A 223372-nucleotide genomic window follows, 5' to 3' on the forward strand; every position below is an offset into this window, starting at 1 on the left:
AAGGACTCCAGCCCACGGGGGCGGACCACGTTATCGGCTCTCGATTTTTGGTCGCTTGATATGGTCAAGTTGATTGGTGACAGCACAAAGTGACGCGTCTTCCGCGGCGCTCCAGCGAGGCCTCAAAGGGATCGGGTTGATTTGAACAAACTCCGACCCACACCTCCTCACTCCCCCTTCAACCCCTGAAACGCCGAGAGCGCCGCGTCCCTTGCCTTGCTATGATCGACAATCGGCATTGGGTAGGTCTTGCCGAGGCTGACGCCGGCATCCTTCAGCACCGCATGCGGGGCTTCGAAGGGTTTGTGGATGAACTTGGCCGGCATGTCCTTGAGTTCGAGCACGAAGCGGCGGACGTAAGCGCCTTCCGGATCGAATTTCTCGCCCTGGGTGATCGGGTTGAAGATGCGAAAGAAGGGGGCGGCATCGGCGCCGGAGCCGGCGACCCATTGCCAGCTGGCGGCATTCGATGCCGGGTCGGCATCGACGAGCGTATCGCGGAACCAGCGCTCGCCTTCGCGCCAGTCGATGAGCAGGTCCTTGATCAGGAAGGAAGCGACGATCATGCGCACGCGGTTGTGCATGAAGCCTGTCTGCCAGAGCTGGCGCATGCCGGCATCGACGATCGGATAGCCGGTCTGGCCGCGCTGCCATTTTTCCAGCAGATCCGGGGCGTCATGCCAGGGAAAACCGTCGAACTTGCCGTTCCAGTTGGCGACGGAAAGATCCGGAAAGTGGAAGAGGAGATGATAGGAGAAGTCGCGCCAGACCAGTTCCTTGCGGAAGTGAATGACGTCTTCGGAGGAGTAGCTGTCGTCCAGGCCGCGGGTGGCGTTCCAGACAAAGGCGGGAGAGATTTCGCCATGGGCAAGATGGGGCGAAAGCATCGAGACATGCGGTTCGGCCGGAAAATCGCGCCGGTTCCGATAGCCCTTGAGGCCGGTCTCGACGAAGTCGGAGAGGCGCTTTTTTGCACCCGCTTCCCCCGGCGTCCACACGGGCTCAAATCCCTTCGCCCAGTTCGGCCGGGTCGGTAGAAGGTGCCAGTCCCCAAGCGCCTCGCTTTGCGGCCAATTCTGAGGTGTCGCAACCGATGTCGGTGCCGGGATCGGCTCGGGCGGTTCGCCGGAGCCATCAAGCGCCTTCCAGAAGGGCGTATAGACGCGGAAATGTCCGCCGGCGCCTGTCTTCAGCTTGGTTGGCTCGTGCAGGATCTGGCCGGCGAATGTCCGGACCTCTATCCCATCGGCGATCAGTTTCGCCTTCAGCGCCTTGTCGATCGCAATGCCCGGCGGATCATAGCGCCGGTTCCAGAATACGGCCGAAGCGCCAGTCTCGGCGATTAGCTCGCTCAGCACGCGCTCGGCCGGACCACTGCGCAAGGTGAGGCGCGATCCGAGCGCTTCCAGCGACTTGCCGAAAGCAGACAGCGAATGATTGAGCCACCAGGCCTGGGCCGCGCCCAGTGGACCCGTGCCGGCCTCTTCCGGTTCGCGGATATAAAGAGGCAGGATGCGAAAGCCTTCGTCGGCCGCGGTGGCAAGGGCCGCGTGATCGGAAAGCCTGAGATCCTTGCGGAACCAGAGGATGAGCGTCTTGGCGGAGGTCTGGGGCATGCACTGTCTTCTACGTTGGCTTTATGGGCCATACGAAGGACAACCGCGAAGGGATCACGTCGTGTTCACGATTTCGCGGTGAAGGGCAACTTGCTCGGGGTCCGCCTTAGGCGGCGGAGCGACCGGGGGCGGCGCGGCGGGTCTGCTCGGCCCGGATCATGCCCATGATCTGCTGCGCATTTTCGCGCACATAGAGCCGGTGCAGCTTCTCGGCGACGGGAGCGGTCGTCAGCAGGCAGGTATAGCCTTCGCGCTCATACCAGCGGAAGTCCACCACATTGTCCATGTTGACGTAGAAGGGAAATCCGTCCCCATCGTGAAGCTCGAGCCACATCGGCCGTCCTCCTTGCATGCCTGTTCGTTGCAAGAGGAGATAGCAGGCAAAGGTGAAGAGGGGGTTTCGACGTCGCTACCCGATCTATCAGTGACGGATGTGCGTGGCTGAAAAAGCAAAAGGCCCGCGGCTGTGTTCAGCGCGGGCCTTGGAATGAGATGGCTCCCCGGGCCGGATTCGAACCGGCGACCTGTCGATTAACAGTCGAATGCTCTACCGCTGAGCTACCAGGGAACAGCCGCTTGCCGCGGTGTGAGCGGGGTAATACTGATGCTCGCTCCGTTTGCCAAGCGGTTTTTCAAAAAAAATGTCATCACCTTGTTTTTAAGTGTGGGCTCACCATCTGGAGAAGCGCTGACAGGGGTGGGAAATCCCCTGAATTTCGTGGAGTTTCAAGATGCCCGACCGCCGTTATCGCCTCGATCATGCGCGCGGGCGGCTCGTGCTGGGCGGGCTCGAAATCCCGGTGCCACGCTCGAGAACCGGTCGAATCGTGACCGGTTCAGCCCTTGTGGGCGGCGGTATCCTCGGCTTCCTGCCGATCCTCGGCTTCTGGATGATCCCGCTTGGGCTCATCGTCCTCTCGCATGATCTGCCCGCCGTTCGCCGGCGCCGCCGGCGCATGACCGTCTGGTGGAGCCGCCGCCAGGCCGCAAAGCGCAACGAGCGCCAGGATTAAGAGCCAGCGGCCGCCAAATGGTCGGCACATGTCATAGTGAAATGACCCGCCGCCCACCTTCCCATAGTCTGGACAGACTGAGTCGCGATCAACAACGAACCAGGGGGCGTTACGTTCCCGGAAAGGCGACACAAAATGATCCAACCGGTCCAGGCGGAGAGTTCCTGGATTCTGACGCCGAAAGACTTCCTCATCATCGACCTTGCCATGCAGGCAGCAGAGCCGAACAGGATCGGCCGGCCCGACGATGGCCATAGAGAAGCCGTGGGCAAGGCCGTCATCCGGCTTTATACCGCCGGCATGACCGATCCCACCCGCCTTGCCGATGCCGCCAGCACCATGGCTGCAACGCGCCTCCTCGACCGCCGACGTGGACAGCACGCAGGCTGACGAGGGGCTGCGGCGAGGGGTGTTTCGGCATCTACAGCGGCGCCGTGAAATTCGATGAATTTCCCCTTGCGCTCACTCTCGATCCGTTCTAAATGCCGCCCACCACACGCACTTTTATACCCGGATGGCCTCGTGGCGGAGTGGTGACGCAGAGGACTGCAAATCCTTGTACCCCGGTTCAATTCCGGGCGAGGCCTCCATCCGAACCTCCCCATATCCTGACATTATCCATTTGCCGGCGTTCAGGCCTTGGCGCTCACCGGTGTCCATCGGCCATCTTTGCGCCGATCCCGCGGCTTTGGTCGTTCCGCCCGATCTTGGCCGATGCCGGTGATTGCGCGGAAAGTTGCGCGCTCGCATGAGCAGGTCTCCCACAACAGGAGCACGCCCATGCGCAACGCAGTCTCTCTTCTAATGGCTGGCCTGATCGGTCTCGCCGCATCCTCCGCTTATGCCGACAATCTCTCGTTTACGCTCGAGAACCAGACGCCCAACATGATCGTGCAGTTTTATGCGACGCCGGCCGACGGTGGCACACGGTCCGAGCTTCTGAACAAGAAGGGGCTTTACGGCGGGAAGTCGCGCCAGCTGACGATTGCCGATGGCAGCGATGCCTGCGTCTACAAGATCCGCGCCGTCTTCGAGAATGACAGTTTCTATGACGTTCGGGACGAGGTCGATTTCTGCGAGAACGACACCTATACGCTGGCAGACTGACGCGACCTGCAGCGCGGCTGCGTCACTTCGCAGCCGCGAGATTCTCGTGTGCGAGGCTTCGAGCGGCTTGAAAGCGCATCTGGCTGCAATTAAAGACGGGTGTGAATAGCCGCTATGGCCGGTCGATACGGGGCGCGAACGAAATGATGGATTACGCAGCAGCACGCACCAAGATGGTGGACAATCAGATCAGGACGACGGACGTCACGTCCCATTCCGTTCTGAATGCCTTTCTGTCGGTGCCGCGCGAGGCTTTCGTTTCGGCGGAGATGAAGCCGCTCGCCTATATCGACGAGGACATGCTGATCGCGCCGGCCGCAAACGGCAATCCGCCCCGCTACATCATGGAGCCGTCGCCGCTGGCCAAGCTGCTGCAGCTTGCGGCGATCACCAAGGACGACCTGGTGCTGGAAATCGGCTGCGGCGCCGGATATTCGGCAGCCCTGCTTTCGCTGCTCGCCGGTTCGGTCGTTGCGACCGAGAGCGACGAGGCGCTGGTGACGAAGTCCACCGAGACCCTTTCGGAACTGGGTTACGATAATGTCGCGGTAGTCTCCGCAAAGCTTGAAGACGGTTATGCCGCCGAAGCACCCTACGACGTGATCTTCGTCAACGGTGCCGTCGAGGCGCTGCCGGAGACAATCCTGTCGCAGCTGCGCGAAGGTGGCCGCCTCGTTGCCGTTGTCGGTTACGGCAACTCGGCGCGCGCCCGTCTTTATGTCAAGAACGGCGGCATCACCTCCTATACCGAGTATTTCAACGCGGCAGTGAAGCCGCTGCCGGGCTTCCGCAAGGCGGCCGAATTCGTCTTCTGAGCGCAAGCGCCATCGGAATGGTGAGGGCCCGCTTCGTGCGGGCCTTTTCGTATCTGCACAACAAAGCTGTGCATCACGGCAATTCCTTAGGAAGGCGTGATTTTTTTCGGCAACCGCGTATCCTAGGGTGAGCGCGAATCGGCCCGGCAAGATTGCCGCCGGTCGACAGTTCTGAGGACAACGGGGATTAGTATGGCTCAGCCAAGCGTAGCGCGTGAACCGTCCATGGAAGAGATCCTGGCATCCATTCGCCGGATCATCGAAAGCAACGATCCGGTAAATGGCGCAAGCCAGCCGCAGGATCTGTCTCAGCTTTCCGACGACGACGGTGAAGCAGACCGAGGCTATGACGGCGGTGATTTCGTGGCCGCCAACGATGCCGCACCGTCTTTCCCCGTCTTCCAGCGTGAGATGCCGCAGGTGGAAGCCACGCCGCGCCGCGAGATGCCGCAGGCTGAGGCCGAGGACATGCCGAAGAGCGTCTCGCTTGCGGACCTCGCCGCCCGTGTCCGGTCGGCCTCCGAGCGCATGGAGCGTCCGGTCCAGACCCCGATGCCGCAGGACGCCGCGCCGATCGAGCGTCGCGAACCCGTGTCCGAGACCCGGGCCCCGGAAGCCCCCTCGATGAGCGCCCGCCTCGCGGAATTCCGCCAGCCGGAATTGCGCGCCGCGCAGCCCGCCGAAGCCCAGATGCCACCATCGCTGCGCCCTTCTGTCGATGCACCGCGCCCACTCTTCGCCGAGCCCGAAGCGCCTCTAGCGCGCATCGCCTCCGTCGAGGTTCGCGTCGAGCCGAAAGCCCCGACCGTCGAGATGAGTGCCGATGAGCCGATGGAGACGGAAGATTTCCAGATGAATGATGAAGACAATACCGGTGGTCGCGACCTGACGGCCCTGGTTTCCGCCGCAACGGTGGAGCAGGTCTCGCGCTCCTTCTCCGAACTCGCCGCCGCCTTCGACGGCACCGAGCGCCGTTCGCTCGACGAGATGGCCGAAGAGATGCTGCGTCCGATGCTCAAGGACTGGCTCGACGACAATCTGCCGACGCTGGTGGAGCGCCTCGTGCGGGAGGAAATCGAACGCGTCGCCCGCGGCCCGCGACGCTGACAGAACGCCCTTTGGGGATCACGGGCCGCTCGCAAGAGCGGCCTTTTTTATTGACTCGTCTTGGGCTGTCCTATTTACAACCCAACATCCAGAACTCGAAAATCCGGTCGGAAAATGCTCGAAAAGACCTATGATTCAGCCGCCGTCGAACCGAAGATCGCGAAAGCCTGGGAGGAGGCGGATGCCTTCCGCGCCGGCGCCAATGCGAAGCCGGGCGAGGACACCTTCACCATCGTGATCCCGCCGCCGAACGTGACCGGTTCGCTGCATATGGGCCATGCGCTGAACAACACGCTGCAGGACATCATGGTCCGCTTCGAGCGCATGCGCGGCAAGGACGTGCTGTGGCAGCCGGGCATGGACCATGCCGGCATTGCCACCCAGATGGTCGTCGAGCGCAAGCTGGCCGAAAACGGCCAGAACCTCTCGCGCCGCGACATGGGCCGCGAAGCCTTCATCGACAAGGTCTGGGAGTGGAAGGAGGAATCGGGCGGCCTGATCTTCAACCAGCTGAAGCGCCTCGGCGCCTCCTGCGACTGGTCGCGCGAACGCTTCACCATGGATGAGGGCCTGTCCAAGGCCGTGCTTGAAGTCTTCGTCACGCTCTACAAGGAAGGCCTGATCTATCGCGGCAAGCGTCTGGTCAACTGGGATCCGAAGTTCGAAACGGCGATTTCCGATCTTGAGGTCGAGAACAAGGAAGTTGAAGGCCACATGTGGCACTTCAAATATCCGCTCGCGGGTGGGGAGACCTACACCTATGTCGAGAAGGATGAGGACGGCAACGTCACCTTCCAGGAAGAGCGGAACTACATCTCGATTGCGACGACACGTCCGGAAACCATGCTCGGCGACGGTGCGGTGGCGGTCCATCCCTCGGACGAGCGTTATGCACCGATCGTCGGCAGGCTCTGTGAGATCCCGGTCGGGCCGAAGGAGCATCGCCGCCTGATTCCGATCATCACCGACGAATATCCGGATCCGAAGTTCGGCTCTGGCGCGGTCAAGATCACCGGCGCGCATGATTTCAACGACTACCAGGTCGCCCGCCGCAACAAGATCCCGCTTTATCGCCTCATGGATACCCAGGCGAAGATGCGTGACGACGGCGAGGATTATGCCGTTTACGCCGCGCGCGCTCTGGAGATTGCCAAGACCGGCCATCTGCCGAACGAAGCCGAGGTCGACGACATCAACCTCGTTCCCGACGAGTATCGTGGTCTCGACCGCTATGAGGCCCGCAAGCGCATCATCGACGCGATCAATGCCGAAGGCCTTGCCGTCACGGTAAAGGACGCGGAAGGCAATGATGTGCCCTTCGTCGAGAACAAGAAGATCATGCAGCCCTTTGGCGATCGCTCCGGCGTTGTCATCGAGCCGATGCTGACCGACCAGTGGTTTGCGGACGCAAAGACGTTGGCCGAACCGGCAATCGCGTCGGTTCGCGAAGGCCGCACCAACTTCGTCCCGAAGAACTGGGAAAAGACCTATTTCGAATGGATGGAAAACATCGAGCCCTGGTGCATCTCGCGCCAGCTCTGGTGGGGTCACCAGATCCCGGCCTGGTATGGTCCGGATGGTCAGGTCTTCGTCGAAAAGACCGAGGAAGAGGCGCTCGACGCTGCCGTCCAGCACTATCTTGCCCATGAGGGACCGTGGAAGGCCTGGGTTCAGGAGAAGCTCGAGAACTTCGCACCCGGCGAGATCCTGACCCGCGACGAGGACGTGCTCGACACGTGGTTCTCCTCGGCGCTCTGGCCCTTTTCGACGCTCGGCTGGCCGGACAACACGCCGGAACTGGCGAAGTATTACCAGACCGACGTTCTCGTCACCGGCTTCGACATCATCTTCTTCTGGGTTGCCCGCATGATGATGATGGGCCTGCACTTCATGAAGGACGAAGACGGTAATCCCGTCGAGCCCTTCCACACGGTCTATGTCCACGCCCTGGTTCGCGACAAGAACGGCCAGAAAATGTCGAAGTCGAAGGGCAACGTCATCGATCCGCTGGAGCTGATCGACGAGTATGGCGCCGACGCGCTGCGTTTCACGCTGGCGATCATGGCCGCCCAGGGCCGCGATGTGAAGCTCGACCCGGCCCGCATCGCCGGCTACCGCAACTTCGGCACCAAGCTGTGGAACGCCACGCGTTTTGCCGAGATGAATGGCGTGAAGGCCGATCCCGGTTTCCTGCCGGAGACAACGTCGCTTGCGATCAACCGCTGGATCCTGACCGAACTCGCCCGCACGGAAGCCGAGGTGACGGAAGCGATCGAAGGCTATCGCTTCAATGACGCTGCGGGCAGCCTCTATCGCTTCGTCTGGAACCAGTTCTGCGACTGGTATCTCGAGCTGTTGAAGCCCGTCTTCATGGGCGAGGACGAGGCGGCCAAAAAGGAAGCGCAGGCCTGTGCGGCCTTTGTGCTGGAGCAGATCTACAAGCTGCTCCATCCCTTCATGCCGTTCATGACGGAAGAGCTCTGGGCGCATACGGCAGGCGAGGGCGCTTCACGCGATACCCTGCTCTGCCATGCGGACTGGCCGGCTCCGGAATTCTCCGACGAGAATTCTGCCGCCGACATCAACTGGCTGATCGACCTCGTGACCGGCATCCGGTCGGCCCGTTCAGAAATGAACGTGCCGCCCGGCGCAACGGCCCCGCTGGTCGTGGTTGGGGCCAATGGCGTGACCCAGGAGCGGCTGATCCGCCACGATGCCGCGATCAAGCGCCTGGCGCGCGTCGAAGCGATCTCGGTTGCCGACGTCGCGCCGAAGGGTGCCGCCCAGATCGTCGTCGGCGAGGCAACTGCCTGCCTGCCCTTGGGCGCGCTGATCGATCTCTCGGCTGAAAAGGCGCGTATCGAAAAGGCGATCGCCAAGGTAGACCAGGAAATGGCGCGCATCGCAGGCAAGCTGAACAACGAGAAGTTCGTTGCCAACGCGAACCCGGAGGTGGTCGCTGCCGAGCGAGAGCGTTACCAGGAGCTCGAGGTGCAGAAGGCGAGCCTTGAAAAGGCGTTGAAGCGGGTTCTGGAGGCCGGCTGAGCGCTGATTGCCTGAGAAATGATTTTCTAAGGGCCGGATCCGAGATCTGGCCCTTTGTTATTGCGCCGCAGCATGGTCGATGCCGCTGCTCAGGGGAGCGTTGTAACGATTCCGGGCGATATCTAACCAATGCGTAGGCAGGCGGCGTCGACAACACCCTGAAGTGGTGAAAAATCAACCATGTCGCCGGATGGTCATGGCTGTGGCATGCGCGCAACGCATGGCTGAAGTGCGATAAGAATATTCTAACAACGTTGCTATATGTCGCCAAATGTTAGGATATTCATCCAACCGCTGCGGATATCTGAAGCTGCGCTAAAATCGTTACGTAAAAATTTCAGCGATGGAACAAGGCTGTGACGGAGATCACCCGATTGCCATCCTGTCGCACATGTCTAGTATGCCAAATCACAGTTTTGCCTGAATTGGGGAGAGACATGGCGAACCACTTGATGAAGACAACCGCCCTCGGGCTGATCGCAGCATGCGCATTCGTGGGAGGCGCGCAGGCAGGCGGTCTTGAACGTGGCGGTTATAACATCGATCTTCTGTTCGATCCGGGCCAGTACACGTTTGAGTCGGGCGTCACTTACGTCGCGCCGCAGCGGAAGCTGGAAAACGTGCAGGACACGGATGCCTCGGACGGCCCGCTCAATGCGTTGGGTTACGAGGGGTCAACTGACGAGACGGAGAGCTATTTTGTCCCGCGCGTCGGGTTCAAGGCTCAACTGGTCGATGGTCTTGACTGCATGGTGGATTATTCGCAGCCTTGGGGTGCCCATACAAAGCCGGGTTCCACGTGGGCAGGCGCAAATCACAACATTGAAACGAAAGTCAACAGCGACAACTATGGCCTAACCTGCTCCTATAAGTTCGACGCTGGGCCGGGCCAAGTCCGCATTATTGGCGGCGGTTTCTACCAGCAAGTCGATGGCTTTAAGGACCGTCTGGTTGTGGCGCCGGAAGTTCTTCCTGCATTTGGACTAACTGGCACGGGCTTGGGCAGACTCGACCTCGAGGGAGATGGATGGGGTTGGCGTATAGGGGCTGCTTACGAAATCCCAGAATATGCTTTTCGCGCTAGTCTCGTCTACAATAGCGAAGTGAAGCTTGACGACATCACCGGTACGCTTGATCTCACAGGCGTGCCCTCAGGTCTGCCGGGTGGAGGCGGGCTGTTCGGTAATGTCACGGACGTCTACGGTGCCACAGCGATGCCAGATTCGATTGAGCTGAAGGTGCAGTCCGGCATAGCGCCAGATTGGCTCGCATTCGGTTCTGTCAAGTGGACAGACTGGAGCCAGTTGCAGAGCATACCTTTCTGCCCGGTGTCGACGCGAGGTGTGGTCGCATGCGCCACGGGTTCGCCTGCTGGAGTTGATGTCACGTCTCTCGACCTGATATATCGAGACGGCTGGACAATTTCTGGCGGTATCGGGCACAAAGTTAATGAGCAGTGGAGTGTGGCGGGCTCGGTAACTTGGGATAGGGGCACGTCACAGGGCTTCGGTAGTCAGACGGATACTTGGACTTTCGGTACTGGGGTTTCCTATGCACCGAACCAGAACGTCGAGCTGAGGCTTGCAGGTGCGATCAGCTTGCTGACCTCGGGCGAATCCGGAGTTGTGACCGCCAATGGCGAAACCTATGGCGATGACGTTTCCTACGACTTCGGCACCGATATCGCGGCTGCCGTATCAACGTCTCTTAAGGTTCGTTTCTGATCTTTCCCAATATTATTGAGTGGAAGCCCGGCTTGTCCGGGCTTCTTCCGTTTCAGGCATACCCCGCATTTTTCAGCATTCCGGAATGTGACGATTCTGCAACATCGGACCTATCCTTCTTCACCAGCCCCGCCGGCGTCCAATTTGTCCATTTCCCGCCACAAACGGGGAGCACCGGTGGGATGCGAGACGGCAGGCGCCGTTTCCGGCGGGTGGTGTAACGAGTTTCACATGAGCCTCTGGGGCGTAAATAGGGTGCAAATTGCAATGACTTCGGTCGCTTTTGGGGAGCGGTCGGCGGGTCTGGTGGACAAAATCGGATGGGGGCAAAAAATCGCCCCGGTCTTGCCGGAAATCCAGACTAGTCTCTCGATCATGCAGACGAAACATAAAGGGAGCCATGACGGCTGCTCCGACCGCAGGTCCGGTCATGAACCGTCTATTCATTGGTTGAGTGTATTCTTGAAAAAGGGCGCAGATGAACTCGCCGCAATTGCGGCGCGGAGGATCTGATGTCCATGATGACTTGGAAATTGTGCGGACCCATGCGTCTAGGTGACTGGAAGTCTTCGGCGGTGCTTCTGACGGCAGCTCTTCTGCTGTCTTCGAGCCCATCGGCGCGTGCATTCGACATGAATGCCGGCGTCAGCAAGGAATCCGGTCCCTTCGATCTCTTCAAGTTCGGCTTCAACGCCTACAAGAAGGGCCAGAAGGAAGAGGCGGTCGAAGCCTATCGCTACGCTGCCGAGAAGGGGCATACCGGTTCGCGCTGGGCACTCGCCAACATGTATGCTGCCGGCGATGGCGTCGTCGAAAACGACTTCGAAGCCTTCAAGATCTATGCCGAGATCGCCAACCAGGGTGTCGAGCCCGGCTCCGAGGACACCGGTTTCTTCGTCAACGCGCTCCTCTCGCTTGCCCGGTATTATCGCCAGGGCATTCCGGACAGCCCCGTCAAGGCGGACCTTGCCCAGGCGCGCCAGATCTATTTCCAGGTGGCATCCACCTTTGGCGTGCCGGAAGCGCAGTTTCAGCTGGCGCGGATGATCCTGGCCGGCGAGGGCGGCGGTGTGAACGTCCAGCAGGCAAAGAAGTGGCTAAACATGGCGCGCAAGAGCGGCCATGCTGGCGCCATGTCCATCTTCGGCAATGTGCTCTTCGAAGAGGGCCAGACTGTGCGCGGCCTAGCTTTCCTGACGGCGGCGCTCGATCGCTGCAATCCGAAGGATTGTCCTTGGATGCAGGACCTGCAGGAGCGGGCCTTCTCGCTCGCCACAGAAGACGACCGCCGCGTTGCGGTGGCGCTTGCGCCCCAGGTTTACCAGCAGGGCGACTGACGCGGCTTCTGAGCGTTGGATCGAAACGAAAATGGGCGCCTCGGCGCCCATTGGTGTTTATGCGATGTCGTTCCGCTTCAGAAGGCGAAGTGACCGACGACCGGCACGTGGTCGGATGGCTTCTCCCAGGCGCGCACATGTTTCTCGATCTCCGCGGACCGCAGCCGGTCGGACGCTTCCGGCGAGAGCATCAGATGGTCGATGCGGATGCCGTTGTTCTTTTGCCAGGCGCCGGCCTGGTAATCCCAGAAGGAAAAGAGTGGCGCCTCGTCCGTGGACGCCCTGACAGCATCGACGAAGCCGAGATTTTCAAGGCGCCGGAAGGCGGCACGCGTCTGAGGCAGGAAGAGCGCGTCGGTGACCCACTGGCTCGGATCCTTGGCGTCGTGCGGCTCGGGGATGATATTGTAGTCGCCGGCGAGGATCAGCGGCTCCTCCAGCGCCATGCGGTCCCGCGCAAAGGCTTCGAGCCGCGCCATCCAGGCGAGCTTGTAGGGGTATTTGATCGGGTCGTCGGAGGGGTTGCCGTTCGGCAGATAAAGCGAACAGACGCGCACCACGCCACCCTCGACGGAAAACACGCCCTCGATAAAACGGGCCTGCTCATCGGTGTCATCGCCGGGCAGTCCGCGGTTGACTTCGTCAGGCTTCACCTTGGAAAGCAGTGCGACGCCGTTGAAGCCCTTCTGGCCATGGGTCTCGACGTGATAGCCGAGCGCCTCGATCTCGGCCCGCGGAAAGCCTTCATCGACCGATTTGATTTCCTGCAAGCAGGCAATGTCGGGTTGTGAATCCTTCAGCCACTGGCACAGGTTTTCGATGCGTGCCTTCACGCCATTGATGTTCCAGGTGGCTATTTTCATCATCACTCACACGGAGAAGCTGGTGCCGCAGCCGCAGCTCGCCACCGCATTGGGGTTCTTGATCTGGAAAGACTGGCCGAGCAGGTTGTCGACGAAGTCGATCTCGGAACCGGCCATGTAGATGAGTGACATCGGGTCGATGAGCACGGTGGCGCCATCGCGCTTAATGACGATGTCGTCGCCGGCCGGCTGGCCGTCGAGGTCGAACTTGTAGGAAAAGCCGGAACAGCCGCCGCCTTCGACGGAGACGCGCAGCGCCTGCTTGTCGGCTTCGGCGGCAACGATGGCTGCGATTCGCTTTGCGGCGGCTTCGGAAAGCGTGACGGTCTCGGTGCTCATTTGGCCTCCTGCCGGGTTCAAGGCCCGGTGAAAACGGTCTCATTCTCAGCAAATCACCGCATTGTAATGCAATTGGGCGATTTTTGCACCGGCGAGGCGGGCCAAAGACGCTTCGAGACCCGCATCGCCTTGCGGCTTTGTTGGCTATAGGTATGAAGGCACAAGAGTTGCGTCAATGGGGAGCAAGCGGCACAGGCATGACGATTGATGAAGCAGCACTGGGTTTCGGAACCGGGGAGCGGGCAGTTTTCGCCACCAATCCCTGGAAGAGCCGTGGTCGCCTTTTCGAAGAAGGGGGCAGCCTGACGCGTTCTGATTTCCAGCGCGACCGTGACCGCATTGTCCACACGACGGCCTTTCGGCGTCTGAAGCACAAGACGCAGGTCTTCATCGGGCCGGATGGCGATCATTACCGGACGCGCCTGACGCATACGATCGAAGTCGCGCAGATCGCCCGTGCGCTCGCCCGCGCCCTGAAGCTCGACGAGGATCTCGCGGAAGGCGTGGCCCTCGTGCATGATTTCGGCCACACCCCCTTTGGTCATACCGGCGAAGATGCACTGCACGAAGTGCTGAAACCCTATGGCGGCTTCGACCACAATGCCCAGTCGCTGCGCATCGTGACCAAGCTCGAGCGTCGCTACGCCGATTTCGACGGGTTGAATCTGACCTGGGAATCGCTCGAGGGGCTGGTGAAGCACAACGGTCCGTTGCTGACGAAAGACGGGCAGGGGACGCGCGGACCCGTTCCGCAGCCGATCCTCGACTATTGCGAGATCCATGATCTCGAGCTTTCGAGCTTTGCCGGGCTGGAGGCGCAGGTCGCGGCTATCGCCGACGACATCGCCTACAATACCCATGACATCGATGACGGGCTGCGCTCGGGTTACCTCACCTTCGAGATGCTCGAGGATGTGCCCTTCCTCGCCGGGCTGATGAAGGATGTGCGGGACCGTTATCCGCATCTCGATCCCGATCGCTTCACCCACGAGATCATGCGCCGGCAGATCACCAGGATGGTCGAGGATGTGATCGGTGTTGCCCAGGATCGGCTGAAGACAATCGAGCCGCAGAGCGTGGAGGATGTCCGCGCCGCCCCGATGACCATCGCGACCTTCTCCGGCGAGATGGCCGAGACCGACAAGGCGATCAAGAAACTCCTGTTCAGCCGGATCTACCGCCACCCGGACATCATGCGGATCCGTGCCGCGGCCGCCGAGATCGTCACCGATCTCTTCAATGCCTATATGGCCGACCCCAAGCTGATGAAGAGCCACTTCTGGGTCAACCATATCTCCGGTCTCAATGACGGTCAGAAAGCCCGGCATGTGGGTGACTATCTCGCCGGCATGACCGACACCTATGCGGTGCGCACGCACCGGGAGCTGTTTGACCGGACTCCGGAATTGCGATAGGCAGCCGACAAATTCTGAACGGACGCGGGGATTTTACCCGCGCGCAGGGACACGCCATGAACCTTTTCGCCGATTTCGAAACCCGGATCAAAGCAGCGCTCGATGAGATCGAGGCGGTGCGCGAGAAGCGCGACAGCCTCGACTTCAGCCGTATCGTCGTCGAACCGCCGCGTGATCCGAGCCATGGCGATGCCGCGACCAATGCCGCCATGGTGCTGGCCAAGGGCATGGGTATGAACCCGCGCGCGCTGGCTGACCTCATCGGCGAGAAGCTGAAGCAGGATCCTGATATTGCCGAGGTCGGCGTGGCCGGCCCCGGTTTCATCAACATCCGCCTTTCCGTCGCCTACTGGCAGCAGCTGCTTGCGACCATGATCCGGCAGGGCACGGATTTCGGCCGCTCGACCGTGGGCGCCGGCCACAAGGTCAATGTCGAATATGTCTCGGCCAACCCGACCGGCCCCATGCATGTCGGCCATTGCCGTGGCGCCGTTGTCGGCGACACGCTGGCCAATCTGCTGGGCTTTGCCGGCTACGAGGTGACCAAGGAATACTACATCAACGATGCCGGCGCGCAGATCGACGTGCTCGCGCGCTCCGCCTTCCTGCGCTACCGCGAGGCACTCGGTGAAGATATCGGCGAGATCCCGGCCGGCCTTTATCCGGGCGATTATCTGGTCCCGGTGGGCAAGGCGCTGGCCGACGAGTATGGCACCAAGCTCCTGACGATGCCGGAAGAGGAGATGCTGGCGATCGTCAAGGACAAGGCGATCGATGCCATGATGGCGATGATCCGCGACGATCTGGCGACGCTGAATGTGCATCACGACATCTTCTTCTCTGAGCGCACGCTGCATGCCGGCAATGCCGCCAAGATCCGCACGGCGATCAATGACCTGACCTTCAAGGGCCATGTCTATCGTGGCACGCTGCCGCCGCCGAAGGGCCAGCTGCCGGAAGACTGGGAAGACCGCGAACAGACCCTATTCCGTTCGACCGAAGTCGGTGACGACATCGACCGGCCGCTGATGAAGTCGGACGGCTCCTACACCTATTTCGCCGCCGACGTTGCCTACTTCAAGGACAAGTTCGATCGCGGCTTCTCCGAGATGATCTATGTGCTCGGCGCCGACCACGGCGGTTATGTGAAGCGGCTTGAGGCCGTCAACCGGGCCGTTTCCGAGGGCAAGTCGAAGCTCACCGTTCTGCTCTGCCAGCTCGTCAAGCTCTACCGCGACGGCGAGCCGGTAAAGATGTCAAAACGCTCTGGTGATTTCGTCACGCTGCGCGAAGTGGTCGAGGAAGTCGGCCGCGATTCGGTGCGCTTCATGATGCTCTACCGGAAGAATTCCGAGCCGCTCGACTTCGATTTTGCCAAGGTGACGGAGCAGTCGAAGGACAATCCGGTCTTCTACGTGCAGTATGCCCATGCTCGCTGCATGTCGATCCTGCGCCAGGCGAAGGAAGCCTTCCCGGATCTGGAGATCGAGAAGCTCGATCTGGCGGGTGCCGTAATGGGACAGATCGAAGATCCGACGGAACTGTCGCTGGTGGCGAAGCTTGCGGAATATCCAAGGATTATCGAGGCGGCGGCACTGTCGCAGGAGCCGCATCGACTTGCATTTTACCTGCATGATCTGGCAAGCTCGCTCCATGCTCACTGGAACAAGGGCAAGGATTCGCCCGAATTACGCTTTGTTAACGATAAACATAGAGAATTAACCATCGCCAGGCTTGGGCTGGTGCATGCTGTCGCCTCCGTGTTGAAGTCGGGACTGGCCATTACTGGCACCGAAGCTCCGGTCGAAATGCGATAGTATCGTCACCAATTCCCCACAATGCGCTGGCAGGCGTTGAGTCGCGTGAGTGAGTGGAACAGGGTATGGTACAGAAGCAGGCTGCAAACAGCATTCGATCGCAGGGCGATGGTTTCGCAGATGACGATCCGTTGGCGGAACTGGCTCGCATCGTCGGGTTTGACCAGCCCCTGAAGCGCGAGCCCGTTGTCACGCTTCCGCACGTTGCCGAGGTCGGGTCTCCGAACTTCAATCTTGAAGACGAATTGATGCGCGAGTTCGAGGGCTACGAAGCAGCGCCCGCGCCGTCGCCCTATGCGCCGCCGCTGGCCGCACCTGAGCCTGTGGCGCCGCGCCCGGTGGCCGTCGAGAGCTATCCGGCGCCGCAGTATCGTGAAGAGCCACGCTTCGAGGCTGAGCCTTCCTACTACGAAGCGCCTGAGCCGGCCTATCAGCCTGAGCCCGCTTATGAGGCCGAGCCTGCTTATGAGCCTGAGCCGGTCGCTTATGCCGCGCCTGAGGTGTCCCATGAGGAGCCCTATGCGGCTGCATTCGAGCAGTCTGAGCCTGAGTTGGGCGACTTCTCAGCGCGCGAGGAGGCTCAGGTCGCATATCCGGTGGAGCCGGAGATCTCTCTCGATCTGGCCGATGAGCTTGAATTCGCCGTCGCTGATGCGGATCTCCGTCCCGAGCCTGTTGCCGAGCCGATCAAGCCCGTCCAGCCCGAGCCGCCGCGCCTGCGTCTGCCGCTCGCCAATTTTTCCGCGCAGCCCGTTCGCCGTGCAGAGCCGCAGCTTGCGCCCGAGCCTCCGAAGGCGGAGACGTCGCTTGGCCTGGGCGCCTTCGACGTTCCGGTGGCTGCACCAGCCCCGATCCCGGCTCCTGCCGCACCGCAGCCGGTTTCGACCCCACTCGACTTCGGCAAGGCAACCTTCGACTGGGCCTCCGGTCCCGTCGAGCCGATCCCGACCGTGTCGGCTGCGCCGAAATTCGATGTGTCACCTGTTGGTCCTGCCGCCGCTTCCGTTCCGGATTTTGGCAGCTTTGCCGTCGCCTCCGAGCCGCGTGAGATCACCGCAGCGCCGGTGCAGACGGTGAGCCGCGCCGAGCGGGAAGAGCCCGACTTCAGCTTCGATTTCCTCGACGAACTCGCCGTCGAAGACGAGCCGAAGGCCGTGTCGGCCGCGCCGCAAGTCGTTCAGGAACGCGCAGCGCCGACTGCGGCGGATGATGAATTCGACCCGTTCTCCGATGACGAATTCGATCTGCAGCTCGACGATATCGAACTGGATCTCTCGGACCTCGACAGCGCTCCGCAGAAGCCGCAGGCGGCACCGACGCCTGCCGTTGCTGCCACCCCTGCAACGCCTGCGCCCGTCTTCGCGGCTGCATCCGCTCCGGCACCGGCACCGGCACCGAGCCGCGTCGAGCCTGCGCTTGCCACAGCATTCGTCGGCACTGTGTCTGCCAATGCAGCCTATGCCCAACCGGCACCCGTTGCAGCGCCTGCCTATGCTGCTCCGGTGAGCCGTCCGGCGGCCGAGACCTACGCGCCGGCTCCTGCCCAGCCTGCGGCACCCGTCCGTCCTGCAGTGCCGGCCGAAGAGAGCTTCGGCTTCGATCCTTCGGAGATTTCCGAGCAGGACGACACGCTGGAAACCTTGAGCGGGATGGATGTGCCGGACGTGCCGGTGACGGAAACCCGGCCGGTCCAGCCCGCGCAGCCGGATTATGACTTCGACATCGATGCCGAACTGGCCACTCTGTTTGAGGAGCCGGTTGCGCCGCCGCAGACGAAGCCGGTCGCAGCGAGCCGCTATGCCCAGGCGCCCGTAGCCGAAGCGCCCGTGGCCCGTGTCGCTGCCGCCAAGCCGCCGCTCGATGATTTCGACGCTTTCGAAAAGGCGCTGGAAGAAGACCTGCGCAGCAGCATGTCCTCTGCCTCGGCCCTGGAGCCGGAAAGCCGCGGTCACATCACCATCGCCGGCGAAGGTCAGGGCTTCCGCTTCCGCCACATCAAGCCTTACCTGATGGCCGGTACGGCCGTCGTGATGCTGCTCGCCGGCGCGGGCGGGCTTTACGCCTGGCTCGGCAGTGGCACCGTGGGCACGCTGACAAGCGGCGAGCCGCAGGTGATCGCCGCCGACAAGTCGCCGGTCAAGATCGTGCCGGAGGATCCGGGTGGCAAGTCCGTGCCCAACCAGGACAAGGCGGTTTATGACCGCGTGGCCGGCAATGGCGTTGAAGATCCGAAACAGCCGAGCCTGATCTCCTCTGAAGAAGAACCCGTCGACGTCGTTCAGCGCACGCTGATCCCGGAAACGCTTCCGCTCGAGGGCGAAAACGAGGCCATGGGCACGCCGGTCGGCGAGACCGAAGATCCGCGTCTTCTGCCCGACAGCCAGCCGCAGCAGGCTGAAGCCGAAGACCCGGCGACCATCACGCCGCGCAAGGTGCGCACCATGATCGTCCGTCCGGATGGCACGCTGGTTGCGCAGGAAGTGCCGGCAGAGCCGACGCCGGCACCGGTTGAGACCGCGGCCGCAACGCCGTCGCAGGCTGCCGCCGATACGCCGGTCCTGGCGCCGCCGAGCGTGCCGAACACCAACACCAACGACACGGTCCGGACCGTTGATACGCGCGTCGTGACACCGGGTGGCGAGACCGAAGCTGCTGCGACACCGGTGTCTGTGCCCGCCGCATCGGCATCTGCCGCGACCGAAGTTGCGACTGCAACGCCAGTTGCTCCCGACACGCAGCCCCTGGCGGACGCAACCGCACCGGCGGCCGACCCGACCTCGGCCCGCGCCCCGATCCCGACGACGCGTCCGGCCGATCAGCCGGTGAACGTCGTAGGCACCGTGACCGATCAGGGCAATGTCCGCCCGGCGCAGCCGGCGGCGACGGCCCCGGCGGAAGTGGCCGCTGCCTCTCCGGCAGCAGAGACCGCGGCACCGGCAACGGCAGCCCCAGCTGGCAGCTTCGGCATCCAGATCGCCTCGCTGCCGTCGGAAGCCGATGCGCAGAAGAGCTATCGCAACCTCTCGTCCAAGTTTGCGGGCGTCCTCGGTGGCAAGCCCTGGGAAATCCGTCAGGCGGATATCCCCGGCAAGGGCACCTTCTACCGTGTTCGCATCGTGGCCGGCTCCAAGGACGACGCCGTGGCACTCTGCGAGCAGTATCGCGCCGCAGGCGGCAGCTGCCTCGTCTCGCGCTGATCACTGCGAAACCCAACGAAAAGAAGAGGCGGGACCCCGGGTTCCGCCTCTTTTCTTGTGCATGACGGCAAGGGCGCCTGCCCGGCCGCTTCGGCTTTTCACCTCCCATCGATATGGTTTCCTCATGATCGCACATACCCGTCCCGCCAAAGCCATGATCCTCGGTTGCCTCGGCCAGCGTCTGACCGCTGACGAGAAGGCCTTCTATCGCGACGAGCAGCCCTGGGGCTTCATCCTCTTCGGCCGCAATATCGGCGAGGCCGAACAGGTGAAGGATCTCGTCGCCGAAATGCGCGAGACGGTCGGTGGGGCAGCCCATGTGCCGGTTCTGATCGACCAGGAAGGCGGTCGCGTGCAGCGCATCCGCGAGCCGATCGCACCGCGTTATCCTTCGGGCGCTGACCTGGGCGCGCTTTACGATCGTGATGCCGAAAAGGGTCTACGCGCCGCCTGGTTGATGTCGCGCCTGCATGCCTTCGATCTCTATCGCCTCGGCATCAATGTCGACTGCCTTCCGGTGCTCGATGTGCCGATCGAAGGGGCTTCGAACGTGATCGGCAATCGGGCTTATTCGAACGACCCATACGTCGTCGCGAAGATGGGGCAGGCGGCCGCGGACGGTTTGAAGGCCGGCGGCGTCTTGCCGGTCATGAAGCATATGCCGGGCCACGGGCGCGGCATGGCGGACAGCCACCACGAACTGCCGGTCGTCACCGTGCCCCGCGTCGAACTGGAGGCCCATGATTTCGTCCCGTTCAAGGCGCTGGCCCATGAGCTGATGGGCATGAGCTGCCATGTCGTGTATACCGACATCGACCCTGATCACCCGGCCTCGACCTCAACGATTGTCACCGAGGAGATCGTGCGCAAGGCGATCGGCTTCGAGGGGCTGCTAATGTCCGACGATATTTCGATGAACGCGTTGAAGGGCACGATCGGCGAGCGCGCCGTGCGCATTGCTGCAGCCCTCGACGTCGTGCTGCATTGTCATGGCCATATGGACGAGATGAAAGCGGTGGCAGCAGCCGTATCCGAACTTTCCGGCAAAGCCCGTGAACGCGCCGATGCGGTCGAGGCAGCCTTTACCGCACCCGATGACGCGGACGAGCAGGCGCTCCGCGACGAATTCGCCAACCTGATGGCGGTCGCCTGATGGTGCGCGGCCCTGTCCAGCCGACGGTGGTGAACCGGCCCTCTCAGGGAGAGACGCCGGCGCCGACCCCGATGGACAGCCTGTGGCAGGACAATGCCGCAGAGCGTGCCGCCAGCGATCCGGCTTTGCTGATCGACGTCGCAGGTTTCGAAGGGCCGCTCGATCTTCTGCTGTTTCTCGCTCGCAACCAGAAGGTCGATCTCGCGCGGATCTCCGTTCTGGCGCTCGCCGAGCAGTATCTGCAGTTCATCGAGAGTGCCCGGCGCATCCGCATCGAGCTGGCCGCCGACTATCTCGTGATGGCGGCCTGGCTCGCCTATCTCAAGTCGCGCCTCCTGATCCCGCAGCAGCCGAAGGACGATGGCCCCTCGGGCGAGGAAATGGCAGCGACGCTTGCCTTCCGCCTGAAGCGTCTCGAAGCCATGCGCGAGGCGGCAACCCGCCTGATCAACCGCAACCGGCTCGGTCGTGACGTGCATGCGCGCGGTGCGCCCGAGCATGTCCCGTCGCGCGCCACAAGTGCCTTCGAGGCCTCGCTCTACGATCTTCTGACGGCCTACGCCGCCCTGCGCCAGCGCCAGGCGATCACCCAGGTCACCATCGAAAAGCGCCGCGTCTGGTCGCTTTCCGATGCACGCGGCATCCTGACCCGCATGATCGGCGAGATTGCCGACTGGACGGCGCTCGATCATTTCCTGCTGCGCTATCTGCCGAGCCCCGAAGAACGGGTGACGGCCATCGCAAGTGCCTTTGCCGCTTCGCTCGAACTGGTGCGCGAGGGCCGGTTGGAAATTCGCCAGGAAGGTGCCTTCCAGCCGATCTATATGCGCAGCGGCCCGAAGGCCGAAGCCCTGAAAGCGGTGGAGTGAGCCGTGGCCGATGTTGACGATCTCGAGCCGGAAGACGGCGCGGAGGCGGAGGAGGGCGGCCATAGCGCTTCGCTCCGGGCCGAACTCGATCGCCGCGAGGCGCTGAGGATCGCCGAAGCCCTCGTCTTTGCCTCGGCGCAGCCGGTTTCGACGGCGTTCATCGAGGAACGCCTGCCGCGCGGCATTTCGGCGTCGGAGATCCTGCATCAGCTCAAGGAGGAATATGCCAGCCGTGGCGTGAACCTCGTTCAGGTCGAAGATCACTGGGCGTTCCGCACGGCAGCCGACCTCTCCTTCGCCATCCGCAGCGATGAGACCGAGGTGAGGAAGCTGTCGCGGGCAGCACTCGAAGTGCTCGCCATCATTGCCTATCACCAGCCGGTCACGCGCGCCGAGATCGAGGACATCAGGGGCGTGCAGACCTCGAAAGGGACACTGGACGTGCTGATGGAGGCCGGCTGGGTCCGTTTTCGCGGCCGCCGCCGCTCCCCGGGGCGCCCGGTGACGCTCGGCACGACCCGCGATTTCCTCGATCATTTCGGCCTCGAAGAGCTGCGCGATCTTCCTGGTCTTGAAGAACTGAAGGGGGCAGGGCTCCTTTCGGGACGCATCCCCGCCAACTTCAATATCCCGCTTCCCATGGCCCATGACGACCTGACGGATGAGGAAGATCCGATCACGCAGCTTGATCTCGAGGAACTCGGCCTCTTGACTCCGGGCGGTGAAGCAGAGGAATAGGGTCAGCTTTTTCAATGGTGACCGGTGATGCCGGCTTGTCTGCGATGATGACATCGCGGCGATCCGGCCTAAGCCGCGCGGACGGCAGAATGAACTCAGCGAAGATCCAGCACGCAAACGGCCAGCGCACGGCGGGCGTGACCTTTGCCGCGCGTCTGACGTTTGAGGACATTCACCACCGCTATCACGGCAAGGAGACCATCCGCGGTGTTACGCTGACCGCGGAGCCGGGCGAGGTGCTCTGCCTTCTCGGCCCTTCCGGTTCCGGCAAGACAACGCTGCTCAGAATTGCTGCCGGGATCGAGGCGCAGGCATCGGGCCGTGTCGTGATCAACGATCGCGAGGTGGCCGGTCCGACGACATTCCTGCCGCCGGAAAAACGTGGCATCGGCCTGATGTTCCAGGACTTCGCGCTGTTTCCCCATATGTGCGTGCTGGACAATGTGCGCTTCGGCCTGACCGCGCTGCCGCGAAAAGACGCGGTTTCGGAAGCCATGGCCGCACTGGAGCGGGTAGGGCTTGCCCATTACGCCGAGAAGTTTCCCCATGCCCTGTCGGGCGGCGAGCAGCAACGTGTGGCGCTCGCAAGGGCGCTCGCGCCGCGCCCCAGCGTCCTCTTGATGGACGAGCCGTTCTCCGGCCTCGATTCGCGCCTCAAGGACACGGTGCGGGCTGACACGCTCGCAATTCTTCGTGAGACCCGCGCGACCGCCGTCGTTGTCACCCACGATGCCGAAGAGGCCATGCGCATGGCCGACCGGATTGCGCTCTTGAAAAATGGACGCCTTGTCCAGGTCGGCACATCGGATGATCTCTATTGCCGGCCGAAGGACATCTTCGCCGCCGCATTTTTCTCCGAGATCAACGAATTCTCAGGCCGTGTGAGCGGCGGGCGGGTGGAGACGCCGCTCGGCGCGGCCGATTCCGGCGGGATCGCCGAGGGCGCGGAGGTGGAAGTAGCGGTCCGGCTTTCCGGTCTCTCCGTGCGTGAGAGCGGAGGCAACATTCCCGCCCGCATCATTGCGCGCCGTTTCCTCGGCGTCGTCGAACTGCTCGATCTCGCAGTCCCCGGCACCGAGCGGCCGGTTCGCGCCCGGATCAGGGCGGATATCTTGTCGCCGGGTGTGCGTGACGTCACGATTACGGTTGAGCCCAAGGACATTTTGGTGTTTGAAAAGACACCGCAAAGCCCCTACATCGGGGAAACGCAAATCTAAGGAGTGGCAGGCATGGGTTCGTTTAGCATTTGGCACTGGATCATCGTTTTGGCGATCGTCCTGCTTCTCTTCGGCCGCGGCAAGATCCCTGAACTGATGGGCGACGTGGCCAAGGGCATCAAGAGCTTCAAGAAGGGCATGAGCGACGAGGACGAGAACCAGACCGCCTCGAACGGCCAGCCGACCACGACGAAGACCGTCGACCACAAGGCCGACGAGGTGAAGTGATCGGCTCACGCTGATCGGACGGGCGGCTCCTCGGGCTGCCCGTTCTTCGTTGAAGTGTTGGAAGACCGGCGCCGGATTTGAGGCGCCATGGCGTGGCATCAGGAGCCCGTTTTTATGCTGGATATTGGCTGGACCGAGCTTTTGGTGGTCGCGGTGATCCTGATCGTCGTCGTCGGTCCGAAGGACCTGCCGCCGATGATCCGGGCCTTCGGCAAGATGACGAAGCGGCTGCGCCAGACGGCCGGCGAATTCCGCGCCCAGTTCGACGAGGCCCTGCGCGAGGCCGAACTCGACGACCTCAAGAACTCCGTCAACGACATCCGTTCGCTCAATCCGGCGAATACCATCCGCGAGACGCTCAACCCGCTGCGCCAGATGGGCCAGGAGATCAAATCCGATCTCGAGCGCTCGACCCGACCGGACGCAAAGCCCGCGCCGCTCGATGACGGCTACGAAGACAATTCGATCCTGCCCGACCTGCCGCTCGGTCTCGGCGAGCCGCCGCAAGAATTGAGGCCAGTTGCTCAGCAACCTGCACAGCCAGCCCCTGCGTCTCAGCCGGCAGCCCCGGCGGCCAACCCGTCACAGCCGGTTGCGGCATCGACCGGGCCTGCGACCTCAACGCCGGTGACCCCGGCCCCTGCGGTTCAGAAGAAGACCGCGAGCCGCAAGCCATCCACGAAGACTGCCCCGACGGCAAAAGCCGCTCCGAAGGCGGCCAAGGCTCAGCCCACCACGATGGCGGCTTCGCCGGTGCCTGCGGCTCCCAAGGCCAAGGCAACGATGTCGGCTACTGCCAAGGCGCCGGCAGCCAAGGCCGTTCCGGCTGCAGATACCCCTGCGAAGGCCGCTCCCAGGCCGCGCAAGACCAAGAGTGAGGACCGCGCATGAGCGGCGACATCGACGACAAGCCCCAGCCGCTGATAGAACACCTAATCGAGTTGCGTTCGCGCCTGATCTGGGCGCTCGGCTCCTTCTTCGTCGCCTTCATCGTCTGCTTCTATTTCGCCAAGCCGCTGTTCAACATGCTGGTCGTCCCCTATCGCTGGGCGGTCAGCTGGGCGGGTCTTGATCCGACCAAGGCGGAGCTGATCTACACGGCGCCACAGGAATTCTTCTTCACCCAGGTGAAGGTTGCCGCCTTCGGCGCCATGGTCATCGCCTTTCCGGTGATCGCTTCCCAGATCTATAAGTTCGTCGCGCCCGGCCTCTACAAGAACGAGCGCGCCGCCTTCCTGCCGTTCCTGGTCGCGTCTCCGCTGCTGTTCCTGCTGGGTGCGTCGCTCGTCTACTTCTTCTTCACGCCGATGGTGATGTGGTTCTTCCTCGCCATGCAGCAGAGCCCGGGCGAGGGCGAGGTGGCAATTTCGCTGCTGCCGAAGGTCTCGGAATATCTGAGCCTGATCATGACGCTGGTCTTCTCCTTCGGTCTGGTCTTCCAGCTGCCGGTGATCACCACGCTCCTGGCGCGTGTCGGCATTCTGGAAAGCCAGTGGCTGGCGGACAAGCGCAAGTATTTCATCGTGGTGGCCTTCGTGGTCGCGGCCGTGCTGACCCCGCCGGATCCGCTCTCCCAGATCGGTCTTGCGCTGCCGACCATCCTTCTCTACGAGGTGGCTATCTATGCGGCGCGACTCGTGGAAAAGAGCCGTGCCAAGTCAGCAGACGGGACCGCGCTCGCCGAGGCTTCGTCGGTCGACGAGACCTGAGACGGCGACAGCCCGTCTCGCCGATGCCACAACCCATCAAGACATGGGGCCGGACCTGGCCGCCGGCCAATCCGCTCCCGGTCGAAGAACAAGACCTGGAACGACGATGCTCGATATCAAGTGGATCCGTGAAAACCCCGAGGCCCTCGACGCCGCACTCGCCAAGCGCGGTGCAGAGCCGCTGTCTGCCTCGCTGATCGCGCTCGACCAGAAGCGTCGCGCCGTCGCCCAGTCGATGCAGGACATGCAGTCGCGCCGCAACAGCGCGTCCAAGGAAATCGGCGCCGCCATGGCAAGTAAGAACATGGAACTGGCCGAAAAGCTGAAGGCGGAAGTCGCTTCGCTGAAGGACACGCTGCCGGCCGCCGAAGAAGAAGAGCGCCAGAACACCGCCGAACTCAATGATGCGCTCTCGCGCATCCCGAACGTTCCGCTGGATGACGTTCCCGTCGGCAAGGACGAACACGATAATGTCGTCGCCCGTGTCGTTGGCGAGAAGCCGACATGGAATCACAAGCCGTTTGAGCATTACGAGATCGGTGAAAACCTCGGCTACATGGATTTCGAGCGCGCCGCCAAACTGTCGGGCGCCCGCTTCACGGTTTTGACGAGCCAGCTGGCGCGCCTGGAGCGTGCGCTCGGCCAGTTCATGCTGGATCTGCACACGAGCGAACATGGCTATACGGAAGTGTCCTCGCCGCTGATGGTGCGCGATGATGCCATGTATGGCACCGGCCAGCTGCCGAAGTTCGCCGAAGACCTGTTCAAGACGACGGATGGCCGCTGGCTGATCCCGACGGCGGAGGTCACGCTGACCAACCTGGTGGCCGGTGAAATCCTCGACCAGGAGAAGCTGCCGCTGCGCTTTACAGCGCTTACCCCGTCCTTCCGCTCGGAAGCGGGTTCTGCCGGCCGCGACACGCGCGGCATGCTGCGTCAGCACCAGTTCTGGAAGTGCGAGCTCGTGTCCATCACGGATGCCGAGAGTTCGATCGAAGAGCATGAGCGCATGACCGCCTGCGCCGAAGAAGTGTTGAAGCGTCTCGGCCTGCATTTCCGCACCATGACGCTCTGCACCGGCGACATGGGCTTCGGTGCCCGCAAGACCTATGACCTCGAGGTTTGGCTGCCGGGCCAGAACACCTATCGCGAGATCTCGTCCTGCTCGGTCTGCGGTGATTTCCAGGCACGCCGCATGAATGCCCGCTACCGAAACAAGGACGGCAAGGGCACGACCTTCGTGCACACGCTGAACGGCTCGGGCACGGCCGTCGGTCGCTGCCTCATCGCGGTGATGGAGAACTATCTCAACGAAGACGGCTCCATCACTGTGCCTGATGTCCTGCTGCCCTACATGGGCGGTCTGAAGAAGATCGAGAAGGCGGCCTGATCACGCCGCAACCGGAGTGGCCATGCGCATCCTGCTGACGAACGACGACGGTATCCACGCTCCCGGGATCGCTTCCCTGGAGCGGATCGCCCGCGGCCTGTCCGACGATGTCTGGATCGTGGCGCCGGAAACCGACCAGAGCGGCCTTGCCCATTCGCTGACGCTGTCCGAGCCCCTGCGTCTGCGCGAGATCGAGGACAAGAAGTTCGCGCTGCGCGGCACGCCGACCGATTGCGTGATTATGGCAATCCGCAAGGTTCTCGACCGCAAGCCCGATCTCGTTCTCTCAGGCGTGAACGCCGGTGCAAACCTCGCCGATGACGTCACCTATTCCGGTACTGTCGCTGGCGCGATCGAGGGGACCGTGCACGGCGTGCGCTCCTTCGCCTTGAGCCAGGCTTATAGCTACGAAGCCGGCGCGCCGATCCCGTGGCACGTCGCCGAGACGCTGGCACCCGACCTGCTGCGCAAGCTTTCCAAGGTCGATCTGCCGCCGGGCACCTTCCTGAACCTCAATTTCCCGAATTGCGAGCCATCCGAGGTGCAGGGCATCGAGGTCACGGCGCAGGGCAAGCTGGAATTCGGCCTGTCGGTCGAAGAGCGGCAGGATGGAAGAGGCCTGCCTTACTTCTGGCTGCGCTTCGGTGACCGCAAGGGCAATCTCCGCGCCGGCACCGACATCCACGCGCTGCGCGAGAAGAAGATCTCGGTGACGCCGCTGAAGCTCGACATGACCGATTACGCAGTCCAGGACCTCGTCGCTGAGGCGCTTGGAAATGGAGACGCAGCGTGAGAACGGCGCTTCTCGAGCGGGAAGGCTTCGCAGCGCTCGTTCTGCGTCTGCGCGCGGAAGGCATCACCAATCTCGATCTGCTGACGGCGGTTGAACAGACGCCGCGCTCCGCCTTCGTGCCGCCGGAATATGCCCAAAATGCCTATTCGAGCCGCTCGATCCCGATCGACTGTGGACAGTTCATGGAAGGCGCGGATCTCGCCGTTCGCCTTCTTTCGCATCTGCAGGTGAAGCCGGGCCACCGGGTGCTGGAGGTCGGAACCGGAAGCGGCTTCGTCACCGCGATCCTGGGAAGGCTTGCCGAGCGGGTCATCTCGATTGAGCGGTACAAGACGCTCATCGCCAATGCCCAGCGCCGGCTCGAACAGCTCGCGATTCGCAACGTGATCCTCCGCCAGATGGACGGGATGAACGGTCTGCCGGGTGAGGGGACTTTCGACCGCATCTTTGCAACGGCTGCCTATCCCGTCATGCCGCGCTTCTTTGCCGAGCAGCTGGTCTCCGGCGGCATGCTGCTCGCGCCGCTGATGGTCGAGGAGGAGCGCTGCATCATGGTCCGGCTGACGAAGACCGGCAGCCGGTTCGAGCGGGAAGATCTGTTCGAAGTCCCGTTTCTTCCCTTGCAGCCGAAGATCGCGCAGCATCTCTGACGCTGCCTGCCAGGGCGCTCGTAACTGCCGCTGACACGGGCGATCCGGCCACCGCCAAAGCCTTGAATCCGACAGTCGCACCAGCAACGGTTACATGCGTATCGTCGAATTCGTTCACAATGATTCCGCGGGGTTAACCCACCGGTAATACTAACGCGCTTTAATGATCCCACATCAAGTTGTGTCATATGTGGGTCGAGTCATGCGTAAAAGTGTATCGCCGAAAGCTGGATTGCCGTTTGCTCGTTTGTGCGGCGCGCTCCTTCTGGCCGGTACGGCAGCCGGGTGCAGTTCAGATGCCTCCCGCTTCAGCTCGGTCTTCTCAACCGACAGCCTGACAACGGCGTCCATTCCGCGTCAGTCGGGCATGCGCGGCCAGCCGCCGGTCCCCTCCGAAAACATCGGTGGCGGTGCAGCGGTGTATGGCCAGAGCCAGGCCATGGCGCAGCCGATGCCGGCCGCACCCGCTTATGAGGCGCCGGTTTCGGCACGCGCCGCGAGCACCCCGGCCTCCGTCCAGCGCGCGGAACTGGCTGCCCCCTCGGGTGCCGCCCAGGCGCCCGTCTCCAACAATTCCGAACGTGCGGCTGCTCTCGCGCAGCCCTTCCCCTCGGCGCCGCAGCAGACCGGTCAGGTCGCTTCCGTCAATCCGGGTCAGGTTCTCGCTGAGCCGCGCAGCACCGGCTCGACGCCGAAGCAGGGCGGGTGGTCGACGGCCGGCGCTGCCCGTGTCACGCTGCGTCCTGGCGAAACCATGGCGACGCTCGCGGACCGCTATGGCGTACCGCAGAAGGAACTTCTGAAGGCGAACGGCCTGTCGCAGGCAAGCGATGCCGCACCGGGTCAGCTGGTCATCATCCCGACCTTCGGTGGTCCGAATGCTGCTCGCGCCGCCGCAGACGCTTCGGGTCTTCCGAGCGATGGCCGCAAGCCGGTTCTGCCGGGCGATCAGCAGCAGAATGTCGCCGTCCTGCCGACCGCTCCGAACTCCCGTGAAAAGCAGCAGGTCTCGGCCTCTGCGGCAACTGGCAAGTCGGATGCTGGCGCAGGCGCCGGCATGGGCTCCTACATCGTAAAGCCGGGTGACTCGCTCGTGCGGATTGCCAAGGCCAATGGCGTCAGCGTCGACGACCTGAAGAAGGCGAACAGCCTGACCACGGGCAATATCCGGATCGGCCAGGCGCTCGCCATCCCCGCAAAGTCGGCGCAGCCTGCCGTTGCCGTGAAGGCCACGGCCGCTCCGGCTGCCGACCCGGTCCAGACCGCATCCGTGCCGGCCAATGGCCAGCCGGCCGAATATCAGGCACCGGCCGCCACCAAGTCGGTCACCGAAGTCGCCTCGGTAAAGCCGGAAACGGCAGCACCTGAAATGACCGGCATCGGCAAGTATCGCTGGCCGGCCCGTGGCGCCGTCATCGCCAACTTCGGCTCGAACATCGATGGCAAGCGCAGCGATGGCATCGCGATTTCCGTGCCGCAGGGCACGCCCGTCAAGGCCGCCGAAAACGGCGTCGTCATCTATGCGGGCAATGGCCTGAAGGAACTGGGCAACACGGTTCTGATCCGCCATGACGACGGCAAGGTCACCGTCTACGGCCATGCCGACAGCCTGTCGGTCCAGCGCGGCCAGAAGGTTCAGCGCGGCCAGACGATCGCCACCTCCGGCATGACCGGCAACGTCAAGCGTCCGATGCTGCATTTCGAAGTCCGCAAGGACGCCGCACCGGTCAATCCGATCACTTACCTGGAATAGTGTATTGCGTATCAGGTCAGTGAAAAGGCCCGGGGCTCGCGCTCCGGGCCTTTCTGCATGGTGAGATGTGTAGTCTCAGTCGCGATCGGTCGAGATCCTGAGCCGCCCCGCGAGGTCCTGGATATACTGCCAGGCAACGCGGCCGGAGCGTCCGCCGCGCGTCGTTGCCCATTCGAGCGCTTCGTGGTGCAATTGCTCGCGCGGCAGGGGCAGGGCGAAATGCGCGGCATAACCGTCTATCATCGTCAGATAGTCGTCCTGGCTGCATTTGTGGAAGCCGAGCCAGAGACCGAAACGGTCTGACAGCGAGACTTTCTCCTCGACCGCTTCGGACGGGTTGATCGCCGTCGACTGCTCGTTCTCCATCATGTGGCGCGGCAAGAGGTGTCGGCGGTTGGACGTGGCGTAGAAGAGCACGTTGTCCGGGCGACCCTCGACACCGCCGTCGAGCGCAGCCTTGAGCGATTTATAGGCCGTGTCGTCATGGTCGAAGGAGAGGTCGTCGCAGAAGACGACGATTCGATGCGGTGCATCCTTGATGATCTCGAGCAGCGCGGGCAGGGTCGAGATGTCTTCGCGATGCACTTCAACGAGCTTGAGCGCAATGCCGTTGGTCTTGATGATGTCGGCATGCACCGCCTTGACGAGCGAGGACTTGCCCATGCCGCGGGCGCCCCAGAGCAGCACATTGTTGGCCGCAAAGCCTTCCGCGAACCGCAGCGTGTTCTCGTGCAGGATGTCGCGCACATGGTCGACGCCGCGGATGAGGCCGAGCGCGACCCGGTTCGGACGCTTGACCGGCTGCAGATGCAGTCGGGCAGGCGCCCAGACGAAACAGTCGGCGGCCTCCCAGTCATTGACGGCGGGGGGAGGGCCGGCCAGCCGCTCGACGGCGTCCGCCAGTCGCTTAACCTCGGTCAGAAGCGCCGCCACGGTCTGATCGTTCATCGTCATCCTCCCTGTCGAGTTGTAGCCTTGGGTGCTTGATCTCGGGCGGTATCACGCAGAATTGCGGGCATAAAGGCTGAGGGTTCCGAAAATGGTACGCTTGAACGCTGTTTCTGTTGCATTCACGGGCTCTCTCACTATATTCCGGCGACCTGACGAGGGGGCCGCGCGGCTCTAATAGAACGCATTAATAGGGAGTCTTTCATGTTTATCACTGAGGCCTTTGCCCAGGACGCGGCTGCTGCTCCGAGCGCCATGGGGTCCGGACTGGAGATGCTGCTGCTCTTCGCACCGCTGATGGTGGTCTGGTACTTCTTCCTGATCCGTCCGCAGCGCCAGCAGATGAAGAAGCGTGAGGAGACCCTCTCCGCAATCCGTCGTGGCGACCAGGTCATCATGGGCGGCGGCATCGTTGCCAAGGTGACCAAGGTGGTCGACGACAAGGAACTCGAACTGGAAATCGCCGATGGCGTGAAGGTTCGTGCGATGCGCCAGTATGTGGCGGAAGTCCGCGTCAAGGGCGAGCCGGTCAAGACCGAAACCGCCGCCTGATCCCGCTGGGCCGGCCTCGAGCCGGCCTTAGCCGTTTTTCCGATGCCTTAATCCGAGAGTTCCATGCTTTACATTTCCCGCTGGAAGACATTGTTCATCTGGTTGACTGTCGCGCTCGGCGTCCTTGTCGCCTTGCCCAATGCCTTCACGGACGAGGAACTGGAAGCTTTCCCCTCGTGGTTCCCGACACACAAGATCACGCTGGGCCTCGACCTCCAGGGCGGCTCGCATATCATGCTGAAGCTGGAGCGCCAGGACATCGTCAAGGAGCGTCTGGAGACGATCGTTGGCGACGTCCGCACCCAGCTGCGTGAAGCCGGCATCCGCTACACGGGCCTTTCCGGCGTCGGTCAGCAGATCCAGGTCCGCATCACCGATGTCGCCAAGGTGCCGGAGGCACTCGAAGCCCTGCGCACGCTGACCGATCCGGTTAGCATCGGCGGCCTGACCGGCGGCTCCGTTACGGAAGTCACGCTCGAACAGGCAGAAGAAGGCCTGCTGCGCCTGACGCTGACCGATGAGGGCATCGATTACCGGGTTTCTTCGGCACTCACCCAGTCCATGGAAGTCGTTCGTCGCCGCGTCGACGAACTCGGCACGACCGAGCCGCTGATCCAGCGCCAAGGCGAGGACCGCATCATCGTGCAGGTTCCGGGCCTGACGGATCCGCAGCGCCTCAAGGCCCTGCTGAACCAGACCGCGAAACTGTCCTTCCACATGGTCGACGTGTCCATGCCGGTCACGGAAGCGATCAACACGCGTCCGCCGGCACAGTCGGAAGTCCTCTATTCGACCGACGATCCGGCCGTTCCCTACCTGATCGAGCGCCGCGCGCTGATCTCGGGTGAGAACCTCGTCGACGCACAGGCCTCCTTCGACCAGCGCACCAATGAGCCGGTCGTCAGCTTCCGCTTCGACAGCCGCGGTGCCCAGCGTTTCGCCCAGGCGACGCAGGAAAATGTCGGCAGGCCGTTCGCCATCGTTCTCGACCAGCAGGTCATTTCGGCGCCGGTCATCCGCGAACCGATCCTCGGCGGCTCCGGCCAGATCTCCGGCAATTTCTCGGTCGAAGGCGCAAACGACCTCGCCGTGCTGCTGCGCGCCGGTGCTCTGCCGGCGACGCTGACGGTGGTCGAAGAGCGCACGGTCGGTCCGGGCCTTGGCCAGGATTCGATCAATGCCGGCGTGACCGCCAGCATCATCGGCGGCATCGCGGTCGTTGTCTTCATGCTTGCGCTCTACGGCACCTTCGGTGTGATGGCGAACATCGCGCTTGCAGCCAACATCGCCCTGATCCTTGCCGCACTCTCGCTGATCGGCTCGACGCTGACCTTGCCGGGTATCGCGGGTATCGTGCTGACCATGGGTATGGCGGTCGACTCTAACGTTCTGATCTACGAGCGTATCCGAGAGGAGGCGCGAAACGGCAGGCCGTTGATCCAGGCGATCGATATCGGCTTCAAGAAGGCGTTTGCGACCATCGTCGACGCCAACCTGACGACCCTGATCGCCGCCGTCGTTCTGTTCTTCCTCGGATCCGGCCCGGTTCGCGGCTTTGCCGTGACGCTGTCGATCGGTATCGTCACGACCGTCTTCACCGCCTTCACGCTGACCTTCTGGCTGATGGCCTTCTGGTATCGCTGGAAGCGCCCGAAGCACATGCCGAAGAGCGTGCGCACCGGCTTCTTCGACAATCGCAACATCCGTTTCATGGCCGCCCGCAAGCTGAACTTCGGCGCTGCCATGCTGATCTCGATCGCCTCGCTGGTTGGCTTTGCAACCGTCGGCATGAATCTCGGCATCGACTTCAAGGGCGGCTCGATCATCGAAGTCCAGGCGCGCGACGGCAGTGCGGACCTGTCCGATATCCGCGAGCGTCTGAGCCAGTTGAACCTCGGCGAGGTCCAGGCCCAGGGCTTCGGCGACGACTCGAGCGCCCTGATCCGCCTGCAGGCGCAGGACGGTGGCGAGAATGCCGAGCAATCGGCGCTCACCAAGGTGCGGGGCGAGCTGGAAGCCGAATACGACTTCCGCCGCGTCGAGGTGGTCGGACCGTCGGTTTCGAGCGACCTGACCTATTCCGCAACCATCGGCGTTGCCGCCGCTCTGTTCGGGATCCTGATCTACATCTGGTTCCGCTTCGAATGGCAGTTCGCGCTCGGCGCGATCATCGCCACGCTGCACGACGTGATCTTCACGCTCGGCCTCTTCGTCCTGACCGGCATCGAGTTCAACCTGACCAGTATCGCGGCGATCCTGACGATCATCGGTTACTCGCTGAACGACACGGTCGTCGTCTATGACCGCATGCGCGAAAACTTGCGGCGCTACAAGAAGATGCCGCTCGAGGTGCTGATCGACGAATCGATCAACCAGACCCTCTCGCGTACGGTCTTGACGGCGGGCAGTACGATCCTCGCCCTCGGCGCACTCTATCTGTTCGGTGGCGAAGTCATCGCCTCCTTCACCTTCGCTATGCTGGCGGGCGTTCTCATCGGCACCTTCTCGTCGATCTACATCGCCGGCCCGGTTCTGATCGCCTTCAAGCTGCGTCCGGAAAGCTTCCAGCAGGACGACTCCGAGGGCGAGAAGGTGCCCGCCAAGGCAGGGGCCTGATCGGATGGTCTTCGGCTTCGGCGACAAGGGCATCACCATCCGTGATGCCCATTTCCCGGGGCGGCCCGGCATCGACAGTTACGGCAATGGGGGCTTCCGCTTTGCCGATATGTCGCATCGCGGCTCGCTGCTGCTGCTCCCATCCGGCGTCTATGGCTGGGAGCAGACCGAGGATGAGCCGATCACGCAGGCGTCTCTCGCGCGCGTCTTCGCCGAAACCGGCATAGAGTTCCTGATCCTCGGGACCGGGCGCCAGTTGCGACTGGTCGACCCCGACTTGCGCGCCGCCTTGAAAGCCAAGGGCATCGCGACCGACCCGATGGGAACCGGTGCGGCGATCCGCACGTATAACATCATGCTGGCCGAGCAGCGTCCGGTCGCGGCCGCATTGATTGCAGTCTGACGCCGACCCCCGAAAGGTGCATTGTGAGCGAGACCCCGTCGTCGAATGAGGCACTGTGCCTGCGGACACTGCAGGAGACGGACCGTGATCGTTATCTCGCAAGCCTCCTGACGCCGGCCTACCGCCGCGCTGCGGTCGTTGCGCTCTACGCCTACAATGCAGAGCTCGCCCGGGTTCGTTACCTCGTCCGTGAGCCCCTTCCGGGTGAGGTACGCCTGCAATACTGGCGTGATCTGCTCGAAGGCTCGGCCCATGGCGAAACCGCTGCCAATCCGGTGGCTGCCGAACTGTTGCGGGCAGTGGAGGCCTTTCGTCTTCCGGTCGCGCCTCTGGTCTCGATGGCCGATGCAAGGATCTTCGACCTCTATGACGATCCGATGGAGACGACCGGCATGTTTGAGGGCTATGCCGGCGAGACGGCGGCTGCACTGATCCAGCTCGTTTCCCTGGTTCTCGATGCGGCTGCTGCCGAGATGGCGACGGAGATTGCCGGGCACGCCGGTGTGGCGCTGGCGGTTGCCGGCGCGCTTCTCCTGATGCCGATCCATCGGGCAAGGGGGCAGGTCTATCTGCCGACACAGATCCTGGCCTCCGTGGGCCTTGATCGGGACGGCTTTCTCGCGAGCGGCAATGACGACCGCAAAGCCGCCGCCATCCAGGCCTTTGCAGGTTTCGGTCTCGATCATCTGGCCAAGGCAAGGGCTGCGGGCCGCCTGCCGAAGAGCCTCATCCCCGCCTATCTGCCGGTAACACTCGCCGAGCCTGTCCTGCGTCGGGCCGCCAAGGCCGGCGCATCGGTCCTTTCGGAAGATATCCGTCCGCCGCAATGGCGCAGACAGATCGCGATGATGCGGCTTTTGATAACGGGTCGCCTCTGACGTCTGGCGCCCGGCTCGGTCACGTTCGCGCAAGGCTCGCCTGCTAGCAGCCATTGCGATAGTATGCGTGGCGAAGGAGGCGAGAGCGGATCATGGTGACTTGGGGTATCGTCTTTGCGCTCATTCTGGCGCTTGCCTATTTTTCCTCGCGCATGGTGCGCCAGGAAGAAGAAGGCTTTCAGGACGCGGGCCTCGCCATCATGGAATTCGGCCGCGCCTTTCCCCAGGAAGCAATCCGCAACCTGCATGCGACCGCCGACGGCAAGGCGGTGTTCGTCCGGCTTCACGACAACAAGGCCGGCTTCATGCGCAGCCTGCGCAACCATTTCGCCTGCCATCTGATCGAGCCGGGGACGGTGCGCGTGCGTGCCCTGCCGAGCGGCAAGGGCATCGCGGTCGAGTTTCTCGACGCCCCCTCTCACAACGGCGAGTTCACCTTCTCAAACCCGGCGGTTGCCGCTGAAGTGTCGCTCTGGCTGCTTGGAAACTATGTCGGCCATGCAGACCGCGAGCCGGATGCCGCGTCGGGCACGACCGGCTGAGGCTGCCGTCAGGCCGCACCCAGCCAGGTCCTGCAGTGGTCGAGCGCGCGCGCTGCGATCAGCTGCCGCTTCATGATCGTCTTGTCCTTGCCGCGAAAGCGCTTGACGCCCTCCGGCTTGACGATCGAACCCGGCTCTAGCTCCGGGAAAAGCCCGAAATTGATGTTCATCGGCTGGAAGGACCGCTTGCCCGGCTCCTCATCGGAGACGATGTGACCGCCGGTGATATGGTTCAGCAGGGAGCCGAGAGCCGTCGTCGCCGGCGGAATGCTGGGTGTTTCGCCCTTGCGCTGCGCGGCAGCGAACCGTCCCGCAAGCAGGCCGATCGAGGCGCTTTCGACATAGCCCTCACAGCCGGTGATCTGGCCGGCAAAGCGCAGACCCGGACGGGCCTTCAGCTGCAGACTGTGATCGAGCAGGGTTGGGGAATGAATGTAGGTGTTCCGGTGCAGGCCGCCGAGACGGGCAAATTCGGCATTCTCCAAGCCCGGGATCATCCGGAAGATCTCGGCCTGTGCGCCGTAGCGCAGCTTGGTCTGAAAACCGACCATGTTGTAGAGCGTGCCGAGCGCATTGTCCTGGCGCAGCTGCACGACGGCATAGGGCTTGACGGTCGGGTTATGCGCATTGGTGAGCCCCATGGGCTTCATTGGCCCGTGGCGCAGGGTCTCACGGCCACGCTCGGCCATGACCTCGATCGGCAGGCAGCCGTCGAAATAGGGCGTGCCCTCCCATTCCTTGAAGCCGACGGCGTCGCCGGCGATCAGGGCGTCGACGAAAGCGTTGTACTGCGCCTCATCGAGGGGGCAGTTGATATAGTCCTTGCCGGTCCCGCCAGGCCCCACCTTGTCGTAGCGCGACTGATACCAGCAAATATCCATGTTGATGCTGTCGGTATGCACGATCGGCGCGATGGCATCAAAGAAGGCGAGCGCATCCTTGCCGGTCTTCTCGCGGATCGCCTCGGCCAGCGCCGCAGACGTGAGAGGGCCGGTCGCGATGATGGCGAGATCCCAGTCCTCCGGCGGCAGGCCGGTGATTTCTTCGCGCACCACCGAGATCAGCGGGTGCTGCTGGATGGCAGCGGTGACCGCGTCCGAAAAACCATCGCGATCGACGGCGAGCGCACCGCCGGCCGGCACCTGATGCTTGTCGGCACAGGCCATGATCAGGGAATTCGCGAGCCGCATCTCGGCGTGGATCACGCCGACGGCATTGGAGGTCGCGTCGTCCGAGCGGAAGGAATTGGAGCAGACCAGTTCGGCCAGGCCGTCAGTCTTGTGCGCATCGGTGCCGCGTACGCCACGCATCTCGTGCAGGATGACCGGGACGCCGGCCTGAGCGACCTGCCAGGCGGCTTCGGAGCCTGCGAGGCCGCCGCCGATGATGTGAATGGGGGAGAAGGAACTGTTCGTCATGGGCGGCTCCATATCACGGCTCGCCGCACAAGGTCCATCCGGTGCGACGTCATGCCAGCGACCGGATCATCACATTCCAGAAGCACGAATCAAAAACGGCACCAGGCGGTGCCGTTTGACAGGCTGCTTCGCAGAAGATCCGATTAACGGAAAGAGCGCGAAGCGATATTGCGGATTTCGTAGCGGGTGATGCCGATGTCGTTCAGTGTCTGTGCAGACAGGTTGCCCAGTTCGTTCATCGTGCGGCGGTAGCTGATCCAGTTCTTTGCAATGCGGATCGGGTTCATGGTCGTTTCCTCGTCGAATGTTCGCCGATCCTGCGGTCTTTCCCGCATCGGCGATTGACGTTCTTATACGCCCGTAAAACAAGATTGTGCAGTGCAAATAATGTGCGACTGCTATGCGTTTGTGCATGAGGTTGCTGTGATATTCGGCAGCTTGGCCGTGCTGACCAAAAAGGCGTCATGGGTTAACGGCTCTTCACAAACGCAGAAAAGCCCGCAGATGCGGGCTTTTTGATGCTTATGATCATGCCGGATTGGCGATCAGACGGGCTTGATCAGAATGTGCTTCTTCTTGCCCAGCGAAAGCTTGATCACGCCGTCGCCGGTGAGCTGTGCACTGTCGACAGACATGCGCTCATCCGAGACGCCTGCATCGTTGATCTTGACTGCACCGCCCTGAACATGGCGACGGGCTTCGCCGTTGGAGGCGGCAAGGCCGGCCTTCACGATCAGCGCCAGCAGGCCGACGCCGGCTTCGAGCTCGGCCGAGGCGATTTCGACGGTCGGCAGATTGGCCGAAAGCGCACCCTCTTCAAAGGTCTTGCGCGCCGTCTCCGCAGCTTCTTCGGCTGCCGCACGGCCGTGCAGGATCGCGGTGATCTCGGTGGCGAGGATCTTCTTCGCTTCGTTGACTTCAGAGCCGCCGAGCGCCGCAAGACGCTTGATCTCATCCATCGGCATGGTCGTGTAGAGCTTCAGGAAGCGCTCGACATCGGCGTCTTCCGTGTTGCGCCAGTACTGCCAGAAGTCATAGGCCGACAGCATGTCGGCGTTCAGCCACACGGCACCATTGACCGATTTGCCCATCTTGGCACCCGACGACGTCGTGAGCAGCGGCGAGGTCAGCGCGTAGAGCTGCGGCGTGCCCATGCGGTGGCCGAGATCGATGCCGTTGATGATGTTGCCCCACTGGTCGGAGCCGCCCATCTGCAGGCGGCAATCGTAGCGCTGGTTAAGCTCCACAAAGTCGTAGGCCTGGAGGATCATGTAGTTGAATTCCAGGAAGGACAGCGACTGCTCGCGGTCAAGACGCGTCTTCACGCTGTCGAAGGACAGCATGCGGTTCACCGAGAAGTGCCGGCCGACATCGCGAAGGAACTCGAGGTAGTTCAGGCCACGCAGCCATTCGGCATTGTTGATCATCAGCGCGCCGCCCTTGGGGCCGGCTTCGTAGTTCAGGTAGTTCGAGAAGCAGCGCTTGATCGAGGCAATGTTCTCCTCGATCGTATCCACGGTCATCAGCTTGCGGGCTTCTTCCTTGAAGGAGGGGTCACCCACCATGCCCGTGCCGCCGCCCATCAGCGAGATCGGCTGGTGGCCGGTCGCCTGGAACCAGTGCAGCATCATGATCTGAATGAGACCGCCGGCATGCAGCGAAGGCGCCGTCGGATCGAAGCCGATATAGGCCGTCACGCTTTCCTTGGCGAGCAGGTCGTCGAGGCCGGTTTCATCGGAAATCTGATGAATGAAGCCGCGCTCGTGCATGGTGCGGAGGAAATCGGACTTGAACTTCGTCATGACGCTATTGCTTTCGGGTTCTCTGGTCTTTCGGTGGTATTCTTGGAAATCCGCGCGGGCTTTAGCATTGTTTTTTGAATTGTGCACCCGTCTCGGTCATGAATGTCCTGCATGACAGGCGTTCGAATCGGGTGGCACATGGCGGATATCAAGACGGCGATCGGGCTGATGAGCGGCACTTCGATGGACGGTATCGATGTCGCGCTGGTCCGCACCGATGGCGAGGCCATCGTCGAGCGTGGAGCCTTCCTGTCGGTACCCTATGAGCCAGCCTTCCGCGATCGACTGAAGCAGGCGCTGGAGGATGCCAGGGCCATCCGGCACCGCGACGAGCGGCCGGGTGCTCTCTCACGCATGGAGAGGGACCTGACTCTACGTCATGCAGACGCTGTGCGCCTGTTTCTGGAGCGGCAGAACCAGAAACCTGGCGATATCGACCTCATCGGTTTTCATGGTCAGACCGTCTTGCATAGACCGGATGAAGCGCTGACCGTCCAACTCGGTGACGGAACTTTGCTGGCAGCCGAAACCGGCATCGACGTCGTCTATGACATGCGCGCCAACGACATGGTCCATGGCGGGCAGGGCGCCCCACTGGTCCCAGTCTATCACCAAGCATTGGCGCATCAGATCTCCGCGGAGGACTGGCCGGTCTGTTTCGTCAACATCGGCGGCATCTCCAACCTGACCTTCCTCGACCGCGACGGCACAATCATCGGCTTCGACAGCGGACCGGGCAACACGCTGATCGATCAATGGGTCGAGGCCCATGCCGGCATTCCCTATGACGACGGCGGTCGCATCGCGTCTGAAGGTTCGGTCGTCATGGCACTCGCCGAGCGCTATCTCGCCAATTCCTTCTTCACCGCAGAGACCCGCCGCTCGCTCGATCGCAACGATTTTCGTCCGCCCGAGGGACATGAAGCCGAGCTCTCCGACGGCGCCCGCACGCTCGCCTTCGTCTCCGCGGCGGCGATCCTCAAATCTGCGGGCCATTTGCCGAGCTTGCCAAAGACCTATGTGATTTGCGGCGGTGGCCGGTTGAACCGGACGATCATGGCCGATCTGGTGCGCCTCGCGGGTGAAAAGGGCGCAACAGTATTGACCGCCGAGCAGGCCGGCTTTGATGGCGACGCCATGGAGGCGGAAGCCTGGGCCTATCTCGCGGTACGCTCTGCGAGGGGGCTCGCTTTGACATTTCCAGGAACGACCGAAGTCTTGGAGCCGGTCAGCGGCGGAGTGCTGGCGCCATCCGTGATTCTGCGGACGCCGCGCCTTGTCCTAACAAGGTGGTCGGATGGTGACGAAGAGCGTCTTGTCGAATTGCACGGCACGCCGGAGACCAGCGCCTATGTCGGACACGGCAAGCCTTGGGATCGGCACTACGCACGAGAGCGACTGGCCGGGTGGCGGACAGGCTTTCACCGCCATGGCTGCTCCACCTTGAAGCTGATAACGGCCAGTGGTTCGCAATTCGTCGGGCGCGCCGGCATCAGCTGGTATGAGGACGCGCAGGTCCATCAACTTGCCTATTCGATTGTCCAGTCCAACTGGGGCAAGGGTTACGCGAGCGAGATCGCCAGTGCCCTGGTGGGGTGGTTTTTCGAGGCCGAGATCGGACAACGGCTGGAGGCTATGGCGCACGTCGACAACGCAGCCTCGTTGCATATCCTCAAAAAGATAGGCTTCCGGGAAATCGACACCCGCTCCGTGCGAGGGGAACCCTGCCGCTTCTTTGAGATGACCCGTGCCGGTTATGCGGACTTCGCAAAAGAGAGGCCGTCCCGCAACCCCACTTCATAGGCATGCCGGATACCGGCCGCGTCGCCGACGGCAAACTTGCTGACAGGGATGTCTTCGCTTGGGCCGACAATGACGCGGTTCGGTGCATCGGGCGGCTTGCGGCCAAAACGCGTGGAGAGAAGCAGCGTGCGCCACCCCTTGTTTTCGACTTCTGTAAGCTTCATCAGCGGTGGATTGTCAACGAGCCCGCCATCAAGATAGGCGCGGCCACGGACGCGCCCGACCGGCATGAAAGGCGGCACGGAGGAGGTCGCCATCAGCGCATCGACCAGTTCGCCCGGGTAGTCGACATTGTGCGTCGAGATCCAGGTGGGCCGCAACTTCATCCGCAGGCCTGCCTTGGAATGGGCGCCATCGGTCAGGAGTTTCTCGATCTGGTAAGCGCCGATGGAGCCGAGAGCCCCGATCGCGCCGGGCATCCAGTCTGGCACGCCGGAGAGTTGGATGAGCATGGGCGGGGCCGCCTTCAGGGCCGCAAGCTCGCTGTCTTTGAACTCGCTGGCAAGCAGTTGCCGAAACAGGTTTCCGACCACGAGAGGCGATTCCCGCCGACGCAGTGCTCGCCAATCGAGGCCGCGCTCGCCCTTCTCGGCGAAGGCGAAGGCCGAGGCTCGCACGCGATCGCCGACACCGGCCAGGAACATCGCTCCGTGATAGGCGCCGGCTGAGACGGCAACGTAGAAGCGCGGATTGAGCGGCTGATGCTCGCTGAAGGCTTTCAAGAAACCGCTTTGCCAGTAGCAGCGGTTGCCACCGCCTGCGAGACCGACGGCATCAAAGGTCATGGGTGAGGTCATGAAAAAAATCGCAGTCTGAAATCGAAAACGGAAACTAATCGCGGCGGAGCAACGCGAGGGCTTCCGCTGCGCGTCCCCTGCCGCGCCCCGCGCGCTCGTAGAACTGTTTGCGCGCTTCTTCCTGCATGATGATGTCCTTGCTGACTTCCACCAGGAAATCACTGAGCGTCAGCCCGTTTTCGCGCGCCAGCTGCTCCATCTGTGCATTCAGCGGCTCGGGTAGGTTGATCGTGACTGCTCTCATCGGGTGAGCTCCTCAATCAGGCGGGCAGGATCCACGACTTCGATATGGTCAAACCGAAGCTCGCCTCCTCGAAAATCCCTGACATTGCCGGTGACAAGATAGCGGGCATTGGCAGCAACCGCCAGATCAATCAGGTGGTTGTCCGCCTCGTCGCGCAAGTTTGGTCGCCAGCGATAGCTGACGTCAACGAGCGCGGCATTCGCAAGTATCGCATCGAGAACTTGATTGCGTTCGACCATGTTCAGTCTTGCCCTTCGAAAGAGGGCCTCTCGATTCACGACATCTTCGTATTCGAGATAAAGCGCCAGCTGAGCATTGGCTTCAATTGCCCGGACAAACACGCCTCGATCACTTTCGAGGCTGGGCCGCGGCCGATACAAGCGCTGACGAGAACGTTGTATCGGCCACGATCCGGATCATCTTACCGGATCCGCTTGGCGGCGGGTTCCGGGACCAGTTCGCCGTCGAGGCGGCGGTCGAGATAGTCTTCGCATTCGGCCATCAGCGTTTCCACCTGGCCGTTGAAGAAGTGGTTGGCGCCCGGCACCGTCTTGTGGGTGATCAGGATGCCCTTCTGGGTCTTCAGCTTGTCGACCAGGCCGATCACATCTTTCTCGGGGGCCACCTTGTCGCTGTCGCCATTGATGATCAGGCCGGACGACGGGCAGGGGGCGAGGAAGGAGAAGTCGTAGATGTTTGGCTGCGGCGCGATCGACATGAAGCCTTCGATTTCCGGGCGGCGCATCAGGAGCTGCATGCCGATCCAGGAGCCGAAGGAATAGCCGGCAACCCAGCAGCTCTTCGAATCCGGATGCAGGCTCTGCACCCAGTCAAGCGCGGAAGCGGCATCCGACAATTCGCCTGCACCATGGTCGAACTCGCCCTGGCTGCGGCCGATGCCGCGGAAGTTGAAGCGGAGCGTGGTGAAGCCGCGCTTCTGGAACATGTAGAACAGCTGGTAGACGATCTGGTTGTTCATCGTTCCGCCGAACTGCGGATGCGGATGAAGGATGATCGCGATGGGGGCGCTTTTTTCCTTGGAGGGCTGATAACGGCCTTCGAGACGACCCGCGGGGCCGTTGAAAATCACTTCGGGCATTAGGTTCCGGTCCCTGACATTTTTGCGGTTCGTCAACACCAAATTAGAAAGCTGACTTGACGACGTCAGTCAGCTTTTCTAAAACGAAGTTTAGAACCGTTCGAAACTGGATGGCGTCGCATCCGGGGTGAAGGTGTCATAAGGCAAGCCCGGCGGAAATTTCAAGGAAAATGCGCCGCCGCATGTTAGGGAGCCAAAAGCCAGGATGGCCGTTGAGCGCATCTATCTCGACTGGAACGCCACCGCGCCCCTGATGGGCGCGGCGCGCGATGCCATGCTCGAGGCGCTCGCCATGCCCGGTAATCCCTCTTCCGTGCATGCGGAAGGAAGAGCCGCACGCGCCGTCGTCGAAAAGGCGAGGCGCGAGGTTGCAGGTCTCGTCGGTGCCGAACCGGCGCATGTGACCTTTACGGCCAGCGCGACCGAGGCTGCCAATCATGTTTTGTCGCCGGCCTATCGCATGGGCAAGTCGCGTGTCTCGCTCGGTCGTCTCTATGTCTCTGCCATCGAGCACCCGGCCGTCAGGGCTGGCGGGCGCTTTGCCGCAGACAAGGTGACGGAACTGCCGGTGACGCCATCGGGCATCCTCGATCTCGAAGCGCTTTCCGCGCATCTCGCTGCACACGCCGCCGCGGACGGCCTGCCTCTGGTCGCCGTCATGCTGGTCAACAACGAAACCGGCATCATTCAGCCAATCCAGGCGCTCTCTGCCATCGTAAAGAAGTTTGGTGGACTCTTGGTCGTGGATGCAGTCCAGGCCGCAGGTCGCATACCCTTGTCGATCGCAGGCCTCGGTGCTGATTTCCTGATCCTCTCGGCTCATAAGCTGGGTGGCCCCAAAGGTGTCGGTGCGCTGGTGTCGCGCGGCGAGACCTTGATGCCGGAACCTTTGGTCCGCGGCGGCGGTCAGGAAAAGGGCCACAGGGCGGGCACGGAAAACCTTGCCGCGATCGCGGGCTTCGGTGCGGCTGCGCGCGAGATGGCATCGGAGCTCGCCGCGCGGAATGCGCGGCTGACTGCGCTTCGCGATCGAGCGGAAGAGGCGATGTTGTCGGCGGCACCCGACACCGTGATCTATGGACGCAGCGAGGCGCGCGTCGGCAATACGAGCTTCTTCCATCTGCCGGGGCTCAAGGCGGAGACCGGGCAGATCGCCTTCGATCTTGAAGGCGTCGCACTGTCGGCTGGTGCGGCCTGCTCGTCGGGCAAGGTGGGCGCGAGCCACGTGCTGACCGCCATGGGCGAGGATGCAGCGACGGGAGCGCTGCGTCTCTCGATCGGCCCTGCCACGACAGAGAGCGATATCGATCGCTTCGTCGCGGCCTTTGCAAAGATTGCTGCTCGGCGAAAGCCGACGGGGCAGGCCGCATAAAGCGGCAAAAAATCGGTCCGGGTCGCGTTTTTCCCTTGCCAAGAGGGGTGAAATGATGGTCCGGGGACCTTAGATATGGCGGGTCACCGCCCAACGTTAACAAGCTGCCGGAATTTGGCCCGGCAAGATTGGAGAACGACCATGGCTGCTGTGCAGGAAACGATCGATCAGGTCCGCCAGATCGACGTCGACCAGTACAAATACGGCTTCGAGACCATGATTGAAGTCGACAAGGCCCCGAAGGGTCTGTCGGAAGACATCGTGCGGTTTATCTCGGCCAAGAAGAACGAACCCGAGTGGATGCTGGAATGGCGCCTCGACGCCTATCGTCGCTGGCTGACGATGGTCGAGCCCACCTGGGCGCGCGTCGACTATCCGAAGATCGACTTCAACGACATCCACTACTATGCAGCGCCGAAGACGGCTGCCGGGCCGAAGTCGCTCGACGAAGTCGATCCGGAGCTCCTGAAGGTCTATGAAAAGCTCGGCATCCCGCTGAAAGAGCAGGAAATGCTGGCCGGCGTTCAGTCCTCGAAGATCGCCGTCGACGCGGTTTTCGACTCGGTTTCGGTCGTCACGACCTTCAAGGAAGAGCTGAAAAAGGCCGGCGTGATCTTCATGTCGATCTCGGAAGCCGTTCGCGAGCATCCGGAACTGGTGAAGAAGTATCTCGGCTCGGTCGTTCCGGTCACCGACAACTATTATGCGACGCTGAATTCGGCCGTCTTCACCGACGGTTCCTTCGTCTTCATCCCGAAGGGCGTTCGCTGCCCGATGGAGCTGTCGACCTATTTCCGCATCAACGAGAAGAACACCGGCCAGTTCGAGCGCACGCTGATCGTTGCCGAAGAGGGCGCCTACGTCTCCTATCTCGAAGGCTGCACGGCACCCCAGCGCGACGAAAACCAGCTGCACGCGGCCGTCGTCGAGCTCGTGGCGCTCGATGATGCCGAGATCAAGTATTCGACCGTCCAGAACTGGTATCCCGGCGACAAGGATGGCAAGGGCGGCATCTACAACTTCGTGACCAAGCGCGGCGATTGCCGTGGTGCGCGCTCGAAGATCTCCTGGACCCAGGTCGAAACCGGCTCGGCGATCACCTGGAAATATCCGTCCTGCATTCTGCGCGGCGACGACAGCCAGGGCGAGTTTTACTCGATCGCTGTCTCCAACGGCCACCAGCAGGTCGATAGCGGCACCAAGATGATCCATCTCGGCAAGAACACCAAGAGTCGGATCATCTCCAAGGGCATCTCTGCCGGCGTGTCGCAGAACACCTATCGCGGCCAGGTCTCGATGCACCGCAAGGCGGAAAACGCCCGCAACTTCACCAATTGCGATTCGCTCCTGATCGGTGACACCTGCGGCGCGCATACCGTGCCTTACATCGAGGTAAAGAACTCGACGGCCAAGGTGGAGCACGAGGCGACGACCTCGAAGATCTCCGAGGACCAGAAGTTCTACGCCATGCAGCGCGGCATCCCGGAAGAAGAGGCGATCGCGCTCATCGTCAACGGCTTCGTCCGCGACGTCATCCAGCAGCTGCCGATGGAATTCGCGGTCGAAGCGCAGAAGCTGATCAACATCTCGCTTGAGGGATCAGTCGGCTGATGAAGCGGCGCTATCAGCCACGTGCGGTCGTCATCCTCGGGCTTGTCCCGAGGATCTACTGCCGGCGAGGCTGATGCGCGATGTCCGGCTTCGTTTACATGATGTCGGACAAGCCACGTGGCGTGATTTACACCGGTGTGACCAGCGACCTTCAGGGGCGCATTTGGGAGCATCGGAATGAAGAGAGGAAAGGTTTTACGTCCAGATACAATGCAAAGCTTTTGGTGTGGTTCGAGCAGCATCCGAACATCGTCCTCGCGATCCGACGAGAGAAGTCTCTGAAGCGCTATCTGCGGGACTGGAAGATCAAACTAATCGAAGGGTTAAACCCGACATGGCTCGATCTTTACGACCGGATCTACGAGATCGAAAACGTCTACTCACCGCATCCGAGCTCACCGCAATGGTCGGACTATAACTGAAACGGCAGTAGATCCTCGGGACAAGCCCGAGGATGACGGAATTGAACAGGCGCCCCGGGCGCGACAGGAAACGACAGGCGGCCCTTGAACCGCCCGATGGACAGGAAGACAGACATGCTTGAAATCAGAAACCTCCATGCCCGCATCGCCGAAGACGGCACCGAAATCATCAAGGGCCTGAACCTCACCGTGAAGGCCGGCGAAGTGGCTGCCATCATGGGCCCGAACGGCTCCGGCAAGTCGACGCTGTCCTACATCCTGTCGGGCCGCGAAGACTATGAAGTGACCGAAGGCGATATCCTCTACAATGGCGAGAGCATCCTTGAACTTGACCCGGCCGAGCGTGCCGCCAAGGGCATCTTCCTCGCCTTCCAGTACCCGGTCGAAATCCCGGGCGTCGCCACGATGCAGTTCCTGAAGGTTGCGATGAACTCGCAGCGCAAGGCACGTGGCGAGGACGAGCTGACGACGCCGGACTTCATGCGCCGCGTCAAGGAAGCCGCTGCCGAGCTGAAGATCAATCCTGATATGCTGAAGCGCCCGCTCAATGTCGGCTTCTCCGGCGGTGAAAAGAAGCGCGCTGAAATCCTGCAGATGGCGCTGCTCGAGCCGAAGCTCTGCATCCTCGACGAGACCGATTCCGGCCTCGACATCGACGCGCTGAAGATCGTCGCCGACGGCGTGAACGCGCTCAAGCGCCCGGACCGTGCCACCGTCGTCATCACCCACTACCAGCGCCTGCTCGACTACATCGTGCCGGACAGCGTGCACGTCCTTTACAAGGGCCAGATAATCAAGTCGGGCGACAAGTCGCTGGCGCTCGATCTGGAAGCGAACGGCTATGCCGACATCACGGGGCAGGCTGCCTGAGTTCGGGCCGAGAATGAAGGAGTTGCAACGATGACATTGCAAGCGGCCAACCGGCTCACCGCAGCCGAGACCCAGATCATCGACGCCTATACCAACCAGATCGGCAGCCTTCCCGGCGATGGCGCCGTGCTTCTGAAGCGCGACGGCCTTTTCGACGCGCTCAAGCGCCAGGGTCTGCCGACGCGCCGCGTCGAGACCTTCCACTACACCGACCTCAAGGCGCTGCTGCGTGCCCTTCCGGCCGAAGAGCCCCAGGCTGTCGCCAAGGCGGTCAATCCGCTGGTGTCGGGCGCGACCGTGCTCAACGTGCTACAGGGCGTGGCCCAGGCGCCGGCGTCGCTGCCGGAAGGTCTTGCCGTCTCGCTCTATCGTGACGCGCTCTCGAACGGTGACGCCGCTGAAGGCCTGACTGCTTTCAACACTGACGACACGATCGGCCGCCTCAACGGCGCTTTCGTGCGCGACGGTTTCACGCTCGCCGTGGCCGAAGACGCCGAGATCGAAGCCCCGATCGAACTGCAGTCGGTGCATGCCGCCGGTCAGCTGCATCTGCGCTTCCCGGCGACCTTCGGCAAGGGGTCCAAGGCCACCATCATCGAGCGCCATGTCGGCCAGAGCGGTTCGGCCGCACTCGCCTCCGTTGTCGCCGACCTGAAGCTCGGCGAGGGCGCGGAGATCACCTGGGTGATCCTGCAGGGCGAAGGCGATGCCGACACCCATCTCGGCCAGATCCGCGCCGAACTCGGCACAGACGCCAAGTTCCGCCTCTTCATCGTCAATGCCGGCGGCAAGCTGGTGCGCCAGGAAGTGCATGTAAAGACGGCAGGCGAAGGCTCCGACTTCATGCTGCGCGGCGTCAACCTGCTCGGCGGTGACACCCATACCGACGTCACCATGACGCTCGGCCATGACGTGCCGAACACGACCTCGACGGAAATCATCCGCAACGTCGTCTTCGATCGCGCCCGTGGCGTCTTCCAGGGCATGATCCGGGTTGCGCCTGATGCCCAGAAGACCGATGCGCGCATGGCCTGCAACACGCTGCTGATGTCCGATGATTGCGAGTTCTCGGTGAAGCCGGAGCTTGAGATCTTTGCCGATGACGTGCAGTGCGCCCATGGCGCGACGGTTGCCGACATCGTCAAGAGCCATCTCTACTACCTGATGTCGCGTGGCATTCCGGAGAAGAAGGCGCGTGCGCTGCTGATCAACGGCTTCGTCGCCGAAACCGTCGAGGAGCTCGAAAACGAGCCGCTCGTCGAGGCCCTGGAAGAGATCATCACCGATTGGCTGGAGCATCATGGCTGACACGATCGCGGCACGGACAGGGTACGACGTCGAGGCCGTGCGCCGGGATTTCCCGATCCTGTCGCGTGAGGTCTATGGCAAGAAGCTGGTCTATCTCGACAATGCGGCCTCGGCGCAAAAGCCGAGCCAGGTGATCGACGCGATCGCCCATGCCTATTCTAACGAATATGCCAATGTGCATCGTGGCCTGCATTTCCTGTCCAACGCCGCGACGGACGCCTATGAAGCGGCGCGCGAGAAGGTGCGCCGGTTCCTGAATGCCCCTTCGATCGACGAGGTGATCTTCACCAAGTCCTCGACCGAAGCGATCAACACGGTCGCCTATGGCTGGGGGATGAAGCATATCGGCGAGGGCGACGAGATCGTGCTCTCGATCATGGAGCACCACTCCAACATCGTGCCCTGGCATTTCCTCAGGGAACGCAAGGGCGCCAAACTGGTCTGGGCTCCGGTCACCGACGAAGGCGCCTTCGACATGGAAGCCTTCGAAAAGTGCCTGACCGAGCGCACCAAGCTGATCGCCATCACCCATATGTCCAACGCGCTGGGCACCGTCGTGCCGATCAAGGAGGTCTGCCGCATTGCCCGTGAGCGCGGCATCGCCGTCATGGTCGATGGCAGCCAAGGCGCCGTTCACATGCCCGTCGACGTCCAGGATCTGGGTTGCGACTGGTATGCCGTGACGGGTCACAAGCTCTACGGTCCCTCGGGCATCGGCGTGCTCTGGGGCAAGATGGATCGCCTGTGGGACATGGACCCCTTCATGGGCGGCGGTGAGATGATCATCGAGGTCTCAGAAGACCGCGTCACCTATAACGAGCCGCCGCATCGCTTCGAGGCGGGCACGCCGCCCATCGTCCAGGCGATCGGTCTGGGCTATGCGCTCGACTATATGGAGAAGCTCGGCCGCGAGAACATCGCAGCCCATGAGGAAAGCCTGCGCGCCTATGCCCATGAGCGCCTCTCGGCGATCAATTCGCTGCGCACCATCGGCAACGCACCGGGCAAGGGAGCGATCTTCTCCTTCGAACTCGCCGGCATCCACGCCCATGACGTCTCGACGATGATCGACCGTCGCGGCGTGGCCGTGCGCGCAGGCACGCACTGCGCCCAGCCGCTTCTGGCACGTTTCGGCGTGACCTCCACTTGCCGGGCCTCGTTCGGCCTTTATAACACACGGGAAGAAGTCGATGCGCTGGCGGACGCTCTGGATTACGCCCGCAGCTTCTTCGCCTGAGGAATGAACACCATGAGTGACACGGAAACCAAGCCCGACGTCCGCGAAGGCATCATCAACACGGCGATCCCGCCGGAAGAGGTGGCCCGCCTCTCCGACGATATCATCTCCGCGCTGAAGACCGTTTACGACCCGGAAATCCCGGCCGACATCTTCGAACTCGGGCTGATCTACAAGATCGACATCGAGGACGATCGCACGGTGAAGATCGTCATGACGCTGACAGCGCCGGGTTGCCCGGTCGCCGGCGAAATGCCGGGCTGGGTCGAAAATGCCGTCGGTTCGGTCGAGGGTGTGTCGGGCGTCGAAGTCGAAATGAGCTTCGATCCGCCGTGGACGCCGGACCGCATGTCCGAAGAGGCGCAGGTCGCCGTCGGCTGGTACTGAGGAAATTAGGCAATCAACGAAACGGCCCGCCTCGTGCGGGCCGTTTTGCGTTTGTGTACAGTGATTTAGACGGTGCGATAGCCCCGGTCGAAATAGACAAGCGCCTCGCCGTCCTCGCGGGTGGTGACGTCGAGAACCTCGCAGAACAGAACATCATGGGTGCTCCCGTCATGCACTTCCGTGATCCGGCATTCAAAGGAAACGAGCGCATCGACGAGGCGCGGCGTGCCCGACGGCGTCGTCTCCCAGGTGGCGGCTGCAAAGCGCTCCTCGACCGGCGTTTTGCCACCGAAGAGCCGGCTGACGGGCTCGTGTTCTGCCGAGAGCGCGTTAACCGTGACAAACCCGTTGGCGCTGACGGCAGGATAGGCGGACGAACCCTTGTTGAGGCAGACGAGCAGCGTCGGCGGATTGTCCGAAACGCTGGTGACGGCAGTTGCCGCAAAGCCGGCGCGACCGCCGGGGCCGTCGGTGGTGACGATGGTCACGGCTGCGGCAAGCCGAGCCATGCCGTTGCGATAGGTCGCACTCTTTTCCGGCGAGGTTGCTTCCGGAGTGGCTGCGACGGGTGCGATGGTCTTCGTGGCCAGCATGGCAGGTCCTTTCACGCGCGCTCTACGCCCGACAGGAAGTCGAGGACCGCGCTGTTGAATGTTTGCGGATAGGTGACGTTGACGGCATGTCCACCGGCGACGGTGAGCACAAGATTTGCGTTGGGCAGCCCTTCTGCGAGGCGCAGCGACCGCGAATAGGGGACGAGAAGGTCGTCGCGCGTGGCAATGACAAGCGTCGGCGTCTGGATCTCGCCGAGGCGGTCGTCGATATCAAAGGCGCGCAGTGCCGCGATGCGTCGCAGGATGTTGTCGCGCCCCTGGAAATGGGCGAGCGCATGCGCCTCTTCTGCCGCCATCTTCTCGGAGTTTTCCGCCATGTAGATGGCCGGATAGAGGAAGAGCGGCTGTGCCTTGACGAAGGCCTCGACACCGGCGTTTTCGAGGAGCGCGATGCGCACGTCGAAGCAGCGCCCGGAATGCGGATCGGCCTTGCTCCAGGCATTGATCAGCACGAGGCTCTCGATCAGTTCCGGCCGGCGCAGCGCCAGATCGAGCCCGATCAGGCCGCCCAGTGCATGGCCCATGAAATGGAATTTTTCGAGCTTCAGCGTCTCCACGATCTCGAGCACATCGTCGGCCATGGCGGAAATGCCGCCGACTTCAGGCACCGAGCCACCCGTCTTGCCGCAGCCGCGATGGTCATAGGTGATGACGCGGAAACGCTCCGAGAGGGCAGGGAGCTGCGGTGCCCAATAGCCGCCGGAGCCGCCGAGCCCTGACGAAAGGAGGATGGTCGGCGCATCGGGGGAGGTCAGGCCGTGGATGTCGTAATGCATGCGTGTTTGCTCTGGCTTTGCCCCTCACCCTGACCCTCTCCCCGCAGGCGGGGAGAGGGGATGGCCGCCCCTTGTGCAGGGGAAACCCAGGTGCAGGCGATTGCGTAAAGGTCTCTTCTCCCCGCTTGCGGGGAGAAGGTGCCGCCCTTCGACAGGCTCAGGAGGCGGATGAGGGGCAATCCTCGCGCCTCACTTTTTCCCGATATGCGCGACCGTCGCGATTTCGACCAGCGCATCCGGCTTCACCAACCCGCATTGCACGCAGTAGCGCGCCGGCTTGTCGCCCGGGAAGTATTCGGCATAGACCTTGTTGACGGCCTGGTAGTTGGCCCAGTCGGTGACGAAGATGTGGTTCATGGTCACGTCGTCCATGGTGCCGCCGGCGGTCTCGATGACGGACTTGATGGTTTCCAGCACATGGCGCGTCTGGGCGGCTGCGTCGCCGACATGCACGACGTCGTTGTTCTTGTCGAAGGGAAGGGTTCCCGAGACATAGAGGATGCCGTCGGCAAGGGCGCCGGGCGAATAGGGGGCGATCGGCTTCTGGGTGCCTTCCGGAACGACGATGGTCTTGGGCATTCTCACACTCTCCTGGTTCGATGTGGTGATGTTGGAATGGGTGATCATCCGGCAGCGTCGGCAGGCGCCGCCTGACCGATCGCACCGCAGAAGTCGTTGACGGTCGCCACCCAGCCGAAGAATTTTTCGACATTGTAGACGGTCGCCTGCTGGATGAAGTCGGGGCCGAGGTGATGGGTCGCGTCCTCGAGCATCACGCCGAAATATTCGAGGTGGAAGGCATCGCGCAGCGAGCTTTCGACGCAGACATTGGTGGCAATGCCGACGAAGACGAGGTTGCGGATGCCGCGCGCCCGCAGCACGCTGTCCATATTGGTGTTGAAGAAGCCGGAATAGCGGCTCTTCGGCACCAGGATGTCACCGGGCTTCGGCTGCAGCTCGTCAACGATTGCATAGTCCCAGGTGCCCTTGGCAAGCAGCTGACCCTGCAGTTCGGGCCGCTTGCGCATGGTTTTCAGCGCATTGGACTTGTGCCAGTTGGGCGAGCCGGGACCGCCCGCCTCGACATAGTCAGGATCCCAGCCGTTCTGGAAATAGACTACCAGAACGCCCGCTTCGCGTGCTGCATCGAGCGTCTTCTTGATATTGGCAATCGTGCCCTTGGCGCCCGAAATGTCGAAGCCTGCGAGATCGACGTAACCGCCCTCCGTCGAATAGGCATTCTGCATGTCGACGACGACGACCGCCGTTTCCGATGGCTTGAGCGTGATCGGCTCGGGACGGGCCGGCAGCGTGACGCTCTTCGTCAGTTCCGGGCGCGGCTGATAGCCTGCAACAACGACCTCGCTCATTCGGCGGCCTCCAGCATCTGGGTGACATGGGCGCGGCTCTGCATCAGCGGCTGCACGTATTTGCCGAACTTTTCGATGCCTTCGAGGAAGTCGTCGAAAGTCAGCATCACGCCACCGGTGCCGGGGACTTCACTCATCTCGTCGAGCATGGCGGCAACCTCGGCATAGGAGCCGATCAGCGTGCCCATGTTGATGTTGACGGCAGACACCGGGTTCGCCATGTGGCGGACATTGGTGTCGGAACCGGACTTGGTGTCGGCAGCACTCTGCAGGCCAAGCCACTTGATGGCTTCCTCGTCGGCGCCCGCCTTGTAGTGCTCCCACTTGGCGAAGGCTTCTTCGGTGGTTTCTTCGGCCAGAACCATGGTGAGCACGAAGGAACGCACCTCGCGGCCGGTCTTTGCGGTTGCGGCGAGCAGCCGTTCATTGGTCGGCGCGAAAGCCTTCGGCGTATTGACGCCGACGCCGAAGCAGAAGCTGTAGTCGGCGAACTTCGCGGAAAACTCCATGCCGGCATTGGAGGAGCCGGCGCAGATCAGCTTCACGTCACCTTCCGGGATCGGCTTCATCCGGCAGTCGTCCATCTGGAAATGCTTGCCCTTGAGGTCGGACTGTCCTGTCGTCAGCAGGTCTTTTAGGACGGTCGTGTATTCGCTGAGATATTCGTAGCGGTCGGAGAAATAGTCGTCGCCTGGCCAGAGGCCCATCTGGCTGTATTCCGGCCGCTGCCAGCCGGTCACCAGGTTGACGCCGAAGCGCCCACCGGAAATCGAATCGATCGTGGTGGCCATGCGTGCGACGATCGCCGGCGGCATGATGAGCGTCGCAGCCGTGCCGAAGAGCTTGATCTTCGACGTGACGGCGGCAAGGCCAGCCATCAGCGTGAAGCTCTCGAGGTTATAGTCCCAGAACTCCGTCTTGCCGCCGAAACCGCGCAGCTTGATCATCGAAAGCGCAAAGTCGAAGCCGTATTCCTCGGCTTTCAGTGTGATTGCCTTGTTGAGCTCGAAACTCGGCTTGTATTGCGGGGCATTCTCCGAAAGGAGCCAGCCATTGTTGCCGATCGGGATAAAGACGCCGATTTCCATTTTTCGTTCTCCGCTTCTGGAGGCGCGCTCAGCGCCATTTTTTGTTCGCAGAGAGTCAAGCAATCGGCGTGCCAATTAATAAAAGTGAGCAAATACAGAAGCTTGTAGTGGTGCGAATCGAATATTTTACCGGATGGTCAAAATTTTCGGGTTTTGCGCCGAGCTTTGCTCGTCTTTGCGCCCGTTTCGGAAAATCGCTGCGCGATTTTTGATCGCCATGCGTTCCCGAGAGACTTGAAGCCAGCGGTGAAGTTTCTGAAAAGGATCGGGTTTTTGGTCGCCCGGTTGCGCTGCTTACAGATTGATCATCATCAAGCCCAGGCCGGGCTGACATGCACGTCCCGCGTCCCAGAGATGCGCCTAACCTATTGAACCATAGGGGCGCGTCCCTTACATTGCGCATGAGAAACGCCGGACCTTGAACCCGGTTGTTGATGGAGACTGTGCCGATGGGTTTTCAGGTAATGACCATGAGCGATGCGGCGGCCGCACGCGTCAGGGCGATCGTCGAGAATTCCGGTCCCGATGCCAAGGGTATCAGGGTGGGGATCAAGAGGGGCGGCTGCGCCGGGATGGAATACACCATCGATTTGGTGACGGAGCCCAACGCCAAGGACGATCGGATCGAGAAGGACGGCGCCACGGTCTGGATCGACCCGGCGGCTGTTCTTTATTTGCTCGGCACGGAAATGGGCTTTGAGACCACGACGCTGCGCTCCGGTTTCACCTTCCACAACCCCAATCAGACCTCAGCCTGCGGCTGCGGTGAATCGGTCGAGCTCCAGGCCGCCGATCTCGCGGAACTTGCCCGTCAGCGCCAGACGGCAACCGCCTGAACGATAGCACTGGCACATCACCCGTGGGTGCCTGAAATGATGTCTCGAAGAATCGAGGCATCATTTTTTGTCGGATTGCGAAAAAATATCTTGCGGAAACTGTTCATCGATAAATAAACTGCGGTCATGGATACAAGTGACCGCAAGATTATCGATCTTCTGGCTGAAGACGCACGTCGATCGCTCGCCAGCATCGGGGATGTCGTAGGACTTTCGCCGTCGGCCGTCAATGAGCGCATCCGCCGCCTGGTGGCATCGGGCGCCATCAAGCGCTTCACGCTGGAGGTGGATCCGGTTGCGCTCGGTCTGCCGATCACGGCCTTCATGCTGGTCACGCTGCCACAGGATACTGAGCAGGCTGCCTTTCGCGATTACGCCGAAGCGCACCCTTCCGTGCTCGAATGTCACCATGTCACCGGTGGCTGGTCCTATATGCTGAAGATCCGAACCGCTGACCTCACGGGCATCGAAACCTTCCTGGCCGATTTGAAGGGCGAGCGCCTGATCGCCCGCAGTGAGACCATGATTGCGCTGTCGACCGCGAGCGAGCGTGGTTTCGTGATCGGCGCCGACTGACGGCCTCCGATCGGCCGCGCTTACCAAGGCCGATGCCAATGCACCCGCTATACCAAAGAATTCCCTTTGGAAATCCAATCTTCACCCGCCCGGTTTCCATCCGGTCATGCTAAATCTGCCTGTGTGGGGCAGCATTCGGGGTGAGGGGCTCAATGTCAGATAGGCAGGCTACTGCCAACGCGATGTTCGATTTCATCACCGAATCATCGCAGGCGCGTGACGACAATGCGGTCCTGGCAAGCCTCGACAAGGCGGCGAAATCCTTTGGTATGGATTGTTACGCCATCTCCGGCATCCCGCTGCCCAATGAGCGGATCGATCCCTATTTCATGCTGAACGCCTGGCCGGACGGCTGGTTCGAGCGCTATGTGCAGGAAAACTATGTCCATGTAGACCCGGTGATTTACCGGACGAAGATGTCGAATGAGGCCTTCGTCTGGTCGGAGGCCCTTGCCGACAAGCCTCTCAGCCGATCTGCCAAGCGGGTTATGAACGAGGCGACCGAGTTCGGCATGATGGACGGCTATAGCGTTCCGCTGCACTCGGTCGGCGGCTTCCAGGCAATCGTCACCTTCGGCGCCCACAAGGTGGATCTCTCCAGCGAACAGCGCGGCGCGCTGCACATCATTTCAATCTATGCGCACAACCGGTTTCGCGCCTTCATGACTGACAACTCCGAGCGCATGGCCGCGGCGGCGGCGAAAGTGACGCCGCGCGAGCGCGAGGTGATCCTCTGGTGCGCCGCTGGCAAGACCAATTGGGAAATTGGGCAAATCCTTGGAATCTCCGAAAAAACCGTCCAGCACGAGATTGCGTCGGCCTGCCGCAAGTTGAATTCCGTCAACCGGGCGCAACTGATCGCCGAATCGATCCGGCTGGGTTTAATCAGATAAATAGGCAGAACGGCCTATATTGAATTTGGCCCCCTTGGCTCAGTGTCGACCCCGGGTTTTTGGGGGTCTACATGCTGGCGACGATCCTGGGCGCAGCGACGCATGATTACGCTGACATCATGGAAAAGGTCTGGCGCTTCCGCCATCGGCAGTTCGTCGAACGGCTGGGCTGGGAGGCCTGCCGTCGCCCCGATGGGCGGGAGATCGACCAGTTCGACGGAGACGAGGCTGTCCATCTCCCACTGATCGTCGGCGGCGAAGTGGTCGGCTACAGCCGTCTTCTGCCGACACTGCGGCCGCATCTCCTGTCGGATGTCTATCCGCATCTGATGGACGGCGGCGAGTGGCCGCGGGGCGAACGCATCTTCGAATGGACGCGCTGCATCGCCGAGATCTCTAACGAGAGGATCGCCGGCGTCCCGATCTCACACGTGCTGATGACCGGCGTGATGGAATATTGCCTCGTTGCAGGCATCAGGTCGCTGATTGTCGAGACCCATCCGAAGCTGGTCAATCTGCTTCTGTCCACAGGTTGGGATGTCATGCCGCTGGCCGCACCCAGCATGCTGGACGGCGCCCTGATCCTCCCAATCGTGGCGAAGCCCTCGACGGCGGGCCTTCTCAAGCATCACGAACTCTACGGCATCACGGGGAGTGTGCTCGATTTCGCATTCGCACCGGGCAACCCCTTCGGCACGGCACCTTTGGTGCCGCTTATGTTCGCCCAGGAACCTCACGGAACCCATCAATATCCCAGAATGGCAGGAGAATGACATGACGGATGGCCCTATTCCATCCTCCGATACCTACGTGCGCTCGATCGTTGAAGAGCAGGTGCGTAGCCTCAGAGAAATCATCAAGGGCGTCTCGCAGAAGGCGCCCTTGAGCGACGATGCGCTGTTTCTCGACCATCTCCTGCAGATGGTGTCTCTGGCCGCGGCAGATGGACTGGAGCGCCGCCGTGGCGGAAGCGGCCGAAAGCGGTCGTCGTCAGAAGCCGACAGCGACCTTGCGAGCATCCACCTCGACGTCGCAAAGATGGAGTTCGTCTCGCAGGGCCTCGATCGCACCCAGTAGATAGGTGCGGACACTGGAGCTCTCGGCCGCGTTCGTGCAGAACAGGCTAAGCGCCTCTTCGATCTGGAAGAGACAGTCCTCGACATAGTCGGTGGAAACGACGCAAGCCAGCGCGCGCTCCAGATGTTGGTCGAACAAGGATTTGAGGTGCACGCGATCCTCGCTGGGTGCAGCGAGGATATCAGCCTTCAGATCATTGAGCGCATCGTTATACATGAATTCCTCTTTGCAACCTATTGCAACTCAAGACTGTGGCGAGAAGTTGCGCATTTTGCAATCAAAGAATTGCATTTTTGCTATGCGTGAGCACGTTGATTGTGACGCAGCCCAAAAATGCTCGCACCAGGCTGTCGCGCGATTGCGGTGATGAGCGACCCCGACATACGCTCTTTGACGGATCAGGCACTGAAGGGGAGTTTGATGGATGGATCGCGAATCAATCGCGTTTGATGCTCATCAGCACGTCCCAGATCTCTGCCCCCGTCTCCCAGACCGAGGCATTCGCCTTGAAGCCGATCTCGCTCTCGGCGGCCGACAGCATTTCCGAGGCGAGGTCGACATTGGACGTATCGGCGTAGGTCTCGTCTCCCGATGGCGCGACGGATGCTGTGACACCGCTAGGCTCGGTGCTGGCAAAACTGGTTTCCAGTCTGTCGTAAGCGGGCGTCATGGCGTTGGCGACATTGTTTGCCGAGGCGGCAAGCCGCGTCTGCAGCGCCTGCATCCCGGACAAGGAAACACTCATCATTGCAGAAAGGCTCATGACTTGACCTGCCGTTCGCGGATATCGACAGCACCACCATAGCGGCTACGGGTTAGGAGATTCGGAATCCGCACGGTTTGCAGACCGTTGCCGGCGGATGAGGCTTTGAGCCATTCTGACACGCGCCGCACGAGTAAGGGACGCTGCGATGCTAGACCTCTTGGAATGCAAAGAACCCGGCGCCGGGCACCGGGTTCTGAAACTTTCATTCGAGATAGATCATTCGATGATCTGGATGATCTGGCGCGTTTGCGGATCGACGATCACGCGGCGCTCGTTGACGACGGTGTAGGAATAGTTGTCGTAGCCGTCGACCGGGTAGAGTTCGACCGGATCCTCGATGACGCGGCCGACCAGCACATCGCCTTCATACGGGACGGAGCGCACTTCGCGCTGCATGACATAGGTTTCGACCGGGGCCGGCACGACAATCGTCGACTGGGTGGCGACCGGCGCCTGCTGGATGATGACAGTCTCCTGCGCATGGGCCGACGCCGCGAGCGTCATGAGGGCCGCTGCACCGGCGAGGATAAGAGTATTGCGCATATCTGTTCTCCTGTGTTGAGCAGCAGAAGAACGGGGAATGCTGCATTCCGTTCCATCACAGGCTTTTTCGGCATGTCACCACAAATGAAGAACGCCGCCTCAAGGGCGGCGTTCCTGTGTCGAGACTTAGGCCGTTACTCGGCGGCTTCCGCGTAGGCTTCCATCGGCGGGCAGGTGCAGACGAGGTTTCGGTCGCCATAGACATTGTCCACGCGGTTGACCGACGACCAGTACTTGTCCACGCGGAAGGCGCCCGGCGGGTAGCAGGCCTGTTCGCGGCTATAGGGGCGATCCCACTGGCCGACCAGGTCTTCCACCGTATGCGGTGCGTTCTTCAGTGGATTATTGGCCTTGTCCATCCGGCCTTCCTCGATGTCGCGAGCTTCCTCGCGGATCGCCAGCATCGCATCGCAGAAGCGGTCGATCTCGGCCTTGGTCTCCGATTCCGTCGGCTCGATCATCAGCGTACCCGCCACCGGCCAGCTCATGGTCGGCGCGTGGAAGCCGCAGTCGATCAGACGCTTGGCCACATCGTCGACGGTCACGCCGGCTGACGCCTGCAGCGGACGGGTGTCGATGATGCATTCATGCGCCACGCGACCCGAGGCAGACGTGTAAAGCACGTCATAGGCGCCCTTCAGCCGTGCCGCGATGTAGTTGGCGTTGAGGATCGCGACCTTCGTCGCCTGGGTCAGGCCTTCGCCACCCATCATCAGGCAGTAGGACCAGCTGATCGGCAGGATCGACGGCGAGCCATAGGGGCCGGCCGAGACGGCACCCGGACGGCCGTCGGTGGAGACGTGACCGGGCAGGAACGGTGCCAGATGCGCCTTGACGCCGATGGGTCCCATGCCCGGACCGCCGCCACCATGCGGGATGCAGAAGGTCTTGTGCAGGTTCAAGTGGGAGACGTCGGAGCCGATATCACCCGGACGGGCAACGCCGACCATGGCGTTCATGTTGGCCCCGTCGAGATAGACCTGGCCACCATGCTGATGGGTGATCTCGCAGATCTCGCGCACCGTCTCCTCGAACACGCCATGCGTCGAGGGATAGGTGATCATGCAGCAGGAGAGATTGTCTGCATGCTGTTCCGCCTTGGCGCGGAAGTCGTCGAGGTCGACATCGCCGTTCTCCTTCGACTTGACCGGCACAACGGTCATTCCAACCATCTGGGCAGACGCCGGATTGGTGCCATGGGCCGAGGTCGGGATCAGGCAGACGGTGCGATGTGTATCGCCACGCGACAGGTGATAGGCGCGGATCGTGAGCAACCCCGCATACTCGCCCTGTGCGCCCGAATTCGGCTGCATCGAGATCGCATCGTAACCGGTGACGGCGCAGAGCTTTTCCGAGAGATCGTCGATCATCTCCTTGTAGCCCAGTGCCTGATCTTGAGGCGCAAAGGGATGGATGTCGGAGAATTCCGGCCAGGTGATCGGCAGCATTTCCGCCGTGGCGTTCAGCTTCATCGTGCACGAGCCGAGCGGGATCATCGCCCTGTCGAGCGCGAGGTCGCGGTCCGAGAGCCGGCGGATATAGCGGGTCATCTCGCTTTCCGCGCGGTTCATGTGGAAGATCGGATGTGTCAGATACTCGCTGGTGCGCAGGAGATCCTTGGGCAGGCGGTAATCGGCTTCGAATTCCGAAACCTGGAACTTGCCGCCAAAGGCACGCCAGACGGCTTCGAGTGTCGCAGGGCGGGTCCGCTCGTCGAGGGCGATGCCGACCTTGGTCTCGCCGACCTTGCGCAGGTTCACACCTTCCGCGACAGCCGCCCGCATGACGAGGCCCTGCATATGGCCGACCTCGACGGTGATCGTGTCGAAGAAGGTCTCCGGCTCGATCGTGTAGCCAAGCTTTTCCAGGCCCTTGGCGAGCAGCACCGTCTTGCGGTGCACCTGCTGGGCAATTGCCTTCAGGCCCTGGGGGCCGTGGAAGACCGCATACATCGAGGCCATGACGGCGAGCAGAACCTGCGCGGTGCAGATGTTCGACGTCGCCTTTTCGCGGCGGATATGCTGTTCGCGGGTCTGCAGCGACAGGCGATAGGCGCGGTTGCCGCGGGCGTCGACGGAGACGCCGACGAGACGGCCGGGCATGGAGCGCTTGATCGCGTCCTTGACCGCCATGTAAGCCGCATGCGGGCCGCCATAACCGACCGGCACGCCGAAACGCTGGGTCGAGCCGATGGCGATGTCAGCGCCCATTTCGCCGGGTGATTTCAACAGCAGCAGGGCGAGAATGTCGGCGGCAACGGCGGCGAGCGCGCCGGTCTGGTGCAGGCGGGCGATCAGGCCGGAGAAGTCACGGACATGGCCGTCCGTGCCCGGATACTGGAAAATCGCGCCGAAGACTTCGGTCGGGTCGAGATCGGTGAAGGGATCGCCGACGGTGACGGTCCAGCCCAGCGGCTCGGCGCGGGTCTGGATGACGGCGATGGTCTGCGGATGGCAGTCCTTGTCGACGAAGAAGCCGGTCGCCTTGGTCTTGGCGCTGCGCTGGCAGAGCGCCATGGCTTCTGCGGCGGCAGTGGCCTCATCGAGGAGCGAGGCATTGGCAACGTCGAGACCGGTGAGATCCGTCACCATGGTCTGGAAGTTGAGAAGCGCCTCCAGACGGCCTTGAGAGATTTCCGGCTGGTAGGGCGTATAGGCCGTGTACCAGGCCGGGTTTTCCAGGATGTTGCGCTGGATGACCGGCGGCGTGATGGTGCCGTAATAGCCCTGGCCGATCAGCGAGGTCAGGACCTTGTTCTTGTTCGCCGTCTCGCGCAGCTTGTCGAGCGCCTCGCGCTCGGTCATCGCGGCACCCCAGGTGAGCGGCACCTTCTGGCGGATCGAGCCGGGGACGGTGGCATCGATCAGCTCGTCGAGCGAGTGATAGCCGATCACCTTCAGCATATCCGTCATTTCGGCGGGCGAGGGGCCGATATGGCGTCGATTGGCGAAGTCGTAAGGGTCGTAGTCCGTGAACTGGAATTCTGTCGTCATCAGGCGATCAGCTCCTTGTAGGCGGCTTCATCGAGCAGAGCGTCGGCGTCTGCGGGATTGGCAAGTTTCAGCTTGAAGAACCAGGCGGCACCTTCCGGATCGGAATTGACCAGAGACGGATCGTCGACGATCGCCTGGTTGATCTCGACCACTTCGCCATCGAGCGGGCAGTAGACGTCCGAGGCGGCCTTGACGCTTTCAACCGTCGCGGCAACGGCGTCCTTCTTGAAGCTAGTGCCTTCATCCGGCAGTTCGACGAAGACGAGATCGCCGAGCTGGCCGGCGGCATGGGTGGTGATGCCGACGGTGGCGATATCGCCTTCGATCTTCAGCCATTCGTGTTCGGGGGTGAATTTCAGCATGGTTCTCTCCGGAGATTTTTTAGCGTTTGTAAGTGGGGGTAATGAAGGGAAGGGCGGTGACGGTCAGGGCCAAGAACTTGCCACGCACCTCCGCAAAGACCTGGGTGCCGGGTTCAGCCATGGCGGTCGGCACGTAACCCATGGCAACAGGGCTCTCGACGCTCGGACCGAAGCCGCCTGAGGACACGTGACCGATCTCGGTCTTGCCCTCGGCATCGGCAAACAGCTTGGCGGGCGCACGCACCGGAGCCTTGCCTTCGGGCTTCAAACCGACGCGGCGGCGGGAAACGCCGTTCTCGAGTTCGCCGAGGATGCGGCTCGCACCCGGAAAGCCGCCCTCGCGGGCGCCGCCTGAGCGGCGGACCTTCTGGATGCCCCACTCGATCGAGGCTTCGACCGGCGATGTCTTGGTGTTGATGTCGTTGCCATAGAGGCAGAGCCCGGCTTCGAGGCGCAGCGAATCGCGGGCGCCAAGCCCAATCGGCAGGCAGTCGGGCTGGTCGAGCAGGGCCTTGGCGAGATCGGTGGCACGCTCAGCCGGCACCGAGATTTCATAGCCGTCCTCGCCTGAATAGCCCGTGCGAGACACGAGGGCTGGGATGTCGCCGAGGGCAAGCTCACGCACATCCATGAACTTCATGCCTGTGACATCGGAGTTGAGTGTCGCAAGAACCGCTTCCGCCTTCGGCCCCTGCAGGGCGAGCAGCGCGCGATCGTCATGCACGAGAACCTCGACGCCGGCGGGAAGCTTTGCCCGCATGTGGGCGATATCGGTGTCCTTGCAGCCGGCATTGACGACGACCAGCAACCGTTCGCCAAGCCGCGAGATCATCAGATCGTCGAGGATGCCGCCATTGTCGTCGGTGAAGAAGCCATAGCGCTGGCGACCGTCTTTCAGGCCGAGAATATCCACGGGGACGAGTGATTCCAGGGCCTTGGCGGCGTCATCATAAGAGCCGGAAGTGGCGACAAGTTCGACCTGGCCCATGTGGGAGACGTCGAAGAGGCCGGCGGCAGAACGGGTGTGCAGGTGTTCCTTCAACACGCCGGCCGGATACTGCACCGGCATGTCGTAACCGGCAAAGGGCACCATCTTGGCGCCAAGCGACACGTGGAAATTGTAAAGGGGGGTGCGTTTCAGTTGGGTCTGTTCGTCCAAGACGTCGCCTCCGGGTTTCGCGCTCGCGCGCTTGCTCAAGTCTGGGCACGGTTGTGCCGGTTCATGAGCCCCCTCTGTCCTTGTGCCTGAGATTGTTATCCCTTCGGCTTGGTCCGCTTTGGAAACGGGCCTCTCTCCAGAGTGCAGTCGACGCCTTGTGGTCCTTTTGCCTGAGAGTTTCCGGGGCGGTTGCTCCTTCGGCACCGGATTGAACCGGCTTCTCCCAACAAGGTCATGAAACGCATTATCTGGCACGGCGGCGCCTTGGCAAGAGGCAGCGTCGCTCCCGAACAAATAATTGTCGCTGGAGCGTCGTGTTTGCGGCATCGCAAGGATCTCGGTAATTGGCCGCCCGCCGCGGCATCTCGCCACTTGGCTTGATCGGGCCATCGCGATAAAGGAGCGGGTGAACGGGGGAAATGATGAAGCCGAAACCCAAGACAGCGACGATGATCCTGCGCATCCTGTGCGCCATGGTCTTCCTGTCCGTCGGTTTTGCGCACCGGACCCCGGCAGCGATTGCCAATGACGTCCAGTCGTCCGCCTATGTTCTGCCTGACGGCACATTCGCCGAACTCTGCGTCGCCGATCAGGGGCAAAAGCGCATCAAGCCCATGGCCGATTGCGAGGCCTGCCGTCTTGCGGGCGCGATCCTCCTGCCGGAACCCTCGGCGCAGTCCTGGCTTCTCAGCCAGTTTGCGAGCCTTGGCGAAGTCGCACCCGTCGAAACGGCCATCCGTTCCGACCATCTCCTCGATCGTCCGCGTCTGCGCGGTCCGCCGCTCTCCGTCTGATTCCATTCAACATCCGATCAGACCGCTAGATGCCGACGGCCAAAAGGGACCGCGGCCAGGAGAGACACCCATGACGAGCAGACTTATTCTCGCGACCGCCGTCGCCACGCTCGCTTCGACCACGGCCGTGTTGGCCCATGCGACCTTTGCCAACCAGCCGGCGACCGTCGGCTCCTATGTCGCCGCCACCCTGCAGATCCCCCATGGCTGTGACGGCAAGGCGACCAATGAGGTCCAGATCAAGCTGCCGGAAGGCTTCATCTCCGCCAAGCCGATGCCGAAGGCCGGCTGGGAAATCGAAATCATCGAAGGCGACTATCAGAACAGCTACGACAACCACGGCAAGGCCGTGAAATCGGGTCCCGTCGAGATCCGCTTCAAGAACGGCGAACTGCCGGACAATTTCTACGACACCTTCACCGTCTACGGGAAAATCGCAGCCGGGGATCCGGCGGTCGGTCTTGCCTTCCCGACCGTGCAGCTCTGCGGCGCGGACGGCAAGGTCGCCTGGGATCAGATCGCGGCCCCTGGCCAGGATCCCCATGATCTCGATGGTCCCGCACCGGTCCTCAAGCTCGTTGCCGCCGCGGGCGATGCCCATGCTGGCCATGGTGCCCACGGCGCCCATGCCGGTCACGGTGCTCCCGCCGATCAGGCCGCTGCCGACAGTCACGGCGCGCATGGTGCTCATGGTGATCATGCCGGCCACGGCGATCACATGGCGGCCAACAATCCGGGCGGCTTCGAGACTGTCTCGGCGGGCGAACTGGAGCTGACGGCCGGCTTTACTAAGGCGATGCTGCCCGGCCAGCCTGTCGGTGGCGGTTTCATCACCATCACCAACAAGGGCGGTGAAGACGACAAGCTCGTGTCCGCAACGTCCGACAAGGCCGGTGAAGTGCAGCTGCACGAGATGGCAATGGAAGGCGACGTGATGAAGATGCGTCAGCTGACTGATGGCATCGCGATCCCGGCCGGCGAGACGGTCGAGCTGAAGCCCGGCGGTCTGCACCTGATGTTCTTCAAGGTGTCGGAGCCCTTCAAGGAAGGCGAGACCGTCAATGTCACGCTGACCTTCGAGAAGGCCGGTGCCGTCGATGTTGCGCTTCCGGTCGGTTCGGCCCGCGGCAACTGAGGCCGAGCGCCATTCCCGGAAAAACACGAAACCGCGGCCGTCACCGGTCGCGGTTTTTCAATGCCTGCTTTGATGCCGAGTGTTCAGGCGACCGAGTTCTTGTAGGCCTCGATCGTTTCCTTCAGCGTGGCCTGCTCGAACTGTTGCTGCGTCGAGGTCAGGAAGTAGAGCGCCAGGGCCGGCGGCTGCACGACATTGACCAGCGCTCGCAAACGCAGGTCTTCGCTCTGCGCCGCCTGTTGTGCCAGCACACGCGTGTGCTCTTCCACATAGGTGGCTCGAGAGACGCGCTGCGGCGGCTTGACCGGTTCCATCGCATAGGCGGCGGTATGGGCAGAGACTGTGACAACCTGTGTCATGAGCGTTTTCCAGATATTACATAACGACATTAGCATAAACTACGGTTATCTATGCATCTTTAAGTCGAATGAGCGGATTTGAATAAAAACCTTCGGGTTTGTCATCTGCCTGACATCGCCCGCTTTTGCGCCAGATCAAGGCGTCCCTTTCGCCTGGCCGGCATCCTGTCCCTGGCATCAGGAAAGGGAGTGCGGACATGATCATTCTGGTTGGCTATGCCACGGTTGAGGGACAGACACGCAAGATCGCGGACGCGGTCGCCGCCGCAATCGAGAAGGCCGGACACCGGGCATTGCTGCTCGACGTCACCTCCGGCGGCGAATATGCCGTCGCCCATCCCGAAGCTGCGATCCTCTGCGCACCGGTTCATGCAGCACGCTATCCCGCAGCCTTCGCGTCCTTTGTTGGACAGGAGGTATCCTGGCTGAACAGCGTGCCATCCGCCTTCGTCTCTGTGTCCTTGCTCATTCGCAGCGAGTTTGAGGAAGAGCAGGAGGAAGCAAGGCAGTATCCTGACGCATTGCTCGCCGAGAGCGGCTGGCGGCCTGGCCTCGTCCATCATGCCGCCGGAGCGCTGCGTTACACCGAATATGACTTCTTCAAGCGCTGGATCATTCGTCGCATGGCGGAATACGAGAACGCACCGACGGATGTGAGCCGCGACCACGAATTCACCGACTGGCAGGCGCTCTCTGCTTTCGTGCAGGCCTTTCTGGACGAGGCCAAGGCTTGACGCAGCCGCCTTCAGCGGTTTGAACGGGACGACCCAATGCGTTCGAGCCGGAGGCCGTCATGTTTCACATTCTTCTGGTGGCCATCGGTGGCGCGACCGGCTCCGTCGCCCGCTACCTGACCGGCCTTGCCATGACACGGCTTCTAGGCCCCACGTTCCCCTGGGGCACGATCACGGTCAACATTGTCGGCTCGTTTGCGATCGGGTTGTTGGCCGAGCTCGTGGCACGCAAGGTGTCCGCGCCCGTCGAGATGCGGCTGTTGCTGGTGGTGGGTTTCCTCGGCGGTTTCACCACCTTCTCCTCGTTCTCGCTGGACACGCTTGCTCTCGTCGAACGGGGGGCTGCCCTTTCCGCCTTCGTCTATGTCGGCGCAAGCCTCGTCCTGTCCCTCGGGGCGGCATTCGGCGGTCTCGCCCTCGGCCGCAGCCTCTTCTGACGCGCTTCTCCGCATTTCCGCTTTCCCTTTCGGGCCGAAATCTACTAAAGGCACGGGACAAGTGGGTGGAGAACCCGAGCAGAAAGTATCCTCATGGCAGGCATCGAACATATCACCGTGGAAGCCGACGAGGCCGGCATGCGGCTCGACCGCTGGTTCAAGATCCACTATCCGGGTCTCGGCTTCGGCGCGCTGCAGAAGCTCCTGCGCTCCGGCCAGGTGCGCGTTGACGGCGGTCGCGTGAAGACCGACGCCCGCGTCCAGCCGGGCCAGGTGGTGCGCATTCCGCCCATGGATGTCGACGCGAAGAAGACCGGCCCTATCGCGAGCCACGATCTGAAGCACGGCGACGACCACGAGCTCCTGTCGCGCATGCTCCTGCATGAAGACGAGAAGGTCTTTGTCTTGAACAAGCCCGCCGGCCTTGCCGTGCAGGGTGGCTCAGGCCTCACGCGCCATATCGACAAGATGCTGGAAGCCTGGACCAGCCGGAAGGGCGAAAAGCCCCGTCTCGTGCACCGTCTCGACCGCGACACCTCCGGCGTGCTCGTCGTGGCCCGCACGCGCGGCGCCGCCCAGAAGCTGACGGCGGCCTTCCGCGAGCGCGACACCAAGAAGATCTACTGGTCTCTGGTGAAGGGCGTTCCGCGCAAGCATGAGGACAAGATCTCGACCTGGCTCACCAAGGACCAGACCGACGAAGGCGACCGCATGCGCGTCTGCAAGCATGGCGAGGAGGGGGCGGACCATGCCGTGTCCTACTACCGCGTCATTGATACGGCAGCCCAGAACCTCGCCTGGCTGGAGATGGAGCCCTATACGGGCCGGACCCACCAGCTGCGCGTCCATGCGCTCCACATCGGGCACCCGATCATCGGCGACCCCAAATACTTCATCGATGACCACAACTGGGATTTCCCTGGCGGCATCCAGAAGCGGCTGCATCTGCATGCCCGCCATATCGACCTGCCGCATCCGAACGGCGGACGCCTCAAGGTGACCGCACCGCTGTCGCCGCACATGGTCCAGAGCTGGAACCTGCTGGGCTTTGACCAGGCGGATGGTGACAGGGACGGCGAATGAAGCTGGTTCTCTTTGACTGCGACGGCACGCTGGTCGACAGCGTCGGCCTGATCCACGAGGTCATGCGCCACACTTTCCCGGCCTTTGGAAAGCCTGAGCCGAAGATCGAAACCACGAAGTCGATCATCGGGTTGACCCTCGACATCGCGATCGCCCGCATGGACGGCAAGCCGCATGCCGATGACGAGGCGGTGGCCATGGCCGCGCATTACAAGACGATTTTTTCGGATATCCGCCGGACCTCCGGCTTTGCCGAGACCATGTTCGATGGCATCCGCGAGGTTCTCGACGCGCTGATTGCCCGCGAGGATGTCTGGCTTGGCGCCGTCACCGGCAAGTCACGCCGCGGGCTGGACATCATCCTTGAAGCCCATGGCCTGAAACCCCATTTTCTGTTCTGCCGGACGGCCGACGATTGCCCCTCCAAGCCGCATCCGGCCATGGTGACGGAATGCTGTGACGAGGCCGGCATCGCGCCCCGTGAGACCATCGTCATCGGTGATGCAATCTATGACATGCAGATGGCCAAGGCCGCCAGTGCAACCGCGATCGGCGTGTCCTGGGGCTACGCCAAGGCGGACGATCTCTGGAAGGCAGGCGCCGATGCCGTGGTCGAACGTCCGGCGGACCTTCTGGCCTATATTCACTAGGAGCTCATGATGCGCGACGAACTCAGCCAGGACATTTTCGGGACCTTCATTCCGGAACCGAGCCATGAGGATCCGGTGCGCCGTGCGCAGATCCAGATGAAGCGTCCGCTGCCGAAGCGGTTCTACGAGGCGGTCGGCGTCGAGGCGCGCGATGATGGCTATTCGATCACGCTTGACGGCAAGCCTGTGAAGACGCCTGCCAAGAACCTGCTGACGCTGCCGACGCGCGAGGCAGCCGAGCTCGTGGTGGCGGAATGGGCCGGGCAGGGCGAGTTCATCGATCCCGCCACCATGCCGATCACGAAGCTCGCCAACACGGCGATCGATGCCGTGGCAAACAGTCTCGACGAGGTCTTCGACGAGATCGTCCGTTTCGCAGGCACCGACCTGCTCTGCTACCGCGCCGACGGCCCGCGAGAGCTGATCGACCGGCAGTCGGCGCGCTGGGATGCCGTCTTGACCTGGGCCGCCACCGCCCATGGCGCGCGCTTCATTCTGGTCGAAGGCGTGATGCATCAGGAGCAGCCGAAGGAAGCTGTCGCGGCCTATGCCGCAGCCCTGCAGCGCTACCGCGACCCATTCCAGATCTCGTGCCTCAATGTCGTGACCACGCTGACGGGGTCGGCCGTGTTGGCGCTCGCCTTTGCCGAAGGTGCCTTCGATCTCGACGAAGTCTGGTCGCTGGCGCATCTCGATGAGGACTGGACGATCGAGCACTGGGGCTCCGATGCCGAGGCAGAGGCGCGTCGTGAGGCGCGCTACGGCGAATTCGCCTCTGCGGCGTCACTCTTCTCCGCGCTCCAGAGCGCGGATTAACCCTCCACTAACCATAAATGGCGAATTCTCAGGCTGGTCCAGAATCATCAGCCCGGGGTCACCATGTCAGCTCGCAGTTTCCGCATTGCCGCCGCCATCGGCCTTGTCCTGCTGCTGGCATCCTGCTCGCTCATCTATGGGCGCAGCATCGATCGGCCCCTGGTCTACTACGTCCGCAACGTCACGGTGATGGCCGACCTGAAGGTACCGCTCGACCTCATCGAAAGCGTCGACCGACGGGTCTCGGCGGCAATCGCCGCGACACGCGCGCCGCAAGGGGCCGAACGCGTGGTCCTGCTGGTGAAGATCGATCGGTTGGGCTACGGCGAGGGCGCGCGGCGGAGTCTCGCCCAGGCGAGGTTCACCGTCACCGCGACCTCCGTCGAGACCGGAGAACCGGTGGCGCAGGGTGTCTTCACCGTCAACAGCCCGACCAATGATCCGCGCTGGGCCCGTCAGGCCCTGGCAGAAGAAATCGCCGCCCGTATCCGCTTCGCCTTCTCGCTGACCACGCCCCGGATCCGGAAAGCCGTTGCGCCTCGCTCAATCTCAACCCGACTGAAGACCGATCCGGCACCGGTGATCGCGCCGTCCGCCGCGCCCGTGAAGGCTCAGGCTACAGTCGTGGAGCCGACTGTTGTTGCGCCGCCGCCGGTTGTGGTCACGACGCCAGTCAATCCTGCAGCGCCAGAGCCGGCGGAGATGGCGGCCCCGCCGGTGCGCGCGGCTGCTCCCGCCCAACCTGCACGCCGCGCGGCCGATATCGCAAAGGGCACGCCCGTGGAGCAGGGCGCCGTCGGCAAGATCCGCCTGCGACCGGACTGCGATCCGGCCGTCACCGCAAACTGCGCGGCAGCACCCTGACCAGGGTCCAGGAGCAATGACGCATCCACGCGCCGCAGCCGTGATTGACTCGGGCCTGACCTCGGCCTAATCCTCATTGTGGATGGTTTCCGGACGGCAGAGATGTTGTGCGGAGAGCAAAAGGGAATGCGAAGGCGTGGACCCCAACCGGGCGCGCGGAACGCAGCCGACCCCGCGACTGTATTGCAGCGAGGGTTCTCCATCCGCTCGGCCGTTTCAGGTGGTGACGGGTCGCAGGGTGCGACCGGCCTCTTACAAATGGCAGGACGGAAAAGCCACTGGGGTGGCAACACGATCAGCCGGGGCTGGACGCCTCTTTCTCTACGAATCGTCCGCTCTTTCGTGTTGCCGTCAACTCTGGGAAGGCGAGGAGAACCCGACGGTCCTTTCAAGGATCACGACCTGCGAGCCAGGAGACCTGCCATCCACGGGCATGGTGCCCACACTGGGGAGGTTTCCCCGTTGCCAGCACGGAGGTTGTCGTGGCGACGTCTTGCATCCGCGGGTCCTTGTCGACCCGACGGTGCCGATCCGTCTTCGCGGATCGTGCATCCAAATGTTGTTCGCGCGTGTTTGAAACAGGCGCTGCAGGTCACCTGCGTGCGGTCTGGGGTTATGGCGCGCCATGACCGCTTCCCATTCCCGATCCATCCTGGTTCTCGGTGGTGCTCGCTCGGGCAAGTCGCGCTTTGCCGAGGGATTGGCGCGCGACACTGGCCTCGACAGGTTTTACCTGGCGACGGGCCGCGCTTGGGACGACGAGATGCGGGTCCGCATCGAAACCCACAAGGCCGACCGAGCCAATGACGGCTGGACGACCCATGAGGAGCCGCTCGATCTCGCCGGCGCGCTGAAGGCGCTGGACCAGCCCGGCCGCGTCATCCTCGTCGACTGCCTGACGCTTTGGGTCACCAATCTGATGATGGAAGAGGGCCGTGCCGTCGACGCCGACGGCGCCGCACTCGCCGCTAGTCTGGGGGAACTCCAGGCCACCGTCATCTTCGTTTCCAATGAGGTCGGCCTCGGCATCGTGCCCGAGAACAAGATGGCCCGCGCCTTCCGCGACCATGCCGGCCGTCTCCACCAAGCCATCGCCGCCGAAGCGGCAGTCGTCTATTTCGTTGCGGCCGGATTGCCGCTGAAAATGAAGGGTTGAACCATGTTGCAGCAAAAGATCCCCGCCACCGTCATCACCGGCTTCCTCGGTGCGGGCAAGACCACCATCATCCGCAACATGCTAACCAATGCCGGCGGCAAGAAGATCGCGCTGATCATCAACGAATTCGGCGATCTCGGCGTCGATGGCGACGTGCTGAAGGGTTGCGGTGCCGAAAACTGCACCGAGGACGACATCATCGAGCTCACCAATGGCTGCATCTGCTGCACAGTGGCCGACGATTTCGTCCCGACCATGCAGAAGCTGCTCGACCGCGACGTGAAGCCTGACCACATCGTCATCGAAACCTCGGGTCTCGCCTTGCCGCAGCCGCTGGTCGCCGCCTTCAACTGGCCTGACATCCGCACCCGCGTGACCGTCGATGGTGTGGTCACTGTTGTCGATAGCGCAGCCGTCGCCGCCGGTCGCTTCGCCGACGACCACGACGCGGTCGCTGCCCAGCGCGCCGAAGACGACAATCTGGACCATGAGAGCCCGATCGAGGAATTGTTCGAGGATCAGCTGACCTGCGCCGACCTCATCGTCTTGAACAAGACCGACCTGCTTGACGCAGAAGGCATCGCCGCCGTGCGCGCGGAAGTGACCGGCCGCACCAACCGCAAGCCCTCGATGATCGAAGCTAAGAACGGCGAAGTGCCTTCGCTCGTCCTGCTCGGCATAGGTGCTGGCACCGAAGACGACATCGAAAACCGCAAGTCGCATCACGAGCTGGAGCACGAGGCGCTGCATGCCTCGGGCGAGGACCACGACCACCATCACGATCACGACGAGTTCGAAAGCTTTGTTTTGAAGCTCGGCGCGATCAAGGACCCGGCAGACTTCATCGATCGCCTGAAGCCGGTCATCGAAAAGCATGACATCCTGCGCCTGAAGGGTTTCATCGACGTGCCGGGCAAGCCGATGCGCCTCGTCATCCAGGCCGTCGGCACCCGCATCGACACCTATTTCGACCGTCCCTGGACATCGGGCGAGAAGCGCGAAACGCGGCTTGTCGTGATCGGCCTGCATGAATGGGATTTCGGCACCGTGATCGAGGACGTCCAGGCGGCGGCTGGCTGATCCATGCATCTGCTCCTCGCCCAGAAGGGATCGATCAGCGACGGCGACGAAGCGATCGATCTTGGCCAGACGCCGGGGGACGTGCTGTTTCTCTCGGCGGCGGACACGGAGCTTGCGGCAATCGCCGCAGCCGTTGAGGCGAGGGGCAAGCAAGCGCTGCGCTGGCGGCTGGCCAGCCTGATGACGCTGAAGCACCCGATGTCGGTCGATACCTATATCGAGCGGACAGCGCGTCATGCGCGGCTGATCGTGGTCAGGGCGCTGGGCGGGGCGAGCTACTTCCACTATGCGCTGGAGGCACTGCATGCCTCAGCCCGCCGCAGCGGCGCGGCCATCGTCGTGCTACCCGGCGACGACAAGCCGGATGATGGGCTTTCTCCATTTCAGGCCTGCGCGGACGACGACCGCCAAGCGCTCTGGACCTATCTGACCGAAGGCGGCGCCGGGAATGCCGAGGCCTTCGTCGCCTATGCCGAGGCGATGCTGCGCGGGGACGAACGTCCGGACCCGGCGCGTCCATTGCTGAAAGCCGGCATCTGGTGGCCGGGCAGGGGCGTGATCGGGGTCGAGGAATGGGAGAAGCTAGCGTTTGCCAGAAGGGCGGATGAGGGGCAAACGATACCACGCGGTCTCTCCCCCCTTGTGGGGGAGATGGCCGGCAGGCCAGAGGGGGAAAGCCTCTCCCCAACCCCTCCCCACAAGGGGGAGGGGCTTCACGCCATCACCCCCCTCTGCTTCTACCGCGCCCTCGTCCAGAGCGGCGAAACGGCACCCGTCGAGGCCATGGTCGAGGCCTTGAAGGCTGAGGGACTGATCCCCCTGCCGGTCTTCGTGTCGAGCCTCAAGGATCAGGTCTCGGTCGACACGCTGCGCGCCATCTTCAACCGCTTCCCGCCCTCGGTGGTCATCAACACGACCGGTTTCGCCGTCTCGACACCGGGGGCGGAAGCGCCGTCGACCGTGCTCGACGAGGCCGGCGCCGTGGTGCTGCAGGCGATCTTCTCCTCTTCGCCGCGCGCGACTTGGGAGAGTTCGAGCCAGGGCCTCAGCGCCCGCGATCTCGCGATGGGCGTCGCCCTGCCGGAGGTCGATGGCCGGGTTCTGACGCGCGCCGTCTCCTTCAAATCGAAAGCGCGCTTTGACGAGCGGGTCGAGGCCAATCTGGTCAGCCACGAGCCGGATGCCGGCCGCGTGCGCTTCGTCGCCGAACTCGCCGCCAACTGGGCGAAGCTCCGCGCAACCGAACCCGCTGACCGCCGCGTGGCGCTTGTCATGGCCAATTACCCGAACCGCGACGGGCGCCTCGGCAACGGAGTCGGACTGGACACACCGACCGGCACGGTCGAAGTTATGCGCGCGATGCGCGACGCCGGTTATGACCTCGCGGATATGGTTGCCGACGGCGACGCGTTGATGCAGGCGCTGATGGCCGGACCGACCAATGCGGCTCATGATGGTCGAATCATCCGCGAGCGGATTTACCTCAGCGATTACAGAACGTTCTTCGCTGATCTTCCCAAAGAGGTTCAGGAGCGCGTCACCGCGCGCTGGGGTGCTCCGGAGACCGATCCTTTCTATCTCGACGACGCCTTTGCGCTACCGCTGATGCGCTTCGGCAAGCTCATGATCGGCATCCAGCCAGCCCGTGGCTACAACATCGACCCCAAGGAGACCTATCATTCTCCGGACCTCGTGCCGCCGCATGGCTATCTCGCCTTGTACGCTTTTCTGAGAAAGGAATTCGGCGCGCAGGCCATCATCCACATGGGCAAACACGGCAACCTTGAATGGCTGCCGGGCAAGGCGCTGGCGCTGTCGGAGACCTGTTTCCCGGAGGCGGTGTTCGGACCGCTGCCGCATCTCTATCCCTTCATCGTCAACGATCCCGGCGAGGGCACCCAGGCCAAGCGCCGCAGCTCCGCCGTCATCATCGACCACCTGACGCCGCCTTTGACCCGGGCCGAAAGCTATGGCCCCCTGAAGGACCTGGAGGCCCTGGTCGACGAATATTACGAAGCCTCCGGCGGCGATCCGCGCCGGCTGGTGCTGCTGAAGAAGCAGATCATGGAGCTGATCGAAGACATCGGCCTCGATCAGGACGCCGGCATCGTCAAGGGCGAGGCGGAAGATCAGGCGCTGGAAAAGCTCGACGCCTATCTCTGCGATCTCAAGGAAATGCAGATCCGTGATGGCCTGCACATATTCGGGAAGGCGCCGGAAGGTCGGTTGCTGACGGATCTTGTCGTCGCGCTGGCGCGTGTGCCGCGCGGCCAGGGCGAGGGTGGAGATGCCAGCCTGCAGCGGGCGATCGCGGGGGATGTCTTGGGCTATGGCCCCTCATCCGGCCTGCCGGCCACCTTCTCCCCGTTGAACGGGGAGAAGGACGAAGCGGCCGGCGGCGTGCCCCCTTCTCCCCGCGGCCAAGGAGAAGGTGCCCGAAGGGCGGATGAGGGGCTCCCCTTCGATCCCCTCGACTGCGTTATGTCCGCTCTCTGGGCAGGCGCGAAACCTGCAATTCTTGCCGATCTCACCGACGCTCCCTGGCGCACCCATGGCGATGCTGTCGAGCGCATCGAACTCCTCGCTGCCAAGCTCGTCTCCGGGGATGTCCAATGCCCGGAGGATTGGAGGCGAACCAAAGCCGTTCTCGCCGAGATCGAAACCCGTCTGAAACCCGCCGTCGTCAAATCCGGTGCTGCCGAAATCGACGGCCTTCTCAAGGGGCTCTCCGGCCAATTCGTGCCTCCAGGTCCCTCGGGCGCCCCGACGCGCGGGCGGCCGGACGTGTTGCCGACGGGACGAAACTTCTACTCCGTCGATAGCCGCGCGGTACCAACACCGGCGGCTTACGAACTCGGCAAGAAATCCGCCGAGCTGTTGATCCAGCGTTATGTGCAGGATCACGGCGAATGGCCCGTTTCCTTCGGCATCACCGCCTGGGGCACGTCGAACATGCGCACCGGCGGCGATGATATCGCGCAGGCCCTGGCGCTGATCGGCGTCAAGCCGCTCTGGGACATGGCCTCGCGCCGGGTCACCGGCTTCGAGGTGATCCCGATGGCGGTCCTCGGCCGCCCGCGCGTTGACGTGACGCTGCGCATCTCCGGATTCTTCCGCGATGCTTTTCCCGAACAGATCGCGCTCTTCGACAAGGCGGTGCGCGCCGTGTCCGCCCTTGAAGAAGATGAGGGGGACAATCCGATTGCGGCCCGTGTGCGGGCCGAAACCGAAAAGCTGAGAGGCGAAGGACTGGACGAGAAACAGGCCGCCCGCCGCGCGGGCTACCGCGTCTTCGGCTCCAAGCCCGGCGCCTATGGGGCTGGCCTGCAGGCGCTGATCGACGAAAAAGGCTGGAGCGAGCGCGCCGATCTCGCCGAGAGTTATCTCGTCTGGGGCGGTTATGCCTATGGCGCGGGTGAGGAAGGCAAGGCGGAACGTGGTCTGTTCGAGGAGCGACTGCGCTCGGTCCAGGCCGTGGTGCAGAACCAGGACAATCGTGAGCACGACTTGCTCGACAGCGACGACTACTACCAGTTCGAGGGCGGCATGACGGCGGCGGTCGAACATGTCGCGGGTGCGCGGCCTAAGGTCTATCACAACGATCATTCGCGGCCGGAAAAGCCTGTGATCCGTAGTCTCGAGGAGGAGATCGGTCGCGTGGTGCGTGCCCGCGTGGTCAACCCGAAATGGATCGAAGGCGTCATGCGCCACGGCTACAAGGGCGCCTTCGAGATCACCGCGACCGTGGATTACATGTTCGCCTTCGCCGCGACGACGGGCGCGGTCCGCGATCACCATTTCGAGGCGGTTTATCAGGCCTTCATTCTCGATGAGCGCGTGCGCGACTTCATGGCCGAGAAGAATGCCTCGGCGCAAAAGGAACTCGCCGAGCGCCTGATCGAGGCCATTGACCGGGGCTTGTGGACGCCGAAGAGCAATTCGGCCAAGTTCACCCTTGTCGAGATGGCAGAGGGAGGAGAGCATGTCTGAGGTTGAGGTCGGAAAACCGATGGCCTTGAGCGGCCATTGCCTCTGCGGCGGGGTGCGCTTTCGCACGCCCGGTCCCGTCCGAAGTTCCGGGCACTGCCACTGCGAAAGCTGCCGGCGCGCGGCCTCGTCACCGATCACCACATTCATGACCGTGGCACGCGACAGCGCCACGCTGGAGGGCGAAAGCTTGCGCTTCTATGCCTCTTCGCCGGGTGTGCGACGCGGCTTTTGCGGAAATTGCGGATCGCCGATGTCCTTCGAGACCGATCGCCGACCTGACGACATCGACTTTTACGTCGCAAGCCTCGATGAAGGACTGTCCATCCCCATTCGCGAGCACTGGCATTGGGACGAACGGGTGGACTGGCTGCAGGTTGTTGACGACCTGCCGAAAAGCGAAGGCGGCGTCTCGTGACCGCCGGTCCAGGGAACGATTGCCACATCGGCGTTTGACTGTGCGGCTGGTTCGCAGCCTGAAACAAGAGCATCTGGGAGTACGACATGACCGAGGAAACGACGAGCAATCCGGAAGCCGATCTCGCCCGTCACGCTGAGAAGATGGCCAAGAAGAAGGCTGCCCGCGACAAGATCATGGCGACGAAAACAGGCGAGAAAGGTCTGATCATCGTCCATACCGGCAAGGGCAAGGGCAAGTCGTCCGCCGCCTTCGGCATGATCTTCCGCCACATCGCCCATGGCAAGAATTGCGCCGTGGTTCAGTTCATAAAGGGCGCGATGTCCACCGGCGAGCGCGACCTGATCCTCAAGCATTTCTCGGATCTCTGCGAATTTCACACCATGGGCGAGGGCTTTACCTGGGAGACCCAGGACAAGGCCCGCGATATCGCCATGGCGAAAGCCGCCTGGGAGAAAGCGAAGGACCTGATCCGCGATCCCTCAAATTCCATGGTGCTGCTCGATGAGGTCAACATCGCGATCCGCTATGACTACATCGATCTGGCCGAAGTCCTGGAATTCCTCGCGACCGAGAAGCCCCCGATGACCCATGTCGTGCTGACCGGCCGCAACGCCAAGGACGAACTGATCGAGCTTGCTGACCTCGTGACCGAGATGGAGCTGGTGAAGCATCCGTTCCGCTCCGGCATCAAGGCGCAGATCGGGGTGGAGTTCTAGACCGCTTCGGTCTCGCTCTAGTCCTAGGCTTTCAGCGCTTCAGGAAATCCGGAAGCGACCTGTTGTGGATCACCGCCAGGATTTCGATGTCGGCCGAACGTATCGCGTAAAAGATCATGTGTTCGCCTTGGGGATAGGAATAGCAGTTTTCTCGTAGTTCCGGCCTTTCGCGGCCAAGGCGAGGGTGATCGGCAAGCCACCGGAAACGCTGCCTCATCTCGCCAAGATACTTGCGGCGTTGCTCATTGCCCCATATCCGTGCGGTGTAGTCATTGATCGCCTTAAGGTCGTCTGCAGCCTTCAGAGTAAGGCGATAGCGGCCACTCAACGGTTGCTATCCTCGACTTCCGCTTCGATGAGACGGTCAAGAAAGTCGTCGTCTGTGAATTGTCCATTTTCCGCCTGCTGCCGCCCCTCGTCGATATGCTGCAGCACGTCTGCAAGCTTGCGATCCTGATCCTGTAGGCCTTTTAAGGCGTCTCGCACGACGTCATCGGCAGACGCATAGCGACCGCTTTTGACCTGGTCGTCAATGAAGCGTTCCCAATGGTCTCCGAGATCAAGGGCCGTTTTCGCCATGGCGTTTCGCTCTACCTATTCTGAGAGCCGATAACATAGCGCCTAGGAGGGTTGTGCGCAAAGTCGGGGTGTATCACACCCCCATCCACACACGGATCGGGTTGGTCGGGTCGGCAAGCAGGCGAATCGCAAGCGCCACGCAGGTGATGACCAGCAGCGGCTTGATCAGGCGAGCGCCGTTCTTCATCGCAAGCCGCGATCCGGTTTGGGCGCCGAGGAACTGGCCGATGCCCATCAGAAAGCCGATCTTCCAGAGCACGACGCCGCCGGCGACGAAGACGAGGAAGGCGCCGACATTCGAGCCGAAGTTCAAGAGCTTGGTATGCGCCGTGGCCTTCAGCATGCCGAAGCCGCCGAGTGAGACGAAGGCGAGCATGAAGAAGGAGCCGGTGCCGGGGCCGAAGACGCCGTCATAGAAGCCGATCATCGGCACGAAGGTGAGGCCGAAGGCAAAGGGTGTCAGGCGCTGGTGGCTGTCGATGTCTGAGAGGTTCGGCTTCAGCGCGAAATATAGCGCGATTGCGACCAGCAGAAAGGGCATGAAGGCCCGCAGCACGTCGCCGGGGACAAAGCTTGCGACCAAGGCGCCGAGCGCGCCGCCGATTACGGCCATTGCGGCCATCGGCAACTGCTTCTTCAGGTCGACATGGCCCTTGCGGGCATAGGCGATGGTGGCAGACCCCGCGCCGAACATCGACTGCAGTTTGTTGGTGCCGAGCGTTTCGAGTGGTGGGATGCCGGCAATCAGCATGGCGGGAATGGTGATCAGCCCGCCGCCACCGGCAATCGAATCGATGAAACCGGCGATGAAGGCGGCAATGAACAGCAGCAGCAAGGCTTGGAAAGCGAGATCGACCACGGCGAGACTCAAGGGTTTGGGAGGCGGGCAGGGAAGGTGTCGTCCTTGTGAACCAAAGCCCGAGCGCGCGCAACCGTGCTGCATGTCGGTCGGGTCGCAGAGGGGACATTCTGTGGACTGGCGTTTCCGTCACACAAAGCGCCGCAAACCGGTTTGACGGTCGGGTGACGCTTCGCTAAAGCTCAAGGTAATGTGCGACGGCGCCTGTTCGACAGGCTGGAAATAGTCCGGTGCGGCTGACCCAATCAGGGAGCCAATTCCGGAGCTGTCCCAAAGGCCATGGACCACGCCTGAACGGGCGATTGGTTCGGCGCTTCGTACAGGCAGATAAAACGAAGCAGGGAGGCCTTTATCTCATGGCAGAAAAACTCGGAATCATGGTCTGCGGCCACGGCAGCCGCAATCAGAACGCGGCGAAGGAATTCGCCGTGATCGCGGAAGCGCTGCGCGCCCGCAACCCGGACATGCCGGTCGAATACGGCTATCTCGAATTCTGCAATCCGGTGATCGCAGCCGGCCTCGACAGCCTGCGTGACCAGGGTGTGACCCGCGTTCTGGCAGTACCGGGCATGCTCTTTGCCGCCGGCCACGCGAAGAACGACATCCCCTCAGTGCTCAACACCTACCAGGCCCAGAACCCGGGCATGGTGATCAATTACGGCCGCGAACTCGGCATCGATCTGAAGATGATCCGAGCCGCCGGTGACCGCATTCAGGCGGCCGTCGACGAGGCCAACGAAACGCTCGGCTTTGTTGAAAAGCACGAGACGCTGCTGATGGTCGTTGGTCGTGGCTCGTCCGATCCGGACGCCAATTCCAACGCCACAAAAGTCATGCGTATGCTCTGGGAAGGCATGGGCTTCGGCTGGGGTGAAACCTGTTATTCCGGCGTGACCTTCCCGCTGGTCGAGCCGGGCCTGACCCATGCCGCCAAGCTTGGCTACAAGCGCATCGTCGTCTTCCCATATTTCCTGTTCACAGGCGTCCTGGTGAAGCGCATCTACAGCTATACCGACGAGGTCGCGGCACGTTTCCCGGAGATCCAGTTCGTCAAGGCGAGCTATCTCAACGACCACCCGCTGGTGCTCGATGCCTTCCAGGATCGCGTCAAGGAGATCCTCGAGGGCGCGGCGGTGATGAACTGCCAGATGTGCAAGTATCGCGAACAGGTGCTCGGCTTCGAAGCCGATGTCGGCCAGCCGCAGGAAAGCCACCACCACCATGTCGAGGGTATCGGCGGCGGCCTTGAAAACTGTCCCTGCAAGGGCGATTGTGATGCCTCGTGCCGCGATCCCGATTTCTGTCGCGAGCATGGTCTGCCCTGGACGCCGGTGCACAGCCATGCCGATCCGGCGCCGCTGAAGCCCGTGCCGGTCGCCGATGCCTTCGACTATGCAGCCTCCTTCACGCTCGGCGGCAAATATGCTGCTCTCAAGGACAAGACCCCGGATGCAGAACTGCAGGCCGTGATGGACGCCCCGTCCTCCGGCAAGGCAGTGCATCACGAGCATGGACCGAATTGCGGATGTGGTCACCACGACCACCATCATGGACATGACCACAACCATGCCCATGGGCACGACCATGGCCACCATCACCACCATGATGGCCATGATGACGGCCACCATCATCATGGTCACGGCCACGGCCACGGCCACGGCCATGATCACCATCACCACCACGCGCCTTATCCTCATGCCGACCATCCGCTGGGGCCGAAGTCGATGCAGAAGAAAAAGTAATGCCGCTCTTCGATCGCATCCTGATCGTCGACTGGTCCGGTGCCGGACAAACGGTGACGGGCAAGAACTCGCTCTGGGCGTGCCTCGCCCGGCGCGAGGGCGATCGGGTTGTGATCGACTGGAACGAGAATTTTGCGACCCGTCATGCCTTCATGCAGCGGCTTGATGTCGTGGTCGGCGCAGCGGTCGCCGAGGGGCAACGCCTCCTCTGCGGCTTCGATTTCGCCTTCGGCTATCCGGCGGGTACCGCCGAGCGACTAACGGGGAAGGCCGACTGGCGTGCTCTATGGCGCAAGATCGCCGATGAGATCGAGGATGCGCCTGACAACCGCAACAATCGCTTCGATCTCGCCTCGCGCTGGAACGCCACCTATTTTGCCGGCGAGCCGCGCTTCTGGGGCAGGCCGCATCAGCATGCTTATGCCGATCTCTCGGACAAGAAGCCGCCCGCGCCCACAAACGCCCCGCTCGCCTTCCGCCGCTCGGAGTTGGTCGCGAAAACGGCAAAATCTGTTTGGCAGTTGTCGGGAGCAGGAGTCGTCGGCAGCCAGACGTTGCTAGGGATTAACAGGCTTTCACGCTTCCTCGACGACAGCGGCTACGGTGAACACATCGCCGTCTGGCCCTTCGAGACGGGCTTTGCCACCACGTTTGAAAAGCCCGTCGTCTTCGCTGAGATCTATCCCTCGCTCTTCACGCTGGCCGCACAGGACGAGGTGAAGGACCAGGCGCAGGTTCGCACCGTCGCCGAGGCTTTCGCCCGGTTCGATGCGGATGGGCGGCTTGGCAGCCTGCTGGATCGTCCGCCCATGCTGGCAGACGAGGAGGTTGCGACATCGCTCGCCGAGGAGGGCTGGGTGCTCGGCATCGGGCACGAGGAGTTGCCCTTGGGTAAGGTAGATCCCGCTACGGCAGGTGAGCCTCCATTACCTCTCGACTACATCCGCGACCCCGCCGAAATCTATCGGCAGTCCTTCGCCACCATCCGCGAGGAAGCGTCCCTCGACCGTTTCCCGCCGGTCCTCCAGCCACTGGTCATCCGTCTCATTCATGCCTGCGGCATGGTCGATCTCGCCGATGATGTCAGCTGGTCCGATGGCGCCTTCGAAGCCGGCGCCGCAGCCCTGGAAAAGGGGGCGCCAGTCCTCGTCGATGTTGAGATGGTCCGTCACGGCGTGATCCGCCGCCTGCTCCCGGTCGATAACGAGATCCTCTGCCTGCTCAACGACGAGCGCGTGCGCCCGAAGGCGGACGAAATCGGCAATACCCGCTCCGCCGCCCAGGTGGACCTCTGGGATGAACACCTCGCCGGCGCTGTGGTCGCCATCGGCAATGCGCCGACGGCGCTCTTCCGCCTGCTGGAACGCATCGACGCCGGCGCGCCGAAGCCGGCGATCATCCTCGGTTTCCCCGTCGGCTTCGTGGGGGCCGCCGAAAGCAAGGACGAATTGATCGCGAATTCCAGGGGCATTCCCTATATCGCGGTCCGCGGTCGCCGGGGCGGCTCGGCCATGGCCTCTGCCGCCGTCAATGCCTTGGCGGGAGGGCTCGGCACCAATGTCTGATGCAACCCACACGCCCTGGCTCACCATCATCGGCATTGGCGACAATGGGCTTGAAAGCCTGACGCCAGAGGCCCAGGCGATCGTCTGGCAGGCGGAAACGCTCGTCATCGGCGAGCGGCTGGATGCGGTCATCGACGGATCGAGCCTGCCGGATCTGAAACGCATTCTGACCTGGGGGGCGGGCTTCCGCGAGACGCTTTCTGAAATCCTGAAACTGCGCGGCACGCCGGTCACGGTGCTCGCGACCGGTGACCCCATGCATTTCGGCATCGGCGCGACGCTTCGACGCTATGTCGCAGCAGAAGAAATGTTCGTGCTGCCGAGCCCGTCGGCTTTTTCGCTCGCCGCTTCCCGGCTTGGCTGGCCGCTGCAATCGGTGACGCAGATCTCACTGCATGGCCGCCCGCTCGCCTTTCTCAATCGGCATGTGATGCCGCGCGCCCGTATCCTGGCCCTGACATCGGATGCATCGACCGTGCAGGCCGCTGCCGTGCTGCTCGCCGAGCGCGGCTTTGGCGCCTCCGTTCTGCATGTGCTCGAACATATGGGCGGCGCACAGGAGCGGATCCTGCGCATGACGGCGCTGGAAATGGCCGAGACCTGCCCTCATATCTCGGATTTCAACACGCTCGCCATCGATTGCGCCTGGGACGGGCCGCTCTTGGCGCCGGTGCCCGGTCTGCCCGACGAGGCCTTCCGCCATGACGGGCAGCTCACCAAACGCGAGATCCGTGCGGCAACGCTCGCCCAGCTCGCGCCGTTTCCGAATGCCCGTCTCTGGGATGTCGGCGCCGGCTGCGGCTCGATTGCGATCGAATGGATGCGCTCAGGCATGGGCACCAAGGCGATCGCGATCGAGGCCAAGCCCGAACGGCTGGCAATGATCCGTGAGAATGCCGAAATCCTCGGCGTGCCCGATCTCGACATTGTCGAAGGCGAGGCTCCGGCGGTGCTTGGCGGTCTGAAGACCCCGGATGTGATCTTCATCGGCGGCGGGATCAGCGGCGAGGGACTGTTCGAGGCCTGCTGGGCAGCGCTTCCGCCCGGCGGGCGGCTGGTCGCGAACGCCGTGACGATCGAAGGCGAGGCCAAGCTTGTCGAGCTTCGCAGCCGCCACGGTGGTGATCTCTCCCGCATTCAGGTGGCGCGCGCCGCCCCGGTCGGCCGCTATTGCGGCTGGAAGTCGCTGATGCCGGTAACGATGTGGACGGTCGTGAAGGGGGAGGGCGGATGACATTGCGACTTGGCCCCTCATCCCCCTGCCGGGACCTTCTCCCCGTGAACGGGGAGAAGGAGGCAAAACGCTGGCCGCACCGGCCTTCTCCCCGCCTGCGGGGAGAAGGTGCCCGAAGGGCGGATGAGGGGCAATTGGCAATTCAGGAGCAGTCCACATGACCGGTAAACTCTATGGCCTCGGTCTCGGCCCCGGCGATCCGGAACTGCTGACGTTGAAGGCCCATCGCATCCTGACGAGCTGCACGGTCGTGGCCTATCCGGCGCCCGATACCGGCCCGAGTTTTGCCCGCCAGATCGCCGCTCCCTATCTGACCGCCGCGCAGCTGGAGGTGCCGATCATCGTGCCGATGCGGGTCGAACGCTTTCCGGCCCAGGACATCTACACAAAGGCTGCCGAGACGCTGTCGCATCATCTCGATGCCGGCTCCGATGTTGCCGTACTCTGTGAGGGCGACCCCTTCTTCTACGGCTCCTTCATGTATCTCTTCGAGCGTCTTGCCGACCGGTATCCGACCGAAGTCGTGCCGGGCGTCTCCTCGATGATGGCGGCCGCTGCTGGCCTCGGTCGTCCGCTTGCGGCCCGCAACGACGTGCTGACGGTACTGCCGGGACCTCTCTCGGATGACGAACTCGCCGCACGGATCGAGGCCTCCGGCGCCGTTGCTATCATCAAGCTCGGCCGGCATTTTTCCCGGATCCGCGCACTGATCGAAAGCCTCGGGCTGACCGCGCAGGCCGGTTATGCGGAGCGGGTCAGCCTTGCCGAACAGAAGCTCACGCCGCTTGCCGAGGTGGCGGAGGACACCGCGCCCTATTTCTCGATGATCCTGATCTACAAGGGTGACGAGCGCTGGCATCCGGCTCTCGCCAAGACGCTGGGAAGCGGGGCCTGATGACGGGTATCGTGGCATCTCCGGTGAAACCGGCCGTCGTCATCCTCAGTGAGGCAGCCGCTTCCCTTGGCCGCCGCATTGCGGGAGACATCGGTGGTGAGCTGCACGGCCCCGCCTCGCGCGTGACGGGTGCTGATATCCGGTTTTCCTCTGCCAAGGACCATGTCCAGGCGCTGTTTTCTGCCGGTCGGCCGATCGTGGCCGTGATGGCCTCAGGCGCTCTGATCCGGCTGCTCGCGCCGCTGCTGGCAGATAAACACGCCGAACCCCCGGTGCTCGCCGTCGCCGAGGATGGCTCCTCCGTCGTGCCGCTACTTGGGGGACACCACGGCGCCAATGATCTCGCGCGGCAGATCGCCTTCGCCCTCGGTGCCCATGCCGCGATTACCACGGCCGGCGATCTCAAGTTTGGCGTGGCACTCGATCAGCCGCCTGATGGTTATGTGCTTGCCAATCCGCAGAATGCCAAGGCCGTCATGGCAGAGCTCGTCGCGGGGGCGGGTGTGCGGCTCGTCGTTGATAGCGTCGCGGTAACCCCCCTCTGGCCTGCCGGCCATCTCCCCCACAAGGGGGGAGAGCAAAACGCGGCCGACGTCAGCGGTGAGGCCGGCGGCGAAACGGGGGCCCACTCTCCCCCCTTGTGGGGGAGATGTCACGAAGTGACAGAGGGGGGTGCCGCTCCGCCAACCGCCGCCTGGCTCACCCAATCAAGACTTCCATTCCAACAAGAGGCCCGCGTGACGCTCTCCGTGACCGAAAAACAGAAGACCGCAGGCGAGCTGGAACTCGTCTATCACCCGAAGACGCTAGTGCTCGGCATGGGCTGCGAGCGGCACGCAAAGCCGGAGGAAGCCATCGCACTCGCCGAGGAAGCGCTCGCCAAGGGTGGTTTCGCGAGAGAAAGCCTGGCAGCCGTCTGCTCGATCGACCTCAAGGCCGATGAGACGGCGATCCATGCGGTGGCCGCCCATTTCGGCGTGCCGGCCCGCTTCTTCACCGCAGCCACGCTCGAAGCGGAAGCGCCGCGTCTGAAGAACCCGTCCGAGGTGGTCTTCGCCGAAGTCGGCTGCCATGGGGTGGCCGAAGGCGCAGCGCTTGCGGCTGTCGGCGCGTCGGGCGAACTCGTTGTCGAAAAGATCAAGTCCAAGGGCGCAACAGCCGCGATCGCAAGGGCGGCCGACATTGTTGAGCCTGATACCATTGGCCGTGCCCGCGGCACGCTTTTCGTCGTCGGCATCGGCCCTGGCTCGGATGGCTGGCGCTCGCCCGAGGTCTCGCGCATGGTCGCCGCCTCCACCGATCTCGTCGGCTACTCGCTCTATCTCGACTTGCTTGGGCCGCTTGCCGACGGCAAGACCCGCCATGACTTCGACCTCGGCAAGGAAGAGGCGCGCGTCGTGCATGCCATGGAATTGGCCGGGCAGGGGAAGACGGTGGCGCTGGTCTGCTCTGGCGATGCCGGCATCTATGCCATGGCAACGCTGGTGTTCGAACTTTTCGACAAGGGCGGTATCACCGTTGCCGCAAGCCGCATCGAAGTGCAGGTTTCACCGGGCATCTCCGCACTCCAGGCCGCCGCGGCCCGCATCGGTGCGCCGCTCGGCCACGACTTCTGCACAATCTCCCTCTCGGACCTCTTGACCCCCTGGGAACACATCCAGCGCCGGGTGAAGGCAGCAGGCGAGGGCGATTTCGTCATCGCCTTCTACAATCCCGTCTCGATGAAGCGCCGCACGCAGCTGGCTTACGCCCGCGACGAATTGCTGAAATATCGCCCGGCCTCGACCCCGGTGATCCTCGCCACCAATCTTGGCCGCGAGGGCGAAAACGTCCGTACCGTGCCTCTGGGCGAGTTGAACGTCGACGATGTCGACATGCTGACCGTCGTGGTGGTCGGCTCGTCCGAGAGCCGGACTGTGACGACTGGCGACGGCAAGACTTGGGTTTACACGCCTCGTGGTTATTCGGGGAAGGCAGACAGTGGCATGAAGGGAAGTGAAGCATGACCGTCTATTTCATCGGCGCCGGCCCGGGAGCCCCCGACCTCATCACCGTGCGCGGCCTGCGCCTCATCGAGCGCTGCCCGGTCTGCCTCTATGCCGGCTCGCTGGTGCCGGAGGAAATCGTCAGGGCGGCTCCTGAAGATGCCCTCGTCAAGGATACCGCTCCCATGCATCTCGACGAGATCATCGCCGAGATCGAGGCGGCGCATGCGCGGGGCGAGGACGTCGCCCGCGTCCATTCCGGCGACCCGTCGATCTACGGCGCGATCGCCGAACAGATGCGCCGGCTCGATGCGCTCGGCATCCCCTATGACGTCGTACCCGGCGTGCCGGCCTTTGCCGCGACGGCTGCCCGGCTGAAGACCGAGCTGACGCTTCCCGAGATTGCCCAGACGGTCATCGTCACGCGCACCGAGATGAAGGCATCCTCGATGCCGGAATTCGAGACGCTGGAAATCCTCGGCAAGTCGCGGGCGACGCTTGCGATCCACCTGTCGATCCGCAATCTCACTCATATCCGCGATACCCTGACGCCCTATTATGGCGAGGATTGCCCTGTGGTGATTGCCTATCGCTCCACCTGGCCGGACGAGCTCTTCATTCGCACGACTCTGAAGGACATGGCGGAAGAGGTGCGCAAGGCGAAGATCACCCGCACCGCCCTGATCATGGTCGGCAAGGTCTTCGGCCATGTCGAGTTCCGAGACAGCGACCTCTACAATTCCGATTTCAGCCACGTCCTGCGCAACGTGGGCAAGAAGAAGGCCCGTAGCTGACGCGCGGTCTGGGCAACAGGTCAGGTCGGCTGCTTACCGTTACGCGGTCTTCCTCCTCGCCCTTCTGGCCGGTTGCATCGTCACAGGCGTGATGTCGTTCGTTTATCTCTCGACATACTTCTCGCAGGGGCCGCTGCGGGATGTCAGGGGTTATCTCGGCTACAACGTGATCGACAGCGGCAGCCCCTGGCAATGGACCTTCAACATTTTGCTGTGGGGGCTCCCGGCCCTGCCTCTCTGCCGTCTAATTCTCGGGTGGATGAATGGCGTTCGGCCGGCATGGTGGCGAATGGGTGTCGGTTATCTGTTTCTCGGCCTCGTCATCTATGCCTTTGGCACGCTTGCCTACTCGACCGAGATCGATCGCATCGTCCTGCTTGTCGCCGGCATGAGCGTGATCCTGACCGCCGGCTATGGTTTCACTCGTCGCTGGATCGCCGTCTGCTGACGGTGCCAGGGTTGTGCTTGAGAACAGACAGCAAGGGAGCGTGTTGATCGATGACGGCAACAGACACTGTGATGCAGGGTGGCTGCCGGTGCGGCCAGGTCACGATGAAGGTGAAGGGCCGGCCGCTGATGACCATGGTCTGCCATTGCAAGGGATGTCAGCGCATGACCGCCAGCGCCTTCTCGCTGAGCGCCCTTTTTCCAGATCAGACCGTCGAGATTGCTGGCCTCGAGCCGGTGATCGGCGGCATGCATGGCGAATTGCGCCATCACTTTTGCCCGCATTGCCTCAGCTGGATCTTCACGCGCGCCGAGATGCTCGGGCCGCTCATCAACATCCGTGCAACCATGCTGGACGGCGCCGCCGATCTGCCGCCCTTCATCGAGACCTGCGTGTCGGAGAAGCTGCCCTGGGTCTCGCTGCCGGCAATGCACAGTTTCGAGAAATTCCCTGCGATGGAAGACTTCCCGAAGCTGATCGCCGAATTCGCCGAAACCGCGCCGTGACTGCTTCCTTGTTCCCGAGGATTGCGATATGGAACCCGCTTCCTCAGACAGGACGTCAACCTCATGCATAAAGTCATTTTCGATACGGATCCGGGCGTCGATGACGCAATGGCGCTGCTCTTCCTGCACCATCATCCCGACATCGACCTTCTCGGCATCACCACCGTCTTCGGCAATGCCGAGATCGATATCACGACGCGCAACGCGCTGTTCCTGAAGCGGGAATGGAAGATCGACGCGCCCGTGGCACGCGGCGCCGGCGAGACATTCATCCCGCATCGCGTCAGCCATGAGCCGCCGAAATTCATCCATGGCGATGATGGCCTCGGGAATATCGGCGTGCCCGAGGTGACGGATGTTGAGCCCGATCCGCGTCCGGCCCATCGCTTCCTCGTCGAGACCATCCGCGCCAATCCGGGCGAGGTGACGATTGTTGCCGTCGGCCGCATGACCAACCTCGCCAACGCGCTGAAGGAAGACCCGGAGATTGTCGATCTCGTCAAGGAGATCGTCATCATGGGCGGCGCCTTCGACGTCAACGGTAACGTGACGCCGGCGGCCGAAGCCAACATTCATGGCGATCCGGAAGCCGCGGACGTGGTGATGACGGCGAAATGGCCGGTCGTCGTGGTCGGTCTCGATGTCACCATGCAGACGGTGATGACGCGGTCTCAGCTCGCCGATATCCGCGATGCCGCAGGCACCAGCCGCGCGCGTCTGCTTTTCGATCTCTCGCAGTTCTACATCGATTTCTACGAAGGCCTGGTCGACGACGGCATGGTCGTGCATGACAGCTGCGCCTGCGTATACATCGTGGCGCCGGAACTCTTCAAGACCCGCAGCGGCGTCATCCGCGTGGTCTGCGGCGGTATCGCCGACGGCCAGACCATCCAGAAGCCCGACGGTCGCGGCTTCGGCCCCTCCGATTGGGATGGCGATCTGCCGAGCCAGAAGATCTGCACGGAGATCGATGCAACGGCCGTGCTGAAGCTGATCCACGACGTCATCGTCTCGGTCCGAGAAGACTGATCGCCCTTCTGCAGGCAAAGAAAAACCCCGGATCTCAGAGGAGATCCGGGGTTTTTTATTCGTAGTCCGGACGGTGCCGGAAAGGATCAGCCGTTGACGGCGTGACGGGCAACGCGACGGATGTCTTCGCGGCCGATGCCGAGGTCACGGAGTTCGCGGTCCGACATGCGGCCGAGTTCGGTGATCGTCTGACGGTACTTGCGCCAATTGTTGAGCGAGCGAGCGATGTTCATTTGGGTCTACCTCTTTGGTGGTTTGGACCCATCCGTGGGCCCCTTCGAATTTGTTGATCCGAATATATGCTGCGATGCGAAATCATTGAAGACATAAAGCGGTAAAGCACCTATGCGCCGGACGCATACCAATCGATTTAACGCTTTGTTAATTGACGCTTTTTTGAGCGTTTGCCTGCCTCAGGACAGCGACTGCCAAACAGGCGCGATTCGACCTAACAATCATTCGAGATGGTGGGTGAGGAGAGTGAGGACAAAAAAATAACGCTCACCGGGGGAGGAGGTCCGGTGAGCGTCATTTTTACAGGCCAACGACTGGGAGGAGGAGTGTCGTCGGCCAATCGATCCCGCTTTGGGAGGAGGAGTAAGCGGGTCGAAGAAGAAGCGCCAGAAGTTCCGTCGCTCTGTTGATGATGAATATAAGCGAGACTTACGACTTTGTGCAGTGCAAAAAGAGCATGGAAGGCATGCGGATCTTGCATGGAGATGCAAGGCTCGCCGTGCGACGGTTCCGGCCGCCTTGTCTTTCCGTCTGTGCCGCTGCAGATTGCCACCACGGCAAGGGGGAATGTGCATGTATAGAGGCAGGTTGAAGCGCGACCTCGACGACTGGGTCAAGCGAGGGCTGATCGATGGCGCCACTGCGGGCAGATTGCTCGAGGATGTGGATCGCCGCGGTCCAAGCTTCAGCATCGGCTCCATCCTGTCGATGTTTGCGGCGGTCCTGATTGCGGCGTCCCTGCTGATGCTGATCGCGGCCAATTGGGAACTGATCCCCCGCCTGACAAAGGTGGCAGGTATCATCGGGCTGATCTGGATCTTCCATATTGCAGCTCTTGTGGCGAGGGCGCAGGGTGCGGACCGCATGGCGGCCGCCTCCCTCGTCCTCGGCGCGGCCGCCTTCGGTGGCGCCATTGCACTGATCGGCCAGCTTTATCACCTCTCAGGCGATACCTTCTCGGCCATGTTCCTGTGGTTCTCCGTCACCATTGTGTCTGCAGCCCTTTTCCGGTCAGGGGCGCTGACCGTCACTGCCGGCGCACTGGCGCTCGCGACCTTTGCGGGCAGCTTCGAAAGCTTCGGCTGGGATGTCGGCAGCCATGGGCTCTGGGCCTGGTGGCCGCCCGTCGGAGCGGCCGCCATTTTCGGATTGGCGCGGTGGACAGGTGCGGATCGAGCAAAACATTTCGGCTATATCCTGCTCCTGGTCTGGGTCTGGTGGATGGTGATCCTCGAAGGTGGAGAGCTTCACGCGCTCACTGTGGCCATTGTCGCGACCGTGGCCTTCCTGGCACTCGCAGCCCCGGGTTCGCCGCTTGCCGCCCTGCACCGCCGGCTGGGTGCCTCTGCGAGCTTCTACTTCCTGGTCATGGCTCTGAGCGGTTTCGCCTATGTTCAGGGAAGCGCCATGGATGCGGCGTCGATCGCGGTTCTCGGCATTCTCATCCTCGGGCTTTCGATCGCAGCCATTGCTCTGGAAGGGCGGGACAATGGTGCCGTCCGGTTTCTCGCTTACGGCGCCTTCGCGGCGGAGATCCTCTACCTCTCGTACGAGACGATCGACAGCATTCTCGGCACCTCGGCCTTCTTCCTCCTGTCCGGCCTTGTGGTCGCCGTTCTGGCCTTCGTCGTCATCCGCCTGGAGAAACGTTTTTCCCGTCCCGTACCTGAGGTGAAGTCATGATCGCCGCAAGACCCTTTGCCGCCGTCGCGCTCGCCATGGCTCTGCTGCAGACCGCCATCCTCGGCTACATGATTGAGGGGCGGGCGGGCATATTGCGGTCCGGAACGGAAGTCCTCTTGAAGACGGCACCTGTCGATCCGCGCGATCTGCTGCGCGGCGACTATGTGATCCTGACCTATGATGTCTCGACCATCTCGACGACCTCGATCATCGGGCAGAAACCCGAAACCGGCGATGCCGCGCGATTGCATGTCCGTCTCAAGCCGGGAGCCGATGGCTTCTGGACCGTGTCTGAGGCATCCTTCGACCCGCTTCCCGTCGATGACGGCAGCGTGGTCCTGCTCTCGCAACCCGTGACGATCTACGATTGGGAGTGGCAGAACGCCGGAAACCTCACGGTTTCCTACGGCATAGAGCGCTTCTACGTACCGGAAGGCGAGGGCAGGCCGATCGAAGACGGCCGAAACGAGGGCCGGGTCTCTGTCGCAGCACGTGTCTCCGACGATGGCCAGGCACAGATTCGCGCATTGATGCTGGATGGCGAGCCGCTTTACGAAGAGCCGCTCTACTGACGACTGCCATTCGCCCTCTGCAAAGCCTGTGAAGCCTGCTCGGCGGGCCCTGCAATCCTGTCATTTTTCCTTTGCGTGCGGGAAAACGGGTGTTATAGAGACGCGCGCTCCGGAGGGGCCATGCGCGAATGCGGCATGCGCTTTTGGACGCGGGTATGGTGAAATTGGTAGACACGCCAGATTTAGGTTCTGGTGCCGCAAGGCGTGGGAGTTCAAGTCTCTCTACCCGCACCAACTAAGCCGCGCGGGATCGATGAGAGAAGCACCGAGGTGTGGCTCCCGTCAGTCCGGCGCCGTTTTGCTTGGCAGATTGTTGACGATTGCGACGCAGCCACGTCCGGAAAAATCAATTCCGGCGTCGTGCTCAGGGAAAACACCGGCTGTCCGAGCACGGCCGCCACGACATGAAGGTAAGAACATGCAGGTTACAGAAACGCTCGCTGAAGGGCTGAAGCGCGAAATCAAGGTCGTCGTTCCGGCCAAGGACATGGAACAGCGCATGAACGAGCGTCTGGCCGAAGTGAAGGACAAGGTCCGCATCAACGGCTTCCGCCCGGGCAAGGTGCCGGTTGCACATGTCAAGAAGATGTACGGCAAGTCGATCATGGCTGAGCTGGTCAACGAGATCATTCGTGACAAGCCGTCGGCGATCCTGTCGGAGCGCGGCGAAAAGTCGGCGACCCAGCCGGAAATCGTCATGACCGAAGACGAGAAGGAAGCGGAAAAGATCCTGTCGGCTCAGGCAGATCTGGAGTTCACGCTCTCCTACGAAATCATCCCGGCGATCGAACTGAAGTCGGTTGACGGCATCAAGGTCACCCGCGAAGTGGTCGATGTCTCGGATGAGGAAATCAACGAGCAGATCGAGAAGATCGCCGAAAGCGCCCGCACCTTCGAGACCAAGAAGGGCAAGGCTGCTGAAGGCGACCGCGTCACCATGGACTACCTCGGCAAGGTCGACGGCGAAGCTTTCGACGGCGGCAAGGACGAAGACGCGGAGCTCGTTATCGGCTCGAACCGCTTCATCCCGGGCTTTGAAGACCAGCTCGTCGGCGTCAAGGCTGGCGATGAAAAGGTCATCACCGTAACCTTCCCGGCCGACTATCCGGCAGCCAACCTCGCTGGCAAGGAAGCCACCTTCGACATCACCGTCAAGGAAGTCGCAAGCCCGGCCAAGACCGAAATCAACGACGAACTGGCCACCAAGCTCGGCGTCGAATCGGTTGAGAAGCTGAAGGAAATCGTGCGTGGCCAGATCGAGAGCCAGTACGGCAACGTCACCCGCCAGAAGGTCAAGCGTCAGATCCTCGACCAGCTCGACGCGCTCTACAAGTTCGAGTCGCCCTCGAAGCTCGTCGACGCCGAGTTCGAAAACATCTGGCGCCAGATCAACACCGATCTCGCTCAGTCCGGCAAGACCTTCGCTGACGAAGACACGACGGAAGAAGCCGCCCGCGAAGAATACCGCGCGCTTGCAGAGCGTCGCGTTCGCCTCGGCCTCGTTCTCTCCGAAATCGGCGAAAAGGCCGGCATCGAAGTGACCGAAGAAGAAATGCAGCGTTCGCTCTTTGCCCAGCTGCAGCAGTTCCCGGGCCAGGAAAAGCAGATCCTCGACTTCTTCCGCAACACGCCCGGCGCGGCCGCTTCGCTGCGCGCGCCGATCTTCGAAGAAAAGGTCATCGACAAGCTGCTCGCTGAAGTCTCCGTCACCGACAAGAAGGTGACGAAGGAAGAGCTGCTGGCCGACGACGCCGAAGAAGGCGACAAGCCGTCCAAGAAGGCTGCTCCGAAGAAGAAGGCTGCGGCCAAGGCTGACGACGCTGCTGAAGGCGAAGAAGCCGCTCCGAAGAAGAAGGCCGCTCCGAAGAAGAAGGCCGCCGAAGGCGACGCCGAGTAATCTTCGTTCGATGATGAGTTGAGAGAAAGCCGTCCCTTGGGGCGGCTTTTTCGTTTTCGGCACGGAAGGCAGAACGCATGCAGATCACGCTCATTCGCAATGCCACCCTGATCGTCGACTTGGCCGGCCTCCGGCTTCTGATCGATCCCTGGCTTGCCGGCAAAGGTGAGGGGATGAACTATTCCGGAAGGGGGCCGTCACCGCTCGTGGACCTGCCGATGCCGATCGAGGACATTCTGCGCGGCATTGACGCGGTGCTCGTCTCCCACCTGCATTCCGACCACTTTGATGAGGCGGCACAGGCCTTGATCGGAAGGGACGTACCCATCCTTTGTCATGCGCGCGATTTAGCCGCCATTCTCACCATGGGCTTCCAGGACGTCCGTACCATCGGCGACGGGATCGCGATGGGCCAAGTCCGCATCCGCACCACCGACGGCCGTCATGGACCGCCCGAGGTGCTCGACGACATGGGGGAGGTCTCGGGGTTCCTCATTGAAGCCACCGGAGAGCCAAGGCTTTACTGGGCGGGCGACACCATTTTGTGTCCGGAAGTGGAGGCGGTGCTGACGCAGGAGCGGCCGGATATCGTGCTGGTGCACGGCTGCGGCGCCCTGTGGAACGGCAAGGGGCCACTGGTGATGGATGTGGAGATGATTGCGCTCACGCTCGACCTTGCGCCCTTCGCGCAAGTCATCGTCACGCATCTCGATGCCGTCGACCATGCGACCGTCTCGCGGAAGGATCTCCGTCGCCTCATCTCGGTCGGCGCAACTGGCGCCGACCGTCTCGTCATACCGGATGACGGGGAGATCCTGACGTTCTGAGGGTCAACGCCAGCCGAGAGCCGGCGCGACATGGGTCAGGATAGACTCGATCACATGGCCGTTGTACTCGACGCCGAGCTGGTTCGGCACCGTGAGGAGGAGCGTATCGGCCTCCGCAATGGCTTCATCACGCCTTAACTCCTCGATGAGTTGATCCGGTTCCGCGGCATAGGAACGCCCGAAGATGGCGCGGGTGTTTTCGTCGATATAGCCGATCGAATCCTGATCCTTGCTGCGGCCGAAATAGGCGCGGTCCATGTCGTTGACGATGGCGAAGATGGAGCGGCTGACCGACACCCGCGGTGTGCGGCTATGGCCGGCTTGCGTCCAGGCGTCGCGATATGCACGGATCTGTTTCGCCTGCTGGATGTGGAAGGGCTCGCCGGTCTCGTCGTCCTTCAGTGTCGAACTCTGCAGGTTCATGCCGAGCTTTGCTGCCCAGACGGCGGTCGCATTGGACCCGGCACCCCACCAGATTCGATCGCGCAGGCCTTCCGAATGCGGCTCGATGCGCAGAAGTCCTGGCGGGTTGGGGAACATGGGGCGTGGATTTGGCTGCGCGAAGCCTTCGCCCTTCAAAACGTCGAGAAAGACTTCGGCATGGCGGCGCCCCATATCGGCATCGGTCTGGCCTTCTTCAGGCTGGTAGCCGAAGTAGCGCCAGCCTTCGATCACCTGCTCTGGCGATCCGCGCGAGATCCCAAGTTGCAGGCGTCCGCGCGAGATCAGGTCGGCAGACCCGGCGTCCTCTGCCATGTAGAGAGGGTTTTCGTAGCGCATGTCGATAACGCCGGTGCCAATCTCGATCTTGGATGTGCGTGCGCCAACGGCGGCCAGCAGCGGGAAGGGAGAGGCGAGTTGGCGTGCGAAATGGTGAACGCGGAAATAGGCGCCATCCGCCCCGAGCTCTTCGGCCGCGACGGCAAGGTCGATCGACTGCAGGAGGGTATCCTGCGCCGAGCGCGTGCCGGACTGAGGCGAGGGCGACCAATGGCCGAAGGAGAGGAAACCGATTTTCTTCATGATGTCATGCCTTTGTGACGGGTGTTGTCCCCTAGATGGCATCGAGAATGGCCTTCACCAAAGAGAGCTGGTGGTGACAGACTGTTTCAAGCGGGAAGACGGGCCATTAAAAACACCCTCTTATCCGTAGGCCGAGTGTGGATTTCACGACTGCCGTCGCTCCACGAGGAGCAGTCCGCTGACCCCCATCACGGCGAGCGCCAGTCCCAGCCAGGCGGTGCCCTGGTAACCGAAATAGTGGGAGCCGGCCGCAAAAGTTCCGGCACTGACGGCATTTCCCAGGAAAGAGTTGATGGGCATAAAGGCGGTGCCGAGCCCCGGCTTGGTCGGAAAAAGGTCCTGGAAATAGGTGATCGGCAGCGACAGAAGTGCGGCCGCCGCCGCCGCGCCGGGGAGCGCGAGCATGTAGAAGTGCCAGGGTTCTGTCGCGAAGGCATAGCCCACCATATGCAGGCCGTAGAGGAGCGAGGCCCCGACGATCAGCGTCAGCAGGTTGACCGTCTTCAACAGCGATGCCGCGAGCAGCATGAACGGGATTTCGATGAATGCGATGAGCGCTGCGATGAAGCCGACATCGCGCGTCGAGCCGCCGAGTTCGAGGGTGAGAATGAGCGGCCAGATCATCGTCGCAAGCCGGGTGGTTCCCGTCACCGCCGCCATTGCGATCATGCGCACCAGCATGTCAGCCCGCACCAGTTCCCGAAGTGCCGCAAAGAACGCCGTGCCGCCATTGGCTGTCTTCTCACGAGACGGCTTTGGTGCTGCGAGGAGAAGAAGCGCGCTGACGGATACGATGAGGGTGCAGCCGGCAGCCGCGCCCCAGGCGCCGAGCATGTTGGGCGAGCGGGCCAGAACGATCCCGAGCACCGCCGGCATCACGACCCAGGACGCGGACATGAACGAGCGCACGGTCGTGTTGACGGCGGCGGTGTCGCGGGGCGAAAGCGTGGCTGTCTCAATTCTTGCGGAGGCAAAAAGCAGCGAATGCACGGCCTGGGCGAAGGGAATGATGAGGGTGGTGGCGACGACGAAAACCGGGATCGACGGAAAGAGGAAGATTGCGCCGTAACCGAAGGTGCCGGCGAGCGCCAGTATGGCAATCATCCGGCGCTTGTCGCCCATCCCGTCTGACAGGATCCCGAGCGACACGCTGATCGCCACCGTCATGACAGAAGCAACGACGGTCAGTGCCGAAAAGGCCTGGTCGCTCATGCCGAGCGCGCCAATGGCGGTGACGCCCAGATAGGGCAGGGTGGAGCCATAGGCGCAACCCTGGACGAAGATCATGATGGATAGGACGACCAATTGCGGACGTGCCGCAATTTGGCGGAGCGAGGAGGACATTGGCGACTCGGGGGAGTGACGAGAAGAGGCGCATGCTTAGCAGGCGCCAGCCGTCGCGTCTCCTGCGAGATCTGACCTTTCGTCCGGTTGCCCTACTCCGCCGCCCGCCGCTCGATCTTCTCCGCCTTCAGCTCGCCCATGCGGTTCCAGGCATCAAGCCCGGCGATCTTGTAGGCTTCGGCGAGCGTCGGGTAATTGAAGGTATTCTCGACGAAATATTCAACCGTGCCTTTAAGATTGAGCACGGCCTGGCCGATATGCACGAGTTCGGTCGCGCCTTCGCCGACGATATGGACGCCGAGCAGGCGGCGGGTCTTCAGCGAGAAGATCATTTTCAGCATGCCGCTGTCGAGGCCCATGATGTGGCCGCGCGACGTTTCGCGGAAATGCGCGATCCCGGTCTCGTAAGGGATCCCGCGCTGAATGACCTCTTCTTCCGTAAGGCCGCAGGTCGAGATCTCCGGAACGGCATAGATGCCATAGGGGAAGTATTGCGGCGGATCATGCGCCGGTGCCCCGACGGCATGGCGGGCGGCGATGCGGCCCTGCTCCATCGAGGTGGAGGCGAGTGAGGGGAAGCCCACGACATCGCCGGCGGCATAGATGTTCGGAACGGAAGTCTGGAACGTGTCCGGGTTCACCTTCAGGCGGCCGCGATTATCGGCTTCGAGCCCGGCGGCTGAGAGGTTGAGCGTATCGGTTGCCCCGACGCGACCGGCTGCGAAGAGCACCATCTCGGCTGTCAGGACGCGTCCGTTCTTCAGCGTTACCCGGCATTTGCCATCGACCTTTTCGACGCCTTCGACCGTCTGGCCGAAGATCAGCTTCATGTTGCGGTCGCGCAGCTGGTAGGTGAAGTCCTCGACGATCTCCTTGTCGATGAAATCGAGCATCGTGTCGCGTGGCTCGACCACGGTGACGACGGTATCGAGGGCAGAGAAGATCGTTGCATATTCGATGCCGATGACGCCGGCGCCGATGACGATCATCGAACGCGGCAGTTCCTTGATCTCCAGGATCTCGTCACTGTCGATGATGCTGACACCGTCGAAGGGGATATGCGACGGCTTGAATGGCCGGGTGCCGACGGCAAGCAGGACCGAGCCGGCCTGCACATGCACCACTTCGCCGTCTTCCTTCACCACTTCCAGCGTATGGGCGTCGATGAAATGGGCGGTGCCGCGCATCTGATGCACGCGGTTGCGCGAAAACTGGTGTTCGAGAACCTCGACTTCGTGGTCGAGCGTGATCAGCAGACGCCGGCGCAGGTCGTCGGCGCTGATTTCCTGCTTCACGCGGTAGCTGCGACCGTAGAAGCCGCGCTCACGCCAGCCGGTGAGGTTGAGCGCGGTCTCGCGCAACGTCTTGGAGGGGATCGTGCCCGTATGCACCGAGACGCCGCCGACGCGTGTCCCTTTCTCGATGACGAGAACCTTCTTTTCCAGCTTGGCAGCCTGGATCGCCGCCCGGCGCCCGGCCGGTCCGCTGCCAATCACGACGAAGTCATACTGGTTCATGAGGTGCCTCTGATTCGGCTGCCGGAATGCTGCAGCGCACATTATCAATAAGCACTATGACAGGGCAACGTCACCGTTTCGTTATCGTGGCTCCCGGGCCGCGCGATCCCGATCCCCCCGATCTGGGGATGGCAAGCCTTTCGGATCAGATCAGTCGCAAACCCTTGAGGCTGGCGTGGCCGTCCTTGCCGATGATGATGTGGTCGTGGACGGTGATGCCGAGCGGCTTTGCCGTCTCCACAATCGTCCGGGTCATGTCGATGTCGGCGCGTGACGGTGTCGGGTCACCACTGGGATGATTGTGGACCAGGATCAATGCGGTGGCAGAGAGCTCCAGGGCACGCTTGACCACTTCGCGCGGATAGACGGGGGTATGGTCGACCGTACCCCGTCCCTGGATTTCGTCGGCAATCAGCACATTGCGTTTGTCCAGAAAGAGGATACGGAACTGTTCCGTCGTCTCGTAAGCCATGGCGGCATGGCAGTAGTCGATGACCGAGGACCAGGAGGACAGCACCTGTTTCTCCCGAAGCTCGCTCTTCAGCATGCGCTGGGCGACATTGGCGATCAGCTTGAGGTCCAGGGCCACGGTTTCGCCGACGCCTTTCACCTCCTGCAACAGCGCCGGCGGCGCGCCCAGCACGCCGGCGAGTGTCTGGAAGCGGGCGAGCAGCGCCTTGGCGATGGGCTTGGTGTCCCGCCGCGGGATCAGGCGAAAGAGCAGCAGTTCGAGGATCTCGTAATCGGCAAGCGCCACATCCCCACCGTCTCGAAAGCGGCTTCGCAGGCGCTCCCGATGCCCGAGATAATGCGCCTCCGGCTGCATGACCGGCCGCGTGGACCGCGCCTTCGCCAGAGCTCCGTCTCGCGCCGGTTGCTCGGCAAAGAAGCTGCGTTCGTCGATTTCGTCGTCTGGCGGAAGCCGGCCGGCACCGAAGAGATCGGTGGACTGTTGCGGGGCGACGCCTTCAGGGCGCGGGAACTCACCTGAGAACGGAAACTTGCTCGTCATGCCACCCAATCCTGACCCTCATGGTCGAACGGCAGAACCGCCGCACGGATATAGTGACACGACTGCCGCCGTGCGCAAGTTCAAGTTGCGAAAGGTGGTGCTGAGGCTTGCCGCTCAGCCGAGGCCGGGTCGGTCAAGCCCTGCGGGCGAGAGCGTGAAGATCTCGCAGCCGGTCGCCGTCACGCCGACGGTGTGCTCGTATTGGGCCGTCAGCGACCGGTCCCGGGTGACCGCAGTCCAGCCGTCGGACAGCACCTTCACATGCGGCTTGCCGAGATTGATCATCGGCTCGATGGTGAAGATCATGCCTTCGCGCAGTTCCGGGCCTTCGTTCGCCTTGCCGTAATGCAGGATGTTCGGGCTGTCATGGAACAGGCGCCCGACGCCGTGGCCACAGAAGTCGCGCACCACCGAGCAACGCTCGGCTTCGGCATAAGTCTGGATCGCTTCGCCGATAGCACCGGTGCGCGCGCCGGGACGCACGGCGGCGATGCCGCGCATCAGGCACTCATGCGTGACTTCCATCAGGCGTTCCGCTGCCCGCTTGATGTTTCCGACCGGATACATGCGGCTCGAATCGCCATGCCAGCCATCGAGCAGGAAGGTGACGTCGATATTGACGATGTCGCCATCACGCAGCGGCTTGTCGTCGGGCATGCCGTGACAGACCACATGGTTGATCGAGGTGCAGACGGAATACTTGTAGCCGCGATAATTGAGTGTCGCGGGGATCGCACCGTGATCGGCGCCGAACTCGAAGACGAAATTGTCGATCGCCGCCGTCGTGACGCCGGGCTTCACCATCGGCACCAGCGCATCGAGACAGCGGGCCGTGAGCTGGCAGGCCCGACGCATGCCTTCGAAATCGTCGGCACCATAAAGACGAATTGCGCCAGTGTTCTTCAGAGGCGCCGTGGCCGCATCGATATAGGTGACCATGGGGGTCCCTTTCGGATTTTCTAATCAGAGCTTTGGCCGTTCATAAAGCACGCAGGCCGTCTTCGTCTATCCGGATGAGCCTTTCCGGCTCGATTTTGCCAGGATCGATCCGGCACCTGACGGCATAGGCCTAGACGCCGCGTGCGATCGCACGGGCGAATGCGCGGCCATAGCCAGGGTCGAGATCGGCACAGATCCTCAGCTGATCGCAGTCGGAGCGCTGAATGATGAAAAGCATCGCCGCCCGTTTGCCGGCGTCCACGAGATCACCCATTTCGTCCAGATGTTTGGCGCCCCGCGTCGTGACGCTGTCGGGAAACTCCGCAAGTCCCGGCTCGCGGATGAAGTGCACATTCTTCACCTCGACATGAACGCTGCCTTTGCTCTCGTCCTCAAGCAAGATGTCGATGCGCGAGTTGCGGCCATAGCGCTGCTCGCGTTTCAAGGAGGAGAACCCCGCAAGCCGCGGCACCAGACCACTCAAGATCGCCTCTTCGGCAAGGCGGTTGGGAAGCGCCGTGTTGACCCCAACCACGGTGCCATCGGCTTCGACGAGTTCCAGGGCATGGGCGTATTTCCGGCTGGTCACGTCGTGTCGCGACAGCCAGATCCGGGACCCCGGCGCGGTCAGTCCCCGCATGGAGCCGGTGTTGGGGCAAAAGCCGGTGATCTCGCGGCCGTCTTCCAGGATGGCGTCGAACAGGAACCGTTTGTAGCGGCGCAGAAGCCGTGCTGGCACCAGAGGTGGAGAGAAGATCATGGGTCGGGTGAGGGCGCGGGATCGGTGTCGGGCTTGTTGATGGCCCATGTCAGCAGCGCGTCCAAAGCAGGGCAAAGCGCCTGGCCCCATTCCGTCAGACAATATTCCACCTTGGGCGGCACCTGGTGATGCACGATACGCCTGACGATCCCGTCAGCCTCCATCTGGCGCAGTTGCTGAATCAGCATCTTCTGCGAAATCCCGGGGATCGAGCGCTCCAGCTCGGAGAAGCGCAGCACCGCCCCGCCGAAGAGGTGGAAAAGGATCACGAGCTTCCAGCGTCCCTCGAGGATACGCAAGGCGTTTTCCACGCCCTCGGCCCCATCGGCAGGCGTCAGGAAGGCATCCTTACTTTTTAGTGGGTACCTTACTTTTTCGTCGGTTCTTGTCATTTTTTGAGCGTATCGCCATCTTCGGCATCGAGCAAGCGCGCCGCTCTTTCGCAACCAGAAACGAAAGAACTGATCCCATGTCCACCAAGATGACTGGGCCTGTCGAGGCCTATTTCGAGGGCAGGAATGCGCGCGATCTCGCGCGCGCCCTGTCCGGCTTTTCCGAAACCGCCGTCGTTCACGACGAGAGCCGAACCCATCGCGGCCGAGCCGAAATCAGTGCCTGGATGCAGAACACGATCGAGGCGTATGACGATCATTCGAGGCTGTTGGGCGTAGAGGCAGATGGAGCTGATCTCATCGCCACAGCGGAGGTCTCTGGCAATTTTCCTGGCAGTCCCATCACGCTTCGCTATCGCTTCGTCACCGATGGCGGCATGATCTCTAGCCTGGAGATCGCCCCGTGAGTGTGCAGTTCAAAGCCGACCCGACGGAATTTGCAGGCAAGAACGTCGTCGTAACCGGCGGTACCATGGGCGCAGGCGAGGCCATCGTGAAGCGCTTCCTGCGTGCTGGCGCCAAAGTCGCCACAGCCGCTCGTAACATACCGCAAGAACCGGAGCTCGGTGTCACGTTCATCCCGGCAGACCTCTCGACCCCGGAGGGAATTGATGTGCTCGCAAAGGAGGCACTGTCTGAACTTGGGGCGATCGACATTCTTGTCCACTCCCTTGGCGGCTCATCCACGCCCGGCGGTGGCTTCAAGGCTGCCACGGAAGAGTTCTGGCAGCAGGAATTGGCGCTGAACCTCTTGGCCGCCGTTCGCCTCGACCGTCTGCTTGTGCCGGGAATGCTGGAGCGGGGAGAGGGTGTCGTCATCCATCTGGCATCGATCCAGCATCGTTTGCCGTTACACGAGTCGACGATTCCCTACGCAGCCGCCAAGGCAGCTTTGGCTAACTACAGCAAGTCGCTGTCGAAGGAGGTCGGCCCCGCCGGTGTCCGCGTGAACACGGTTTCCCCTGGCTGGATCCGGACGTCTGCGGCAGACCGCATGGTGCAACGTCTGGCCGAGAGCGGCGGGATTGACGAGGATCAGGCCCGGCAGGGAATCATGGATGCCCTGGGCGGCATACCCATCGGCAGGCCGGCCTGGCCTGAGGAGATCGCCGAACTCGTCGCTTTCCTCGCCTCCGAACGCGCCGCATCGATCCATGGCGCGGATTACGTCATTGATGGAGGAACGGTGCCAACGCAGTGAAGCGGCAAAGCCGGTCACACCCCGTGGCGTGACCGGCTCTAGACCCGCGCCAACACGTAGCGCCCGGGCGCATCCGCGATGGCATTCAGCGCATCACCGCCCGGCTTGCGGGCAGGCACACGGTCGTCATCGAGTTTCTCGATCCAGCTTTGCCAGTGCGGCCACCAGGAGCCTGCAGTCTCCTTGGCATTCGCCATCCATTCCTCGTAAGTGCCGGCTGCGGGGCCGTTGGTCCAGAACTGATACTTCTGCTTGTCCGGCGGATTGACGACACCGGCGATATGGCCGGAGCCGGATACGACATAATCGACGGGGCCGCCGAACAGGCTGCTGCCGATGAAGACCGATTTCGCCGGCGCGATATGGTCTTCCTTGGTGGCCAGATTATAGATCGGGATCGTCACGTCCTTCAGCGACAGCGTCTTGCCGGCCAGCTGCATCTTGCCCTGGCTTAGCGTGTTGTTGAGGTAGCAATTGCGCAGATAGAAGGAGTGGTTCGCCGCCGCCATGCGGGTCGAATCGGAATTCCAGTACAAGAGGTCGAAGGGCATCGGATCCTGGCCCTTCAGGTAGTTGTTGACGAAATAGGGCCAGATCAGCTCGGAGGCGCGCAGCATGTTGAAGGCCGCCGCCATCTTGGAGCCGTCGAGAAAGCCGGATTCATGCATCCGCTGTTCGAGGCTCGCCAGCTGGCCTTCATCGACAAAGACCTTGAGATCGCCGGCGAAGGTGAAGTCCACCTGCGTGGTGAAGAGCGTGGCGCTGGCGATCCGCTTGTTGTTTTCCTGCGCATGCAGGGCAAGGGCTGCCGCAAGCAGCGTGCCGCCGACGCAGTAGCCGATCGCGTTGACTTGTTTTTCGCCGGTCGCCTTCTCCACCGTATCGAGGGCGAAATCGACGCCCTCGCGGATATAGGCCTCCCAATCCTTAGAGGCATGCCGCTCATCCGGGTTTACCCAGGAAATGACGAAGACCGTGTGGCCCTGGTCGACGCACCACTTGATGAAGCTCTTCTGCGGATTGAGATCGAGAATGTAGAACTTGTTGATCCAGGGCGGGCAGATGAGGAGAGGGCGCTTCAGCACGGTGTCGGTCGTTGCCTCGTACTGAATGACCTCGCAGACATCGCTCTGGGCAATCACCTTGCCCGGCGTGATCGCCATGTTCTCACCGACGGCAAACTTGCTGGTGTCGGTCTGGCGGATCCTGAGATCCCCGCCACCGGCGGCAATATCCTCCGCCAGCATCTGCATGCCCTTGACCAGATTGGCCCCGCTGCTTTGCACAGTTTCCTTGTAGAGCTGCGGATTGGTGGCGACGAAATTGGCCGGCGACAGCGCAGCCGTGATCTGGCGCATGTAGAAATTGGCCTTGTGCCGCGTGTGCTCGTCGAGGCCACCGGCATCATTGACCATCTTCTCGGCCCATTGCGTCAGCACGAGATAGGTCTGGCGAAGGAAGTCGAAGAAGGGATTGCGCTCCCAGTCCTCGTCGGAGAAGCGCTTGTCTTTCGGCAGGGGATCACCGATCGCCTGGTCCGGCGAGGCGAATCGCGCCAGCGAACGGCTCCAGACGCCGAAGACGGCATTGAGGAGATGGGTCTGGGCTTCGAGCGTGCGCTTGGGATCGGACATCCAATATTCCGCGACCTTGCCCATGGTTTTGACCATTTCGGCAACGGGCTCGGCGACAGGATCGACGATTTCCCCCGTCTCGCGCGGCTTCAACCAGACCGAAGCCGCCTTGCCGAGGTTTTCCAGCGCCTTGGCGGCATTGATGGTGAGCGCCTGCGGATCCTTGATGATGTAAGGTTCAAGCAGTTTCGGGTCGAACGCGGCATTCGCTTCGGCTTCTTCGCGCGTCCTGTCCATGCCGTCCTCCCCAGGATTGTTCTGGCGTCTTTTGTGTTTGCCTATCCTGCATGAAAACGACTACAAGTTCCAGCGATTGGCGCATAGTCTTTCGAAGGTGATCGATGGTTGCGCCCTTGAGGAATGTCAGTTTTCCGCGCAGACGCGGGCGGTCGGGGCCATGGTGCACAGCAAATTCAGTCTTTCAGGTCTCTCGATCCATGCGCTTGCCGTCGCAGCCATCGCGCTGATGGCAGGCACCGGCTGCCAGTCGTCCGCGCCACCTGCTCCGGTCGAGACCACGGCTGCACCGGCAGGCCTGCAGGTGACTGTCGAAGATCCCGACAATCCGGAAGCGCCTCAGCAGCGTCCGACCTATCCGGATGGATACCCGAACTTCGCGGGCTCCCTGAGTGCCGCCAGCGTCCAGATGAGCAACGAAGAAGCCGCGGCCCTTCAGTCGCAGCTCACCTCACTCGGCGCGGCCCGCAAAGCCGGCACCATCAGCGAAGCCGAGTATCAGGCCCGACTTGCCGAACTGCGGCGTATCGCGGCCGAGCACGGAGCCGAGACGCAGGCCCAGATCGCCAATTAAGGCTTGCGTTCGGGGCGATTTTTTCGCAAAGCAACCGAGGCGTTTTTGACATAAAATTTCGTCGGCGATTCAGGGCGTGCAGCCGGATTTGCGACAAAATTTCCTGCCAGCGCTTGGATTGGGATATCATCACGCGCATTCGGTTTTGCGGTTCGTTGCGGAGCGTGTGGTCACTGGGACAACGAGCGCGCCTGCCGCGGTAATCATCCGCGCGGTTTCAGGGGTTGAAGATGGAAGAGTTTCACAAAGTCCGGCGTTTGCCGCCCTACGTTTTCGAACAGGTCAACCGTTTGAAGGCGAGCGCGCGAGCCGGTGGGGCCGACATCATCGACCTCGGCATGGGCAATCCCGATCTTCCGACTCCGCAGGCGATTGTCGACAAGCTTTGCGAAGTCGTCCAGGACCCGCGCACCCATCGTTATTCCTCATCCAAGGGCATTCCGGGCCTGCGCCGCGCCCAGGCGGCCTATTACGCCCGCCGCTTCAACGTGAAGCTCAATCCCGACACGCAGGTCGTGGCGACGCTGGGCTCCAAGGAAGGCTTCGCCAATATGGCGCAGGCGATCACCGCACCCGGTGACGTCATCCTCTGCCCGAACCCGACCTATCCGATCCATGCCTTCGGCTTCCTGATGACCGGCGGCGTCATCCGCTCGATTTCGATCGAGCCGGACGAAACCTTCTTCCCGCCGCTCGAGCGCGCCGTGAAGCACTCGATCCCGAAGCCGCTGGCGCTGATCATCAACTACCCGTCGAACCCGACGGCCCGCGTGGCAAGCCTCGACTTCTACAAGGATGTCGTCGCATTCGCGAAGAAGCACGACATCATCGTGCTCTCCGATCTCGCTTATTCGGAGATCTACTTCGACGGCAATCCGCCTCCATCAGTGCTCGAAGTGCCAGGCGCCATGGACTGCACCGTCGAGTTCACCTCGATGTCCAAGACCTTCTCCATGCCCGGCTGGCGCATGGGCTTTGCCGTCGGCAACGAGCGCCTGATCTCGGCGCTGACGCGCGTAAAATCCTATCTCGATTACGGTGCCTTCACGCCGATCCAGGTGGCCGCCACCCATGCCCTGAATGGCGACGGCTCCGACATCGCGGAAGTGCGCAATGTCTACAAGCGCCGCCGTGATGTCATGGTCGAAAGCTTCGGCAAGGCCGGCTTCGAAGTGCCGCCGCCGGCCGCCACCATGTTCGCCTGGGCGAAGATCCCGGAGAAATTCCGCCATCTCGGCAGCCTCGAATTCTCCAAGCTGCTGGTCGAGAAGGCTGACGTCGCCGTCGCTCCGGGCATCGGCTTCGGTGAAATGGGCGACGAATATGTCCGTCTCGCGCTGGTCGAAAACGAGCACCGCATCCGCCAAGCCGCGCGCAACATCAAGAAGTTCCTCTCGACGGCCGACGAGACGATGCACAACGTGATTTCGCTCAACGCCCACCGTTGAGTTCACGTTGATCCAAGGCGGTCCCGTCAGGACCGCCTCACTTTCTATATCATGACGTCAGGAATGCCTCATGGCGAATGCCCTTAAAATCGGCGTGGCAGGTCTCGGGACCGTCGGTGCCTCGCTTGTCCGTATCCTCCAGAGCCGCGCCAATGCGCTCACCGTCGCCTGCGGTCGTCCCATCACCGTAACGGCCGTCTCGGCCCGCGACGCCTCGAAGGATCGTGGCATTCTGATGGATGGCATTGCCTGGTATGCGGATCCGGTTGAACTGGCGAATTCCGCCGACATCGATGTCTTCGTCGAACTGGTCGGCGGCGCGGAAGGGGCAGCCGAGATGTCCGTGCGCGCTGCGCTCGCACGCGGCCTGCATGTCGTCACCGCCAACAAGGCGCTTCTGTCGCGCCATGGCGTCGAGCTTGCCAAGCTCGCCGAGGAAAAGGGACGCCTCTTGAACTACGAGGCCGCAGTCGCTGGCGGCATCCCGGTCATCAAGACGCTGCGTGAGTCGTTGACCGGCAACAATTTCTCCCGCATCTACGGGATCATGAACGGCACCTGCAATTACATCCTGACCCGGATGGAGCGGGAAGGCCTGTCCTTCGCGGACTGCCTCAAGGAAGCGCAGCGCCTCGGTTATGCCGAAGCCGATCCGAGCTTCGACATCGAGGGCAACGACACGGCCCACAAGCTTTCGATCCTGACGACGCTGGCTTTCGGCTGTGAAATCTCGGCCGACAAGATCTACCTCGAGGGCATCACCAACATCTCGACCGAGGACATCCACGCGGCCGCCGATCTCGGCTACCGTATCAAGCTTCTCGGCGTCGCCCAGAAGACCGAAAGCGGCATCGAGCAGCGCGTGCATCCGACCATGGTGCCGCTCGACAGCGTCATCGCGCAGGTCGATGGTGTGACGAACGCCGTCGCGCTTGAATCCGACATTCTCGGCGAACTCTTGATGGTGGGCCCCGGCGCCGGCGGCAATGCCACGGCCTCCGCCGTCCTCGGCGACATCACCGACATTGCAAAGAGCCGTCCGGGTGCCCAGGAAGTGCCGGTGCTCGGCCGTCCCGCGCATCTGCTCGAGCCCTATCGTCAGGCCGAGATGCAGAGCCATGAGGGCGGCTATTTCATCCGCCTGACCGTGCAGGACCGCACCGGCGTCTTCGCCAGCATCGCGACGAAGATGGCCGAAAACGCGATCTCGCTCGAATCCATCGTCCAGCATTCGAAGCAACCCGCCACGCCTGATCGTCCGCAGACGATCATTCTGGTGACGCACGCGACGATGGAAAGCGCCGTCCGCAAAGCCGTCGGTGCGATCAAGGGCGAAGGCTATCTGATCGGTGAGCCGCAGGTGATTCGCATCGAGCGGCCCAAGACCTGATCGTCTTTTGGCTCCTGAGAGCACTCACCGGCACCTCTTGCAGGCCGCAATCCTGGACGAATCCCCATTAATCTGACGATTTGCGGCGCGTCTGGCTCTGCCTCTATCGCCAAAAGTCTAATGCGGGCGTATTCTGCAGCGACTGTCGGGGCCTTGGGGAGGAGTTCATCGATGGGAGCCGGTCATCACGGCGCGTCCTGGGGCGAAATGGCCGAGGGCGTGCTGAACAAGGACGACGAGACATCCGTCGAGCGGGAAAGCGACCAGGACAAGACCGCCGTGTCGCTGGAGACCCAGTGGGACTGGATGCGGCTTCTCGCTTTTACGCTGATCATGGCCATTCCGTTCGCTCTTGTCGCGTGGCTGATGTCTTGAGGAAGAGAATCGCATCCGCGCAGCGCTCTGCTGCCTCTGGTGATTTTCTACGATCGGTATAGAACGGGGGAGGCGGTCCGGCCGCCATTGGTCCTGTCGCGCCGGTCTTCGGCCTGCGCACCCGTAAAGAGCAGTAATGTCGACTGAACCGGTAGATCCCGTCATCCGCGCCTTTCTCGGCGTCGAGCAGTCCGCCAGCGGCCAGCGCTGGATGTCGCGCACAGACCAGGCCGGTCAGAACCGGGCGCTGGCGATCAGTCAGCTGCATGGCATTCCCGAGCTCGTCGCCCGTGTCCTCGCAGGACGTGGTGTAGGCGTGGACGAGGCGCCGGCCTTTCTCGATCCGACAATCCGCAATCTCATGCCGGACCCCTCGAAGCTCACGGATTGCGATGCCGCCGCTGCCCGCATCGTCGAGGCGATCGAGCGCCAGCAACGGGTTGCGATCTTCGGCGACTACGACGTTGACGGCGCGGCCTCGTCGGCGCTGATGGCGCGGTTCCTCCACCATTTCGGCGTGGAGGCCGAGATCTACATTCCCGACCGCATTTTCGAGGGCTATGGTCCGAATGCCGCCGCCATCGACCAGCTGATCGAGCGCGGCGCCAATCTCCTGATCACCGTCGACTGCGGATCGACCAGCATCGAGGCGCTGGGGGCCGCCGAGCGCCGAGGCGTCGACGTTGTCGTCATCGACCACCACCAGATGGGGCATGAAATGCCCGTCTGCCATGCACTGGTGAACCCGAACCGCGAGGACGATTTGTCGGGGCAGGGGCATCTTTGTGCCGCCGGCGTCGTCTTCATGGTGCTGGTCGCCACGCTGCGGGTTCTGCGGGAGCAGGGCCATCCGCATGCGCGATCGCTCGATCTGCTCGCCTGGCTCGATCTGGTGGCGCTTGCCACCGTCTGCGATGTGGTGCCGCTGAAAGGCCTCAACCGGGCCTATGTCACCAAGGGCCTGATCGCAGCGCGCCACCAGAACAATGCCGGTCTTGCTGCCCTTCTTCGGATCGCCGGCGTGGGCGGTCCCGTTACGCCCTATCATTTCGGATTTCTGCTCGGCCCCAGAATCAATGCCGGTGGCCGCATTGGTGATGCCGCACTCGGAAGCCGCCTGCTGACGCTCGACGACGCCAGCCAGGCCGATGAGATTGCCGCAAAGCTCGATGAACTGAACCGCGAGCGCCAGGCCATGGAAGCCGTGATGCTGGCCGAAGCCGAGGCCGAGGCCATGGCGGAATATGGCACGGGCGAGAGGGCCTCTGTCATCGTGACGGCGAAGGAAAACTGGCATCCGGGGATTGTCGGTCTGCTCGCAGCGCGGCTGAAGGAAAAATTCAAGCGGCCTGCCTTTGCAATCGCCTTCGATTCGCTTGGCAAGGGAACGGGATCCGGGCGCTCGATCAATGGCTTCGACATGGGCAAGATGGTCCGGGCAGCCGTCGACGAGGGGCTTCTGGTAAAGGGTGGCGGTCATGCCATGGCGGCTGGACTAACGGTCGAGCGCGCCAATCTCGGGCGTCTGCGCAGTTTCTTCGAGGAGCAGGCCTCGGCGCAGGTCTCGGCGCTGGCTGCCAACCAGACATTGAAGATCGACGGCGCCATCGGCGCATCGGGCGCGACGCTTGCCCTTGTCGACCAGCTGGAGGCCGCGGGCCCCTATGGCTCCGGTCATCCGCAGCCGATCTTTGCCGTTCCGCTGCATCGCCTGAAGGATGCCCGTCCCGTCGGCACCACGCATATCAAGATCACGCTGGAAGGCATGGACGGGAAGCGCCTGGACGGCATCGCCTTCCGCGCGGCAGAGACGGACCTTGGCCATTTCCTGATGAACAATCGCGGCAACCAGGTGCATGTCGCCGGTACCTTGAGCGCCGACCATTGGCAGGGCAACAGGCGCGTACAGTTCCGCGTTCTGGACGCCGCAAAGGCACCCTGACGTATCAGAACTCTGATGATTTTCAGGAGGATCGAAGTGGCACGCCCTAGGGGAGTCGAACCCCTCTTCCCAGAATGAAAATCTGGTGTCCTAACCGATAGACGAAGGGCGCGTGCGCTTCGGTGGCGCCCTTATGGCTGGAACTTTGGGTGAGCGCAAGCCCTCTTTCGGCTCCTGCGACGATTTTTTCCACAGGCTTGAACTGGGGCGATATCATCAGCGCAAACAAGCACTTGAGCCGCCGTCGTCAACAGGTTTTTAGAATGTCGGGGGAGATCGAAGTGGCACGCCCTAGGGGAGTCGAACCCCTCTTCCCAGAATGAAAATCTGGTGTCCTAACCGATAGACGAAGGGCGCGTGCGCTTCGGTGGCGCCCTTATAGTCAGGCACTGGGGTGACCGCAAGCGGAAACTTGGTCTGATAAGACAGAAATTTGACGGAAGGCACGCATGCATACGCGTCGCCAAACAACGCCGACATGCGAAAGAAATTCGATGGAATTAAGGGGAGGGAGGAGAAACGAAGTGGCACGCCCTAGGGGAGTCGAACCCCTCTTCCCAGAATGAAAATCTGGTGTCCTAACCGATAGACGAAGGGCGCGTCTGCTTCGTGGCGCCCTTATAGTCAGGCTGTTTGCGGACCGCAAGCGGCTTTTTTCGTCTTTCATGCAAAAAATATGACAGCCGCTCCGATGCCTATCTCCGAGGCTCCTATCCGCATAGATTACAACGGCTTAAAGGGCCATCGGATTGGAACGGTCAGTCCGATGCGCCGGCCGTTTCCTGTTTCTTGCCGCCCTTGAGCAGATCCGAGAGCGACGGCAGCCATTTCTTCTTCTTGGTCGGCGCCTCGGCATCGGCCACGGTCTGCTCACCGGCCGGCAGCGGTTCCGCCGGGTCATATTCCGGCACGGCGCCCATGGCCTGCAGCTGATCGGGGGTCAGCTGAACGCGTTCAGGGACCGTGGCGGTCGGCTCGCGGAGCGCCAGGATCTTGCGCTTGGGCCGCGGGTCGGAGAGTTTCTTCAGGACGGGAGGCTCGTCTCCGGACACGGCTGCCGCCTCGGTGAGCGGCAGGCCCTCGGGTGTGGGCGCGGCTGCCTGCTCCTGCAATGCCTGCTGCTGCATCAGGGCCTGCTGTTGCGGCGAAGGGCTGAAAAGGCTCTTGCGCACCGCGTTGACGCCGAGCGTCGGCATCTCGGCCGGAACGAGGCTCGGACTTGCTGCGGCGCCCGCCTCGGCCACAGCCGTGGCCGCAGGGCCGGCGTCCGGTGCGACGGCCTGTGCATTGGCCCGGCCGGCGGCAAACAGGCTGTTGCTTCCGGCATTCACCGCTGTTGGCTGCATGGTGAGCTCACCGAGATCGGCCGGTGCGGCTTGGGACCGTGAATCAGATGCTTGGGCCCGGCCTTGCATCGCCTGCTGCTGCAGGGCCAGCACTTCCGGAGGCGGCTCCGCAATGTCGGCAAAGGCGGCCGCCATGGGGACCGGCTGGCGCTTCAGGCGCGCCGGTTCCGTTTCATTCTGGGCCAATGCTTGTTCCGCACTTCCTGGCTGTCCCGAAACGGTAACCACGTAAGGGTCCCGGAAGGCCTTGCCCACCGGCACGGTGGCAGCCATGTCCTCCGATGGCGCAGAATCGCCGATCGAAAGAACCTCGTCGGCGCTTGTCTGGCATGAGGCCAGCTGCACTGCTGAAAGCAGCGTCAGCAGTGCGATTGCGGGTCTGCGGAAAGGGGATGAACTGGTCATGTCGGTCTCCGTCGCCACCTTCACCATGGAAGGGTAAGGGCCGCTGCAGCGGCCCTCGTTTGATCCGGAGACTAGGCGCGCAAACTTGCGCGAGGCGGTGGTCTTACCAGGCGCCTGTATTGGGCATGGAGGCCCAGGGTTCTGCCGGAGCGAGATTCTCGCCCTTCTGCAGGATTTCGATGGAAATGCCGTCCGGCGAGCGGACGAAGGCCATGTGGCCATCGCGCGGCGGGCGGTTGATGGTCACGCCATTGTCCATCAGCTTCTGGCAGATGGCATAGATGTCATCCACTTCGTAGGCCAGATGGCCGAAATTGCGGCCGCCGGTATAGTCCTCGGTGTCCCAGTTGTAGGTGAGTTCGAGGCAGGGCGCCATTTCTTCACGGGCGCGGCCGAGATCCTTCTCGGCACTCAGGAAGACCAGCGTGAAGCGGCCTTTTTCGTTCTCGTAGCGGCGGATCTCCGTCAGCCCGAAGAGCTCGCAATAGAAGTGCAGGGAGGCCTCGAGATCTTTCACTCGGACCATGGTGTGTAGGTAACGCATGGGTGTTCTCCTTTGACATGCAGCATATGGAACAGTCGTCAGCTTCGAGCAAGGCTGCGGCTGCAAAAGCAATTGGTGAAATGTAAAACTAGGGCTTGCGCAGATCCGTTGACCAAATGTTAATCTGAATCTCAAGAATCAGTTAACTAAGCAATGTGACGCGTTTTCGAGGGGCTTGGGGAAATGGCGGACAGGATTTCATCGAAGGGGCTCGGCGAGTTCGAAGAGCTGTCCGGAGAAGCCGTCGACCTGTTGGAGATAACCGGCGTCGTCAAATGGTTTGATGTGGCCAAGGGCTTCGGCTTCATCGTCCCCGACAACGGCATGCAGGATGTCCTTCTGCATGTGACCTGCCTCAGACGCGACGGTTACCAGACCATCCTCGAAGGCACGCGCATCGTCGCACTCATCCAGAAGCGCGAGCGTGGCTATCAGGCCTTCCGCATCCTCTCCATGGACCAGTCGACCGCCGTGCATCCCTCGCAGATGCCGCCGGTGCGCACCCATGTGCAGGTGACGCCGACCAGTGGCCTCGAGCGGGCGCTGGTCAAGTGGTTCAACCGCACCAAGGGCTTCGGCTTCCTGACGCGGGGCGAGGGCACGGAAGATATCTTCGTTCACATGGAAACGCTGCGCCGCTTCGGCCTGACCGAATTGCGCCCCGGCCAGACTGTGCTCGTGCGCTTCGGACCTGGCGACAAGGGCCTGATGGCCGCTGAGATCCACCCGGACAATCCTGGTCCGGCCGCGCGTGCGCACTGAGCCGATGAGCATTGTTCGCGACATCCTGAGAAGCGCCATCACGGCGCTTTTTGCGTTTCTGCTGCTGGCCGGCGCCGTGCTTGCGGAGGTCAACTTCGAACGCGGCCAACTGGCTTTCGAGACGGCATCCGGAGACCGCATCACCTTTGATGTGGAATGGGCGCTGACTTCCGAGCAACGGGCGAGGGGCCTGATGGAGCGGCCGGCACTGCCGGATCGCACGGGCATGCTGTTCGATTTCGGCGAAACCCGTATGGTCACCATGTGGATGGCGAACACGCCTGCGTCGCTCGACATGATCTTCATCGACGAGACCGGCCGGATCGTCCGGATTGCCGAGCGCACCACGCCGATGTCCGAATCGATCGTCTCCTCGGGTGAACCCGTCCGCTACGCGCTGGAAATCCGCGGTGGACACGCGGCCGAACTCGGCCTTGAGCCATCCGCCCGGCTCGTCCTCCCCCTCGATCTGCCAAAGTGACGGCGCTCAGCCCTCTGTTTCACCTGTAGAAACTGCGAGACCGGACACGCTTTTGCTGTTGCGGCCTGGAGGTGAACCGTGTATTCGGGCTGCATTGCTGGAACGGAGTGTAGCGCAGTCTGGTAGCGCATCTGGTTTGGGACCAGAGGGTCGGGAGTTCGAATCTCTCCACTCCGACCATGCAATGAGCCGAGGACGCCGAAATGGCGGTCACTTGCGGTCTGAATGACCAACTCTCCCCCAGCTCTGACGACAAGCGGTCAAACCGACGACGCTGTTTGATGACACCGCTCTTTCCAAGACCTTCCCGTGCAAGCGGGCGCTGCATTCCCTCTTCTCCGCAATTATACCTTGCTCGCGCGATGCGCGCCCACTATTCCTTATGGTTGTATCCAGGGGTGGGGACGATCATGCTGCGAAAATTCTTGGCGCTCGCGGGCATCACCGCGTTGGTCACGGGCTGTCAGACGGTCAAGCCGGCAGCCACGCCCATGGAAGCCTATCTCAATCGCCATGCCGCCGCAGAGGCCATCGCGCGCAATTGCCCGGCCTATGGCGGCTATGGCGCCGTGACCGCGATGCGGTCGGATGCCGAAAGCAATCTCGCCAAGGCTCGCGCCCTCGGGGCAACGGAGACGGATATTCAGATGGCGCGCGAGCGAATGAACGGCACGCTCATGAATGCCGTGATGCTGGTCGGACCGCTGGAGGCCTGCAACAGCTTCGTCAATCAACTCGCCTGGGCCGGCACCTCAACCGCTGTCATCGGCACGAAGAAAGCGCAATGAGCGGCGACTGGCGATGTGGTCCCATGAGATGACGACGGGCTTTCGAGCCGCCATACGGTCGCCCCTTTGCCGTCTACCGATCTCCCTGCGCTGCGTCGATTTTCCCACGGGCAATTCACTGATCATGCAGTTGCGAAGGAACCGCAACGAGGATATACGAATTCTCGAACGAAGTCGGTTGAGACGGCGGTTCTTCTTCTGCGCCAAGCAGAAATGCCCATTGTTATCAATGGTCCGCAGGAAGAGAATCGTTTAGCGCCGATGAAAGGTGTAAGGTCTGCCGTGACCGGCGGGCCGGGTGTCAGTCGGCAACGGCGCTTGCCGCGAAGTCTTGGAGACGGATAAGGCCATGTCTGCGAAGATCTACCGCCCCGCGAAAACCGCCATGCAGTCCGGCAAGGCGAAAACCCATCTTTGGGTGCTGGAATTCGACCAGTCCGCGCCGCGCAAGATCGATCCGATGATGGGCTACACCACGTCCGGTGACACGCGCCAGCAGGTCAAGCTGACCTTCGAGACGCTGGAGCAGGCCGAAGCCTATGCCAAGCGCGAAGGCATCGAATACCGCGTCATCCTGCCGAAGGAAGCCAAGCGCCAGGTCGTGTCCTACACGGACAACTTCCGCTACAACCGTCCGCAGCCCTGGACGCATTGATCCGATCCCGCCGCCTCGTCGGCGCCAGACGGTCCCTTAGCTCAGCTGGATAGAGCAAGTGCCTTCTAAGCACTAGGTCGTAGGTTCGAGCCCTACAGGGATCGCCATCTTCTTGATGTTCCATTCGTATTAGTGCCGGTTAAAGCAGTTGCAGCAGGAACCAACCGGCTGCTCACGTGTTGAGTGCTCCGTGAAGACACCGCTATCACAGGGAGTGAGACACATGATGAAGATGCTTGCCGCAGCCGCCATGCTTTCCTTGAGCCTGACCGGCGTATCGCTTGCCCAGAGCTCGTCCGACGGTTCGGGCGGCAGCACCGGTGGCAGCCAGCAGAGCGATACTGCGAACGACGCCAACGGCACCACCGAAGATGGCGCCACCACCGGCTCCGACAATCCCGGCGACACCAGCGCCGGCGACGAACCGCAGTGCCCTCCGGGCCAGAAGAGCGCCGACGCGTCGGCCACCAAGGCAGACCCGAAATGCGTGGCTGAATAAGCTCCGTTCTGATCGAGTTAAGAGGCCGGGTCAGCCCGGCCTTTTGCATGGTTTTCTGATGCCGTCACCGCTGCAGCCGGTGGAAATCGTGCCGGCGCCAACCTTTCGGAAACCCTTCGGAGCGATGATGGCGCTCACGAGAGGTTAACCATGTCCAGTCGCACCGCTTCTTCCCGCCGCACGCCGTCGAAACGCCGAAAGTCCGCACGCTCCTCCGCTGGCCATGGCATGACATCCTGGCTCGTCGCACTGGCTGTCGTCGCCGGCGGCATCGCGCTCTACGACAACAGGGACACGGTGCTGAAGGAAATGGCGCCGCTTCTGTCGACGGAAAAGCGGGTCGCCAGTTCGCCGGCCAAGAGCGAACCACGGGGCGAAAAGCCTGCGTCTGAACGCGCAGCTGCAAAGGGGACGAAGGGCCCGGTGCCGCCGGCGAATGTCGGCGTTGTGAAGGCCGCCGTCCCGGCAGCGCGACCGGCCGTGACCACGGCAACCGCGGGGCCTCTGACCGGCGAAAACTTCTCCGGCAAGTTCTACTTCTGCGGCGTATCCGGCCTCGACAACTGTGTCATGACCGGCGACACCTTCTGGTACAAAAAGACCAAGATCGTTCTGGCCGATATCGCAGCACCTCGAACCGATGGCGCAGCCTGCCAGCAGGAGCGCGACCGCGGCTTCGCGGCCGAGGTTCGGCTCAAGGATCTCCTGAGTTCGGGCCGGTTCGACCTCGAAACCCTGAAGGCGCAGGCTGCGGGTGAGGCTTCCGGCGTCATGCGCGTGGCGACGCGCAATGGTCGCTCGCTCGGCTCGATCCTCGTTTCGGAAGGCCTGGCCAAACCCCGCATGGCCCGCCAGCAGAGCTGGTGCCCCTGACCGCTCGCTCCGTCTCAAATGCAAAAAAGCCCGCCGTGATCGACACGGCGGGCTTTTGTCTTTGCGATAGGGTCTCGTCGCTCAGTGCAGGATCTGGCTGAGGAAGAGTTGGGTGCGCTCATGCTGCGGGTTGTCGAAGAACTCGGCCGGCGAATTCTGCTCGACGATCTGGCCCTGGTCCATGAAGATCACGCGGTCGGCTACCTGACGGGCGAAGCCCATTTCGTGGGTCACGCAGATCATGGTCATGCCTTCTTCGGCAAGACCCACCATCGTGTCGAGAACTTCCTTGACCATTTCCGGGTCGAGCGCCGAGGTCGGCTCGTCGAAGAGCATGATCTTCGGCTTCATGCAGAGTGCACGGGCAATGGCCACGCGCTGCTGCTGGCCGCCGGAGAGCTGGCCCGGATACTTGTTGGCCTGTTCCGGGATCTTGACGCGCTTGAGGAAGTGCATCGCGATCTCCTCGGCATCCTTCTTCGGCATCTTGCGGACCCAGATCGGGGCCAGCGTGCAGTTTTCGAGGATGGTGAGATGCGGGAAGAGATTGAAGTGCTGGAACACCATGCCGACTTCCCGGCGCACTTCGTCGATCTTCTTCAGGTCGTTGGTCAGTTCAATGCCGTCGACGACGATATTGCCCGTCTGGTGTTCTTCCAGACGGTTGATGCAGCGGATCATCGTGGACTTGCCGGAGCCCGAGGGACCGGCGACGACGATGCGTTCGCCCTTCATGACCTTAAGGTTGATGTCCCGCAGCACGTGGAATTCACCATACCACTTGTTCATGTTGATCAGTTCGACCGCCACGTCGTTGCCCGACGCGGTCTTCTTAGCGGAGTTGGCTTCAGCCATGGTTTTTCCCCTTGTTCTTAACGCTTGTGACCGGTGTCGAGGTGCCGCTCCATGAAGGCGGAGTAGCGCGACATGCCGAAGCAGAAGATCCAGAATACGAAGCCGGCGAAGATCAGACCGGTGAGCGGTGTCACAGGCGTGGCCCAGGTGGCATCGGTGAAGTTGAGACGGACGATGCCAAGCAGGTCGAACATGCCGATGATCGACACGAGCGAGGTATCCTTGAACAGTCCGATGAAGGTGTTGACGATGCCCGGAATGACCAGCTTGATCGCCTGCGGCAGGATGATCAGACGGGTTTTCTGCCAGTAGGAAAGGCCGAGAGAATCGGCGCCTTCATATTGGCCCTTCGGGATCGCCTGCAGGCCGCCGCGCACCACTTCGGCCATATAGGCCGAGGCAAAGAGCGACACGCCGACCAGCGCACGCAGGAAGTTGTCGATCGTCCAGCCCGTGGGCATGAAGAGCGGCAGCATCACATTGGCCATGAAGAGGACCGTGATCAGCGGCACGCCACGCACCACTTCGATGAAGATGACGCAGATCATCTTGATCACAGGCATGTCCGAGCGGCGCCCGAGTGCCAGCAGAATGCCGAGCGGCAGGGAGACGGCGATCCCGACGAAAGACAGGATCAACGTGACCATCAGGCCGCCCCAGAGCGGGGTTTCCACTTCCGGAAGGCCAAAGCCGCCATGCAGCAGGAAGAAGGCGACGATCGGGAAGACGATGAAGAGCAGGAGTGCGTTGAGCCCCTTGCGCGGTGCCTTCGGGATGAGCATCGGCGCCAGAAGTGCGATGAACATCACGCCGACAAGGATCACGCGCCAGCGTTCTTCGAGCGGATAGCGCCCGAAGATGAACTGCGAGAAGCGGCTCTCGACAAAGGCCCAGCAAGCGCCTTTCCAGCCGTCCGGCTGGGTGCCACCCTGGGCAATCGTCGCGCAGACGGCGCGGTCGGCGCCGAACCAGGCGGCATCGAGAAAGAGGAAGTTGATCGCCCCGGGCAGGATGAGGGCCAGGACCGCGAGACCGATGATCGTGAGCACCGTGTCTTTCGGTGTCGCAAGCAGGTTGGCGCGGATCCAGCCGATGACGCTGCCATCGGAGGTCGGGGCGGGAAGGGGTGCCAGCATTTCCTGGCGCACATAAGAAAGTTCGTGTGCCATGATCAACGCTCCACCAGAGCCATGCGCGCGTTGAACCAGTTCATGAAGAGCGAGGTTACAATGCTGATGGACAGATAAACGACGAGCCAGATGGAGACGATTTCGATCGCCTGACCGGTCTGGTTGAGCGTCGTCCCGCCGGTCGAGACCAGTTCGGGGAAGCCGACGGCAACACCCAGCGACGAGTTCTTCGTCAGGTTGAGATACTGGCTGGTCAGCGGCGGGATGATGATGCGCATCGCCTGCGGCACGATCACGAGACGCGTCGTGGTCGAGGGCTGCAGCCCAAGGGCCGAAGCGGCTTCCGTCTGGCCCTTCGAGACACCCTTGATACCGGCGCGGATGATTTCCGCGATGAAGGCTGCGGTGTAGAAGGAGAGTGCCAGATAGAGAGCCACGAATTCAGGCGCAATGACCGCTCCGCCCGTCATGTTGAAGCGGCTGGCGACCGGATAGTCGAAGGTCAGCGGCGCACCAGCGGCGAGGAAGGCAATGATCGGCAGGCCGATGATCAGGGCGAGCGAGACCCAGCCCGTCGGGAAGGGTTGGCCGGTGCGCATCTGGCGTGCCTTTGCCCAGCGTGCAACGACGATGGCCGCGATGATGCCGACTACGATCGCGATCGGGATCATGCTCGCGCCATCACCCCAGATCGGCTTAGGGAAGGCCAGACCACGATTGTTGAGGAAGGTCGAGAACGGCAGCTCGAGCGAGTCGCGCGGCTGCGGCAGCGTCGACAGAACGCCCGAATACCAGAAGAAGATGACGAGCAGCGGCGGCAGATTGCGGAACGCTTCGACATAGACCGTGCAAAGCTTGGCGATCAGCCAGTTCTTCGACAGACGGCCGATACCGATCACGAAGCCGATGATCGTGGCGGTGATGATGCCCGTTACGGCCACGAGGATCGTGTTGAGCAGACCGACCAGGATGGCGCGGCCATAGGTCGAGTCCGACGAATAGGAGATCAGCGTCTGGCCGATGTCGAAGCCGGCGCGGCCGTTCAAGAAGTCGTAGCCCGTCGCGGTATTGCTGCGGGCGAGGTTTTCGATGGTGTTGTTCGCGATGGTCCAGACGATAAACGTCATGATGGCGATCGTAGCGACCTGAAAGAAGATGGATCTTGCTTTCGGATCGTAGATCAGCGAGCCCACGCTCTGCCCACCGGCAGGTAAACTGGTGGCGTGATCTGTCATGCTGTGCCAAATCCCCGAGGCTTCTTTGAGCCCTAAACTGTTATTGTCTTTCGAGACAGCCGGCTCTTGTGAGTGTCGCTGCTGACCGCAACGCGGGGGCCGGTCTGATCACGTGGTCTTAATATGCGCGAGGCGGCTTTCGCCGCCTCGCCAAGGTCGTCCGATCTTAGCGGATCGGCGGGGCGTACTGCAGGCCGCCCTTGGTCCACAGAGCGTTTACGCCGCGCTCGATCTTGAGCGGGGTGCTGGCGCCGATGTTGCGTTCAAAGACTTCGCCGTAGTTACCGACGCCCTTGATGATGTTGTAAGCCCAGTCGTTGGTGAGGCCGAGATCGGTACCGATCTTGGTGTCGGCTTCCGTACCGAGGAAGCGCATGATGTCTGGGTTGGTCGTGGTCGACTTGATTTCATCGACGTTTGCCTGGGTGATGCCGAATTCTTCGGCCTGGACCAGAGCGTAGTGCGTCCACGAAACGATGTCGAACCACTGGTCGTCACCCTGACGGACGGCCGGGCCAAGCGGCTCCTTCGAGATGATTTCCGGAAGGATGACGTGGTCGTCGGGGTTGGTCAGCGTCAGACGCAGCGAATACAGGCCCGACTGGTCGGTCGTGTAAACGTCGCAACGGCCAGCCTGATAGGCAGCGTTGACTTCTTCGAGCTTTTCGAAAACGACCGGCTTGTATTCGAGGTTGTTGGCCTTGAAGTAGTCGGCGAGGTTGAGTTCGGTCGTGGTGCCGGACTGTACGCAGACGGCGGCGCCGGAGAGCTCGAGAGCCGATTTGACGTTCAGGCCCTTGGTGACCATGAAGCCCTGACCGTCGTAGTAGTTGACGGCGCGGAAGTTGAAGCCGAGTGCGGTGTCGCGGCTGATCGTCCAGGTGGTGTTACGAGCAAGCATGTCGACTTCGCCCGACTGCAGCGCGGTGAAGCGGCTCTGGGCGGTGGTCGGCGTGTACTTCACCTTGGTCGCATCGCCGAAGATGGCAGCTGCGACGGCCTTGCAGTAGTCAACGTCGAAACCGGTCCAGTTGCCGGCTGCGTCCGGCGAAGCGAAGCCGGCGAGACCCGTGTTCACGCCGCACTGGACGAAACCCTTGGCCTTTACGTCGTCAAGCGTCGCGGCCGAAGCTGCGGACGCGCCAAAACCCAGGACCGCAGCGCCAATGGCGGCTGACAGGAACTTGTTGTTCATTTTTCCCAACCTTTTTTCTCTTGTTGTATGCCAGCGACGGCCTGCTGCTGAAACCAGCAGCGCACGTCGGCTCGCGGGCCTCCCGGTGCGAGCCTTCATATCTCAGTCGTAAAAGCAGGCAGGGTCAAGTCTTTATGCCGCGAATTGGCCACAAAAGCGCGAATTTGCCAAAAACGCACTCGAAATAGGCAAAAATGTGTGGTTTTTGCCCTGAAGTGATGAAAATTGCGCCCATTTCACTGTTCTGCTCTGCTTCTGCTGCAAGACTTGCGCCTGGCCTCACGGAATTGTGCAACTTGACCGGACATGGCGGAGGCGCGAAAACCACGGCACAGAAGCGTGAGGAATCGTGAAATCCATGAGCAAATCCAAAGACTGGCTGGCCGACGCCGGCACCGATACGAAGCTGTGCCACATCGGCCATGATCCTGCAGACTATCATGGCTTCGTGAACCCGCCGGTCGTCCATGCGTCGACGGTTCTCTTTCCCAATGCCAGGGCCATGGAGACGCGCAATCAGCCTTACACCTATGGTACCCGCGGAACACCGACCACGGACGCGCTTTGCCGCGCCATCGACGCGCTGGAAGGGTCAGCGGGCACGATCCTCGTGCCATCGGGTCTGGCGGCCATCACGGTCCCGTTCCTGGCGTTTCTTTCCGCCGGCGATCACGCGCTCATCGTGGATTCGGTCTATTCGCCCTGCCGCCATTTCTGCGACACCATGCTGACGCGCCTCGGGGTCGAGGTCGAATACTACGATCCTGAGATCGGTGCGGACATCGAGCGGCTGATCAGGCCGAACACGAAGCTGGTGCACACCGAGGCGCCAGGCTCGAACACCATGGAGATGCAGGATATCCGCGCGATTTCCGAGGCAGCCCACAAGCATGACTGCGTGGTCACGCTCGACAATACCTGGGCAACGCCGCTCTATTTCAAGGCGCTCGATTTCGGTGTCGACGTGACCATCCATGCTGCAACCAAATATCCCTCCGGGCACTCGGACATCCTGATGGGCACTGTCTCGGCCAATGCAAAGCACTGGCCGGTCCTGAAGGAAGCCAACATCACGCTCGGCATCTGCGGCGCACCCGATGACAGCTATCAGATCCTCCGTGGCCTGCGCACAATGGGGCTGCGCCTCGACCATCACTACAAGAGCGCGCTTTCGGTGGCGCGCTGGCTTGAAGCCCGCAGCGATGTCGCACGTGTGCTGCATCCGGCGCTGCAGAGTTTTCCCGGTCACGCAATCTGGAAGCGGGACTTCAAGGGAGCAAGCGGCGTCTTCTCCTTCGTCTTGCCGGCATCGGTGCCCGAGAAGATCAAGCCGAAAGCCCATGCCTTCCTTGATGCGCTGCAGCTCTTCGGTCTTGGCTGGTCCTGGGGCGGCTATGAAAGCCTCGCGGTCCTGGTCAATCTGGAGGATCGCAAGATCAGGAAGGGCCCGACCGATGGCGCCGTGATCCGTCTTCAGATCGGTCTCGAGAATGTCGAGGACATCCTGACCGATCTCGAGCGGGGCTTCGCCGCAGCCGCGGAGGTTTAGAAAACGCGCTATACGTCAGCCGTCCATCCGGTGGCCGTAAAGCCAGTCCAGATCGGCGGCAAGACGTTCCGGCGGGCGCAATGACAGCACGATATCGCGCCCGATCCGAAACGGACCGCGGGCGTGATAGGCAAAGCGGTTGAAGTCGCCACGAGCTTTGACCCGCGCTGCCCGTGCCTTGCGCTCGCTGGAAAAGGCGGCGAGCGCCGAGGGCAGGGGCGCCTTCGCCATATGCATGGCGAGAGAATAAGCGTCCTCGATCGCCATCGCCGCCCCCTGCGCCGAAAACGGCATCATGGCATGCGCGGCATCTCCGATCAGCACCGTGTCGCGACCGTTATGCCAATTGCCTTCAGATGCCTGGTAGAGAGGCCAGAAGGTAGGCTTTTCCGCACCGGCAAGCACGGTTCGGATATCGCGATGCCAGCCCGAGAACTGCTCGAGCAACATGGCGCGCCGCGCGGCATCGGCATCGATCGCCCAGCTCTCGTCGCTCTTCGTCCCCGCCGCGATTGCAACGAGATTGAAGCCGTCGATCTCCTTGAGAGGATAGCTGACCAGATGTGCCTTTGGTCCAAGATAGGCGGCGACACCGGTGCGGGAGAGGAAGGAGGGCGCAACAGCCTGATTGATGGTGAAGCGCCAGGCGATGTTGCCCGAAAAGCTGACCGTCGGGCTGCCTGCGATGGCATCGCGCGCGACCGACCAGGCGCCATCCGCGCCGACGACCAGATCCGCTTTCCGGGCCGTGATGGCAGCGAGTGCCTCTGCCCCGATCCCCTGCACACGATGGCCGAGATGCAGGCGGCAGAGCGGCTGATTGAGAACGGCCCTGAGAAGAGCCTGTTGCAGCGTAGAGCGGTGCAGGACGCCGTAGGGCTGTCCCCAACGCTTCCTTGCGAAGTCACCCGCGGGCACGGAGGCGAGCGGGCGCAAATCCATCCCGGATATGAGGCTGATTGCGGCAGGTTCGAGCCAATGGCGCTCCAGTTCGCTAAGCACGCCCAGCGCATCAAGGACGCGCGTCGCATTCGGCGAGAGTTGCAGGCCGGCCCCGACTTCGCCGAGTTGCGGCGCCTGCTCGATAATGTCGGAGGAGATGCCCCTAGCAGCAAGCGCCAGGGCAGACGTCAGCCCCGCCACCCCGGCTCCGACGATGGCAGCGTGCTTGATGGACATGAAGAAATGCCGATCGTGACGCTGCGGTCACGCCGCCTTGACGTGGAAGACGCAGCCCGGCGGGTTGGTCTGTTCGGCCTTGAGGCTCGGATTGTAGCGGTAAAGCGTCGAGCAGTAGGAGCAGACCTTTTCGTTGTCATGTCCCATGTCGATGAAGATATGCGGATGGTCGTAAGGCACGGAGGCGCCGGTGCACATGAATTCCTTGACGCCGACTTCGATCACGCGATGACCGCCGTCGTTCTGGAAATGGGGAATGGTGTGACCGGCCATGATGTGCTCCGAAAATGCTGTGCGAATTGGCGCGGACATTAGCGCCGTCCTTCGCAAAAGTGTAGAGCCGGAGCCGAGCAAAAGTCACAGAAAATCCGCCTGCGGCAATTGATGTCAGGAAGGCGTTGGCTATGGTTGCCGCCTCAAGGCCACAAGGACCAGTTCATGAATCTCGACGCGCCGCCGTTTTCCAGCTTTCACAACGAAGGGCTTGAGCTTGCCTATTTCGATGATGGTGATCCGGCTGGCGATCCGATCCTGCTGATCCACGGTTTTGCCTCGTCGGCCAATGTGAACTGGGTTTATCCCGGCTGGCTGCGCACCCTGGGCGATGCGGGCTACAGGGTGATTGCAATCGACAATCGTGGCCATGGCGCAAGCGCCAAGCCGCATGATCCGGAAGCCTACCACCCGAGCGCAATGGCCGGCGACGCCGCAGCGCTGCTGACGCATCTCGGCATCGCCGAGGCCCATGTCATGGGTTACTCCATGGGTGCGCGCATCTCTGCCTTTCTCGCAATCGAGCATCCCCATCGTGTCCGGTCGCTGGTCTTCGGTGGGTTGGGTATCGGCATGTGTGACGGCGTCGGCGACTGGGACCCGATCGCCGATGCTCTGCTTGCGCCCTCGCTGGACGAGGTCACCCATGAGCGCGGCCGCATGTTCCGCGCCTTTGCCGAGCAGACCAAATCCGACCGCCTGGCGCTTGCGGCCTGTATTCGCACCTCTCGCGATCTCGTCAGCCGTCAGGATATTGCCAAGGTCGACATCCCGACCCTGATCGGTGTGGGCACGAAGGATGACATTGCCGGCTCGCCGCATGAACTCGCCGAACTGATGCCCCGCGCGCTGGCGCTCGATATCCCGAACCGCGACCACATGCTGGCTGTCGGCGACCGTGTGTTCAAGAAGGCAGCGCTCGACTTCTATTCCGAGCTCGAAGGGCGTTGATCCTCACCGGCCGGTGAAGACCGGCCTGCGGCGCTCGGCAAAGGCCGTGCGGCCCTCGCGGTAATCCTCGCTTTCGAAGGTCGAGGCGCCGATGATCTCCGCCTCGCGCAGCATGTCGACGTCGGCCTCTTCGACCGCCCGCAGGGCAAGTTTCGATGCGCGCAGCGACAGCGGCGCATTGGCCGCGATCGTGTCGGCAAGGATCTGCGCCCGTTGCTCGAGCTGGTCCGGCTCCGTCATCTCCGACAGAAAACCGCAGGCGAGTAGTTCCGCAGCCTTCATCGCTGCTCCGGTGAAAAGAGCGCGTCTCGCCATCTGGCTGCCGAGGCCACGAACGAAATCCTGGACCGCATCCGCGGGATAGGCGAGGCCGAGGCGAGCCGCTGGCACGGCAAACATGGCATCCGACGAGGCCAGCCGGAGATCCGCCGCTGCCGCCAATCCGAAGCCGCCGCCGTAACAGACGCCTCTGACAGCCGCGATCACCGGCACCGGGGCCTCCCGCACGGCCGCAAAGGCTCGGCTGTTCGACGCCTCGTAGATGCGGGCTGTCGCAGCATCATTACGTAATTCGGTAAATTCCGAAATGTCTGCTCCGGCGCTGAAGTCGACCGTTCCTCCGCCCGTGAGGACGATGACGCGGGCGCCAGCTTCGGCATGCAGCCAATGGATGGCCTCCGGTATCGCGCGCCACATGGCGGCCGTGACGGCGTTCTTTCGTTGTGGATTGTCGATCACCAGAAGCCCGGTACCGGCTTCGCAGAAAGCCTTGATAAAGCCTGTGGCAAAGGTGTTCGACTGTTTCATGCGGCCCCCATTTGAGTTCGATCTGTCTTCGACTATATAATGCCATTCCTAGACGAACGAGGAGACCGGCAATGGTCGCACACAACGACGTCCTCAAGACCGAAGCCATCAAGTCCATGGATCCGATTTGGGACAGCCTGCGGCACGAAGCCCGCGTGGCCGCCGATCGCGATCCCATGCTCGCTGCTTTCTTTCATTCGACGGTGCTGAGCCACGCGTCGCTGGAAGATTGTGTGATCTACCGCATCTGCGAGCGGCTGGATCACTCGGATGTTCCGGCGATTGTTCTGCGCCAGGCCTTCGAGGCGATGATGCGCGACTGGCCGGAATGGTCCACGATCCTGCGCGTCGATATTCAGGCCGTCTACGATCGTGATCCGGCCTGCACGCGGTTCCTGGAGCCCGTCCTCTACTTCAAGGGTTTCCATGCGATCCAGACCCATCGTCTGGCCCACTGGCTCTGGAACCACGGCCGCCGCGACTTCGCGCTGTACCTGCAGAGCCGCTCGTCCAACATGTTCCAGACGGATATCAACCCGGCCGCGCATATCGGCAAAGGCATCTTTCTTGATCACGCGACCGGCCTCGTCGTGGGTGAGACTGCACGGATCGGCGACAACGTTTCGATCCTGCACGGTGTCACCCTGGGCGGTACCGGCAAGGAGGGGGCCGACCGGCATCCGAAGATCGGCGATGGCGTGATGATCGGGGCAGGGGCCAAGGTGCTGGGCAACATCGAGGTCGGCAGCTGCTCGCGCATTGCGGCAGGCTCGGTCGTGTTGAAGCCTGTTCCCAGATGCACCACGGTCGCCGGCGTTCCGGCGCGCGTTGTTGGCGAGGCCGGTTGTGCCGAGCCGAGCCGGTCGATGGACCAGATGATCGCTTCCGACGACTGAGCGCGCCGGAAAGATTGTCCATTCGGAAAACGGCCCCGCCAGCCTGGGCAAACTTTGCATTGCGTCTTTACATCGGCGGAAAGGCCGTGCGACAAGCGCGCAACTCGAAACCCTCCCCGAAAACAGTCCATGGAGACACAGTGTGAAGCCGGAAGAACTGAAGAAACTCGACGCGTATTTCAAGCGCACTTTCAACCCGACGATGAGCGTCAAGGCTCGTCCGCGCAAGGACGACTCCGCTGAAGTCTACGTGGGTGACGAGTTTCTCGGCGTCGTCTTCAAGGACGACGAAGACGGCGATCTCTCCTACAATTTCTCGATGGCGATCCTCGACGTCGACCTGTAATCCCGGCCGCTGCTTGCCGCGGCACCGAGAAAAACTGAGACGGGGCTGCGGCACGATCGCGGCCCTTTTTCATTATCCGGCTTACAATTGACGATTGTTGTGCGATGCACAAATTCTCTTGACCGCTTTTGTGCGACTGCTATGTTCGGGTCATCTGATATTCCGGACAGAAGGAGGAGCACTCGCATGTTCAATATCGACGACGCCAGCAAGAAGAGCAAGGAAGCCATGGACACCATGCTGAAGAACTATTCAGAGGTGACGAAGGGCTTTCAGGCCATCGCAGCCGAAGCGACCGACTACTCGAAGAAGTCTTTCCAGGACCTGACGTCCTTCATGGAAGCCATGACATCCGTGAAGAGCGTCGAGGCCGCCTTCGAGCTCCAGACGTCCTTCATGAAGTCCTCTTACGAGAGCTTCGTGGCCGAGGCGACCAAAATGGGCGAGATGTATGCCGATCTCGCGAAGCTCGCCTACAAGCCCTACGAATCCAGCATGGCCAAGACGATGGCGCCGGTATCGGCTGCTGCCTGATTGAAGCTTGCGTGTAACCTGCAAGACCGGCCGTGCACCGCGCGGCCGGTCTTGTCATTTGTGGCCGCTGGTATAACCTATCCGTTCAAATTCCTCGCTTTTCCGGGCTTCGTGACAAATTGTCGTCACCTTGACCTGGGGGGCTTAAAATCACCGCATAATGAACTACCTTACTGTGCTGAGTGTTCGTCCGCACCGATGTGTAACGGCAAACCGGCCGGACAACGGAGAATGAACTGAAATGACTGCCAAGCCGGTCTTCATGCAAAGCCAGGGTGACGGGGATAATGCCAATCGCGGCACCTCGGTCATCACGCGCACCAAGCCGAAGACGAAGAAGCCGAATCTGTATCGCGTCCTGCTTCTGAACGACGACTACACCCCGATGGAATTCGTGATCCACATCCTGGAGCGCTTCTTCCAGAAGGACAGGGAAGCCGCCACCCGCATCATGTTGCACGTCCACAATCATGGGGTCGGGGAATGTGGTGTCTTCACCTACGAAGTCGCTGAAACCAAAGTCTCACAGGTGATGGATTTCGCCCGGCAACATGAACATCCGCTTCAATGCGTCATGGAAAAGAAGTGAGGATCAGACGTGCCAACATTTTCACCCAGCCTCGAAAAAGCGCTGCATCAGGCCCTGACCTACGCAAACGAGCGTCACCATGAATATGCGACGCTGGAGCACCTGCTGCTCGCTCTGATCGACGACGCTGATGCCGCCGCCGTGATGGGGGCTTGCAACGTCAACCTCGACGCCCTGCGCAAGACCGTGACGGATTTTGTCGACAACGATCTCGCCAATCTGATCACCGGCTACGATGAGGACTCCAAGCCCACGTCGAGCTTCCAGCGCGTCATCCAGCGCGCCGTGATCCATGTCCAGTCCTCGGGTCGCGAGGAAGTCACCGGCGCCAATGTGCTCGTTGCGATCTTTGCGGAGCGCGAGAGCAATGCCGCCTATTTCCTGCAGGAACAGGAAATGACCCGCTACGACGCGGTGAACTACATCTCCCATGGCATCGGCAAGCGCCCGGGTGCCTCGCAGGTCCGCAGCCCACGCGGGGCGGAAGAGGGCGAGCCCGATGCAAAGCAGGGCGGCCGCGAGCCGGAGGAAGGTTCGGCCAAGGGCAAGCAGGAGGCTCTGAAGGCCTACTGCGTCAACCTGAACGAAAAGGCCAAGACCGGCCGCATCGATCCACTGATCGGTCGTCACGACGAGGTCAACCGCACGATCCAAGTGCTGTGCCGTCGTTCGAAGAACAACCCGCTCTATGTCGGTGATCCCGGCGTTGGCAAGACGGCGATCGCCGAAGGCCTTGCCAAGCGCATCGTCGAAGGCAAGGTGCCGGAAGCGCTGGCAGACGCCACGATCTTCTCGCTCGACATGGGCACGCTGCTCGCTGGCACCCGCTATCGCGGTGACTTCGAAGAGCGTCTGAAGCAGGTCGTGAAGGAGCTCGAGGATTATCCGGGCGCCGTGCTCTTCATCGACGAGATCCATACCGTGATCGGTGCCGGCGCCACCTCGGGCGGCGCCATGGATGCGTCGAACCTGTTGAAGCCGGCGCTCTCCTCGGGTGCGATCCGCTGCATCGGCTCGACCACCTACAAGGAATACCGCCAGTTCTTCGAGAAGGACCGCGCTCTGGTTCGCCGCTTCCAGAAGATCGACGTCAACGAGCCGTCGATCGACGATGCGATCGAGATCATGAAGGGCCTGAAGCCTTACTTCGAGGACTATCACAAGCTCCGCTACACCAACGACGCGATCAAGTCGGCGGTCGAGCTGTCGGCGCGCTACATCTCCGACCGCAAGTTGCCCGACAAGGCGATCGATGTGATCGACGAGACGGGTGCGGCCCAGATGCTGCTGCCGGCGTCCCGTCGCCGCAAGCTGATCACCGAGAAGGAGATCGAGGCAACCATCGCGACCATGGCCCGCATTCCCCCGAAGACTGTGTCCAAGGACGACGAGATGGTGCTCGCCAATCTCGAAAAGGAACTGCGCTCCGTCGTTTACGGGCAGGACAAGGCGATCGAGGCGCTCTCGACCTCGATCAAGCTGGCCCGTGCCGGCCTGCGCGAGCCGAACAAGCCGATCGGCGCTTATGTCTTCTCCGGCCCGACCGGCGTCGGCAAGACCGAGGTGGCCAAGCAGCTGGCATCGTCGCTCGGCGTCGAACTCCTGCGCTTCGACATGTCGGAGTACATGGAGCGGCACACGGTCTCGCGTCTGCTCGGTGCACCTCCCGGCTATGTCGGCTTCGACCAGGGCGGTCTTTTGACCGATGGCGTCGACCAGCATCCGCATTCGGTCGTGCTGCTCGATGAAATCGAAAAGGCGCATCCGGATATCTACAACATCCTGCTGCAGGTCATGGACCACGGTCAGCTGACGGACCACAACGGGAAGAAGATCGACTTCCGCAACGTCATTCTGATCATGACGACAAATGCGGGCGCATCGGAAATGGCGAAGTCAGCGATCGGCTTCGGCTCCTCCAAGCGCACCGGCGAAGACGAAGAGGCGCTCAACCGCCTGTTCACGCCGGAATTCCGCAACCGTCTCGACGCAACGATCCCGTTTGCGCCGCTGCCGACGGAAGTCATTCATCAGGTCGTGCAGAAGTTCGTCATGCAGCTGGAAGCGCAGCTTTCGGAACGCAACGTCACCTTCGACCTGTCGGAGCCCGCGATCGCCTGGCTGGCGAAGAACGGCTACGACGAGAAGATGGGGGCCCGCCCGCTGGCCCGCGTCATCCAGGAGCACATCAAGAAGCCGCTGGCCAACGAGATCCTCTTCGGCAAGCTGAAGAAGGGCGGCGTGGTCAAGGTCGGTACCAAGACCGACGAGAACGGTGCAGAGGTTCTGGATCTCGATGCGATCGCCGAGGTGGCGCCTGTCAAGCCGAAGCCCGAGGCCGAAGTCGCTTCCGCCAAGCCTGTCAAGGCGAAGCGCAAGGCTACGCCCAAGGCTTCGGCCGTCGAGGACGATGGCGAGGTCGCTGTCATCGACGAGGCGCCGAAGCCGGCCAAGCGCTCGGCGGTGCCGAAGGTGCCGAAGAAGAAGTAAGCACCAGTCGATCAGAAAACCTGTGCCGGGCAGTCAGCCCGGCACTTTCTTTTTGCCGATCCGGAATTTTGAATGACTTCGGCTTCCAGTGATATTTCAAAGACACGGTGGTTTTTCGCCGGCATGCGGGGGCTCTTTAGCCTGCCTGCGATCATCCTGATGATCTCCTTCGTCGGCTTTTCGGCTTTCGCGCTCGAATCGGGTGTCAGCCGGGCCGAGGCCATGTTCATGACGGCCGCAGTCTGGGCTCTGCCGGCCAAGATGATCCTGATCGGCACCATGACCAGCGGCGCCAATCTTCTGGCGATTTTCCTGGCCGTCTCGCTGTCGTCGATCCGCATGATGCCCATGGTCGCGTCACTCGTGCCGGAGATGCGCATGGGAAAAACGCCCACCTGGGTTCTGCTTTTCCTGTCTCACTTCGTGGCGATCACGGCCTGGGTCTTCGCCATGGGCACGTTCAAGGATGTGCCGAGGGAAGGGCGCGTCGCCTATTTCGCAGGCTTCGGCATCACGCTGGTGACGATCAACACGATCCTGGTCGGCATCTGCTATGGCCTCGTTGCCCAGTTCCCGCCGATCGTCGCGGCTCTCCTGTTCTTCCTCACGCCTGTCTATTTCATCGCCTCGATCTGGGCGACGGGCCGCCAGTCCGTGGTGAAGGTGGCATTCGTCGTCGGCGTCGTGGCCGGGCCAGTGCTGGCGGTGCTCGTCCCGGGCTTCGATATCCTGATCGCGGGTCTGGGCGGCGGTACGCTCGCTTATTTCTTTGATCGCTACGTCATTCGTCGGGGCAGGCGTTCCGCGAGTGCCGAGGAGCAGAAGATGGCTCCGCAGGCGGAGGAGGTGGTCTGATGCAGGACTACTGGCCCTATATCGTCATCATCATCGCCGGTTGGCTTGCGACGGATCTGTGGCGTTGGCTCGGCGTTCTCGCTGGCAATCGGCTTCAGGAGGGGTCGGAAGCGCTCAACTGGGTGAGGGCGGTTGCGACCGCACTCGTCATGGCGGTGACCGCCAAACTCGTCGTCTTCCCGACTGGCACACTGGAAGCCTCGCCGCTCTGGCTAAGGCTTGCAGCCGCCGGCCTTGGCTTTGCAGCCTTCCTTCTGGCAGGCCAGCGCGTGCTCGTGGGCGTCGCCGTTCCCCTGGCGATCCTGGGGGCAGGGCTGCTCTGGCTCTGAGATCAGGCGCGTTCACAGACACGTGTGATCGCTGGAATTGCCACATTTCGCTTCCCAAGTCGGGTATCCGATCAACAGGAGGAAAGCGAAATGTCCAAGGTTGTACGCTTCCGAAAGCTGAAACACGGTGATCCGCCCCGCTTCAAGGTGCTGCCGGAAGACTTGAGCGACAGCTCGTCAAAACTGGGCGGCTGGGATTCGACCGGATCCTTCCCGATCATGGTGCTGGTCTTGATTGCCATCGCAGCATTGGTGGTTGTGGGCGGCTTCGTCGCCTGAGCCTGTTCTTCGACCCTTCATGACCCTCGGGTGGCGGCGCTTCAGAGCGCCGCCTTGATCTTCTCCGCCTGCGCCTGCAGCATCTCGACATCGGCCATGCCACCGGCATGCGGCTTCAACGGCTGGCCTTCATGCCGCGGAATGACGTGAAAATGCAGGTGGAAGACGGTCTGCCCGGCCGCCGGCTCGTTGAACTGCGCGACATAGACACCGTCGGCATCGAAGGCTTCCTTCGCAGCTTTGGCAAGTTTCTGCACGACTGGCATGAGCTTGGCGAGGACGGCCGGATCGGCATCGAGCAGGTTGCGTGAGCCAGCCTTCGGGATGACCAGCAGGTGTCCGGGCGCCTGGGGCATCACGTCCATGAAAGCCAGCGTATCCTCGTCCTCATAAAGCTTCACAGACGGGATCGTGCCCGCGATGATCTTGGCGAAGATATTGTCGGACTCATAGGCTGTCATGGTCGTCTCCTTAGCTGTTCGCGCCACTTAACGGCATGGCCGGCAAGGCTTCAAGTGCGCAAGGCGGCTCTCAACCGTCGAATTCCTCGCCCTCGCGCAGCTGCCGCTCACCTTTGCGGAACGGCGTGTGCTCGCCCAGATATTCGCCGGCCTGGGCCACCTCGCGGCGCTCGTGTTCGAGATAATCGGCGACAGCCCGCCGCAGCCCCGGATGGACGATGAAATGGGCAGAATGCGTGGTGACCGGCTCGTAGCCACGCGCAAGCTTGTGCTCGCCCTGTGCGCCCGCTTCCACGCGTGACAGACCCTTTTCGAGGGCAAAGTCGATCGCCTGATGATAGCAGACTTCGAAATGCAGGAAGGGATGATCCTCGACGCAGCCCCAATGGCGGCCATAGAGCGCATCTGCGCCGATGAAGTTAATTGCGCCGGCCACATAACGGCCTTCGCGTTTAGCCATCACCAGAAGAATATCGTCCGGCATCCGCTCACCGACCAGGGAGTAGAAAAGGCGCGTCAGATACGGCCGCCCCCATTTGCGGCTTCCGGTGTCCATGTAGAAACGGAAGAACTGGTCCCAGATGTCTTCCGTCAGATCACGGCCCGTCAGCCAGTCGATGGATAGGCCGTTTTCCAGCGCATTGCGCCGTTCCTTGCGCAGGTTCTTGCGCTTCGACGACGAAAGTTCGGCGAGGAACGCCTCGTGATTGGCATAGCCGCAGTTGATGAAATGGAACTGCTGGTCCGTTCGATGCAGAAAGCCGGCTTCCGTAAGGGAAGAAAGCTCCCCTTGCGGCAGGAAGGTTACATGCGCCGAGGACGTGCCGAGTTCGCGTGCGACCTGTTGCAGCCCCTGCGCCAGCAGATCCTGGACTTGCGCGACATCTTCACCCTGCCGCACGAGCAGTCGCGGTCCGGTCGCGGGGGTGAAGGGAATGGAGGCCTGAAGCTTGGGATAATAGCGGCCGCCGGCCCGCTGGAAGGCATCGGCCCAGCCGTAGTCGAAGACATATTCGCCCTGGCTGTGGCTCTTCAGATAACACGGAATGGCGCCGAGAAGGCGCCCTTCCTGTTCGAGCAGCAGATGATGGCCCATCCAGCCCGTCTCGGCCGTGGCCGAACCGGAGTCTTCGAGAGCCGAAAGAAAGGCATGCGAGATGAAGGGATTATAGCCGGGCCCGGAACGGGAGGCTCCACTGAGGAGATCCCATTCGGCGGGTTTGATTTCCGAAAACGAACGGACTACGCGGATCGTCACCTCGTCTGCCATGGATCTCCCGTCAGGCGATGGCCGGCGACTGGCGCGGGTCGAAGCCTTCGAATGTCATTTGATCTGCATATTTATAGGTCTGTGCCCGCATGATTTCATCCCTGACGGTCCAGGTAATTACAGGCGCGCCCTTTTCACGCAGACCCGTGACGAAATCATTGGGCAGATGCGCCACGCAGTAGGAAGTGAAGTCCAGGCCGAGATCCATGGCCTCACGATGAGCGGCAAGAGTGTCCGGCTTGACGCCTTCGGCCGTGAGACCAACTGGCCACGGGCATTCGGCAACTTTCAGCGCGCGCAGGAGGTGGAAGTCGAAGCTCATCAGCGCGACCTTGCCCTCGTATCCCTCGAGCACTTCGAGAACGGCTTCCACGAAGCCATCATCCTGTTCGGCGTCGATGCCCTTGAGTTCGATGACCAGTGGCACCTGGCCCTTGACCAGATCGAGCATCTGGCGAAGCGTCGGGATCTTGTCGGAGGTGCCGCCGATCGAAAGCATGCGCAATTCGGCAGCCGTGCGCTCGCGTACCTCGCCGGCAATGCCGCAGAGACGCTGCAGGTCGTGGTCGTGGAAAACCATCGGCACGCTGTCGGCCGACAGCTGGATGTCGCATTCGATCGCGAACCCTGCCTCTATGGCGCGGCTGAAAGCCGAGAGGGTGTTCTCCCAAATCTGCTTGTTCATGTCGTGGTAGCCGCGATGGGCGACCGGCACGTCCTTGATCCAATCGATATGGCTCACTGGGTGATCTCCAGGATCGCGTCGATCTCCACGGCCGCATTAAGCGGCAGCGATGCCATGCCGACCGCAGCGCGCGCATGTTTGCCCGCCTCGCCGAGCACGTTGGCGATCAGGTTCGAGGCACCATTGATGACGAGATGCTGCTCGACGAAGCCCGGCGCCGATGCCACGAAACCATTGAGCTTGACGACACGGCTGATGCGCGAGAGGTCGCCGGAAAGGGCGGCCTTCGCCTGGGCGAGGATGTTGATGGCGCAGAGTTCCGCGGCGCGCTGCGCTTCCGGGAGCGCGACATCCCCGCCGACGAGACCGATCACTGCCACTTTTCCGCCTTCAATCGGCAACTGGCCGGAGAGAAACAGCAGGTTCCCGCTGATCACATAGGGCACGTAATTGGCGGCGGGGGCTGCGGCTTCCGGCAGGCTGATGCCCAGTGCTGCAAGGCGGCCGTCGATTGTGTCGGACATGGTCGATTCCCGGTCTGTTGATAAAAGTTGAGAAAGTTGTGGCGACGAAAAGCATGTCTCGCTTTTGCCGGATGTGTTCTTATAACATCGCTGACGAGTCCAACAGGAGGGTGTCGATGTTTCCTTTGCGAATGGCGGTCCGTGCGTCCGTGGCCCTGGCTGCCGTGGGCGCGACCGGGCAGGCGGCCTTAGCGGCAACCGTCGGCCTCGTGCCGCACCGCGCCGTCTATGACATCGTGCTGAAGGAAGCATCCGATCGCTCCGGCATCGAATCCGTCCGCGGTCGCATGGTCTACGAATTCAGCGGTTCGACCTGCAAAGGCTTCAACACCCAGTTCCGTTTCGTCACTCGCATTGACGTGGGCGAGGGCGTGCGCATGACCGACCAGCGCTCCTCTACGTTCGAAGACGTCGCGGCCGGCAAGTTCCGCTTCGAGAACAAGTCCTTTACCGACGACCAGCTCGACAAGGACGTGAAGGGGGCGGCCGCCGAAGCCGACGGCAAGGTGAAGATCGAGCTGACCGGGCCCGACAAGCGCGATATCGAGCTGGCCGATAGCCGTTTTCCCGCCGAACATATGCTGGAAGTCATTGCCCGCGCCCGCAAGGGCGAGCGCGTCTTCGAATCGCGCATCTTCGATGGCTCCGAGGACGGCGACCAGACATTCCTCACCACGACCATCGTCGGCGGGCCGAAGAAGTCGGCCCAGACGGATCCGGAAGCCAAGGCTGTCGCCTCTCTCGGACCGCAGGATTACTGGCCCGTATCGATCGCCTATTTCGACGAAAAGACGAAGGATGATCAGGAGCCGATCTACAGCCAGTCCTTCAAGCTCTATGAAAACGGTGTCACCCGGGATCTGACGCTCGACTACGGTGATTTCGTCCTGGCGGGTAAGTTGACGAAGCTGGAAGTTCTCGGCAAGCCCGACAGTGACTGCCAGTAAAGGCTCCGAATTGCTGGAAATTCGGCGCTTTCGCTATTGATTTTTGACCGGCGCACCTGTATGGCCGGCGTCATTCCACACGCGAGACTTGGGATCGACAGGGAGAAATCCTGCCGCTTCCGCCCGGTGGTGGGCCGAAAGGTCTGCTGTTTGTCTCGCGGGGGTTAAACCGGAAAAGGAGAAAAAGGCATGGCATTGCCTGATTTTAGCATGCGTCAGCTTCTGGAAGCTGGCGTTCACTTCGGTCACCAGACGCACCGCTGGAACCCGAAGATGAAGCCGTACATCTTCGGCGATCGTAACAACATCCACATCATCGACCTGGCTCAGACCGTTCCGATGCTGTCGCGCGCCCTTCAGGTCGTGTCCGACACCGTTGCTCGCGGCGGCCGCGTTCTGTTCGTCGGCACCAAGCGCCAGGCTTCGGAAATCATTGCTGACAGCGCCAAGCGTTCGGCCCAGTACTACGTCAACTCCCGCTGGCTCGGCGGCATGATGACCAACTGGAAGACCATTTCGAACTCGATCGCCCGTCTGCGCAAGCTCGACGAGATCCTGGCTTCGGAAGCCTCCGGCTACTCCAAGAAGGAGCGCCTGAACCTCGAGCGCGAACGCGAGAAGCTTGAAAAGGCTCTCGGCGGTATCCGCGACATGGGCGGCACCCCGGACCTGATGTTCATCATCGACACCAACAAGGAAAAGATTGCGATCGACGAAGCCAAGCGCCTCGGCATCCCGGTTGTTGCAGTCATCGATTCGAACTGCGATCCGGACCTGATCGACTACCCGATCCCGGGCAACGACGACGCTTCGCGCGCCATCTCGCTCTACTGCGACCTGATCTCGCGCGCTGCCATCGACGGCATCGCTCGCCAGCAGGGCGCTTCGGGTCGTGACATCGGCGCCTCTGCCGAAGCTCCGATCGAGCCGGCTCTCGAGACCGAAGCAGACGCGTAATCGCGTCTCTGCGGCGGGTTTCCGCCGCATATCCCGTCAAGGGAACGGCCGCCTGTGTGCTCGCCCGAGCGACAGGCGGCCTCCGTTCTTCCGGATGCCTTTCGCCTCGGGCGAGACACCGTCGAAGACGGCCGATTGTTTCCGTGGTGACCCGCTTCATCACGTTGTCATACATCCGGGTACATTTCGTCCCCAACACAGCGGCCCTCCGTCGCCTTGAGGTTACGGATCGACCGCCTGAACAGACAAGAGGCACACAATGGCTGAAATCACTGCAGCACTGGTAAAAGAACTGCGCGAAAAGTCCGGCGCAGGCATGATGGATTGCAAGAAGGCTCTGACCGAAAACAACGGTGACATCGAAGCCGCCATCGACTGGCTGCGCGCCAAGGGTATCGCCAAGGCTGACAAGAAGTCCGGCCGTACGGCTGCTGAAGGCCTGGTCGGCATCAACGGCGCCGGCACCTCGGCCGTTGTCGTCGAAGTCAACTCCGAAACCGACTTCGTTGCCCGCAACGACGCCTTCCAGGACCTCGTTCGTGGCGTGGCTTCGGTTGCCATCGGCACCGACGGTTCTGTAGACGCGATCGGCGCTGCCACCTATCCGGCCAGCGGCAAGACCGTCACCGACACGATCAAGGACGCAATCGCTCACATCGGCGAAAACATGACGCTGCGCCGCGCCGTCAAGCTTTCCGTCGAAGATGGCGTTGTCGCCACCTACATCCACAACGCCGTTGCTGACGGCCTCGGCAAGCTCGGCGTTCTCGTCGCGCTGAAGTCGACCGGCAACAAGGACGTTCTGTCTGCCATCGGCCGCCAGGTTGCCATGCACATTGCTGCGACCAACCCGCTCGCCATCCGTGCGGAAGAAGTTGACGCTGCTGTCGCCGAGCGCGAGCGCAACGTCTTCATCGAGCAGTCCCGCGCCTCCGGCAAGCCGGACGCCATCATCGAGAAGATGGTTGAAGGCCGCATGCGCAAGTTCTTCGAGGAAGTTGCTCTTCTCTCGCAGGCTTTCGTCATCAACCCGGACCAGACCGTCGGCGACGCCATCAAGGCTGCCGAGAAGGAAGCTGGCGCTCCGATCGAAGTCACCGGCATGGCACGTCTGCTGCTCGGCGAAGGCATCGAGAAGGAAGAGTCCGACTTCGCTGCCGAAGTCGCAGCTGCTGCCAAGGGCTGATTGCCGTTACCCTTCTTCGAGGGAAAACATCGGGCATCGCGTGACAACGCGGTGCCCTTCGTGTATCCGGCACAGAATTGATTTCGGGAGCTTTCATGTCAGCCAAGCCATTGTTCAAACGCGTCCTCCTCAAGGCTTCCGGCGAAGCCCTCATGGGTAGCCAGGGATTCGGGATTGATGTGGCAGTGGCCGACCGGATTGCCGGCGACATCGCCGAAGCCCGTCGCATGGGCGTCGAAGTCGGCGTCGTTGTCGGCGGCGGCAACATCTTCCGTGGTGTCGCTGTCGCGTCCAAGGGCGGCGACCGGGTGACCGGCGACCACATGGGCATGCTGGCGACCGTCATCAACGCGCTGGCGCTCGCCACCTCGCTGCGCAAGCTCGACATCGATACGGTCGTCCTCTCGGCCATCGCCATGCCGGAAATCTGCGAAAGCTTCTCGCAGCGCGGCGCTCTGCATCATCTGGCGCAGGGCAGGGTGGTGATCTTCGCCGGCGGCACCGGCAACCCGTTCTTCACGACCGATTCCGCCGCGGCGCTGCGTGCGGCCGAAATCGGTGCACAGGCGATCTTCAAGGGCACCCAGGTGGACGGCATCTATTCCGCCGACCCGAAGAAGGATCCGACGGCGACCCGCTTCGACAGCCTGACCCATGACGAAGTCCTGCAGAAGGGCCTCGCGGTGATGGATGTCGCAGCCGTGGCGCTCGCCCGCGAAAACCATATTCCGATCATCGTCTTCTCGATCCACGAGAAGGGCGGGTTCGGCGAGATTCTGTCCGGCGCCGGACGCATGACGATCGTTACCGACAACTGATCACTTTACGGGTGGCGCTATTAAGCCGCCGAGCAATAGAGCAATGGGAGAACCATGATGACCGCAGGGGTTGATCTCAACGACATCAAGCGCCGCATGGACGGTGCCATCAACGCATTCAAGAACGACATCGCATCGCTGCGCACGGGCCGGGCTTCGGCAAACGTGCTGGATCCGGTGGTGGTGGAAGCCTATGGTTCGCGCGTACCGCTGAACCAGGTTGCCAACGTCACGGTTCCTGAACCCCGCATGCTCGGTGTCTCGATCTGGGACAAGTCCATGGTCGGCGCCGTCGATCGTGCGATCCGCGAAGCCAATCTCGGCCTGAACCCGATCGTGGATGGCCAGAACCTGCGCATTCCGCTGCCCGAGCTCAACGAAGAGCGCCGTAAGTCGCTGGTCAAGGTGGCACATGATTATGCCGAAAAGGCCAAGGTCGCGATCCGTCACGTCCGTCGTGACGGCATGGACAGCCTGAAGAAGGCCGAGAAGGATGGCGACATCAGCCAGGACGATAGCCGTTCGCTCGCCGACAAGGTCCAGAAAATGACAGACGAGACGATTGTCGACGTCGACCGCTTGCTCGCGGACAAGGAAAAGGAAATCATGCAGGTTTAAGGCAGAGTCGTTCTTCGCCGTACTCTCCAAGCCGCCTGGATCCTCGCCAATGTCGACAGTTCAACATCGCCTCGTTCCGCAGCATGTTGCGATCATCATGGATGGCAATGGCCGATGGGCGAATGCGCGCGGTCTGCCGCGCACCTTCGGCCATCGAAAGGGTGTGGAGACGGTCCGTGAGACGGTGAAGGCGGCTGGCGAGGCCGGCGTTGGCTTCCTGACGCTCTTCGCTTTTTCTTCTGAGAACTGGCGCCGTCCGGAATCGGAGGTGAACGAGCTCTTCGGTCTGCTGAAGGCCTTCATCCGGCGTGACCTCGCCGACCTGCATCAGGCCGGCGTTCGGATCCGCATCATCGGTGACCGCGTGAACCTGCGCGAGGACATTCGCTCGCTGCTGCTCGAGGCGGAAGAGACGACCGCGGCCAATACCGGCATGACTCTGGTCATCGCCTTCAACTACGGCTCCCGCGACGAGATCGCCCGCGCGGCTGCCCGTCTGGCTTCTGATGTTCAGGCGGGCAAGCTTGATGCCTCCGAGATCGATGCGCAGAAGCTGAACGATTATCTCGATACGGCCGGGATCCCCGATCCTGATCTCGTCATTCGCACGAGTGGCGAAGAGCGGCTCTCGAACTTCCTGCTCTGGCAGGCGGCCTATGCCGAACTGATGTTCGTCCCGGACTTCTGGCCGGATTTCACGCCTGCACTCTTCGACAGCATCCTGGAGCGCTATGCGGCGCGCGACCGGCGCTTTGGCGGTCTTTCGACCAAAGCCGTGGCGGTCGGCTCATGACTTTGACGATGTCGCGAGAGCTCCAGCTCAGAATCGTTTCTGCCATCGTCATGATCCTCGTGGTACTCGCTGCCACCTGGATGGGCGGTCTGGCTTTCAAGACCGTCGCCGTCGCAATCGGCCTGCTCGTGTATTACGAATGGTCGACTATCACCCGCCTTGCGGATGGCAGCCTCAGAGCCCATGCCTTTGGCTGGTTCTCGATGGCCCTGATCAGTCTCAACATGTTCTTCGGTCATGCCGATCTGACAGTGCCCCTGTTTGCCGGTCTCGTGATCACCTGCGCAATTCCGGCTATGCTGCGGCGGGTGAGCTGGTGGCAGCCGGGTGGCCTGTTATATGCGGGCCTCAGCGCCATTTCGCTCTCGGCCATCCGTGGCGACGATTCGCTCGGCTTCATCGCCATGCTCTTCGTCTTCGTCGTCGTCTGGGCAACGGACATCCTGGCTTATTTCGTCGGGCGGGCGATCGGTGGCCCGAAGCTTGCGCCGCGCATTTCGCCCGGAAAGACCTGGTCCGGCGCAATCGGCGGCACGGTCGCAGGTGTTGTCGGCGGCCTGCTGGTGGCCATGAGCCACTTCCAGGACCTCGGCCTCTGGGTCGGGATCGTTGCCTTCACGCTGTCGGTCTCGAGCCAGATCGGCGATCTCTTCGAATCCTTCATCAAGCGCCGCTTCGGCGTGAAGGACTCCAGCAAGTTGATCCCAGGCCATGGCGGCGTCATGGACCGCGTTGACGGCCTTGTATTTGCCAGTTTTGCCGCGTTTTTCTTGGCCGTCGGCAGCTCTGCCGGCAGTGCCAATGCCGTCGTCTCCATGGGAGCCTTCCTTTTCGGTCTCTAATTGATCGGGTGGGCTAGGCCAACGACGGCGTCAACCTTCGCCATGAGCGAGATCGGGATACGGACAGATGGACTACATCAGCGCAGTTTTCAGTTTTCTCGGCGGCTATATCCTGCCCTACATCCTGATTCTGTCCCTCTTGGTCTTCATCCATGAGATGGGGCATTACCTGGCTGGCCGATGGTCCGGTATCCGGATCCTGGCCTTCTCCGTCGGCTTCGGCCCGGAGCTCGTCGGTTACACGGACAGTCATGGAACCCGTTGGAAAATCTCGGCAATCCCTCTGGGCGGCTATGTCCGCTTCTTTGGTGACGCCGATGCGGCGAGCCGTCCCGATGGGTCGATGGCCGAGGAACTGACCGAGGAAGAGCGGGCCCAGACACTGAACGGCGCCAAGCTTTGGAAGCGCGCCGTCACCGTCGCCGCCGGGCCTCTCGCCAACTTCCTGCTGGCGATCGTCATCTTCGCCGGCATGTTCGCGACCATGGGCAAGCCGGTCTCCGACCCCGTCGTCGCCGACATCAAGGCAGGCAGTGCCGCCGAAGCCGCCGGCATCGCCCGGGGCGACGTTCTGGTGGCGCTGGACGGCCGCACGATCGAAACCTTCGATGATGTCGTCCGCTATATAACCATGCGCCCCGAAATTCCGGTTGAGGTGACGGTTCGTCGTGATGGCCAGGAGATGGATTTCGACCTGGTGCCGAAGCGCGCCATCACAACGGACCGTTTCGGTAACGAGATGGAGGTCGGCCAGATCGGAATCATCACTGATCAGCAGGCCGGCAATTTCCGCATTGTTCAGCTTTCGCCGCTTGAGGCGGTCTGGGAAGGCGTTCGCCAGACCGGTCATATCGTCACGGGCACCTTCGACTATCTCGGCAACATGATTGTCGGACGCATGAACGCCGATCAGCTCGGAGGCCCTGTCCGCGTGGTGCAGGCGTCGGGCGAAATGGCGACACTCGGCGTTATCGCCCTGTTAAATCTGGCGGCAGTTCTTTCCGTTTCCCTGGGGCTTTTGAATTTGTTCCCAGTTCCGGTTCTTGACGGCGGCCATCTCGTTCTCTACGCGATTGAAGCAGTGCGGGGGAGGCCGATGGGTCAGGGCGCACAAGAGATCGCTTTCCGCATCGGTATGGCGATGATCTTGTCCCTGATGGTTTTTGCCACCTGGAACGATATCAGCCGTTTGATTGGCTAACGGGGAGCTTGTGTCGCGCGAAAGGATTTGTTTACGCTGTTTCAAATTGATAGTGGCGATTGGGCCACGCGTTGAAATGAAGTAAACAGAAATTAACTCGCACACTTGCTTGTAGGGTAAAACCCGTTAAAACCACACACGGGCCGGAGTCGGGTGCCGACTTTGGGGCAATGGAAGAAGGTAAAGTATACACATGAAGGCTGGTTCAAAGTTTTTGAACGCAGTATCGGCGGTCGCGCTGTCTGCTGGTGTCGTGTCTTCGGGCGCAGGTATTGCCGTTCTCGCATCGGCGGTTGCTGCCGAAGCCGCAGTGGTTCAGCGGATCGACGTACGCGGAGCTCAGCGTGTCGGTGCCGAGGCTGTACGCTCCAACCTTTCGATCCAGCCGGGTCGGACTTTCTCCAATGCCGACATCGATGAATCGGTGAAGCGTCTGTACGCCACCGGCTTCTTCTCCGATGTGCAGATCTCCGTTTCGGGCGGCACGCTCGTGGTGACGGTCGCTGAAAACCAGCTGATCAACCAGGTGGTCTTCAACGGCAATCGCAAGATCAAGGACGACAAGCTGCAGGGCATCGTCCAGACCCAGGCTCAGGGTCCGTATAGCGACAGCCTGATCAGCGCCGACATTCAGCGCATCCGTGAAGCCTATGGCGCGATCGGCCGCAGCGACGTCGAAGTCACGACGCAGGTCGTTCCGGTTGCCGAAGGTCGCGTGAACCTTGCTTTCGTGATCAACGAAGGCGAGCGCACCAAGATCAGCTCGATCAATTTCGTTGGTAACAACGCCTATTCTGACGGCCGTCTGGCCGCCGTTCTGCAGACTAAGGAATCGGGCATCCTGTCCTTCCTGACCCGCAAGGACGTCTACAACGAGGACAAGCTGCGCGCCGACGAAGAGGCGCTGCGCCAGTTCTACTACAACCACGGCTATGCCGACTTCCGCGTCATTTCGTCCGAGGCCGTCCTCAACGAAGCTGGCAACGAATACACGATCAACATCACGGTCGACGAAGGCCAGCGCTACAAGTTTGGCGCCGTATCCGTTGAATCGACTGTTGACGGTATCGACGGTTCTGAGCTTCAGGGTCTGCTCGAAACCCGCGAAGGCGACACCTACAGCGCCCGCGACATTCAGAAGTCGATGGAAGCCATTTCCCGCCGCGTATCCTCGGCCGGTTATCCCTTCGCACGCGTGGTTCCGCGTGGTGACCGCAACTTCGAAACCAATACCATTGGCGTGACCTATCTGGTCGACCAGGGTGAGCGGGCCTATGTCGAGCGCATCGAAGTCCGCGGCAACACCCGTACCCGCGACTACGTCATCCGCCGCGAATTCGATATCTCTGAAGGCGACGCCTTCAACCAGGAGACCATCTCGCGCGCCAAGCGTCGCCTCGAGGCTCTCGGCTTCTTCTCCTCCGTCAACATCTCGACCCAGGCTGGCAGCTCGCCGGACCGCGTCGTCGTGATCGTGGATGTGCAGGACCAGCCGACCGGTTCGTTCGGCATCGGTGCCGGTTACTCGGTCGGCGACGGCGGTCTCGTCCTTGAAGCGTCGGTGGAAGAAAAGAACTTCCTCGGTCGCGGTCAGTTCATTCGTCTCGCTGCCGGTGGTGGCTTCGACGACACGCAGACCTACAACTTCTCCTTCACCGAGCCTTATTTCCTCGGTTACCGTCTGGCCGCCGGCTTCGACCTCTTCAAGAGCTCGACCAGCAGCAACACCTATTACGACTACGAAGAGCAGGGCGGCACGATCCGCGTGACGGCGCCGATCACCGAAGATCTGGCGACTACCCTTCGTTATACGTACAAGGAAATCGACTACATCAACGATGGTGCCAACACCGGCAACACGGCGCAGCCTTATCTCGATGTAATCGAGCAGGGCTCCTGGACGCAGTCGATCTTCGGTCACTCGGTTGTTTACAACACCGTTGACGATCGTCAGAACCCGCATGAAGGCATCTACGCGAGCTTCACGCACGAGTATGCCGGTCTCGGTGGCGACTCCGAATACTACAAGGCCTATATCCGCGCCCGCATGTTCTACACCCTGTCGGATGAGTTCGACATCGTTGGCTCCCTCGCCGGCTCGGCAGGTCATGTTGTAGCCTTGGGTGACAACCTGAACGTCTTCGATCAGTTCAAGATCGGCGGCAAGGAAGTCCGCGGCTTCGACAACAGCGGTATCGGTCCTCGCATGGGTGACGACTCGATCGGCGGTACGACCTACTTCACGGCGTCTGCCGAGGCGACCTTCCCGCTTCCGCTGGTTCCGCAGGATCTCGGTTTCCGTGGCGCCGTCTTTGCTGACGCCGGTACGCTCTTCGGTAGCGATCTGCGGAGCGACGCAGGCGCAGAAGGAACCGATATGTCTATCCGCGCTTCGGTTGGTGCTGGTCTCGTCTGGAACTCGCCCTTCGGTGCGCTCCGCGTCGACTACGCCGTTCCGGTGGCCAAGGAAGACTTCGACGATACCCAGGAATTCCGCTTCAGCATGGCGAACCAGTTCTAAGACTGGCCGTCCAGAACTGCTGACAGTTTGACGTTCTGGAGCGTTTGCTGATGGAGCATAATCATTTCTTTCCGCCCCATTCGGGGGTGACCTTGGCTGCGCTTGCGCAGCACGCGGGGGCGGAATTGCAGGACGAGAGCCACGGCGACCGGATTGTTCGATCCGTTTCGCCGGTGGCGCGCGCCAAGGATGGGGATGTCTGCTACATCCTCTCTCGCCGCAGCCGGGAGGACCTGTCGACCTGCCAGGCGACCGCGATCTTCTGCGAAAAGCCGCTGCTATCCCTGATCCCCTCGCATATACCCGTTCTTCTTGCCAAAAGTGCCCATACCGCTTTTGCGCTCGCGGGTGCTCTCCTGCATCCGCAGGGCTTGCAGCCCGTCCGCATGACATCTGGAACCGCAAAGGTGTCGCCGGCTGCCTTCGTTGACCCAACGGCGCGCCTCGAAGACGGCGTCGAGATCGAGCCGATGGCTGTGATCGGTGCCGACGTCGAGATTGGCAGCGGCACGCGGATCGGTCCAGGCGCAGTGATTGGACCCGGGGTCCGGATCGGTCGGGACTGCGTGATCGCAGGCGGCGCGACGGTTCAGGTCGCCTTGATCGGCAACAATGTCATCATCCACAATGGTGCCCGAATCGGTCAGGATGGCTTCGGCTACGCGCCAGGCCCGCGTGGAATGCTGAAGATCGTTCAGGTCGGTCGCGTCATCATCCAGGACCACGTCGAGATTGGCGCAAACACCACTATCGACCGTGGCACGATGGACGACACGGTGATCGGCGAGGGCACCAAGATCGACAACCTCGTTCAGGTCGGCCACAACGTCCGCATCGGCCGTCACTGCGGCATCGTGAGCCAGGTTGGCATTGCCGGCAGCACCGTCATTGGTGACGGCGTCATGATCGGCGGCGCCGCGGGCGTCAATGGCCACATCAAGATCGGCGATGGCGCCCAGATCGCCGCGATGAGCGGCGTCCTGGCTGATGTGCCGCCCGGTGAAAAATACGGCGGTGTTCCGGCCCGCCCGCTGAAGGATTATCTGCGCGAGGTGGCCGACACCTTGAGCCGCTATGACGGCCGCGCCAAAGACAAGGGAGCCAGCAATGACTGACACCTCAAAGAGCGAATTGGGATCGGCTGATATCCTCGAGATCATGAAGCTTCTGCCCCACCGCTATCCCTTCCTGCTGGTGGACAAGATCATCGAGATCGACGCGGACAATTCGGCCATCGGCATCAAGAATGTGACCGCGAACGAGCCTCATTTCACCGGGCACTTCCCAGAGAGCCCGATCATGCCTGGCGTATTGCTGATCGAGGGCATGGCGCAGACCGCCGGTGCCATCTGCGCACGCAACCAGGGTGAGGGCGGCAACCTCGTCTATTTCATGACCATCGACAATGCCCGCTTCCGCAAGCCGGTCGTACCGGGCGATCGCGTCGAGTTCCATGTCGTGAAGCAGAAGCAGCGCGGCAACATCTGGAAGTTCCATTGCGATGCCAAGGTGGATGGCGTTCTCGCCGCAGAGGCCGATATCGGTGCCATGATCATGCGCAAGGATCAGAAATGAGCCTCATCGCCGAAAGCGCCGTCATCCACCCGATGGCCGTGGTCGAAGACGGCGCGGTGATCGGCGAAAATGTCAAGATCGGCCCCTTCTGCCGTGTCGGTCCTCGCGTGACGCTGAAAGCCGGCGTCGAACTCGTTTCGAATGCGGTTGTGACCGGATTAACGGAAATCGGCGCCGGTTCGGTCGTTCATCCGATGGCCGTTATCGGTGGCGTGTCCCAGAGCCTGCACGAGGCAGGGGAAGATTCGAAACTCGTCGTCGGTGCAAACTGCACCATGCGCGAAGGCGTGACGATGAACTGCGGCACGGTCGGCGGCGGCGGCATCACCAAGGTCGGTGACAACTGCCTGTTTCTCGCAAATTCGCACGTTGCCCATGACTGCATCCTCGGCAGCGACATCATCCTGTCGAACAATGTGATGCTCGCTGGCCATGTCCGCGTCGAGGACAAGGCGATCCTCAGCGGCGGTTGCGCCGTGCACCAGTTCACCCGTATCGGCCGGCAGGCCTTTATCGGCGGCCTCTCTGCGGTGGCCTATGATGTCATCCCCTACGGCATGCTGAACGGAAACCCGGGCATTCTAGGCGGCTTGAACGTGGTCGGCATGACTCGTGCCGGCATCGAGCGCTCGGTCATTCATCAGGTTCGCCGGGCCTTCAAGCAGATCTTCGAAAGCGAAGGATCCGCACGTGCCAATGCGGCGGCGATCCGTGACGAATACCTTGATTGCGCACCCGTGATCGAAATCCTCGATTTCATCGCGGCGGAAAGTGATCGCGCGCTGTCGTCCCCCAACCGGGGCAAGAACTGACCGATGACGGCGGCCGCTGAAAGAGACGGCCTGCCGCGCAACGGTCGCCTTGCGATCATCGCCGGCAGCGGAAAGCTGCCGCTCTTCCTCGCCGAAGCGGTGCGCGAAGCCGGCGAAGATCCGTTTATCCTCCGACTGAAGAACGAAGCCGACGATCTCTGGCAGGGTTTCGACAATGCCGTCATAGGCGTCGGCGATATGGCCGGTCTCTCGGCACTCTTTCGCAAGCATGAGATCACGCGCGTCGTCATGTCCGGTGCGGTCAAGCGCCGGCCCGCTTTCGGCGAGATCCGCGTCAACCTGAAATCACTGCTGAAACTGCCGATGGCCCTGAAGACGCTGCTCGCCGGCGGCGACGACGCGGTTCTGCGCATGGTGATTTCCCTGATCGAGGCGCAGGGCTGCGAGGTTCTCGGGGCGCACGAAATCCTGCCGGGACTGCTCGCAACCGTCGGGCCGCTCGGATCCGTCTCTCCGGATGCCGATGCGCTCAAGGACATCGAGCGGGCTGCCGATGCGGCCGAAACTCTGGGAAGGCTTGACGTGGGGCAGGGTGCCGTGGCCATCGGTGGCCGCATCGTCGCGCTCGAAGGCGTCGAAGGTACCGACGCCATGCTCGCCCGCGTGGCAAGTCTGCGCGCCGAGGGACGGATCTCGAAACGGCGCAAAGGTGTTCTGGTTAAGCTGTGCAAGCCGCAGCAGGATCTCAGGGCCGATCTGCCGACAATCGGCGTATCGACCGTTACAAACGCGCAGGCCGCCGGGCTTGCCGGTATCGCGGTGGAGGCGGGACGGGCGCTCGTGGTGGAACGGGAAGCCGTCATGGCGGCCGCCGATGCGGCCGGCCTTTTCGTCGTCGGCATAGACCGATCAGCCGGGGAGCGAGATTGATGAGTGACAGACCGCTGAAGATTGCCGTGATAGCCGGCGAAGTCTCCGGAGACCTGCTCGGTGCCGATCTCATCGCGCAGCTGAAGGTCATGCACAACGGCCCGATCGAGCTCGTCGGCGTCGGTGGTGACGCCCTGGAATCACAAGGCTTGAAGTCGCTCTTCGACTTCTTCGAGCTTTCCATAATGGGGTTTACCCAGGTCCTGTCCAAACTCCCGCGCCTCATCAACCTGATCTCGATCACTGCCGATGCGATCGTGAAGGCAGAGCCCGACTTGCTGCTGGTCGTCGACAGCCCGGACTTTACCCATCGGGTCGCGAAGAAGGTACGCAGCAAGCGTCCGGATCTCCCTGTGATCAATTATGTTTGCCCGAGCGTCTGGGCCTGGAAGGAATATCGCGCCAAGGCCATGCTCGGCTATGTCGATGCCGTCTTGGCGGTTCTGCCGTTCGAGCCGGCGGTGATGCAGCGTCTGGGTGGTCCGGAAACGCATTTCGTCGGCCATCGCCTGTCGAGCCACCCGGACATCCGACGTGTACGACAAGCGCGCCGGGCGAGGGGCCCGCGACCCCTCGGCAGCAAGCGCACGATCCTGCTGTTGCCGGGCTCCCGTGGCGGCGAGATTGCGCAGCTGCTTCCCATCTTCGGCCAAGCGATGCAGGAGTTCGTGACGCGCAATGGCGAAACGCGGTTCATCCTGCCCACTGTGGCCCGCCAGGAAGCGCGTGTGCGCGAGATGACGCGCGACTGGCCCACAAAGCCGGAAATCGTGGTCGGCGACGCGGCCAAATGGCAGGCCTTCGAAGAGGCTGACGCGGCGATTGCGGCGTCCGGCACGGTTATCCTCGAGCTGGCGCTCGCCTATGTGCCGGTCGTATCGACCTACAAGGGTGACTGGATCATCCGGATGCTGAGCCACCGCATCAAGATCTGGACAGGCGCCTTGCCAAACCTGATCGCCGACTACGCGGTCGTTCCCGAATACTTCAACGATGTCCTCAGGCCGGCAAGCCTTGTCCGCTGGGCTGAACGTCTTTCTCTCGATACGCCGCAGCGGACTGCCATGCTGAGTGGATACGACGAGGTCTGGCGCAAGCTGGAGACGGAACGGCCGGCCGGTGAGGCCGGCGCGGCCGTGGTTCTATCGGTACTCGAAAAACGCGGGAAGCTCTGAGCGTCAGCTCCAGCGGGCGAAAGGATCGGCGAGCCCTTCCCATGCAGTGGGCGTGAAGCGCTCGGCCTGCACCAGGCAATCATCAAGCTGCGCGGTGATTTCGTCTCGGTCCATGGGATCTGCGCCGATAAAGACGATCTCCTGTCGCCTGTCTCCCCATTCCTGATCCATATAAGGGGCCATCGCATTGATGAAGCCTTCATCGTCGGGCCAGCGCGACTTTGGCACCGAAGCCCACCAGAGCCCCATCTTCGTCGTGCGCACCAGCGGTCCGGCCTGGCTGAGTTCTCCGACATGGTGGGGACGGGTGGCGAGCCAGAAGAAACCCTTGGCGCGGATCACGCCCGGCCATGACCGGTCGAGGAAGGCCCGGAAGCGTGTCGGGTCGAATGGCGCGCGAGCGCGATATACGAAGGAGCGGATGCCGTATTCTTCCGTTTCCGGAACATGGTCCCGGAAGCCGTGCAGCTCCTGGAACCAGAGCGGATGCGTTTCGGCCTTGGCGAGATCGAAAAGCCCCGTTCCCAGGATGTCCTTCGGCGCCACTTCGGCAAAATCGGTTTCGATCACGCGCGCATCAGCGTTCAGCCCCGCGATGATCTTTCTGGCGGCATCGAGCTGGTCGGCTGACGCCGTCCCCACCTTGTTGAGAATGATGACGTCGGCGAACTCGATCTGCTCGACCAGAAGATCGACGAGCGTGCGATTGTCGTTGTCGCCTGCCGTTTCGCCGCGATCGGAGAGGAAGTCACTGGAGGAATAGTCGCCGATCAGATTGGCGGCATCGACCACGGTGACCATGGTGTCGAGCTGCGCGATGTCGGAGAGACTACGCCCGTCTTCGTCGCGAAAGTCGAACGTGGTCGCGATCGGCAAGGGTTCGGCAATGCCCGTCGCCTCGATCAGCAGATAATCGAACCGACCCTGCTCGGCGAGCCCTCGCACCTCGTTCAGGAGATCGTCGCGCAGGGTGCAACAGATGCAGCCATTGCTCATCTCGACCAGCTGTTCCTGCGTCCGCGACAGAGCCGCATCGCCGCCACGCACGAGTGCGGCATCGATATTCACCTCGCTCATGTCGTTGACGATCACCGCGACGCGCAATCCGTCGCGATTGGCCAGCACGTGGTTGAGCAGCGTGGTCTTCCCGGCGCCGAGAAATCCTGAGAGGACGGTAACAGGCAGCTTCTGCATCATGAACTCCGTATTTATGTAATAACATTACATTCGCCCATCTGAAAAAGGCGGAACCGAGGTCCCGCCTTCTTCGCCCGGGGGAGGGATTTGGTTATTGCGACAGGCAGGTGCTCATCGAAGTCGCCAGATTGCGCATCAGTTGACCATAGAGATCCGGACCGGCATCGAGTGCCCCGCCTTCCGGGTCGAGCACGCCGGACTTCGCCTCGGTACCCTCGGTCACGACGCCGATCAGCTTCGGCTCGAACTGCGGCTCGGCGAAGACGCAGGCTGCGCCGAGTTCCTCGATCTTCGCGTGAATATCCGACAGACGTTCGGCACCCGGCATTGTTTCCGGGCTAACCGTCACCGAACCGGCGACACGTACGCCGTAGCGCTTCTCGAAATACTGATAGGCGTCATGGAAGACGATGAAGGGCTTTTCGAGCACTGGTTTCAGCTGAGCTGCGATTTCCGCGTCAAGTGCGTCGATCTGCGCATTCACGGCGCTGAGATTGGTCTCGTAGGCGGTCTTGTTGGCAGGATCGACTTCGGCAAGGCTGCGGGTGATTTCGGCTGCCATGGCCTTGGCATTGGTGGGATCGAGCCACAGATGCATGTCGAAGCTGCCATGCTCGTGGTCATGGTCGCCATGATCATGACCCGCTTCTTCGTGTTCGTGGGCCTCGTGGGAATGCCCGGCCTCCTCGCTGGCATGGTCATGGCCCTCTTCATGCGCATGATCATGACCGGCTTCGGCTGCGTCCGCCTTGGCATGATCTTCGTGCTCATGCGCGTGTTCGCCTTCGGCATCGTCTTCGTGTTCGCCATGGTCATGCGCCTCGAAGGCGCCACCCTCGCGGAACGGCAGCTTTGTCAGTCCCGGAGCATCCTCGAGCTCCACCACCTTGGCTTTCTTCGGCAGAGCTTCAAGCGGCTTGTCCAGGAAGGCTTCCAGCCCCGGGCCGACCCAGAAGACGACATCAGCGTTTTCGAGTGCCTGCGCATTGGACGGCTTCAACGTGTAAGTATGCGGGGAGGCGGCGCCTTCGACGATCAGGCTGGGCTCGCCGACACCCTTCATGATCGAGGCGACGAGGGAGTGGATCGGCTTGATCGAGACCACGACATCCGGAGCCGCCGCCATGGCGAAGGCGGGCGACAGGAATACGAACGCCGTCGAGGCAGCCAGTCTGAGGCGATAGCGGGTCATGCAATGCTCCTGAGGATAGTTATGTAATACTATTACCTAAGTTGCGTTATGCTATAACGTGTGGCATAGGAGGTGGCAACATCAAAATCTCGAGAATTCCATGAATGCGATGAAATCACGGGAGGCAGCCCCCTTGGTGTCTCTCACCGGTGCTGGCGTCTACCGCAACGGGCGCTGGCTGGTCCGCGGCGTTGATTTTTCCGTGCGGCCAGGTGAAATCGTGACGCTGATCGGCCCCAACGGCTCCGGCAAGTCGACGAGCGCCAAGATGGCCATCGGTGTCATCAAGGCGGATGAAGGTCGGGTCGAGCGGAAGGCCGGGCTGCGCGTCGGCTACGTGCCCCAGCGGCTCTCCGTTGACTGGACCATGCCGCTCACCGTCCGCCGTCTGATGACGTTGACGGCCCCGTTGTCCGCGCAGGAGGTAACTGCAGCGCTCGAGGCCGTCGGGATCGCCCACTTGGCGGGCGCGGAGGTGCAGCATCTCTCCGGCGGCGAATTTCAACGCGCGCTGCTTGCCCGTGCCATGGCGCGCAAGCCCGATATCCTGGTGCTCGACGAACCCGTCCAGGGCGTCGACTTCAGTGGCGAGATCGCGCTCTACGACCTCATCACCTCGATCCGGAATTCGACGGGCTGTGGCATCCTGTTGATCTCCCACGACCTGCATGTGGTCATGGCGGAAACCGACACGGTCATTTGCCTGAACGGCCATGTCTGTTGCCGCGGAACGCCGGCAGCAGTCAGCCAAAGCCCGGAATATATGCGGCTCTTCGGCGCCAAGGCTGCCCAGACGCTTGCTGTCTACGGCCACCATCATGACCACACGCATCTGCCGGATGGTCGCGTACAGCATGCCGATGGCAGTGTCACCGATCACTGTCATCCGGATGACGGTCATCATCACCACGACCATCACGACCATCATGACCATGAGCTCGACCACCACGACCACGCTCATCACCACCATGACCATGATCACGCCGCAGAGATGAACGTGAAGGGCAGGGAGCACGGCCATGCTGGATGATTTCTTCACTCGCGCCATCCTGGCCGGCATCGGCCTTGCCCTGACGACGGGCCCGCTCGGCTGCTTTGTCATCTGGCGGCGCATGGCCTATTTCGGCGACACCATGGCCCACTCGGCCTTGCTCGGCGTGGCGCTGTCGCTGTTCTTCTCATTGAACCTGATGGTCAGCGTCTTCGTCGTCGCCGCGCTCGTCTCGCTGATCCTGATCGTCCTGCAGAAGCGCCAGGGACTGTCAGCCGACGCACTGCTCGGCATTTTGAGCCATGCCACGCTGGCGATCGGCCTTGTCATGGTCGCCTTCATGACCTGGGTGCGCTTCGACCTCATCGCCTTCCTCTTCGGCGACATTCTGGCCGTCACGCCGACGGATGTCGCGATCGTCTGGATCGGCGGGATCATCGTCGTGGGCATCATCGCCTGGCTCTGGCGGCCGCTGCTGGCCGGCACCGTCAATGTCGAGCTTGCGGAAGCCGAGGGCATGCAGCCTGAGCGGGCACGCCTGATCTTCATGTTGCTGATGGCGCTGGTGATTGCGATCGCCATGAAGATCGTGGGCATCATGCTGATCACGTCGCTGCTGATCATCCCGGCCGCGGCCGCCCGCCGCTTTGCCTCGACACCCGAGCTGATGGCCGTGTTGGCCTCGGTGATCGGTGCGGCCGCCGTCGTCATCGGGCTCTTCGGATCGCTGACCTACGACACGCCGTCAGGACCGTCGATCGTCGTGGCGGCGCTCCTGCTCTTCATTGTAAGCCTGCTGCCCCGACCGGGGGCCAGGACCACGGATATTCGATCAAGGGCCTGAACCATGACCAAGACCGACCTGACGCGCAATCAGTCCCTCGTCTTCGACGCTCTGGTCGACAGCGACGGCCCGCTCTCGGCCTATACGCTGTTGGACAGGCTGCGGGAGCACGGCTTTCGCGCCCCGCTGCAGGTTTACCGGGCGCTCGACAAGCTGGTCGAATTCGGCATGGTTCACCGGCTGGAAAGCTTGAACGCCTTCGTGGCCTGCGCGCATCCCCACGAGGGCTGCTCCGGTCACGGCACCGTCGCCTTCATGATCTGCAACAAGTGTGGCCACGTGACGGAATTCCACGACCACGAGGTGGATCATCGCTTGGAGACGATCACCCGCGGCCGCAACTTCAAGCCGGAAAAGACGACCATCGAGATCAGAGGTCTCTGCTCAAGCTGCGTCGAGGTGGCCGCTTGAGGCAATCGGGCTAGAGCGGCTTGAGGTCTCTGGCGAAGCGCTGCCAGTTGCGGACATAGTTGTCGGCAGAGAGCCTGAGCCCCGCGATCGCGGTTTCGTCCAGTGTCCGGACGACCCGGGCAGGGGATCCGACGATCAGCGAATTGTCGGGAAAGGTCTTGCCTTCGGTCACGAGCGCATTGGCCCCGACAAGGCAGTTGTTGCCGATGCGGGCACCGTTGAGGATGGTGGCACCCATGCCGATCAGCGCGTTCGAACCGATCGTGCAGCCGTGGATGATGGCATGGTGGCCGATCGTGCAGCCCTCTCCGATCGAGACACCCATGCCAGGATCGGTGTGCACCATGACCCCATCCTGGATATTGCTGCGAGCCCCGATGATGATCGGGTCATTGTCGCCACGCAACACGGCTCCGAACCAGATGCCGACGTCCTCGCCGAGGCGCACGTCTCCGATGATCTGCGCATCAGGCGCTGCCCAGAAGCGGTCTCCAGCTGGCAGCTGCGGAACCCGGTCACCCAGTCGGTAGATCGGCATCTGCAATCAGCTTTCAGCGCAGACGCAGGATGACCGGAAAGCGGCCGGCCTGGGCAGACACATGCAGATGGATATTTGCCTCAGGCTGCGAATAGCGCCAGGCGCGAGCGCCATGGCTGAGGAGAAGCCCGATCAGGTCCTTGGTCTTGGACTTCTTCTCCCGCAGCCCGATGTCGGCAAGGCGATAGGCAGCCTCGTGCAATGGATGAAGGATTGCCGAAGCAGAGCTCTGGCCGCCATTGTCCTGCCCTTCGGCGGGACCATACCTGTAGTCTTTCGATGCCATTCCGTGATCCTCGTAAACAGTACAAATCGAGGGGCGGGCAATCGTCTTACTGGGCAGAGGCCCAGCAACCGATCCCCTTCTTCTTCAGGGCCTTGCACGCGTTGACCGCGTCTTTCTGATCATCGAAACCGCCGAAGCGAGCGCGATAGATCTGTTGTGCGCCATCGCCATAGGCGACGGTAAAGGGGGTGGCGGAACGCAATACCTGTCCGCCGCGCTCCTGCGCGCTGCGCAGAAGATCCATAGCCATGTCCTTGTCCGGCGACGTGCCGATCTGGACCACCCAGCCGGCGGCGGGTGCAGTCGAGGCCGTGGTCATGCTGTCGACGTCAGGCGGCGTGGCGGAAGCTGCCGCGACCGATTGTGTCGGCTGCGACGGCGCCACGGCGGCACCCTGGTCGGGAAGATAGGCTGGCGCCGGCTGCGGAACCGGAACGGCTGCGGACGGCGCGGCCGGGCGAAGCGTGTCCAGCGCAGCACTTGCGGCATTGCCGACCTGCGGCGCGGCATAGGCCTGGGCAACGCCCGTGTAACGCGGATCCGGCATCGGACCGGTATGCGGCAGGTTCGGCATGCCGGAGGCGACCGAAGCCGAAGCGCTGGCGCCTGCCGGCGCAACGGATGTGTCGTTCTTGGCAATAAGGTTGCCGCCGCGGCCGTTCGATGCGTTCGGCAGATAACGCTGCACCAGGCTCGTCATCTGCGCATTGCGACGCGCGCCGGACGTCGCGCCGAGCACGACGGCGACGATCGAACGCCCGCCGACTTCGGCCGAGGTTGCAAGGTTGTAGCCGGCGGCACGAGTGTAACCGGTCTTGATGCCGTCGACACCGCGGACTTGGCCGAGCAGGCGATTGTGGTTGCCGATCGTCTGCTTGCCGAAGCGGAAGCTGCGGGTGGAGAAGTAGCCGTAATACTGAGGGAAGTGCTGACGAAGCGCGATGCCGAGGCGCGCCTGGTCGCGGGCCGTCGTCATCTGCGCGGTGTTGGGCAGGCCATGCGCGTTGCGATAGGTGGTCTTGGTCATGCCGAGGCTGCGTGCCTTGGCGGTCATCATCTGGGCGAACCGCTGCTCAGACCCACCGAGATATTCACCGAGTGCCGTGGCGACGTCATTCGCCGAGCGGGTGACGAGCGCGAGGATCGCCTGTTCGACAGTGATGCTGCGGCCCGTGCCGACGCCCAGCTTGGACGGCGGCTCCTTGGCGGCACGGGCGGAGAAGGGCACCTTGCTGTTGAGCGAGATCTTGCCCGCTTCCAGAGCCTCGAAGACCATGTACAGCGTCATCATCTTGGTGAGCGATGCCGGATAGCGCAGGCTGTCGGCGTTTTCACTGTAGAGGACCTTGCCGGTCTTGGCATCGATGACGATGCCCGCATATTTCGGATTGGCCTGAGCTGCGCTCAAAGCGGCAGCACTCGCCAAGAGGACCGCAAACAGCGTGAGGACAAGCCGACGAAAGGCGGCTGCGACGTTGAAGCTTCCCAGAAATTTATGCACCACGATACTCTTTGAATCTCATCATTGACGACCGGACGCTGTCCCCGTTCGCGACCATCTCGGCGGAGCCTACGGAATTAGCCTTACCAAGAGGTTTATGATGAACGGCCGGTTGACGCTTTGAGTTGATTTTTAAGTGTCGCGGCGGCGGGGACTGCGTGGGCGCGGTTGCCGACATAGCTGCGGACTGCCGCATCGATCGCGGCCCAGTCCTTCAGCATATCGCTGGAGAAACGGTAGAGAACGGTCAGATCCTCTCCGACATGGATGTCGCGCTGGCAATCGCTGCCCGAGGCCTTTGACTGCGATGCGGTGAGGAGGCATCGGATTGCATAGGTGGCGCCGTCCGGCAGCGTGCCGGTGAGCAGTGTTTCGCCTTCATAACCCGTCGCGTCCTTGAACTGGAAAGCGCTCAGGTCGGCAGGGCCAGGCGTACTTTCCCGCTCGAGCAGGTGCCGGTAGATCGGCTCCACACGGCCGGACATGTCCCGGGACATGGTGCTCTGGGATATCTGCAGAAAGATCAGCGAGTTCGACAGGCTGAGATCGTCGAAGCGGCGGCGCTGGTCCGGCGAATAACCGGTCATTTCCGGCCAGAGAAGGTAGAGGTCGACGCGTTCGGCAAGCCCGCCCTGCCGCTGCTCTTCGAAACGGATCACGTTTTCGGGGAGGGCGAGTTGGTCTCGCCCGACCGTGATGTTGACGATATCGGTGCTCTGGCTGTGACCGGCGAGCGAAAGCTGCTCCCCGTAGGATCGACCGAACCAGCTGATCGCAACGGACGCGGCTGCAAGAACGAGCACGCACATCGTGGCGATCACGAGAAACCGGTTGGAGATCAGCGGTCTCTGCTCGTGATCGACGCTCACTGTGTTTGCTTCGCCCCGCATCTCGCCGTCATCCCCTCGGTGCAGTCGCTCTCGGCTGCTGGAGAAGACTTCGGCGAACATGGTTAAGGTCGAGTTAATTTAAGGGGCCTTGCCGCTGTCAGGCAAAAAGAGAGCCGGTCCCGGTTGGACGGGACCGGCTCATTGGCTCCGGTCGGGGGACGGGTAGGCGGGGACAGACCGGGCCAGAAGTCGGATCGGTAGCGTCAGTTCGAGACGCTGCCGACGATGCTTGCGCGGCCGTCCTGGAGCTTTACCCAGCGGGCCGAATTGGTCGAAGACTGACGCTTCAGATAGGTGTACTCCGTGTCGGACCACAGCAGCACTCTGTTGCGCATGTTATCCAGAATGAAGTCGCCATGGTCGGTGCGGACCGTAAGGACGGCGTGGCCTTCCCCATTCGGCTGCAAAACGACGGTCATCAGAAGGTCCGACGGGTCGAAGCCGCGGTCGGTCAGCATCTTGCGCTTCAGGAGGGCGAAGTCCTCGCAATCGCCGACGCTGCGGGGATAGGTCCAGCGTTCTTCGACGCCGTAGATCTCCATGTCCGTCAGGGGCGTGATTGAGCTGTTGACGGTGTAGTTGACCTCGAGCATCGCCTTCCAGAGGTCCTCGGTCAGGATCATCGGTCCGGCGTCGTGCTGATTGCCGCTGCATTCGCCGGCATAGGTCTGACAGAATTCGTAGTGGCCGATCGGCGGATTGGCCTTTCCGACCACCTGCATATTCGCCGGCATGGCCGAGACCTGAAAGGCAAGTACGCCTGCGATTGCGGCGGCCAGAGTTCCAATACCCAGAATTTTCTTTGTTGTCATTGGTTGTCTCCCGGTAATGGAGATAGCAATGACAGATAGATTTTGATCGACCGCGAAGAATAGCGGTAAGATACGAGGCGAAGTCTATGAAAATCATAGCCTATATTTATCTGTATTTATTCTATATTTGAGTATGTTTTGAAAAAAATTTAGTTCAAATTGCATCTATTTCGGCTCACCGGCATCGCGATTCTGATCCAAGGTTTGGAAATTGCGCGTGATATCAGATGCTTGGTAGCTCGTATCGAGCGATTGACGACCGTGCAACGATCGTTCCCGCGTCGTCCGGTGTGGATCGATACCCGATAGGCGGAACCCGCCCGGAGGCGTCAGCGGCGCTTTCTTGACCCTTGGAAGCCGACTTTGAGCTAAAATTTTTTCTGAAAAAAACTGTGCCGCCCTGGCACATTCCCGCGCTGGGACAGAAAAAAGGCGCCTCACGGGATCCGCGGGCGCCTATTTGGGTGACCTTTCCAGCGATTAGAGGAACTCGGTCAGAGCTTCCCTCGACTGCAGCGTCAGGAATTCGATCGCCACACCTTCCATGAAGTGGCGCACGACCCGGCCGCGCATATTGCCAAGCCGGACGGCCGAGCCGATCGGCGGGCGAATGTCGATGTCGACCGCAGCGCCCGAGAGCGAAAGGTCCATCAGGCGGCAAGGATAGGTCTTGCCGTCTTCCAGTGTCAGTTCCGTGCGCGTCTGGCGTGGCGTCAGTCGATCGTGGCGGCGGTCTTCGGGGAGGCCGAGCTCATGCTTGTTGGCAATCCAGGTCAGCTGGGCCGCGAGCTTCTCGCGTTTGCGCACGGTCGCGGTGATCGAGATGACGAAGCCGTCTTCCGTCAACTTCACCACGGTGCCTTCGATGCGGCCGAGGTGGTCGATATAGGCGATGATCCGTTCGCCCGGGCGCGGCATCCCGGCACAGGCAAACCGCACATCGCCCGGCGACATGTCGATGACCTTGCAGACATACTCTTCATAGTTGGCAAGCATGAGTCGGCCTTGCAGGCTGACGGCAACGCGTTGGAAGGCGCGTTGCTGTCCCGGCGAGGCGATCGTGTTGCTTTGGCTTGCCTGCGTCGAGTACATCATGGAGAGTCTGTCTGTTCCTCTGTCGCTTAACATTAGGCGGCCAGCCGTTAATATAGTGTTTGCTTTTGGGCGCGCTTTTTCGAGACGGAACGATATTCCCGCAGGAATTAAGGTTAAAAGAGTGTTTCGATTGTCCTTTTAGCTGTCGCGTGGCATCTGTCGGCCACCAAACGCGAAGGGCAGCCTTCGGCACCAACTCCAGTCGGCGCGACGATCCTTAGAGCGCCAGCAAGGCCACTCGGTTCTCCGGGCGGCCTTTTCTTTATGTCCCGCCTGCATTACCTGAAGGGTGCCAGATAGAAGGAAGCGCAGATGCAGGATGAGGCAGGACCTCGGGGCGAGGGACGCCCGAACGAAGAGTGGAATGCCGCAGCCGCAGAGCCTACGCCCTCCCGTGAGCCGCCGATCTTCAATCTGCCGACCGGGGTCCTGGTGGCTCTCGCCCTCATCTGCGGCATCTACCTGCTGCAGCGGTTTGTTCTTTCGGGAGCAGCCAATCAACTGTTCGCCGTCGAACTGGGCTTCTCACCCGTTCGCTATATCTATCCTTTGTCCGAGCAATCCTTGGCCTGGGCGTGGTCGCCCGTCACCTACTCGCTCCTGCATGGAAGCTTCGAGCATCTGGCTTTCAACAGCCTCTGGCTCGCAGCCTTCGGTACGCCGGTCTGCCGGCGTTTAGGCGAGGTCCGCTTCGTCCTGTTCTGGATCGTTTCCTCGATCGCCGCAGCACTCCTTCACCTCGTGGTCAACTGGGGTGAGCCGTCGCTGATGATCGGCGCATCAGGCGTCATCTCGGCGCTCATGGGGGCCGCCTGCCGATTCGCCTTCGGTGAAAGGCAGCGCAATTTCACCCGCATGACCGGGCTCGAGCCACCGCTGCTCTCCGTCGGGCAGGCGCTGGCCGACCGGACGGTCAGGGTCTTCATCGCGGTCTGGTTCTTCGGCAATATCGCGATCGCGGTTGGTCTGCCCCTCTTCGGTGCCGGTTCTGAGTCTATTGCCTGGGACGCTCATATCGGCGGTTTCCTCCTGGGGTTCTTCTGCTTCTCCTTCTTCGATCCTTACAGCCGGCGGGCCACAAGGGCGTGATTTTGCGCTTATTGCATTCTGCTTGAATAAAGGGCACCATTTTCATCAGCAGCCTCAGGAGGGTTGGGCTGCTGATCGAGTGTTCTACGCGAGGAGGAACGCATGCCTGCATCAGCCAGAAGCATACTCGACCAAAAGGGCCGGAACGTCATTACGATCAGCCCGACGGTGACACTGGGCGAAGCCGCCCATGTGCTGGAAGAGCATAAAATCGGTGCCGTTGTCGTCGTTGGTATGGAGAGCCGCATCGTCGGCATCTTCACCGAGCGCGACGTGGTGCGCGCGATCGGCACGGAAGGCAAGGCCGCCTTCGATCAGCCGGTCTCGGCCTTCATGACGGCCAATGTCTATCGCTGCCGCGAGGATACGAGCGTCAACGAACTGATGGAAATGATGTCGAGCCGCCGCTTCCGCCACGTGCCCGTGGAGGATAATGGCAAGCTTTCGGGCATCATCTCGATCGGTGACGTGGTGAAGTCTCGCATCCGCGAGATCGAGCAGGAGGCCGAGCACATCAAGGCCTATATCGCCGGCTGAGATATCAGATCGACCAATGGACCGACGGAGGGCGGCGGCGACGCCGCCCTGACTTACCGCAGCACGGCTTCCTGCATGCGCCGGATCTCTGTGACCCGGGCCTTGGCTTCCTCGTAGCCGCGTTCGATGGCTTCTCCAGCGCGGTGGAACTCCGACAGGCCGATGTCGTTGAGGCGTGGATGCAGCGCGAGATCCGGCGGATCGCCGGCAAGACGTGCGCGTGAAATGCGGTCCTGGATGATGTTGAAGGCCTGGACCATGACACCGGTCAGGCCGACCTTGTTCGGTGCTCGCGCGGTTTCAGCACTGGCCTGGTCTGGTGTCGACGCCTTGTGCTTGACGACGGCAGACCGGCCGAAGACGTCGTAATGCAGGTTCACGGCCATGACGAGCGGCTGCTCATAGGCGCGGCAGACCGAAACGGGCACGGGATTGACGAGCGCGCCATCGATCAGCGTTCTGTTGTTGCAGTGGATAGGTTCGAAGATGCCGGGCAGGGCATAGGACGCCCTGAGCGCCGTGATCAGGCTGCCGCCATCGATCCAGACCTCGTGGCCGCTGTTGAGTTCTGAGGCAACGGCGACAAAGGGCTTCGGCAGGTCCTCGACCTTCAGTCCCTCGAGATGTTCCTGCATGCGCTTGGTGAGCCGCATCCCGCCCAGCAGCCCACCGCCGCCGATCGTCAGGTCGAGAAGCGAGGCAATCCGGCGCATCGTCAGCGAGCGGGCGAAAGTCTCGAGCTCATCCAGTTTTCCCGCCAGATAACAGCCGCCGACTAGGGCTCCGATCGACGTCCCGGCAATCATGCCGACTTCGATGCCTTCTTCATCAAGCGCCCGCAAGACCCCGATATGCGCCCATCCCCGCGCCGCGCCGCCACCAAGGGCAAGCGCTACCTTGGCCTTGGGCTTCTTTTCAGGAACGAGAGGTCCGCCCGAGGGCGCGCCGCCGTCTTTGACCGGCTGAGAAGCCGCCGCGCCGCCACCCTGTGAAATCATGCTCCAGTTCAGCATCTCCGCTACCCCATTCGCTGAACACTCCGGTGTTCATTAGGACATCGTCTGCTTACGATTTCGTTATGCTGAGCGGGAGCGTCAATGCCCGTAGACGTGATCCGGATCGAAATGCTTGTGATCGTCGGCGATCGTCAGCGACGGCTTGCCGTCGACGGTCTGCGCCGTGCGGTAGAAGCAGGAGCGGCGGCCGGTATGGCAGGTCGCATCGTGACCGGCGACCTCGACCTTCAGCCAGATGGCGTCCTGGTCGCAGTCGACCCGGATTTCCTTCACCGTCTGCAGATTTCCGGAGCTTTCGCCCTTCTTCCAGATCTTGCCGCGGGACCGGCTGAAATAGTGCCCGATCCCCGTTTCCAGCGTGAGCCCCAGCGCCTCGGCATTCATATGGGCGACCATCAGCAATTCGCCGTCGCGCGCATCCGTGACCACTGCCGTGACGAGACCGTGATCATCGAACTTCGGCGTGAACGCGACGCCTTCTTCGAGGATCTTCTTGTCGGCGGAGGGAGCGTCGAATTCGAATGCGGACATGGAAACTCGCGATATTAGCGGCTGCGGACCATGGACATGAAGCGCGCCTGTTCGGCCGGATTGTCCTTGAAGGCGCCGGTAAAGGTTGTGGTGAGCGTCGTCGATCCCGTCTTCTGGATCCCGCGCATGGCCATGCACATATGCTCGGCCTCGAGGAAAACGGCAACCCCGCGCGGCTGCAGCGTTTCATCGATCGCATGTGCAATCTGTGCCGTCATGTTCTCCTGCGTCTGCAGGCGCTTGGCGAAGACGTCGACTACACGGGCGATCTTCGACAGACCCAGAACGCGACCCTTCGGCAGATAGGCCACATGGGCCTTGCCGATCACCGGCAGCATATGATGTTCGCAATGCGAAAAGAAGGAGATGTCGCGCACGAGAACCATGTCCTCGTAGCCGCCGACTTCCTCGAATGTGCGTCCGAGCACATCTTCGATATCGGCCTCATAGCCGGAGAAGAGCTCGCCATAGGCCTTGGCGACTCGTGCCGGCGTGTCGAGCAGGCCTTCCCGTTCCGGGTCGTCACCGGCCCAGAGCAGCAGCGTGCGGACAGCCTGTTCGGCTTCCTCGCGCGTCGGTCGCGGCGATTGCGCGGTTAATTTCGTGACGATGGCGTCCATGGCCTTGGTCTCCCGGTCCCGCGCAAGGCGGGCCGCTGGTTTGGCTTTGCCGGATTGTAAAGGCGTAATGCGGCTCATAATGCAAGTCCGTTGTCGCGTTTGCGATGAGAAGATCAAAGCCCGGGGGCCGGCCTGCGTTTGTCCTGTGCCTGTCCCTTGGATATAATGATCGCCGAGATGGATAAAAAGACGGCGGCTGCGACATGTTGGCGGCGGTAATGTCTCAGACACTCCCTATATACGGGAGAGGCCTCACAGCGGATTGACCATGGACGACATCTACAACACCAAGATTCTCGAATTTGCCGGCAATATCGGTCGCATTGGGGTGCTCGATGGCGCCGATGCCGTGTCGGAGAAGCATTCGAAACTGTGCGGGTCCAAGGTCAAGGTCTACCTGAAACTTGATAATGGCGTGGTGACGGATTTTACGCATGAGGTGAAAGCCTGTGCACTGGGGCAGGCCTCCTCCGGCATCATGGCTCGCCACGTGGTCGGAGCAAGCGCCGAGGAACTGCGTCAGGCGCGGCGCGACATGCTGGCCATGCTGAAGGAGGACGGGGAGGGCCCCGTGGGCCGCTTCGAAGACATGCGATTCCTCAAGCCCGTCCGCGACTACAAGGCGCGTCACGCCTCCACGATGCTGACATTTGACGCTGTGGTCGACTGTCTCGACCAGATCGAGGCCCCGGCTGCGGCCGCCGAGGCAAGCTGAGCATGTGCAACAGCCCCGACTGCGGGCATGAGCCAGGAGCCACTGGCCGCAAGAGCCGAAACTGGCAGGGGCCGTTTCGCAAGACGCCCGGCAGACTTTTCGGCATGGGCTTCATCCGGCTTTACCAACTGACCTTCTCCAGCATCGTCGGCAGCTCCTGTCGGCATATGCCGACCTGTTCGGAATATGGCTACGAGGCCGTCGCTCGGCATGGACTATGGTCCGGTGGCTGGCTGACCCTTTTCAGGGTCGTGCGCTGTGGTCCCGGCGGCACCTGGGGTCCGGATCCCGTGCCCGAGGTTCTGGATAAATCCTATCCCTGGTATGCTCCCTGGCGGGTCTGGATCTTCGGCCGCAAGACGGGCGGCTGACCGCTGTCAAGGATCGCGGCACACTCCAGCGATCGATTCGTTCGTGGGGATGAACGCATGCCGATGCCGCTCGAATATTGCCAGGCTTCCGCCGACTTCGATGCCTTCATGAAGGATCTGGTCGCAACATCGATGATCCAGACCTCGCACCAGGCCTACACCATGTTGCTGGCGGTGCTGCAGGTCTTTCGACACCGGCTGACGGTCGCGCAGGCGATTGCCTTCGCCAATGTCCTGCCGCCCGTCCTGCGCGCCATCTTCGTCAGCGATTGGGATGTCGAAGCGCCAGTAAAGCCCTTCGTCGACCGCGATGCTCTGATGAAGGAAGTGCGAGCCTTCCGTCATGACCACAATCTCTCGACGGACACGGCTTTGGAGGACGTAACTGTGGTTCTTCGCCGACACGTGGATCAGGCTGCCTTCGAAAGGGCCCTCAGCCAGCTGCCGCAAGAAGCCCGTGGCTTCTGGCTCATCGGTCAGGCCTAGCAAGATCCTTTACTCAGCAGCGCTTTCGGCCTATCAAGCGCCGGTTCATGACGGGGCGCTTGACCCCGCAATTTTCACCACCCGCATTCGTTGGCGGGACTGGATCAGGAGACTTCAATGTCCGCTTCCGTATCTCTCACTTTCCCCGATGGCTCAATCCGCGACTACGCTGCCGGCACGACCGGCGCTGAGGTTGCCGAATCCATTTCCAAGTCGCTCGCCAAGAAGGCTGTCGCCATTGCGCTCGACGGCACGCTGCGCGACCTGTCCGACCCCGTCGTTGAGGGCAAGATCGAGATCGTCACTCGCACCGATCCGCGTGCGCTGGAACTCATTCGCCACGATGCCGCCCACGTCATGGCCGAGGCCGTGCAGGAACTGTGGCCCGGCACCCAGGTCACCATCGGTCCGGTGATCGAAAACGGCTTCTATTACGACTTCGCCAAGGACGAGCCCTTCACGCCGGACGATCTGCCGAAGATCGAAAAGAAGATGAAGGAGATCATCCAGCGCAACAAGCCGTTCACCAAGGAAGTCTGGTCACGCGACAAGGCCAAGGAAGTCTTCGCTTCCAAGGGCGAGAAGTACAAGGTCGAGTTGGTCGACGCGATCCCGGAAGATCAGGATCTGAAGATCTACTATCAGGGCGACTGGTTCGACCTCTGCCGTGGGCCGCATATGGCGTCCACCGGGCAGATCGGCATGGCCTTCAAGCTGATGAAGGTCGCCGGCGCCTACTGGCGTGGTGACAGCAACAACGCCATGCTGAGCCGCATTTACGGCACGGCCTTCGCCGAGCAGGAAGATCTGGATCGTTACCTGCACATCCTCGCCGAAGCCGAGAAGCGCGACCACCGCAAGCTCGGCCGCGAAATGGATCTCTTCCATTTCCAGGAAGAGGGCCCGGGCGTCGTCTTCTGGCACGGCAAGGGCTGGCGCATGTTCCAGACGCTGACCTCCTATATGCGCCGTCGTCTCGAAGGCACCTATCAGGAAGTCAACGCGCCGCAGGTGCTCGACAAGTCGCTCTGGGAGACCTCCGGCCACTGGGGCTGGTATCAGGAGAACATGTTCGCGGTGAAATCCGCGCATGCCTTCACCCATCCCGACGATGAGGAAGCCGACCAGAAGATCTTCGCGCTGAAGCCGATGAATTGCCCGGGTCACGTTCAGATCTTCAAGCATGGCCTGAAATCCTATCGCGAGCTTCCGGTCCGTCTTGCCGAATTCGGCAACGTCCACCGCTACGAGGCCTCCGGCGCACTGCACGGCCTGATGCGCGTGCGTGGCTTCACCCAGGACGACGCCCATGTCTTCTGCACGGAAGAGCAGATGGCAGCGGAGTGCCTGCGCATCAACGATCTGATTCTCTCCGTCTACGAGGATTTCGGCTTCAACGAGATCGTCGTGAAGCTGTCGACTCGCCCGGAAAAGCGCGTTGGCTCGGACGACCTCTGGGATCGCGCCGAGGCCGTGATGATGGAGGTTCTAAAGCAGATCGAGGAACAGTCGGGTGGCCGCATCAAGACCGGCATTCTGCCGGGCGAGGGCGCCTTCTACGGTCCGAAGTTCGAATACACGCTCCGCGATGCCATCGGCCGTGAATGGCAGTGCGGCACGACCCAGGTCGACTTCAACCTGCCCGAACGCTTCGGCGCCTTCTACATCGACGACAAGTCGGAGAAGAAGCAGCCGGTCATGATCCACCGCGCCATCTGCGGCTCGATGGAGCGTTTCCTCGGCATTCTGATCGAGAACTTCGCCGGCCACATGCCGCTGTGGTTCGCACCGCTGCAGGTCGTCGTCGCGACGATCACGTCCGATGCCGATGATTACGGTCGCGAAGTGGCCGACGCGCTTCGCGATGTGGGCCTTCAGGTTGAGACCGACTTCCGCAACGAGAAGATCAACTACAAGGTCCGTGAGCACTCGGTCACGAAGGTGCCGGTGATCATCGTCTGCGGCAAGCGCGAGGCGGAAGAAAAGACGGTCAACATCCGCCGCCTGGGTTCGCAGGAGCAGGTCTCTATGCCGCTCGTCGAGGCCGTTGCCGTCCTCGCCGGCGAAGCGACGCCGCCGGACGTCAAGCGCAAGCTTGCCAGCCGCAAGGTCTGAGTGAAAAGTCTGGCAGGGCGTCACCGCCCTGTCAGACATCTGTCATCGAACTGGCATATGACGGGATGATGATCTTCCGTCCACCTGGAGCGCCAGCGTGAAATTCAAAGAACTGTCTTATGCCAACGAGCGCGACCCGAAGCTGAAGCGCTGGTTCATCCGCTCCATCGAAGGCCTGTCCGGGCGAGACCGTTTCACCCGCCTCTATGAAATCTGGCGCAACGACATCGTCGGCAAGACAGATCGCGTCTTCGGCAAGATGCTGGACCTGATCGATGTGGATCTGAAGGTCGAAGGCACATGGCCTCCGGCCAATATTCCCGAAGGTCCGATCGTCATCGTCGCCAACCATCCCTTTGGCATCGGCGACGGGATTGCCGTGCTGGCACTGGCCGAGCAGCTTGGCCGACCGTTCCGTGTGCTCATCAACAACGAGCTTCTGAAGGTGCCGGAAATGGCGCCTTACTCGCTGCCCGTCTCCTTCGAGGAAACCAAGGAAGCGATGGCCATCAACATGCAGACCCGTCACGAGGCGCTGCGTCTCTTGAAGGAAGGCGTTACGGTCGTGATCTTTCCCGCCGGTGGCGTGGCGACGGCGAAGAAGGGCTTCGGGCGTGCCGAAGATCTGCCTTGGAAGATGTTCCCGGCGAAGCTTATCCAGGCCGCGAAGGCCAATGTCGTGCCTGTCTTCTTCGAAGGACAGAACGGCCGTCTCTTCCATCTCGCCAGCAAGATCTCGCTGACGCTGCGGGTTTCGCTGCTGATCCGCGAATTCCGCCGCCTGTCGGGGTCGACGATCCGCGCCCGCGTCGGTGTAATGATTCCCTGGGAAGAGCTGAGCACCCATGCCGACCGCAAGGATCTCCTGGCGCGGTTGTTCGGAGCGGTCTTCAGCATGGCGCCGGTGGAGCGCCGCAAGTTCAGGCGCGCTGCTTGAGCTTCAGGATTGGTCGAGAAGCAGTTCGACGTCCATATTGGCGCCGGCCTTCACCTCGAAGTCCTTCTGGAAGATCTCGTCCTTGTTGCGCGCCACGGCCGTATACTGGCCTTCGGCCAGGACCATGACCGGGAAAGCGCTGACACTTTCGGCAACGATATCGCCACCCGAGGTCAGGACGGACCAGGCGGTATCGGCAATCGCTTCACCGCCTTCTTCCGAGACGAGCTTGAAGCCGACTTGGGAAGCACGGTGCTGGATCGTGGCTTCCGTTAACTCGCCGGCCTCGACAGAAATATCGGCACGGACGACGGCATTGATCGAGCCGTATTCCGAAACGACATGATAGGTTCCGGCATTCAGCCGAACGATCGTGTTCGGCTTGACGTCGGCAAGTACAAGACCGCGTTCGCCGTCTTCCCGCACTTCAGAGGAATAGATGTCGAAGCTCAGCTGCTTGTCGGGAATATGCGTGTCGGCACCCGAGATCGCATTGAGGGACATGCCACCGGCATCGAGCACCAGGACCTGATCGGCGACATCGCCCTCGACCGGCACGTTGAGCTTCTTGGTTGCGCCTGCGCGCCCGAAAGAGACATTGACGAAATAGTCGCCGGGCGCGAGTTGGAAGGCGGCCGAACCACCCTCGGCGCTGGCCAGCAATGGCAGCTTGCCGTCGGCGCCCGGGATCGGGCTGAACACCCGCCAGGACAGCCCGTGCTGCATGGGCTGGCCTTCGTTGGTCAGCTTGGCGTCGAGCTTGACGCTACGCCCCTGGGTCACATTGGCAATGGCGCCGAGACCCGGCGCCGAAAACGCCTTCAGCTTCGGCATCTTGGTGGAGCCGTTGAGCTGCTTGAAGGTTTCGAACGCTTCCTGAGCGGCTGCGGGCGCTGTCGCGGCGACGGCCACGAGGAGCCCAAGCAGCAGGCCAATGAAACCAGGTTGAGGGAGCATACGATGCACTGTGTGTTGACTTCCTTCCCAATGCCGGCCACTTCAAACCGAACCGCATGGCAATTTCAAGACTGCCGAACCTGCCAAGGCCTATGAAGGTATCAAGAAAATGAAAAAAGATATCAAACTGCTCGATTATCTCGCAGTTCGTCGTTCCACGCCTGCTTTCCAGATGTGCGAGCCGGGGCCGGACAGGGCAGAGATCGAAGCGATTCTCTCGCTGGCCGTGCGTGTTCCCGATCATGGCAAGCTCGCGCCCTGGCGCTTTGTCGTCTATCGCGGCAATGAACGGGTCCGCATTGGCGAGGAACTGCTGAAGATGGCGCTCGAGAAGAACCCGGCGCTTTCCGACGAGATGATCCAGGTCGAGCGCACCCGCTTTACCCGGGCGCCCGTTGTCATCGCCGTCATTTCAACCGCTGCCCCCCATGCGAAGATCCCGGAATGGGAGCAGGTGATGTCCGCCGGTGCCGTCTGCCTCAATCTTCTGATGGCCGCCAACGCGCACGGCTATGTCTCGAACTGGCTGTCCGAGTGGTTTGCCTTCGATGAGCGCGCCTATCCGCTGCTCGGCGTGAAGCCCGGCGAGAAGGTTGCCGGTTTCATCCATATCGGCTCGACAGAGTTCCCCATCGTCGAGCGCCCGCGTCCGGCACTTGCGGATGTGGTAACCTGGCAGGGTGGCGAGGATTGATGTTCTACGATACCGAATCGAATGCCCATGGCATGGCGCACGACCCGTTCAAGGCGATCGTTGCGCCCCGGCCGATCGGCTGGATCGGCACGAAGGGCAGGGACGGCAGCCGCAACCTCTCTCCCTATTCCTTCTTCAATGCCGTCGGCGACAAGCCGAAGATGGTGATGTTCTCGTCGAGTGGTCGCAAAGACAGTCTGCGAAATGTGCAAGAGACAGGCGTCTTTACCGCAAGCTTCGTCAGCCGCTCGCTTCTCGATCAGATGAATGCCTCGTCTGCCGCTGTCTCCTATGAGACGGACGAATTCACCCTGGCCGGTTTGACCGCTGCCGCCGGCAAACTGGTCGACGCGCCCTATGTCGGCGAGGCGGTCGCCGCGCTCGAGTGCTGCGTGACAAAGGTTCTCACTCTGCCAGATATGGACGGCAATGAAACCGACAGCCACGCCGTGTTCGGCCAGGTGGTCGGTATACACATAGCGGACGCCATGATCCGCGGCGGCCGATTCGATCTCGCTTCGGCGGACCCCATCATGCGCCTGGGTTACATGGATTACGCCGGCATGGGCCCCGTATTCGAGCTGAAACGCCCGAGCCAGCGCGGCTGATCATCCGATTTATGAACGCTGTAATCATCCGGCGGTATTGCGGAGGGGTGGTTAATGAACGTGGTGAACGTTTCTTAAACACTTTGAACCTACTGTCCGAGACACCGAATTCTTCGGGTGTATACGGGTGGCGAGTGGGTTCGACTTTGATCGTTGCAGCTTTTCTCAAATGGGTCGAAACGGCGAAATCGCAGGAGCGGGCGCGCGCAGCGAATGCGCTCGCACGGGCTTATCTGAAATCAGACATGGCGCCGGAAGAACGACAGGCCGCGCAGATGGCAATGACCTATCTGCTCGATGATCCGGCGCCGCAGGTGCGCATGGCTCTTGCAGAGGTTCTGGCCCGCGAAGCCGGCGCTCCGCGTGCAATCATGGTCTCGCTCGCGGAAGACCAGCCCGAAATTGCCTCCATCGTCATTCTCTATTCGCCGGTGCTGGCGGACGCCGATCTCGTCGATATCGCCGGTCGTGGAACCGTGGAGACGCGGGCGCTGATCGCCGCCCGCAGCGAGGTCAGCATCGGCGTAGCAGCAGCCCTTGCCGAGATCGGCGACGCCGCCGAACTGGAGGTCCTGCTCGAGAACCCCCGCGCGCGCCTGACGACCTTCACGCTGCGCCGTATCGCAGAGCGACACGGCCATTGCGAACGCATCCGGTCATTGCTCTTGGATCGGGACGACCTGACCAGCGGCATCCGTCAGCTTCTGGTCCAGTTCGTGGCTGACGCGCTTGCGGGCTCCGAACTGGTCATCGGCGCGGTTGGCAGCAGACGGATCGAGCGGATTGCCCGTGAAGCCGGCGACTGCGCGACGATTGCTCTTCTCGCCGACGTGCATGGCGAGGAACTGGCGCGCTTGACCGACCAGCTGCGCCTTGCCGGACGTCTGAGCCCGGCCTTCCTCATGCATGCGTTGTGTGCCGGCCGCACGGACTTCTTCTCGTCGGCCATCGTTGCGATTTCGGGTCTCGACGAGCGGCGGGTCCGTTCGATCCTGGCAACCGGGCGCTTCCACGCGGTCCGCGCGCTTCTGGAATCGGCAGGGCTCGCCCGCGACCTGAGCCCGATCTTCGTCGACGCCGTCATGCTGTGGCGCAACCTCATCCAGTCTGCCGAGGGCTTCGAGCTCGACCACATCGCCCACCGGCTGGTCGCCCGCTATCGCGGCGACAACGATCTGAGCGATTCGGCGCGGGTGCTGATCGACATGGTCGAGCGGATGGCGATTGCCGAGGAACGGCGCCTGGCCCGCGATTACGCCAGCGGCTTCGCCCTGGCCGCGGCCTGATCGTCAGGGCGTGATCTTCTTCGCCACCCAGGAATAGCTTTCCGAGACCACGTGGATCGGCTTCTCGAAGATCATCTTGATCGCGGCCTTGCCGGGAAGGACTTCGCGCACGGCATCGATCGCTCTGTCCTTGAGCGTTCTTTCCTGCTCTTCCGTCGGCTTGATGACGGCGTCTTCGCCCGGCTGCGCCGGTGACTGGGTCGCGAGCGCCTCGGTGATGTCGGGCGGCGGCATCTGGCAGACGGCGACGGCGGTCGGATAGCCGATATGCGTGTAGCGGCCGAGCACGTTTTCCGAAGCGGCGTTGCAAAGCTCGATGGAGACGAAGCGTTCCGGCGCGGTCTCCACGAACGCGCACTGGCTGACGCTATCGTCACAGCCGAGGATCGTCATCATGATCAGGGCAGTCTTCATCGGGCGGCTCCGCAGGTGATCTTCTGCGTCTAGAGCAAACAGAGGATTGGAGCCAAAGCAAGGCGCTCCGGTTGCGGGGAGCTGCAATCCGCAGGCAACCTGAAGGAGGCTCTCGGGCGGTTCTCTACCCCGCAGACACTCTTCTGCTTTCGACCTCCGGCTCCGCCACGAAATCGAGTTCGCCCTGCTCTCCGTCAGCCATGGCGTCATCGGCGAGTTCCACTTCGCGGATCCACTCGCGCCAGATGGAGACGAGCAGTGCCATCAGAACCGGGCCGATGAAGAGACCGAGGAAACCCATAGTCTTCACCCCGCCGACGAGACCGAAGAAGGTGGGCAGGAATGGCAGCTTGATCGGGCCGCCGACGAGGCGCGGGCGCACCGTCTTGTCGACGATGAAAAGCTCGACCGATCCCCAGATGAACAGGGCGACGCCTTCGATCATGGCGCCACTGGCGACGAGGTAGATCGATACCAGCGTGAACGACAAAGGCGCGCCGCCGGGGATCAGAGCCATGACGCCCGTGATGACGCCAAGCGTGACGGGCGAGGGGACACCAGCCAGCCAGTAGGCGATCCCGAGCACGATGCCTTCACCGATCGCAATCAGCGTCATGCCGGTGACAGTCGAGCTGATCGTTGCCGGCACGACGCGCGAGATCCGCTCCCAGCGGTTGGGCAGAATGCGCTCACCGAGCAGGTCCAGCTGGCGGGCGAAGTTTGCGCCGTCGCGATAGACGAAGAAGAGCGCGATCAGCATGAAGAGCAGGGTCAGGAGCAGATGGAAGAGACCATCGCCCGCCGCAATCACGGCACGATAGATATTGCCGATATTGGCACCGCTGACGATCTGGATCAGTTCACCGATCGCGCCCGGCTGGCCGATATGCTCGGTCCACTTCGCCCCCAGCCACTCGCCGACCCGTGGCAGAGCCAGGATCCAGCCGGGTGGCGGCGCACCCGTCGTATCGGCTTCCACGGCCCAGCTGATCCACTGCCGGATTTCTTCGACGGCATAGGAGATCGCAATGCCAATCGGGATGATGAGAAATGCCAGGATGAAGAGCAGCGCGAAGGTCGCACCAAGCGTCGTGTTGCCGCCGATGCGATCAAGGAGGCGCCGGTAGAGCGGCCAGCTCGCAAAGGCGATGACGAGGGCCGCAAGCACCGGCACCAGGAAGCCATGGAAGAAGTAGATGGCCGCGATGCCGATCAGCACCAGCAGCCAGCGTGCCACCGAGATCGGCGTGATCAGGGCGATGCGGTTGGCCGTCGCCTGGCCAAGCCAACGTGGCCCTTTCGACGAGGTCGGAATATCAGCCTGGCTCACAATCTGAAGTGTCCCGTTTAAACTGCCCTGCATATGGAGCATTCTCAAGCGGGAAACAAGCGGTCGGCCGATGCGTCGCGGCCGATCCGCCTCAGATGTCGAGGTTCTCCGCGAAGGCGGCGCGATCCTGGATGAAGCGGAAGCGGGCTTCGGGTTTGGTGCCCATCAGGGCATCGACCGCATCGCGCGTGCCCTCGAAGTCGACCTCGTCGATCTCGACCTTCAGAAGCGTGCGCTTGGCGGGATCCATGGTTGTCTCCTTGAGCTGCGCCGGCATCATTTCACCGAGGCCTTTGAAGCGGCCGATCTCGACCTTCTTGCCCTTGAAGACGGTTTCCATGAGCTCGGCCCGGTGCGCATCGTCTCGCGCATAGACCGTCTTTGCCCCCTGGCGGATGACGTAAAGCGGCGGCACGGCGAGATAGAGATGGTTGCCGCGGATCAGCTCGGGCATTTCCTGGTAGAAGAAGGTGATGAGAAGCGACGCGATATGCGCACCGTCGACGTCGGCATCGGTCATGACGATGATGCGTTCGTAGCGAAGGTCTTCCTCGCGATACTTCGTCCGGGTGCCGCAGCCGAGCGCCTGGATGAGATCGGCGATCTGCTGGTTGGCCATCAGCTTCTCGCGGCTCGCAGATCCAACGTTCAGGATCTTGCCGCGCAGAGGCAGGATCGCCTGATTGGCGCGGTTGCGGGCCTGCTTGGCCGAGCCGCCCGCCGAGTCCCCTTCGACGATGAAGAGTTCGGCACCCTCTGCGGTGTTCTGCGAGCAGTCGGCGAGCTTGCCAGGAAGGCGCAGCTTGCGCACGGCAGACTTGCGGTTGACTTCCTTTTCCTTGCGACGGCGGAGGCGCTCTTCTGCACGCTCGATCACCCAGTCGAGCAGCTTTGCCGCTTCGTTCGGGTTGCCGGCCAGGTAATGGTCGAAGGGATCGCGGAGCGCGTTTTCGACGATGCGCTGGGCCTCGACGGTCGCAAGTTTATCTTTGGTCTGGCCGACGAATTCCGGCTCACGGATGAAGACCGAGAGCATGCCGACCGCCGAGATCATTACGTCATCCGTGGTGATCTGCTGGGCCCGCTTGTTCTGCGTCAGCTCGGCGTAGTTCTTGAGGCCCTTGGTCAGCGCAATGCGAAGGCCGGCCTCATGCGTGCCGCCTTCGGGCGTCGGGATCGTGTTACAATAGGAGTGCACCTGCGGATCGCCGCCATACCAGGTGATCGCCCATTCCAATGCGCCGTGGCCACCGGTCTTCTCCGTCTTGCCGGCGAAGATTTCGCGCGTGACCGTGAAATCCTTGCCGAGGGTCGCGGCGAGATAGTCCTTTAGGCCACCGGGGAAGTGGAAGACGGCCTTTTCCGGAATATCGCCGCCCTCGGGCACCATGCCGGGATCGCAGGACCAGCGGATTTCGACGCCGCCGAAGAGATATGCCTTCGACCGCGCCATGCGGAAGATCCGGCCGGGATCGAATTTCGCATGATCCCCGAAGATCTGCGGATCCGGATGGAAACGAACGCGCGTGCCGCGGCGGTTGTGCACTTCGCCCAGCTCTTCGAGACCGCCCTGCGGGATGCCGCGCGAGAAGGTCTGACGATAGAGCTTGCGATTGCGCGCGACCTCGACCTCGAGCAGGTCCGAGAGCGCGTTGACGACGGAAACGCCGACACCGTGCAGACCGCCGGAGGTCTCATAAGCCTTGCCGTCGAATTTGCCGCCGGCATGCAGCTTGGTCATGATGACTTCGAGCGTCGACTTGCCCGGCACCTGTGGATGCAGCTCGACGGGAATACCGCGGCCATTGTCGGTGACAGTCAGGAAGCCTTGGGCATCCAGGTGCACGTCGATGAAATTGGCGTGACCGGCCACCGCCTCGTCCATCGAGTTATCGATGACTTCGGCAAAGAGGTGGTGCAGCGCCTTCTCGTCGGTGCCGCCGATATACATGCCCGGGCGCATGCGCACAGGCTCGAGGCCCTCCAGCACGCGGATCGAGGAGGCACCGTAATCGTCCCCGCCTGTCGAGGCGGGCGCAGCCGGTGCCGCCCGTGGCGCTGGTTGCGCGACCGGTGCTGGCGTCGGCTCGGCCTCGACCTTCTGGGAAAGCGGCATGCCGGAAAAGAGATCGTTGTCGTCCATGGCGTCGTTCGATACTCTGTTGCTGTTCGATGCCGGCTTCGCGGCACCTTCATAATGCCGCCGCATCAGGCCCGTCGCATCTGCGAATCGGTCGGATTGTGCCAGAAAGGCTGGGCAGGCGCGAAGGGCCATAGAGCCGGCGCATGTTGAATTCGGGCCAGCTTTGCGTGGCGCATTTCGCGAAGGCAAGCGCGAGCCGAGAGGAAACCCATCTTCCATGCAGATGTCCACAGCTCATTTCCGCATTGCGGCGATTTCCTGCGTTCTCTTTCCGTTTCTGTTGCCGGCAAGTGCCAGTGCCGATGTGGTAGGCCCCTTCAAGGATGACCTTTTTTCGGCGCAGACCGTGCTGGAAAGCCGGGACGGCGGCGACTTCACGGTGGTGGACTATGATGAAATGCGCGACATCAACGGTCGTGACAGCATTCCGGAAAGGCGGGTGAAGGACCGTTATGTCTCCCTGAAGGTCCGCCGCGTCCAGGAGAACCAGACGCTGCCGCTCCCGACAGGGCCGCTGGAGGTTGGACGTGTGGGGCAGGATCAGGGCCAGGCCTTTACCGTCATCTTCATCCACGGCAGGGGCGGGGACCGGCGCCTGGGGCTCAACGACATCAGCTTCGGCGGCAACTTCAATCGCCTGAAGAACCTCGTGGCCGAATCTGGCGGCACCTATTACGCCCCTTCGGTCAGAAGTTTCGACGAGAAGGGCGTGGCCGACATCGCCGCCCTCATTGCGCATGCCTCGGCGCAGTCCGGCGACAGGCCTGTGGTGCTCGCCTGCGCCTCCATGGGCAGTTTCATCTGCTCGGGCATTTCCCGTGATGCCGAGGCGGTATCGAAGCTCGCAGGAATGGCCATCCTCGGCGGAGCGCCGGATCCAGCCCTACCGAAGAGCGCTGCGGCCAAGGCCAGACTGCCGATCTGGTTCACCCATGGGAGCCGCGACAGCGTCTATGCCGCAGAGGACCAGATCGCGATCTACGGCAAGCTGAGAAATGCAGGCCAACCGGTGCGCTTCACGCTGTTCGAAACCGGCTCCCATGGCACACCCGTTCGCATGACGGACTGGCGGTCGGTGCTGAACTGGCTGATCCGCTGAGTGCCGAGCTTCCTGCCGGTATTCCGGGCGCCGAAGGTTCACATTTTCACCATGTCGCCCGATAAACAGGCCAATACGATAGCGCAATCTTTCCTTCCGGGCTCAGATTTGCTACTTCGCAGAAGCGAAATAGGGGTAGAGACGACATGACACCGGATGTACGTCCGCTTGTTGCGGGCAATTGGAAGATGAACGGCACACGGGCTTCGCTCGATCAGATCAAGGCGATCGCCGAAGGTGTGCAGGGGCCTCTCTCCGAAAAGGTGGAAAGCCTGATTTGCCCGCCGGCAACGCTGCTTTACGTCGCGACCGCGCTTTGCACGGACAGCCCCCTGCAGATCGGCGCGCAGGATTGCCATCAGAACGCCTCCGGCGCCCATACCGGCGACCTTGCAGCCGAGATGATCGCCGACTGCTTCGGCACCCATGTCATCGTCGGCCATTCGGAGCGTCGCACCGACCACGCCGAGACCGACCATCTGGTGCGTGCCAAGGCCGAAGCCGCTTATGCTGCCGATCTGACCGCCGTCATCTGCATCGGCGAGACCGCAGACGAGCGCAAGTCCGGACAGACACTCGATATCCTCAAGCGCCAGTTGGCGGGCTCCGTTCCCGATGGCGCCACGGCCGAACGCACGGTCATTGCCTATGAACCTGTCTGGGCAATCGGCACGGGTCTGACACCGACCGTTGCCGATGTGGCGGAAGCCCACGCCTTCCTGCGTGCCGAACTCGTGAAGCGCTTCGGCGATGCGGGCAAGAAGATGCGCATTCTCTATGGCGGTTCCGTCAAGCCGTCCAACGCCAGGGAATTGATGGCCGTCGAGAATGTGGACGGTGCGCTGATCGGTGGCGCGAGCTTGAAGGCTCAGGATTTCCTCGCCATATACCGGGTCTATGAGGAACTGACCGCCTGAGCGCGAATGCGCGCAAAAGCGGGAGAGGGGCTTTCAATGCCCGTTCCTCTCATGTAAAGAGCCGCCAACCTCATTGATTTTGCCCCCATTGGGCAGGATGGACATTCCATGCAGACCGTATTGCTCGTTATCTACCTCATGGTCGTCGTCGCCCTGATCGGCGTCGTCCTCATCCAGCGCTCGGAAGGCGGTGGCCTCGGGATCGGCGGTGGATCGGGCTTCATGTCGGCGCGCGGCACGGCGAATGCCCTGACCCGCACCACGGCCATCCTGGCAACACTGTTCTTCGTGATCTCGCTCGCACTCGGCATCCTCGCCCGTTACGAGTCCCGTCCGACCGACATCCTCGACCGGATCCCGGCAGGCAACGGCACGACGCAAGGCAGCGGCGGCAGCGTTCTCGACCAGCTTCCGGGCGCAGCTCCGGCTCAGCCGTCGACCTCTGCACCGGCCGCGTCCACGCCGGCCGCACCGGCAGAGACACCTGCAGCCCCGGCCACGCCGGCTCCGGCAGCAGACCCCAACGCCGTTCCGAACAACTGATCGGAACGACTTTCATCACTCCGGCGGGCTCCAGGGTCCGCCGGTTTTCTTTTGTCCATATTCCGCCGAGCTCACGAAAAATGTGGGACAAGCCCGATTTGGGCTGGCGGAATCGAATCTGAAACGGTATCCGGTGAAGCCCATGGCGCGATATGTATTCATCACTGGCGGCGTGGTTTCCTCTCTTGGCAAAGGAATTGCGGCCGCGGCACTCGGAGCATTGTTGCAGGCGCGGGGTTACCGCGTTCGTCTGCGCAAGCTGGACCCCTACTTGAACGTTGACCCGGGCACCATGAGCCCGACGCAACACGGCGAAGTCTTCGTCACCGATGACGGCGCCGAGACCGACCTCGATCTCGGTCACTACGAACGCTTCACGGGGCGTTCGGCCACCAAGACCGACAACATCACCACCGGTCGCATCTACAAGAACATCATCGACAAGGAACGTCGAGGCGACTATCTCGGCGCGACCGTCCAGGTCATTCCGCATGTCACCAACGAGATCAAGGATTTCGTGGTCGAAGGCAATGACGACTACGACTTCGTCATCTGCGAGATCGGCGGCACCGTCGGCGACATCGAAGCCATGCCCTTCATGGAAGCGATCCGCCAACTCGGCAACGACCTGCCGCGCGGCACCGCCGTTTATGTCCACCTCACCCTGATGCCCTACATTCCGGCAGCCGGCGAGCTGAAGACCAAGCCGACGCAGCATTCCGTCAAGGAACTGCAGGCTCTGGGCATCCATCCCGACATCCTGCTGGTCCGTGCTGACCGCGAGATCCCGCAGGCTGAACGCCGCAAGCTCTCGCTGTTCTGCAACGTGCGTGAAAGCGCTGTGATCCAGGCTCTCGACGTCGCCAATATCTACGACGTGCCGATGGCCTATCACAAGGAAGGGCTCGACAACGAAGTGCTCGCCGCCTTCGGTATCGAGCCGGCACCGAAGCCGCGCCTGGATGCCTGGGAAGAGGTCTGCAACCGCATCCGCACGCCGGAAGGCGAAGTCACGATCGCAATCGTCGGCAAGTATACGGGCCTCAAGGACGCCTACAAGTCGCTGATCGAAGCCCTCTATCACGGTGGCATCGCCAACCGGGTCAAGGTCAAGCTCGAATGGATCGAGTCGGAGATCTTCGAAAAGGAAGATCCGTCGCCATGGCTTGAAAAGGTCAACGGTATCCTGGTGCCCGGCGGTTTCGGCGAGCGTGGATCGGAAGGCAAGATTCTCGCCGCTCAGTTCGCCCGCGAGCGCAAGGTGCCTTACTTCGGCATCTGCTTCGGCATGCAGATGGCGGTCGTCGAAGCCGCGCGTCATCTGGCCGGCATCGAGAACGCGTCGTCGACGGAATTCGGCAAGACCGAAGAGCCTGTCGTCGGCCTCATGACCGAATGGATGAAGGGCAACGAGCTCGAGAAGCGCTCCGCAGCCGGAGATCTCGGCGGCACCATGCGCCTCGGCGCCTACAAGGCCTCGCTGAAGAAGGGCACCAAGATCTCCGAGATCTATGGCTCCCAGGATATCTCCGAGCGCCACCGCCATCGTTACGAGGTCAATGTCGACTACAAGGACCGCCTCGAATCCTGCGGTCTGGTCTTCTCCGGCATGTCGCCGGACGGCCTGCTGCCGGAAACGGTCGAGTATCCTGACCATCCGTGGTTCATCGGTGTTCAGTACCATCCGGAACTGAAGTCGCGTCCACTCGATCCGCACCCGCTTTTTGCGAGCTTCATCGGTGCGGCGCTGGAGCAAAGCCGCCTCGTCTGATCGGAACGACCATCGACAGTCTCAAGACCCGGCCTCGCGCCGGGTCTTTTCGTTCCAGCCCTGCGCAAGTGCTGCGATCTAATCCGAGGACAACAAGGAGGTGATCATGCGCATCGGTGAAAACCCGTACTATGTGCCGACCTACGCAGCTCGGGAGAAGCAGGCGACGACCGCTGCGCCCGACTTTGCAGCCGGGGAAGCCAGTTCAACCGCGCGGGCCCCGGAGAGTGACCAATCCGCAACCGGCCTCAAGACCTCGCTCCGGCAGATGCAGGCCGGTGTCTATTTCGACAAGAACGCCGAAGAGGTGGCCCTGAAGCGGGATGCTTGAGGTCTGAGTTCCAGGAAGAAAGCCGCAAGTCGCTCGCCGAGCGCATCAGGGACCAGTATCTTGAGGACAACGGCCTGGCGGAGGAAGCGCTCGCCGAAATGCCGAAGGAAGATCGCGAGGCGATCGAAGACGAGATCGCAGCGCTGATCAAACGCCAATACGGACTGGAAGACTCCGCCTCCGACGCTGATAGCGCCGCCTCCACGCTCTGATCTTCTCAACCGTTACCGATCGAGCAGCATCACCGGCACGAGTTCGCCGGCGTCCGCCGCTGGCGCATGCGGCGGGCGCACGATCAGGCAGTCGGACTGCGAGAAGATCCGCATCATCGAGGAATCCTGCTTGCCGAAGCTCTCGACCCGCCGAATGCCGTCATTGGCGTCAGAGAGCCGCGCACGCACATAGTCCTGCCGCTTGTCGTTGACGGGCAGGGCATTGACCAGACGCGCAGTGGTCATGCGCTCCCGGACCTTCTGGCGCCCGAGATGCGCGAGAAGTGGTTCCAGGAACAGCAGGCCGCAGACGAGGCTCGAGATCGGATTGCCGGGAAGGCCGAGCACCTGCATGCCGTCCAGCCGCCCGACCATCAGCGGCTTGCCAGGTCGCATGGCGATCCGCCAGAAATCGAGCTGCATGCCGGCGGCGACGAGTGTCGACTGCACGAGATCATGATCGCCGACCGAAGCGCCACCCAGCGTCACCAGCACGTCGACGCCGCTGGACCGCGCGCGCTCTATCGCCTGATGCAGAAGTTCACGGTCATCGGGGACGATCCCGAGATCGAGCACCTCTGCTTGATTGTCACGCGCAAGAGCGGCAATGCCGAATGTGTTCGAACCGATGATCTGGCTCGGGCCGGGTTGGCTGCCGGGCGGCACCAGCTCGTCTCCGGTCGCGAGGATCGCGACACGCGGCCGCCGATAGACGGAGAGCGTCGCGTGGTTCATGGCTGCCGAAAGCGTCAGATGCCGATAGTCGAGCTGGACACCGGCGGAGAGTGCGGCATCGCCCTCAGCGAAGTCCTGCCCCCGCGGCCTGATATGTCGTCCGGCACTAACCGCAAAGGTCGTGCGGATGCGTCCATCGTCGAGTTTTTCTGCATCTTCCTGCAGGAGAATGCTGTCGGCACCCGAGGGAACGGGGGCCCCGGTGAAGATGCGGACGGCCTGTCCGGGTCCCACTTCGCCGGCATAGCCATGCCCCGCCGCCGATTCTCCGATGACCGTCAGGATCGATCCGATCCCCGCCGCGTCGGACGCGCGAAGGGCATAACCGTCCATGGCGGAGGCATCAAAGGGAGGCTGGGTCAGGCGCGACTTGAGGTCTGCTGCAAGCACTCGTCCGTTGGCCTCGTGCAGCGGAACCTCTTGCCTGTCGCTGATCGGAACGGCGGCAGCCAAAAGCCGTGCCAATGCATCTTCGACCGGCAGAAGCGACATCAGACCCGCTCCGGATGGCGGAAGTCACCGGATTTGCCGCCGCTCTTTTCCAAGACCCGGATACCGCCGATTTCCATGGTCTTGTCGACGGCTTTTGCCATGTCATAGATCGTCAGGCAGGTAACGGAGACAGCTGTCAGCGCCTCCATCTCGACGCCGGTCTTGCCGGTGAGCTTGACCGTGGCCTCCACCCGCAGGCCGGGCAAATCAGGTTCCTCGACGATATCGAGGGTCACTTTCGAGAGCATCAGCGGATGACACAGTGGGATCAGATTGGACGTCTGCTTGGCGGCCATGATGCCGGCGATCCGGGCGGTGCCGATGACATCGCCCTTCTTGGCATTGCCGTCGCGAATGACCGCAAGGGTCTCCGGCTTCATCCTGACAAAGCCTTCGGCCACGGCCACACGAACCGTGTCATCCTTGGCCGACACATCGACCATATGCGCCTCGCCAGACGCGCCGATATGTGTCAGGCCTTTTGCCTCGCCATTCATTCCGCCGCCAATGCGCCGGGCTTGCCGGTCAGCAGCATGCGCGTGGCCTGGGCGACGTCGTCCTTGCGCATCAGGCTTTCGCCGACGAGGAAGGTCGTGATGCCGGAGGCCTGCAGGCGCTGGCAGTCTTCATAGGTGAAGATGCCGCTTTCACCGACGAGCAGGCGATCCGCCGGCACCATCGGCGCCAGTTCTTCGCTGACGGTGAGGCTGACGTCGAAGGTGCGAAGGTTGCGATTGTTGATGCCGACCAGCGGCGACTTGAGCTTAAGGGCCCGCTCCATCTCTTCGGCGTCATGCACTTCAACGAGCACATCCATGCCGAGCTCGAAAGCAACGCCTTCGAGTTCAGCGGCTTCATCGTCAGAGAGCGACGCCATGATCAGCAGGATGCAATCGCCGCCCCAGGCGCGTGCCTCGTAAACCTGATAGGCATCGAACATGAAGTCCTTGCGCAGCGCGGGGAGCGCACAGGCCTGGCGGGCCGCAGTGAGAAATTCCGGCGCACCCTGAAAGCTCGGCTTGTCGGTTAGGACAGACAGGCAGGCGGCACCACCGGCCTCATAGGCGGCGGCGAGGGACGGTGGATCGAAATCGGGGCGGATCAGCCCTTTCGAAGGGCTCGCCTTCTTGATCTCGGCGATCAGTCCGAAGCGACCCTCATCGCGGGCACGAACCAGCGCACGGTGAAAACCGCGTGGCGCCTCCTGGGCGTCGATCCGGTCCTTGAGTTCGGACAAAGACACGGCCGCCTTCGCGGCAGCGATTTCTTCCCGCTTGTAGGTTTCGATGCGCTTCAGGATGTCGGTCATGGTCTGAACTTACCCCTGCGCGGCCGAATTGGAAATGGTGATCAGCGTCTCGAGTGCACGCGCGGCACTGCCCGTGTCGAGCGACTGGCTGGCGAGATGCATGCCCTCGGTCACGTCCTTGGCCTTGCCGGCAACGATCAGCGATGCGGCTGCATTGCAGAGGGCGACATCCCGATAGGGCGTTTTGGCCCCGCCAAGAACGTCGCGAAGGGCTGCTGCGTTCACAGCGCCGTCGCCACCGCGAATGGCATCGAGCGAGACGGTCTCGACGCCGAAATCATCGGGTGTGAGTTCGAAGCTGCGAATTTCGCCGTCCTTCAGCTCAGCGACCTGGCTCGGTCCCGTGGTGGTGATCTCGTCGAGACCACTGCCATGCACGACCCAGGCGCTGGTCAGGCCCAGATCCCTGAGGGCCTCGGCACCGGGGATCAGCCACTCGGGCGAGTAGACGCCGAAGAGCTGCTTTTTCACGCGGGCAGGGCTCGAAAGCGGGCCGACAATGTTGAAGATGGTGCGTGCACCGAGTTCCACGCGAGCAGGGCCGACATGGCGCATCGCCGGATGATGCAGCTGCGCAAACATGAAGCCGATCCCGGCCTCGCGGATGCAGCGCGAGATCATGTCCGGCTCGATGTCGAGCTTGACGCCGAGTTGCGACAGTGCATCCGCCGTCCCCGATTTCGAGCTCAGGGCGCGATTGCCGTGCTTGGCAACGGGCACGCCGGCGCCGGCAACGATCAGCGCAGCCAGCGTCGAGATGTTGTAGGTATTGGTGCCATCGCCACCGGTGCCCACAATGTCGATTGCATCGTCCGGTGCATCCACCGGCACCATCTTCTGCCGCATGATAGACACGGCGCCGGCGATCTCGTCGACGGTCTCGCCGCGCACGCGCAGGCCCATCAGGAAGCCGCCGACCTGGGCCATGCTGGCTTCGCCCGACATCAGGATCTCGAAAGCGTCGCTCGCCTCCTGCCGCGTGAGCGGCTGGCGGGTGGCGATCTTGGCGATGAAGGGCTTCAACCCGGACATTCTACAGCTCCCCCTCTGGCCGGACTTATCGGACGATCGCCTGCTGGGCCAGCGCCTGATTGATGGTCACGCCGTATTCCGACTGCAACTGCCCCACCATCTGGTCGAGGATGTCGTCACCGGCCGCATTGGCAACCTGGGCGATCTGCGCATCGTCCGTGAGCGGCACGCCGCCCGTGGGCTGATCACGCACGGCAGTCACCGTGAGCAGGATCTGCGTGGAGGGATCCGCGCCGGATGCCGTGGCAACCGTGCCCTGCGGGCCGGAGAAAGCCGCCGTGACCGCGGTCGGGCCGAGCACCGCGTCCTCGCTGCGGCGGGTAATGCCCGCTTTGCTTTCGACGGCGAGGCCGAGTTCGGTCGCGATATCCTCGAGCTTTTCGCCGTCGGCGATGCGCTTGCGCAGGCTCTCCGCCTTGGCGCCGAGCGCTATGCGCTGCTGCTCGGCAGTCCAGTCGGCGACAGCCTTCTCGCGCACTTCCGCGAGTTCCCGGTCACGCTCCGGCTTGATATCGGTGACTTCGAACCAGATGAAGCCGTTGCTGCCCATGTTGACCGGCAGCGCCTCGACGCCGATCTCCGTGCGGAACACCTCCGTCAGCAGCTTGTCACGCTCCGGAATGCCGGCGACCTCTGTCTCGCGGTTGTCGAGGCCGCGGCGATCGATGTCCGTAACCGTCGATGTCGTCAGCTTCAGCTGGTCGGCGGCTTCCTTGAGCGTCGAGCCACCGGCACGCAGGTCTTCGAACTGGTCATGGACGGCGGTGAGGTCCGCGATCGCGGCAGATTCGGCAAGCGCTTCGCGGATCTGTTCCTTGACCTCTTCGAGCGGCTGCGTGCGGCCTTCCTTGATGTTGGTGATCCGCAGGATGACGGGCCCAAGAGCACCTTCGACCACCGGCGTCGTGCCGCCCTCGGTCGTCACGGCAAAGGCTGCTTCGGCGAGAGCCGGGTCGGGGAGGCGGTCTCGGGTGAAATCACCCAGCAGCACGTCGCCGGCCGTCTTGCCCTGGTCTGCGACCAGCTGGTCGAAGCTGGTGCCGTTCTGCAGTTCCTGCAGGGCGGCTTCCGCCATTTCGCGGCTTTCGAACGAGAGCTGCTCGATCGTACGGGTGCCGGCAATCTCATAGGAGGACTTGCGGCGCTCATAGTCTTCCCGGATCTGCTCCTCGGTGATGGCAGCCGTATCGGCGATGTCGGAAGGCTCGAGCTTCACATAGTTGAAGCTGCGATATTCCGGCGCGCGATAGCCGGACTTGGTGGTCTCGAACCAGGCGGCGAGCGTTGCGTCGTCGGGTGCCTTGACCGGCTCGATATTGGCGTTGGTCAGCAGCAGATAGTTGATGTCGCGGTTTTCGTAACGATAGGTCTTGAGCGCATCGACCAGCACCTTCGGTGCGACGAAACCGTCAGCCGTGGCGTCGACGATCTGGCTCCTGATGGCGACCTTCGAACGCTCTTCGATATAGTCGTCCTCGCGCAGACCTGCGCTCCGCAGGCGAGACGAGAAGAGGGCGCGATCGAAATTGCCGGCCGCGTTCTTGAAAGCCGGATCGTCGGCAATCAGCTGAGCGAGGCGGTCCTGGGACAGGCCGAGATTCATGTCGGCCGCGAGCTGGTCAAGAGCCGCGCCGGCGGCAAGCTGCGAGAACACCTGCGCCTCGATGCCGAAGGCACGTGCCTGTTCGGTGGTGAGCTGCATCCCGAACCGGCTGCTCATGTCCGCGACCTGCCGCTGATAGGCGAAAGCGAAGTCGTTGGACGAGACGGTCTGGTCACCCACGGCAACCACGGTATCCGACGTATTGCTGAACAGCGAGGCAGAGACGCCCCAGACGCCGAAGGATACGACGAGCAGCAAGAGCAAGATCTTGGCGAACAGGGTTTGGGAAGCTTTTCTCAAGAAGACGAGCATCGGGACGCATAAACCTCATTGTAAATCTTCGTCCGGGACGAAGCAGGTTGACTTCCTTAGAACAAAGCTTTCGGGAATTGAAGGCGTGGAGCGGTGAAATGCGGATCCATCACGGGGAGTTTGACCGGCTTGAGCCCGAAAAGGATCTGTTCGAGCCCCGAAACGAAAGAAGGCCGGGCAGAGCCGGCCTTCTCGATGTGTCAGAATGTGGGATGGACTCAGCGGTCCGAGAGCGGCTTGTAGTCGCGCTTCGGGGCGCCGGTGTAGAGCTGGCGCGGACGACCGATACGCTGCTGCGGATCTTCGATCATTTCGTTCCACTGCGCGATCCAGCCGACGGTGCGGGCGAGCGCGAAGAGAACGGTGAACATGGTCGTGGGGAAGCCGAGCGCACGCAGCGTGATGCCGGAGTAGAAGTCGACGTTCGGGTAGAGCTTCTTCTCGATGAAGTAGGGGTCGTTGAGCGCGATCTTCTCGAGCTCGAGCGCCACCTTCATCAGCGGGTCGTCGCCGTGACCGGTCGCTTCCAGAACCTCATACATCGTCTTCTGCATGATCTTGGCGCGCGGGTCATAGTTCTTGTAGACCCGGTGGCCGAAGCCCATCAGGCGGAACGGATCGTTCTTGTCCTTGGCCTTGGCGATATATTCCGGGATGCGGTCGACCGAGCCGATTTCCATCAGCATGTTGAGAGCCGCCTCGTTCGCACCACCATGGGCAGGACCCCAGAGGCAGGCGATGCCGGCTGCGATGCAGGCGAACGGGTTCGCACCCGACGAACCGGCGAGGCGCACCGTCGAGGTCGATGCATTCTGCTCGTGATCGGCATGCAGGATGAAGATGCGGTCCATGGCGCGCGCCAGAACCGGGTTCACCTTGTATTCTTCGCAAGGCACGGCGAAGCACATGCGCAGGAAGTTGGAGGCGTAGTCGAGGTCGTTCTTCGGGTAAACGAATGGCTGGCCGACGTGATACTTGTAGGCCATCGCGGCGATCGTCGGCATCTTGGCGATCATGCGCAGCGAGGCGACCATGCGCTGATGCGGATCGGTGATGTCGGTCGAGTCGTGGTAGAAGGCGGAGAGCGCGCCGACGGTGCCGACCATGACAGCCATCGGATGGGCGTCACGACGATAACCGGAGAAGAACTTGGTCATCTGCTCGTGCACCATGGTGTGGTGCGTGACGCGATAGTCGAAGTCCTTCTTCTGCGCTGCCGTCGGCAGTTCGCCGTAGAGCAGGAGGTAGCAGACTTCCAGGAAGTCGCCCTTTTCGGCAAGCTGCTCGATCGGATAGCCGCGGTGCAGAAGCGTGCCTTCGTCGCCGTCGATATAGGTGATCTTGGACTCGCAGGATGCCGTGGACGTAAAGCCCGGATCGTAGGTAAACGTACCCGTGTGCTTGTAAAGGGCGCCGATGTCGATGACGTCAGGGCCGATCGTGCCGGCCTTGACGCTCAGGTCGACCGTCTTGTCCCCGAGTTTCAAAGAAGCGCTTTTGTCCGTCATGCTGATCCTCCGGTATTGGCGGGAAGGCGTCTTGAAAAAGCCGCCATCGGTTAAGCGTGTGATGTAGCTATATGATACCGAAGTTAATGCCAAGCTATCCAAAGGGCAAATTGTGCGTCGCGAAAACGGCAACAATCGAACCGATCGGTTCTAATCGTTTGAAGCCCGGATAGGCGGCAGAATCGCTCCGCTCTACACGCTTTGATTGCTTTTGGTTTTGGCCTATCCTGGATGCGGATGGGGCGTGTCCGGCCGGGCAAACCATATGGTGGACGTGGCAGAAAGGCAGGGGGGCGGAGAGCTCGTGCCGGCGGAGAGGCTGGCGCGAACGGATAGCCTGCGCCCGCTTGATCCGCGACCACCACAACACCTCACCGGAGCCGGTCTGGTTGTAAAGGTCCGCGACCGTTTGGCGCGCCTGCACCTCGCCGTGAGACGGTCGGTGAGCGAGGAGGTGCACCATGGACATCTTTTCCTCTTCGTGCCCGTCTGCCTTGGTGCCGGTGCTGCACTCTGGTTCAGCATCGAGAGCCCGCCCGCGGCAATCGTCCTCGGCTCGGCCCTTGCACTTCTGGCGATCGCGTTTCTGCTTGCAGCCCGCGACACGGTTGTCCACGCGGCCGTTGGAGGTGCCTGTCTGCTTGTCGCGGGCATGCTATGCGCCGAATGGGAGACGCGACGGCTCGCGACCGTCATCCTCGATCAGCCACTGGTGACCACGGTATCGGGCGTCGTCGAGCGGAGAGAGCAGGGTGCAGCCGGGGAATGGCGTTACACGCTGAGGATCACGTCAACGGTGGATCCGACGGTGCGACGTCCCCCCTTGCGGGCAAACCTCTTGGCTCGCAGCAGACATGTCCCTGCCACCATCGGCGACCGCCTGACCGGGCGGGCACGCCTGTCACCCCCATCGGGCCCCGCGCTTCCTGGCCTCAACGACTTCGCGTTTCAAAGCTATTTTTCCGGCATCGGCGCCGTCGGTTTCTTCCTGGGCCCGCCCAGGCGAGAGCCGGCAGACGCGGCCGTCGAGCCAAGTCTCTTCATCCGATTCGATGCTACACTTTTCTCGCTCAGAGACCGGATATCGAACCGCATTCGAAGCATCCTGCCCGGTGATCCCGGCGCCTTCGCAGCGTCGATCATCACGGGCGAACGCCGGTCCATGTCCGAGGAGGCGACGGAGGCTTTGCGGGTCTCCGGTCTCGCTCATATCACGGCGATCTCGGGCCTGAACATGGCGCTTGCGGCCGGGATTTTCTTCGTTGGACTTCGCGGGCTGCTCAGTCTGGCGCCGGTGCTCGCGGCGCGTTACCCAAACAAGAAAATCGCGGCTGTCGGAGCGCTTCTTGCAACAACAGGATACGTGTTGATCTCCGGCTATCAGGTCTCGGCCCTGCGAGCCTATCTGATGACAGCAATCATGCTGGTTGCCGTGCTCTTCGACAGACCCGCGATCAGCCTGCGCAATCTTGCGCTGGCGGCAACCGCGATCCTTTGCCTGCAGCCGTCGACGGTCATGGGACCCAGTTTCCAGATGTCGTTTGCAGCGACCGCGGGGCTTATCGCAGGCTATGCCGGCTGGCGCGCCCGACCGCGGGCGATCCTGCCGCCGGCCCGCGGCCTCGGCTGGCGCGTGGCAGCCGGAGGTGCTGCTTTCGTCGGTGGAACGCTCGCGACCTCGCTGATCGGTGGGCTTGCCACCGCAGTCTTTGCCATCACCCATTTCCACCGACTGTCGACCCACGGCCTGGAGGCCAATCTCGCCGCAATGCCGCTGATCTCGCTGGTCGTGATGCCGGCGGGCTTCATCGCCATGCTGCTGATGCCATTCGGTCTCGACGCGCCCTTCTTCTGGATCATGGGGCAGGGGCTCGAATTGGTGCTGAAGGTCGCGCATACGGTGGCAGGCTGGGGCGGCGGCTATGTCTTTCCGCGTCTGCCCCTCTGGTTTCTGCCTGGCACTGTTGTCGGGATGTTGCTGCTGACCTTGCTGCGCACGCGCCTGAAACATGCCGGCACCGCGTTGATCGCCGTCACGGTGGCGGCCGCATGGCTCGCCGCACCGAGGCCGAATGGCGAGCTGCTGATCAGCGAGGACGCCCGTCTCGTCGGCGTCTGGACCGGCACAGGGGAAACATCAGGCTTCGCGACCAACAGACTACGCCCGCCGGCCTTTGTCTTCGATCAATGGAAGCCGGTGCTCGGGCTTGAAGCTGCGACCGCACCTCGCATGCTCACGGAAACTCTGCCGCCGGCACCGGACTGGCGCATCGGCGAGGAGTGGACGGATGTGCAGACCAGAGAGGCGGAGGCCGCTTTCGACCGTCTCACATCGGCAGCCCAGGCGACCCGGTTTGTCTGCATCAAGCAGGCTTGTGTCTTGAAGCTCTCGACCGGGAAACGGCTGATCACCATCGATCGCCCGGATCTTGCAGGCCTCGCCTGCGACCGAGCAAGCATCGTTGTGCTCGCCGGACGAACCCGCATGACAGCCTGCCGATCGGGCGCTACCTTGTTTTCTCAGACAAGCCTCAGAGCATCAGGTGCAGTGGAGGTCTTCGGCCTAGATGAAAATCCTGATGAACTGACGGTCATGCCATCTTTCGACGGCGCGCCGAGACCATGGACGGCGCACCGGCTCTACGACTGGCGAACGGCTTCGACTGCCTCCCGGCACGGCAACCCATCACGAGGGCAGGGACCAACCGAACCGGCGCCTCCGACCTCCGCCGCTGATCTCAGTGATAGCGGCGAATGAGGCCGACCAGCTTGCCCTGGATCTTGACGCGGTCCGGCGGGAAGATACGGGTCTCGTAGGCGGGGTTCGCTGCCTCCAGTGCAATCGATGCACCCCGACGACGGAACCGCTTCAGCGTTGCCTCTTCGTCGTCGACAAGGGCCACGATGATGTCGCCGGGATTGGCATTGGACGCATTGCGGATGATGACCGTATCGCCGTCGAGAATGCCGGCCTCGATCATCGAATCGCCCTTGACCTCGAGCGCATAGTGATCCCCGGAGCCGATCATCTCGGCGGGCACCGTGATGTCATGCGTGTTGTTCTGGATCGCCGAGATTGGCACACCAGCGGCAATCCGCCCCATGACCGGTACCGAAATGGACGAGCTGTTGTCCTCGACCGGCGGTTTGCTCAGTGTGGGTGCCGGCGGGGTCTTGCCGAGGCTGCCTTCGATCACGCTCGGAGCAAAGCCGCGGCGGGGCTGAATGCTCGGCGAATAGGCCTCCGGAAGCTTGATCACTTCGAGTGCTCGGGCGCGGTTCGGCAAACGGCGGATGAAGCCGCGTTCCTCGAGTGCCGTGATCAGGCGATGGATGCCGGATTTCGATGCGAGGTCCAGCGCATCCTTCATCTCGTCGAAGGAAGGCGGGACGCCCGATTCTTTCATCCGCTCATGGATGAAAAGAAGCAGTTCCTGTTGCTTGCGCGTCAGCATATGCGGTGCCCCTAGGGTGAAACAAATCCAGAACAGACACTATCTGTTCCATTTGTGTTCCGCAAGGGGATAAATTTCCGTGAAGAGCCGGTGAGAAAATGCGATAGGCGGCAGAAATAGAACTGACACGAGCCGATTTCGCCGCAGTCGAGCGGCAACAAGGCGGGTGGCGGCTCTCTCCACGCGCAAGGACGCATCGGCATGCTGAAGGATATCGAAAAGCTTCTACTGGGTAAGTCTGCGGCGGATCTGTCCTCGGCGGAGAAAAAGGTCTTGAAACGCGCGCGGGAGCGCCGGACGGTCTCGACCAATGCCGGCGAGGATTTTCTCGCGCATGCCACTTTCGGTCAGCGCCTAGCGGACGGCATCGCCCGGATCGGCGGCTCCTGGGGCTTCATCATCGGCTTCCTGGTCTTCCTCGCGGCCTGGGTCATCCTGAACACGGTGATTCTCGCGACTCGCTCGCTCGATCCCTATCCCTTCATCTTCCTCAACCTGCTCCTGTCCATGTTGGCCGCCATTCAGGCGCCGATCATCATGATGAGCCAGAACCGACAGGCCGAGCGTGATCGCTTCATGGCGGCGAAGGATTACGAGATCAACCTGAAGGCCGAGATCGAAGTCCTGGCGCTGCATCACAAGATCGACGAGCAGGTGCTGACGGAGTTGCGCGAAACCCGCCAGGAAATCGACGCACTTCGACAGGCGGTCGCTGCCCTTTCAAGCCCGTCGCGCAGTTCGTAAATCTTGTCCGAAAACAGGAAACCATCATGTCCAATTCCATGTCCGGCCCGCGGGCGATCGACCATCTCGTCCTGCCCGTTACCGATCTTGAGACCAGCCGGGAGAGACTGAGCCTGCTGGGCTTCACCGTCGCTGCCGATGCGCGCCATCCCTTCGGCACGGAAAATGCCTGCGTGTTCTTCGCCGACGATACCTATCTGGAGCCGCTGGCTGTCGGCAGCCGCGAAGATTGTCTCGAAGCAGCGCGCACGGGCAATGTGTTCGTGGCGCGCGACCAGGCTTTTCGCTTCCGGCACGGCGAGGGCCTGTCGGCCCTCATCGTCAAGTCGGATGATGCGGCAGCCGATGACCAGCTCTACCGCGACGAGGGGATGAGCGCCGGTTCCATCCTCTCTTTCTCGCGGCAGTTCCGCTTTCCGGACGGGCGAACGGCGGAAGGTTCGTTCCGGCTCGCCTTCGCGGCAGATCTCCGGGCACCGGACTTCTTCGCCTTCAGCTGCCAGCGCGTGAACCCGATCCCTGCCGATCGCGGCGCGCTTCTGGTCCATGTCAATGGCGCGGCGGGCCTCGCGCGCATCGTTCTGGTGGAGGAAAATCCGAGCGACTTCCAGTATTTCCTGGAAACAGTTCTCGACCAGCGGGATGTGACCGCCCATTCCTTCGGCATGTCCCTGAATGCCACGAACGCGATGGTTGATGTTCTGACGCCTGAAGGGTTCTTGGCCCACTATGGTGTAGCGCTCGGCCAGACTGAACGCGGTCTCCGCGGCGCGGCGGTGGTGGTGGCGGCAACCGATCTCGGCGTGACAGAAGCAGCCCTCGCTGCTAATGGCGTCGGTTATCAGAAGATTGGCGCGCGCCTCGTTGTCGCGCCGGAAAAAGGACAAGGCGTCACCTTCGCCTTCGAGGAGTTGAAATGAGCGTTTCTCCCAATTCGGAAGTCGTGGTCGGTGAAGGTTCGGCCAAGGCGGTTTTCTCCCAGAAGGGCCGCTTTGCCCTGATCGCCGGTCCCTGCCAGATGGAAAGCCGTGATCATGCCTTCATGATCGCCGGACAGCTTGTCGAACTCTGCAAGGAGCTCGGTCTCGGCCTCGTCTACAAGTCGTCCTTCGACAAGGCGAACCGGACCTCGCTGTCGGCCGAGCGCGGCATCGGCCTCGAAAAGGCAATGGAAGTCTTCGCCGACATCAAGAAGGAGTTCGGCGTTCCCGTCCTCACCGACATCCACACGGAAGAGCAATGTGCCGCGGTCGCTCCGACCGTTGACGTCCTGCAGATCCCGGCCTTCCTCTGCCGCCAGACGGATCTTCTTGTGGCGGCGGCCAAGACCGGTCGTGCGATCAACGTCAAGAAGGGCCAGTTCCTCGCGCCGTGGGACATGAAGAACGTTCTGAACAAGATCACCGGCACCGGCAATCCGAATGTACTGCTCTGCGAACGCGGCGCGTCTTTCGGTTACAACACGCTCGTCTCCGACATGCGCTCGCTGCCGATCATGGCGGCCATGGGTGCGCCTGTCGTCTTCGATGCCACCCATTCGGTCCAGCAGCCGGGCGGGCAGGGCGGCTCCTCGGGCGGTCAGCGCGAATTTGTCGAGACGCTGGCCCGCGCGGCTGTTGCCGTCGGCGTGGGCGGCCTCTTCATCGAGACGCATCAGGATCCGGACAACGCGCCGTCCGACGGCCCGAACATGGTAAAGATTACCGACATGCGCCGCCTGCTCGAAAAACTGATTGCCTTCGACGACATCGCCAAGGCTGCCTGACCCTCAATGGCGGTGCTTCAATCGGTTGAACCGGAAGCGCCGCCGTCAGTTGTGGTTTAAATCGATTAGATTTCGTTCATTTCGCTCCTGATCCGTCATTGTATTTTCCCGATCATCGGATAAGAGAAGATGACTCAACGGGCGGGTCCAGCGCTGCAAGCGCGGTGATCGGCCTTCCGAGCCTTGTCCAATTTCCGTCACCAGGGAGCGAACATGACCGCCATCACCGACATCATCGGCCGCGAAATTCTCGACAGCCGCGGCAACCCGACCGTCGAAGTCGACGTCTATCTCGAAGATGGCAGCATGGGCCGCGCCGCGGTTCCCTCGGGCGCCTCGACCGGCGCGCACGAAGCCGTCGAACTGCGCGACGGTGGCTCGCGTTACCTCGGCAAGGGCGTCGAAAAGGCTGTCGAAGCCGTCAACGGCGAGATCTATGATGCGATTGGCGGTCATGACGCCGAGAACCAGATCCAGATCGACAACCTGATGATCCAGCTCGACGGCACGCCGAACAAGTCGCGCCTCGGTGCCAATGCCATCCTCGGTGTCTCGCTCGCCGTCGCCAAGGCAGCCGCACAGTCCTCCGGCCTGCCGCTCTACCGTTATGTCGGTGGCCCGAACGCTCATGTTCTGCCGGTCCCTATGATGAACATCATCAATGGCGGCGCCCATGCCGACAACCCGATCGACTTCCAGGAATTCATGATCGTGCCGGTGGGCGCCGAGACCATCCGCGACGCCGTGCGCATGGGTTCGGAAGTCTTCCACACGCTCAAGAAGCAGCTCGCAGCCGACGGCCACAACACGAACGTCGGTGACGAAGGCGGTTTTGCACCTGGTCTCGCTTCGGCTCCGGCCGCTCTCGACTTCATCATGAAGTCGATCGAAAAGGCCGGCTACCGTCCGGGCGAAGACATGCACATCGCGCTTGACTGCGCCTCGACCGAGTTCTTCAAGGACGGCAAATACGTTCTCGAAGGCGAAGGCCGTACGCTCGAGCCGGAAGCCATGGCTGAGTACCTCGCCGAGCTCGCCGCCAAGTACCCGATCTTCTCGATCGAAGACGGCATGGCAGAAGACGATTGGGACGGCTGGAAGGCGCTGACCGACAAGATCGGCAAGAAGGTTCAGCTCGTGGGCGACGATCTCTTCGTCACCAACTCGGCCCGTCTGCGCGACGGCATCAAGATGGGTGTTGCCAACTCGATCCTCGTCAAGGTCAACCAGATCGGTTCGCTCTCCGAAACCCTCGACGCCGTCTCGACCGCGCACCGCGCAGCCTATACCGCCGTGATGTCGCACCGTTCGGGCGAGACCGAGGATTCGACAATTGCCGATCTCGCAGTGGCCACCAACTGCGGTCAGATCAAGACCGGTTCGCTCGCCCGTTCCGACCGCACCGCCAAGTACAACCAGCTGATCCGCATCGAGGAAGAGCTGGGTCCGCAGGCCGTCTACGCAGGCACGTCCATCCTGCGCGGCTGATCGCGTAAAGAGCCATTTTGAAAGCCCGCGCCGTTTCCCCGTCGCGGGCTTTTTCTTTTTCGCCCCTCGTTAAGGTCAACGGTCGGTTAAGACATGGGCGCTAGTGTCGACCCCAGTTTCGCGTTTCAGGACATTTGTCGGCATGTGGACCAGACATCACAAGAAAAAGAAGTACGGTCGTCTTATTCTCCCCGCAGTGACAATCGCCTTCCTGTCCTACTTCGGCTATCATTCCATCCATGGTGATTATGGTTTGCGCGCAGGCCAGGAATTCGAGCGGATTCGCAAGGAGCGGGCCGCAGAACTGGACAAGCTCGTGGCGCATCGCACGGCGCTCGAGAAGGAGGTGGGTCTGCTGAGTGACGGCTCTCTCGATGAGGATATCATCGATGAAAAGGCGCGTTATCAGCTCAACATGTCGCGCCCGGATGAAATCGTCATCTTCAACACCTATTTCTGATTAACCTGAAACAAGTTAATCGTAAATTTTTCAGTCATTACAGTTGCTTGCGGCGAATGTGAGCCATGCATTTATGGCATTGCCGCCGCCGCCTTTCTTCCCTATTCTGTGTCCAACTTTGGACCATAATAACCCATGGGAGGGATGCATGGCGCCTCGCAAGCCTGCGACTGCGACCGGTCGGAAGCCTTCGGCCAAGCCTGCCAAAAAAGAATTCACCCAGGGAGCCATCGTCGAGTTCGACAAGGCTCAGGAGCTTGCAGCCTATCGCGAGATGCTCCTCATCCGCCGTTTCGAAGAAAAGGCCGGCCAGCTCTATGGCATGGGCTTCATCGGCGGCTTCTGTCACCTTTACATCGGCCAGGAAGCTGTCGTTGTCGGCATGCAGATGGCGCTGAAGGACGGTGATCAGGTCATCACCGGTTATCGTGATCACGGCCACATGCTGGCCTGCGGCATGAGCGCCCGTGGCGTCATGGCCGAGCTGACCGGGCGTCGCGGCGGCCTTTCGAAGGGTAAGGGCGGCTCGATGCACATGTTCTCCAAGGAGAAGAACTTCTACGGCGGACACGGCATCGTCGGTGCGCAGGTTTCGCTTGGAACCGGCCTTGCCTTCGCCAATCGCTACCGTGGCAACGACAATGTGTCGCTTGCCTATTTCGGCGATGGTGCTGCCAACCAGGGTCAGGTCTACGAGAGCTTCAACATGGCTCGCCTGTGGAACCTGCCGGTTATCTACATCATCGAAAACAACCGTTACGCCATGGGTACCTCGGTTTCGCGCGCCTCCGCCCAGACCGACTTCTCGCAGCGCGGCGTCTCCTTCAACATCCCCGGCATTCAGGTGGATGGCATGGATGTGCGCGCCGTCAAGGCCGCTGCCGATCAGGCGGTCGAGCACTGCCGCGCCGGCAAGGGTCCGATCATTCTGGAAATGCTGACCTACCGCTATCGTGGTCACTCCATGTCCGACCCGGCCAAGTATCGCTCCAAGGAAGAAGTGCAGAAGATGCGCTCCGAGCAGGATCCGATCGAGCAGGTCCGCGCCCGTCTCCTCGAAAAGGGCTGGGCATCCGAGGATGAGCTGAAGGCAATCGACAAGGAGGTTCGCGACATCGTGGCCGACTCGGCCGATTTCGCCCAGGCCGATCCGGAGCCGGATGTGTCCGAGCTCTACACCGACATCCTGCTGTAATCGGGGAGGGAACCTATGCCGATCGAAATTTTGATGCCCGCCCTCTCTCCGACCATGGAAGAAGGCACGCTGTCCAAGTGGATCAAGAACGAAGGCGACACCGTGAAGTCCGGTGACGTCATCGCCGAAATCGAGACCGACAAGGCGACCATGGAAGTCGAAGCCGTCGATGAAGGCGTGCTCGGCAAGATCCTGATCGCGGCCGGTACCGAGAACGTCAAGGTGAACACCGCGATCGCAGTCCTCCTGGAGGAAGGCGAAAGCGCCGACGCCGTGGCGGCCCCGAAGAAGGCCGATGCGGATACGCCGCCTGCGGCTGCTGGCGATGCCGGCGGCAAGGCTCGCGCGGCTGCTGACGAACCGGCATCCTCTGCCGACAACAAGGTCCCGGCTGCGCCGAAGATCGACGTTGCCGCCGACCCGGCAATTCCTGCCGGCACCGAAATGGTGACGATGACGGTTCGTGAAGCCCTTCGCGAAGCCATGGCCGAGGAAATGCGCGCCAATCCCGACGTCTTCATCATGGGTGAAGAAGTTGCGGAATATCAGGGCGCATACAAGATCACTCAAGGGTTGCTGCAGGAATTCGGTGCGCAGCGCGTTGTCGACACCCCGATCACCGAGCACGGCTTTGCCGGTATCGCTGTCGGCGCCGCCATGGCAGGTCTGCGCCCGATCGTCGAGTTCATGACCTTCAACTTCGCCATGCAGGCGATCGACCAGATCATCAACTCGGCCGCCAAGACGCTCTACATGTCCGGTGGCCAGATGGGCGCGCCCATGGTCTTCCGCGGTCCGAACGGTGCAGCAGCTCGCGTGGCCGCCCAGCACAGCCAGGACTATGCCGCCTGGTACAGCCATATCCCTGGTCTGAAGGTCATTCAGCCCTATTCGGCGGCTGACGCCAAGGGCCTCCTGAAGGCTGCGATCCGCGACCCGAACCCGGTCATCTTCCTCGAAAACGAAATTCTCTACGGTCACTCCTTCGAAGTGCCGAAGATGGACGATTTCGTCCTGCCGATCGGCAAGGCGCGCCTGCACAAGGCCGGCAAGGACGCGACCATGGTGTCCTGGGGCATCGGCATGACCTATGCGGTCAAGGCTGTCGATGAACTGGCCAAGGAAGGCATCGATGTCGAGCTGATCGACCTGCGCACCATCCGTCCGATGGACCTGCCGGCGATCATCGAATCGGTCAAGAAGACCGGCCGCCTCGTGACCGTCGAGGAAGGCTTCCCGCAGTCCTCCGTCGGCGACTTCATCTCCAACACCGTCCAGCGCGAAGCTTTCGACTATCTCGATGCCCCGGTCATCACGATCGCCGGCAAGGATGTGCCGATGCCTTACGCGGCAAACCTCGAAAAGCTCGCTCTGCCGAACGTCGGTGAAGTGATCCAGGCGGTCAAAGCCGTCTGCTACAAGTAAGGGGAGGCGAGGCTTATGCCGATCAACATCACAATGCCGGCACTCTCTCCGACGATGGAAGAGGGCAATCTGGCCAAGTGGCTGGTCAAGGAAGGCGACAAGGTCAAGTCTGGCGATGTCATCGCCGAGATCGAGACCGACAAGGCGACCATGGAAGTGGAAGCCGTCGATGAAGGCACGGTTGCGAAGCTCGTCGTTCCCGCCGGCACCGAGGCCGTCAAGGTCAACGCCCTGATCGCGATCCTCGCCGAAGACGGTGAAGACGTCGCTGCCGCGGCCTCTTCCGGCGGTTCGTCCGCGCCGAAGGCCGAGGCTGCTCCGGCGCCCAAGGCTGAAGCAGCGCCGGCCGCGGCTGCAGCACCGGCTCCTTCGGCAACGCCTGCACCGGCAGCCGCCTCGGCAGCGCCCGCAGCCTCGACCGGCGAACGCGTCTTCGCATCGCCGCTGGCCCGTCGTCTCGCCAAGGAGGCTGGTCTCGATCTCAAGGCCCTCTCCGGCACCGGTCCAAAGGGCCGCGTCGTCAAGAGTGACATTGAGAAGGCCGTGAGCACTGGTGGTGCGAAGGCTGCGCCTGCCCCTGCGGCAGCCGCTTCCGGCGCCGCGCCCCAGCCGGCTCTCGCCAAGGGTCCGTCGGACGAGGCCGTTCTCAAAAACTTCGCTGAAGGCTCCTACGAGCTCGTGCCGCATGACGGCATGCGCAAGACCATTGCCAAGCGCCTGCAGGAATCGAAGCAGACCATTCCGCATTTCTACGTGTCCGTGGACTGCGAACTGGATGCGCTTCTGGCACTGCGCGCGCAGCTCAACGCTGCCGCCCCTGAAAAGGACGGCAAGCCGGGCTACAAGCTCTCGGTCAACGACATGGTGATCAAGGCCCTGGCCCTCGCGCTGCGCGATGTGCCGGACGCCAACGTCTCCTGGACCGACAGCGCCATGGTCAAGCACAAGCATGCCGATGTCGGCGTGGCGGTCTCGATCCCCGGCGGCCTGATCACCCCGATCATCCGCAAGGCCGAGGAAAAGAGCCTGTCCACCATCTCCAACGAGATGAAGGACTTGGGCAAGCGCGCCAAGGACCGCAAGCTGAAGCCTGAAGAATATCAGGGCGGCACGACTGCCGTGTCCAACATGGGCATGATGGGCGTGAAGAGCTTCTCGGCCGTGGTCAACCCGCCGCATGCAACGATCCTTGCGGTCGGCGCCGGCGAAGAACGGGTCGTGGTCAAAAACGGCGAGATGAAGATCGCGAACGTGATGACCGTAACGCTGTCCACCGACCACCGTTGCGTCGATGGCGCGCTGGGAGCCGAACTGCTCGGCGCTTTCAAGCGCTACATCGAAAATCCGATGGGCATGCTGGTCTGATCGAGAGGGCGGTGCAATGAAGACCGTTCTTGCCTACGGCGACAGCCTGACATGGGGATACGATCCGGTGAACCTGGGTCGGCATGCCCACGAGGATCGCTGGACGAGCGTCTTGAAAAAGGCGCTCGGCCATGGGGTCCGGGTGATCGCCGAAGGCCTGAACGGCCGCACCACCGCCTATGACGACCATCTCGCAGATTGCGAGCGCAACGGCGTGAAGCTGCTGCCGAGCATTCTGGAGACGCACAAGCCGATCGATCTCGTGATCTTCCTGCTCGGCACCAATGACATGAAGCGCGGGATCGGCGGTTCGGCGATTGCCGCCACCAAGGGTGTGGATCGACTGATTAAACTCGTGCGCCATCATGACTGGGGCTTCGGCTACGAAGGGCCGGACATCCTGCTCGTTTCGCCGCCACCGATCTGCGACACGGCCAATGTCCATTTCGCGGCCATGTTCAAGGGTGGGATGGACGAAGCGGCCATGCTGGCGAGCTATTACAGCGATCTCGCAGACGAGACCGGCTGCGGCTTCTTCGATGCGGGCTCCGTCGCGAAGACCACGCCGCTGGATGGCATCCATCTGGACGCTGAAAACACCCGAGCCATTGGACGCGGCCTTGAGCCGATCGTCCGGATGATGCTCGGTCTTTGAAGAAAAACCGCGGCCTGAACTCTCCGTCAGGGCGCGTTGATCAAAATCAAGGAGGTCTTGTGCGCTGCGTCTAACCTGAACCCATCAACCCCCGAAAGAGGAGATGGGATCATGTCGAACACACCGCACGAACTGGCAGTGGAATTCCCGGAACACGTCGCGCTGATGCGTCATCTGAAGGAAACGGATGGTCACTTCGCGAGATTGTTCGATGCCTATCACGATGTGAACCGGGCCATCCACCGCGCCGAAACTGATATCGAGCCTGCAGACGACTTCCATATCGTGGAAATGCGCAAGAAGCGGATGCAGCTCAAGGATGAAATCTACGGGATGCTGGTTCGTCACGAACCGGAGGCCGAGACACCCGCAGCCTGAGGGTCTCGCTTCCAGTCCCGAAACGGGCCTCCGCTTGGAGCGGGGGCTCGCAGGAAACCGAGGAGTGGAAGCGCCCATGTCGAATGCTTACGACGTCATCATCATCGGCTCCGGCCCCGGCGGTTACGTCACCGCCATCCGTGCCGCCCAGCTCGGCCTGAAGACCGCGATCGTCGAACGCGAACATCTGGGCGGCATCTGCCTCAACTGGGGTTGCATCCCGACCAAGGCATTGCTGCGCTCGGCCGAGATCCTCGACCACGCCAACCACGCCAAGGCCTATGGCCTGACGCTGAACGGCACGATGACCGCCGACGTCAAGGACGTGGTCGCCCGGTCCCGTGGCGTCTCGGCTCGCCTGAACGGCGGCGTCGCCTTCCTGATGAAGAAGAACAAGATCGACGTCATCTGGGGCGAAGCCAAGCTTTCCAAGCCCGGCGAGATCGTCGTCGGCAAGATGTCGAAGCCCGTCATTGAGCCGCAGAACCCGGTTCCGAAGGGCGTGCTGGGCGAGGGCACCTATACCGCCAAGCACATCATCGTGGCCACCGGCGCCCGTCCGCGGGCGCTTCCCGGCATCGAACCGGATGGCAAGTTGATCTGGACCTATTTCGAAGCGATGAAGCCGGAGTTCATGCCGAAGTCGCTGGTTGTCATGGGCTCGGGCGCGATCGGCATCGAATTCGCCTCCTTCTACCGCTCCATGGGCGTGGATGTGACCGTCGTCGAACTGATGCCGAACATCATGCCGGTCGAAGATGTCGAGATCTCCACCTTCGCCCGCAAGCAGCTGGAAAAGCGCGGCCTGAAGATCATCACCGAAGCCAAGGTCTCGAAGGTCGAGAAGGGCGCAAACTCCATCACCGCCCATGTCGAGACCAAGGATGGCAAGGTCCAGACGATCACCGCTGACCGCCTGATCTCCGCCGTCGGCGTGCAGGGTAATATCGAAAACCTCGGCCTCGAAGCGCTCGGCGTGAAGACCGATCGCGGCTGCATCGTCATCGACGGTTATGGCAAGACCAATGTGCCGGGCCTCTATGCGATCGGCGACGTCGCCGGCCCGCCGATGCTTGCCCACAAGGCTGAGCACGAGGGTGTCATCTGCATCGAGAAGATCGCCGGCGTGCCGGGCGTCCACCCGATGGACAAGGGCAAGATCCCGGGCTGCACCTATTGCAACCCGCAGGTGGCCTCGGTCGGTCTGACGGAAGCCAAGGCGAAAGAACAGGGCCGCGACATCCGCGTCGGCCGCTATTCCTTCGCCGCAAACGGCAAGGCGATCGCGCTCGGCGAAGACCAGGGCATGATCAAGACGATCTTCGACAAGAAGACCGGCGAACTGCTCGGTGCCCACATGGTCGGCGCGGAAGTGACCGAACTCATTCAGGGCTTCGTCGTTGCGATGAACCTCGAGACGACGGAAGAAGAACTGATGCACACGATCTTCCCGCATCCGACGCTCTCGGAAATGATGAAGGAAAGCGTGCTCGACGCCTATGGTCGGGTATTGAACGCCTAAAGTCCGGTTGTGAAAGGCCACCTTGCCGCCTATATGGGCGGCAGGGTCAAAACAGATGCTCGAAAGGATAACGCCGTGGCAGGTTTTGAAGTCGGTATCATCGCGACGATCTTCTTCGGCGGTCTTGCGGGCTGGCTGGCCGGCAAGCTCATGGACATGCGCTTCGGCGTCTTCATGAACATCGTCATCGGCATCGTCGGTGCGGCGATCGCCGCCGCCATTTTCCGCCGCCTCGGCATTTTCGTCGAGGGCGACTGGCTCGGCTACCTGATCACCAGTTTTGTCGGCGCAAGCCTGCTTCTCTTCATCGCCCGCCTCGTCCGGCGATAACCACAAAGGCCGCGTCTGCGGCACAAGGGGTCTACCTATGGTCACCATCCTCGACAGGATCAATCTTGCTCCGGCTGCGGCCGAGGAGAAGCGCGTCCGTCACCCGGAAAAGGCGCACAAGCCCGATACCGAGGTGATGCGGAAGCCCGAATGGATCCGCGTCAAGGCGCCGACGTCGAAGGGCTACCACGAGACCCGGGACCTCGTGCGCTCGCACAAGCTGGTGACCGTCTGCGAGGAGGCCGGCTGCCCCAATATCGGCGAGTGCTGGGACAAGAAACACGCGACCTTCATGATCATGGGTGAGATCTGCACCCGCGCCTGCGCCTTCTGCAACGTCGCGACCGGCAAGCCCAACGCGCTCGATCGTGACGAGCCCGCCAATGTGGCCAAGGCGGTCCGTCAGATGGGCTTGAACCACGTCGTCATCACCTCCGTCGACCGTGACGACCTCGCCGATGGCGGCGCGGAACATTTCGAGCAGGTGATCTGGGCCATCCGCGAGGCCTCGCCGGAAACGACGATCGAGATCTTGACCCCCGACTTCCTGAAGAAGCCGGGCGCTTTGGAGCGTGTCGTCGCGGCCAAGCCCGATGTCTTCAACCACAACATGGAAACCGTGCCCGGCAATTATCTGACGGTCCGTCCGGGTGCGCGTTATTTCCACTCCGTCCGCCTGCTGCAGCGGGTGAAGGAACTCGACCCGACCATGTTCACCAAGTCCGGCATCATGGTCGGCCTTGGCGAGGAGCGCAACGAAGTGCTGCAGCTGATGGACGACCTGCGCACGGCGGATGTCGACTTCCTGACCATCGGCCAGTATCTCCAGCCGACCCGCAAGCACCACAAGGTCGAGCGCTTCGTCACGCCGGAAGAGTTCAAGTCCTACGAGGACATCGCCTATACCAAGGGTTTCCTGATGGTATCCTCAAGCCCGCTGACCCGCTCGTCACACCATGCCGGCGATGACTTCGCGCGGCTGAAGGCGGCGCGAGAGAAGCTGGTCGCCAAGGCCTGACTAGTTACCCGAGCGTGTCCTGCCAATCCTCGCGCGCGTTCGGGACCGCTATAATCAGGACGTCTCCGCTTGGCTTGATGCTATAGATGACGAGATGTGGTCCTGTGGGATGAACGCGCACAGGCGGCGTGATCTGCATGCGCTCTCTCTCCATGCGAGGGTTTTCGGCAATCAGAGCGAAAACGTGTTCGAGATGAGTATGGGAGGCCTCAGCCTGCGTCTCGCCAAAAGTCTCCACGCCGTGCCGATAGATCTTGCGGACATCCTCAGCTGCTCGACGGGTGAGCCGGTAGCTCAAGCAGATTTGTTCCGCTGATCCTTCAGGGAGTGGAGGATATCCAGCATGCTCTCGTCGCTTTCGCCACTGGCGATCCCCGCGTCGACAATTGCCTGGATACGGGCAACTTCTTTTTGGCGTTCTTGGTCCTGGTTGATCAGGTCTTGGATATAGGCCGCCTCGTCGGCGAACTGACCCTCTTGAGTCTGGTCGTCGACGAATTGCTTCATCTTGTCGGGCAGCCGAATGCTGAGCTTGGCCATAGATCTGTCTCCTGTGACCAGATGTTGCTCGCGTCAGAATAAAAAGTCAAAGCTCAGCACACTGAACGAGAGCGAGGCGAATCGAGTGCGTGACCTTCCGATATCCGAAGAAGCCGCGAACCACCTGCGCAAGGCGCGGCGCATTTGCGTCATCGGATCCTCCGGCGGCGGAAAAAGCACTCTGTCGCAGAAGCTCGCAAGCGGTCTCGGTCTCCAGTACGTCTCCATCGACAGGGACGTGCGCTGGTTGCCCGGGTGGCAGGAGCGGGGCAGGGAGGAGCAACGTGGACGATTGAGCGCCTTCGTTGCCGGCGAGGCTTGGGTGATTGATGGCAGTGGCTCGTCGTCCTTCGACATCAGGCTGCCGCGCACGGATCTCATCATCTGGTTGCGGCTTCCCCGATGGAAATGTCTGCTCGGCATTGCAAAGAGGGTCTATCGTTTCAGGGGGACGGTGCGGCCGGATATGGCAGAAGGATGCCCCGAGCCTTTGCCCGATCGCGATTTCCTCTCCTACATCTGGAACTTCGAGCGCCGCTATGCCCCGCGCATCATCCAGGAAATCGAGCGCCACGGACCGAACGTGCCGGTAATCACGCTGAAATCCCATGGCGAAATGGCGCACCTGCTTGATCTCGCCGGGCTTCCTCATTAAGTCGCTGATATGCCTCAGTTCGAAACCCGCCGCCTCGTCAAGCACTCGCCCGACCGCATGTACGCTCTTGTTGCCGACATCGAGCGTTACCCGGAGTTTTTGCCGCTCTGCGAGGCACTCAGCATCCGCTCGCGCCGCGAACGCGACGGCAAGGAGCTTCTGCTCGCGGACATGACGGTGGGCTACAAGGCCATCCGGGAGACCTTCACGACCCAGGTACTGCTGACGCCGGCCGAGCGTGCCATTGACGTCAAGTATATCGAGGGTCCGTTCCGCTATCTCGACAATCGCTGGCGCTTCGAAGAGACCGCCGACGGCGGCTGCTCGGTTCACTTCTTCATCGACTACGAGTTCAAGAACCGCATTCTTGGCGCGCTGATGGGTTCGATGTTCGACCGCGCCTTCCGCATGTTTTCCGAAGCCTTCGAGACGCGCGCCGACAAGATCTATGCCAGCGTCTGAGCCGCAGCCGAGAGCATCTCAAGCGCTGTCCTGATGGTCGCAAGGCGCACTTCCGAACGCCCGATATCGCCGTAGCGCATTTCCTTGTGATCGATGAGACCTGAGCGGGTCTTCAAAGCGAGATGCACGAGGCCAACCGGCTTCTCGGCCGATCCGCCGCCCGGACCGGCAATACCGGTAACGGCCACCGCCACGAAAGCATCGGAACGCATCAGCGCTCCATGCGCCATTTGCAACGCCGTCTCCCTGGACACGGCGCCGTAGACCTCCAGAACTTTCGCCGAAACCCCGATCAGGTCCATTTTTGCCTGATTGGTATAGGTGACGAAGCCCCGGTCGACCACGGCGGAAGAGCCTGCGATCTCGGTCAGTGCTCCCGCGATCAATCCGCCGGTGCAGGATTCAGCAGTCGCGATCATCCAGTCTCGCGTGCGATAAGTCGACACGATGGCGGCCGCCTGCGCTTCGATCTCTGCCGGATAAAGCCCCATGGCTACGCTCCCCGATAGACAACCGTCGCCGTGGCGATCGCCGCAATCCCCTCGCGCCGGCCGACAAATCCGATCGTCTCGTTCGTCGTTGCTTTCACCGAGCAGCGGTCGAGAGAGATGTCGAGGATTTCGGCGAGCTTCTCGCGCATGGCCTGACGATGCGGCCCGATCTTCGGCGCTTCGGCAATTAACGAAATATCTGCATTCATGATCGTGCCGCCGGCTGCCTGAACGATCCTCGCAGCATGCTCCAGGAAGATGCGCGATGGCGCGCCTTTCCAGCGCATGTCGGAGGGCGGAAAGTGATCGCCGATATCGCCAGCGCCGCAGGTGGCGAGCAGGGCGTCCGTCAGCGCATGCAGCGCCACATCGGCATCGGAATGTCCCTTCAGCTTCTGGTCATGCGGAATGAAGATGCCGCAAAGGGTTACGCCATCGCCCGCCTCGAGCTGGTGCACGTCATAGCCGTTTCCGGTCCGGACATCGGGAAGCGCGAGGCCTTTCAGTTTCTCGTCCGCCATGGCGATATCCCTCTGAACGGTCAGTTTGACGTTGTCGATCGAGCCTTCGACGAGATGAACCGGAATGCCGGCCCACTCTGCAATCGAGGCGTCGTCTGTGAAGGCCATGGCCTTTTCTTCGGCCGCCCGCTCGTGCGCGCCGAGGATGGTGTCATAGAAGAAGCTCTGCGGCGTCTGGGCGGCATGGAGGTCGTGGCGCGGAACGGTGGCGGTGATCACTCCGGAGGCGTCTGCGCGTTTGATCGTGTCGGAGACCGGAACGGCCGGCAGGATGGCGACGTGACCCGCAGCAAGGCCGGCGGCGACCCGCTCCAGAAGGTCCCCGTTAACGAAGGGGCGAACGCCGTCCTGAATCATCACGTAATTGACACCGTGTCCCTGCAGCGCCCGCAAGCCGTTCAGCACGGAGGCTTGCCGGGTTGCGCCGCCCGTCACGATGATGAGCTCTTCCCGTGCCGGCAGGTCCGCAACGGCCTGATCCAGCAAGGCGCGGTCATCCGGATGAATGACCACCGCGATCGGACCACTTTTGGGCCAGTCGAGGAAGGCCTTGAGCGTGTGCCAGATGACCGGCCTGCCGCCGATCCGGCGGTATTGCTTGGGCCCCTCGACAGAAGCGCCGGCGCGTTCTCCGCGTCCTGCAGCCACCACGACGACCCCGATTGTTCCGCTCAGCCCTTGCTCCATTGCCCCGCCTGGTCCATGACACATTTTCTTCGCACCCGTGCTCTATCGGCTCGGCATCAGCTTTTCCAGCATTTGCACGATTTTTTATCGCTGCGCGAGCTTTGCCTCTTGGCAAGCCAAGAGTGACTGTCTAAAAATAATGCAAATGCGTCCTTTGCCTGAAAGATAATCATTTGTTTTCCGTCGCGTTGGATACGCCCTTCAGCATTGGCTCGGTTCCCGTCCGGAACCGAGTGGTGCTTGCGCCCATGTCCGGCGTCACCGATTTGCCCTTCCGCCAGCTCGCATTCCGCTTCGGCGCCGGTCTCGTCGTCACGGAGATGGTGGCAAGCCGCGAGCTGGTTTTCAATGCGGCCGAAAGCTGGTCGCGGTTGAAGGGGGCGGGCCTGACGCCCCACATGGTCCAGCTTGCGGGACGTGAAGCCAGATGGCTCGCCCAGGCGGCCGTGATCGCCGAGGCGAATGGCGCCGATATCATCGACATCAACATGGGCTGCCCGGCCAAAAAGGTCATCGGCGGTTATGCCGGTTCGGCCCTGATGCGGGAGCCCGATCATGCTCTGTCGTTGATTGAGGCGACCGTCAAGGCCGTCAAGATACCGGTCACGGTGAAGATGCGTCTGGGCTGGGACGAGACCTCGATCAATGCACCGGAGATCGCTGCGCGCGCCGAAGCGGCGGGTGTGCAACTGATTACCGTCCACGGCCGCACACGCATGCAATTCTACGAGGGTCGCGCCGACTGGGATGCGATCGCCGCGGTACGTGCCGCCATCCGCATTCCACTCATTGCGAATGGTGATGTCGAGACCGTCGAGGACGCACATGAAATCCTGCGCCGCTCCGGCGCTGACGCCGTGATGGTCGGGCGCTCTTGCCAGGGCAGGCCATGGCATGCCGGCGTCCTTGCGGGCCACCCTGGTCCTCAGGCGGACGCGATCCCGGATCTTGTCATCGACCACTACCAGATGATGCTGGAGCACTATGGCGCCGATGTCGGGATCCGGCATGCCCGCAAGCATCTTGGTTGGTATCTCGATCGCCATGCGCCCGAGCTCGCGGCGCAGGCGAAGGCTGCAATCATGACATCGAAAGACGCTGGCTTTGTTGCTGACGCGCTGAGGCGCGCGCTCAATGATCCGCAGGCGAAAGCCAGACAGGAGGCTGCATGACGGCGAACGACAAGGGCAATGGCCTTGCCATGGCCGTGCTCAACGCCATCCAGAACCCGGTGGTGATGGTGGATGCCAATGGGCACATCGCCTTCGCCAACTGGGAGGCGGAAGCTTTCTTCGGGGCCAGTGCCACCCATCTCGCGCGCTACCGCATCTCCACCTTCATCCCCTTTGGCAGTCCGCTCCTGTCGCTGATCGAGCAAGTGCGCGAGCGTCGTGCGCCCGTCAACGAATACCGTGTCGATCTGAGCTCGCCGCGCCTTGGCCAGGAGAAACTGGTCGATCTCTATGTCGCGCCGGTGCTGAGCCAGCCAGGCAATGTCGTGGTGGTCTTCCAGGAACGCTCCATGGCCGACAAGATCGATCGCCAGCTGACCCATCGCGCCGCCGCCCGTTCCGTCACTGGTCTTGCTTCGATGCTCGCGCACGAGATCAAGAACCCGCTTTCCGGCATCCGCGGTGCGGCCCAATTGCTGGAGACAGCGGTAACCGACGAAGACCGGGCGCTCACCCGGCTGATCTGCGACGAGACGGATCGCATCGTATCCCTGGTCGACCGCATGGAGGTTTTCTCCGACGAGCGTCCGGTCGATCGCCAGTCGATCAACATCCATTCGGTGCTCGATCAGGTGAAGGCGGTCGCAAAGGCGGGCTTTGGCCGAAATATCCGCATTACCGAGAATTACGACCCTTCGCTGCCTCCGGTCTTTGCCAATCGCGACCAGCTGGTGCAGGTATTCCTCAACCTCGTCAAAAATGCCGCCGAAGCAATCGGCGAGCGCTCGGATGGCGAGATCCAGCTCACCACGGCCTACCGCCCCGGCATCCGTCTGTCGGTTGCCGGATCGCGGGAGAAGATCTCGCTGCCGCTGGAATTCTGCGTCCATGACAATGGTCCGGGCGTGCCGTCCGACCTCCTGCCGCACCTTTTCGATCCTTTCATCACCACGAAAACCAATGGCTCAGGCCTCGGTCTGGCGCTGGTCGCCAAGATCATCGGTGCCCATGGCGGGATCGTCGAATGCGACAGCCAGGCGAGCCGCACCACATTCCGGGTCCTGATGCCCATGTCGAAAGAGACGGCGCTGGAAGACGCGCCCCTTGCCAAATCCACGGGAACGAACTGATGACGGCCACGATCCTTGTTGCAGATGACGATGCTGCGATCCGCACGGTGCTGAACCAGGCTTTGAGCCGCGCGGGCTATGATGTCAGGATCACCTCCAATGCGGCCACTCTCTGGCGCTGGATTTCGGCAGGCGAGGGCGATCTCGTGGTGACAGATGTGGTCATGCCGGATGAAAACGCCTTCGACCTTCTGCCGCGCATCAAGAAGGCACGGCCTGACCTGCCGGTCCTCGTCATGAGTGCCCAGAACACCTTCATGACCGCCATCAAGGCGTCGGAGAAGGGGGCCTACGACTACCTGCCCAAGCCCTTCGATCTGACCGAACTTATCGCCATTATCGGCCGCGCGCTGTCTGAGCCGAAGAAGCGGCCGGCCCGTCTCGACGACGACATGCAGGATGGCATGCCGCTGGTCGGCCGCTCGGCCGCCATGCAGGAAATCTATCGCGTGCTCGCCCGCCTGATGCAGACGGACCTGACGCTGATGATCACCGGCGAGTCCGGCACGGGCAAGGAGCTGGTCGCCAAGGCGCTGCATGACTACGGAAAGCGCCGCAACGGGCCTTTCGTCGCCATCAACATGGCGGCCATCCCGCGTGACCTGATCGAATCGGAACTCTTCGGTCACGAGAAGGGCGCCTTCACCGGCGCGCAGACGCGCTCCACCGGTCGTTTCGAACAGGCCGAAGGCGGCACGCTCTTCCTTGATGAGATCGGCGACATGCCCATGGATGCGCAGACGCGTCTGCTGCGCGTCTTGCAGCAGGGCGAATACACCACGGTTGGCGGCCGCACACCGATCCGCACCGACGTCCGGATCGTCGCCGCAACGAACAAGGACCTGAAGCAGTCGATCAATCAGGGCCTCTTCCGCGAAGACCTCTATTACCGCCTGAACGTTGTGCCACTGCGCCTGCCGCCGCTGCGCGACCGTGCCGAGGACATTCCGGACCTAGTCCGCCATTTCATCCAGCAGGGTGAAAAGGAAGGCCTCGATTCGAAACGCTTCGATCACGAGGCACTCGAAGTGATGAAGTCCTATCCTTGGCCGGGCAATGTGCGCGAACTGGAGAATGTGGTGCGCCGTCTGATGGCGCTTTATCCACAGGATGTGATCGCGCGCGAGATTGTCGAGCAGGAACTGCGCGCCGACGTCGCCGACAGCCCGATCGCCAAGGTCGGCATGCCCTCAGGCTCCATGACGATCTCCCAGGCGGTCGAGGAAAACATGCGCACCTATTTCGCCTCGTTTGGCGATGCGCTGCCTCCTTCGGGTCTCTACGACCGCGTCCTGACGGAGATGGAATATCCCCTGATCCTCGCCGCCCTGACGGCCACCCGCGGAAACCAGATCAAGGCGGCCGATCTGCTCGGTCTCAACCGCAATACCTTGCGCAAGAAGATCCGGGAGCTTGGCGTCTCCGTCTACCGGAGTTCCCGCTCCGCTTGACAATAGCGGAACAGCCGTTGCAATTTCGCCACATTGCGTTGCTCAAAAGTCACGATGTTTCGTGATGGTACGCTGCTGCGCCGAAAGGCGTGAGCGTCGGGCGCGATGATAACTGGTCGGCTGCCGCAGGGCCGCCGCGTCAATGAGATCCGATTGCGCGGATCCGGGGGAAATGATGGCACGCGTGAGGAAGACCTCCGCTTCCGACGTCGATACAGCGCTGGCGCATGACCGCCGGGCGTCGTTTGCGTTGCCCGGTCTGCTGCTGGCGGGCGGCGCGCTGCTCTGCGCATCCTTGACGCTGCCGATTCTGCTCGGGCTGACGCCGATCGAGCCGACCTCGCGGGTGCTGATTGCCTCTGCCGTCATCAATTCGATGTTCATTGTCGGCCTGATGTTCCTGATCGGTCGGGAGGTCATGCGGCTCTTCAAGGCGCGTAATCGCGGTCGCGCCGCAGCGCGCCTGCATGTTCGGATTGTCGCGCTTTTCTCCGTCATCGCCATCACGCCGGCGATCCTCGTTGCGATCTTTGCCTCAATCACGCTGAATGTCGGTCTCGACCGCTGGTTCTCGCTGCGCACCCAGTCCATCGTCTCGTCGTCGATGAATGTCGCGCAGGCCTATATGCTGGAGAACGCCAGCTACCTGCAGGGCCAGACGATCTCGATGGCCAACGACCTGGAGCGCAATCGAGCTCTCTTTTATCTCGACCGCAAGGGTTTCGTGGAACTGATGACCCGTCAGGCGCGGGGACGCGGCATGCTCGGTGCCTTCCTGGTGCGGGAAGACGGGTCCGCGATCACCCAGGCGGATATCGACACCGAAAAGCCGCTTCCGGCCATTCCGCGCGATGCGCTTGCGAGTGCCGCCGCCGGCCAGCCGACGCTCATTCCTCCGGGTGTCACCAACCTGGTCGGCGCAATCATCAAGCTGGAAAGCATTTCCGGCACCTTCCTCTACACCATCCGCGCCGTTGACCCGAAGGTCATGCAGGCGATGCGTCAGATGGAAGAAAACACCGCCGAATATCAGGCAATGGAAGACGGCCGCACCACGCTGCAGATCGCCTTCGCCATCCTTTATCTCGGCTTTGCGCTGATCGTGCTGCTCGCTGCCATCTGGACCGCGATCGCGGTGGCCGACCGGATCGTGAGGCCGATCCGGCTGCTCATCGGGGCAGCCGACAGCATTGCGTCGGGTAACCTGAATGTCCTGGTGCCGGTTCGCGCTGCCGATGGCGACGTCGGCAGTCTGTCTCGCACCTTCAACAAGATGGTCTCGCAGATCCGCTCGCAGCGCGACGAAATTCTGGAGGCCAAGGACGAGGTCGACGACCGCCGTCGCTTTATCGAAGCCGTGCTTTCTGGCGTCACGGCCGCGGTCATCGGCGTCGAGGACGATGGCATCATCACCATCGTCAATCCATCGGCGGAATACTTCCTTGGCCTCGCTGGCGAGCAGTTGATGGGCCAGAAGCTCGCCCTCGTGGCGCCGGAAGTCGACGGCGTTCTCGCCGAAGCGGCCGTCCGTCATCGCGGTGAATACCGCCAGCAGATCAACATGATCCGCGGCGGCAAGGAGCGGACCCTGAATGTCCAGGTGACCCGCGAAGAGACGCGTGGCTCGGTCGATTCCTACGTCATCACGCTCGACGACATCACCGACCTGGTCGTTGCCCAGCGCTCGACGGCCTGGGCCGATGTGGCGCGCCGCATCGCGCACGAGATCAAGAACCCGCTGACCCCGATCCAGCTGTCGGCAGAGCGCCTGAAGCGTCGCTACGGCAAGCAGATCGCCGAAGACGACAAGGCCGTCTTCAACCAGTGCACGGATACGATCGTGCGCCAGGTCGAGGATATCGGCCGCATGGTCGACGAGTTCTCCGCCTTCGCGCGCATGCCGAAGCCGACGAAGCAGCGCTCGGATCTGCGTGAAATCCTGACCGATGCCGTCTTCCTGCGGGAAATCGGCAGCGCCGAGATCGAGTTTCAGCGCAGCTTCGGCGAGGAACCGCTGGAGGGCAGCTTCGACGCGCGCATGCTGGCCCAGGCGGTCGGTAACATCGTCAAGAATGCGGTGGAATCCATCGAAGCCGTACCGAAGGAAGAACTCGGGGGGCAGGGCAAGATCCTCGTCCGCTCCAGTTTCGATCCCGAGCTTGACCGGTTCACGGTGGATGTCATCGACAACGGCCGCGGTTTGCCGACGGAGAACCGGCACCGCATCCTCGAACCCTATATGACGATGCGGGAGAAAGGGACCGGGCTTGGTCTCGCCATCGTCAAGAAGATCATTGAAGAGCATGGCGGGCAGCTCGAGCTGCACGACGCGCCGGCCGATTTCGACCGGGGCAGGGGTGCGATGATCCGCATCATCCTGCCGCGCTCAGACGCCCCCGCCATGCTCACGGAAAGCGATAAGGAAGTAGTCCATGGCCTCTGACATTCTTGTAGTCGACGACGAAGAGGACATCCGCGAGATAGTATCTGGCATTCTGAGCGACGAAGGCCATGAGACCCGCACCGCCCACGACGCAGACAGCGCGCTCGCAGCCATTTCCGACCGCGTGCCGCGCCTCGTCTTTCTCGATATCTGGATGCAGGGCAGCCGTCTCGACGGCCTCTCCCTGCTCGACGAGATCAAGGCCCGCCATCCGGACCTGCCTGTGGTGATGATTTCTGGTCACGGCAACATCGAGACCGCCGTCTCGGCGATCAAGCGCGGTGCCTTTGATTTCATCGAGAAGCCTTTCAAGGCCGACCGGCTCATCCTGATTGCCGAGCGCGCGCTGGAAAACTCCAAGCTCAAGCGCGAGGTGTCGGAACTCAAGCGCCGCACCGGTGACGCAATCGAGCTGATCGGAACCTCCGTCGCCGTCTCGCAGCTGCGCCAGACGATCGAAAAGGTTGCGCCGACCAACAGCCGCATCATGATCTTTGGCCCCTCCGGCTCCGGCAAGGAGCTGGTGGCGCGCATGATCCACAAGCGGTCCTCGCGCTCGGCCGGCCCGTTTGTCTCGCTGAATGCTGCGGCCATTACCCCGGACCGCATGGAGATGGCGTTGTTCGGCACCGAGGGTACGCCCGGTCAGCCCCGCCGCATCGGTGCGCTGGAAGAAGCCCATCGCGGCATTCTCTACCTCGACGAGATCGGCGAAATGCCGCGCGAAACGCAGAACAAGATCCTCCGCGTGCTCGTCGAACAGCAGTTCGAACGCGTGGGTGGCTCCAAGCGCGTGAAGGTCGATGTCCGCATCATCTCCTCCAGCGCCTACAATCTCGAAAGCCTGATCGCCGAAGGCCGCTTCCGGGAGGATCTTTTCCATCGCCTCGCAGTGGTCCCGGTCAAGGTGCCGGCGCTGGCCGAACGCCGCGAGGATATCCCCTTCCTCGTCGACATGTTCATGCGCCAGGTCTCCGAGCAGGCCGGCATCCGCCAGCGCAAGATCGGCGAAGATGCCATGGCAGTCCTCCAGGCCAATGACTGGCCTGGCAACATCCGCCAGCTGCGCAACAATATCGAGCGCCTGATGATCCTCGCCCAGGGCGACAGCCCCGAAGCGCCGATCACGGCCGAGATGCTGCCGCAGGATCTCTCCGACATGCTGCCGAAGGTCTCCGCTCGCAACGACACGCATATCATGACGCTGCCGCTGCGCGAGGCGCGTGAAATGTTTGAGCGGGACTATCTCATCGCCCAGATCAACCGCTTCGGAGGCAACATCTCGCGCACCGCGGAATTCGTCGGCATGGAGCGCTCCGCCCTCCATCGCAAACTGAAGTCGCTTGGCGTATAAGCGGTCGAAGCGAGTCCGGTAGAACCGATCCTGGGGCAGGAAGCATAGCATGAAAGTCATCATCTGCGGCGCGGGTCAGGTCGGTTACGGTATTGCCGAGCGGCTCTCCCAGGAGGGCAACGACGTCTCGGTCATCGATACCTCGGCCTCCCTTGTCTCGCACATCACCGAGACGCTGGATGTCAGCGGTTATGTCGGCCATGGCGCCCATCCCGACGTGCTGGCCCGGGCTGGCGCCGACCAGGCGGAAATGCTGATCGCCGTCACGCTCTATGACGAGATCAACATGACCGCCTGCCAGGTGGCGCATTCGCTCTTCAACGTGCCGACAAAGATCGCCCGCATTCGTTCGCAGAACTATCTGCGACCGGAATATTCCGACCTCTTCAGCCGCGACAATCTGCCGATCGACGTCACCATCTCGCCCGAAATCGAGGTCGGCAAGATGGTGCTGCGTCGCATCTCCTTCCCCGGTGCGACCGACATCGTGCGCTTCGCCGATGATCACATCGCCATGCTCGCGATCGAATGCATGGAGGACTGCCCGGTCGTCGACACGCCGCTGAATCAGTTGAGCGAGCTGTTCCCCGACCTGATGGCAACCGTCTGCGCGATCTATCGCAACGGCCGGCTGAACGTCGCCCGCTCACAGGATCACCTGCAGGTCGGCGATCTCGCTTACGTCATCTGCCAGCGCGATCACGCCCGCCGTACCCTCGGCCTCTTTGGCCATGAGGAGCAGGAAGCCGGGCGCATCATCATCGCCGGTGGGGGCAATATCGGCTATTACGTCGCGCGCGCCATCGAGGAGATGCAGCCGAAGACCCGGCTGAAGATCATCGAGAACGATCGGGAACGGGCGCTTGCCGTCTCCGATCAGTTGAAAGACGGCATCGTGCTGCATGGCTCGGCGCTCGACCAGAACATCCTTCAGCAAGCCGACATCCAGGATGCGGATCTGATGGTGACGCTCACCAACAACGACCAGACCAACATCCTGAGTGCCGCCATGGCCAAGCGCCTCGGCTGCAAGTCGGGCATGGCGCTGATCAACAGCCCGTCCTTCCACGAACTTGCAACCTCGATCGGCATCGACGCGCATATCAACCCGCGCGCCGTGACCATTTCCCGCGTCTTGCAGCATGTCCGCAAGGGCCGCATCCGCGCGGTCTATGCCGTGCAGAAGGGCAAGGCTGAGGTGATCGAGGCAGAAGCGCTCGAAACCTCGCCGCTCGTCGGCAAGCCTTTCCGCGAACTCGAGCTGCCTCCGGGCCTGCGCATCGGCGCCATCCTGCGCGACAAGACCGTGATCCGCCCCTATGGCGACACCAAGATCAAGGCCAAGGATCGCGTCGTCCTCTTCGCAGCAGCAGATGCCGTCCGCCATGTCGAGCAGCTTTTCCGCGTCTCGATCCAGTATTTCTGAAGGTTTTCATCTCCATGCCCCGCATCGCCTATGTCAACGGTCGTTACCTGCCGCACTCTCAGGCTGCGGTGCATATCGAGGATCGCGGCTATCAGTTCGCCGACGGGGTCTATGAGGTCTGCGAGATCCGCCATGGCGTGATCGTCGACCTGACGCGGCATCTCGACCGCCTCGACCGCTCTCTGTCGGAACTGGCGATGAAACAGCCGATGAGCCGCGCCGCACTCACGCAGGTGATCCGCGAGGTGGCTCGCCGCAACCGCGTCAGGAATGGCCTTTTCTACCTGCAGGTAACCCGGGGCGTCGCGCGCCGGGATCACGTCTTCCCCTCGGACGACACGCCGCCGAGCCTGGTGATCACGGCAAAGATCACCGACCCTGCGATCATTGCGAAGAAGAACGAGACCGGATTGAAGGCAATCACCCTGCCGGACAATCGCTGGGATCGGGTCGACATCAAGACGGTCGGCCTCCTGCCGAACGCCATGGCGCGCCAGGCCGCAAAGGAGAAGGGCGCTCAGGAAGCGATCTATGTGGATGCGCGGGGCATGGTCACCGAAGGTGCCGCCACCAATGTGTGGATTGTCGACAAGGACGGCATGCTTGTCACCCGGCCCGCGGAACACGGCATTCTTCGCGGAATCACCCGCACCGGTTTGATGGATGTTGCGGCCAAACTTGGGATCACTATCGAGGAGCGGGAGTTCTCCCGCGAGGAGATGCTGGCCGCACGGGAAGTCTTCATCACAGCTGCAACCAGCATTTGCTTCCCGATCGTGGAAATCGACGGGCTTCCGATCGCAAACGGTCATCCCGGCGCCATGGCTGAACGCATCCGTTCGACCTTTTTCGACGTTGCGGAAAAGACGGTGATTTGATACCACGTTTTTTCGGCAGGGGGGCGAGGGGCCATTTGCCTAAGCTGATCAGCTGTCAAACAATAATCATACCGGTCGAAAAGGACCGGCAAAAAAGAAAGAAGCGGCGCCATGGCGGAACGTTCTCAGAATCTGCAGGATCTTTTCCTCAACACAGTCAGAAAGCAGAAGATTTCGCTGACGATCTTCCTGATCAACGGCGTTAAGCTGACCGGTGTTGTGACATCCTTCGACAATTTCTGTGTTCTCCTGCGTCGCGACGGCCATTCCCAGCTGGTCTACAAGCACGCCATCTCGACCATCATGCCCGGCCAGCCGATGACGATGTTCGAGAGCGAAGACACCGCTTCCGGACAGGACTGACATCATCACCAGCCGCGATACAAAGAACGAATCGATCATCCCGGAGGACGAAAAGCGCCGGGATGACATGCGGGCGCTTGTGCTCGTGCCGGTGCTGAAGCAGACGAAGCCCCAGCCTCTTCCTGAAGGCGCGCCGCCGGCTCCCAGCCGGTCGAACGAAGCACGTCTCGAAGAGGCGATTGGCTTGGCGCGCGCGATCGATCTGACCATCGTGCAGGGGCTCATCGTCCAGGTGAACCAGCCGCGTCCGGCAACGCTGATGGGCTCCGGCAAGATCGCGGAAGTGAAGGCACTGCTCGACGAACATGATGCGGGTCTCGTCATCGTCGACCATCCGCTGACGCCGGTTCAGCAACGCAATCTGGAGAAGGAATGGGGCGCCAAGGTCATCGATCGCACGGGCCTCATCCTGGAAATCTTCGGCCGTCGCGCCTCGACCAAGGAAGGCACGCTGCAGGTCGATCTCGCGCATCTGAACTACCAGAAGGGCCGTCTGGTCCGCTCCTGGACCCACCTTGAACGCCAGCGCGGCGGTGCGGGCTTCATGGGTGGCCCGGGTGAAACGCAGATCGAAGCCGACCGCCGGCTCCTGCAGGACAAGATCGTCAAGCTCGAGCGCGAGCTGGAACAGGTGGTCCGCACCCGCCAGCTTCACCGCGCCAAGCGCCGCAAGGTGCCGCATCCGATCGTGGCACTGGTTGGCTATACCAATGCCGGCAAGTCGACGCTCTTCAACCGCATCACCGGTGCGGGCGTGCTGGCCGAAGACATGCTGTTCGCCACGCTTGATCCGACGCTGCGTCGGATGAAGCTGCCGCATGGACGCACGGTGATCATGTCGGACACTGTCGGCTTCATCTCCGACCTGCCCACCCACCTCGTCGCCGCCTTCCGCGCGACGCTGGAAGAGGTTCTCGAAGCGGACCTGATCCTGCATGTGCGTGACATGTCGGACCCGGACAACGGCGCCCAGTCGGCAGATGTCCTGCGCATCCTCGATGACCTCGGCATCCACGAGAAGGAACGCGCGGAGCGCATTCTCGAGGTCTGGAACAAGATCGACCGGCTGGATCCCGAAACCCATGACGGCATCCTCCAGAAGGCCGCGGGTCGCGAAAACGTCTTGCCGGTTTCGGCCATCAGCGGCGAGGGCGTGGACACCCTCCTGGACGTCATCTCGCAGCGTCTTTCAGGCGTGCTGACCGAGGCGACGATCACCATCCCTGCCGACAAGCAGTCGGTCATTTCCTGGCTCTACGAGAACGGCATCGTCGATGATCGCGAAGATCACGAGGATGGCTCCGTCAGCCTCGACGTTCGCCTGACCGACCGCCAGGCCAATGAGCTCGAACGCAAGCTTGGCGGACCGAAGCCCCTGCCGAAGGAAGACTGGGAGCGGTAGATGCCCCTCCAGGCAAGTGTGCGATGAGCGATGAAGATGTTGGACCGATTCAATTAGAAGATGACGGTCCCGCACTCGAGCTGCATCGCAGTCAGCGCGTCGAAGCGATCCTATTGACTTTGACCCTTATGGTCTTGGGCTGGTTCGCAGGCCGCAGCTTAGCCCATTGGCTCTCGTTCACTCTTGCTGGCGACATCGCATTCGCTGGCCTCTGCTTGGGTCTCGGCATCCTTGTTGCTCTGCTAGCGAAACGGCTGGGCTGGTTTGTGGCAAGTGACAGTCTGATCCTCAGGGTGTCCGCCAACGGGCTTGTGTTGGGCTATCCAACCTGCGTGACGCTTCCATGGGATGAAGTCGAACAGGTGAGGTTGATCCGGTCTGCAGGCGGAAAGCTTCCCGTACATCATCTCCAAGTGACCAGGAGGCAATCAAACACTCCTACCGTTACGCGTCCTGAGATCATCCATCGTCTAGGTGTGTTGTGGGACCGCCGATCTCACGAGTTGCGCGACGCTCTTGTCACGTTCAGACCCCGATGCCTGACGTCAAATGACGGTCAGAAAGATTACAATTCCGCGAGCTGGACTGGGCTCAGCGACCCGTAACGCTTGACGTTCATCAAACGCTGTTGATCCAAGTCAACGGATCGCTTTACCACCTGTGTCAACTTTAGTTTACACACATGGGAGGTGGTCATGCGCGTCGTCTTCATCCATCCGAACTATCATTCCGGCGGCGCCGAGATTGCCGGCAACTGGCCGCCTGCCTGGGTCGCCTATCTTGCCGGCGCACTGAAGCAGGCGGGTTATACCGACCTCCATTTCGTCGATGCCATGACCAACGATCTCACGGAAGACGCACTCCGCGATCGTTTGCGCGAACTCCAGCCTGATGTCATCGGCTGCACGGCGATCACGCCCTCGATCTACATGGCCGAACGGTGCCTGGAGATCGCGAAGGAGGTTTGCCCTCAGGCGCTGCGCGTGCTTGGCGGCGTGCATGCGACCTTCATGTATCAGCAGGTTCTGACCGAAGCCCCGTACATCGATGTGATTGCGCGGGGCGAGGGCGAGGAGATTATCGTCGAACTGGTCAGGGCCTATGCTGCAGGCAACTGGAAGGAGGCGAGGGCGGGCATCAAGGGCCTCGCCTACATCACCGACGACGGCAAGATCATCGCGACACCTGCGGCTCCCACCGTCAAGAATTTCGATGCCGTCGAGCCGGATTGGACGCTGCTCGAATGGGAGAAATACATCTACGTGCCGCTCGGTGTCCGGGTCGCGATCCCCAACATGGCCCGCGGCTGCCCCTTCACCTGCTCGTTTTGCTCGCAATGGAAGTTCTGGCGCGACTATCGCATTCGCGATCCGAAAAAGGTGGTCGACGAGATCGAGAAGCTGGTCAACGACCACCAGGTCGGCTTCTTCATCCTGGCCGATGAGGAGCCCACCATCAACCGCAAGAAGTTCATCGCCTTCTGCGAGGAACTGATCGCCCGTGGTCTGCCGGACAAGGTGAAATGGGGCATCAACACCCGGGTCACCGATATCATCCGCGACGAGGAGTATCTGGCCCTCTATCGCAAGGCCGGCCTCGTGCATGTGTCGCTTGGCACGGAAGCCGCCGCCCAGCTGAAGCTCGACCGCTTCAACAAGGAAACCAAGGTCGCCGAGAACAAGAAGGCGATCCGTCTGCTCCGCGAAGCCGACATCTTCACCGAGGCGCAGTTTATCGTCGGGCTGGAAAACGAGACGGCGGAGACGCTGGAGGAAACCTATCGCATGGCGCGCGACTGGAACCCGGATCTCGCCAACTGGGCCATGTACACGCCCTGGCCCTTCTCGCCGCTCTTCCAGGAACTGGGCGACAAGGTCGAGATCTTCGATTTCTCGAAATACAATTTCGTGACCCCAATCATGAAGCCGGATGCCATGGACCGCGCCGAACTGCTCGACCGCGTCATGAACAACTACCGCCGCTTCTACATGATCAAGGCGCTCTTCCATTATCCCTGGCGTGGCAAGGGCTTTCGCCGTCGTTACCTTCTCGGCTGCCTCAAGGCCTTCTTGAAGGCCGGCTTCGAGCGCAAGTTCTACGATCTCGGCAAGCACAATTACTGGGGCCCGCAATCGAAGGAAAAGGTGAATTTCGGCTTCGACATGACCCGCAAGATCGCGCCCGCCCAGATGGCCGACTGGCAGGCGGCCTCCGATCGCGCGAGCCAGCTGCGTGCCCGCAAGGCCGGTGAGGCGGAAGAGGCCCGCACCCCCGTCATGGCCTGCGGTGGCGGGCCGGCGAGCCACGATGCCCATGTCTAATCAGGGCATCGGCAGGATCCTCGGGCACGGAAGCGCCGGGGATGCGGTAGCGTCACCATCGCCGGCGCGCATCGGACCGAACGCCGTCATCCAGACGGGGCAGGCGCTGTCGGCACTTTACGGCGTGGGAGCCGCGCGGCTGATCTTCGAATCCGCCGGTCTTGGACGTCACCTTGAGGCGCCACCGACGTCGATGGTCGATGAGCACGAGCCCGTCGCCCTGTTTGCCGCGATCCGGGCGATGTTGCCGCCGGCCGAGGCCGATCGTGTGCTGGCCGAGGCCGGATATCGGACCGCCCACTACATCCTCGATCACCGCATTCCGCCGCTCGCACGAAAGATCTTGCCGAAGCTCCATCCGGCAATCGCCTCGCGCCTTCTCGTCTCGGCCATTGCCCGCCATGCCTGGACCTTTGCCGGCAGCGGCGTCTTCCGCGGCAGGGTGATGGATTGGACAAAACCGCGCGTCAGGCTCGAGATCGTCGGCAATCCCTTGGCGACGCCCGGCTGCCCCTGGCACGGAGCAGTTTTCCAGCGACTGTTCGGGACACTCTGCGGATCCGCTGCAACCGCCAGGCATCTGGAGTGCTGCGCCTCTGGCCAGAACCGATGTGTGACGGAACTGCTTTGCACAGGCACGTGAACAAGTTCCGGGTGCGCCCGCTCACCCGCCTTTGAGGTGCGGTAATGGATTGAGAGGGCCGCAAGACTGGCAGCGAAGTTCGGTGCCGAGGCCGCGAGACTTAGCCCTTGCCCTTCGCCGCCTGCCAGAGCTCTTCCATCCGCTCCAGTGAAGCTCCCAGCAAGGTCTCACCTGACGCTTCAAGAGACGTCTCTATATAACTGAATCGATTCCGGAACTTGGTGTTCGTCCCGCGCAGGGCCTGCTCCGGTTCTGCCCCCACATGCCGGCCGATATTGACCAGTGCAAAGATCAGGTCCCCGAGTTCGTCCTTCACCTTCTCCGGCTTATTCTCGGCCAGTGCCTCGCGCAATTCGCCGATCTCCTCCTCGATCTTGTCGAGGATGGGGGCCGCCTCCGACCAGTCGAAGCCGACCTTGGCCGCACGCTCCTGCAGCTTCAGGGCTTCTGTGAGTGCCGGGAAGGAGCGCTGCACTGAGCCGAGATAGCCGATGTCGGGATCAGCCGCCGAGCCCCGTGCGGCGCGGCGTGCGAGACGCTCGGCCTTTTCCTGCTGCTTGATCTTGTCCCACTGGGCCTTCACCGCCTCCGGCGTGTCGGCATCGGAGCGGGCAAAGACATGCGGGTGACGGCGGATCATTTTGCGGGTGATTGCCTCGACCACGTCGCCGAACGTGAAGAGGCCTTCTTCTTCGGCGATGCGGGCATGGAAAACCACCTGCAGCAAGAGATCCCCCAGTTCCTCGCAGAGATCGTCCGGATCCTTGCGCTCGATCGCGTCGGCCACCTCATAGGCCTCCTCGATCGTATAGGGCTTGATCGTCTCGAAGGTCTGGACGATGTCCCAGGGGCAACCGGTCTCGGGTTGACGCAGCGCCGCCATGATCTCGAGCAGGCGGTTGATATCGGTCGAGGCTTCCATGCTGATCTCGTCTGCTGCTCAGTTGAGCGGAATGTCGTTGTCGCCCTTGGACGACTGATAGGTCTCCGAAAGGCGGTCATATTCCGCCTTGATCCGGCTGACCTGCTCGAAGAGGGCGGGCCGTTCGGCATCGTCTGCCGAGGCGACCATTTCGATCATCGCATGGCTCAGCCAGAATGCGTTCTGCCGACGATAGCCGCCAGGCTCCAGACCGAAGACCTCCTTCAGGATCTTCAGGTCATGTGGGATGGCGAAAGCGTCGCGGCTGTCTTCATGGCTGAAGAAATAGTAGAAATTGTCGAAGCCCGCCCAGGTGATCGCCGACATGCACATGGTGCAGGGTTCATGCGTCGACAGGAAGATCAGATCCCGGGTGTTGGGGCGCTCGCCCTGTTCGTAAAACCGCTTCAGCGTGTGCACTTCGCCATGCCAGAGCGGGTTTTCCAGCTCGTTATTGGTCTCGGCCAGAACGAGAGACAGATCCGATTTCCGCAGGATTGCCGCGCCGAACACCTTGTTGCCGGCAGCCACGCCCTTGGCCGTCAGCGGCAGAATGTCGTGTTCGATCACGTCGAGCAATCGACGGGTGAGTTCGGGTGTGGTCAAGGTGAGCGCTCCGGCCTATGTGTGCACCGCAATCCTAGGCTTGCCGACTTGCGCCCGAAAGTGAAATGATGGTCTGTCTCCAACTTTTTGCAGCGCCAGCGGTTTCGGGAAGCAAAGCGATGCGAATGGCAATCGGTGACTTTTGCTCGCATCGGCGAGGGGACTAGGACAGAAATACGCAAGGTGCGGAGCGAAGGGATTCCTGTTTCTTCAATTTTTAGGCCCGTGACGCGATGATGCCGTCAACTGGCAACGGATGATTCATGACACAGCAAGACAAGCAGCTTTCGGTCTTTCCGGCCTTCTTCAAGGTCGAGAACGAGGTCGCCGCCGTTTTCGGAAACGGTGACGAGGCCTATGCCAAGGCGCGCCTGCTCAAGAACACCGAGGCCCGCATTGTCGCGTATGCCGATGCCCCGGAAGCCGATTACGCCGCCTTCCTCGCAGCGAACGCCATCGAGCAGATTGCCGAGCCGTTCGAGCCGTCACAGGTTCACGGGGCAAAGCTGGTCTTTGCCGCTACGGGCGAGGGCGCTCTCGACCGCGAGATCGTCGCGGCCGCTCGCGCCGCCCGGATCCCAGCCAATGCCGTGGACCAGCCGGATTATTGCGATTTCTACACGCCGGCCCTTGTCAACCGTGCGCCTATCGCCGTTGCCATCGGGACCGAAGGCGTTGGCCCTGTCCTCGCCCAGATGATCCGCGCCGATATCGACCGCCTGCTGCCGCGCTCGCTCGGCAAGCTCGGGCGCCTCGCCAATTCCTATCGTCGTGCCGTTGATCGTCTCGTGCCCCGTGGCGCACCGCGCCGCCTGTTCTGGCGCGACTTCTTCAAGGGCAAGGTCGCCGACCACGTCGAGGTGGATGAAATCAGCCTTGCCCGCCGCGAAGCCACCCGTCTCCTGAAGGGCGTCGCTGCCGATCGTGTCGAAGGCCGCGTTTTTCTCGTCGGCGCCGGGCCGGGCGCCGAAGATCTGCTCACCCTGCGTGCCCATCGTCTGATGATGGAATGCGACGTCATCGTCTACGACGCCCTTGTCCCGCGCGAGGTGGTCGATATGGGACGCCGCGATGCCGAGCGCATTCCCGTCGGCAAGCGCAAGGGCTGTCATTCGAAGTCTCAAGACCAGATCAATGCGCTGCTCGTCGAGCTCGGCCATGCCGGCAAACGTGTCGTCCGTCTGAAGTCGGGCGATCCCTTGGTCTTCGGCCGCGCCGGGGAAGAGATGGCCGCCCTTCGTGATGCGGGCATTGCTTACGAGATCGTCCCCGGCGTGACCTCGGCACTCGCCGCCGCCGCGGATTTCGAGCTGCCACTGACGCTGCGTGGCGTGTCCTCGTCGCTGGTCTTCACGACCGGTCACGATTTGCAGGGTAATGTTCTGCCG

At 62.1% G+C, this 223372-nt stretch carries 228 protein-coding genes, 8 tRNA genes, 2 pseudogenes and 2 riboswitches (1 of these 240 cut by a window edge); of the genes and pseudogenes, 156 read left to right on the plus strand and 82 right to left on the minus strand.

The genetic code is table 11. The annotated features are described in order from the left end of the window. Positions 1-167: 167 nt before the first annotated feature. From FAA86_RS10650 to FAA86_RS10660, 3 genes are all read right to left on the minus strand, one after another. Positions 168-1616, minus strand: a complete 1449-nt coding sequence (locus FAA86_RS10650; RefSeq protein ID WP_136540437.1) for a cryptochrome/photolyase family protein — start codon at positions 1614-1616, stop codon at positions 168-170. Positions 1617-1722: 106 nt separating this feature from the next. Continuing rightward, positions 1723-1950: a hypothetical protein gene (locus tag FAA86_RS10655; RefSeq protein ID WP_136540439.1), complete on the minus strand. Its 228-nt coding sequence runs from the start codon at positions 1948-1950 to the stop codon at positions 1723-1725. Between the two features lie 159 nt (positions 1951-2109). After that, positions 2110-2184, minus strand: a tRNA-Asn gene (locus tag FAA86_RS10660). A 163-nt stretch (positions 2185-2347) separates the two neighbouring features. Between FAA86_RS10660 and FAA86_RS10665 the strand changes: the two genes are divergently transcribed. From FAA86_RS10665 to exoR, 10 genes are all read left to right on the plus strand, one after another. Next, positions 2348-2629 carry a hypothetical protein gene (locus FAA86_RS10665; protein ID WP_136540441.1) on the plus strand — a complete coding sequence of 94 codons (282 nt, stop codon included), beginning with the start codon at positions 2348-2350 and terminating at the stop codon, positions 2627-2629. Positions 2630-2764: 135 nt separating this feature from the next. Further along, positions 2765-3019, plus strand: coding sequence for a hypothetical protein (locus tag FAA86_RS10670; protein WP_136540443.1), 255 nt, complete (start codon positions 2765-2767; stop codon positions 3017-3019). A 126-nt stretch (positions 3020-3145) separates the two neighbouring features. Further along, a tRNA-Cys gene (locus FAA86_RS10675) sits at positions 3146-3219 on the plus strand. 190 nt (positions 3220-3409) lie between these two features. Further along, complete coding sequence (locus FAA86_RS10680) at positions 3410-3736, plus strand: hypothetical protein (protein ID WP_136540445.1); 327 nt, start codon at positions 3410-3412, stop codon at positions 3734-3736. Positions 3737-3879: 143 nt separating this feature from the next. Then, positions 3880-4551, plus strand: coding sequence for a protein-L-isoaspartate O-methyltransferase family protein (locus FAA86_RS10685; RefSeq protein ID WP_162760098.1), 672 nt, complete (start codon positions 3880-3882; stop codon positions 4549-4551). A 192-nt stretch (positions 4552-4743) separates the two neighbouring features. Then, complete coding sequence (locus FAA86_RS10690; RefSeq protein ID WP_136540447.1) at positions 4744-5658, plus strand: PopZ family protein; 915 nt, start codon at positions 4744-4746, stop codon at positions 5656-5658. A gap of 114 nt (positions 5659-5772) precedes the next feature. Further along, positions 5773-8703 (plus strand): valine--tRNA ligase, encoded by a 2931-nt coding sequence (locus FAA86_RS10695; RefSeq protein WP_136540449.1) that lies wholly within the window; start codon positions 5773-5775, stop codon positions 8701-8703. A gap of 437 nt (positions 8704-9140) precedes the next feature. Then, entirely contained in the window at positions 9141-10427 is a 1287-nt protein-coding gene (locus FAA86_RS10700; protein WP_136540451.1) for an OmpP1/FadL family transporter, read from the plus strand. Between the two features lie 231 nt (positions 10428-10658). After that, on the plus strand, positions 10659-10940 hold the full coding sequence (locus FAA86_RS10705) for a hypothetical protein (protein WP_136540453.1): 282 nt from the start codon (positions 10659-10661) through the stop codon (positions 10938-10940). A 32-nt stretch (positions 10941-10972) separates the two neighbouring features. After that, positions 10973-11764: an exopolysaccharide production regulator ExoR gene (gene exoR, locus FAA86_RS10710; RefSeq protein ID WP_113461732.1), complete on the plus strand. Its 792-nt coding sequence runs from the start codon at positions 10973-10975 to the stop codon at positions 11762-11764. 77 nt (positions 11765-11841) lie between these two features. Here the strand turns inward: exoR and xth are convergent, their stop codons facing one another. Together xth and erpA are read right to left on the minus strand one after the other, a co-directional pair. Next, complete coding sequence (xth, locus tag FAA86_RS10715; RefSeq protein WP_136540455.1) at positions 11842-12627, minus strand: exodeoxyribonuclease III; 786 nt, start codon at positions 12625-12627, stop codon at positions 11842-11844. Between the two features lie 6 nt (positions 12628-12633). Then, positions 12634-12966 (minus strand): iron-sulfur cluster insertion protein ErpA, encoded by a 333-nt coding sequence (erpA, locus tag FAA86_RS10720; protein WP_136540457.1) that lies wholly within the window; start codon positions 12964-12966, stop codon positions 12634-12636. A 197-nt stretch (positions 12967-13163) separates the two neighbouring features. On the opposite strand from erpA, the gene FAA86_RS10725 reads away from it, so the two are divergent. The 14 genes from FAA86_RS10725 (at position 13164) to FAA86_RS10790 (ending at position 29895) form a co-directional block, all read left to right on the plus strand. Continuing rightward, a complete protein-coding gene (locus FAA86_RS10725; protein ID WP_136540459.1) occupies positions 13164-14381 on the plus strand; it encodes a deoxyguanosinetriphosphate triphosphohydrolase in 1218 nt (405 codons plus the stop codon). A 56-nt stretch (positions 14382-14437) separates the two neighbouring features. Next, a complete protein-coding gene (argS, locus tag FAA86_RS10730) occupies positions 14438-16198 on the plus strand; it encodes an arginine--tRNA ligase (RefSeq protein ID WP_136540461.1) in 1761 nt (586 codons plus the stop codon). Positions 16199-16263: 65 nt separating this feature from the next. Next, positions 16264-19395: an SPOR domain-containing protein gene (locus FAA86_RS10735; protein WP_136540463.1), complete on the plus strand. Its 3132-nt coding sequence runs from the start codon at positions 16264-16266 to the stop codon at positions 19393-19395. Positions 19396-19519: 124 nt separating this feature from the next. Beyond that, positions 19520-20548: a beta-N-acetylhexosaminidase gene (gene nagZ / locus FAA86_RS10740; protein WP_136540464.1), complete on the plus strand. Its 1029-nt coding sequence runs from the start codon at positions 19520-19522 to the stop codon at positions 20546-20548. Continuing rightward, positions 20548-21417, plus strand: a complete 870-nt coding sequence (locus FAA86_RS10745) for a segregation and condensation protein A (protein WP_377343118.1) — start codon at positions 20548-20550, stop codon at positions 21415-21417. Before nagZ ends, FAA86_RS10745 begins: the two co-directional genes overlap by 1 nt. Before the next feature lie 3 nt (positions 21418-21420). After that, positions 21421-22155 carry an SMC-Scp complex subunit ScpB gene (gene scpB / locus FAA86_RS10750; RefSeq protein ID WP_136540466.1) on the plus strand — a complete coding sequence of 245 codons (735 nt, stop codon included), beginning with the start codon at positions 21421-21423 and terminating at the stop codon, positions 22153-22155. An 89-nt stretch (positions 22156-22244) separates the two neighbouring features. Further along, complete coding sequence (locus tag FAA86_RS10755; protein ID WP_136540468.1) at positions 22245-23372, plus strand: ABC transporter ATP-binding protein; 1128 nt, start codon at positions 22245-22247, stop codon at positions 23370-23372. Between the two features lie 12 nt (positions 23373-23384). Then, positions 23385-23600: a twin-arginine translocase TatA/TatE family subunit gene (locus FAA86_RS10760; protein ID WP_113461725.1), complete on the plus strand. Its 216-nt coding sequence runs from the start codon at positions 23385-23387 to the stop codon at positions 23598-23600. A gap of 114 nt (positions 23601-23714) precedes the next feature. After that, a complete protein-coding gene (gene tatB / locus FAA86_RS10765; protein ID WP_136540470.1) occupies positions 23715-24491 on the plus strand; it encodes a Sec-independent protein translocase protein TatB in 777 nt (258 codons plus the stop codon). Continuing rightward, positions 24488-25309, plus strand: coding sequence for a twin-arginine translocase subunit TatC (gene tatC, locus FAA86_RS10770; RefSeq protein ID WP_136540472.1), 822 nt, complete (start codon positions 24488-24490; stop codon positions 25307-25309). The genes tatB and tatC overlap by 4 nt, the downstream gene beginning before the upstream one ends. A 106-nt stretch (positions 25310-25415) precedes the next feature. After that, positions 25416-26699, plus strand: a complete 1284-nt coding sequence (gene serS / locus FAA86_RS10775) for a serine--tRNA ligase (protein WP_136540474.1) — start codon at positions 25416-25418, stop codon at positions 26697-26699. Positions 26700-26721: 22 nt separating this feature from the next. Next, positions 26722-27492 (plus strand): 5'/3'-nucleotidase SurE, encoded by a 771-nt coding sequence (gene surE, locus FAA86_RS10780; protein ID WP_136540476.1) that lies wholly within the window; start codon positions 26722-26724, stop codon positions 27490-27492. Next, entirely contained in the window at positions 27489-28142 is a 654-nt protein-coding gene (locus FAA86_RS10785; RefSeq protein WP_136540478.1) for a protein-L-isoaspartate(D-aspartate) O-methyltransferase, read from the plus strand. The genes surE and FAA86_RS10785 overlap by 4 nt, the downstream gene beginning before the upstream one ends. A gap of 202 nt (positions 28143-28344) precedes the next feature. Continuing rightward, positions 28345-29895, plus strand: a complete 1551-nt coding sequence (locus FAA86_RS10790; protein WP_136540480.1) for a peptidoglycan DD-metalloendopeptidase family protein — start codon at positions 28345-28347, stop codon at positions 29893-29895. 75 nt (positions 29896-29970) lie between these two features. Here FAA86_RS10790 and FAA86_RS10795 read toward each other — a convergent pair whose 3' ends face one another. Next, complete coding sequence (locus FAA86_RS10795; RefSeq protein ID WP_183954656.1) at positions 29971-30843, minus strand: ATP-binding protein; 873 nt, start codon at positions 30841-30843, stop codon at positions 29971-29973. 204 nt (positions 30844-31047) lie between these two features. On the opposite strand from FAA86_RS10795, the gene yajC reads away from it, so the two are divergent. The 5 genes from yajC (at position 31048) to FAA86_RS10820 (ending at position 35834) form a co-directional block, all read left to right on the plus strand. Beyond that, complete coding sequence (yajC, locus tag FAA86_RS10800; protein WP_113461718.1) at positions 31048-31395, plus strand: preprotein translocase subunit YajC; 348 nt, start codon at positions 31048-31050, stop codon at positions 31393-31395. Positions 31396-31458: 63 nt separating this feature from the next. Then, on the plus strand, positions 31459-34011 hold the full coding sequence (gene secDF / locus FAA86_RS10805; protein WP_136540484.1) for a protein translocase subunit SecDF: 2553 nt from the start codon (positions 31459-31461) through the stop codon (positions 34009-34011). Between the two features lie 4 nt (positions 34012-34015). Beyond that, the gene (locus FAA86_RS10810; protein WP_136540486.1) at positions 34016-34414 is read left to right on the plus strand and encodes an Mth938-like domain-containing protein; all 399 of its coding nucleotides are present in this window, start codon (positions 34016-34018) and stop codon (positions 34412-34414) included. Between the two features lie 23 nt (positions 34415-34437). Next, positions 34438-35292: a phytoene/squalene synthase family protein gene (locus tag FAA86_RS10815; protein ID WP_183954654.1), complete on the plus strand. Its 855-nt coding sequence runs from the start codon at positions 34438-34440 to the stop codon at positions 35290-35292. A 92-nt stretch (positions 35293-35384) separates the two neighbouring features. Beyond that, a complete protein-coding gene (locus tag FAA86_RS10820; protein WP_113461714.1) occupies positions 35385-35834 on the plus strand; it encodes a hypothetical protein in 450 nt (149 codons plus the stop codon). A gap of 8 nt (positions 35835-35842) precedes the next feature. Here the strand turns inward: FAA86_RS10820 and trmFO are convergent, their stop codons facing one another. The 3 genes from trmFO to tyrS all read right to left on the minus strand — a co-directional run bounded on the left by trmFO (position 35843) and on the right by tyrS (position 39054). After that, entirely contained in the window at positions 35843-37252 is a 1410-nt protein-coding gene (gene trmFO / locus FAA86_RS10825; protein WP_136540490.1) for a methylenetetrahydrofolate--tRNA-(uracil(54)-C(5))-methyltransferase (FADH(2)-oxidizing) TrmFO, read from the minus strand. Positions 37253-37395: 143 nt separating this feature from the next. Further along, positions 37396-37539 (minus strand): DUF1127 domain-containing protein, encoded by a 144-nt coding sequence (locus tag FAA86_RS10830; RefSeq protein WP_113461788.1) that lies wholly within the window; start codon positions 37537-37539, stop codon positions 37396-37398. 258 nt (positions 37540-37797) lie between these two features. Further along, a complete protein-coding gene (gene tyrS, locus FAA86_RS10835) occupies positions 37798-39054 on the minus strand; it encodes a tyrosine--tRNA ligase (RefSeq protein WP_136540492.1) in 1257 nt (418 codons plus the stop codon). Positions 39055-39192: 138 nt separating this feature from the next. Here tyrS and FAA86_RS10840 point away from each other — a divergent pair. Both FAA86_RS10840 and FAA86_RS24945 read left to right on the plus strand, forming a co-directional pair. Further along, a pseudogene (locus FAA86_RS10840) lies at positions 39193-40299 on the plus strand (anhydro-N-acetylmuramic acid kinase); the annotation flags it as partial. Positions 40300-40308: 9 nt separating this feature from the next. Beyond that, on the plus strand, positions 40309-40857 hold the full coding sequence (locus tag FAA86_RS24945) for a GNAT family N-acetyltransferase (protein ID WP_246035058.1): 549 nt from the start codon (positions 40309-40311) through the stop codon (positions 40855-40857). On the opposite strand, the gene FAA86_RS10845 is transcribed toward FAA86_RS24945, so the two are convergent. The 4 genes from FAA86_RS10845 to FAA86_RS10860 all read right to left on the minus strand — a co-directional run bounded on the left by FAA86_RS10845 (position 40809) and on the right by FAA86_RS10860 (position 42997). Then, positions 40809-41654, minus strand: a complete 846-nt coding sequence (locus FAA86_RS10845; protein WP_246035051.1) for a patatin-like phospholipase family protein — start codon at positions 41652-41654, stop codon at positions 40809-40811. The two genes, FAA86_RS24945 and FAA86_RS10845, sit on opposite strands and share 49 nt — an antisense overlap. 34 nt (positions 41655-41688) lie before the next feature. Beyond that, the gene (locus FAA86_RS10850; protein ID WP_136540494.1) at positions 41689-41898 is read right to left on the minus strand and encodes a hypothetical protein; all 210 of its coding nucleotides are present in this window, start codon (positions 41896-41898) and stop codon (positions 41689-41691) included. Next, a complete protein-coding gene (locus tag FAA86_RS10855) occupies positions 41895-42239 on the minus strand; it encodes a PIN domain-containing protein (protein ID WP_205910032.1) in 345 nt (114 codons plus the stop codon). The genes FAA86_RS10850 and FAA86_RS10855 overlap by 4 nt, the downstream gene beginning before the upstream one ends. An 80-nt stretch (positions 42240-42319) precedes the next feature. Continuing rightward, the gene (locus tag FAA86_RS10860) at positions 42320-42997 is read right to left on the minus strand and encodes an alpha/beta hydrolase (protein WP_006728558.1); all 678 of its coding nucleotides are present in this window, start codon (positions 42995-42997) and stop codon (positions 42320-42322) included. A 205-nt stretch (positions 42998-43202) separates the two neighbouring features. Between FAA86_RS10860 and FAA86_RS10865 the strand changes: the two genes are divergently transcribed. The 7 genes from FAA86_RS10865 to FAA86_RS10895 all read left to right on the plus strand — a co-directional run bounded on the left by FAA86_RS10865 (position 43203) and on the right by FAA86_RS10895 (position 50204). Continuing rightward, entirely contained in the window at positions 43203-44369 is a 1167-nt protein-coding gene (locus FAA86_RS10865) for a cysteine desulfurase family protein (protein ID WP_136540496.1), read from the plus strand. Positions 44370-44510: 141 nt separating this feature from the next. After that, on the plus strand, positions 44511-45980 hold the full coding sequence (gene sufB / locus FAA86_RS10870) for a Fe-S cluster assembly protein SufB (RefSeq protein WP_113461711.1): 1470 nt from the start codon (positions 44511-44513) through the stop codon (positions 45978-45980). A gap of 80 nt (positions 45981-46060) precedes the next feature. Next, a complete protein-coding gene (locus FAA86_RS10875) occupies positions 46061-46402 on the plus strand; it encodes a GIY-YIG nuclease family protein (RefSeq protein ID WP_136540498.1) in 342 nt (113 codons plus the stop codon). Positions 46403-46516: 114 nt separating this feature from the next. Beyond that, on the plus strand, positions 46517-47272 hold the full coding sequence (sufC, locus tag FAA86_RS10880) for a Fe-S cluster assembly ATPase SufC (protein WP_113461709.1): 756 nt from the start codon (positions 46517-46519) through the stop codon (positions 47270-47272). A 30-nt stretch (positions 47273-47302) separates the two neighbouring features. Further along, positions 47303-48580 (plus strand): Fe-S cluster assembly protein SufD, encoded by a 1278-nt coding sequence (gene sufD / locus FAA86_RS10885; RefSeq protein ID WP_136540500.1) that lies wholly within the window; start codon positions 47303-47305, stop codon positions 48578-48580. Further along, positions 48573-49817 (plus strand): cysteine desulfurase, encoded by a 1245-nt coding sequence (locus FAA86_RS10890; protein WP_136540502.1) that lies wholly within the window; start codon positions 48573-48575, stop codon positions 49815-49817. Before sufD ends, FAA86_RS10890 begins: the two co-directional genes overlap by 8 nt. A gap of 12 nt (positions 49818-49829) precedes the next feature. Beyond that, a complete protein-coding gene (locus FAA86_RS10895; RefSeq protein ID WP_113377391.1) occupies positions 49830-50204 on the plus strand; it encodes an SUF system Fe-S cluster assembly protein in 375 nt (124 codons plus the stop codon). 65 nt (positions 50205-50269) lie between these two features. On the opposite strand, the gene FAA86_RS10900 is transcribed toward FAA86_RS10895, so the two are convergent. From FAA86_RS10900 to FAA86_RS10925, 6 genes are all read right to left on the minus strand, one after another. After that, positions 50270-50794 carry a flavin reductase gene (locus tag FAA86_RS10900; protein WP_377344422.1) on the minus strand — a complete coding sequence of 175 codons (525 nt, stop codon included), beginning with the start codon at positions 50792-50794 and terminating at the stop codon, positions 50270-50272. 14 nt (positions 50795-50808) lie between these two features. After that, positions 50809-51594 carry a pyrimidine utilization protein D gene (gene rutD, locus FAA86_RS10905; protein ID WP_136540505.1) on the minus strand — a complete coding sequence of 262 codons (786 nt, stop codon included), beginning with the start codon at positions 51592-51594 and terminating at the stop codon, positions 50809-50811. A gap of 189 nt (positions 51595-51783) precedes the next feature. Continuing rightward, a complete protein-coding gene (gene rutC / locus FAA86_RS10910) occupies positions 51784-52173 on the minus strand; it encodes a pyrimidine utilization protein C (protein WP_102019895.1) in 390 nt (129 codons plus the stop codon). 44 nt (positions 52174-52217) lie between these two features. Continuing rightward, on the minus strand, positions 52218-52964 hold the full coding sequence (gene rutB / locus FAA86_RS10915) for a pyrimidine utilization protein B (protein WP_136540507.1): 747 nt from the start codon (positions 52962-52964) through the stop codon (positions 52218-52220). Continuing rightward, positions 52961-54052, minus strand: a complete 1092-nt coding sequence (gene rutA / locus FAA86_RS10920; protein WP_136540509.1) for a pyrimidine utilization protein A — start codon at positions 54050-54052, stop codon at positions 52961-52963. The genes rutB and rutA overlap by 4 nt, the downstream gene beginning before the upstream one ends. 55 nt (positions 54053-54107) lie before the next feature. After that, on the minus strand, positions 54108-54386 hold the full coding sequence (locus FAA86_RS10925; RefSeq protein WP_136540511.1) for a hypothetical protein: 279 nt from the start codon (positions 54384-54386) through the stop codon (positions 54108-54110). A 115-nt stretch (positions 54387-54501) separates the two neighbouring features. On the opposite strand from FAA86_RS10925, the gene sufA reads away from it, so the two are divergent. The 5 genes from sufA to FAA86_RS10950 all read left to right on the plus strand — a co-directional run bounded on the left by sufA (position 54502) and on the right by FAA86_RS10950 (position 57434). Then, entirely contained in the window at positions 54502-54888 is a 387-nt protein-coding gene (gene sufA / locus FAA86_RS10930; RefSeq protein WP_136540513.1) for a Fe-S cluster assembly scaffold SufA, read from the plus strand. A gap of 126 nt (positions 54889-55014) precedes the next feature. After that, positions 55015-55464 carry an Lrp/AsnC family transcriptional regulator gene (locus FAA86_RS10935; RefSeq protein ID WP_113461702.1) on the plus strand — a complete coding sequence of 150 codons (450 nt, stop codon included), beginning with the start codon at positions 55015-55017 and terminating at the stop codon, positions 55462-55464. A gap of 152 nt (positions 55465-55616) precedes the next feature. Continuing rightward, entirely contained in the window at positions 55617-56357 is a 741-nt protein-coding gene (locus FAA86_RS10940) for a helix-turn-helix transcriptional regulator (protein ID WP_136540515.1), read from the plus strand. Positions 56358-56428: 71 nt separating this feature from the next. After that, entirely contained in the window at positions 56429-57130 is a 702-nt protein-coding gene (locus FAA86_RS10945) for an acyl-homoserine-lactone synthase (protein ID WP_136540517.1), read from the plus strand. A gap of 1 nt (position 57131) precedes the next feature. After that, complete coding sequence (locus FAA86_RS10950) at positions 57132-57434, plus strand: hypothetical protein (protein WP_136540519.1); 303 nt, start codon at positions 57132-57134, stop codon at positions 57432-57434. Here FAA86_RS10950 and FAA86_RS10955 read toward each other — a convergent pair. From FAA86_RS10955 to gcvT, 6 genes are all read right to left on the minus strand, one after another. Then, on the minus strand, positions 57348-57650 hold the full coding sequence (locus FAA86_RS10955; RefSeq protein WP_136540521.1) for a hypothetical protein: 303 nt from the start codon (positions 57648-57650) through the stop codon (positions 57348-57350). The two genes, FAA86_RS10950 and FAA86_RS10955, sit on opposite strands and share 87 nt — an antisense overlap. Positions 57651-57870: 220 nt before the next feature. After that, positions 57871-58197 carry a flagellar basal body protein gene (locus FAA86_RS10960; RefSeq protein ID WP_136540523.1) on the minus strand — a complete coding sequence of 109 codons (327 nt, stop codon included), beginning with the start codon at positions 58195-58197 and terminating at the stop codon, positions 57871-57873. A gap of 219 nt (positions 58198-58416) precedes the next feature. Continuing rightward, on the minus strand, positions 58417-58743 hold the full coding sequence (locus FAA86_RS10965) for a DUF1236 domain-containing protein (protein WP_136540525.1): 327 nt from the start codon (positions 58741-58743) through the stop codon (positions 58417-58419). A gap of 134 nt (positions 58744-58877) precedes the next feature. Continuing rightward, a complete protein-coding gene (gene gcvP / locus FAA86_RS10970; RefSeq protein ID WP_136540527.1) occupies positions 58878-61736 on the minus strand; it encodes an aminomethyl-transferring glycine dehydrogenase in 2859 nt (952 codons plus the stop codon). Further along, on the minus strand, positions 61736-62098 hold the full coding sequence (gene gcvH, locus FAA86_RS10975) for a glycine cleavage system protein GcvH (protein WP_136540529.1): 363 nt from the start codon (positions 62096-62098) through the stop codon (positions 61736-61738). Before gcvH ends, gcvP begins: the two co-directional genes overlap by 1 nt. 19 nt (positions 62099-62117) lie before the next feature. After that, entirely contained in the window at positions 62118-63257 is a 1140-nt protein-coding gene (gcvT, locus tag FAA86_RS10980; RefSeq protein WP_136540531.1) for a glycine cleavage system aminomethyltransferase GcvT, read from the minus strand. Positions 63258-63405: 148 nt separating this feature from the next. After that, a riboswitch (glycine riboswitch) is annotated at positions 63406-63493 on the minus strand. A gap of 186 nt (positions 63494-63679) precedes the next feature. Here gcvT and FAA86_RS10985 point away from each other — a divergent pair. Then, on the plus strand, positions 63680-64051 hold the full coding sequence (locus FAA86_RS10985; protein WP_136540533.1) for a hypothetical protein: 372 nt from the start codon (positions 63680-63682) through the stop codon (positions 64049-64051). 70 nt (positions 64052-64121) lie between these two features. Beyond that, positions 64122-65186, plus strand: coding sequence for a copper chaperone PCu(A)C domain-containing protein (locus FAA86_RS10990; protein ID WP_136540535.1), 1065 nt, complete (start codon positions 64122-64124; stop codon positions 65184-65186). 83 nt (positions 65187-65269) lie between these two features. Here FAA86_RS10990 and FAA86_RS10995 read toward each other — a convergent pair whose 3' ends face one another. Continuing rightward, complete coding sequence (locus tag FAA86_RS10995; RefSeq protein ID WP_113461691.1) at positions 65270-65545, minus strand: hypothetical protein; 276 nt, start codon at positions 65543-65545, stop codon at positions 65270-65272. Between the two features lie 197 nt (positions 65546-65742). Here FAA86_RS10995 and FAA86_RS11000 point away from each other — a divergent pair, with 197 nt between their 5' ends. From FAA86_RS11000 to cobO, 11 genes are all read left to right on the plus strand, one after another. Further along, positions 65743-66279 (plus strand): flavodoxin domain-containing protein, encoded by a 537-nt coding sequence (locus tag FAA86_RS11000; RefSeq protein ID WP_136540537.1) that lies wholly within the window; start codon positions 65743-65745, stop codon positions 66277-66279. A 59-nt stretch (positions 66280-66338) separates the two neighbouring features. Continuing rightward, complete coding sequence (crcB, locus tag FAA86_RS11005) at positions 66339-66716, plus strand: fluoride efflux transporter CrcB (RefSeq protein WP_136540539.1); 378 nt, start codon at positions 66339-66341, stop codon at positions 66714-66716. A gap of 93 nt (positions 66717-66809) precedes the next feature. After that, positions 66810-67799, plus strand: a complete 990-nt coding sequence (locus tag FAA86_RS11010) for an RluA family pseudouridine synthase (protein ID WP_113461688.1) — start codon at positions 66810-66812, stop codon at positions 67797-67799. Further along, a complete protein-coding gene (locus FAA86_RS11015) occupies positions 67796-68449 on the plus strand; it encodes an HAD-IA family hydrolase (RefSeq protein WP_136540541.1) in 654 nt (217 codons plus the stop codon). Before FAA86_RS11010 ends, FAA86_RS11015 begins: the two co-directional genes overlap by 4 nt. A gap of 9 nt (positions 68450-68458) precedes the next feature. Next, positions 68459-69265: an ATP12 family chaperone protein gene (locus tag FAA86_RS11020; protein ID WP_136540543.1), complete on the plus strand. Its 807-nt coding sequence runs from the start codon at positions 68459-68461 to the stop codon at positions 69263-69265. Between the two features lie 63 nt (positions 69266-69328). Beyond that, positions 69329-70129 carry a hypothetical protein gene (locus tag FAA86_RS11025; RefSeq protein WP_136540545.1) on the plus strand — a complete coding sequence of 267 codons (801 nt, stop codon included), beginning with the start codon at positions 69329-69331 and terminating at the stop codon, positions 70127-70129. A 66-nt stretch (positions 70130-70195) separates the two neighbouring features. After that, positions 70196-70569: riboswitch (cobalamin riboswitch) on the plus strand. Between the two features lie 185 nt (positions 70570-70754). Beyond that, positions 70755-71285 (plus strand): bifunctional adenosylcobinamide kinase/adenosylcobinamide-phosphate guanylyltransferase, encoded by a 531-nt coding sequence (gene cobU, locus FAA86_RS11030; protein ID WP_136540547.1) that lies wholly within the window; start codon positions 70755-70757, stop codon positions 71283-71285. 3 nt (positions 71286-71288) lie between these two features. Next, a complete protein-coding gene (cobW, locus tag FAA86_RS11035) occupies positions 71289-72365 on the plus strand; it encodes a cobalamin biosynthesis protein CobW (protein ID WP_136540549.1) in 1077 nt (358 codons plus the stop codon). Positions 72366-72368: 3 nt separating this feature from the next. Further along, complete coding sequence (cobN, locus tag FAA86_RS11040) at positions 72369-76355, plus strand: cobaltochelatase subunit CobN (protein ID WP_136540551.1); 3987 nt, start codon at positions 72369-72371, stop codon at positions 76353-76355. Further along, the gene (locus FAA86_RS11045; RefSeq protein ID WP_113461680.1) at positions 76348-76770 is read left to right on the plus strand and encodes a GFA family protein; all 423 of its coding nucleotides are present in this window, start codon (positions 76348-76350) and stop codon (positions 76768-76770) included. The genes cobN and FAA86_RS11045 overlap by 8 nt, the downstream gene beginning before the upstream one ends. Before the next feature lie 86 nt (positions 76771-76856). Beyond that, positions 76857-77489, plus strand: coding sequence for a cob(I)yrinic acid a,c-diamide adenosyltransferase (cobO, locus tag FAA86_RS11050; RefSeq protein ID WP_136540553.1), 633 nt, complete (start codon positions 76857-76859; stop codon positions 77487-77489). 31 nt (positions 77490-77520) lie between these two features. Here cobO and FAA86_RS11055 read toward each other — a convergent pair whose 3' ends face one another. The 3 genes from FAA86_RS11055 to FAA86_RS11065 all read right to left on the minus strand — a co-directional run bounded on the left by FAA86_RS11055 (position 77521) and on the right by FAA86_RS11065 (position 78927). Continuing rightward, positions 77521-77817 carry a type II toxin-antitoxin system RelE/ParE family toxin gene (locus tag FAA86_RS11055; RefSeq protein ID WP_136540555.1) on the minus strand — a complete coding sequence of 99 codons (297 nt, stop codon included), beginning with the start codon at positions 77815-77817 and terminating at the stop codon, positions 77521-77523. Then, positions 77814-78068 (minus strand): type II toxin-antitoxin system ParD family antitoxin, encoded by a 255-nt coding sequence (locus tag FAA86_RS11060; protein WP_136540557.1) that lies wholly within the window; start codon positions 78066-78068, stop codon positions 77814-77816. Before FAA86_RS11060 ends, FAA86_RS11055 begins: the two co-directional genes overlap by 4 nt. 73 nt (positions 78069-78141) lie before the next feature. After that, positions 78142-78927, minus strand: a complete 786-nt coding sequence (locus FAA86_RS11065; RefSeq protein WP_136540559.1) for a TSUP family transporter — start codon at positions 78925-78927, stop codon at positions 78142-78144. A 356-nt stretch (positions 78928-79283) separates the two neighbouring features. Here FAA86_RS11065 and FAA86_RS11070 point away from each other — a divergent pair, with 356 nt between their 5' ends. The 9 genes from FAA86_RS11070 to FAA86_RS11110 all read left to right on the plus strand — a co-directional run bounded on the left by FAA86_RS11070 (position 79284) and on the right by FAA86_RS11110 (position 89125). Next, positions 79284-80669: a sirohydrochlorin chelatase gene (locus tag FAA86_RS11070; RefSeq protein WP_136540561.1), complete on the plus strand. Its 1386-nt coding sequence runs from the start codon at positions 79284-79286 to the stop codon at positions 80667-80669. 887 nt (positions 80670-81556) lie between these two features. Continuing rightward, a complete protein-coding gene (locus FAA86_RS24825) occupies positions 81557-82234 on the plus strand; it encodes a precorrin-8X methylmutase (RefSeq protein ID WP_246035059.1) in 678 nt (225 codons plus the stop codon). After that, a complete protein-coding gene (gene cbiE / locus FAA86_RS11080; protein WP_136540565.1) occupies positions 82227-83468 on the plus strand; it encodes a precorrin-6y C5,15-methyltransferase (decarboxylating) subunit CbiE in 1242 nt (413 codons plus the stop codon). The genes FAA86_RS24825 and cbiE overlap by 8 nt, the downstream gene beginning before the upstream one ends. Before the next feature lie 157 nt (positions 83469-83625). Beyond that, entirely contained in the window at positions 83626-84363 is a 738-nt protein-coding gene (gene cobI, locus FAA86_RS11085) for a precorrin-2 C(20)-methyltransferase (RefSeq protein ID WP_136540567.1), read from the plus strand. Further along, complete coding sequence (gene cobJ, locus FAA86_RS11090) at positions 84363-86369, plus strand: precorrin-3B C(17)-methyltransferase (protein WP_136540569.1); 2007 nt, start codon at positions 84363-84365, stop codon at positions 86367-86369. The genes cobI and cobJ overlap by 1 nt, the downstream gene beginning before the upstream one ends. Continuing rightward, entirely contained in the window at positions 86366-87142 is a 777-nt protein-coding gene (gene cobM / locus FAA86_RS11095; protein ID WP_136540571.1) for a precorrin-4 C(11)-methyltransferase, read from the plus strand. Before cobJ ends, cobM begins: the two co-directional genes overlap by 4 nt. Before the next feature lie 91 nt (positions 87143-87233). Then, positions 87234-87590, plus strand: coding sequence for a hypothetical protein (locus FAA86_RS11100; RefSeq protein WP_136540572.1), 357 nt, complete (start codon positions 87234-87236; stop codon positions 87588-87590). A 50-nt stretch (positions 87591-87640) separates the two neighbouring features. Further along, positions 87641-88096: a GFA family protein gene (locus FAA86_RS11105; protein ID WP_136540574.1), complete on the plus strand. Its 456-nt coding sequence runs from the start codon at positions 87641-87643 to the stop codon at positions 88094-88096. Positions 88097-88159: 63 nt separating this feature from the next. Further along, positions 88160-89125: a nucleoside hydrolase gene (locus tag FAA86_RS11110; RefSeq protein ID WP_136540576.1), complete on the plus strand. Its 966-nt coding sequence runs from the start codon at positions 88160-88162 to the stop codon at positions 89123-89125. A gap of 86 nt (positions 89126-89211) precedes the next feature. On the opposite strand, the gene FAA86_RS11115 is transcribed toward FAA86_RS11110, so the two are convergent. Next, positions 89212-89358 carry a DUF1127 domain-containing protein gene (locus tag FAA86_RS11115; RefSeq protein WP_006728511.1) on the minus strand — a complete coding sequence of 49 codons (147 nt, stop codon included), beginning with the start codon at positions 89356-89358 and terminating at the stop codon, positions 89212-89214. A 574-nt stretch (positions 89359-89932) separates the two neighbouring features. Here FAA86_RS11115 and FAA86_RS11120 point away from each other — a divergent pair. From FAA86_RS11120 to FAA86_RS11140, 5 genes are all read left to right on the plus strand, one after another. After that, entirely contained in the window at positions 89933-91042 is a 1110-nt protein-coding gene (locus FAA86_RS11120; protein WP_136540578.1) for a DUF2157 domain-containing protein, read from the plus strand. Beyond that, a complete protein-coding gene (locus tag FAA86_RS11125) occupies positions 91039-91614 on the plus strand; it encodes a GDYXXLXY domain-containing protein (RefSeq protein WP_136540579.1) in 576 nt (191 codons plus the stop codon). The genes FAA86_RS11120 and FAA86_RS11125 overlap by 4 nt, the downstream gene beginning before the upstream one ends. 149 nt (positions 91615-91763) lie before the next feature. Further along, a tRNA-Leu gene (locus FAA86_RS11130) sits at positions 91764-91848 on the plus strand. A 184-nt stretch (positions 91849-92032) separates the two neighbouring features. Next, the gene (gene tig, locus FAA86_RS11135) at positions 92033-93511 is read left to right on the plus strand and encodes a trigger factor (protein ID WP_136540581.1); all 1479 of its coding nucleotides are present in this window, start codon (positions 92033-92035) and stop codon (positions 93509-93511) included. 77 nt (positions 93512-93588) lie between these two features. Continuing rightward, complete coding sequence (locus FAA86_RS11140) at positions 93589-94338, plus strand: MBL fold metallo-hydrolase (RefSeq protein WP_136540583.1); 750 nt, start codon at positions 93589-93591, stop codon at positions 94336-94338. A gap of 3 nt (positions 94339-94341) precedes the next feature. Here FAA86_RS11140 and FAA86_RS11145 read toward each other — a convergent pair whose 3' ends face one another. The 7 genes and pseudogenes from FAA86_RS11145 to FAA86_RS11175 form a co-directional block, all read right to left on the minus strand. Further along, positions 94342-95361: an LLM class flavin-dependent oxidoreductase gene (locus FAA86_RS11145; protein WP_136540585.1), complete on the minus strand. Its 1020-nt coding sequence runs from the start codon at positions 95359-95361 to the stop codon at positions 94342-94344. 144 nt (positions 95362-95505) lie between these two features. Further along, positions 95506-96705: an MFS transporter gene (locus FAA86_RS11150; RefSeq protein WP_136540587.1), complete on the minus strand. Its 1200-nt coding sequence runs from the start codon at positions 96703-96705 to the stop codon at positions 95506-95508. Positions 96706-96797: 92 nt separating this feature from the next. Continuing rightward, positions 96798-98222 (minus strand): Si-specific NAD(P)(+) transhydrogenase, encoded by a 1425-nt coding sequence (sthA, locus tag FAA86_RS11155; RefSeq protein WP_136540589.1) that lies wholly within the window; start codon positions 98220-98222, stop codon positions 96798-96800. 145 nt (positions 98223-98367) lie between these two features. Beyond that, a complete protein-coding gene (gene radC / locus FAA86_RS11160; protein WP_113461661.1) occupies positions 98368-99234 on the minus strand; it encodes a RadC family protein in 867 nt (288 codons plus the stop codon). A 114-nt stretch (positions 99235-99348) separates the two neighbouring features. Next, positions 99349-100173 carry a type I methionyl aminopeptidase gene (gene map / locus FAA86_RS11165; protein ID WP_136540591.1) on the minus strand — a complete coding sequence of 275 codons (825 nt, stop codon included), beginning with the start codon at positions 100171-100173 and terminating at the stop codon, positions 99349-99351. A 40-nt stretch (positions 100174-100213) separates the two neighbouring features. Next, positions 100214-100933: pseudogene (gene sfsA / locus FAA86_RS11170) on the minus strand (DNA/RNA nuclease SfsA). After that, positions 100930-101325 carry a winged helix-turn-helix transcriptional regulator gene (locus tag FAA86_RS11175; RefSeq protein WP_136540595.1) on the minus strand — a complete coding sequence of 132 codons (396 nt, stop codon included), beginning with the start codon at positions 101323-101325 and terminating at the stop codon, positions 100930-100932. Before FAA86_RS11175 ends, sfsA begins: the two are co-directional and overlap by 4 nt. Before the next feature lie 77 nt (positions 101326-101402). On the opposite strand from FAA86_RS11175, the gene FAA86_RS11180 reads away from it, so the two are divergent. Continuing rightward, complete coding sequence (locus tag FAA86_RS11180) at positions 101403-101732, plus strand: nuclear transport factor 2 family protein (protein ID WP_136540597.1); 330 nt, start codon at positions 101403-101405, stop codon at positions 101730-101732. Between the two features lie 2 nt (positions 101733-101734). Continuing rightward, entirely contained in the window at positions 101735-102526 is a 792-nt protein-coding gene (locus FAA86_RS11185; RefSeq protein WP_183954660.1) for an SDR family oxidoreductase, read from the plus strand. 38 nt (positions 102527-102564) lie between these two features. Here the strand turns inward: FAA86_RS11185 and FAA86_RS11190 are convergent, their stop codons facing one another. Next, entirely contained in the window at positions 102565-104397 is a 1833-nt protein-coding gene (locus FAA86_RS11190) for a PHA/PHB synthase family protein (RefSeq protein WP_136540601.1), read from the minus strand. A gap of 160 nt (positions 104398-104557) precedes the next feature. Here FAA86_RS11190 and FAA86_RS11195 point away from each other — a divergent pair, with 160 nt between their 5' ends. The 5 genes from FAA86_RS11195 to recJ all read left to right on the plus strand — a co-directional run bounded on the left by FAA86_RS11195 (position 104558) and on the right by recJ (position 110126). Further along, positions 104558-104971, plus strand: a complete 414-nt coding sequence (locus tag FAA86_RS11195; protein WP_136540603.1) for an SHOCT domain-containing protein — start codon at positions 104558-104560, stop codon at positions 104969-104971. Positions 104972-105201: 230 nt separating this feature from the next. Then, positions 105202-106419, plus strand: a complete 1218-nt coding sequence (locus FAA86_RS11200) for an LL-diaminopimelate aminotransferase (RefSeq protein ID WP_113461654.1) — start codon at positions 105202-105204, stop codon at positions 106417-106419. Between the two features lie 70 nt (positions 106420-106489). Beyond that, positions 106490-107809 (plus strand): homoserine dehydrogenase, encoded by a 1320-nt coding sequence (locus FAA86_RS11205; RefSeq protein ID WP_113461653.1) that lies wholly within the window; start codon positions 106490-106492, stop codon positions 107807-107809. Positions 107810-107980: 171 nt separating this feature from the next. Beyond that, positions 107981-108184 (plus strand): hypothetical protein, encoded by a 204-nt coding sequence (locus tag FAA86_RS11210; RefSeq protein WP_136540605.1) that lies wholly within the window; start codon positions 107981-107983, stop codon positions 108182-108184. Between the two features lie 136 nt (positions 108185-108320). After that, a complete protein-coding gene (recJ, locus tag FAA86_RS11215; RefSeq protein ID WP_136540606.1) occupies positions 108321-110126 on the plus strand; it encodes a single-stranded-DNA-specific exonuclease RecJ in 1806 nt (601 codons plus the stop codon). Positions 110127-110163: 37 nt separating this feature from the next. Here recJ and FAA86_RS11220 read toward each other — a convergent pair. The 5 genes from FAA86_RS11220 to gloA all read right to left on the minus strand — a co-directional run bounded on the left by FAA86_RS11220 (position 110164) and on the right by gloA (position 112421). Beyond that, positions 110164-110238: transfer RNA gene (locus tag FAA86_RS11220), tRNA-Glu, on the minus strand. Between the two features lie 170 nt (positions 110239-110408). Then, positions 110409-110483 (minus strand) — tRNA-Glu (locus FAA86_RS11225). Between the two features lie 168 nt (positions 110484-110651). Continuing rightward, a tRNA-Glu gene (locus FAA86_RS11230) sits at positions 110652-110726 on the minus strand. A 158-nt stretch (positions 110727-110884) separates the two neighbouring features. Continuing rightward, positions 110885-111877: a hypothetical protein gene (locus FAA86_RS11235; RefSeq protein ID WP_136540608.1), complete on the minus strand. Its 993-nt coding sequence runs from the start codon at positions 111875-111877 to the stop codon at positions 110885-110887. Between the two features lie 103 nt (positions 111878-111980). Continuing rightward, positions 111981-112421 (minus strand): lactoylglutathione lyase, encoded by a 441-nt coding sequence (gene gloA / locus FAA86_RS11240; RefSeq protein WP_136540610.1) that lies wholly within the window; start codon positions 112419-112421, stop codon positions 111981-111983. Between the two features lie 183 nt (positions 112422-112604). On the opposite strand from gloA, the gene FAA86_RS11245 reads away from it, so the two are divergent. The 8 genes from FAA86_RS11245 to FAA86_RS11280 all read left to right on the plus strand — a co-directional run bounded on the left by FAA86_RS11245 (position 112605) and on the right by FAA86_RS11280 (position 116479). Next, positions 112605-113183: a cold-shock protein gene (locus FAA86_RS11245; protein WP_113461200.1), complete on the plus strand. Its 579-nt coding sequence runs from the start codon at positions 112605-112607 to the stop codon at positions 113181-113183. Between the two features lie 4 nt (positions 113184-113187). Beyond that, entirely contained in the window at positions 113188-113664 is a 477-nt protein-coding gene (locus FAA86_RS11250; RefSeq protein WP_136540612.1) for a DUF192 domain-containing protein, read from the plus strand. Between the two features lie 103 nt (positions 113665-113767). After that, a tRNA-Pro gene (locus FAA86_RS11255) sits at positions 113768-113844 on the plus strand. Between the two features lie 230 nt (positions 113845-114074). Beyond that, positions 114075-114452 carry a hypothetical protein gene (locus tag FAA86_RS11260; RefSeq protein WP_136540614.1) on the plus strand — a complete coding sequence of 126 codons (378 nt, stop codon included), beginning with the start codon at positions 114075-114077 and terminating at the stop codon, positions 114450-114452. A gap of 349 nt (positions 114453-114801) precedes the next feature. Beyond that, positions 114802-115107 (plus strand): ETC complex I subunit, encoded by a 306-nt coding sequence (locus tag FAA86_RS11265; RefSeq protein ID WP_136540616.1) that lies wholly within the window; start codon positions 114802-114804, stop codon positions 115105-115107. 30 nt (positions 115108-115137) lie between these two features. Then, positions 115138-115214 (plus strand) — tRNA-Arg (locus tag FAA86_RS11270). 116 nt (positions 115215-115330) lie between these two features. Continuing rightward, positions 115331-115606, plus strand: a complete 276-nt coding sequence (locus FAA86_RS11275) for a hypothetical protein (RefSeq protein ID WP_136540618.1) — start codon at positions 115331-115333, stop codon at positions 115604-115606. A gap of 150 nt (positions 115607-115756) precedes the next feature. Beyond that, on the plus strand, positions 115757-116479 hold the full coding sequence (locus FAA86_RS11280; RefSeq protein ID WP_136540620.1) for a nuclease: 723 nt from the start codon (positions 115757-115759) through the stop codon (positions 116477-116479). 81 nt (positions 116480-116560) lie between these two features. On the opposite strand, the gene FAA86_RS11285 is transcribed toward FAA86_RS11280, so the two are convergent. The 4 genes from FAA86_RS11285 to FAA86_RS11300 form a co-directional block, all read right to left on the minus strand. Continuing rightward, positions 116561-117334, minus strand: coding sequence for an amino acid ABC transporter ATP-binding protein (locus FAA86_RS11285; protein WP_136540622.1), 774 nt, complete (start codon positions 117332-117334; stop codon positions 116561-116563). A 17-nt stretch (positions 117335-117351) separates the two neighbouring features. After that, positions 117352-118503, minus strand: a complete 1152-nt coding sequence (locus FAA86_RS11290) for an amino acid ABC transporter permease (protein ID WP_113461206.1) — start codon at positions 118501-118503, stop codon at positions 117352-117354. A gap of 2 nt (positions 118504-118505) precedes the next feature. Further along, positions 118506-119699, minus strand: a complete 1194-nt coding sequence (locus tag FAA86_RS11295) for an amino acid ABC transporter permease (RefSeq protein WP_136540624.1) — start codon at positions 119697-119699, stop codon at positions 118506-118508. Between the two features lie 166 nt (positions 119700-119865). Continuing rightward, positions 119866-120894, minus strand: a complete 1029-nt coding sequence (locus tag FAA86_RS11300; RefSeq protein WP_113461208.1) for an amino acid ABC transporter substrate-binding protein — start codon at positions 120892-120894, stop codon at positions 119866-119868. Between the two features lie 358 nt (positions 120895-121252). Here FAA86_RS11300 and FAA86_RS11305 point away from each other — a divergent pair, with 358 nt between their 5' ends. Next, on the plus strand, positions 121253-122443 hold the full coding sequence (locus FAA86_RS11305) for a cystathionine beta-lyase (RefSeq protein ID WP_136540626.1): 1191 nt from the start codon (positions 121253-121255) through the stop codon (positions 122441-122443). Between the two features lie 15 nt (positions 122444-122458). On the opposite strand, the gene FAA86_RS11310 is transcribed toward FAA86_RS11305, so the two are convergent. Beyond that, on the minus strand, positions 122459-123622 hold the full coding sequence (locus FAA86_RS11310) for an FAD-dependent monooxygenase (protein ID WP_136540629.1): 1164 nt from the start codon (positions 123620-123622) through the stop codon (positions 122459-122461). Between the two features lie 27 nt (positions 123623-123649). Next, complete coding sequence (locus tag FAA86_RS11315; RefSeq protein WP_136540631.1) at positions 123650-123895, minus strand: zinc-finger domain-containing protein; 246 nt, start codon at positions 123893-123895, stop codon at positions 123650-123652. A gap of 165 nt (positions 123896-124060) precedes the next feature. On the opposite strand from FAA86_RS11315, the gene FAA86_RS11320 reads away from it, so the two are divergent. Next, complete coding sequence (locus FAA86_RS11320; protein ID WP_136540633.1) at positions 124061-124846, plus strand: alpha/beta fold hydrolase; 786 nt, start codon at positions 124061-124063, stop codon at positions 124844-124846. 3 nt (positions 124847-124849) lie between these two features. On the opposite strand, the gene FAA86_RS11325 is transcribed toward FAA86_RS11320, so the two are convergent. After that, complete coding sequence (locus tag FAA86_RS11325) at positions 124850-125653, minus strand: enoyl-CoA hydratase-related protein (RefSeq protein ID WP_136540635.1); 804 nt, start codon at positions 125651-125653, stop codon at positions 124850-124852. A 71-nt stretch (positions 125654-125724) separates the two neighbouring features. On the opposite strand from FAA86_RS11325, the gene cysE reads away from it, so the two are divergent. From cysE to FAA86_RS11365, 8 genes are all read left to right on the plus strand, one after another. Then, positions 125725-126549 carry a serine O-acetyltransferase gene (gene cysE, locus FAA86_RS11330; protein WP_136540637.1) on the plus strand — a complete coding sequence of 275 codons (825 nt, stop codon included), beginning with the start codon at positions 125725-125727 and terminating at the stop codon, positions 126547-126549. A 142-nt stretch (positions 126550-126691) separates the two neighbouring features. Next, positions 126692-126895, plus strand: coding sequence for a DUF3126 family protein (locus tag FAA86_RS11335; RefSeq protein ID WP_006728476.1), 204 nt, complete (start codon positions 126692-126694; stop codon positions 126893-126895). A 186-nt stretch (positions 126896-127081) separates the two neighbouring features. Further along, entirely contained in the window at positions 127082-127429 is a 348-nt protein-coding gene (locus FAA86_RS11340) for a phasin family protein (protein WP_113461215.1), read from the plus strand. A gap of 241 nt (positions 127430-127670) precedes the next feature. Beyond that, positions 127671-128018, plus strand: a complete 348-nt coding sequence (clpS, locus tag FAA86_RS11345) for an ATP-dependent Clp protease adapter ClpS (RefSeq protein WP_054151297.1) — start codon at positions 127671-127673, stop codon at positions 128016-128018. 9 nt (positions 128019-128027) lie between these two features. After that, on the plus strand, positions 128028-130508 hold the full coding sequence (gene clpA, locus FAA86_RS11350; RefSeq protein ID WP_136540639.1) for an ATP-dependent Clp protease ATP-binding subunit ClpA: 2481 nt from the start codon (positions 128028-128030) through the stop codon (positions 130506-130508). A 72-nt stretch (positions 130509-130580) separates the two neighbouring features. After that, entirely contained in the window at positions 130581-131363 is a 783-nt protein-coding gene (locus FAA86_RS11355) for an AzlC family ABC transporter permease (RefSeq protein WP_136540641.1), read from the plus strand. Continuing rightward, positions 131363-131692 (plus strand): AzlD domain-containing protein, encoded by a 330-nt coding sequence (locus FAA86_RS11360; RefSeq protein ID WP_136540643.1) that lies wholly within the window; start codon positions 131363-131365, stop codon positions 131690-131692. The genes FAA86_RS11355 and FAA86_RS11360 overlap by 1 nt, the downstream gene beginning before the upstream one ends. A gap of 90 nt (positions 131693-131782) precedes the next feature. Then, a complete protein-coding gene (locus FAA86_RS11365; protein ID WP_136540645.1) occupies positions 131783-131971 on the plus strand; it encodes a hypothetical protein in 189 nt (62 codons plus the stop codon). 41 nt (positions 131972-132012) lie between these two features. Here the strand turns inward: FAA86_RS11365 and FAA86_RS11370 are convergent, their stop codons facing one another. From FAA86_RS11370 to FAA86_RS11385, 4 genes are all read right to left on the minus strand, one after another. Then, entirely contained in the window at positions 132013-132432 is a 420-nt protein-coding gene (locus FAA86_RS11370; protein ID WP_136540647.1) for an HIT family protein, read from the minus strand. Between the two features lie 70 nt (positions 132433-132502). Then, positions 132503-133702: a GNAT family N-acetyltransferase gene (locus FAA86_RS11375; protein ID WP_136540649.1), complete on the minus strand. Its 1200-nt coding sequence runs from the start codon at positions 133700-133702 to the stop codon at positions 132503-132505. 10 nt (positions 133703-133712) lie between these two features. Then, positions 133713-134444 carry a glycerophosphodiester phosphodiesterase gene (locus FAA86_RS11380; RefSeq protein ID WP_136540651.1) on the minus strand — a complete coding sequence of 244 codons (732 nt, stop codon included), beginning with the start codon at positions 134442-134444 and terminating at the stop codon, positions 133713-133715. Next, on the minus strand, positions 134441-134911 hold the full coding sequence (locus FAA86_RS11385; protein WP_136540652.1) for a RidA family protein: 471 nt from the start codon (positions 134909-134911) through the stop codon (positions 134441-134443). The genes FAA86_RS11380 and FAA86_RS11385 overlap by 4 nt, the downstream gene beginning before the upstream one ends. Before the next feature lie 131 nt (positions 134912-135042). Between FAA86_RS11385 and FAA86_RS11390 the strand changes: the two genes are divergently transcribed. From FAA86_RS11390 to lpxB, 14 genes are all read left to right on the plus strand, one after another. After that, a complete protein-coding gene (locus FAA86_RS11390) occupies positions 135043-135858 on the plus strand; it encodes a cell envelope integrity EipB family protein (protein WP_377344423.1) in 816 nt (271 codons plus the stop codon). Positions 135859-136047: 189 nt separating this feature from the next. Further along, positions 136048-136815, plus strand: coding sequence for a 30S ribosomal protein S2 (gene rpsB, locus FAA86_RS11395; RefSeq protein ID WP_113461226.1), 768 nt, complete (start codon positions 136048-136050; stop codon positions 136813-136815). Positions 136816-137074: 259 nt separating this feature from the next. Then, positions 137075-138001 (plus strand): translation elongation factor Ts, encoded by a 927-nt coding sequence (gene tsf / locus FAA86_RS11400; protein ID WP_113461227.1) that lies wholly within the window; start codon positions 137075-137077, stop codon positions 137999-138001. Positions 138002-138096: 95 nt separating this feature from the next. After that, the gene (pyrH, locus tag FAA86_RS11405; RefSeq protein ID WP_113461228.1) at positions 138097-138819 is read left to right on the plus strand and encodes a UMP kinase; all 723 of its coding nucleotides are present in this window, start codon (positions 138097-138099) and stop codon (positions 138817-138819) included. 57 nt (positions 138820-138876) lie between these two features. Beyond that, complete coding sequence (frr, locus tag FAA86_RS11410; protein ID WP_113461229.1) at positions 138877-139437, plus strand: ribosome recycling factor; 561 nt, start codon at positions 138877-138879, stop codon at positions 139435-139437. A 49-nt stretch (positions 139438-139486) separates the two neighbouring features. Continuing rightward, positions 139487-140230, plus strand: a complete 744-nt coding sequence (locus FAA86_RS11415; RefSeq protein ID WP_136540656.1) for an isoprenyl transferase — start codon at positions 139487-139489, stop codon at positions 140228-140230. Between the two features lie 8 nt (positions 140231-140238). After that, positions 140239-141072, plus strand: a complete 834-nt coding sequence (locus FAA86_RS11420; protein WP_136540878.1) for a phosphatidate cytidylyltransferase — start codon at positions 140239-140241, stop codon at positions 141070-141072. A 67-nt stretch (positions 141073-141139) separates the two neighbouring features. Further along, positions 141140-142273, plus strand: a complete 1134-nt coding sequence (gene rseP, locus FAA86_RS11425; RefSeq protein WP_136540658.1) for an RIP metalloprotease RseP — start codon at positions 141140-141142, stop codon at positions 142271-142273. A gap of 193 nt (positions 142274-142466) precedes the next feature. Continuing rightward, a complete protein-coding gene (gene bamA / locus FAA86_RS11430) occupies positions 142467-144794 on the plus strand; it encodes an outer membrane protein assembly factor BamA (protein ID WP_136540660.1) in 2328 nt (775 codons plus the stop codon). 50 nt (positions 144795-144844) lie between these two features. Next, entirely contained in the window at positions 144845-145909 is a 1065-nt protein-coding gene (gene lpxD, locus FAA86_RS11435; protein ID WP_136540662.1) for a UDP-3-O-(3-hydroxymyristoyl)glucosamine N-acyltransferase, read from the plus strand. Beyond that, the gene (fabZ, locus tag FAA86_RS11440) at positions 145902-146369 is read left to right on the plus strand and encodes a 3-hydroxyacyl-ACP dehydratase FabZ (protein ID WP_113461235.1); all 468 of its coding nucleotides are present in this window, start codon (positions 145902-145904) and stop codon (positions 146367-146369) included. The genes lpxD and fabZ overlap by 8 nt, the downstream gene beginning before the upstream one ends. Further along, the gene (gene lpxA / locus FAA86_RS11445; protein ID WP_136540664.1) at positions 146366-147181 is read left to right on the plus strand and encodes an acyl-ACP--UDP-N-acetylglucosamine O-acyltransferase; all 816 of its coding nucleotides are present in this window, start codon (positions 146366-146368) and stop codon (positions 147179-147181) included. The genes fabZ and lpxA overlap by 4 nt, the downstream gene beginning before the upstream one ends. 3 nt (positions 147182-147184) lie before the next feature. After that, positions 147185-148072, plus strand: a complete 888-nt coding sequence (locus FAA86_RS11450; RefSeq protein WP_136540666.1) for an LpxI family protein — start codon at positions 147185-147187, stop codon at positions 148070-148072. Further along, entirely contained in the window at positions 148072-149247 is a 1176-nt protein-coding gene (lpxB, locus tag FAA86_RS11455) for a lipid-A-disaccharide synthase (RefSeq protein WP_136540668.1), read from the plus strand. The genes FAA86_RS11450 and lpxB overlap by 1 nt, the downstream gene beginning before the upstream one ends. A gap of 3 nt (positions 149248-149250) precedes the next feature. On the opposite strand, the gene FAA86_RS11460 is transcribed toward lpxB, so the two are convergent. Together FAA86_RS11460 and FAA86_RS11465 are read right to left on the minus strand one after the other, a co-directional pair. Further along, positions 149251-150444, minus strand: a complete 1194-nt coding sequence (locus FAA86_RS11460; protein WP_136540670.1) for a GTP-binding protein — start codon at positions 150442-150444, stop codon at positions 149251-149253. 91 nt (positions 150445-150535) lie between these two features. After that, on the minus strand, positions 150536-151636 hold the full coding sequence (locus tag FAA86_RS11465; RefSeq protein ID WP_136540672.1) for a zinc ABC transporter substrate-binding protein: 1101 nt from the start codon (positions 151634-151636) through the stop codon (positions 150536-150538). A gap of 100 nt (positions 151637-151736) precedes the next feature. Here FAA86_RS11465 and znuC point away from each other — a divergent pair, with 100 nt between their 5' ends. The 3 genes from znuC to FAA86_RS11480 are packed head-to-tail and all read left to right on the plus strand — an operon-like array spanning position 151737 to position 153882. After that, entirely contained in the window at positions 151737-152666 is a 930-nt protein-coding gene (gene znuC / locus FAA86_RS11470; protein ID WP_136540674.1) for a zinc ABC transporter ATP-binding protein ZnuC, read from the plus strand. Next, on the plus strand, positions 152656-153471 hold the full coding sequence (gene znuB, locus FAA86_RS11475) for a zinc ABC transporter permease subunit ZnuB (protein ID WP_136540676.1): 816 nt from the start codon (positions 152656-152658) through the stop codon (positions 153469-153471). Before znuC ends, znuB begins: the two co-directional genes overlap by 11 nt. A 3-nt stretch (positions 153472-153474) precedes the next feature. Continuing rightward, positions 153475-153882, plus strand: a complete 408-nt coding sequence (locus FAA86_RS11480; RefSeq protein WP_136540678.1) for a Fur family transcriptional regulator — start codon at positions 153475-153477, stop codon at positions 153880-153882. Between the two features lie 10 nt (positions 153883-153892). Here FAA86_RS11480 and FAA86_RS11485 read toward each other — a convergent pair whose 3' ends face one another. From FAA86_RS11485 to FAA86_RS11510, 6 genes are all read right to left on the minus strand, one after another. Next, positions 153893-154420: a gamma carbonic anhydrase family protein gene (locus tag FAA86_RS11485; protein WP_136540680.1), complete on the minus strand. Its 528-nt coding sequence runs from the start codon at positions 154418-154420 to the stop codon at positions 153893-153895. Between the two features lie 13 nt (positions 154421-154433). Then, the gene (locus FAA86_RS11490; protein ID WP_136540682.1) at positions 154434-154706 is read right to left on the minus strand and encodes a hypothetical protein; all 273 of its coding nucleotides are present in this window, start codon (positions 154704-154706) and stop codon (positions 154434-154436) included. Positions 154707-154752: 46 nt separating this feature from the next. Next, a complete protein-coding gene (locus FAA86_RS11495; RefSeq protein ID WP_136540684.1) occupies positions 154753-156207 on the minus strand; it encodes a serine hydrolase in 1455 nt (484 codons plus the stop codon). A 95-nt stretch (positions 156208-156302) separates the two neighbouring features. Beyond that, complete coding sequence (locus FAA86_RS11500; RefSeq protein ID WP_136540686.1) at positions 156303-157097, minus strand: hypothetical protein; 795 nt, start codon at positions 157095-157097, stop codon at positions 156303-156305. A 203-nt stretch (positions 157098-157300) separates the two neighbouring features. Further along, complete coding sequence (locus FAA86_RS11505) at positions 157301-157909, minus strand: transglutaminase-like cysteine peptidase (protein WP_136540688.1); 609 nt, start codon at positions 157907-157909, stop codon at positions 157301-157303. A gap of 480 nt (positions 157910-158389) precedes the next feature. Then, on the minus strand, positions 158390-159001 hold the full coding sequence (locus FAA86_RS11510) for a PilZ domain-containing protein (RefSeq protein ID WP_113461400.1): 612 nt from the start codon (positions 158999-159001) through the stop codon (positions 158390-158392). A gap of 315 nt (positions 159002-159316) precedes the next feature. On the opposite strand from FAA86_RS11510, the gene FAA86_RS11515 reads away from it, so the two are divergent. Both FAA86_RS11515 and FAA86_RS11520 read left to right on the plus strand, forming a co-directional pair. After that, on the plus strand, positions 159317-160093 hold the full coding sequence (locus tag FAA86_RS11515) for a rhomboid family intramembrane serine protease (protein ID WP_136540690.1): 777 nt from the start codon (positions 159317-159319) through the stop codon (positions 160091-160093). 102 nt (positions 160094-160195) lie between these two features. Continuing rightward, positions 160196-160630 (plus strand): CBS domain-containing protein, encoded by a 435-nt coding sequence (locus FAA86_RS11520; RefSeq protein ID WP_113461249.1) that lies wholly within the window; start codon positions 160196-160198, stop codon positions 160628-160630. Positions 160631-160683: 53 nt separating this feature from the next. On the opposite strand, the gene FAA86_RS11525 is transcribed toward FAA86_RS11520, so the two are convergent. From FAA86_RS11525 to folE, 3 genes are all read right to left on the minus strand, one after another. Next, a complete protein-coding gene (locus FAA86_RS11525) occupies positions 160684-161643 on the minus strand; it encodes a patatin-like phospholipase family protein (RefSeq protein ID WP_136540692.1) in 960 nt (319 codons plus the stop codon). A gap of 81 nt (positions 161644-161724) precedes the next feature. Next, positions 161725-162177 (minus strand): phosphoribosyl-AMP cyclohydrolase, encoded by a 453-nt coding sequence (gene hisI / locus FAA86_RS11530; RefSeq protein WP_136540694.1) that lies wholly within the window; start codon positions 162175-162177, stop codon positions 161725-161727. Between the two features lie 14 nt (positions 162178-162191). Then, entirely contained in the window at positions 162192-162797 is a 606-nt protein-coding gene (gene folE / locus FAA86_RS11535; RefSeq protein WP_136540696.1) for a GTP cyclohydrolase I FolE, read from the minus strand. A gap of 268 nt (positions 162798-163065) precedes the next feature. On the opposite strand from folE, the gene FAA86_RS11540 reads away from it, so the two are divergent. The 5 genes from FAA86_RS11540 to FAA86_RS11560 all read left to right on the plus strand — a co-directional run bounded on the left by FAA86_RS11540 (position 163066) and on the right by FAA86_RS11560 (position 167421). After that, positions 163066-163512 carry an iron-sulfur cluster assembly scaffold protein gene (locus tag FAA86_RS11540; protein ID WP_136540698.1) on the plus strand — a complete coding sequence of 149 codons (447 nt, stop codon included), beginning with the start codon at positions 163066-163068 and terminating at the stop codon, positions 163510-163512. 2 nt (positions 163513-163514) lie between these two features. Then, positions 163515-163883 (plus strand): membrane protein insertion efficiency factor YidD, encoded by a 369-nt coding sequence (gene yidD, locus FAA86_RS11545; protein ID WP_136540700.1) that lies wholly within the window; start codon positions 163515-163517, stop codon positions 163881-163883. Between the two features lie 57 nt (positions 163884-163940). Further along, entirely contained in the window at positions 163941-164369 is a 429-nt protein-coding gene (locus FAA86_RS11550; protein ID WP_136540702.1) for a DUF2267 domain-containing protein, read from the plus strand. 117 nt (positions 164370-164486) lie between these two features. Continuing rightward, positions 164487-166484, plus strand: a complete 1998-nt coding sequence (gene thrS, locus FAA86_RS11555) for a threonine--tRNA ligase (protein ID WP_136540704.1) — start codon at positions 164487-164489, stop codon at positions 166482-166484. Between the two features lie 97 nt (positions 166485-166581). Continuing rightward, entirely contained in the window at positions 166582-167421 is an 840-nt protein-coding gene (locus FAA86_RS11560) for a lysophospholipid acyltransferase family protein (RefSeq protein WP_136540706.1), read from the plus strand. Between the two features lie 3 nt (positions 167422-167424). On the opposite strand, the gene FAA86_RS11565 is transcribed toward FAA86_RS11560, so the two are convergent. Then, positions 167425-168378: a hypothetical protein gene (locus FAA86_RS11565; RefSeq protein WP_136540880.1), complete on the minus strand. Its 954-nt coding sequence runs from the start codon at positions 168376-168378 to the stop codon at positions 167425-167427. 109 nt (positions 168379-168487) lie between these two features. On the opposite strand from FAA86_RS11565, the gene FAA86_RS11570 reads away from it, so the two are divergent. The 3 genes from FAA86_RS11570 to FAA86_RS11580 all read left to right on the plus strand — a co-directional run bounded on the left by FAA86_RS11570 (position 168488) and on the right by FAA86_RS11580 (position 170966). Beyond that, positions 168488-169072, plus strand: a complete 585-nt coding sequence (locus tag FAA86_RS11570) for a nitroreductase family protein (RefSeq protein ID WP_136540708.1) — start codon at positions 168488-168490, stop codon at positions 169070-169072. Beyond that, positions 169072-169680 (plus strand): flavin reductase family protein, encoded by a 609-nt coding sequence (locus tag FAA86_RS11575; RefSeq protein WP_136540710.1) that lies wholly within the window; start codon positions 169072-169074, stop codon positions 169678-169680. The genes FAA86_RS11570 and FAA86_RS11575 overlap by 1 nt, the downstream gene beginning before the upstream one ends. Positions 169681-169826: 146 nt before the next feature. Continuing rightward, positions 169827-170966, plus strand: a complete 1140-nt coding sequence (locus FAA86_RS11580) for a DUF2336 domain-containing protein (RefSeq protein ID WP_246035062.1) — start codon at positions 169827-169829, stop codon at positions 170964-170966. A 3-nt stretch (positions 170967-170969) separates the two neighbouring features. Here FAA86_RS11580 and FAA86_RS11585 read toward each other — a convergent pair whose 3' ends face one another. The 3 genes from FAA86_RS11585 to parE all read right to left on the minus strand — a co-directional run bounded on the left by FAA86_RS11585 (position 170970) and on the right by parE (position 174853). Further along, the gene (locus FAA86_RS11585; protein WP_136540714.1) at positions 170970-171380 is read right to left on the minus strand and encodes a hypothetical protein; all 411 of its coding nucleotides are present in this window, start codon (positions 171378-171380) and stop codon (positions 170970-170972) included. Between the two features lie 124 nt (positions 171381-171504). Continuing rightward, positions 171505-172743 carry an AI-2E family transporter gene (locus tag FAA86_RS11590; protein ID WP_136540716.1) on the minus strand — a complete coding sequence of 413 codons (1239 nt, stop codon included), beginning with the start codon at positions 172741-172743 and terminating at the stop codon, positions 171505-171507. A gap of 58 nt (positions 172744-172801) precedes the next feature. Further along, positions 172802-174853, minus strand: coding sequence for a DNA topoisomerase IV subunit B (gene parE / locus FAA86_RS11595; RefSeq protein ID WP_136540718.1), 2052 nt, complete (start codon positions 174851-174853; stop codon positions 172802-172804). A 223-nt stretch (positions 174854-175076) separates the two neighbouring features. On the opposite strand from parE, the gene FAA86_RS11600 reads away from it, so the two are divergent. From FAA86_RS11600 to FAA86_RS11625, 6 genes are all read left to right on the plus strand, one after another. Continuing rightward, on the plus strand, positions 175077-175952 hold the full coding sequence (locus FAA86_RS11600) for an alpha/beta fold hydrolase (protein WP_167494959.1): 876 nt from the start codon (positions 175077-175079) through the stop codon (positions 175950-175952). Between the two features lie 146 nt (positions 175953-176098). Continuing rightward, a complete protein-coding gene (gene tpiA, locus FAA86_RS11605; protein WP_136540722.1) occupies positions 176099-176869 on the plus strand; it encodes a triose-phosphate isomerase in 771 nt (256 codons plus the stop codon). A 108-nt stretch (positions 176870-176977) separates the two neighbouring features. After that, the gene (secG, locus tag FAA86_RS11610; RefSeq protein WP_113461265.1) at positions 176978-177412 is read left to right on the plus strand and encodes a preprotein translocase subunit SecG; all 435 of its coding nucleotides are present in this window, start codon (positions 176978-176980) and stop codon (positions 177410-177412) included. A gap of 133 nt (positions 177413-177545) precedes the next feature. Then, positions 177546-179183, plus strand: a complete 1638-nt coding sequence (locus tag FAA86_RS11615; RefSeq protein WP_162760093.1) for a CTP synthase — start codon at positions 177546-177548, stop codon at positions 179181-179183. Between the two features lie 106 nt (positions 179184-179289). Beyond that, a complete protein-coding gene (locus tag FAA86_RS11620) occupies positions 179290-179514 on the plus strand; it encodes a hypothetical protein (protein WP_136540724.1) in 225 nt (74 codons plus the stop codon). Beyond that, positions 179511-179726 carry a hypothetical protein gene (locus FAA86_RS11625; RefSeq protein ID WP_136540726.1) on the plus strand — a complete coding sequence of 72 codons (216 nt, stop codon included), beginning with the start codon at positions 179511-179513 and terminating at the stop codon, positions 179724-179726. Before FAA86_RS11620 ends, FAA86_RS11625 begins: the two co-directional genes overlap by 4 nt. Positions 179727-179738: 12 nt before the next feature. Here the strand turns inward: FAA86_RS11625 and FAA86_RS11630 are convergent, their stop codons facing one another. The 6 genes from FAA86_RS11630 to gltA all read right to left on the minus strand — a co-directional run bounded on the left by FAA86_RS11630 (position 179739) and on the right by gltA (position 186717). Further along, positions 179739-180953: a molybdopterin molybdotransferase MoeA gene (locus FAA86_RS11630; protein ID WP_167494952.1), complete on the minus strand. Its 1215-nt coding sequence runs from the start codon at positions 180951-180953 to the stop codon at positions 179739-179741. After that, the gene (moaC, locus tag FAA86_RS11635) at positions 180953-181450 is read right to left on the minus strand and encodes a cyclic pyranopterin monophosphate synthase MoaC (RefSeq protein WP_136540730.1); all 498 of its coding nucleotides are present in this window, start codon (positions 181448-181450) and stop codon (positions 180953-180955) included. The genes FAA86_RS11630 and moaC overlap by 1 nt, the downstream gene beginning before the upstream one ends. Then, positions 181447-182262 (minus strand): indole-3-glycerol phosphate synthase TrpC, encoded by an 816-nt coding sequence (gene trpC, locus FAA86_RS11640; RefSeq protein WP_136540732.1) that lies wholly within the window; start codon positions 182260-182262, stop codon positions 181447-181449. Before trpC ends, moaC begins: the two co-directional genes overlap by 4 nt. A 9-nt stretch (positions 182263-182271) precedes the next feature. Next, complete coding sequence (gene trpD, locus FAA86_RS11645; protein ID WP_136540734.1) at positions 182272-183294, minus strand: anthranilate phosphoribosyltransferase; 1023 nt, start codon at positions 183292-183294, stop codon at positions 182272-182274. 25 nt (positions 183295-183319) lie between these two features. After that, a complete protein-coding gene (locus FAA86_RS11650) occupies positions 183320-185209 on the minus strand; it encodes a peptidylprolyl isomerase (RefSeq protein WP_136540736.1) in 1890 nt (629 codons plus the stop codon). Between the two features lie 218 nt (positions 185210-185427). After that, a complete protein-coding gene (gene gltA, locus FAA86_RS11655) occupies positions 185428-186717 on the minus strand; it encodes a citrate synthase (RefSeq protein ID WP_113461273.1) in 1290 nt (429 codons plus the stop codon). Positions 186718-187159: 442 nt separating this feature from the next. Here gltA and FAA86_RS11660 point away from each other — a divergent pair, with 442 nt between their 5' ends. Then, the gene (locus FAA86_RS11660) at positions 187160-189475 is read left to right on the plus strand and encodes a ComEC/Rec2 family competence protein (protein WP_246035052.1); all 2316 of its coding nucleotides are present in this window, start codon (positions 187160-187162) and stop codon (positions 189473-189475) included. On the opposite strand, the gene lexA is transcribed toward FAA86_RS11660, so the two are convergent. After that, positions 189456-190172, minus strand: a complete 717-nt coding sequence (gene lexA, locus FAA86_RS11665; protein ID WP_136540738.1) for a transcriptional repressor LexA — start codon at positions 190170-190172, stop codon at positions 189456-189458. The two genes, FAA86_RS11660 and lexA, sit on opposite strands and share 20 nt — an antisense overlap. Positions 190173-190373: 201 nt before the next feature. Between lexA and FAA86_RS11670 the strand changes: the two genes are divergently transcribed. The 13 genes from FAA86_RS11670 to lipA all read left to right on the plus strand — a co-directional run bounded on the left by FAA86_RS11670 (position 190374) and on the right by lipA (position 202517). Beyond that, positions 190374-190916, plus strand: coding sequence for a DUF1003 domain-containing protein (locus tag FAA86_RS11670; protein ID WP_113461276.1), 543 nt, complete (start codon positions 190374-190376; stop codon positions 190914-190916). A 26-nt stretch (positions 190917-190942) separates the two neighbouring features. After that, positions 190943-191836 (plus strand): VOC family protein, encoded by an 894-nt coding sequence (locus tag FAA86_RS11675; protein WP_136540740.1) that lies wholly within the window; start codon positions 190943-190945, stop codon positions 191834-191836. Then, positions 191833-192681: a 3-deoxy-8-phosphooctulonate synthase gene (kdsA, locus tag FAA86_RS11680; RefSeq protein WP_113461278.1), complete on the plus strand. Its 849-nt coding sequence runs from the start codon at positions 191833-191835 to the stop codon at positions 192679-192681. Before FAA86_RS11675 ends, kdsA begins: the two co-directional genes overlap by 4 nt. Positions 192682-192894: 213 nt before the next feature. Continuing rightward, on the plus strand, positions 192895-194169 hold the full coding sequence (gene eno, locus FAA86_RS11685; protein ID WP_136540742.1) for a phosphopyruvate hydratase: 1275 nt from the start codon (positions 192895-192897) through the stop codon (positions 194167-194169). Between the two features lie 142 nt (positions 194170-194311). Then, positions 194312-194629, plus strand: a complete 318-nt coding sequence (locus FAA86_RS11690) for an FtsB family cell division protein (protein ID WP_113461280.1) — start codon at positions 194312-194314, stop codon at positions 194627-194629. Between the two features lie 148 nt (positions 194630-194777). After that, the gene (gene pdhA, locus FAA86_RS11695; RefSeq protein WP_113461281.1) at positions 194778-195824 is read left to right on the plus strand and encodes a pyruvate dehydrogenase (acetyl-transferring) E1 component subunit alpha; all 1047 of its coding nucleotides are present in this window, start codon (positions 194778-194780) and stop codon (positions 195822-195824) included. Between the two features lie 15 nt (positions 195825-195839). Continuing rightward, positions 195840-197249 carry a pyruvate dehydrogenase complex E1 component subunit beta gene (locus FAA86_RS11700; RefSeq protein WP_136540744.1) on the plus strand — a complete coding sequence of 470 codons (1410 nt, stop codon included), beginning with the start codon at positions 195840-195842 and terminating at the stop codon, positions 197247-197249. Positions 197250-197264: 15 nt separating this feature from the next. Beyond that, the gene (locus FAA86_RS11705) at positions 197265-198614 is read left to right on the plus strand and encodes a pyruvate dehydrogenase complex dihydrolipoamide acetyltransferase (RefSeq protein ID WP_136540746.1); all 1350 of its coding nucleotides are present in this window, start codon (positions 197265-197267) and stop codon (positions 198612-198614) included. A 16-nt stretch (positions 198615-198630) separates the two neighbouring features. Then, entirely contained in the window at positions 198631-199269 is a 639-nt protein-coding gene (locus FAA86_RS11710) for an SGNH/GDSL hydrolase family protein (protein WP_136540748.1), read from the plus strand. A 111-nt stretch (positions 199270-199380) separates the two neighbouring features. Beyond that, positions 199381-199647 carry an HP1242/YdcH family protein gene (locus FAA86_RS11715; protein ID WP_136540750.1) on the plus strand — a complete coding sequence of 89 codons (267 nt, stop codon included), beginning with the start codon at positions 199381-199383 and terminating at the stop codon, positions 199645-199647. Between the two features lie 76 nt (positions 199648-199723). Then, positions 199724-201169 carry a dihydrolipoyl dehydrogenase gene (gene lpdA / locus FAA86_RS11720; RefSeq protein ID WP_136540752.1) on the plus strand — a complete coding sequence of 482 codons (1446 nt, stop codon included), beginning with the start codon at positions 199724-199726 and terminating at the stop codon, positions 201167-201169. A gap of 33 nt (positions 201170-201202) precedes the next feature. After that, positions 201203-201499 carry a GlsB/YeaQ/YmgE family stress response membrane protein gene (locus FAA86_RS11725; RefSeq protein ID WP_136540883.1) on the plus strand — a complete coding sequence of 99 codons (297 nt, stop codon included), beginning with the start codon at positions 201203-201205 and terminating at the stop codon, positions 201497-201499. Between the two features lie 37 nt (positions 201500-201536). Further along, on the plus strand, positions 201537-202517 hold the full coding sequence (gene lipA / locus FAA86_RS11730; RefSeq protein ID WP_136540754.1) for a lipoyl synthase: 981 nt from the start codon (positions 201537-201539) through the stop codon (positions 202515-202517). 4 nt (positions 202518-202521) lie between these two features. Here the strand turns inward: lipA and FAA86_RS11735 are convergent, their stop codons facing one another. Beyond that, positions 202522-202815, minus strand: a complete 294-nt coding sequence (locus FAA86_RS11735; protein ID WP_136540756.1) for a type II toxin-antitoxin system RelE/ParE family toxin — start codon at positions 202813-202815, stop codon at positions 202522-202524. Beyond that, positions 202812-203057, minus strand: coding sequence for a ribbon-helix-helix domain-containing protein (locus FAA86_RS11740; protein ID WP_183954648.1), 246 nt, complete (start codon positions 203055-203057; stop codon positions 202812-202814). The genes FAA86_RS11735 and FAA86_RS11740 overlap by 4 nt, the downstream gene beginning before the upstream one ends. Positions 203058-203142: 85 nt before the next feature. On the opposite strand from FAA86_RS11740, the gene FAA86_RS11745 reads away from it, so the two are divergent. Both FAA86_RS11745 and FAA86_RS11750 read left to right on the plus strand, forming a co-directional pair. Beyond that, positions 203143-203712: a P-loop NTPase family protein gene (locus FAA86_RS11745; RefSeq protein ID WP_136540758.1), complete on the plus strand. Its 570-nt coding sequence runs from the start codon at positions 203143-203145 to the stop codon at positions 203710-203712. Positions 203713-203721: 9 nt separating this feature from the next. Next, positions 203722-204174 (plus strand): type II toxin-antitoxin system RatA family toxin, encoded by a 453-nt coding sequence (locus FAA86_RS11750; protein WP_136540760.1) that lies wholly within the window; start codon positions 203722-203724, stop codon positions 204172-204174. On the opposite strand, the gene FAA86_RS11755 is transcribed toward FAA86_RS11750, so the two are convergent. Together FAA86_RS11755 and FAA86_RS11760 are read right to left on the minus strand one after the other, a co-directional pair. Continuing rightward, positions 204159-204665, minus strand: a complete 507-nt coding sequence (locus FAA86_RS11755; RefSeq protein ID WP_136540762.1) for a CinA family protein — start codon at positions 204663-204665, stop codon at positions 204159-204161. The two genes, FAA86_RS11750 and FAA86_RS11755, sit on opposite strands and share 16 nt — an antisense overlap. 2 nt (positions 204666-204667) lie before the next feature. After that, on the minus strand, positions 204668-205873 hold the full coding sequence (locus FAA86_RS11760) for a bifunctional 2-C-methyl-D-erythritol 4-phosphate cytidylyltransferase/2-C-methyl-D-erythritol 2,4-cyclodiphosphate synthase (protein ID WP_136540764.1): 1206 nt from the start codon (positions 205871-205873) through the stop codon (positions 204668-204670). Between the two features lie 158 nt (positions 205874-206031). Here FAA86_RS11760 and dusB point away from each other — a divergent pair, with 158 nt between their 5' ends. The 11 genes from dusB (at position 206032) to bchJ (ending at position 220456) form a co-directional block, all read left to right on the plus strand. Beyond that, complete coding sequence (gene dusB / locus FAA86_RS11765) at positions 206032-207045, plus strand: tRNA dihydrouridine synthase DusB (protein WP_167494960.1); 1014 nt, start codon at positions 206032-206034, stop codon at positions 207043-207045. Further along, positions 207042-208175: a two-component system sensor histidine kinase NtrB gene (locus FAA86_RS11770; RefSeq protein WP_113461296.1), complete on the plus strand. Its 1134-nt coding sequence runs from the start codon at positions 207042-207044 to the stop codon at positions 208173-208175. Before dusB ends, FAA86_RS11770 begins: the two co-directional genes overlap by 4 nt. Next, a complete protein-coding gene (gene ntrC / locus FAA86_RS11775; protein ID WP_113461297.1) occupies positions 208175-209626 on the plus strand; it encodes a nitrogen regulation protein NR(I) in 1452 nt (483 codons plus the stop codon). Before FAA86_RS11770 ends, ntrC begins: the two co-directional genes overlap by 1 nt. Positions 209627-209801: 175 nt before the next feature. Beyond that, positions 209802-212069, plus strand: a complete 2268-nt coding sequence (locus FAA86_RS11780) for a sensor histidine kinase NtrY-like (RefSeq protein ID WP_136540768.1) — start codon at positions 209802-209804, stop codon at positions 212067-212069. Then, positions 212059-213423 carry a nitrogen assimilation response regulator NtrX gene (ntrX, locus tag FAA86_RS11785; protein WP_136540770.1) on the plus strand — a complete coding sequence of 455 codons (1365 nt, stop codon included), beginning with the start codon at positions 212059-212061 and terminating at the stop codon, positions 213421-213423. Before FAA86_RS11780 ends, ntrX begins: the two co-directional genes overlap by 11 nt. A gap of 49 nt (positions 213424-213472) precedes the next feature. Next, complete coding sequence (gene trkA, locus FAA86_RS11790; protein WP_113461299.1) at positions 213473-214849, plus strand: Trk system potassium transporter TrkA; 1377 nt, start codon at positions 213473-213475, stop codon at positions 214847-214849. Between the two features lie 14 nt (positions 214850-214863). Continuing rightward, on the plus strand, positions 214864-215727 hold the full coding sequence (locus FAA86_RS11795) for a D-amino-acid transaminase (protein WP_136540772.1): 864 nt from the start codon (positions 214864-214866) through the stop codon (positions 215725-215727). Between the two features lie 111 nt (positions 215728-215838). Next, positions 215839-216090 carry an RNA chaperone Hfq gene (gene hfq / locus FAA86_RS11800; RefSeq protein ID WP_113461301.1) on the plus strand — a complete coding sequence of 84 codons (252 nt, stop codon included), beginning with the start codon at positions 215839-215841 and terminating at the stop codon, positions 216088-216090. Between the two features lie 67 nt (positions 216091-216157). Then, entirely contained in the window at positions 216158-217492 is a 1335-nt protein-coding gene (gene hflX / locus FAA86_RS11805; protein ID WP_136540774.1) for a GTPase HflX, read from the plus strand. 695 nt (positions 217493-218187) lie between these two features. Beyond that, on the plus strand, positions 218188-219813 hold the full coding sequence (gene bchE, locus FAA86_RS11810; RefSeq protein WP_136540776.1) for a magnesium-protoporphyrin IX monomethyl ester anaerobic oxidative cyclase: 1626 nt from the start codon (positions 218188-218190) through the stop codon (positions 219811-219813). Then, positions 219800-220456: a bacteriochlorophyll 4-vinyl reductase gene (gene bchJ, locus FAA86_RS11815; protein ID WP_136540778.1), complete on the plus strand. Its 657-nt coding sequence runs from the start codon at positions 219800-219802 to the stop codon at positions 220454-220456. The genes bchE and bchJ overlap by 14 nt, the downstream gene beginning before the upstream one ends. Positions 220457-220556: 100 nt before the next feature. Here bchJ and mazG read toward each other — a convergent pair whose 3' ends face one another. Both mazG and FAA86_RS11825 read right to left on the minus strand, forming a co-directional pair. Continuing rightward, positions 220557-221378, minus strand: a complete 822-nt coding sequence (gene mazG / locus FAA86_RS11820) for a nucleoside triphosphate pyrophosphohydrolase (protein WP_136540780.1) — start codon at positions 221376-221378, stop codon at positions 220557-220559. A gap of 18 nt (positions 221379-221396) precedes the next feature. Then, positions 221397-221984 (minus strand): deaminase, encoded by a 588-nt coding sequence (locus FAA86_RS11825; protein ID WP_136540782.1) that lies wholly within the window; start codon positions 221982-221984, stop codon positions 221397-221399. Positions 221985-222247: 263 nt separating this feature from the next. On the opposite strand from FAA86_RS11825, the gene cysG reads away from it, so the two are divergent. Then, on the plus strand, positions 222248-223372 hold the 5' portion of the coding sequence (gene cysG, locus FAA86_RS11830; RefSeq protein ID WP_136540784.1) for a siroheme synthase CysG. 318 nt of this gene lie beyond the right edge of the window; only the first 1125 of its 1443 coding nucleotides appear in the window; it begins with the start codon at positions 222248-222250; its stop codon lies beyond the right edge, outside the window.

The sequence above is a fragment of the Rhizobium rosettiformans W3 genome (assembly GCF_004912135.1).
In the GTDB taxonomy this organism is placed as follows: domain Bacteria; phylum Pseudomonadota; class Alphaproteobacteria; order Rhizobiales; family Rhizobiaceae; genus Allorhizobium; species Allorhizobium rosettiformans.

Excerpts from the sequence above, each read along its gene's own strand:
- FAA86_RS10650 (WP_136540437.1), bottom strand. The coding sequence starts at position 1,616 with ATGCCCCAGACCTCCGCCAAGACGCTCATCCTCTGGTTCCGCAAGGAT.
- FAA86_RS10655 (WP_136540439.1), bottom strand. The coding sequence starts at position 1,950 with ATGTGGCTCGAGCTTCACGATGGGGACGGATTTCCCTTCTACGTCAAC.
- FAA86_RS10665 (WP_136540441.1), top strand. The coding sequence starts at position 2,348 with ATGCCCGACCGCCGTTATCGCCTCGATCATGCGCGCGGGCGGCTCGTG.
- FAA86_RS10670 (WP_136540443.1), top strand. The coding sequence starts at position 2,765 with ATGATCCAACCGGTCCAGGCGGAGAGTTCCTGGATTCTGACGCCGAAA.
- FAA86_RS10680 (WP_136540445.1), top strand. The coding sequence starts at position 3,410 with ATGCGCAACGCAGTCTCTCTTCTAATGGCTGGCCTGATCGGTCTCGCC.
- FAA86_RS10685 (WP_162760098.1), top strand. The coding sequence starts at position 3,880 with ATGATGGATTACGCAGCAGCACGCACCAAGATGGTGGACAATCAGATC.
- FAA86_RS10690 (WP_136540447.1), top strand. The coding sequence starts at position 4,744 with ATGGCTCAGCCAAGCGTAGCGCGTGAACCGTCCATGGAAGAGATCCTG.
- FAA86_RS10695 (WP_136540449.1), top strand. The coding sequence starts at position 5,773 with ATGCTCGAAAAGACCTATGATTCAGCCGCCGTCGAACCGAAGATCGCG.
- FAA86_RS10700 (WP_136540451.1), top strand. The coding sequence starts at position 9,141 with ATGGCGAACCACTTGATGAAGACAACCGCCCTCGGGCTGATCGCAGCA.
- FAA86_RS10705 (WP_136540453.1), top strand. The coding sequence starts at position 10,659 with ATGAGCCTCTGGGGCGTAAATAGGGTGCAAATTGCAATGACTTCGGTC.
- exoR (WP_113461732.1), top strand. The coding sequence starts at position 10,973 with ATGCGTCTAGGTGACTGGAAGTCTTCGGCGGTGCTTCTGACGGCAGCT.
- xth (WP_136540455.1), bottom strand. The coding sequence starts at position 12,627 with ATGAAAATAGCCACCTGGAACATCAATGGCGTGAAGGCACGCATCGAA.
- erpA (WP_136540457.1), bottom strand. The coding sequence starts at position 12,966 with ATGAGCACCGAGACCGTCACGCTTTCCGAAGCCGCCGCAAAGCGAATC.
- FAA86_RS10725 (WP_136540459.1), top strand. The coding sequence starts at position 13,164 with ATGACGATTGATGAAGCAGCACTGGGTTTCGGAACCGGGGAGCGGGCA.
- argS (WP_136540461.1), top strand. The coding sequence starts at position 14,438 with ATGAACCTTTTCGCCGATTTCGAAACCCGGATCAAAGCAGCGCTCGAT.
- FAA86_RS10735 (WP_136540463.1), top strand. The coding sequence starts at position 16,264 with ATGGTACAGAAGCAGGCTGCAAACAGCATTCGATCGCAGGGCGATGGT.
- nagZ (WP_136540464.1), top strand. The coding sequence starts at position 19,520 with ATGATCGCACATACCCGTCCCGCCAAAGCCATGATCCTCGGTTGCCTC.
- FAA86_RS10745 (WP_377343118.1), top strand. The coding sequence starts at position 20,548 with ATGGTGCGCGGCCCTGTCCAGCCGACGGTGGTGAACCGGCCCTCTCAG.
- FAA86_RS10755 (WP_136540468.1), top strand. The coding sequence starts at position 22,245 with ATGAACTCAGCGAAGATCCAGCACGCAAACGGCCAGCGCACGGCGGGC.
- FAA86_RS10760 (WP_113461725.1), top strand. The coding sequence starts at position 23,385 with ATGGGTTCGTTTAGCATTTGGCACTGGATCATCGTTTTGGCGATCGTC.
- tatB (WP_136540470.1), top strand. The coding sequence starts at position 23,715 with ATGCTGGATATTGGCTGGACCGAGCTTTTGGTGGTCGCGGTGATCCTG.
- tatC (WP_136540472.1), top strand. The coding sequence starts at position 24,488 with ATGAGCGGCGACATCGACGACAAGCCCCAGCCGCTGATAGAACACCTA.
- serS (WP_136540474.1), top strand. The coding sequence starts at position 25,416 with ATGCTCGATATCAAGTGGATCCGTGAAAACCCCGAGGCCCTCGACGCC.
- surE (WP_136540476.1), top strand. The coding sequence starts at position 26,722 with ATGCGCATCCTGCTGACGAACGACGACGGTATCCACGCTCCCGGGATC.
- FAA86_RS10790 (WP_136540480.1), top strand. The coding sequence starts at position 28,345 with ATGCGTAAAAGTGTATCGCCGAAAGCTGGATTGCCGTTTGCTCGTTTG.
- FAA86_RS10795 (WP_183954656.1), bottom strand. The coding sequence starts at position 30,843 with ATGAACGATCAGACCGTGGCGGCGCTTCTGACCGAGGTTAAGCGACTG.
- yajC (WP_113461718.1), top strand. The coding sequence starts at position 31,048 with ATGTTTATCACTGAGGCCTTTGCCCAGGACGCGGCTGCTGCTCCGAGC.
- secDF (WP_136540484.1), top strand. The coding sequence starts at position 31,459 with ATGCTTTACATTTCCCGCTGGAAGACATTGTTCATCTGGTTGACTGTC.
- FAA86_RS10810 (WP_136540486.1), top strand. The coding sequence starts at position 34,016 with ATGGTCTTCGGCTTCGGCGACAAGGGCATCACCATCCGTGATGCCCAT.
- FAA86_RS10820 (WP_113461714.1), top strand. The coding sequence starts at position 35,385 with ATGGTGACTTGGGGTATCGTCTTTGCGCTCATTCTGGCGCTTGCCTAT.
- trmFO (WP_136540490.1), bottom strand. The coding sequence starts at position 37,252 with ATGACGAACAGTTCCTTCTCCCCCATTCACATCATCGGCGGCGGCCTC.
- FAA86_RS10830 (WP_113461788.1), bottom strand. The coding sequence starts at position 37,539 with ATGAACCCGATCCGCATTGCAAAGAACTGGATCAGCTACCGCCGCACG.
- tyrS (WP_136540492.1), bottom strand. The coding sequence starts at position 39,054 with ATGACGAAGTTCAAGTCCGATTTCCTCCGCACCATGCACGAGCGCGGC.
- FAA86_RS10845 (WP_246035051.1), bottom strand. The coding sequence starts at position 41,654 with ATGACCTCACCCATGACCTTTGATGCCGTCGGTCTCGCAGGCGGTGGC.
- FAA86_RS10850 (WP_136540494.1), bottom strand. The coding sequence starts at position 41,898 with ATGAGAGCAGTCACGATCAACCTACCCGAGCCGCTGAATGCACAGATG.
- FAA86_RS10860 (WP_006728558.1), bottom strand. The coding sequence starts at position 42,997 with ATGCCCGAAGTGATTTTCAACGGCCCCGCGGGTCGTCTCGAAGGCCGT.
- FAA86_RS10865 (WP_136540496.1), top strand. The coding sequence starts at position 43,203 with ATGGCCGTTGAGCGCATCTATCTCGACTGGAACGCCACCGCGCCCCTG.
- sufB (WP_113461711.1), top strand. The coding sequence starts at position 44,511 with ATGGCTGCTGTGCAGGAAACGATCGATCAGGTCCGCCAGATCGACGTC.
- FAA86_RS10875 (WP_136540498.1), top strand. The coding sequence starts at position 46,061 with ATGTCCGGCTTCGTTTACATGATGTCGGACAAGCCACGTGGCGTGATT.
- sufC (WP_113461709.1), top strand. The coding sequence starts at position 46,517 with ATGCTTGAAATCAGAAACCTCCATGCCCGCATCGCCGAAGACGGCACC.
- sufD (WP_136540500.1), top strand. The coding sequence starts at position 47,303 with ATGACATTGCAAGCGGCCAACCGGCTCACCGCAGCCGAGACCCAGATC.
- FAA86_RS10890 (WP_136540502.1), top strand. The coding sequence starts at position 48,573 with ATGGCTGACACGATCGCGGCACGGACAGGGTACGACGTCGAGGCCGTG.
- FAA86_RS10895 (WP_113377391.1), top strand. The coding sequence starts at position 49,830 with ATGAGTGACACGGAAACCAAGCCCGACGTCCGCGAAGGCATCATCAAC.
- rutD (WP_136540505.1), bottom strand. The coding sequence starts at position 51,594 with ATGCATTACGACATCCACGGCCTGACCTCCCCCGATGCGCCGACCATC.
- rutC (WP_102019895.1), bottom strand. The coding sequence starts at position 52,173 with ATGCCCAAGACCATCGTCGTTCCGGAAGGCACCCAGAAGCCGATCGCC.
- rutB (WP_136540507.1), bottom strand. The coding sequence starts at position 52,964 with ATGAGCGAGGTCGTTGTTGCAGGCTATCAGCCGCGCCCGGAACTGACG.
- rutA (WP_136540509.1), bottom strand. The coding sequence starts at position 54,052 with ATGGAAATCGGCGTCTTTATCCCGATCGGCAACAATGGCTGGCTCCTT.
- FAA86_RS10925 (WP_136540511.1), bottom strand. The coding sequence starts at position 54,386 with ATGTCAGCCCGGCCTGGGCTTGATGATGATCAATCTGTAAGCAGCGCA.
- sufA (WP_136540513.1), top strand. The coding sequence starts at position 54,502 with ATGGGTTTTCAGGTAATGACCATGAGCGATGCGGCGGCCGCACGCGTC.
- FAA86_RS10935 (WP_113461702.1), top strand. The coding sequence starts at position 55,015 with ATGGATACAAGTGACCGCAAGATTATCGATCTTCTGGCTGAAGACGCA.
- FAA86_RS10940 (WP_136540515.1), top strand. The coding sequence starts at position 55,617 with ATGTCAGATAGGCAGGCTACTGCCAACGCGATGTTCGATTTCATCACC.
- FAA86_RS10945 (WP_136540517.1), top strand. The coding sequence starts at position 56,429 with ATGCTGGCGACGATCCTGGGCGCAGCGACGCATGATTACGCTGACATC.
- FAA86_RS10950 (WP_136540519.1), top strand. The coding sequence starts at position 57,132 with ATGACGGATGGCCCTATTCCATCCTCCGATACCTACGTGCGCTCGATC.
- FAA86_RS10955 (WP_136540521.1), bottom strand. The coding sequence starts at position 57,650 with ATGTATAACGATGCGCTCAATGATCTGAAGGCTGATATCCTCGCTGCA.
- FAA86_RS10960 (WP_136540523.1), bottom strand. The coding sequence starts at position 58,197 with ATGAGCCTTTCTGCAATGATGAGTGTTTCCTTGTCCGGGATGCAGGCG.
- FAA86_RS10965 (WP_136540525.1), bottom strand. The coding sequence starts at position 58,743 with ATGCGCAATACTCTTATCCTCGCCGGTGCAGCGGCCCTCATGACGCTC.
- gcvP (WP_136540527.1), bottom strand. The coding sequence starts at position 61,736 with ATGACGACAGAATTCCAGTTCACGGACTACGACCCTTACGACTTCGCC.
- gcvH (WP_136540529.1), bottom strand. The coding sequence starts at position 62,098 with ATGCTGAAATTCACCCCCGAACACGAATGGCTGAAGATCGAAGGCGAT.
- FAA86_RS10985 (WP_136540533.1), top strand. The coding sequence starts at position 63,680 with ATGAAGCCGAAACCCAAGACAGCGACGATGATCCTGCGCATCCTGTGC.
- FAA86_RS10990 (WP_136540535.1), top strand. The coding sequence starts at position 64,122 with ATGACGAGCAGACTTATTCTCGCGACCGCCGTCGCCACGCTCGCTTCG.
- FAA86_RS10995 (WP_113461691.1), bottom strand. The coding sequence starts at position 65,545 with ATGACACAGGTTGTCACAGTCTCTGCCCATACCGCCGCCTATGCGATG.
- FAA86_RS11000 (WP_136540537.1), top strand. The coding sequence starts at position 65,743 with ATGATCATTCTGGTTGGCTATGCCACGGTTGAGGGACAGACACGCAAG.
- crcB (WP_136540539.1), top strand. The coding sequence starts at position 66,339 with ATGTTTCACATTCTTCTGGTGGCCATCGGTGGCGCGACCGGCTCCGTC.
- FAA86_RS11010 (WP_113461688.1), top strand. The coding sequence starts at position 66,810 with ATGGCAGGCATCGAACATATCACCGTGGAAGCCGACGAGGCCGGCATG.
- FAA86_RS11015 (WP_136540541.1), top strand. The coding sequence starts at position 67,796 with ATGAAGCTGGTTCTCTTTGACTGCGACGGCACGCTGGTCGACAGCGTC.
- FAA86_RS11020 (WP_136540543.1), top strand. The coding sequence starts at position 68,459 with ATGCGCGACGAACTCAGCCAGGACATTTTCGGGACCTTCATTCCGGAA.
- FAA86_RS11025 (WP_136540545.1), top strand. The coding sequence starts at position 69,329 with ATGTCAGCTCGCAGTTTCCGCATTGCCGCCGCCATCGGCCTTGTCCTG.
- cobU (WP_136540547.1), top strand. The coding sequence starts at position 70,755 with ATGACCGCTTCCCATTCCCGATCCATCCTGGTTCTCGGTGGTGCTCGC.
- cobW (WP_136540549.1), top strand. The coding sequence starts at position 71,289 with ATGTTGCAGCAAAAGATCCCCGCCACCGTCATCACCGGCTTCCTCGGT.
- cobN (WP_136540551.1), top strand. The coding sequence starts at position 72,369 with ATGCATCTGCTCCTCGCCCAGAAGGGATCGATCAGCGACGGCGACGAA.
- FAA86_RS11045 (WP_113461680.1), top strand. The coding sequence starts at position 76,348 with ATGTCTGAGGTTGAGGTCGGAAAACCGATGGCCTTGAGCGGCCATTGC.
- cobO (WP_136540553.1), top strand. The coding sequence starts at position 76,857 with ATGACCGAGGAAACGACGAGCAATCCGGAAGCCGATCTCGCCCGTCAC.
- FAA86_RS11060 (WP_136540557.1), bottom strand. The coding sequence starts at position 78,068 with ATGGCGAAAACGGCCCTTGATCTCGGAGACCATTGGGAACGCTTCATT.
- FAA86_RS11070 (WP_136540561.1), top strand. The coding sequence starts at position 79,284 with ATGGCAGAAAAACTCGGAATCATGGTCTGCGGCCACGGCAGCCGCAAT.
- cbiE (WP_136540565.1), top strand. The coding sequence starts at position 82,227 with ATGTCTGATGCAACCCACACGCCCTGGCTCACCATCATCGGCATTGGC.
- cobI (WP_136540567.1), top strand. The coding sequence starts at position 83,626 with ATGACCGGTAAACTCTATGGCCTCGGTCTCGGCCCCGGCGATCCGGAA.
- cobJ (WP_136540569.1), top strand. The coding sequence starts at position 84,363 with ATGACGGGTATCGTGGCATCTCCGGTGAAACCGGCCGTCGTCATCCTC.
- cobM (WP_136540571.1), top strand. The coding sequence starts at position 86,366 with ATGACCGTCTATTTCATCGGCGCCGGCCCGGGAGCCCCCGACCTCATC.
- FAA86_RS11100 (WP_136540572.1), top strand. The coding sequence starts at position 87,234 with ATGTCGTTCGTTTATCTCTCGACATACTTCTCGCAGGGGCCGCTGCGG.
- FAA86_RS11105 (WP_136540574.1), top strand. The coding sequence starts at position 87,641 with ATGACGGCAACAGACACTGTGATGCAGGGTGGCTGCCGGTGCGGCCAG.
- FAA86_RS11110 (WP_136540576.1), top strand. The coding sequence starts at position 88,160 with ATGCATAAAGTCATTTTCGATACGGATCCGGGCGTCGATGACGCAATG.
- FAA86_RS11115 (WP_006728511.1), bottom strand. The coding sequence starts at position 89,358 with ATGAACATCGCTCGCTCGCTCAACAATTGGCGCAAGTACCGTCAGACG.
- FAA86_RS11120 (WP_136540578.1), top strand. The coding sequence starts at position 89,933 with ATGTATAGAGGCAGGTTGAAGCGCGACCTCGACGACTGGGTCAAGCGA.
- FAA86_RS11125 (WP_136540579.1), top strand. The coding sequence starts at position 91,039 with ATGATCGCCGCAAGACCCTTTGCCGCCGTCGCGCTCGCCATGGCTCTG.
- tig (WP_136540581.1), top strand. The coding sequence starts at position 92,033 with ATGCAGGTTACAGAAACGCTCGCTGAAGGGCTGAAGCGCGAAATCAAG.
- FAA86_RS11140 (WP_136540583.1), top strand. The coding sequence starts at position 93,589 with ATGCAGATCACGCTCATTCGCAATGCCACCCTGATCGTCGACTTGGCC.
- FAA86_RS11145 (WP_136540585.1), bottom strand. The coding sequence starts at position 95,361 with ATGAAGAAAATCGGTTTCCTCTCCTTCGGCCATTGGTCGCCCTCGCCT.
- FAA86_RS11150 (WP_136540587.1), bottom strand. The coding sequence starts at position 96,705 with ATGTCCTCCTCGCTCCGCCAAATTGCGGCACGTCCGCAATTGGTCGTC.
- sthA (WP_136540589.1), bottom strand. The coding sequence starts at position 98,222 with ATGAACCAGTATGACTTCGTCGTGATTGGCAGCGGACCGGCCGGGCGC.
- radC (WP_113461661.1), bottom strand. The coding sequence starts at position 99,234 with ATGACGAGCAAGTTTCCGTTCTCAGGTGAGTTCCCGCGCCCTGAAGGC.
- map (WP_136540591.1), bottom strand. The coding sequence starts at position 100,173 with ATGGTCACCTATATCGATGCGGCCACGGCGCCTCTGAAGAACACTGGC.
- FAA86_RS11175 (WP_136540595.1), bottom strand. The coding sequence starts at position 101,325 with ATGACAAGAACCGACGAAAAAGTAAGGTACCCACTAAAAAGTAAGGAT.
- FAA86_RS11180 (WP_136540597.1), top strand. The coding sequence starts at position 101,403 with ATGTCCACCAAGATGACTGGGCCTGTCGAGGCCTATTTCGAGGGCAGG.
- FAA86_RS11190 (WP_136540601.1), bottom strand. The coding sequence starts at position 104,397 with ATGGACAGGACGCGCGAAGAAGCCGAAGCGAATGCCGCGTTCGACCCG.
- FAA86_RS11195 (WP_136540603.1), top strand. The coding sequence starts at position 104,558 with ATGGTGCACAGCAAATTCAGTCTTTCAGGTCTCTCGATCCATGCGCTT.
- FAA86_RS11200 (WP_113461654.1), top strand. The coding sequence starts at position 105,202 with ATGGAAGAGTTTCACAAAGTCCGGCGTTTGCCGCCCTACGTTTTCGAA.
- FAA86_RS11205 (WP_113461653.1), top strand. The coding sequence starts at position 106,490 with ATGGCGAATGCCCTTAAAATCGGCGTGGCAGGTCTCGGGACCGTCGGT.
- FAA86_RS11210 (WP_136540605.1), top strand. The coding sequence starts at position 107,981 with ATGGGAGCCGGTCATCACGGCGCGTCCTGGGGCGAAATGGCCGAGGGC.
- recJ (WP_136540606.1), top strand. The coding sequence starts at position 108,321 with ATGTCGACTGAACCGGTAGATCCCGTCATCCGCGCCTTTCTCGGCGTC.
- FAA86_RS11235 (WP_136540608.1), bottom strand. The coding sequence starts at position 111,877 with ATGACCAGTTCATCCCCTTTCCGCAGACCCGCAATCGCACTGCTGACG.
- gloA (WP_136540610.1), bottom strand. The coding sequence starts at position 112,421 with ATGCGTTACCTACACACCATGGTCCGAGTGAAAGATCTCGAGGCCTCC.
- FAA86_RS11245 (WP_113461200.1), top strand. The coding sequence starts at position 112,605 with ATGGCGGACAGGATTTCATCGAAGGGGCTCGGCGAGTTCGAAGAGCTG.
- FAA86_RS11250 (WP_136540612.1), top strand. The coding sequence starts at position 113,188 with ATGAGCATTGTTCGCGACATCCTGAGAAGCGCCATCACGGCGCTTTTT.
- FAA86_RS11260 (WP_136540614.1), top strand. The coding sequence starts at position 114,075 with ATGCTGCGAAAATTCTTGGCGCTCGCGGGCATCACCGCGTTGGTCACG.
- FAA86_RS11265 (WP_136540616.1), top strand. The coding sequence starts at position 114,802 with ATGTCTGCGAAGATCTACCGCCCCGCGAAAACCGCCATGCAGTCCGGC.
- FAA86_RS11275 (WP_136540618.1), top strand. The coding sequence starts at position 115,331 with ATGATGAAGATGCTTGCCGCAGCCGCCATGCTTTCCTTGAGCCTGACC.
- FAA86_RS11280 (WP_136540620.1), top strand. The coding sequence starts at position 115,757 with ATGTCCAGTCGCACCGCTTCTTCCCGCCGCACGCCGTCGAAACGCCGA.
- FAA86_RS11285 (WP_136540622.1), bottom strand. The coding sequence starts at position 117,334 with ATGGCTGAAGCCAACTCCGCTAAGAAGACCGCGTCGGGCAACGACGTG.
- FAA86_RS11290 (WP_113461206.1), bottom strand. The coding sequence starts at position 118,503 with ATGGCACACGAACTTTCTTATGTGCGCCAGGAAATGCTGGCACCCCTT.
- FAA86_RS11295 (WP_136540624.1), bottom strand. The coding sequence starts at position 119,699 with ATGACAGATCACGCCACCAGTTTACCTGCCGGTGGGCAGAGCGTGGGC.
- FAA86_RS11300 (WP_113461208.1), bottom strand. The coding sequence starts at position 120,894 with ATGAACAACAAGTTCCTGTCAGCCGCCATTGGCGCTGCGGTCCTGGGT.
- FAA86_RS11305 (WP_136540626.1), top strand. The coding sequence starts at position 121,253 with ATGAGCAAATCCAAAGACTGGCTGGCCGACGCCGGCACCGATACGAAG.
- FAA86_RS11310 (WP_136540629.1), bottom strand. The coding sequence starts at position 123,622 with ATGTCCATCAAGCACGCTGCCATCGTCGGAGCCGGGGTGGCGGGGCTG.
- FAA86_RS11315 (WP_136540631.1), bottom strand. The coding sequence starts at position 123,895 with ATGGCCGGTCACACCATTCCCCATTTCCAGAACGACGGCGGTCATCGC.
- FAA86_RS11320 (WP_136540633.1), top strand. The coding sequence starts at position 124,061 with ATGAATCTCGACGCGCCGCCGTTTTCCAGCTTTCACAACGAAGGGCTT.
- FAA86_RS11325 (WP_136540635.1), bottom strand. The coding sequence starts at position 125,653 with ATGAAACAGTCGAACACCTTTGCCACAGGCTTTATCAAGGCTTTCTGC.
- cysE (WP_136540637.1), top strand. The coding sequence starts at position 125,725 with ATGGTCGCACACAACGACGTCCTCAAGACCGAAGCCATCAAGTCCATG.
- FAA86_RS11340 (WP_113461215.1), top strand. The coding sequence starts at position 127,082 with ATGTTCAATATCGACGACGCCAGCAAGAAGAGCAAGGAAGCCATGGAC.
- clpS (WP_054151297.1), top strand. The coding sequence starts at position 127,671 with ATGACTGCCAAGCCGGTCTTCATGCAAAGCCAGGGTGACGGGGATAAT.
- FAA86_RS11355 (WP_136540641.1), top strand. The coding sequence starts at position 130,581 with ATGACTTCGGCTTCCAGTGATATTTCAAAGACACGGTGGTTTTTCGCC.
- FAA86_RS11360 (WP_136540643.1), top strand. The coding sequence starts at position 131,363 with ATGCAGGACTACTGGCCCTATATCGTCATCATCATCGCCGGTTGGCTT.
- FAA86_RS11365 (WP_136540645.1), top strand. The coding sequence starts at position 131,783 with ATGTCCAAGGTTGTACGCTTCCGAAAGCTGAAACACGGTGATCCGCCC.
- FAA86_RS11370 (WP_136540647.1), bottom strand. The coding sequence starts at position 132,432 with ATGACAGCCTATGAGTCCGACAATATCTTCGCCAAGATCATCGCGGGC.
- FAA86_RS11375 (WP_136540649.1), bottom strand. The coding sequence starts at position 133,702 with ATGGCAGACGAGGTGACGATCCGCGTAGTCCGTTCGTTTTCGGAAATC.
- FAA86_RS11385 (WP_136540652.1), bottom strand. The coding sequence starts at position 134,911 with ATGTCCGACACAATCGACGGCCGCCTTGCAGCACTGGGCATCAGCCTG.
- FAA86_RS11390 (WP_377344423.1), top strand. The coding sequence starts at position 135,043 with ATGGCGGTCCGTGCGTCCGTGGCCCTGGCTGCCGTGGGCGCGACCGGG.
- rpsB (WP_113461226.1), top strand. The coding sequence starts at position 136,048 with ATGGCATTGCCTGATTTTAGCATGCGTCAGCTTCTGGAAGCTGGCGTT.
- tsf (WP_113461227.1), top strand. The coding sequence starts at position 137,075 with ATGGCTGAAATCACTGCAGCACTGGTAAAAGAACTGCGCGAAAAGTCC.
- pyrH (WP_113461228.1), top strand. The coding sequence starts at position 138,097 with ATGTCAGCCAAGCCATTGTTCAAACGCGTCCTCCTCAAGGCTTCCGGC.
- frr (WP_113461229.1), top strand. The coding sequence starts at position 138,877 with ATGACCGCAGGGGTTGATCTCAACGACATCAAGCGCCGCATGGACGGT.
- FAA86_RS11415 (WP_136540656.1), top strand. The coding sequence starts at position 139,487 with ATGTCGACAGTTCAACATCGCCTCGTTCCGCAGCATGTTGCGATCATC.
- FAA86_RS11420 (WP_136540878.1), top strand. The coding sequence starts at position 140,239 with ATGTCGCGAGAGCTCCAGCTCAGAATCGTTTCTGCCATCGTCATGATC.
- rseP (WP_136540658.1), top strand. The coding sequence starts at position 141,140 with ATGGACTACATCAGCGCAGTTTTCAGTTTTCTCGGCGGCTATATCCTG.
- bamA (WP_136540660.1), top strand. The coding sequence starts at position 142,467 with ATGAAGGCTGGTTCAAAGTTTTTGAACGCAGTATCGGCGGTCGCGCTG.
- lpxD (WP_136540662.1), top strand. The coding sequence starts at position 144,845 with ATGGAGCATAATCATTTCTTTCCGCCCCATTCGGGGGTGACCTTGGCT.
- fabZ (WP_113461235.1), top strand. The coding sequence starts at position 145,902 with ATGACTGACACCTCAAAGAGCGAATTGGGATCGGCTGATATCCTCGAG.
- lpxA (WP_136540664.1), top strand. The coding sequence starts at position 146,366 with ATGAGCCTCATCGCCGAAAGCGCCGTCATCCACCCGATGGCCGTGGTC.
- FAA86_RS11450 (WP_136540666.1), top strand. The coding sequence starts at position 147,185 with ATGACGGCGGCCGCTGAAAGAGACGGCCTGCCGCGCAACGGTCGCCTT.
- lpxB (WP_136540668.1), top strand. The coding sequence starts at position 148,072 with ATGAGTGACAGACCGCTGAAGATTGCCGTGATAGCCGGCGAAGTCTCC.
- FAA86_RS11460 (WP_136540670.1), bottom strand. The coding sequence starts at position 150,444 with ATGATGCAGAAGCTGCCTGTTACCGTCCTCTCAGGATTTCTCGGCGCC.
- FAA86_RS11465 (WP_136540672.1), bottom strand. The coding sequence starts at position 151,636 with ATGACCCGCTATCGCCTCAGACTGGCTGCCTCGACGGCGTTCGTATTC.
- znuC (WP_136540674.1), top strand. The coding sequence starts at position 151,737 with ATGAATGCGATGAAATCACGGGAGGCAGCCCCCTTGGTGTCTCTCACC.
- znuB (WP_136540676.1), top strand. The coding sequence starts at position 152,656 with ATGCTGGATGATTTCTTCACTCGCGCCATCCTGGCCGGCATCGGCCTT.
- FAA86_RS11480 (WP_136540678.1), top strand. The coding sequence starts at position 153,475 with ATGACCAAGACCGACCTGACGCGCAATCAGTCCCTCGTCTTCGACGCT.
- FAA86_RS11485 (WP_136540680.1), bottom strand. The coding sequence starts at position 154,420 with ATGCCGATCTACCGACTGGGTGACCGGGTTCCGCAGCTGCCAGCTGGA.
- FAA86_RS11490 (WP_136540682.1), bottom strand. The coding sequence starts at position 154,706 with ATGGCATCGAAAGACTACAGGTATGGTCCCGCCGAAGGGCAGGACAAT.
- FAA86_RS11500 (WP_136540686.1), bottom strand. The coding sequence starts at position 157,097 with ATGCGGGGCGAAGCAAACACAGTGAGCGTCGATCACGAGCAGAGACCG.
- FAA86_RS11505 (WP_136540688.1), bottom strand. The coding sequence starts at position 157,909 with ATGACAACAAAGAAAATTCTGGGTATTGGAACTCTGGCCGCCGCAATC.
- FAA86_RS11510 (WP_113461400.1), bottom strand. The coding sequence starts at position 159,001 with ATGTACTCGACGCAGGCAAGCCAAAGCAACACGATCGCCTCGCCGGGA.
- FAA86_RS11515 (WP_136540690.1), top strand. The coding sequence starts at position 159,317 with ATGCAGGATGAGGCAGGACCTCGGGGCGAGGGACGCCCGAACGAAGAG.
- FAA86_RS11520 (WP_113461249.1), top strand. The coding sequence starts at position 160,196 with ATGCCTGCATCAGCCAGAAGCATACTCGACCAAAAGGGCCGGAACGTC.
- FAA86_RS11525 (WP_136540692.1), bottom strand. The coding sequence starts at position 161,643 with ATGCTGAACTGGAGCATGATTTCACAGGGTGGCGGCGCGGCGGCTTCT.
- hisI (WP_136540694.1), bottom strand. The coding sequence starts at position 162,177 with ATGTCCGCATTCGAATTCGACGCTCCCTCCGCCGACAAGAAGATCCTC.
- folE (WP_136540696.1), bottom strand. The coding sequence starts at position 162,797 with ATGGACGCCATCGTCACGAAATTAACCGCGCAATCGCCGCGACCGACG.
- FAA86_RS11540 (WP_136540698.1), top strand. The coding sequence starts at position 163,066 with ATGGACGACATCTACAACACCAAGATTCTCGAATTTGCCGGCAATATC.
- yidD (WP_136540700.1), top strand. The coding sequence starts at position 163,515 with ATGTGCAACAGCCCCGACTGCGGGCATGAGCCAGGAGCCACTGGCCGC.
- FAA86_RS11550 (WP_136540702.1), top strand. The coding sequence starts at position 163,941 with ATGCCGATGCCGCTCGAATATTGCCAGGCTTCCGCCGACTTCGATGCC.
- thrS (WP_136540704.1), top strand. The coding sequence starts at position 164,487 with ATGTCCGCTTCCGTATCTCTCACTTTCCCCGATGGCTCAATCCGCGAC.
- FAA86_RS11565 (WP_136540880.1), bottom strand. The coding sequence starts at position 168,378 with ATGCTCCCTCAACCTGGTTTCATTGGCCTGCTGCTTGGGCTCCTCGTG.
- FAA86_RS11570 (WP_136540708.1), top strand. The coding sequence starts at position 168,488 with ATGAAAAAAGATATCAAACTGCTCGATTATCTCGCAGTTCGTCGTTCC.
- FAA86_RS11575 (WP_136540710.1), top strand. The coding sequence starts at position 169,072 with ATGTTCTACGATACCGAATCGAATGCCCATGGCATGGCGCACGACCCG.
- FAA86_RS11585 (WP_136540714.1), bottom strand. The coding sequence starts at position 171,380 with ATGAAGACTGCCCTGATCATGATGACGATCCTCGGCTGTGACGATAGC.
- FAA86_RS11590 (WP_136540716.1), bottom strand. The coding sequence starts at position 172,743 with ATGCAGGGCAGTTTAAACGGGACACTTCAGATTGTGAGCCAGGCTGAT.
- parE (WP_136540718.1), bottom strand. The coding sequence starts at position 174,853 with ATGGACGACAACGATCTCTTTTCCGGCATGCCGCTTTCCCAGAAGGTC.
- FAA86_RS11600 (WP_167494959.1), top strand. The coding sequence starts at position 175,077 with ATGTCCACAGCTCATTTCCGCATTGCGGCGATTTCCTGCGTTCTCTTT.
- tpiA (WP_136540722.1), top strand. The coding sequence starts at position 176,099 with ATGACACCGGATGTACGTCCGCTTGTTGCGGGCAATTGGAAGATGAAC.
- secG (WP_113461265.1), top strand. The coding sequence starts at position 176,978 with ATGCAGACCGTATTGCTCGTTATCTACCTCATGGTCGTCGTCGCCCTG.
- FAA86_RS11620 (WP_136540724.1), top strand. The coding sequence starts at position 179,290 with ATGCGCATCGGTGAAAACCCGTACTATGTGCCGACCTACGCAGCTCGG.
- FAA86_RS11630 (WP_167494952.1), bottom strand. The coding sequence starts at position 180,953 with ATGTCGCTTCTGCCGGTCGAAGATGCATTGGCACGGCTTTTGGCTGCC.
- moaC (WP_136540730.1), bottom strand. The coding sequence starts at position 181,450 with ATGAATGGCGAGGCAAAAGGCCTGACACATATCGGCGCGTCTGGCGAG.
- trpC (WP_136540732.1), bottom strand. The coding sequence starts at position 182,262 with ATGACCGACATCCTGAAGCGCATCGAAACCTACAAGCGGGAAGAAATC.
- trpD (WP_136540734.1), bottom strand. The coding sequence starts at position 183,294 with ATGTCCGGGTTGAAGCCCTTCATCGCCAAGATCGCCACCCGCCAGCCG.
- FAA86_RS11650 (WP_136540736.1), bottom strand. The coding sequence starts at position 185,209 with ATGCTCGTCTTCTTGAGAAAAGCTTCCCAAACCCTGTTCGCCAAGATC.
- gltA (WP_113461273.1), bottom strand. The coding sequence starts at position 186,717 with ATGACGGACAAAAGCGCTTCTTTGAAACTCGGGGACAAGACGGTCGAC.
- lexA (WP_136540738.1), bottom strand. The coding sequence starts at position 190,172 with ATGCTGACGCGCAAGCAACAGGAACTGCTTCTTTTCATCCATGAGCGG.
- FAA86_RS11670 (WP_113461276.1), top strand. The coding sequence starts at position 190,374 with ATGCTGAAGGATATCGAAAAGCTTCTACTGGGTAAGTCTGCGGCGGAT.
- FAA86_RS11675 (WP_136540740.1), top strand. The coding sequence starts at position 190,943 with ATGTCCAATTCCATGTCCGGCCCGCGGGCGATCGACCATCTCGTCCTG.
- kdsA (WP_113461278.1), top strand. The coding sequence starts at position 191,833 with ATGAGCGTTTCTCCCAATTCGGAAGTCGTGGTCGGTGAAGGTTCGGCC.
- eno (WP_136540742.1), top strand. The coding sequence starts at position 192,895 with ATGACCGCCATCACCGACATCATCGGCCGCGAAATTCTCGACAGCCGC.
- FAA86_RS11690 (WP_113461280.1), top strand. The coding sequence starts at position 194,312 with ATGTGGACCAGACATCACAAGAAAAAGAAGTACGGTCGTCTTATTCTC.
- pdhA (WP_113461281.1), top strand. The coding sequence starts at position 194,778 with ATGGCGCCTCGCAAGCCTGCGACTGCGACCGGTCGGAAGCCTTCGGCC.
- FAA86_RS11700 (WP_136540744.1), top strand. The coding sequence starts at position 195,840 with ATGCCGATCGAAATTTTGATGCCCGCCCTCTCTCCGACCATGGAAGAA.
- FAA86_RS11705 (WP_136540746.1), top strand. The coding sequence starts at position 197,265 with ATGCCGATCAACATCACAATGCCGGCACTCTCTCCGACGATGGAAGAG.
- FAA86_RS11710 (WP_136540748.1), top strand. The coding sequence starts at position 198,631 with ATGAAGACCGTTCTTGCCTACGGCGACAGCCTGACATGGGGATACGAT.
- FAA86_RS11715 (WP_136540750.1), top strand. The coding sequence starts at position 199,381 with ATGTCGAACACACCGCACGAACTGGCAGTGGAATTCCCGGAACACGTC.
- lpdA (WP_136540752.1), top strand. The coding sequence starts at position 199,724 with ATGTCGAATGCTTACGACGTCATCATCATCGGCTCCGGCCCCGGCGGT.
- FAA86_RS11725 (WP_136540883.1), top strand. The coding sequence starts at position 201,203 with ATGGGCGGCAGGGTCAAAACAGATGCTCGAAAGGATAACGCCGTGGCA.
- lipA (WP_136540754.1), top strand. The coding sequence starts at position 201,537 with ATGGTCACCATCCTCGACAGGATCAATCTTGCTCCGGCTGCGGCCGAG.
- FAA86_RS11740 (WP_183954648.1), bottom strand. The coding sequence starts at position 203,057 with ATGGCCAAGCTCAGCATTCGGCTGCCCGACAAGATGAAGCAATTCGTC.
- FAA86_RS11750 (WP_136540760.1), top strand. The coding sequence starts at position 203,722 with ATGCCTCAGTTCGAAACCCGCCGCCTCGTCAAGCACTCGCCCGACCGC.
- FAA86_RS11755 (WP_136540762.1), bottom strand. The coding sequence starts at position 204,665 with ATGGGGCTTTATCCGGCAGAGATCGAAGCGCAGGCGGCCGCCATCGTG.
- FAA86_RS11760 (WP_136540764.1), bottom strand. The coding sequence starts at position 205,873 with ATGGAGCAAGGGCTGAGCGGAACAATCGGGGTCGTCGTGGTGGCTGCA.
- FAA86_RS11770 (WP_113461296.1), top strand. The coding sequence starts at position 207,042 with ATGACGGCGAACGACAAGGGCAATGGCCTTGCCATGGCCGTGCTCAAC.
- ntrC (WP_113461297.1), top strand. The coding sequence starts at position 208,175 with ATGACGGCCACGATCCTTGTTGCAGATGACGATGCTGCGATCCGCACG.
- FAA86_RS11780 (WP_136540768.1), top strand. The coding sequence starts at position 209,802 with ATGGCACGCGTGAGGAAGACCTCCGCTTCCGACGTCGATACAGCGCTG.
- ntrX (WP_136540770.1), top strand. The coding sequence starts at position 212,059 with ATGGCCTCTGACATTCTTGTAGTCGACGACGAAGAGGACATCCGCGAG.
- trkA (WP_113461299.1), top strand. The coding sequence starts at position 213,473 with ATGAAAGTCATCATCTGCGGCGCGGGTCAGGTCGGTTACGGTATTGCC.
- FAA86_RS11795 (WP_136540772.1), top strand. The coding sequence starts at position 214,864 with ATGCCCCGCATCGCCTATGTCAACGGTCGTTACCTGCCGCACTCTCAG.
- hfq (WP_113461301.1), top strand. The coding sequence starts at position 215,839 with ATGGCGGAACGTTCTCAGAATCTGCAGGATCTTTTCCTCAACACAGTC.
- hflX (WP_136540774.1), top strand. The coding sequence starts at position 216,158 with ATGCGGGCGCTTGTGCTCGTGCCGGTGCTGAAGCAGACGAAGCCCCAG.
- bchE (WP_136540776.1), top strand. The coding sequence starts at position 218,188 with ATGCGCGTCGTCTTCATCCATCCGAACTATCATTCCGGCGGCGCCGAG.
- bchJ (WP_136540778.1), top strand. The coding sequence starts at position 219,800 with ATGCCCATGTCTAATCAGGGCATCGGCAGGATCCTCGGGCACGGAAGC.
- mazG (WP_136540780.1), bottom strand. The coding sequence starts at position 221,378 with ATGGAAGCCTCGACCGATATCAACCGCCTGCTCGAGATCATGGCGGCG.